The organism is Hymenobacter sp. YIM 151858-1 (genome assembly GCF_025979705.1).
Classification (GTDB): Bacteria; Bacteroidota; Bacteroidia; order Cytophagales; family Hymenobacteraceae; genus Solirubrum.
The window spans coordinates 3,361,178-3,591,863 of record NZ_CP110136.1 but is presented as its reverse complement, the minus strand read 5'-3'; the positions used below and the strand labels follow the sequence as shown (position 1 = coordinate 3,591,863).

Here is a 230,686-nt window from a genome sequence, read left to right as displayed (position 1 = left end):
CTGCGCACCATGGATGCCATTGTGCGCTACCAGAAGGATTTCTTCCTGGAAGGCGACGAAAGCAAGCTGCGCCCGATGATTCTGAAAGACATTGCCCAGGAAATCGGCATGGACATCAGTACGGTGAGCCGGGTGGCCAACTCCAAGGCCGTGCAAACGGAGTTCGGTATCTACCCGCTTAAGTACTTCTTCTCCGAAGGCATTGCCACCGACTCGGGCGAGGATGCTTCGAGCCGCGAGGTGAAGCACATCCTGAAGGAAATCATTGAGGCCGAAGACAAGCGCCGGCCGCTGTCGGACGACAAGCTGGAGAAGATGCTGAACACCCGCGGCTACAACATTGCCCGCCGCACCGTGGCCAAGTACCGCGAGCAGCTGAACATTCCGGTGGCGCGCCTGCGCAAGGAGCTGTAAATAATGATCAATTGACAATGAACAATGAGCAATTGCCGGCGCAGCCCGGCAGTCGTTCGGTGCTCGTTGTCAATTGATCATTGCTCATTGTTAATTGATCATTGAAAACCCGCCTGGCCTACGGGCTGTCCGTTATTTTTCATCCGCTGCTGGTGCCCACATACCTGGTGCTGGTACTGGCTTACGGCCTCCCACCGCTCTTGCTGCCGCTGGCAACCGACGCCCGGTGGCGGCTGGTGTTGTGGGTGTGGGTGCTCACGTTTTGGCTGCCGGGCCTAGGTACGTGGCTGCTGGTTCGGGCCGGGCGCGTTAGCTCCGTCGAGCTGTACGAGCGGCGCCAACGCCCCTTGCCGCTGTTGCTTACGGCCCTAGGTTTCGGGGCGGCTACGGTGCTGGTGGCGGGCACGGCGGCCTACCGCGCCCCGTTGCTGCTGCTGATGCTCGGCAGCATTACCCTGGCCGTGCTGCTCACGCTGCTGATTACGCTGCGCTGGAAAATATCGGCGCACGGCGTGGGGCTGGGAGGCGCGCTGGGGCTGCTATTGCTGCTGGTGCTGGGCTCCTACCCCATCGGGCCCGCTGGCCCTAGGTGGCTGCTGGCCGCGGGTGCAGTGGCAGCGGCCGTGGGCTGGGCGCGCCTGGTTTTGCAGGCGCATACGCCCGCGCAAGTAGTGGCCGGCCTGGCACTGGGCGCCGCGGTGGCCCTAGGTGCCGGCTGGCTCGGGTAACCTCTTACTTGTCACCTGTTACCTGTTACTCAATCACCTAACAACCTGCGCCATTTCCTGCTGCACCAGTTGCTGCACCTCCGGGCGGTCGTAGTCTTCCTCGCTTTGGATGCGCGCCATCAGGCGGCTCATGATGGCATCCTGCCGCTGGCCGTTGGCCCAGGCTTCGGCGTAGGGGCGGTGCGAGAAGGTTACCTGCGAGTACAGCGGCAGCCACTGATCGGGGTACTGTGCGGCAATCTTGCTTTCGATTTTTTTCTGCAGCAAAAAGCGTGGGTCGGCTACCTTGTCGCGCATCTCCACGAAGTTGTAAACGGCCAGATCGGCAATGGCGTCGGCGTTGGGCTTGCGCAGGCGCTGGAACTCCCGGAACACCGTGCCCCAGTTGCCGGGGTGCTGCGTCAGCAGTTCATCGAGCACGGTGCAATCCTCGAAGCCGGCGTTCATGCCCTGCCCATAAAACGGCACAATGGCGTGGGCAGCGTCGCCGAGCAGCACCACGTTGTCCTCGTGCATCCACGGAAAGCATTTTACCGTGACGAGCGACGACGTGGGGTTCTCGAAGAAGTCTGCCAGCAGCTCGGGCATCAGCGGCACGGCATCCGGAAATACCCGCTCGAAAAACGCCTGCACCTGCTCGGGCGTGCGCAACGCGGCAAACGACTCCTCGCCCTCAAAGGGAAAGAACAGTGTGCACGTGAAGGTGCCGTCGAGGTTGGGCAGGGCAATCATCATGTAGCGCCCGCGCGGCCAAATGTGCAGGGCGTGCTTTTCGAGCTGCCAGGTGCCGTCGGCGGCGGGCGCAATGGTCAGCTCCTTGTACCCGTACTCGAGGTACGATTGCGAGTAGTCGAACCGATCGGTGCGCTGCATGGAGCCACGCACGGCCGAAAAAGCGCCGTCGGTACCGAACAGCCGCTGGTACCCTAGGTGCTTTTCTTCGCCGGTAGCGCTGTCGCGCAAGTGCAGCTGCTGCCCGCGCAAATCAACCTCCAGGCACTGCTGCCCAAAGTTGAGCTGAATGTGGGGCTCGGCCTCGGCCAAATCGAGCAGACGGCGGTTGAGCCCACCCCGCGACACCGAATAAATTCCCTGCCCGGGCTGCCCGTAGGGCTGGTAGCTGAGCTTGCCCTGCGCGTCGTGCATCACGCGGCCGTACATCGGAATGGCCACCTCGCGCACGGCATCGGCAATGCCGATGCCCTCCAGGGCCCGCCACCCGCGGTCGGACAACGCGAGGTTGATGGAGCGGCCAGCGGCTGCACCGGCGCGGCGCGGATCGGGGCGCCGCTCGAACACCTGCACCCGGTGCCCGTGCCGCGCCAGGTACAAGCTCAGCAGCGAACCTACCAAGCCTCCGCCCATTACGGTAAGCTGCTCTTTTTCAGTTTGGTTGCGGGCTGCGTTGGGTGGGGTGGCGTTGGTGGTCATAGGTACGGGTGAGCGAGGCAAACGTGCCAAATTACAGGTTTGCCACTGTGGTTTGCGCAAGAAATTCCTGCGCTCTGCCGAGAAAAGAGTGCTATTCGCGCATTTTTTTGGCGGGGGCCAAACGCGCGCCTACCTTTGGGTGCTATTATCCAAATAGTTAGGCCACATACTGCATTTGCGTAGTCCTTGTTTAGTCCCTTACCCGTCCGTGTGTACTTTTGCGCGCCCTTATTTACCGCGCCACCGCCCGCTACTGCTGTTAAGCCACAACCCAAGCCCGGTACAAACTTCAGCAACCCCTAGCCTGATTGTTTTGCAAACACCAACAACCACCTAGGCCTCAGGCGTTTTTCCATCCTAAAACTTACGAGGCTGCGGCTTGTGGCCCTTGGACCCGGCCTGCACTATCGGCGCACTCAGGCTTCTCAGAACTCGGCTTCATCATTTCCTGACAAAAATCAGGAATTGCACTACTTCAGGTTGGTGTATCTTTCCTGATGTGTTTTTTCAAGGAATATAGAATTCTGTAAAGTTCCTGATCTTTGCACGTTTGCCGAATGCCCTTCGGCCTTCTTCGACCCGATTTTTCCCTTCTTTTTTCACACCTTTTTATGCGGCAACTATACCCCTGCCTGCTTGCTTTGGGCGGCGCGCTGTTAGCAACCCCTGCGCTTGCCCAGTCGGAAGCCGGTGTTAGCGGCGTCGTACGCAACGATGCCGGCGAACCTATACCCGGCGCTACCGTTTTCCTGAAAGGCACCCTCGTTGGCACCGGCACCAACTACCTAGGGCAGTTTTCGCTGCCGGCCGATTTCAGCCGTGGGCCCGTTATCATTTCCATCTCGTTTGTGGGCTACGAAACGCGCGAGTTGGAGCTGAGCAAGCCTACCCCCGACGTGGTGGTGACGCTGAACGAAGCCGTAACACTGAACGAAGTTGTAGTAGCAGCCTCGCGCGTAGAGGAATCGTTGCAGCAAGCCCCCGTAACCATCGAGAAGGTTGGCGCTCAGCAGATTATGCGCGTACCCCCGCCCGATGTACTGGCCAGCCTGAACAGCTACAAAGGCATCGACGTGAACTCGAGCAGCATGGTGATGAGCAGCCTCAGCACCCGCGGCTTCAACTCGCCTAAGTCGGAGCGCGTGATTCAGCTGGTCGATTACTTCGACACCCAGTCGCCTTCGCTGAACGTAAACTCGGGCAACCTCACCGGTATTCCGGAGCTTGACATTGCCAGCATTGAGGTAATTCACGGCCCGGCTTCGGCGCTGTACGGTGCCAACGCCTTCAACGGCGTGGTACTGCTGAACTCGAAAGACCCGTTTGTGACGGAAGGCCTGAGCGCCCGCGTACGCGGCGGCGAACGGTCGTACCTCGACGGGCAGCTGCGCTACGCCAAGAAGTTCGGCAACAAGCTAGCCTTCAAGCTGGTAGGCAGCTACCTCACCGGCCAGGACTGGATGGCCAGCAACTTCGACCCGACCAACAAGCGCCTGGTGCCGACCAACAACGACGCCAACTCGCCGCTGGGCTACGATGCCGTAAACCGCTACGGGGATGTGTCGAACACCTTCCGCGCTGGCCAGCCCTTCCCCACGGGCGTGAGCTCCGAGCTGGTAGGCAAAACGGTGTTTATGCCGGGTTTTAGCGAGCAAACGCTGATTGGCGACGACGACAAAGCCCAGTCGTACAAAGTGGTGCCCACGCTTTCGTACCTGCTGACGGATAAGCTGAAGGCTACCGTAAGCGCCAGCCTGGCCCGCGGCACCGCCAGCTACCAGAGCGCCAGCCGCTACCGCCTGCGCGACTTCGGCACCAACCAGTACCGCGGCGAGCTGAAAGGCGAGCGGTGGTTTCTGCGGGGCTCCTCGACCCAGGACTTCGGCAACAACAGCTACGACCTAGGCTTCCTGGGCGCGTTTCTGCAAACCTCGCCCAACGCCGAAGGCTCCAGCACCTCGTACGCGCAGCAGTACTTTGGCACGTACAACTTCGCCTACAAGCAGGCCCGCGCAGCCGGCCAGACGCCCGAGCAAGCCTTGGCCAGTGCTCAGGCAGCAGCCAACCGCACGCAGCTCGACCCGAACAGCGAGCGGTTCGGCCAGCTGCGCTCCAAGATTATCAGCGACCCCACCCCCGGTGCGGGTGCCCGCCTGAAGCCCAGCTCGCTGCTGAATGAAGGCAACGCGCAGTACGATTTCCGCTTCGGCCAGCACACCAACCTGATCGTGGGTGCCTCGTACCGCAAGTTCCGCCTAGGTTCAAACGGCCAGTTCTTCTCCGACGACAACCAGCGCATCCAGAACCACGAGTTGGGCGGCTACACCCAGCTGGCTCACCAGATGCTCGACGACCGCCTGAAGCTGGCCTTGGCCGTGCGCGTCGACGATTTCAAGAACTTCGACCCGGCGGTGTCGCCGCGGGCTTCGGTGGTGTACTCGGCCGGCGCCAACAAGCAGCACAGCTTCCGCGCCAGCTACGGCAAGGCGTTCCGCTCGCCCACGCAGCTCGACCAGTACGTGCGCCTCGACGTGGGCCAGGTGTTGCTGCTCGGCAACGTAGACAACGGATTCCAGGGCTATGCGCTGAACGCGCAGGGCGTAGGCGGCGAGATTAACCTGGCCCCCCTGAAGCTGGAGCGCCTGAGCACCTACGAGGGTGGCTACCGCGGCGTGTTTGCCAACAAGCTGAGCGTAGACATCAACTACTTCCGCAGCCAGTACAACGACTTCATCGGTGGCCGCCGCTTTATCGGCAACACCAACGGCACGCGCCCCACGCCGCAGGAGTTGCAGGCCGCGGCGCCCCAGTTCCAGAACAAGGCCCTGCCCACCCGCGTGCTGCAGGTTTGGACGAACGCCGACCAGGAGGTACGCACGCAAGGCGCCGCCCTGGGCCTGAGCTACAACGTAGCCAAGCCCCTGACCGTGACGGCCAACTACTCGCTGAACGTGCTCGACCGCTCGAACATCGCCGACCCCGAGTTCCAGACGTACTTCAACACGCCCAAGCACAAGTACAACGTGGGTGCCAACGGCGCTACCGGCCAGTTTAGCTACTCGCTGAATTACCGCTGGGCCCAAGGCCACCTCTACGAAACGCCGTTTGCCATTGGCGAGCTGAGCGACTACAGCGCCCTCGATGCTTACGTAGGCTACGCCCTGCCCAAGCTCGCAAGCACGCTGCAGGTAGGCGCTTCGAACATTCTGGACAGCAATAACGTGCAGATTTACGGTGGGCCGCAAATCGGCCGCCTGGCTTACGTAGGCCTGCTCGTCGACATTAAGTAAGACCGGCACCCACGGCCCTTACGCCTAGGTTACCAACCGCCCGGTACCCTGCCAGCCACGGCAGCGGTGCCGGGCGGTTGGCTTTGGGCCCTAGGTGCCCCGGCCGCGCCACCACCAGAAGCAAACAAGCTCGGCAAAAGCGGAGGGGTATTCGGCCAGTATTGCTGCGCGTTCGGCAAGTTCTGGCGGCACCTCAGCTGGCGCGTGCGGAAGTTTGGAACCCTTTTCCAAAACTCCACACACCCTTTGCAATGAAGTACTGCTACCCCCTGATTTTATCGGGACTTTTGCTTACACAGGCCGCACCAAGCGCCCTGGCGCAGGCCGACAACCCCGCGGGCAACAAAGGCCCGGCCGCGCAGCCGCCCCGCACGGCCCCTACCGATAACACCCTGCAAGCCATCGGCGGCGTTATCCGTACCGACGAGGGCATGCCCTTGCCGGGCGCCACGGTGTTCGTGAAAGGCACCTTTATCGGCACCAGCACCGACCAGTTCGGCAAGTTTCGGCTGGAGGCGCCCTTTGGCGAGCAGCCCGTGGTGCTCGTGGTTTCGTACGTGGGCTACCAAACCCAGGAGCTGGAGCTGCGCGTGCCCGATAACCAGCTGAGCGTGGGTCTTTCGGCCAGCCCGCAGCAGCTAAACGAAACCGTGGTATCGGCCTCGCGCGTGGAAGAACAGATCATGCGCGCCCCGGTAACGGTAGAGAAGATTACCGGCCGCCAGATCGAGCGGATTTCGACGCCCGAGGTGCTGGCCGGCCTGGGCCAGTTTAAGGGCGTCGACGTGAACTCGGCTTCGATGCTGTTCACCTCCATCAGCACGCGCGGCTTCAACACGGCCAAATCGGAGCGCGTAATTCAGCTCTACGACTACGCCGACTCGCAGCTGCCTTCGCTGAACCTCAGCCCCGGCAACCTGGTGGGTATTCCGGAGGTTGATATGGAGAGCATCGAGATTGTGCACGGCCCGGCCTCGGCCCTGTACGGCGCCAATGCCTTCAACGGCGTGGTGTTGTTCAACTCGAAAGACCCGTTTGTGTACGAAGGGCTGACGATGCGCCTGCGCGGCGGCGAGCGGAACTTCCTCGACGGACAGCTGCGCTACGCCCGCCGCATCACCGAGAAGCTGGCGTTTAAAGTATCGGGCAGCTACCTCACGGCCAACGACTGGATAGCGCGCAACTACGAAGCCAGCGCCACCTCCGACAACCCCGAAGGCTCGGCCCTGGGCTACGATGCCGTGAACCGCTACGGCGACCTGAGCTACACCTTTACGCCCCAGCAGCAGCTGCCCGGCGGCACCAGCCCCGAGCTGTACGGCCGCCGCCTGTACGCCCCCGGCTACACCGAGCAGGAGCTGATTGCCGACGACAACAAAACCCGCTCGTACCGGGTGGAGGGCACGCTGGCCTACCTGCTGCGCGACGACCTGAAGCTGACGCTGAGCGCACGCCGCGCCGCGGGCACGGCCACGTACCAAAACCTGAGCCGTTTCCGCATCAAGGACCTAGGCATCAACCAGTACCGCATGGAGCTGAAAAGCTCGAAGGGCTTCCTGCGCGCCTACTCCACCCAGGATTTCAGCGGCGACTCGTACGAGCTGAACCTGTTGGGCTCGTTCCTGACGGTGGCGCCGGCCCAGGAAGGCGCCAGCTTCAGCTACGCCGACCAGTACATTAGCACCTACAACGCCGTGTACAAGCAGGCCCGCAGCGCCAACCGCACCGTGGACCAAGCCTTGGCCATGGCGCAAGCAGCGGCTGCCGGTACCATGCTCAAATCCACCGATCCGCGCTTTGCCACGTTGCGTCAGCAGCTGATCGGCAACGACGACCCGGTGAAGCGCGGTGCCAAAATGAACCTCGACTCGTACCTGCACGACGTGAGCGGCCAGCGCCAGTTCAAGCTGGCCGAGGCTACGCAGCTGACGGTGGGCGCTGCTTACCGAGCCTACCGCCTGGGCTCGGGCGGCCGCATATTTGGCGATACGCCCGGCAACCGCGTCCGCAACCACGAGTACGGCGCCTACGCCCAGGTTACCCAAACCCTGCTCGACGACCACCTGAAACTGGCCGCTGCCGCCCGCATCGACGAGTTCAAGAACTTTAAGGCCGCCGTGTCGCCGCGCGCTTCGGCGGTGTACTCGTTCGGGGCCGAAAAGCAGCACAGCCTGCGCAGCAGCTTCGGCTCGGCGTTCCGCAGCCCCGCCCAGCTGGAGCAGTTCACGCAGGTTGATATTATCGGCCGCGTGTACCAGGGCAACATCGGCAACGGCTACCAGGGCTACAGCCTCGTGAACAGCCAGGGCCAGGCGTTCGGCACGGCGCCGCTCAGCACCTTCGAGCTGACGGTGAAGCCCCTAGGTCTGGAGCGCGTAAACACCCTGGAGGTGGGTTACAAAGGCGTAATTCTGCCGAAGCTGTACGCCGACGTAAACTTCTACTCCAGCCGCTACAACGACTTCATCGGGGCCACTTACTTCATCGGCAACACCGATGGCACGCGCCCCACGCCGCAGCAGCTGCAAACGGCCCAGCGCACCGATTTCGGCCCGGGCCAGCCCACGCGCTTTTTGTTTGTGTACAACAACAACGAGCAGGAGGTGCGCACGCGCGGCGGCGCCGTAGGCCTCACCTACTACGCCCTGCGCGCCCTGCACCTGTCGGCCAACTACTCGCTGAACGTGCTCGACCGCGACAACCTGCCCCAGGGCTTTGTTACGTTCTTCAACACGCCCAAGCACAAGTACAACGTGGGCGCCGAGGGCCAGGTGGGCCAGCACCTGCACTACAACGTAAACTACCGCTGGGTACAAAGCCACCTGCAGGAAATGCCGTTTGCCACCGGTACCATCAGCGACTACAGCACGCTGGACGCCTCGGCCGGCTACACCCTGCCCAAGCTCGGCACCACGCTGCAGCTAGGTGCCTCCAACCTGCTCAACAACGACAACGTGCAGGTATACGGCGGCCCGGGCATCGGCCGCCTGGCTTACCTGGGCTTGCTCATCGAGCTGAAGTAAGCAGCAGCAACGTGAAAAAAAGCCGGCCCCGCACTGTGCGGGGCCGGCTTTTTTGTTGCGGCATTCGGGTGCTGGCCGCTTAGCTGATAATGTTGCGGAAAGTCAGGTTGATGCGCGGGCCCACTGGCCGGGCCGTTTTGGGCAGGGCGTGCTGCCAGTTGTGCTGCGTGGGGCCCTGCATCAGCAACAGGCTGCCGTGGGGCAAATCGAGCGACACGGGCGCGGCCTCGAAGCTGGCGTTGGGCCGGCGCCGAAAGCGGAAGCGCCGCGTGGCACCTAGGCTAAGCGAGGCAATAACGGGGGCCGGGCCCAGCTCGGGTTCGTCGTCGGCGTGCCAGCCCATGCTGTCCTGGCCGTGGCGGTAGAGGTTGAGCAGCACGCTGTTGTAGGTTGCCCCGGTAGCTTGCTGCAGGCGCAGGCGCAGGGCGTGCAGCGTGGGCGTAAGCGCCGCGGGCTGCAGCTGCAGGCCCGAGTAGCGGTAGGCCGCGCCGGCGTCGCCGTGCCACGCAATCAGGCGCGGCTGCAGCACCTCGCGGCCGAACAGGCGGATGGGCTCTTGCCGCCACGCAATGCCGTCGGTCAGCTCGCGGAGCAGGGCGTCGGCGTCGGCTGGGGGCAGAAAGCGAGCATTGAAGCGCACATCGGCGCGGGGCATGGCCAGGGGCAGCAGCGGCATACCTGGGCGCGGGGTTATTGGCTGAGGCCGGGTATGGCCACGCCGGCGTAGCGCAGCAGCAGCATAAACAGCATGTTGAGGGCAAAGATGACGAGCAGCGGCATCAGCCAACCACGCGGCCGGTAGGTTTGAGCCCCGATAAAATTGGGCCACAGCACGTACACATAAAGCGCCGCCAGCACCACGTTGATGCCCAGGAAAATGTACTCGGGCCGCACGGCTATCAGCCTCGAGATCCACCCCAAACCGCTGATGCCCAGCACCACCAAAGCTACCAGCAGCGCGGCTCCGCCGTAGCGGCGCAGGCGCAGCAGGTTCATCAGCATCAGTACGCCCCCGATCAGGAACGAGAAAACCGAAAACACCACTACCGTAGTTGGCGAGTACAGCGCGGGGGCATCCGGGGCGGGCTGCTCGGGCTCTTCGGTCGCGGCGGGCTTGGTCATCCAGGCGGGCTCGGGTGCGGGGTTGCGCAGGGCCTCGGCTTCGGACTTCGCCAACGAGGCTTGCAGCTCGCTCCGCAGCGCTACCAAGTTATCGATGGCATGGCCCCGACGCTCCAGCTCGCTTAGCGCGGCCAGCACGGCCTGCTCGCGGTATTCGGCCCGCCGCGCCACGTACAACTGGAGTTCGGCGTCGGTTTTGCCGACCATCTTGGCGGCGTAATCTTCCATAATGCAAAGGCGAAAACCAGGCTTGCCAGGGGTAGGCGGCCTGCCGGTGTAATAGTACGAGAAAGCCAGCACCTAGGGTGGCCTAGGTACGCAGCTCGCAACAGAGTTAAACCGCTGGCTAGGCCGTTCGGTTGGCCCACTGAGCAAAGGCCTGCCCAATGCGCCACACCTCCTCAAACGAGTTGTAGAGCGGCACGGGTGCCAGCCGGATAACGTTGGGCTCGCGCCAGTCGCCCACAATGCCTTGCGCGGCCAGGTAGTCGAACAGGGCGCGGCCCTCGCGGTGCACCAGCACTGAGAGCTGGCAACCGCGCTCGGCGGGGTTTGCGGGCGTAATGATTTCCAGCTCGTGGGCCGGCAGGCCCGCCTCGCGCAGCACAAACTCGAGGTAGGCCGTGAGCTGCTCGCTTTTGCGGCGCAGGGCAGGCATACCGCCGGCTTCTTCCACCACGGCCAGCGCGGCCCGGTGAATGGCCATCGGGAAGATTTGCCCGTTGGAAAGCTGCCAGCCGGCCGCCCCCGCCATCGGCCGGAAGCCTTTTTTCATCTGGAAGCGGTCGGCGGGGTCGTGGCCCCACCAGCCGGCCAGGCGCGGCAGATCGGGTTGGTGGGCAAACCGCTCGTGCACGAACACGCCCGAGGTACCGCCGGGGCCCGAGTTGAGGTACTTGTAGGTGCACCAGCAGGCAAAGTCCACGTCCCAGTTGTGGAGGTGCAGCACCAGGTTGCCGGCGGCGTGGGCCAGGTCGAAACCTACCACGGCGCCTACGGCGTGGCCGGCGCGGGTAATGGCCTCCATATCGAAGGCCTGGCCGGTGTAGTAGTTCACGCCACCTAGGAGCACGAGGGCCAGTTCGTCGCCCAGTTCCGCAATGCGCGCTTCAATATCCGGGGTGCGCAGGGTATGCTCGCCGGGGCGCGGCAGCAACTCCACGATGGCGTCGTCGGGGGCGTAGCCGTGCAGCTTCACCTGGCTTTCCAGGGCGTACTGATCCGAGGGAAACGCGCCGCCTTCCATCAGCACTTTGTAGCGGCGGCCGCTGGGGCGGTAAAACGAGATGAGCAGCAAGTGCAGGTTGGTGGTGAGGTTGTTCATCACCACTACCTCCACGGGCTTGGCGCCTACCAGCCGCGCGGTGGCATCGGTTAGGGTTTCGTGGTAGTGCATCCAGGGCGAGGTGCCGTGAAAGTGGCCCTCTACGGCGCGCTCCTCCCAGCTCTGGAACTCCTGCTCCACGGCCGCCCGGGCATTTTTCGGCAGCAGCCCCAGCGAGTTGCCGCAGCAGTAAATAGCCGGTTGCCCGTTGGGCCCCTTCGGAATATGAAATTGCTCCCGAAACCCACGCAACGGGTCGGCAGCATCGAGCTGGAGGGCGAAAGAGTGCGCGTTCTGAAATGTCATTGGAAAACGGTGGATTGGCTGCATCTAGGGTTGATGGAAGGCCCGCTTTATGGCCTGATGTAGTACTGCAACCCGCCTTTGAGCAGAGGCAAAGGAAGCGCACGGAGCCAGGGGAGGCATCCGGTAAAAGTATAATGCATCTGCGGCAAATGCCTTTCGAAGCCCACGTGATGACCAGCAGACCCATTAATCACCGCTGTTTCAAAACGCTTTGCCCGCAGTTCCACACTTACCATACTAATCAGGGAGCACTGGCCGTGGGCAGCAGAGTTGTACTCCTGCTGTGTTGCTGCTCAGCGGCAGCATCCTAACCAACCGTCGTTCCCTTAGTTTACCCAAAAGAAGTTGAGAAATTGGTTGTAGAAGTACATGCCCCAGAAAAGGTTGAGGAGGTACAAACCTACCGCCAGCTCCCGGTACCACTTCGAGTTGCTGGGCGTTGTGAGCGGGTAGGCAGCTATGTACGCTGCGAAGAACAAGAAGTATGTAACGGCTTCGGAAGAACTAAAACCATCAACGTATTGGGGAACGCCCGATGCCCGAGCCAACACCATGCAAGCAATTCCCATCAGTGCCCAAGCCCAATAAGCAAGCCGCTGCTGACCAATCTGCCATATCAGTACGCCGAAAAATGGCGTTGCCAGGATGTACCGGCTCATGCCCACAATATCGCCAGCCTGGTAAAACAAAATGAAGTAGCCTGCCCCGGCACTGTAGCCCAAGCAGAACAGCACGGCCTTCGAAACCTTCTTACGGTTCTCCGGCTGGCTGCGAAGCACCGAAACCAGCCAAGCAATGCCCAACGCAGCACAAGCCACTATAGCCAGCAAAGCGATAAGCAGACCTAGGGCATCGAGCCAATGCACGTCAAATCCGGCCGAGGACCGCAAGGGCCAAGTCGGTATCTTATACACGTGCCGCCACAAGGCGTGCACTTTGTAGAATGCCAGCGGGTCGCCGTGCTGTTTGTACTGCATAAGCATCACGGATCCGAGTGCCGCGGCTATTGCGAACAAGCCTGTAGCCAAGTTCCGCAGCAGGCGCCATCCGCTCCGGAACGGCATCCAGCTCAACAGCTCGGCAAATATGTATGCCGGCACAAACAGCGTTGCGGCCGAGCGAGTCAGGCAACACCCGAGTAATCCTACCAGCGTGAGCCATAGCCGCTCACGGTGCAGCCCAGCCAGCAGCATGCCACCAAAAAGGTAAAACATACCCTCTCCGTAGGGCACAGCCGTGAACATCATCAACGGCACCGACAACAGCAGTAAGATCTGTCTGTTTGATAATTGAAACGCCCAGCTCAGGATACCCACCCCTGCGAAGGCGCATGCGCTGTTGAAAGCGCTAATGCCAATGGGCCCGACTTGCAGCAACCGCCAAGTATAGGGGAATAGCGGAAAAAACGCATTCAGCCCCGACTGCGCGGTGGGGTAGCCGCCCTCTTTAATCTGCCGAAACAAATTGGCGTCCCAGGCAAGCAATGATTGTTCGGTAGGCAACCGGTTAACCACCCCCAGCCAGTAAAGCATGGTGTAGGAAGCTATGCAAAATAACACGTGCCCCGCCACTATAATGACGGTCTGCTGCCAACTCCACCGTTGCGGGGCAGCAACCAACTCCTCCGTCGAGCTTCCGGAGGATGAGACAGGTTGCTTACTCACGGGGGCTGATGCTTTCGATTTTCAAATCGTCCATGTATGTGGGGTGCACCTGCTTGTTTTGCCAGAGAAATACCCGAAGCTCATCGGACGCTTGCATGGTATCGGTGGGCAGTATAAATGTCTTGCGAAGCGGAACCCAACTATTGAACCGGTGAATCACTTCCGGGAACTTCAACTCCTGCCACGCCAATCCCTGCCCGCTGCGCAATACCTGCACCACGATAGACGACACAGTACCCGGCTGTGCTACGTACACCCAAGCCCGAACGCGCAGCTCCTTGGGTGTGCCAATAGCTCCCCAGGTTGTTTGGTACATGGCTGCAACATCAACATCGCGCACAACCATGGCTGAGTGACTTCCTGAATGCGCCACGTCCTCCGTGAGCCACTTGGCCGTGTTGGTGGTGTCGGTGATGCCTTCGAAGTCGCTGTAAGAGATGACAGTATCGGGCGCCGGCTTGCAGCTACCCAATGCGACTAGGCAAACGAATGTAAGCCCGGAACACAATCGATATAGCACAGCACTTGTCAAGCTAAGTGTAGGCGCATAAGGTGCCTCTGGCACAAAGCTACCTTAGTTGTTGCAGAGAACGAAACTGCTCCACACCTACCCCCATCCAATCCAGGGCATTCTGGCCGAGCATGCGGGCTTTCACTTCGTCGGGGTAGGGCATGGAGCGGATAAGCTGGCCGGGCTCCAGCTCGCCGAGCGGGAAGGGGTAATCAGTGCCCAGCACGATTTTGTCGGCGCCCACGGTCTTCACCAAATAGTCGAGCATCATGGGGTCGTGCACCAGCGAATCAACCCAAAAGCGCCCTAGGTACTCGCGCGGGTTCACGGGGTTGTCGATGGCGCAGAGGTCGGGGCGCACCTGAAAACCGTGCTCGATGCGCCCTATGGTGGCCGCAAAGGTGCCGCCGCCGTGCGCCACGGCCACGCGCAGCTTGGGCAGCCGTTCCAGCACGCCGCCAAACACCAGCGAGCAAAGCGCGAGGGTGCTTTCGGCGGGCATGCCCACCAGCCACGGCAGCCAGTACTTGGGCATTTTCTGCTGGGCCATCATGTCCCAAGGGTGAATGAACACCGCGGCGCCCAGCTCTTCGGCGGCCGCAAATACCTCGAAAATCTCAGGAGCATCGAGGTTCCAGTCGTTGATGTGCGAGCCGATTTGCACCCCGATCAGACCCAGCTCCTTTACGCAGCGCTCCAGTTCCTTAATGGCCAGCTCGGGGGCTTGCATGGGTATGGTACCCAGGCCGGCAAAGCGGTCGGGATAATCGGCCACTACGCCGGCTAGGTGGTCGTTGAGCAGGCGGCTCAGGTCGAGGGCATCGTGGGGTTTGGCCCAGTAGCTGAACATGACGGGCACGGTGCTCAGCACCTGCACATCCACCCCAAAATGTTGGCACTCGCGCAGGCGCACGGCGGGGTCCCAGCAGTTGTCCTGGATTTCGCGGAAAAACTTGTCGTCCTGCATCATGCGGGCGCAGCACGGCTTATGGTGCTCCAGCCGGATGAAGCCGCCGTAACCGTACCGCTCGCGCAAATCGGGCCACTGCTTGGGCAGGATGTGGGTGTGAATGTCGATGCGCAAGCCGGAGCCAGGCGCGGGCGTAAGCGCGGGAGTTGCGGCCAACGAATGGGAATGGGTGGGAGGCATTGCCGCGGGCGGGTGGGATGACAATGTATGCGGGCGAGGAAACTACTTCGCCGCTGCCGGCGGCTGCATCACGGTGCCGCAGCTGCGGCAGGTGCGGCGCTCTTCGTTTTGCCAGAAGTTGTTCATAATGACGGGCAGTTGCTTCACGATGTCGGTTACTTCGGCAAACTCCTCGTGCAGCTTGGTGCCGCAGTTTTCGCAGTACCATTGAAAGCCATCCAGCTCGCCGGGTTGGCGGTAGCGCTCCACCACCAGGCCCACCGTATTGGCGGGGCGCTGGGGCGAGTGCGGTACCCCGGCTGGCAACAAAAAGATTTCGCCGGCCCGGATGGGCACGTCCACCGGCTGGCCGTCTTCGATAATCTTCAGCGTCATGTCGCCTTCGAGCTGAAAGAAGAACTCCTCGCTGTCGTCGACGTGGTAATCCTTGCGGGCGTTGGGGCCGCCCACCACCATCACGATAAAGTCGTCGTTGCCTTTAAACACCTGCTGGTTGCCCACGGGCGGCTTCAGCAAGTGGCGGTGTTCATCAATCCATTGCTGAAAGTTGAAGGGACGCGTTACGGGCATGGGTGGGAGGTTGGGTGGTGAAGTAATGGAAAGTGGAGAACCGGCACCTGGGCAACGGCTTGCCGCAACCGGGCCGGGCCTGGGGCTGGCCGCGCGCGACTGCGCCGAAACCACCTAGGCCGGGCGGCAATTCCTCAGCCCAACTTACGCAAAACACCCCATTTGGTGCCAATAAGCCGCCGTTTGTCTACTTTCGAGCTTATGCTTTCAGAACAACTCTCGGGGCGCCGCGCGGTGGTGTGCGGCAGCACGCAAGGCATAGGCCGCGCCGTGGCCGAAGCGCTGGCCGCGCAAGGCGCCGCCGTTACCCTTGTGGCCCGCAACGAAGCCCGCCTGCGCGAGGCCGCCGCCGCGCTACCCGCGCACTTAGGGCAGCAGCACGATTGGCTGGTGGCCGACTTCGCCCAGCCCATCGAGGTGGCTGCCCAGATAGCCAGCCACGTGGCCCGCCACCAAGCCACGCATATTCTGGTGAACAACACCGGCGGCCCCGCCGGCGGCCCCCTGCTCGATGCTCCGGTGGATGCGTTGCGTGCCGCCTTCGAGCAGCACGTTATCTGCAACCACCTGCTGGCCCAGGCGTTGGTGCCAGGCATGAGAGCCGCGGGTTACGGGCGCATCATCAACATTATCAGCACCTCCGTAAAACAGCCGCTGCCCAACCTAGGCGTGTCGAATACTATTCGGGGCGCGGTGGCCAGCTGGGCGAAAACCCTGGCCAACGAGCTGGGTGCATACGGCATCACAGTAAACAACGTGCTGCCCGGCGCCACCCTTACCCAACGGCACCACAGCCTGCTGCAGGCGCGCAGCGCCAGCACGGGCCAACCCGTAGAAGACCTCGAGGCTAACATGCTGCGCCTGATTCCGGCCGGGCGGTTTGGGCATTCGGAGGAAGTGGCGGCGGCGGTGGCGTTTCTGGCCTCGCCGGCCGCGGGTTACATCAACGGCATCAACGTGCCCGTAGATGGCGGCCGCACCAGCAGTTTATAATTTCGGTTTGCCTACCCATTCGCTCAACCCGAACTCGGGCATCCGCCTGCTATCGGTGGTAATACCGCTGTACAACGAAGCCGCTACCATTGTGCGGGTGCTGGAGGCGGTGCAGGCGGCGGCGCTACCCGCCGGCATAGCGCGCGAAATAGTCGTGGTCGACGACGGCTCGGCCGACGGCTCGGCCGATGTGGTAGCATCCTACGCCGCCGCCCAACCCGCCCTAGGTGTGCGGCTGCTGCGCCATGCCCACAACCAGGGCAAGGGCGCCGCTTTGCATACCGGCATAGCCGCCGCCACCGGCGACTACATTGTGGTGCAGGATGCCGACCTGGAGTACGACCCGGCCGACTATGCCAAGCTGCTGCAGCCCGTGCTCCGGGCCAACGCCGATGTGGTGTACGGCTCGCGCTTTGTGGGCGGCGAGCCGCACCGCATTCTGTTTTTCTGGCACAGCATCGGCAACAAGCTGCTTACGTTTCTGTCGAACGCGTTCAACGACCTGAACCTGACGGACATGGAAACGGGCGCCAAGCTATTCCGGCGCGAGCTGCTGCAAGGCCTGGTGCTGCAGGAAAAGCGCTTCGGCTTCGAGCCCGAGGTAACCGCCAAAATGGCCCGGGTACCCGGCGTGCGCATCTACGAAGTGGGCGTGAGCTACTACGGCCGCACCTACGCCGAGGGCAAGAAAATTAACTGGCGCGACGGGCTGTGGGCCTTGTGGTGCATTGCGCGGTATGGCTTGTTTAGCTGATACCACCCGGCAAGGCACCACAGATGATTCGCTTAGCCAGGCTCGTTAGCCAGCTTTCTACGCAGCCATGGGCACTGGCCGCTGAGTTGGTTCTGCGCACAAACACGTAGCTTTGGAAGGCCTAACCTACAATAAGCAAGGCATTGGGCAGCATTCTTTGCATCTCTGATCCAATGAATTTATCTCGCCGTACCGCGCACTGGGCCGGTATGCTCGCTGTAATTGTCATCGGGGCTGTCGTGCTGGCTGCGCAGTTCCCCTTTGTGTTAGCGCACCCCGATGAGTATTTCTTCCAGCCCGCCGGCGATGGGCTGCAGAGCTATTATGCTACGGCGTATTATGCCTTTTACGACAAAGGCGCGCACTTCTCGGGCATGAACTATCCCTATGGGGAAAACTTCACTTACCCAAACCTACAGCCTCTGATTGCCTGGGTGCTAGGCGTGCTACAACGCCAAGGGTTGCAGGTAGCTATTCATACCGTAGGCATCACCAACTTGCTTGCGCTGTTGGCTATACTGCTTACGCCACCGGTTATCTACCTAATACTGCGTCGGCTACAGCTTTCGGTAGTCTACTCGGTGTTGCTGGCGGTTCTCATCGGCTTTCTCTCACCCCAAATACAGCGCCTCGGCGACCATATGTCGCTTAGCTATCCGTGCTTGGTTCCGTGGCTTTGGTACTGCATCCTGCGCATCATGGAGGCGCCGCGGCGGTGGGTATGGCACGTTGTGTTTATAGTAAGCAGCCTGCTGACGGGGTTTGTAATGGCTTACTTCCTGGCATGCGGCGCGTTCTTTTTGCTGGCCCATGTGCTGGTTCTCGCCGTGCAGAAAGGCCAGAAACAATGGCGCGACCTAGCCTACATGACCTTGACGGCGTTGCTGCCGCTAATCTTATTTCGTGGATGGCTGTGGTTCACCGACCCCACCACGGACAGGCCGCCGAACCCCTACGGCTTCCTGGTGTATATGACCAAGCCGCGCGGGCTATTTACGCCTGCCCTGGAGCCGATGCGTACCCTCTGGACGTACTTCTTTCCGACCAAGGAAATTAGCTACGAGGCCATGTCTTATGTAGGCTTGGTGGGCACTGGAGTATTGGCTGCGGCCTTATTGCGCGCATTGCGCCACTTGCGCCTACGCCATAAGCAGGCGTTGGCCCTCAGGCGTAGCACACCCCACGACCTGCGCATAAGCTTGTGGGCAGGCGGGCTGCTGGTGCTGTTTGCCGCAGGTATTCCCTTTATCTTCTCGTGGTTTTCCCCGCTGATTGATTACCTCGGTCCGCTGAAGCAGTTTCGTGCCCTGGGTCGTTTTGCATGGCCTTTTTATTACGTGGTTACCACGTACGCAGCCTATTACCTGTACCAGGTACTTCGTTACCAACAGCAGCGCCGAGTTACCCTGCTAGCTGCACCGTGGGTGCCGCTTTTGCTGCTCGTGTGGGGCGGCGAAGCCTGGATCAATATTTCGACCCGCGCCAAGATTGCCGAAGGCGGTGGTGGAGCCCGCTCCTACTTCCGGCCTCCGCATCCTTTGTTGCAACAACTTCAGCAGATTAACCGCTCTGCAGCCGAGTTTCAGGCAATTCTGCCGCTGCCTTACTTCAACAACGGCAGCGACAAAATCTTCCTGCCTGGCTCGCACGAGTCGATTTACGAAGTACACAAGCTGTCGTTGGCCACAGGGCTCCCGCAACTCTCGAGCTACGTTTCGCGCCCTTCGGTTAGCCAAGTGCTCGAGCATGTGCAGCTGCTGAGCAGTCCGTTACTACCCAAGCCATTGCTTCAGCGGTTTCCGTCGCAGAAACCTATCCTGCTGCTGGTTACGCCCACCGGGTTATCCGAGGCCGAACAACGCATCATTGCGTTGGCTAAGCCGTTGGTGCAAACGCCTCAGGCAAGCCTGTACGAGCTGCCATTGGCAGCCCTAGGTGCCACCACTACTCAGCAAGAGCTGCAACGGGGCATCGCGCTGTGGCCTACGCTGCCCGAGCGCCCTAACGGCCTCCGGACTACTACTGGCACAGGCGTTCTGCTGCAAGATTTTGCCCAAAGCGCCGACCGCCGAGGCCGACTTGCCCCGGGCGCTTTATACGAGCCGGCAGAAAAGTTCTCGGTGCTGTACGACGGTCCTGTCCCGGCCCCAGCCGATACCGGTAAGTACGAAGTGAGCCTGTGGATGCACGGCATGATGGACCACAGCTTCGGCAACATGCAGGTGAAGCAGTACATGGGCAACGACATGATCGATCATCAGGTAACCGACGGCCACCGCACCACAGAAATTGACGGCGTTTGGGTACGCGTGGCGGTGCCCATCAGGGTACGTCCGGGCACAACGCGGCTCGAGGTACTCTATGATAATAAGGACCTGCTGGTGGACGATTTGCTTATCAGGCCCATTGATACGGATGTGTACTGGCGTACTGCCGCTGGCCAGCTTGTGCTGAACGGTTACAGGCTAGGGCAATTTCCTCGGAGCGTTGCAAGCAAGTAGGCCAGTTTCGGTCTGACGCCCCCCGTTCTGCCGAATACTTGGTCTTCAGCAGCTAACGCCAATTCGGCACGAATCCAGCTACCACCCGACGACCAGTCCTTTATCACTTACGAAGGCCAACCCGCATGGACATTCGATACGAGGCGCAATACCACCTTCTGGAAGAACAGCACTGGTGGTTTCAGGCAAGGCGCGATTTTGTGTTCGCGCTGGTGCAAGAGCTTGGCCTGGCACCCACCGCCCCCCTGCTTGAGATTGGCTGCTCGGGTGGGCCGTTGCTCCTGCGCCTGCGAGAAAGCGGCTTTTCCAACTTTACCGGCATCGATATTAGCCCCCGCGCCATAGAGCTTGCGCACCGCCGAGGGCTGCCCAATAGCTTTGCAATGGATGCTGCCAGGCTTGACTTTGCAGACGAGAGCTTTGACATCATCATCGCATCCGATGTACTGGAACATATTGAAGACGAAGCTCAAGCCTTACGCGAGTGGCACCGGGTACTGCGTCCGGGCGGAAGGCTGATTGTGTTTGTGCCGGCTTTTCCGATGCTGTGGAGCCAACACGATGTGGTCAACCACCACTTTCGCCGCTACACGCGCAAAACCTTGCTTACCGCTCTGCGCCACGGTGGCTTTTCAATAAGCCGAAGCTCGTATTGGAACGGAGTGCTGTTTGCCCCTGCTCTGCTTGTGCGTGGTATGCAAAGGTTGCTACAGCCCAATGCAACTGCTGCTGAGGCTGCCGATGCCAACGGTGATTTGACCGCTCTTCCCAAGCCCATAAATAACGCTTTACTCAGCCTGCTACGATTCGAGAACAAGCTGCTCAGCAAGCTCGATTTCCCGGTCGGGATAAGCGTTTTTGCCATTGCGCATAAATCTGCCAGCCCCAGGGCAGGCAATGCGTAACGAATATCTTTCGGTACGCGAACCACCTACCTACCTGCCCGCTGTGGACCTCTCCGTCATCATTCCCATCTACAACGAGGAAGCGAACATCCCGACGCTGTACCAGCGCCTGCGCGGCGTTATCGACCCGATGCGGCTGCAATGCGAGTACATCTTCATCAACGATGGCTCGCGCGACCGTTCGCTGGCGCTAATTCATGAGTTGGCGGCCCAGCACGCCGATGTGCGCTACATCAACTTCAGCCGCAATTTCGGGCACCAGATTGCCGTAACGGCGGGCCTCGATTTGTCGCAGGGCGAAGCGGTGGTCATCATCGACGCCGACCTGCAGGACCCGCCCGAGCTGATACCGGAGTTGTACCAGAAGATGCGCGAAGGCTACGAGGTGGTGTACGCCAAGCGCCGCCGCCGCCAGGGCGAAAGCGCCATGAAGCTGTTCACGGCCAAGATGTTCTACCGCATTCTGGCCAACATCACCAACGTTTCCATTCCGGTTGATACCGGCGACTTCCGCATCATATCGCGCAAGGTGGTGGAGGCGCTTAAGCTGATGCCCGAGCAGAACAAGTTTTTGCGCGGGCAGATATCCTGGATCGGCTACCGGCAAACCTACCTCGAGTACGACCGCGCCCAGCGCGCCGGCGGCGAAACCGGCTACACCTACCGCAAGATGTTCCGGCTGGCCCTCGATGGCATTACGGCCTTTTCCGATGTGCCCCTGAAAGCGGCCACGATAATGGGCTTCACGGTATCTGGCGTGGCGTTTTTGGTGCTGCTCTACACGCTCTACGCCCGCTTTATCGCGCAGGAGTACGAACCCGGCTGGCCTTCGCTGATGGTGAGTATTCTGTTCCTGGGTGGTGTGCAGCTGATTGCCGTGGGCGTGATTGGCGAGTACCTGGCCCGCCTCAACAATAACGTTCGCCGCCGCCCGCTCTACATCATTTCCGACACCAACATTCCGGTGGAGCTGAACCCGCAGGCGCTGCCGGCGTCGTCGACGCGCCCGTAAGCGGCTTGGTTGCTTTGCGCTGCCCCCGCCCCGCTTCCGGCCCGGAGCGGGGCGTGGTTGTTACCGGCCCTGGGCGCCCCCGCGCCCGCGGGCACCTAGGGCTGCCATAAACGCCGGGCAGTTTTGGTAGCTTTGGCTCACTCCACCGCCCTGCTTTATGTTTCAGCTCCGCAACTACATTGCCGGCCAGCTGGTAGCGCCGGCTGCCGGCCGCTATCTGCCCAACCTCGAGCCCGCCACGGGCCAGGTGTACAGCCAGGTACCCGACTCCGACGCGCAGGACGTGCAGCTAGCGGTGGAGGCCGCGCAAGCCGCCTGGCCGGCGTGGCGCGCTACCCCGCCCGAGCAGCGCGGCAAGCTGCTGGTGCGCATCAGCGAGCTGATTGAGCGCGACCTGGAACGCCTGGCCCGCGCTGAAAGCATCGACAACGGCAAGCCGCTGAAGCTTGCCCGCACCGTTGATATACCCAGGGCGGCCAGCAACTTCGCTTTCTTTGGCACGGCGGCCCAGCATTTTGCCTCCGAGGCGCACATGCAGGACGGCGTGGCCGTGAACTACACCGTGCGCCACCCCCTAGGTGTGGTGGGCTGCATTTCGCCCTGGAACCTCCCGCTGTACCTCTTCACCTGGAAGATTGCGCCCGCGCTAGCTGCTGGCAACTGCGTAATAGCCAAGCCTTCGGAAGTAACGCCCATAACGGCTTACTTGCTGAGCGAGCTGTGCCAGGAAGCCGGCTTGCCGGCGGGCGTGCTGAATATTGTGCACGGCACCGGCCCCGGCGCGGGGCAGGCTATTGTGGAGCACCCGCACATCAAGGCCATCAGCTTTACGGGCGGCACCAAAACCGGCGAGCATATTGCCCGCACGGCGGCGCCCCTGTTCAAAAAGCTGTCGTTGGAGCTGGGCGGCAAAAACCCCAACATCATCTTTGCCGATTGCGACTTTGAGGCGGCCGTGAACACCAGCGTGCAATCGAGCTTTGCCAACCAGGGGCAGATTTGCCTGTGCGGCTCGCGCATTTTTGTGGAGCGGCCTATTTACGAACAGTTTAAGGCCGCTTTTCTGGAGCGCGTAGCCACGCTTACCGTCGGCGACCCGCTGGAGGAGGCCAGCCGGCAAGGCGCCCTGGTAAGCGAGCCGCACCTGCAGAAAGTGCTGAGCTACATTGAGCTGGCGCACCAGGAGGGCGGCACCCTGCTGGCCGGTGGGCGGCGCGTGCACCTGGGCGGCCGCTGCGCTGGGGGCTACTTCTTGCAACCCACGGTATTCGAGGGCCTAGGTGCCGAGTGCCGCGTAAACCGCGAGGAGGTGTTTGGCCCGGTGGTTACCCTCACGCCCTTCGATACCGAAGAGGAAGTGCTGCGCTGGGCCAACGGCACCGAATACGGCCTGGCCGCCACCCTCTGGACGCGCGACGTGCAGCGGGCGCACCGCGTGGCGCACGCGCTGGAATCGGGTATTGTGTGGGTGAACACCTGGCTGCACCGCGACCTGCGCACGCCCTTTGGGGGCATGAAGAACTCGGGCGTGGGGCGCGAAGGCGGCTTGGAGGCGCTGCGCTTTTTCACCGAGCCCCAAAGCATCACCATCAAGCTATAAACTTGCAGCCACCTAGGCTTTTGCCTGCGTAGCTTGCGGCTTTTCTGTTGAGTTTTTTGGAGCGTTTCGTGCCGGTTTCTACTTCTGCTGCTTCGGGCAAGCCTGCTTGGCAACGCTGGTTGCCCCTGCTGGTGCTGCTGGCCCTGTCGTTTATTCCGCTGTTCTGGCTGCTTTCCAGCCTGCCGGTGCAGCAGTGGGACGAAGCCCGCACCGGCCTGAACGGCCTCGGCATTTGGCTGCACCACGACTGGATTGTGCTGCGCCACCTAGGCCAGCCCGATTTATGGAACGGCAAGCCGCCGCTGTGGCCGTGGCTGCTGGCCATCAGCTTCAAGTTGTTTGGCCCCAACGAGCTGGGCTTGCGGTTACCATCGGCGCTGGCGGCCCTGGCTACGGTGCTGTTGGTGTACCGCGCGGGCCACTACTGGCTGGGCAGCCGCCGCGCCGGGCTACTGGCGGGCCTGGTGCTGCTCACCAGCCAAGGCTACGTAACGCTGCACGTTACCCGCACCGGCGACTACGACACGCTGCTTACGCTTTGGGCCACGGCCGGCGCGCTTAGCTGGCTGCATTACCTGCGCACCGGCACTACGCGCTGGGCCTGGCTTACGGGGGGGGCGTTTGCGCTGGCGGTGTTTACCAAGGGCATTGCCGGCGCGCTGTTTGGCCCTGGGCTTATCATCGCCGTGGCGCTTACCCGGCAGTGGCAGCGCCTGCGCCAACCCGCACCTTGGTTGGCAGCTAGCTTGATATTGGTTACGGCTGCTGGGTGGTACACCGTGCGCGAGCTTGCCGCCCCAGGCTACCTGCAGGGCGTGTGGGCTTACGAAGTAGGCGGCCCCGCCGGCGCGCAGCTTGAGGAACACTATCACCCGTTCGAGTGGTACATCAGTCTGCTGGCCGAGCGCAAGTTCACGGCTTGGCTGCTGGCGGCGCTGCTGGGTTGGCTGATCGGGTTCTGGCAACCGCAATACAGCCCGGGGTGGTGGCTTAGTCGCTTTACGGCGGCGGTAGCTGTAAGCTTTTTGCTGAGCATTTCGCTGGTGCAAACGCGCCTGGAGTGGTACGATGCCCAGGTATACCCGCTGCTGGCCTTGCAAGCGGCGGCCGGCTTGGTTTGGACGGGACGGGCCCTGGCGGCGCACTTCGGCCGGCAACCCAGTGAGCTGATGCGCCTGGGCGGGGTGCTGGCCATTGCCGCTTTCCCGTACCTGGCGCAGTGGCAGCACATCCGTTCGCTGCACAAGCACCGCCTCGATCGGGCCCAGCTCTTGTACGGCCGCCACATACAAGCGCAGGCCGCGCAGCTACCCGCGCTGCGCCAGTACACGCTGGTAACCGATGCCACCTTCAACGACAGCCCCGAGTTTTACCGCACGGCCGCCGAAATGCAGTACGGCCACCGCGTAGAGCGGCTGGCCTCTTGGCAAACCGATAAAGGCTACCCCGGCCAAATCATCATCGCGTGCGGCAGCCAGGCCGGGCGTTATTGGCTGCAGCAATACCAAACGCAGGTGCTGCTGCAAACCGACTCGTGCCAAACCCTGCGCCTGCTGGCCCGCAAGCAGCCCTAGGTAATGGGCTAGCGCAAACGCTCCAACAGCTGCTCCAGGTCGCCGAGGGTGCTTTCCTTGAACTCGAGCGGGGGTACGGGGCCGCTGCCGGGCACTACCTCGCGCATGGCCACGTAGGGGCTGCCGTTGAAGTAGCGCAAACCCACCAGCACGGCCCGCTGCTGCGCCGGCACTTGCGCAAACGAGTACCCATCGGCCTGCCGCTCGCCCTCCAGGATTACCGGCGAATCGGGGTACACCAGGCGCACGGTGGTGTGCTCGTCCACATCGGCCGCTACCGTGAAGGACGTGGTTTGGTTGGCCGTGCGCCAGGGCCGCAGGCAGGTAAGCCAGCCCAGGCGCCCGCTCCGGAACATCGAGCCGGGCTCCGGGGCAGGCTCGGCGGGAGTTGCAGGCGCAGCCGGCATTTCGTGGGCCGCGGCCGAAGCGGCCACGGCCGTGCTTTCGGCGGAGGCTACGGCGGCATCGTTCAGCGCGAAACGAATGGGCACCACCATCTTCACCTTCACGGCCTGGCTGCCTTGCCGGCCGGGCAGCCAGTGCCCCGACGACTGTTGCAACACCCGCAAGGCTTCTTCGTCGCAACCATCGCCCAGGCCGCGCAGCACCTTGGGGGTAAGCACGCGGCCGGCTTCATCCACCACAAACGAGGCAAACACAAAGCCTTCGGTTTTGCGCTCGGCGGCGGTGGCCGGGTAGCGAACCAGGCGGCTCAGGGCCTCGGGGCCGTTGCCGTAGCTGGGCATGGTTTGGGCTTCGCTGAGCACCTCGTCCTCGTCGGCGGGTACGGGTGCGGCAGCCCAGCGCTTGGGCGTGCGGCCGGGGCTGTGGTACAGCTGCAGGCCGGGGTGGCGCTGCTCGCTGGGTACTACCAGCTCCAGGGCTCGGCCTTCGGCCAGGCGCAGCTGCTGCCCGCGGGCGGTGGTGGCGCGCACCAGCAGCATGCCGCTGGCCTGCAGCGCGTCGCCGCTCACGCTCATGCTCACGCAGTTCGAGAGCAGCAAATCGGTAAGCGAGTAGCATTCTTTCAGCTCAACCCACACCGGGCCCCTAGGTGCTTGCTGGCGCGCATCAACCAAGGCATTGGCCGGAATGCGCACTACGGTGCCTTCACGCCCGCGCACTTCGGCGGGCTGCGTAGGGTCGATGCGGAAAAACTCGCTCGGCTTTAGGGTCAGGTCGAACAGGCGCGCTTCGCTGGGCGGCGGAGCAGCCGTATCGAGCACCGTGGGGCGGCGCACGGCCGCGTAGCGAATCAGCGGGGCTTTGCGGTTGGTGGCCTGCCGCAGCTGGTGCCAGGTTACTTGCGTAGGTTGCTCCGCAACGGCTTCGGCACCTAGGGTATCGTCGTTGGCTACGGCATCGGCTTGTTGCGCCGCGGTGGCCTCGGCTTTGGCGGCCGGCTCGCGCTGGCAGCTGCTCAATACCCCAACCCCGAGGGTTACGCCTACTAGTGCCGTTTTCAGTGTAAGCTTACGCATGGCGGGGTTGTACGCAAAAGTCACCTGAAAGGAAACGGCCCGGAGCAGGTTTTCTTATGAAAACAAAAAATCCTTCTCTTGGCCGAGCGGGTTGGCAGCGGTGCACGGGGCACGAGCTACCTAGGGCTCAGCTCAAAAGAAGGACTTTTTATTGGAAAAATTACCCTTTTACAGGTTCTGCTGCAGGAAATTTGTCATCTGCCGGAACAGGTGCAGGCGCGTGCTGCCGCCGTAGATGCCGTGGTTGCGGTTGGGGTAGTACAGCTGCTGGAAGTCTTTGTTGGCCTTGATGAGCGCATCGGTAAAGGCTACCGAGTTCTGGAAGTGCACGTTGTCGTCGCCGGTACCGTGCACCAGCAGCAGCTTGCCTTTCAGCTGATTAGCGAACTGTACGGGCGAGTTTTCGTCGTAGCCTGAGGGGTTTTCCTGCGGGGTTTTCAGGAAACGCTCGGTGTAGATGGAGTCGTAGTAGCGCCAGGTGGTTACGGGTGCTACCGAGATGCCCACCTTAAACAAGTCGGCGTTTTTGGTAACGGCCAAGGCCGAAAGGTAGCCGCCGAAGCTCCAGCCAAAGATGCCGATGCGCGATTTGTCGGCCCAGGGCTGCGCGCCCAGGTACTTGGCCGCCTCGCCCTGGTCGATGGTTTCGAGCTTGCCCAGCTGGCCGTACGTAACCTTTTTGAAGGCCGCGCCGCGCCCGCCGGTGCCGCGGTTATCCACGATGGCCACCACGTAGCCTTGCTGCGCCAGCATCTGAAACCAGGTGTAGTAATCGACGCTGTTCCACTTATCGAGCACCTTCTGCGAGCCGGGGCCGCCGTACAGGAACATCAGCACCGGGTACTTTTTGCCGGCCTCCATGTTGGCGGGCTTGATGGTGGTACCGTTCAGCTGCACGCCCTCCGAGGTTTTGAACGAGAAGAACTCCTGCGGCACAAAGCCATAGTCCTTCATGCGCTGCTTCAGGGCGGCGTTGTCTTCGAGCACCTTCACGGCTTTGCCATCCTGGGCGGTGCGCAGGCTCACGGTAACCGGCTCGTTGGCGGCGGTGTGGTAGTTGAGGTAGTAGCGGAAATCGGGGCTCATGTTCACCACGTCGGTGCCGCCACCACTTTCACCTAGGCGCTGCTTGCCTTTGCCTTTCAGATCGACGCGGTAGAGGTGCCGCTCGAACGGCGAAGCTTCGGCTGAGAGGTAGTAGGCCAGGCCTTTGGCTTCATCCACGCCCAAAAACTCCGACACATCCCAGTTGCCCTGGGTTAGCTGCTTCACCAGCTTGCCCTTCATGTCGAAGAGGTAGAGGTGGCGGTAGCCGTCGCGCTCCGAGCTGATGATGAACTGCTTGCCGTTTTTGAGGTAGCGCAAATCGTCGGTTACTTCCACGTACGCTTTGTCGGTGTCCGTCCAGGCTACCGAGCTTTTGCCCGTGGTGGCATCGGCGTGCAGAATCTCGAGCTTGTTCTGCAGGCGGTTCATGCGCTGGATGCTCAGCAGGTTGGGCGTCTGCGTCCAGAGGATGCGCGGAATGTACTGATCGGTTTCCGGGCCGATGTCCATTTTGGCCGTGCGACCGGCCGCCACGTCGTACACCGATACCGTTACCACCGAGTTCGGCTCGCCGGCTTTGGGGTACTTATAGCGGTAGTCCTTAGGGTAGAGCGGGCCCCACTCCTGCATGTTGTACTCGGGCACGCGGCTTTCGTCGAAGCTGATGAACGCCACCTGCCGGGAGTCGGGCGACCATTGGAAGGCTTTCGATACCTCAAATTCCTCCTCGTACACCCAGTCGCCGCCGCCGTGGATGAGCTTGTTTACCTGGCCATCGGTGGTGATGGGGGTTTCCTGCATGGTCTGCAAGTCAACCACAAACAGGTTGTTCTGGCGCATGAAGGCCACGCGGCGGCCGTCGGGCGAGAAGGTGGCGTAGCTCTGCTTGCCCCCGGCGCTGAGCGGCACCAGCTTTTGGCCGGCGCGGTCGTACACGTAGTAATTGGCCTTGCTGGAGCGGCGGTAAATCGGCTCCACATCGGTGCTGAAGAGCATTTTCTGCTCGTCGGCGTTGAACTCGTAGCCCTCCACGGCAATAGGCTGCTGCGCACCTAGGGGCCGTAGCTGCTGGGCCGATACGAGGGTTTGCGTGGCCTGGCCGGTGGTTACGTCGTGCTGCACCACCTCGCCTTTGTCGAGCGAGGAGTAGTAGCGGCCGTCGCGCATCCAGTTAAAGCCCTGCACCTGCTTGGGCGCGAAGGTGCCTTTGGCCCAGATATCTTCGAGGGTGATGGACTGGCGCTGCTGCGCCACCGCCGGTGCCGCGGGCACCAGCACGGCCACGGGCGCACTGCTCAGCAGCAGGCCAGCCGCGAGGCCGAAGGTCTTGAATCGGTGGGTCATGTAAGAAAACTCAGTAGCGGCGTTAAAGGTACACAAACACCGCCCGCCGCCCTAGGTGCCGCCGTTGGGCTTACCAATGGCCGGCTTGCTGCCCTAGGTACGCAAATCGGCCGCTTTCCCCGACCTTTGGTTTCAGCTATGCGTTTACGCCTCGTTTACCTTTTGCTTCTGCTCGCCCCTGCCCTGCTCGGCAGCTGCGGCGGGGCCGATCCGTCGCCGGCGCCGTTCCTGGATTTCATCTCGGAAGGCACGCTGCTGACCAATACCCGCGCCACCACGCCCGGCGACACCTTTCGGACGCGCACGTTTGCCGAAGTGCGCGAAAAGCAGCGCAGCCCCAAGCTGCGGCGCTTCAGCATTGGGGTGCAATACTCGGTCCGGCTGAACAACCAGGAGGCGCGCGTGGAGGAGCCCGAGCGCCTGTACCTCGATACGCTCATCAGCGGCCGCGACTTTTTCCTGTTCAGCAACCGCCTAAAAACCAGCAATATTTCGGGCCGCGAAACCTGGACCTACCGCGTGGAGGACGCCGAGGGCCAAACCACCCGGCGCAGCTACGTGCTCACCGTGCGCCAGCCCGACTCCATCCGGACGTGGCTGAGCTACTCGGCCCGGCTCGAACCCTCGGTGCGCCGCACCAGCCTCGCCGCCGTGGCCACCTCGCGCGGCCTGGTGCTGCCCGCCCACGCCACCGACGCCCGCGGGTTTCAGGAGCTGATTGACCTGGTGTACGTGCCCAACGGAACCGCACCCACGCTGGCCTCGCCCACGGCCCCCGCGGCCGAAACCGCCCCCAACCTGAAGGTGCGGAGCTGGGCCACGCGCCGCAACACCGGCCTGCAGCTTACGGCCCTCACGCCCGCGAGCTTCAACCAGATTAACTCCGACGTGGCTATTACCGCTGCCGTGGCAGCGGCCGGCAACCGCGTCGGCTCCCTGCGCGTGCAAAAGGATCAGGTGCTGGCTTTCCGGACGGCCGATAACAAAGACGGCCTGCTGCTGGTGCGCGAAGTGGGCACCGTAAGCCCCATTGCCGTGGTGCTCGATGTGAAAGTAAACCGCTGAGCCCTAAGTGCTCAGCCTGCCCGCAACCGCAAAGGGGCAGCGCCGACATCGGCGCTGCCCCTTTGCCATTAGCGGGCCCTAGGTGCGCGGCTTAAAACTGCAGGCCCAGGGTAAGGGTGGTGTTGAGGCGGTTGCCCTGCACTTTCACCACGGGCTGCGAGTTGTCGGCCAGGGTGTAGGGCGAGTAGTACCGGTCGCTGAGGCCGTACACGCCGGCCAAGTCGAGGCTCAGGTTTTTCTGGCGCAAGCCCACGCCGCCGGTAAAGAACTGCTGCGTGCGGTCGAAGTCGCTGCTGCGGTACGGGTCGCCGTAGTTGGCGTAGCCCAGGCGCAACCGGAAGGCATCGAGGCGGGCTTCGCCGCCCACGCGCACGTTCACGGTGTTGCGGTACTGGCGGCCAATGGCATCGTTTTCAGCCGAAAAGCTGTAGCTGCTGCCAAACTCCAGGTTCGAGTCGCCGCGCAGGCGGGCCTGGCTGTAATCGAGCAGCTCCACATCGGCCGACACGAAGCCGTACTTGCCGATAACGGCGGCCGCCCCGGTATTCAGGCGCCACGGGGTGGTAAGGCGGTAGCTGTAGCGCCCCAGGTCGGCATCGGTGGCTACGGAGGCCGAGCTGATATTCTGCCCATCAACCCGCAGCGGCTCTTTAAACGTCACGTCGAGCGAGGTTTGGTAGGTATCGTCGAGCTGAAAGGCCGTGGGCGACTGCGCCGAGGCTCCGAGGCGCAGCCAATCGAGCGGGCGGTAAATCACGCCCAGGCGCACGTTGAAGCCGCTGCCCCGGGTTTCTACCTCGTCGCGCAGCACCAAGGAGCCAAACGAGCGGCTGGTGCCCACTTCATCGGCCTCGCGCAGCTCGCGCGTGGAGTTGAAGCGCGTGGTAACGATGCCGAGCCCGCCCCCGATGTAGAGCTTGTCGCGGTAGCTGCCGCCGTAGCCCACGTCGAACTGGGTTTGCGAGCCGGTGTTCAGCACGGTTTCCTCTTGCCGCACCACCGAGCGGCGCAGGGCCGAGGGCGTGTTCACGACGTAGTTGCCGTTGGGCAACCGGTCGTAGTTCACGAGGTAGGCGCCGTAGGCCAGGCCGTCGAGCGTGGCGTATTGGTTATCCGCGAATTGCTGGTCCACGTCGTCGTACACATCACCCAGGCTCTGGCCGGCACCGGCCCTAGGTTCGCGGAAGCGTTGGAACAGCGAACGGTTGTCGGCAATGTTACTGCGGTAGTTGAAGCTGGCGTTGAAATCGTTGACGCGCGTGAAGCCGAAAGCCAGCGTGCCGCCGCGCCAGGGGTTGTTGTCGCTATCGGGGCGGCGGTTTACGAACACCAAGCCCGCGTTGGCCAGGTGCACGCTGTTGCGCCCGTCGGAAAGGCTTGGCGCGCCCTGCACGTTGCTTACCTGCGCCTTGCTGCTGCCAAGGCCCAGGCCCGGCGAAAACGTAAACTCCGAACGCTGATACAAACCCAGGCCGGCCGGGTTGCTGCTGAGGTTGTTGAGGTCGGCACCTAGGGCTACGTTGGCGCCCCCAATGGCCTGCGTACGGGCCGTGCCGCCAAACTGCAGCCGCGAGTACCGGAGCGCATCGGCTTCGGATTGGGCAAAAAGAGGGCTGGCCAAGCCCAGCAAGGCCAGCCCCACGAAGTATTGTTTCATAGCTGAGAGAAGAACTCCGAAAGCGTTAGCAAGGAAGGCGCTGCTTAATCAACACGGCCACGGCCGCCGCGGCTACCGCCGCCGTTGCTGCCTCCGCTATTGCCGCCGTTAAACCCGCCGCTGCTGTTGCCGCGGTCGTACGAGCGCGTGGGCGCCTCGTAAGAACGCTGCGGAGCTTCGTAAGAGCGTTGGGGCGCGTCGTAGCTACGGGGGCGTTCGGGCGCGGGCGAGCTGTAGTCGGCGGCACGCTCGCGGCGCGGGCGCGGCTGCGAGTAATCTACCTCGCGTTGCGGCTGGCCGGCAGGGCTGCCGCCCTCGTCGATGCGGCTGCGGCGCCGGTCGTAGCCGGTGCTGGCGGGCTGATCGGCAGTAGTGCCCGACGGGATGCGGCCACCGCCCTCGGCGGGCACGGTGCCCCCTTCCACGATGCGGTACAAGCGGCCCCGGCCGGGTTGAGGGGCAGTAGTAGTGGTGCTGCCTCCCGTAACGGGGCCGGTGCTGGGTGCATCCTCCACGCGGCCGCGGGCCCGCGGCGTTGCGGGTGCTGCGGAGCCGGGCACAGTGCCGGTGTTGGCCATGCGGCCACCGGTGGGCCCATCTACGCGCGGGCGGCCAGCGCCCGTATCACCGGCGTTGATGGCCTCCACGCCCCGGTCGCGGCGCGGGCGGTAGTTTGCGTTGCGGCCATCGTTGCCAATGCCACCCCAGTTGCGGTTGCGGCCGCCCCAGCCCCAGTTGTTGCCGTAGTAATTGGAGTAGTAGCCGTCGTAGAAACCGCGGTAGTAACCGCCGTAGCCCCAGCCGGCACCGCCCCAGCCCCAGGGCCGGTACGGGTTATAAAAGCCACCCCAGCGGTTGCCCCACCCTAGGTTGATGTTCACGAAAGAGCCACCGCCCCAGCCAGGCCCCCAGAACGGGTCGTAGCCCCAGGGCCGGCCGTAAATGTCGTAGCCGTAATAGAATGGGCTGGGGTTGTACCAGTAGTAGTCGATGTAGGCGTAATCGTAGTAGCCCAAGCCAAAGCCGCGGTAGCCGGGCTGGTGAAAGCGCCGGATGCGAGCCGAGTACGAATAATCGTAATCCTCGGCGTAATACTCGTCGGAGGCGCTGCCCCGGGGCCGGGCGCTGCCGTCGCGGTACTCGGGGTTAGCTACGGCATCAGGGTCGTCGGCGGCGGCGCCTAGGTCGGCGGGGCCGGATTGCGTCGAGGCCGTTACGATTTCGGTGGTCCGGTCCTTCGATGAATAGTACACCCCGTCCGGCTCGGTGGTAGTGGTCGTTTGCGCGACCGTGCAGCCACCTAGCGTAAGCAGAGCCAAGGCGGGCACTAGGGTTGCAGGTATATGTTTCATGGCAGCGTGCGCAGAAAAGGTAAGGACCGGTAAGTAAAGAACGAGCGTGGGGTAGGCTTGTTTGCGCCGACGCGCCCGTGGCGGAGCGGAATGCTCCGTTTTAATAACGTATTTTGGGGCCGAAACGGTGCCCGGTTTCTACTCTCAAATCTTGTACCAAAACCGGGAACTATTTTCCTTCTCTAAGATACTCCGATATGAGCAAACAGTTGCCCAAGCGCAGCGAAGATTATTCCCTGTGGTACAACGAGTTGGTGAAGCGCGCCGGCCTGGCCGAAAACTCCGCCGTGCGGGGCTGCATGGTCATCAAGCCTTATGGCTACGCCATCTGGGAAAAAATGCAGCGCACCCTGGACGACATGTTCAAGCGCACCGGCCACCAGAATGCGTACTTCCCGCTCTTCGTACCCAAAAGCTTGTTTGAGGCCGAAGAGAAAAACGCCGAGGGCTTTGCCAAAGAGTGCGCCGTAGTTACCCACTACCGCCTGCAAACCGACCCCGACAACGCGGGCAAACTGCGCGTCGACCCCAATGCCAAGCTGGAAGAAGAGCTGGTGGTGCGCCCCACCTCGGAGGCCATCATCTGGAGCACGTACAAAGGCTGGATTCAGAGCTACCGCGACCTGCCGCTGCTTATCAACCAGTGGGCCAACGTGGTACGCTGGGAAATGCGCACGCGCCTGTTTCTGCGCACGGCCGAGTTCCTGTGGCAGGAAGGCCACACCGCCCACGCCACCGACGCCGAAGCCCTGGCCGAAACCCGCCAGATGCTGGACGTGTACGCCGAGTTTGCCGAGGAGCACCTGGCGCTGCCCGTGGTAAAAGGCGTGAAGACCGAAAACGAGCGGTTTGCCGGGGCCGTCGAAACCTACTGCATCGAGGGTTTGATGCAGGATGGCAAAGCTTTGCAAGCCGGTACCTCGCACTTCCTGGGGCAGAACTTCGCGAAGGCATTCGACGTGAAGTTCCAGACCAAAGACGGCGGCCTGGAGCACGTGTGGGGCACCTCGTGGGGCGTGAGCACGCGCCTGATGGGCGCCCTGGTAATGGCGCACTCCGACGACGAAGGCCTGGTGCTGCCGCCCAAGCTGGCACCCATTCAGGTGGTTATCGTACCCATCTACAAAACCGGCCAGCTCGACGAGCTGCTGGAGCGCATCCGCCCGATTCAGATGGGCCTGATTGCGCGCGGCATTTCGGTGAAGGTGGACGACCGCGACACCGAGCGCCCCGGCTTTAAGTTTGCCGAGTGGGAGCTGAAAGGCGTGCCCGTGCGCCTGGCCGTAGGTGCCCGCGACCTCGACAACGGCACCGTGGAGGTGGCCCGCCGCGACACCAAGGAGAAGATGAACCTGCCGCTGGCCGATATCGTGAACAGCATCGACCAGCTGCTGCAGGACATTCAGCAGAACATCTACCGCAAGGCCCTGCGCTTCCGCGAGGAGCACACCACCCGCGTGGAGAGCTACGAGGAGTTCAAGCAAGTGCTCGATGGCAAAGGCGGCTTTGTGCTGGCCCACTACGACGGCACCTCCGAGACGGAGGAGCGCATCAAGGAAGAAACCAAAGCCACCATCCGCTGCCTGGCCCTGGCCGAACCCGACGAAGAAGGCGTGTGCATGGTAACGGGCAAGCCCTCGACGCGACGCGCCCACTTTGCCCGCGCGTACTAAGCCCTGCGGCTTCGGCGCGGTGTGCTCGCCGAGTAGCCCATTACCGAAACGGCCCGTTGCCACCTAGGCAACGGGCCGTTTCGGTGATGGGCACCTAGGGCTTAGCGCGCCTGCCCGATGGCGTTGCGCAGCTCGTCGTCGGGGAGGTTGTCGAACCAGTCTTTGGCCAGCTCCAGGCGCACGGTTTGGGCGCCGCCGCTGGGCGTGCACACCACGGGCACGGTGCCGGCGTCGGATTCGGAGCGTTCGGTGGCTTCGGCGGCGGCTTGGCTATCCACGCCGGCGTAGGCTTGCACGCACGTCCAGGTGGTGTTGTCGGGGGTCGTGATTTCGCGTTGTTGCATCATGCGGCTGCTTACGCAACGCCCTAGGTGCGGGGTTGGCCCATGAGCCCCGGCACCTGCCGGCCGCCGCCGGGCCCAACCGGACCTAGGGCATCGGCCGCCACAAAAACCCGCGCCCGCGGCGCAAAAAGCTACGGAAGAATAGCTAACTAACCCCGCCTAGGTGCTTTGTGCGTATCTTTCTGTAGGCATCTTACCCCCGTTGTCATGGACTGGTTTCTGATTGTCGTTTTGCTGGTGTTCGGCGCCGCGTTTCTGGTGGCCGAAGTGCTGCTCATTCCCGGCACCACCATCGTGGGGCTGGCCGGGTTCATCCTGCTCACGGTGGGTATCTGGCTGAGCTACCGCGACCTGGGCTCTACCACGGGCCACGTTATTCTGGGCACCTCGCTGGTACTCACGGTGGCGCTAGTATGGTACGGGCTGCGGCCGCAATCCATCAACCGCTTTGCCCTAACCGAGCGCAACACCGCCCGCGTGGATGATGTGCGCCACGCCGGGGGCGTGGAGGCCGGGCAGGTGGGCCGGGCCTTGTCGGCACTGCGGCCGGCGGGCACGGTGCTGTTCGGCGACGAGCGGCGCGAGGCCACCACCCGCGGCGAGTTTGTGGCTGCCGGCGCGGTCGTGCGCGTGCTGGGCATCGAGCAAAACCGCATTGTGGTGGCGGTGGCGTAGCGGGTTTCTCAGGGAAATGCGCTAACTACGGCCAGCAATATTTCTGGTCATGAACGAGTTTCCCATTATCCCCATCGTGCTGGCGGGCGTCGTCCTGCTGGTGTTTCTCTACTTCTTCCCGATCAGCCTCTGGATTACGGCCATCTTCTCGGGGGTGCGGGTAGGGCTGTTTCAGCTGGTGCTGATGCGCGTGCGCAAAGTGCCGCCCTCGCTGATTGTGAATTCGCTGATTACGGCCACCAAAGCCGGCCTCAACATCACGGCCAACGACCTCGAAACGCACTACCTCGCCGGCGGCAACGTGCCCACGGTTATCAAGGCGCTGATTTCGGCCGATAAGGCCAACATCCCGCTCGATTTCAAGCAGGCCACCGCCATCGATCTGGCCGGCCGCGATGTGTTCGAGGCCGTTACCACGTCCGTAAACCCGAAGGTCATCAACACGCCCAACGTGGCCGCCGTGGCGCAGGATGGCATCCAGCTTATTGCCAAAGCCCGCGTAACGGTGCGCGCCAACATCTCGCAGCTGGTGGGCGGCGCCGGCGAAGAAACCATTCTGGCCCGCGTGGGCGAAGGCATCGTAACGAGCATCGGCTCGTCCATCTCGCACAAAGAGGTGCTCGAGAACCCCGATAAAATTTCGAAGCTGGTGCTGCAGAAGGGCCTCGATGCCGGCACGGCATTCCAGATTCTGTCCATCGACATTGCCGACGTGGACATTGGCGAGAACATCGGTGCCAAGCTGCAAACCGACCAGGCCTCGGCCGACTTGCGTGTGGCCGAAGCCCGCGCCGAAGAGCGCCGCGCCATGGCCGTGGCTATGGAGCAGGAAAACCGCGCCAAAACCCAGGAAGCCAAAGCCCGCGTGGTGGAGGCCGAAGCCGAAATTCCGAAGGCCATTGCCGAAGCTTTCCGCACCGGCAACCTAGGCATTATGGACTACTACAAAATGCGCAACATTCAGGCCGACACCGACATGCGCGACTCCATTGCCAACCCTGGCGGCAGCAGCGGCACCAAGCCCGGCGGGCCCAGCGCCACCTAGGGCACCGGCCGTTGCCTTGGCTGTCATTGCGAGCAAAGCGAAGCAATCTTTCCTCTCGCGGTACAACCGTTCAGCCAGCACAAACCGAAAACCGCACCGCCCGAATCCTGCTACCAGGGTTCGGGCGGTGCGGTTTTAGCCCTAGGTGGTTTTTGCTTAGTGCTGGCTGACAGGTCGTACCCCGCGCAGGACCGATTGCTTCGCTTTGCTCGCAATGACAGCGGGCCGAACGGTTGCTACTTCTTGGTAATCACGAACTCCACGCGGCGGTTGAGCTTGCGGGTTTCTTCCTGCTCGTTCGAGGCAATGGGCTTGGTGTCGCCGTAGCCTTGGGTACTGATGCGGTTGCCCGGAATGCCCTTCGACACGAGGTACTTCTTCACCTCGTTCACGCGGTCGACGGAGAGCTTCATGTTCAGGGCCGGGTCGCCTTGGTTGTCAGTGTGGCCGTCCACCCGGATTTCCATCTGCGGGTAATCCTTCATGATGCGCACGAGGCGCATCAGCTCGGGGTAGGAGCTTTCGCGCAGGTAGTACTTGCTCTGGGCGAAGAAGATGTTGTTGAGGCGGATGGTTTGGCCCACCTCGAACGGAATCAGGAACAGATCCTGGGTTTGCTCGGAGTACTTCTGGCGGTCGGTTACGTCGAGGTTCTGGTCTTCCGAAAGGTAGTTTTTGGCGTCGGCGCGGTAGCCGTAGTGCGCGCCCGCGGGCAGCACAATGGTGTAGGAGCCGTCGGTGGGGTTGGTTTCTACCACGCCAATTTCCTCGCCGGTAATCAGGTTTTCGTAGCGCACGGTGGCCGTTACGGGTTTGCGCGTTACGGCATCGAGCACGCGGCCGCGCACCAGCGCTACCACCTCGGGCTTGTTTTTGGGTGCAAGGCTGATGCGGAAGATGTCGCGCGAGTCGTCGGTGCCGTTGCGGTCCGAAACCAGGTAGGCATCGTCGCCGGCTGCCGAGAGCGTGAAGTAAGCATCGGCCGCGGGCGAGTTGATGCTCGGCCCTAGGTTGCGCGGCTTGCTCCAGTTCGTCCAGGAGTTATCGAGGCGCTTGGCGTAGAAGATGTCGCTCTTGCCGTAGCCTTTCAGGCCCTCCGAGGCGAAGTACAGCGTTTTGCCGTCGGAGGCTAGAAAAGGGGCAAACTCGGCGCCCTTGGTGTTGATGTTGCTGCCAAGGTTGGTGGGGCGGCTAAAGGAGCCGTCATCCTGCCGGAAGCTCACGTACAAATCCTGCTGCCCTTTGCCGTCTTTGCGGTCAACGGCCATCAGGAGCTGCTTGCCCGAGGCGGTCAGGAAGAAGTCGACGTTTTCGGGGTCGTCGTTGTAAAAGTCCTGGATGTTCAGCTTTTCCGGCACCGTCCAGCCGTTGCGGGTGCGGCGCGTAATGCTGGCCCCTTTGGGGTCGAAGGAGCCATCGGGCTTGTAAATGCTGATGAGCACCGCGGTGTTGCCATCGGCCGATACCGAGGCCACGCCGTTGCCCCACGCCGTGTTGATGGGCGCCCCGATGTTTTTGGCCGGGCTCCAGGCTTTGGTTTTGGCGTTGCTGAGCGTGGCATACCACACGTCCTGTGGGTCGCGGGCGCCGCCGTTGTTCTGGGGGCTGCCCTGCCGGGCGAAAAACAGCGTACGGCCATCGGGGGCAATTACCGGGCGTACCTCCGTAAACTTGGTGTTCACGGTGGGCCCTAGGTTCACCATGGCCGAGTCGAAGGAAATGCTCTCGGTGGGTGCCGCCCGGAAGTCCTTTTTCACCATCACGTCGGTCACATCGGCCACGCCAATGGCGTCGATCTGGTTGACGCCGTTCACCTTGGCCGTATTCAGGGTTACCACTACGCCAATGGTGCGGTAGGTACCCGGCGCAAAGGTTACCTGCAGCGTCCGGAACACCTCGGGCAGGGGGCCGGGGCTGGGGTTGTCGTATACCTCGTGCCGCTCGTTGCGGGTATCTACCAGCTCAATTTTGGTGATGGAGCCGGGGTTGAAGTTCTCTACGATGGTAACCTGCCGGGCCACCACCGATTTGGCGAATTTTACCTCGATAAACTCCTTGGGCCCCTCCTTTTTCGGAATCCAGCCGTTGTTGCTGATCTGCCCCAGGGGCAAAGCATCGGGCTCGCCCAGCACTTTTTCGGGCGAAAACGCCTCCTTGCCTTCGGCTTTCTGCGACGATACCTCCACTACTTTGGAAGCCCAAACCGCGTGTTGCGCGCTGGCCGCGCTGCTTGTTCCTATTAATGCACCAAACGTCAGGATGAATGTGCGTATGCTCATACAGTTGCTAGCAAATCAGAAGGCCCAGGTGAAGGCAACCAAGCGGTGCGTCAAAGTCGACAGTTCCCCAAAGACGTCCGTAAGTGGATTCAAGTTTCGGCCGGGCCGAAAAGCGGCTTCAAAAGTAGTGCATCCGGGCCGCAGCCGCCACCACACGATGATGCGACTTCGGCAGGCGCAAGCCCCGGCCCGCAGTACATCAACGGTGCGATGCGCAATCAATATATAACTCTGCCAAGTTTTTTCTACACCTATTTTCAGCACAAGGTTGGTACAAGCGCCGGTGGGCCTGCCCGCTGTTGCGGGGCCGGGCACCTAGGCGCCCTTGGGCGGCGGGTGTAAAAAATTGCCGCGAGGGCGCGCTGGCAAGAGTCCCTTTGGCCCCGCCGCGTGGGGCGGCCTAGGGCACCGCAGCGGCCGCATGCTGCTGGCGCCGAGCTGCAAAGCCCGCTGCAAGGCTGCGGTTCGGGGCCGAAAATGGGCTTATTGAAAGCAGAAAATGTCAGCTGTCAGCGGGGGCCAAACGCGTGGGTGCAAATGGCACTGAACCAACTATGCAAACGTTTTTTTGAGTACCTTGCCGAGTACGAAAGGTTTTCCAAAAGTATATTTCGAATTCGCTATGAGCGAAAAATTGTTGGACGAAATTCCGTCGCTTGACCTGGCCGATTACCGCTCGGGCGACCCCGAGCGCAAAGCCAAATTTGTGCAGCAGCTGGGCGAAGCCTACCAGAACATCGGCTTTGTAGCGCTGAAAAACCACGGCCTCACCGACGAGCAAACGGCCCAGCTGTATGCCGACGTGAAAGAGTTTTTTTCGCTGCCCGACGAGGTAAAGCAGAAGTACGAAAACCCCGAGTTGGCGGGCCAGCGTGGCTACACCGGCAAAGGCAAGGAGCACGCCAAGGGCCGCAACACCGGCGACCTGAAGGAGTTCTTCCACGTGGGCCAGGAGGTTGACGACGCCAACGACCCCATTGCCAAGGAGTATCCCGATAACATCTTCCCCGAAGAAGTATCGCGCTTCAAGGAAAGCACCCTGCGTACTTACAAAACGCTGGAGGCCGCCGGCAAAGACGTACTGCGCGCCATTGCGCTGTACCTGAACCTGCCCGAGAATTACTTCGACGACAAGGTGCGCAACGGCAACTCCATCCTGCGCCCCATTCACTACTACCCCATCGAAAACCCCGACAGCGTACCGGCCGATGCCGTGCGCGCTGCCGAGCACGGCGACATTAACCTGATTACCTTGCTGATGGGCGCCTCGGCCGATGGCCTGCAGGTGCTGCGCCGCGACGGTAAGTGGATTGGCATCACGGCCCTGCCCGACCAGATTGTGGTGAACGTAGGCGACATGCTGCAGCGCCTCACCAACGGCGTACTCAAGAGCACCATCCACCGCGTGGTAAACCCGCCCCGCGAGAAAATGAACTCGTCGCGCTACTCGATTCCGTTCTTCATGCACCCGCGCTCCGAAATGAGCCTCGCGGCCCTGGAGAACTGCGTATCGGCCGACAACCCCAAACAGCAACCCGACATCACGGCCGGCGAGTTTCTCGACGAGCGCCTCGTGGAGCTGGGCCTGAAAAAGGGCAAATCGACGATGTAATTGCTGCCGACAGGCATGCTGGCACGGGCTGCCACTCCGCGGAGTGGCAGCCCGTGGCTTTTCCGGCCCCCCGGCCTGGCCGGGCCGGGCAAGCACCTAGGGCGTTGGCTGCCGCCCGGGCTGCGGGGCAAAGCTTAGGTCTGCCTGCTTGCCGTTCGGGGCAGATTGTGCTTCTTTACTGTTGCCACCAATCTTTCGCCCGTGCAGCTCCCGGAACCCGCCGATGTTAAGCTGGCGCCTCCACCCAGGCGCATGCACGCCAAGCGCGTACGCGGCATTATTTTTCTGAAAGACGTAGCGGTGCTGGCCCTCACGGCATTTGGCGGCCCGCAGGCGCACACCGCCATGATGCTGCGCCTGTTGGTGGATAAGCGGCGCTACCTCACCTCGGCCGAGCTGCTCGAGCTGATGGCCCTGTGCCAGGTGCTGCCCGGCCCCACCTCTACCCAAACCATTACGGCCATTGGGTTCCGGCTGGGCGGCCCCAACCTAGCCTACCTCACGCTGCTGGTCTGGATGCTGCCGGCCGTGTGCATCATGACCATAGCCGGCCTGTCGATAAACTACCTCGACAAGGAGCTGGTAGCCCGGCTCGTGCGCTTTGTGCAGCCTGTGGCGGTAGGTTTTGTAGCGTATTCAGCCTACAAAATTGCCGAGAAGGTAATCCATACCAAAACCTCCGTAGCGCTGCTGGTGGTTTCGGCTTTGGTGGCGTATTTCTTCCAGCTGCCGTGGGTGTTGCCCTTGCTGCTGCTGGGTGGAGGGCTCATTACCACCTTCCGCTACCGCAAACTCCCGAAGGTGGCCGTAAAAGAGCCGCTCAACATCGAGTGGTCGAACTTTGTGCTGTGGCTTGGGGTGGCCCTGGTGGCCGCGCTGCTGGGCCATTACACCCGCTTGCTGCCGGTGCGCTTGTTCGAGAACTTTTACCGCAACGGCTCGCTGGTATTTGGCGGCGGCCAGGTGCTGGCGCCCCTGCTCTACGCTGAGTTTGTCGAGTTTAAGGGCTACCTCAGCAGCACCGAGTTTCTGTCGGGCTACGGGCTTACGCAGGCCTTGCCGGGGCCCAACTTTTCGTTCAGCTCCTACATCGGGGCCCTGGCCATGCGCGAGTACGGCATTGGCGGGCAGCTGATTGGCGCGTTTGTGGCGGCAGCCGGCATTTTCATGCCCGGCACGCTGCTGATATTCTTTCTTATCCGCTTCTGGGACCAGCTCAAGCAGTACCGCGTAGTAAAAGCTTCGCTCGAAGGCATCAACGCCGTGAGTGCCGGCCTGGTAGTGGCGGCCACGTTTCTGCTCTACCACCCGTTACCCGATGGCATTATCTGGCAGCTGCCAGGCCGCTACGCCCCCGATCTGCCCCTGAACCCGGTGCTGGTGGGAGCTACGTTTCTGGTGCTGCTCTGGGACCGTATTCCGTCCTACGTGCTGGTGTTGGGCTCCTTGCTAGCCGGCGCGCTGCTGCCCTAGGTGGCGTGGGCCATGATCAATTATCATTCGGGCAGCAACGTGCCTGAGCTCGGCGGGCCCTAGGTGCCGCACCAAAAAGAATGCCCGGCACCTAGGCGGCACCGGGCATTGCTTATGCTTAGTGGCGGTTAATGCCTTAGAATACCAGTTGCTCCGGCAGGTGCAGCAGGTAGTCGCCGTAGCCACTTTTGCGCAGCGGCTCGGCAATCTTGCGCAGCTGATCGGCATTGATAAAGCCTTGGCGGTAGGCCACTTCTTCAATCGAGCCTACTTTCAGGCCCTGACGCTGCTCAATTACGCGCACAAACTCGCTGGCTTGCATCAGCGACTCGAAGGTGCCCGTATCGAGCCAGGCCGTACCCCGCCCCAGGATGCCCACCTTGAGCTTGCCGCGGCGCAGGTACTCCTGGTTCACGTCGGTAATTTCGTACTCGCCGCGGGCACTGGGCTTCAGCGCCTTGGCAATGCTTACCACCTCGTTGTCGTAGAAGTACAAACCCGGCACGGCGTAGTTGCTCTTGGGCTGCTTGGGCTTCTCCTCGATGCTCAGGGCCTGCAGGTTCTCGTCGAACTCCACCACACCGTAGCGCTCGGGGTCGTGCACGTGGTAGGCGTACACCACGCCGCCTTCGGGGTTGTTGTTGCTTTGCAGCAGCTCCTCCATGCCGGCGCCGTAGAAGATGTTGTCGCCGAGCACAAGGGCCACTTTATCGTCGCCAATGAAATCTGCGCCAATCACAAAGGCTTGCGCCAGGCCGTTGGGCACTTCCTGCACGGCGTACTGGAAATTGCAGCCCAGGTTCTGGCCGTCGCCCAGCAGGCGCTGAAACTGCGCCTGGTCGTGCGGCGTCGTGATGATCAGAATATCGCGAATACCAGCCATCATCAGTACCGACAGCGGGTAGTAGATCATCGGCTTGTCGTAAACCGGCATGAGTTGCTTGCTCACGGCCAGCGTGAGGGGGTGCAAGCGGGTGCCGGAACCGCCGGCGAGGATAATGCCTTTCATCTGAGAAGGAGGGCGCGCCCAGCGCGCCCGTTTCGTTGAACAACTTTATTGGCTCCTTGGTCCTTATTGCCGGGTTGCCACCTAGGCGGGCGCGTGCAACGCGCCCCTACGAACGCTCCTGAATAAATGCCTCGTTGGCTCGGAACCAATCGAGCGTGCGCTTCAAGCCCTCGCGGATGCGCACCTGCGGATCGTAGCCCAGCAGGCGCTGCGCCTTGCTGATGTCGGCCAGCGAGTCGCGGATGTCGCCGGCGCGGTTGGGGCCGTACTCGGGGGTAATATCAACACCGGCTTCCTCTTTCAGGATGTTGAAGAGGTCGTTGAGCGAGGTGCGGTCGGCCACGGCAATGTTGTACACCTGGTTCACAGCTTCGGGGTTCTGCACCAAAGCCGCCCGGATGTTCGCCTGCACGCAGTTTTCCACAAACGTGAAGTCGCGCGTCTGGCCGCCGTCGCCGTTGATGCGCGGCGCCTTGCCCTTCAGCACGGCATCGATAAACAACGGGATAACAGCTGCGTAGGCACCGTTCGGGTCTTGGCGCGGGCCGAAGATGTTGAAGTAGCGCAGGCCGATAATCTCCATGCCGTAGGTTTTGCCGAACACGTCGGCGTACAGCTCGTTGGCGTACTTCGTTACGGCGTAGGGCGAAAGGGGCTTACCGATGCGGTCCTCAATCTTAGGCAGGTGCGGCGAGTCGCCGTACGTGCTCGAGGAAGCCGCGTACACAAAGCGCTTCACGCCGGCGTCCTTGGCTGCTACCAGCATATTCACAAAGCCGCCCACGTTCACGTCGTTCGAGGTGATAGGGTCGTTGATGGAGCGCGGTACCGAACCTAGGGCGGCCTGGTGTAACACTACGTCAACGCCTTCGCAGGCCGCACGGCAAGCCTCGGGCTCCCGAATGTCGCCATCCAGGATTTCCAAAGCCGGGTGCCCTTCAAACAAGCGCAGGTTTTTGCGGAAGCCGTTGGAGTAATTGTCGAAGGTGCGCACCTTCTTTACGCCGTGCTTCAGCAGGTACTCCACAATGTTGGAGCCAATAAAACCAGCCCCACCGGTTACGAGAAAGGTCAGGTTATCGAGCGGCTGCTCGTGAAAAGGCTGTTCGTACATTTCAATAATTCTGAATTATGAATTATGAATCCTGAATTATGGCTTGACTGGGCCGTAACGCAGAGCAATTCATAACTCAGAATTCATAATTCAGAATTGCCGTGCGCGTTAGCGCGCAGCGTATTGCTGGCGGTAGTAATCCTGGTAGGCGCCGCTGGTCACGCGCTCCAACCATTCCTGATTCTCGAAGTACCAGTCTACCGTCTGGCGCAGGCCTTGCTCAAAGGTAACCGAAGGCTTCCAGCCCAGCTCGTTCATGATTTTGCTCGAGTCGATGGCGTAGCGCAGGTCGTGGCCGGCGCGGTCGGTTACGAACCTAATTAGCTGGCGCGAGGTGCCTTGCTCCTTGCCCAGTTTCTCGTCCATCACGTCGCAGAGCAGGTGAATCAGGTCAATGTTTTTCCACTCGTTCACGCCACCGATGTTGTAGGTGTCGCCCACCTTGCCTTGGTGAAATACCGCGTCGATGGCCGTGGCGTGGTCTTTCACGAACAGCCAGTCGCGCACGTTTTCGCCGCGGCCGTACACCGGAATGGCCTCGCCCTTCTGGATGCGGTGCAGCGCCAGCGGAATCAGCTTCTCGGGGAAGTGGTTGGGGCCGTAGTTGTTCGAGCAGTTGCTGATCTTCACGGGCATGTGGTACGTGTGGTACCAGGCGCGCACAAAGTGGTCGGACGACGCCTTGGAGGCCGAGTAAGGCGAACGGGGGTCGTAAGGCGTGTCCTCGGTGAACATGCCGCCGTCCATTTCCAGCGAGCCGTACACTTCGTCGGTGCTTACGTGGTAAAACACGTGGCCGTCGTAGCCGCCGGGCTGCCACAAGTGGCGGGCGGCATTCAGCAAGTGTACCGTACCCAGCACGTTCGTTTTCACGAAAGCCAGCGGGTCGGTAATCGAGCGGTCCACGTGCGACTCAGCCGCCAGGTGAATTACCGAATCGGGCTGCTCGGTGGCAAACAGGTGATCAACGAAAGCCTGATCCGTCAGGTCGCCTTTGATAAAACGATAGTTCGGCCGATCCTCGATGTCGCGCAGGTTCTCCAGGTTGCCCGCGTAGGTTAGCGCATCCAGGTTCAGGATTTGGTACTCGGGGTACTTCGTTACGAACAACCGCACTACGTGCGAGCCAATGAAACCAGCGCCGCCGGTGATAAGAATTTTCATGATCGGGAGAAGAGGTCGTGTTGAGAGTTATTCGGGCTTGGCGCCTAGGTTTTGCTGCCAGCGCCAGGCAGTGGCCAGAGCTTCTTCCAGGCCTACTTCGGTGCGGAAACCGAGCACCTCGGCCGCCTTGGTGGCATCGGCGTAAATAGCGGGCACATCACCGGCACGGCGCGGCCCTGTGCGGTACTTCAGCGGTTGGCCGGTTACGCTCTCGAAGGCTTTTACCACCTCCAGCACCGAGTTGCCGTGCCCGGTGCCTACGTTGAACACTTCCACGGCCTCGGCTTTGTTGCCAAGCTGTCGTTGCACGGCCACTACGTGGGCCCGGGCCAGGTCGCCAACATAAATGTAGTCGCGCACGCACGAGCCGTCGACGGTCTCGTAATCCACGCCGTTAACCGTCAGTTGGTCGCGCCAGCCGGCGGCTGTTTGGGTTACAAAGGGCACCAGGTTGTTGGGCACACCTAGGGGCAGCTCACCAATTTTGCCCGACGGGTGCGCGCCAATCGGGTTGAAGTAGCGCAGCAGAATGCTCTTAACCTCGTTGCCGGGCGCCTGCGACAAGTCGCGCAGGATGTCTTCGCACATTTGCTTGGTGCGGCCATACGGCGAGCTAGCCGCCTTGGTAGGCGTTTGTTCGGTTACCGGCAGCTGATCGGGCACGCCGTACACGGTGCACGACGAGGAGAAAACGAGGTTGTTCACCTTGAATTCCTGCATCAGCTCCAGCAGCACCAGCAAAGAGCCCACGTTGTTCTGGAAGTAAGCCAACGGCTTCTCTACCGACTCGCCCACGGCTTTGTAAGCCGCAAAGTGAATGACACCGGCCAGATCCTGCTCAGCGACAAACACCTCACGGAAAGCTGCTTTGTCGGTGCAATCGGTATGGTAGCACTTCACGTCGGCACCCAGGATAGCGCGCAGGCCCTCCAGCACCGTCTCCTTGGAGTTGGAGAAGTTATCGACGATGACGGGCTCAAAACCAGCCTCCTTCAGCGCCACCACCGTGTGCGAGCCGATGTAACCGGCACCTCCTGTAACAAGGATCTTTTTCATAACTAGGTTTTAAGGACTTAGGGCTTAGGCTTTAGGTTTCGAGCACCGCATAACTGGCACCTTAAGCCTAACACCTAAGCCCTAAAAACTACAAGCTCCAGTACTGCAGCTCGTTGATCTTCTCGCGGAACAGGCCTTTGATGTCGACCAGCACGGCTTTGGGCGCCGTAATCGACTTGAAGTACTCTTCGTCGAGCTCGGTGTAAGGCTTGTGGCTTACGGCCACCACCACGGCGTCGTAATCGTTGCCGATCTGGCTTTCCGGAATCAGGCTGAAACCGTACTCGTGGGTCAGCTCTTCCGAGTCGGCGTGCGGATCAACGATATCCACGTTGACGGAGAAGTTGCGCAGCTCGTTGATGACGTCGGCCACCTTGGAGTTGCGGATGTCCTCCACGTTCTCCTTGAAGGTAGCGCCCATTACCAGCACCTTCGACTTGGCCACGTCCTTGCCTTGCTTAATCATCATCTGCACGGTTTTGCGCGCGATGTAAGCTCCCATGCCGTCGTTGGTAGTGCGGCCCGACAGGATAACCTTGGCGTCGTAGCCGAGCTCTTTGGCTTTGTAAGTGAGGTAGTACGGATCGACGCCGATGCAGTGGCCGCCCACCAGGCCGGGGCTGAACTTCAGGAAGTTCCACTTGGTGCCGGCGGCTTCGAGCACTTCGTAGGTGTTGATGCGCATGCGGTCGAAAATCATCGACAGCTCGTTCATCAACGCGATGTTCACGTCGCGCTGGGTGTTCTCGATGATTTTGGCGGCCTCGGCCACCTTAATCGACGACGCGCGGTGCACGCCGGCCTTCACCACTAACTCGTAGGTTTTGGCAATTTCTTCCAGCGACTCCGCGTCGCAGCCCGCTACCACTTTCACGATGGTGGAGAGCGTATGCTCTTTGTCGCCGGGGTTGATACGCTCGGGCGAGTAGCCTACTTTAAAATCGGCGGGGAATTTCAGGCCCGACTCGCGCTCCAGAATCGGGATGCAGTCCTCTTCGGTGCAGCCGGGGTACACGGTCGATTCGTACACCACGTAGTCGCCTTGCTTCAGCACTTTGCCCACGGTGGTGGAGGCGCCAATCAGCGGCTTCAGATCGGGCATGGCGTGCTCGTCGATGGGCGTAGGCACGGCCACCACGAAGAAGCGGGCTTCGCGCAGCACGTCCAGCGAATCGGTGAACGTGATATCACAGCCCTCAAAAGCCTCGGCCTCCAGCTCGCCGCTGGGGTCTTGGTTGTTGCGCATCATCTCTACGCGCTGGGCATTGATATCGAAGCCAATAACGCTGATTTTGCGGGCAAACTCCAGGGCGATAGGCAGGCCTACGTAGCCTAGGCCAATGACGGCCAGCTTGGCCTCTTTATTCAATAACTGCTCGTACACGGGTCGGAGGAACTTGGAAACGGGAGCTTGGATATTCGGATTATTGCTCGGCGCTCATACGCGAAACGCGCTGGCCGGTTAGTTGGTATTGCCAACCACTTTCGGGACAGGCAGCGGAACCGGCCGCATCGAACTGCAGGCGGTGGCCATGCTGGCTTACCCAACCGTGCTGGCGGGCCGGGTTGCCGTACACCAGGGCGTAGGGCAACACGTTTTTGGTAACCACGGAGCCGGCGCCTACGAAAGCGTAGGCCCCTAGGTGCACGCCGCACACAATGGTGCTGTTGGCCCCAATGCTTACGCCCTGCTCCAGCACCGTAGCCTGGTATTGGTGGCGGCGGGGCACGGCGGCGCGCGGATTGCGCACGTTGGTGAACACTGCCGATGGGCCGATGAATACATCGTCGTGGCACTCCACGCCGGCGTACAAGCTCACGTTGTTTTGCACCTTTACGTTGCGCCCCAGGCGTACGCCTTCGGCTACAAACACGTTTTGGCCCAGGGAACAGCCTTCGCCCAGTTCGGCGCCGCTGCTAACGTGGCAAAAGTGCCAAATGCGCGTACCGGCACCAATGCGGCAACCATCGTCGAGCACGGCGGTGGGGTGCGCAAAGTAGTCGGGGGCAGTTTGGGTCATTGGCCAGCCAGCAGCAGTGGTTTTCGGCGGGCAAAGGTAGGCCTTTTCACTTAGACGTCATTGGCTTGGACGCGGTGGCCTCAGCCGGGCCACGTAGCCCGCACCATCCGCGCGCGGCCCGTGAGGTCGGGCAGAGCACGGGCCTGCATGTAGCCGGCCTGCTCGAGCAGGGCCACGGTTTCGTGCGGCAGTGCCTCGTTGATTTCGAAGTAGATAGCCCCGCCGGGCTTCAGCAATTGCTGCCCCAGGTGGGTGAGGCGGCGGTAGAACACCAGGGGGTCGTTGTCGGGCACAAACAGGGCGGTATGCGGCTCGTACTGCAGCACGTTGGGGCGCATCAGGGCTTGCTCCGACTCGCGCACGTAGGGCGGGTTGCTTACCAGCACATCCAGGCTGTAGTCTTCAATACCTGGCGGAGTGGTGTGCAGAATATCGGCCTGCAGCCACTGCACCTGCGGGGCGTAGTGCTGCCCGTTCTGGCGGGCTACGGTCAGGGCTTCGGCTGATATATCGAGCCCCCATACGTGGCTTGCGGGCAGCTGCCGCGCCAAGCTTATCGGAATGCAGCCTGAGCCGGTGCCCACATCCAGAATCCGCAGGCCTTGCTTGCCCGCTTGCTCCTGCACAATCAGCTGCACTAGTTCCTCGGTTTCGGACCTAGGGATGAGCGTGGCCGGCGTGACGAGCAGCTCCATATCCAAGAACGGCGCCACGCCCAGTACGTACTGCACCGGCTCGTGCTGCAGCAACCGACCTAGGGCGGCCTGGGCACTTGCCTGCGCAGCGGCCGGTACGGCATCGGCGCTCTGCATGCGGCGCTGCAACGGCGAAAGCTGCAGCACGTGCTCCACCATAATGCCGGCGATGCTGCTGGCTTCGGGCGCGGGGTACAAGGGCAGCAGCGCCTGGGTAAGCTGGTCGGTAAGCTCTCGGATGGTCACGTTCGGGCAGGGCTGTATCTTGTCGGGGCAAAGCTACACCACCTGCTTCGTTGCCCCTCATGACCGCGCCTCCCGACTTCACCGCCCACGACGAACTGCTGATGCGCCGGGCCCTCGACTTAGCCCTGCTGGGGCAGTTTACGGCCCGCCCCAATCCCATGGTGGGCTGCGTGGTAGCCGATGCCAACGGGCGCATCGTGGGCGAAGGCTGGCACCGGCAGTACGGTGGCCCCCACGCCGAGGTAAACGCCCTTGCCGCCGTGCCGCCCCAAATCGACCTAGGCGCGTGCCGCGTGTACGTAACGTTGGAGCCCTGCTCCCATTTCGGCAAAACGCCTCCGTGTGCTGATCTGCTGATTGCCCGCGGCGTGCGCGACGTAGTGGTGTGCAACGCCGACCCCAACCCGCTGGTAGCCGGCCGGGGCTTTGCCAAGCTGCGCGAGGCCGGCATTCGGGTGCGCACGGGTTTGCTCGAGGCCGAAGGCCGCCGCCTGAACCGTCGTTTCTTCACGGTGCAGGAGCGCAACCGACCGTACCTGATCCTGAAATGGGCCGAATCGAAGGATGGGTTTGTGGCTGGCCCCGGAGGGCAACCTGTGGCCATCAGCTGCCCTACCTCGCGCATGCTGGTGCACCGGTGGCGGGCCGAGGAGCAAGCCATCATGGTAGGCACGCGCACAGCCCTGAACGACAACCCCCAGCTGAACGTGCGCGAGTGGCCTGGCCCCGACCCACTACGCTTGGTTATCGACCGCAACCTCTCCTTGCCCGCCGGCCACCACCTGCTCGATGGCTCGCAGCCTACCGTAGTGTACACCAACCGCGAACGGCACGATGCCGAAAACCTCAGCTTCGTGACGGTGCCGCCCAGTCAGGATCTGCTGCCCGCCATTCTCGACGACCTGAACGCCCGCCGCGTGCAATCGGTGCTGGTAGAGGGCGGCCCGGCCTTGCACAATCTGCTGCTGCAAGCGGGTTTGTGGGATGAAATACGCGTGCTCCGCAGCCGGCACGTGCGTATCGGCGCCGGCGGGGTGGTAGCTCCCTCGCTTAACCTCACGGGCTTGCGCGAGCATCGCACCCTAGGTGCCGACGAGCTGTTTGTGTTTTACTAGCTGTTAGCTGTTAGCTGTTAGCTGTTAGCTGTTAGGGTGAACTTGGTTTGCTGAATCGGGTTGGAGCGGCGCGGGTTACTTTTGCTTCGGCTGACGTGTTACGTGTTACCTGTCACCTGTTACTTGTCACCCCAAACGAACATGGCCGAAGACCTCCTTATCGACCGCACGCTTTCCAAAGCCGAGCAATACCAATCCATCCTGCCCCAAATCGAAGCCCTGACCACGGGCGAGCCCGACCAAATAGCCAACCTGGCCAATGCCATGGCGGCCCTGAAAGAAACGTTCGGCTTTTTCTGGGTGGGCGTGTACGTGGTGAAGAACGACGAATTGGTGCTGGGGCCGTTTCAAGGCCCCGTGGCCTGCACGCGCATCCGGCGCGGCAAAGGCGTTTGCGGCAGCTCGTGGGCGCAGGCGCGCACCTTGCTGGTGCCCGATGTCGAGCAGTTTCCGGGGCACATTGCCTGCAGCTCGCTCTCTAAGTCGGAAATCGTGGTGCCCATCATCAAAGGGGGCAGCGTAGTGGCCGTGCTCGACGTAGACAGCGACCAGCTCAACGACTTCGACGAAACCGATCAGCAATACCTCGAACAGCTGTGCCAGCGCATGGCGCAGTGGTTCTAACTGGTACCAAGCCCTAGGTGCCCGAACTCCAACAAGCATCAGGCACCTAGGGTGCTTTCTCGCGTACCCATTACCACCCCTCCCACCCGGCTGCTCTAGCCACCAACTGCCATGAACAAGACCTTTTACCGGCTCGGCGACTGGCGCCGCAACCTGCTGCTGGTAGCTGCGGCTACCAGCCTGGGCCTATCGGTGCTGCCGGCCTGCACCTCCAACAATAGCCGCCCCGAAACCGAAGCCACCGGCGACTGGAGCGGCGAAACCTTTAGCCAGGGCGTCATCACCGAAATGACGGAGGTACAGCCCGGCCAATGGAAAATAACGGCTGAGCGCCCAGCCGGGAAGGAAGAAGTAGCCGCCATTCTGCGCCACTTCGATGGCAAGGTGGATACCCTGCAGGGCCAGGCCTTGCAGCGGCAAATGCAGGATTACGCCCGCCAGTACCCCGAAAACCGCGTGGCTGGCACCGGCCTTATGGATGTACTGATGTGGAGCGGCATCGGCTACATGGCGGGCCGCTTCCTAACGCCCAACCCGGGCTTTTATGCTAACCCCGGCCTGATGCAGCAGAACTACGGCTGGCGCCAGAACATTGCCCGCGAGCGGGAAAACGAAGGCCGCGGCTTTTACGGGCGTGGCTTCTACGGGGGCCGTAGCTCGCGCACGGCCGGTATTCAGGAAAGCCCCTCGTTCCGGCGCAGCGCCTACCGCACCGGCACGTACCGCAGCTCGGCCCCGAGCTACGGCCGCAGCAGCGGCTTTGGCACGCGTAGCAGTGGTTCGCGCGGCTTTGGTGGGTAATTACTAATTCATAATTATGAATTAACCGCATGATCCGCCTCCTGCCACTAACCGGCGATGTAACCCCAGCCATTCGGCGCCTGGGTTGGGATTGGGCCGTTGAGGATGCCTGCGCCACGTACCTCGCCCCGGAGGCGCTGGAGCTCAGCGAACCGCAAGCCGAAGAGCTGCTTCAGGCTGCCGACACGCTCTACGAGATGTTGGTGCAGGCCGTGCCCGACCCCATCCCCGACGATTTTCTGCAGCTGATGGGCATACCCACCAACCTGTGGCAAGCCGTGCGGCACTCCTGGAACGACGAACGGCATTGGCACCTCTACGGCCGCTTCGACCTTGCCGCTACTCCCGACGGTATCAAGCTGGTAGAGTTCAACGCCGACACGGCTACAAGCATCCCCGAAACGGCCGTGGTCCAATGGGCCAGCCTCATGGCCGCCGGCCGCCCCGAAGATCAGCAGCAAGCCAATGGGCTGTTCGAGGGCTTGGAGCTGCAGCTACGCGAGTGGCTGGGCCTGAACGCCGACCTGGAGCCTAACCTGCTGCTGGTGTACTTGCCCGATAGCCAGGAAGACGAAACCAACTGCCAGGTAATAGCCGAAGCCGCCCGCGAGGCCGGTTTTGCCTCCGTACACGTGTGCCCGGTTGATGCCATGCAGGTATCGGTGATGGGCGAAGAACGGGGCGCCTGGGCCGAAGCAGCGCCCGGCGAGTGGCAGCGCTTTCCGTTTGTGTTTAAGCTGGTGCCCTGGGAGATTCTGGCCGAAGAAGAGCCCGAGCTTACCGCCGACCTGACGCAACTGCTGCAAAGCCGCGACCTGATTATTGCCAACCCTGCCTACACGTTGCTTTTCCAGAGCAAAGCCATGCTGGCGTGGCTGTGGCAAGTGTTTCCGCACCACCCCCTGTTGGTCGAAGCTTCGTTGCAGGACCTAGGCGGCCACTACGTACGCAAGCCGCTGTTCGGCCGCGAAGGACAAAGCCTGACGGAGGTGCAGGATGGCCGCGTGCAGCACGCCGAGCCAGGCGAGTACGACCAGCAGCCCCAAGTGCGCCAGCGCTGGCTCGAGCTGCCCGCCGATGCGCAAGGCCGCCGCTACCAAGCCGGCGTGTTCTGGGCCGGCGAGGCCTGCGCCCTAGGTTTCCGCCGCGCCAACGGTATCATCACCAACCTCTCGGAGTTCGTGCCGCACATTGTGACTTAGGGCGCAGGCCAAGCCCGGGGGCGGTATTTCCTAGGTCGTTGTCATGTCGAGCATGTTGCGCATCGAGCAACGAACCGAGACATCCCGCGTGCTGACGCCAGATTGCATCCGCTCCTCTCTCTACGATGTCGCGCATGGAGCGAGGCAGGGGCTGGGGGTGAGGTTCCCTAGCGTGAGAAGGTCCTTCGCTTTGCTCAGGATGACAAGACGAAGCCCTAGGTAAAACAAAAGGCCCGCTGCTATCGGAGCAGCGGGCCTTTTGCTATGTGTCAGTCAAAAGCTTAAAACAAGCCCGACGACTGCGTTTTCAGCTGGGCAATTACGGTTTGGCCGCCTTTTACCTTCTCGCCAATCTGCACCTTCATTTCGGTATCGACGGGCACGAAGATGTCGACGCGCGAGCCGAACTTGATAAAGCCGAACTCCTCGCCCTGGCTTACTTCGTCGCCCTCGTTTACATACCACACAATGCGGCGGGCCATGGCGCCGGCAATCTGCCGGAACAATACCAGCGGGCCGGCTTCCGACTCTACCACCACCGTGGTGCGCTCGTTTTTGGTGCTGCTTTTGGGGTGCCAGGCCACCAGGTACTTGCCCGGGTGATACTTGAAATATTTCACCGTGCCCGATACCGGGTTGCGGGTGATGTGCACGTTGATCGGCGACATGAAAATGCTGATCTGCTTGCGCACGTCGCCGAAGTACTCGGGCTCGTGTACGTCCTCAATCACCACCACCTTGCCGTCGGCCGGGGCAATTACCAGATCTTCGTGGGTGAGCAGGTTGCGGAACGGGCTGCGAAAAAACTGCAGCAGCAGCAAGAAGGCAATAACCGAAACAACCGAAAACACGCGGTTGAACCCTTCGGCCTGCTCGTTGAACTGGTAGAGCAACAAGTTCAGGGCCAGCAGGATAAGCAGCGTAAAGAAGAGAATACGGCGACCTTCTTTGTGGATTTTCATAAATCGCAGATGAGCGCTGATTGCGGATATGCAACTGATTCAGCAGGCAATCAGGCAAAACAAACGAGCGGCAAACGAAGCAAGCGGGAATGCGGTAGTAAGGCGGAGCGTGGTTACAAAGATAGCCCGGACCTCGCGGTCCGGGCTATACTTTATGCAGAACTCTGATACAGGCCGCCGCGCCTAGGTGGCCCGGGCACCGGCAGCTATCAGGAGCGGAGCTTAGAAGCTGCCGCGGAACTTGTAGGTCTGGGCTACTTTATCGATAGCCACCACGTAGGCGGCAATGCGCATCGGGATGTTGTACTTCTGGCTCGTGGCGTACACCTTCTCGAAGGCATCGTTCATGATGCGGTCGGCGCGCTCGGTTACCATTTCTTCCGACCACTTGAAGCCCTGGCGGTTTTGCACCCACTCGAAGTACGAAACCGTTACGCCGCCCGAGTTGGCCAGAATGTCGGGTACCACCATAATGCCCTTCTCGTTGATGATGGGGTCGGCCGAGGCCGAGGTGGGGCCGTTAGCGCCTTCCACAATCAGTCGAGCCTTGATGTCGTGGGCGTTGTGCTCGGTAATTACGTCTTCAACGGCGGCGGGCACCAGCACGTCCACGGGCAGGGTCAGCAGGTCGTTGGCGTTGTCCATCAGCGTAGCGCCGGTGTAGCCATCGAGGCGGCCCTTGTGGGCGTTCTTGTAGGCAATGGCCTCGTCGATGTTGATGCCGTTCTCGTTCCAGTACGCGCCCGAAACGTCGCTTACAGCCTTAATTTTCACGCCTTGCTCGCACAGCAGCTTGGCCGCCCACGAACCTACGTTGCCGAAACCCTGCACAGCGGCCGAAGCGCCTTTGGGATCCATGCCCAGCTTGCGCATAGCCGCCAGCGCCGATACCATTACCCCGCGGCCCGTAGCCTCGGTGCGGCCCAGCGAGCCACCCATTACCAGCGGCTTGCCCGTAACCACCGCCGGCGACGTCATGCCCACGGTTTTGGAGAATTCGTCCATCAGCCACGCCATTTCGCGCGGGCCGGTGCCCATGTCGGGGGCCGGAATATCTTTATCGGGACCGAATACGTCCTTCATGGCCAGCGTGTAGGCGCGGGTGAGGCGCTCGATTTCGCCGGGGCTCATGGTGGTAGGGTCGCAGATGATGCCGCCCTTGGCACCGCCGTACGGGATGTCAACCACGGCGCACTTCCAGGTCATCCACGCGGCCAAGGCTTTTACCTCGTCCAGGTGCACGTTCTTATCGTAACGAATGCCGCCTTTCGACGGACCGAGCACCGTGTTGTGAACCACGCGGTAGCCCTCGAAAACACGTACTTCGCCGGTGTCCATCGTCACGGGAATGTGCACGATGACTTGCTTGTCGGGCGCTTTCAGTACGTTATACGTCGCGTCGTCGAGGCCGAGGATATCGGCGGCCACGTTGAAACGCGACATCATAGATTCGAGCGGATTCTCGCGGTCCACCTTAGGGGCCGGCTCTTTATACACCGTAGTGGCCATGCTGTTGATCGGGTAAGTGGGGTTGAAGATGGGGGAATGCAAAAACAGCGGCCGCCCGAGGCCAGCCGAGCAGCCAGCAAGCGGGCGGAAAAATGACGCGCCAAAGGTACTAGGTTTCCCCAATACGCAGAAAAAGGCTTGTACGGCTAGCAGTGGCGCGGGTACGGCCCTAGGTGTGGCTTACAAATCGAACAGCAGGAGCAGCACTACCAGCACCGGCACGATGAACAGGAAGGCATCGAACCGATCGAGCAGGCCGCCGTGGCCGGGCAAAATGCGGCCCGAGTCCTTTACGCCCACGCTGCGCTTCAGCATCGATTCGGCCAAATCGCCAAGCACGCCAAACACGGCTACCACCGCAGCGGCTACGAGGCGGTGCGCCAGCGGCATATCGGGCAGCAGGTAGCCCAGGCCCCAACCCACCGCCAGGGTAAGCAGCGTGCCGCCAACCCAGCCCTCCCAGGTTTTGCCGGGCGAAATGCTGGGCGCCAGCTTGTGCTTGCCAAAGTTTTTACCGGCGATGTAAGCGCCGGTATCGGCCGCCCACACCAGGAAGAGCAGGCCGAAAATGCGGCGGTAGTCGTAGCCGTCTTCGGTGAAGCCAATCAGGCACAACAGGCTCATGGGCAGGCTCACGTAGAAGAGGCCGCCCATGGCCACGCCTAGGTTGGCAAAGGGCTGGTGTTCATCGGAGTCGCTCCAGCGGGCCATTTCGCGCAACAGGAACACCAACGGTACAATCAGGATAAGCGAGGCCAGCGTGAGCAGCACCGGCTCGGTGGTTTCGTAGGGGCGGGCATCCACGTCGCCGAGCACGTAGAGCAGGCCAAACACCACCAGGCTGGTGCCCGTGCCCACGATGGCAGCCGGCCGGTAGCCGGCCACGCGCATCATGCGGTAAAACTCCCACAGCATGCGGGCCTGCACAATGCCGAAAAACAGGCCGAACGTCCAGCCGCTGTACCAAATGCAGCCCAGCAGCGCCACCGCCCCGATAGCGCCGGAAATGATGCGCTGCCACATGTTGGACATGCCGGGCGGCTTGGCGGCCTCGGGCGAGTTGGCGGGCGACGGAGTAGTGGAGGTAATCAAGAGTGCAGAAGCGCTGGTGGCAGAAAAAGCGGAGGTGGCAGCGGCAGCCCTAGGTGGTTATACGGCAGGAGCTTCGGGCGGCGTTTCGATGCCATGCGAGGTGAGGGTGTGGCCGGCTACGGGCGGCACAGCGGGCGGCACGTCGGCGGCGGTGCGCACTTGCACGCCGTGGCTGGTAAGCACGTGCGCCTCGGTAGTGGCGGCCTCATGCGCCGCAAATTGCCGCTGCAGCCAGTAGAGCAGCCCCAGGGTAAGCACCAATGAGATGAGCATCAGTGGCCAGGCCATGGGTTCGTTGGCATCGGCATCGAAGCTGATGGTGCCGCGTTGCTGCAAAAAGAGCAACAGCAGCTGAAAGCCGTTTTGGGCAAAGTGCGCCGCCATAGGCACCAGAATATTGCCGCTCCAGGCAAACAGGTAACCCAGCAACACGCCCAACACCATGCGCGGCACAAACCCGAAGAACTGCATGTGAATGGCACTGAACACGATGGCCGATAGCCACACGCCCCAGTGCACGGATTTCGTCCAGCGGCTGAACTGGCGCAGCACTACGCCCCGAAAGGTTAGTTCTTCGGCAATGGCGGGTACTACCGCCACTACCAGCACGGCCACCAAAAAGCGGGTGGTGGTGCCAAATTTGGTAAGGAAGGTGGTAAGTGCCTGGGCCTGGTCTTCTTTTTCGCGGGCGGCCTTTTCTAGGTCGTAGAGCCACGAGGGCAGGTGGGCATCGGCGTTCCAGGCTACCAAGCCCGACAGCGCCGGCATGCTCACGATCATCAGCACCATAGCCGCCAGTAACCACCACACGGGTACCGGGCGGCGCGGCGCAAAGTACTCGGCGGGCTTTAGGCCGCGCAGCACGGGCAGGAAGTACGCGCCAGCCCCAAAACCGGCCAGTAGCGATAGGCCTTGCAGCCACATCAGCACGGCCCAGCCGTAGGTGTAGCGCGAAGGCGAGGCCAGCACATCGGGCAAGCGCAGCAAGTCAACTCCATAAGCTACGGTAACTACCGATACGGCGAGAAACATGCCGATGCACATGCCGGCCACCACCAGCAGCGTGAGCAGCAGCAGCGTGAGGGCAGGGTGCATCGTTTCGGTGGAGCGGGCGAAACCTTTCATGCGTATTGGGTAGTTGGTAGGCGGTAGTCAGACGAATAAACGTGCCCAAAGGCTGCATGAGCCGGCCCGTTTTGCCCGGGTGGCTGAGTCTCAGTACTCCACAACGACTACTGACTACTCTTCTGTCGTAAATTTGCGCAAAATACGCTAACCGGCGCCGTTCAACGTCAGCCCGACGCCTGCGCGGCGCCCCCACAGTATGGTCTACATCCGCGACCTCGCCTTGCCCGATTTTCCGCTGCTGCTTGCCCCGATGGAGGACGTGTCGGACCCGCCGTTTCGTGCCGTGTGCAAGCAAGGCGGCGCCGATCTGATGTACACCGAGTTCGTGTCGTCGGAAGGCCTGATTCGCGACGCGGCCAAGAGCAAGAAAAAGCTCGACGTGTTCGACTACGAGCGCCCCATTGGCATTCAGCTGTTCGGCTCCGATGTGCAAACCATGGCCGAGTGCGCCAAAATCAGCACCGTAGCCGGGCCCGACCTCATCGACATCAACTACGGCTGCCCCGTGAAGCAGGTGGCCTGCCGCGGTGCCGGCGCAGCCCTGTTGCGCGATATTCCGAAGATGGTGCAGATGACCGAGGCCGTGGTAAAAGCCACGCACCTGCCCGTGACGGTGAAGACGCGCCTGGGTTGGGACGACTCGACCCGGAACGTGGAGGAAGTAGCCGAGCGCCTGCAGGACATTGGCATTGAGGCGCTAACCATTCACGGCCGCACCCGCGTGCAGATGTACAAGGGCGAGGCTGACTGGACCCTGATTGCCAAGATCAAGGAGAACCCGCGCATTCGCATTCCCATTTTCGGCAACGGCGACATCGACTCGCCCGAGAAAGCCCTGGAGTACAAAAACCGCTACGGCGTCGACGGCATTATGATTGGCCGCGCCTCCATCGGTTACCCCTGGATCTTCCGCGAAATCAAGCATTACTTAGCTACCGGCGAAAAGCTGGCCCCGCCCACCCTGGAGGAGCGCGTGGGTGCCTGCCAGATGCACTTCGAGAAGAGCATTGAGTGGAAGGGCGCGAAAGTGGGCATCTTCGAGATGCGCCGCCACTACGCGCATTACTTCAAAGGCTTGGTAGGTGCCAAGCAGTGGCGCACGCAGCTGGTTGAGGCCAACACCCCCGACGAGGTGCGCGCCATTTTGGCCACAATTGCGCAAAGCGAAGCCGTACTGGCCGATTAAAGGCTATCCGCTTAGCTCCTTTTAGAAACCAAGCGCCTTCCTACCTAGGGATAATACCCGGCAGGAGGGCGCTTGGCGTATTATATAAAATGTAGTCGGAGGTCGGCTTAGCTCAGCGGCAAGCCCATCTGCCGGTTCATCGCGGCGGAGTCGCGGGCACCCCATCGGCGCTGAATGCGCCCTCCGCGTACCACAAAGTGCTCCATGGCCACTATTTCGTAGGGTTTGCCGGTAACCGGCCCACCGCGGAACGAGCCAACCGACTGCCCCCGCTCCAGGTAGCGCACCATCACGTTGTCGCCGTCGGCGGCAATGGCTTCTACGTGCAGTTGCAGGGCAAAAGCGGCGTGCAGCTCTTGCCACACGGGGATTACCTGATCCATGGTGCCCCAGCCGAGCACGCCGTACACCAGCGCATCGTCGGCGAAAATGCGGCGCAGGGCAGGCATGTCGGCTTGGTTGAAGGCTTCGACGTAAGCCAGGACGACTTGTTTGTTGGCTTCGGTGGTTTCGGGGGTTGCTTCGAGCGTTTCCATAGCAGATGGCAAGGGGGTGAGAATGGGGCTAGCCCAAGGGGCCAAGAGATATTGATCTGGCGGCAATACTACCCGTAACCGGCCTAGGTGTCAATCACATCATCGGGTGAAGATCAGGCCCGAACCCAGTAAAAGGCGCTGTCTGTCAGTTCTTCGTGCACCGGCACCTAGGGGTCTTCACCTCAACCATGGCATACCTCGCGGCTTGTTCCGACCTTTGCCGGCCATGTCCTCTGCTCCTGCCCCCGCCCCTGCTGCTGCCGCCGCTCCTGCCCCACCCGTTGTTGCCGGTCCGCCGCCGCACCATACGCCTCTGTCGGCATGGGTGCTGCTGGTGGTGCTGGCCTCCATTTGGGGTACATCGTTTATCCTGATGAAGAAAGGGCTGGCGGTGTTTTCGGCGCTGGAGCTGGGTGCCACCCGCGTTACGGTGGCCGCGCTGTTGCTGCTGCCATTTGCGCTGCGCTACGTGCGCAAAGTAGAGCGCAGCCGATTTAAGTGGCTGCTGCTGAGCGGTGTGGTGGGCACGCTCATTCCGGCTTTTCTGTTTGCCTACGCCGAAACCAAGCTGGCCTCGGGCCTGGCCGGCGTACTCAACGCCCTAACGGTGGTGTTCACGCTGCTCATGGGGGCTATGTTCTTCGGGCAGCGCATTACGTGGCTGCGTGCGGCCGGCATTGGCGCGGGGCTGCTGGGCACCATTGTGCTGATGGGCCTGGGCGGCAGCGGCGGCGACGCCACCCCCACCGGCGAGGGCAACGCCTGGTACGGGCTCTACATTGTGCTGGCTACCTTGGGTTACGGCGTCAGCATCAACGTTATCAAGCACCATTTCCACGGCATTCCGTCGTTGGCCGTAACCGGGCTGCTGCTCATGCTGATTGGCGGGCCGGCCGCGGCTTACCTGCTCCTCGGTACCAATTTCCTGCACAAGCTGCAACACGTGCCCGGCGCCTGGACGGCCTTCGGCTACATTGCCCTGCTGGCCACCCTCAGCACGGCCGTGGCCATGGTGCTGTTCAACAAGCTCATTCAGCAATCCACGGCGCTGTTTGCCTCCTCCAACACCTACTTGGTGCCCATTATGGCCCTGGGCTGGGGCCTGCTCGATGGCGAAATCATCAACGGGTGGCACTTGCTGGGTATGGGCATTATTCTGCTGAGCGTGTTCGTCATCAACCGCGCTAAGTAGCCGCGCTGACGCCCTGCCCCTAGCCTGCCTCCGGCACCTGCACTCTATGGCTGATACCATTCGTCCGCTTGTGTTTCCGGCCGATGAGCCGGCCTACCTCGCCCTGCGCGCCGAAGGCCTGACGCGCCAGCCCGAGTGCTTCCGGGTAACGCCCGCCGACGATGCCCGCCGCCCGCAGCGCTGGGCTGCGTACCACCCCAATGCCGAAGAAGTAATCTGGGGCGCTTTTGCCGACGACGCGCTGGTAGGCACGGTGGGCTTTGTACGCGAACCACTCGACAAAATGCGCCACAAAGGACTGATCAGGGGCATGTACGTGCGCCCCGAGGCGGGCCGCCGCGGCCTGGGTCGGGCATTGCTGCGTACGGCCCTGCACTTCGCCCGCCAGCTGCCGGGCCTCGAGCAAGTACTCCTGACGCTGGTGGCCACCAACGCCCCGGCCCGCGCCCTTTACGCCTCCGAAGGCTTCGTGAGCACGGGCATTGAGCCGCGCGCCATGAAATGGCAGGGCCAGTACTTCGACGAGGAAACCATGGTGCTGTTTCTGAACCCGGCTCCGGCACTTGAGCCCGGCAGTTAGCCGCTTGCCCTAGGTCGGGCGGGCCACCGGAGCCACGTAAGCATACGGCCACTCCCCGTAGCGTGCGGGTAGCTTCAGGCGCCGGGCGTGGGCCAGCAGGTAGGCCTGCACGCGCTGCTGCTCGGCCGCATCGAGCACCGGTAGCTCGTGAAAGCCAGGATGCCAGAAATCGGCTTGCGCGGGCAGTTGGCCGCGCAGAATGCGGCGGGCCTGCTGGGCGGTGCGCTGATGCAGCAGCTCCACGGCTTTGTAGAGCGAGAGGGCGTGGCCCGCGGGCTGGTGCACCACGGCATGCAAGTGATTGGGCATCAGCACAAAGCAGGATACGCGCAGGCCCAATTCCTCCAGCATCAGCAGCTCGCCGGCCACGGCTTCGGCTATTTTCTCTTTGCCTAGGTAAGCCGCGCCCGTAGGGCCCGCATCGAGCAGGGCATCGAAGGCCACGAAGAACTGCTTTTCGGCGCGGCGGTGGGCGGCTTGAGCTTCGTCGGGGGTAGCGGCAGCGCGGGCTGCCTCCTGCGCCGCTACGCGCTGCTGCTGCAGCTCGCGGCCGGCACGGGCCGGCACGGAGCCCGCCAGGCGCAAAGTCAGCAATAAGGTTTCGCCGGAAGCATCCATAAACCGAACGGGTTCAACGCGTTTGCTGATTCACTACAACTCCGCCTCCATGGGCAGCGCTGCCGCTACCGGCTCGGCCACCTCCGGAAAGGCCACGTAGCGGCGCGCCTCAACGTGCCTGCTGGGCGCGGCCGCTTGGGCACCTAGGGGCTCGATGCCCAGGCGCGTAAGCGTACGGAGCAAATCCTGCACGCTCTCGGCGCGCCAACGCACCCAGGCCGAGGCAAAGCAGCGCCAGAACTGCCAGCCCGCCCGCTCCAACACGCGCTGCCGGCGCAGGTCGTCGGCCCAGCGGTCGGGGCCGTGGTACTGGTCGCCGTCGCACTCCACGGCCAGGCGCTGGTCGCCGGCACCTTCCACCACCAGATCGATGCGGTATTGCCCTACGCGTACCTGGGGCTGCACGCGGTAGCCGCGCTCGGTGAGCACGTCGTACACGTCCTGCTCAAACGCCGACTCGCACAAATCGCGCAGGTTGCTTACCCGGGCTTCATCCTGACCGTAGGGCGTGGCGAAATGCGCCAGCAGGCCGCGGCGCAGGCGGTCGTTGGGGCTGAGCTCGTCGGCTTCGAGGCTGCGCACCAGATACATCCGGTCGCGGGCGCGGGAGGCGGCCACGTTGAAGCGCTTGGCAAAGTCGTCGCGCCCCACAGCCGTGGCCTGCCCCTTCGACACCACCAATGAAAGGAATATCACGTCGCGCTCCTTGCCCTGAAACGTGCGCGCATCGCCGCAGGCCAGCTCGTGGCGCAGCATGGCTTCGAGGCCGATTTCCTGTTCCAGCATATCCCAGATCAGCCGGGCCTGCTTGTCGGCCAGCAACGATACCACACCTAGGGTACGCCCGGCCATGGCAGGGTCGGCCAACAGGCGCTTGATTTCATCGACGATAAAGCGCGCTTCCGCGGGGTTAGTATCCTGGCGGCGTACGCCGTCTTCTACCAGCACATCAATTAGCGGTGGGTCGAGCCGCTCGGAGGCACTGGGCAAGCGCAATGGCCTGATTTCATGATTGTAGAACTCGCGCTTGGAGTACTCGATAATGGGGCCCACGCAGCGGAAATGCTCTTTCAGCATCACGCCGGCTTCGGCAAATACTACCTTAAACAGGTCGTAAATGGAGCGGTCGGGCGCAAGCTGCGGCGCGTACAGGCTCACTTGCGAGGTCAGAAAGCGGGCCATCAGGCCACGGATTTTCTCTTCTTCCAACCCAATACCTTCCGGCGACACCTGCTTGTCGTCGCCGACTACCAGGATTTTGCGGGCCCGCAACAGCGCGGGCAGCGCCGTCAGGTCCGACTGCGAGGCTTCGTCCACAATCACTAGGTCAAAAGCCCCCAATTCAGCCGGCAGCGACTCCGACACGCGGTAGTGCGGCATAATCCAGCAGGGAATGGCCGCGTTGGCCTGGGCTGCCGCGCGCTGGGCATCAAGCCGGTAGCGCCCGGCCTTCTTACCGGTTCCTTTTCCGATTTTGGTAATGGCATTGCGGTAAGCCTCCAACGCGCTGCGCACCTGCGGGGTGGCGTTTTGGGCCAGCTGCAGCCAGGTGCGCTGGTTAATCAGCTCCTGATACGTCAGCGCCAAGCCTTTTTCGGCTTCGCGGCGCTCGGTGGCTAGCTGCCGTAGCTCGGCGCGGCCGTCGAGGTTGGCGAGGAAGGTCGCCAGGCGGCGCAGCCGCCAGCGTTGGCGCCAGTCGTTGGGCAGCAGCTCGTCGGGGGCACCTAGGGCGGGCTCGGTTTGCAAGCGCGCAGCCCACAGCGGGGCCCCGGATGCGGCTATTTGTTCGGTGACGGCAGTTACTGTGTTGAGCAGCGGCTGCAAGTCATGTACGCGCCGCAGTTCCTGCGTCAGGGCACCCCACCGGGTTTGCAGGTCGGCATCGGCAACGGCGGGGTTGCCCAGCTCCTGCTCGAAAAAGCGGCGCAACGCTTCGCTGATGCGGCCGGAAGTGTTGTGCAGAGCGGTTTCGTACTGCTGGCGCACGGCCCAGGCCGTTTCCAGCTGCAGGCGCAGCTGGTGCTGCCGCAGCACGGCAGCGGCTTCGGGCAATGCCACCGGTACCGCTGCTGTTGGGTGCGCCAGGGCCCAGGCAGGCAGCAACTGGTGTATCTGCTGGCGCAGCGCCGCCTCGGCGGTTTGGGCGTCGCGCACCTGCTCGTAAACTTCGTAGAGTTGCCGGGCTTCGGTAGTAGCGGCCAGGGGGTCTTGCTGGGTAAGGGCGGGCAGGCCCAACTCGGGGGCCAGCGCCTGCCAACGCGCCGCCAGCTCGTGCATTCGGCGCAGCAAATCGAGGTAGCTGGCTACGTAAGCCCAGTCGGCGGCCGAAGCGGGCGGGCCGGTCAGTACTTTGATTTCGCTCAGGCGTTGCTTCTGGGCCGTTTTGCCAAATACACCGAGTAGGCCGAAAGGCCGCTCACCGCGGGCCTGGGCAGCCACGGCAGCCAGCAGCTCGGGCTCCAGCTCCAGCCCGGCGGGTACCCGCACTGGCCTAGGTAAGAATTGCTGCCTTGCTGCCAGGGCCTGTTGCAGCTCGGCACCTAGGGCTTCGAGCAGGCTGTACAGGCCGCTGGCGGTGCCGGCAGCCAAGCGGGTGGTTTGCGCGGCAGCCCACGGCAACTGCCCTAGCTTGAGTTGCTGCGCCGCTAGGTTGCTGAGCTGCTGCAAAACGGCGGTAACGCGGGTAAGCGCATCGGGCACGTGGGCCAGCGCGGGTAGCTCGCCGGTAGCTACAGCTTCTTGCAGCCCCAGCGAGCGGCTGAGCTGCTGATGCGTGAGCAGCAGCTCGCGGGGTTCGGGCAGGGCGGCTACGGCGGGCAGGCAAGCAGCGCGGTAGTCCAGATCAGCCCCTAGCGCCAGGCGGGCAGCCCGCAGGCTGGTCACGGCTGCCTCATCGAACTGCGGCCGATGAAGCGGAGCAGGCGTCAACGCATCGGGCAGCCATTCGGCCAGGGTTTCGGCCTCCACCACCTCGCGAGCGGCCTGGTGGGGTTGGAGGCGCTCCTCATCCAGCACTACGGCTTCGAGGTTTTGCCGGCCCCACTCCGCCATGCGGCGGTCGATGTAGGCCAGGCGGCTGTGGTAGCCATCGAGCTGTTCGGTTAGCTGGCCGATGTGGCGCCGGGCCGCGTCGCGGTCGAGGCGCTGTACTTGCTCGGCAATGTGCTGCACGGCGTGCTCAAACTGGCGCAAGCCTTCCCGCTCGCTGGTCAGCAGGCTGATGGCCAGGGGACGCACCGAGGCGGGCAGCTTGTCGCGCAGCACGCCCAGGGCGGGGTCGCGCATGGAGGTAACGAGCACCCGCTTGCCCAGCGCCAGGTAGTGGCAGATGACGTTGGCGATGGTGTGGGTTTTGCCGGTGCCGGGCGGCCCTTGCACTACCACGCCGGGCGCGTGCTCCAGCAGCTGCACAATGCGCACCTGCTCGTCGTTGAACGGCAGCGGAAAGTACAGCTCCTGCGGCGCGGCGGCGCCGGCGTCGCCCACCAGCGAGAGGCCCCGGAAAGCGGGCAACGGCTGGTTGGTGTGGTAGCTGGCTGGCTCGCGCACCAACGCGGCTACGGCGGGCGGCAATTCGTCGGTTAACGCCTCGATGCGGGTGCGCAAGGCCTCCAGGTCTTGCAAAAAAGCGTTGGCGCTGCGGGGGCGCGCAAACAGCACCCAGGTATCGGTTAGCTGAAGCTGCGGCGTGGCGGCGGGCACGCTGCGAGCGGCCGCGGCGGGCTCGTCGGGCAGGTAGCGGCCCTGGGCATCGAGCAGGGCGGTGGCCTGGCGCAGCACCGGCTCGTAGGTAGCAGCCTCGAAGGGCGAGAGGTAGGGCGCTTCGGCCAGCAGCGGGCGGCTACCCTGCTCCAGCCCGGCCACGCCCGGCACCTCGTGGGCGGCGTACACGTCCGTTTCCAGGCGGGTAGTCGCCTCGCGCGGGCGCACCTCCAGGGCCATGGTATGGGGGTTCAGCGTCAGCTCGGCGAGGCGCGTAAGCACGGGGTAGCGCACCTCGGCATTGGGCAGTTGCCACGCAGCCACGCCTACCCCCCACACCAGCTCCAGGGGCGCATCGGCCAGGCCGCCATCGAGCTGCTGCTTAAGGGCGTACAGCCGCGAATACCAGCCAATCGTTCGGCGCCGGCGCGTTTCCTCCAGGGCCCAGGGCTGCCACTGCTGCTGTTGGTAGTGGGCCAGGTCGGCAGTTAGTTGGGCGGCTTGGGGAAGCGTAGCCAGCGGCACCGGCGTCAGCGGATTGTAATCGGGCTCCTCGGCCGCGCCCTCGGGCAGCAGACCTAGGCGCAGCAGGGTTTGGGCCGGCAGTTGGGGGCGCAACCGGGGGCTCTGGCTGGGGTCGTTGGTCAGCTCGGTGAGGGTGGCCAGCACCGCATCGGTAATGGCAGGCGCGGGCGTTTCCTTCAGCCGCTCCACGCGCAGCCACAGCTCCTCGTCGTCGGCGGCCACGTTCAGGGCTATGCCAGGCAAGCCGTTCAGCTGAGACTCGAGGGCGCAAAAGGCTGACTGGCGGGTAACATCGGCGGCGGGCGTTGCTTTTAACCGCACGCTTTCCCGGGTGTAGTTCAGCAGGGCCAGCAACCGTTCGCGCTCCAAAGGGCTCAGGCCAGACGAAGAATTCATGCGGAAATCAATAGGAAATAACTGGCCCTAGGTGGCGCCGGCGCCCGGCCGCTAACCCTGCAAGTTACGGCAACCCAACGGCCGCGCAAGCCCACAAAAAACCCCGGCCGCCTAGGTGGCAACCGGGGCTTGGGGCACTAAGAGCCGGCGGCACCTAGGCAGCAGCCGCCGCGCGGTTGAGCTTGCTGTGCTTGATGCCGTAGTTGAAGTAAATGGCCAGGCCAATCACCAACCAGCCGCCAAACAGCACCCAGTTGCTGATGCCCAGCTGCGTCATGAGGTACAGGTTGGTGAGCAGGCCCAGCACCGGCAGCAACGACAACTGCTTGCGGAACGATACCACCGCAATCAGCAGGCTGGCCAGCAAAAACACGAGCATCGGAATTTGGTGCCGGAAGCCTTCGTAGCCCTCGGCAAAGCTGATTTTGCGCGCAAAGTCGTCGATGTTTTCGCGGTTGTACACCATCACCAGCGCGGCGCCGGCCAGCAAAATCAGCGGCACCAGGTAGCGGCCGTTGATGTAGGGCACTTTGAAGCGCGCGTTGCTTTGGCCCCGCGGGTCGATAACCAGAATGCCACCGCACACCAGCGCAAAGGCGAACAGCGTACCGATGGAGGTCAGGTCGATAACCAGGTCCATGTTCAGCAGCAGGGCCGGCACGCCCACAAACAGGCCCGTTACGATGGTGCTAAACGAAGGCGTGCGGAACTTGGGGTGCACGCGGGCAAACACCGGCGGCAGCAACCCGTCGCGCGACATCGTCATCCAGATGCGGGGCTGGCCAATCTGGAACACCAGCAGCACCGAGGCCATGGCGAAGATGGCCGAAACGGCCACAATGCCGCCAAGCCACTCCACGCCTACTTTGTTGAACACGTACGCCAGCGGGTCGCCCACGGCCAGCTCTTTGTAGTTCACCATGCCCGTGAGTACCAGCGTGATAATCACGTACAGCACCGTGCAGATAACCAGCGCGTAAATCATGGCCCGCGGCAAATCGCGCTGCGGGTTTTTGCACTCCTCGGCCGTGGTGCTGATGGCGTCGAAGCCGATGTAGGCGAAGAACACGGCCGAGACGCCTTTGAGCACGCCGCCGATGCCGTTGGGCGCGAAGGGGCTCCAGTTGGCGGGCTTGATGTAGAACACGCCCACTACGATAACCACAAATACCACCGCCAGCTTCAGGAGCACCAGCAGGTTGGAGGCGTTTTTCGACTCCTTGATACCCACGTATACCAGGCTGGTAATGAGCACGGTAATGAGAAAAGCGGGCAGATCGACCACGAAGCGCAGGCCGCCCACCAGCTCGGGCGCTGCCGACCATGCCTTGTACGCCTCCAGCTGATCGGGGGCGGCATCGGTTAGCGGCTTGCCGGCTTGCATCAGCTCGAGCACCGCGTGGTAGCCTTTGTAGGCGCTTTGCGTGCCCATCGTTAGCCACAAGGGCAGCTCGATGCCCACGCCGCTCAGCAACCCCGTAAAGTAGTCGGACCAGCTGATAGCCACCACGATGTTGCCCACGGCGTACTCCATGATGAGCGCCCAGCCGATAATCCAGGCGGCCAGCTCGCCAAACGAAGCATAAGCGTAGGTGTAGGCCGAGCCCGACACCGGAATAGTGGCCGCAAACTGCGCGTAGCACAAAGCCGAGAAGGCGCAGGCAATAGCCGTGAACACGAACAGCAGCGACACCGCCGGGCCGCCGTCGTACGAGGCATTGCCGATGGTGCTGAAGATGCCCGCCCCGATTACGGCGGCAATACCTAGGGAGGTGAGGTCGCGCACGGTAAGGTGGCGCGCCAGGCCATGCTCGCCGGGGTGCGAGCCGTGCAGGTCTTCGTCGGCCGGGGGGTTGGCCAGCAGGTCGGAAAGCGCTTTGCGGCGGAACAAACCGGCCGAGCGCGTGGGAGGTAGAGGAGCTGACAAGGCGTATTGGATGAAATAAGGGGCAAAAGATAGAAAATAATGCGGCGGGGCTGCGTGCGAAAGTTTGCCCTTGCTTATGGAATCAGTGAGCTTGCTGCATCTATTAGCGGTGTTTACTCAGCAACTGCCAATGATCCTCCCTTCTGCACAGCTTACCGTTTCCAAACCCTGCCAAGAGAACTGGAGCCAGATGGTCGCGGCTAAAGACGGCCGCTATTGCGCTGCATGTGAAAAAGTTGTTATCGACTTCACCCAGCAAACGGATGCCGAGATTATAGCCTATTTACGCCAGCACTCCGGCCTAGCATGCGGCCGTTTTAAAGCATCACAGCTCAACCGGCCACTTCGCGTCGGCAAAACGAGTGGTACATGGCGCAAATGGCTGGCAGCGGCCGCCACTATTTGGGGGTTGCGCGAAATAGCTCCTGATGCGGCTGTAGCCCAACGCATACCAGCTGTGCAACAGCCGCTGCAGCCCGCACAGGACGCTAAATCAGCAGCAAAGGCAACTGCTCCTATTTGGTTACGCGGCGTTATGCTCGATTCAGCTACACTTGCGCCTATACCCGGTGCCACAGTTTTGGTGAAAGGCACCACCCGAGGTGTTTCGACGGACGCAGAAGGGCGCTACAACATTGACGTTGAAGGCTTATCAACTCCGCTGACGTTAACCTTTGCATCCGTCGGATATTATTCGGAGGAGCGAATAGTTCGGAATACTGGCGCCGCCATACCCGATCTGGTAATGCGCACTGACCTTGCGCAACTGAACGACATCGTAGTAGTTGGCGGCTGTGGGGTTGTTCGCCCTTGGTGGCATCCGCTGCGTTGGTACAGCACCCTACGCATCAAGGCACGTAACCTCGTTAGCCGCTGAAACCTTTCGGCACCTCAGCAGCTTATGCCAAGGCCATGATGAATAAGCTGCTCCCGGCCGCCGCCTTGCTGCTGACGCTGCTCAGCCCCGCCTGTTCGCTCAAGCCCACCACCAAGCACGACGTATTTAACCAGCAGGCCCAGTTGCCGCAGGAAGAAGCCGTGCACCCGCGCAACTCCCTGGAGTGGTGGTACTTTACGGGCCACCTGCGCGATTCGCTTTCGGGCCACACCTATGGGCTGGAGTATGTGTTCTTCCACTTCAACCCCACGGGCAAAAAGGACCACCTGATGGTGAACGTGGCCCTGACCGACCCGCAGCAGAAAAACTTCCGGTACGATTACAAGTGGAGCGGCCTGGCCAAGGAGTTGCCCGCCACCCTCCCGCTGAACCTGCACCTGCAGAAAAAAGACCAGACCTGGACGCTGCGCGGCCAAGAGGGCAAGTACCAGCTGCAGGCCGACATGGTAAGCCACCCCGGCTTTGGGCTGAATCTGACTACCCAGCCCACCAAACCCGTGCTGCTACACGGCGGCACCGGCTACGAGAACTACGGCAACATTGCCTCGGCGGGCTATTACAGCTACCCGCGCCTCGATGCCCGCGGCACCATCACCCTAGGTGGCCAAGCCCGCCCGGTATCGGGGGAGCTGTGGTACGACCGGCAGTGGAACTGCGGCTCCGTAACGCGCAAAGACATCGGTTGGGACTGGTTTAGTATTCAGCTCAGCGAACCGCGCGAGGAGCTGATGCTGTACACCGTGTACAACAAAAACACCGGCCAGTACCTAGGGGGCGGTTCGCACAACTCCGCTACCAATGAGAACACCCACCTCGGCGAACAAGATTTTCAGCTGGAAACCCTGGCGTGGTGGCGCAGCCCCAAAACCGGCCTGCGCTACCCCGCCAAGTGGCGCGTACGCGTGCCCAGCCAGGGCTACGACTTGCTGATAGAGCCCGTGATGAACGACCAGGAGCTGGTGCTAAAGCTGATTGCCGGCATTAAGCTGCCCTACTGGGAAGGCATGTGCCGCGTAACGGGCACGCACCGCGGCAAGCCCGTAAGCGGCAACAGCTACGTCGAAATTACCAACCGCAAGGAGCCGCGCCGCGCCGGTGGTGCCGCCGCCGAAGCTGCCGAAGGCGCCGCGCAGTAACGCACCTAGGCGTTCAGCAACACCCGGAACGTGGTGCCTTTGCCCACCTCCGACCAGCGCACGTACAGCCGGCCTTTGTGGTAGTTCTCGATGATGCGCTTGGCCAACGCCAGCCCGAGGCCCCAGCCGCGCTTTTTGGTGGTGTAGCCCGGCAAAAACACCGTTTCGAACTTGCTTTTGGGAATGCCTTTGCCCGTATCAGTAATATCGAGGGCAATTTGCTTGTGGTTGCGGCCGCCGTGGCGCAGTACCAGCGTAATGGAGCCGCGCCCATCCATGGCATCGACGGCGTTTTTGCACACGTTCTCGATTACCCATTCCAGCAGGGGCACGTTCACGCGGGCCGTGGCGCCGGGCGGCAGCAGGCTTTCTACCTTAAACACCACCTTGCGCGACACGCGCACCTTTAGGTAATCCACGGCGCGCTCGGCCACCTGGTAAATGTCCTCGTCCTTGAGCACCGGCACGGAGCCGATGTTGGAGAAACGCTCCGTAATAATTTCGAGCCGGCGGATGTCCTTGGCCAGCTCCTCCACCACCGGCTCGCCCTCGAACCTAGGCGAATCCTTCATGTAACTCTGCCAGGCCATCAGGCTGCTGAGTGGGGTACCCAGCTGGTGCGCGGTTTCTTTGGCCAGGCCCACCCACACGCGGTTTTGCTCGGCCCGCCGCGAGTAGCTGAAGGCGAAGTACGCCACCACCGCCAGCGAGGCAATTACGGCCAGCTGCACCAGCGGGTACGTGCGGAGCTGGCTCAGAATCACCGAGTCTTTGTAATAAATGTAGTTGCGCAGGCCCGCACCCAGCTCCACCACAATGGGCGGGTGCTGGCTGCGCATTTCCTCGATTTCGCGGTGCAGCAGCTGCTCGCGGTCGGCTTCGTTGAGGCGGGCGGGCACATCGAGGTTGCGGTAGTCGAGCACGGTGCCCTCGGCATCGGCCCAGATTACCGGAATGGTTTTGTTGGCCTCGATGATTTCGGTGGAGGCGAACTGAATGTTGGTATCGTCGGACTCGGAGTTGATAACAAAGCGCAAGGCCTTGGCATACAAGTCGATCTGCTGCTGCTCGCGCTCCGACAGGCGGCGTACCAGCAAGTTGGTGTACACCACCGTAACGGCGCCGATTACCAGCGCCATCACCACGATGAGCAGTTTAATCCGAGATTTTTGGTCGTAGATGGGGAGCACAGGGCGAAAACGGAAACAACGGCGGCCGCCAGCCGGTTAGCTGCCAGCAACGCGTGCATGGTTGCGAAAGTACGCAGCACTTGGGCCTACCGATACCTGGCCGCGGCCTGGTAAAGCAGTACCTCCCAAACAACACCTAGGCCCGCCGAAGGGTGCAGCGGAGCCGGGAGGCTCCCGGTTTTTTGGCCGGCCCTCCCCTATCACATCATCAGGTGATTGACCAGCACCCGCTTTGGCAGTACGTTTAACGTGTTGTCGGAAAGGCATTTCGGCAGCCCGCCAAAGATGATTTTTATCAACTCACCGGCCGGCAATGCCGCTTTAACGTTCAAAAAACGTACTTCAACCTTCGCTCGAACCGCTTTACATTTTTCGGTGTTTTTCTCTAGCAAAATGCGCCGTAATTTTGCAATCCACTTCTACGTCGCCCGTAGCACCAGCTATGACCCACCCGTTTAAGGCCGTAGGGCTATCCTATAAAACCGCACCGCTCGCCATTCGCGAGCTGATTGCGTTGGATGAACCGGCCTGCCGTCGCTTTCTCGACACGCTTCATCAGGAGCTCGGCTTGTCCGATCTGCTCGTGCTGAGCACCTGCAACCGTACCGAAATCTACTACGCCGCCGACCGCGACCAGAGCCCCGCCATCATCGAGGCGCTGGGCAACCTGAAGGGCGTGGCCGATATGGGCGCTTACTACGAGTACTTCAACCTCTACAACACCGCCGACGAAGCCGCGCAGCACCTCTTCGAGGTAGCCATGGGCCTCGATGCGCAAGTGGTTGGCGACCTGCAGATTGCCAACCAGGTGAAAACGGCTTACCAGTGGTCGGCCGACGCCGATGCGGCCGGGCCTTTCCTGCACCGCATCATGCACTCGGTGTTCTTCACCAACAAGCGCGTGCAGCAGGAAACCTCCTTCCGCGACGGGGCCGCCTCTACCTCCTACGCGGCCGTGGAGCTGGTAGAAGAACTAACCACCGACTTTGCCAGCCCCCGTGTGCTGGTGGTGGGCCTAGGTGAGATTGGCGCCGATGTGTGCCGCCACCTCACCAACAACAAGTCGTTTGCCGATGTAACCATCTGCAACCGCACCCGCGCCAAAGCCGAGTTGCTGGCCGAGGAGTGCGAAGGCCTGAAGGTTATCGACTTTGAAAACCTGGCCGAGGCATTGCAGGAAGCCGACGTGGTTATTTCCTCCATTGCCCGCGACACGCCGTATTTCACGGCCGAGATGGTAAGCCGCCTGGAGGTGCTCAGCTACAAGTTCTTCATCGACCTGTCGGTGCCGCGCAGCATCGAGCCCGAGGTGGAGGAAGTGCCCGGCATTCTGCTCTACAACATCGACGCCATTCAGGGCCGTGCTTCGGAAGCCCTCAACCGCCGCCTGGCCGCCGTGCCGCAGGTGCGCGCCATCATTGCCGACAGCATTGCCGGCCTCGACGAATGGAGCCGCGAAATGATGGTGTCGCCGGTGATTCAGAAAATAAAAGGCGCGCTGGAGCAGTTGCGCCAGGAAGAGCTCGACCGTTACCAGAAGAAAGTATCGGCCGAAGAAGCCAAGCGCCTCGACGACGTCACGAAGTCGCTGATGCAGAAAATCCTGAAGCAGCACGTGCTGCAGCTGAAAGCCGCCTGCAAGCGCGACGACGCCGACCAGATGATCGACGTGCTCAACGACCTCTTCGACCTGGAGCGCCAGCAAGCCACTGCCTAGCCTACTACTACTTACTACCTATTACGATGTAGCGCCCCCGCCAACCGCGGGGGCGCTGTCGGTTTAGGGCATCGGTGGTTTCCCCAGGTCGCCGCGCCGCCACGTCTGAACGCACGAAGGCCCCGCCTCGTGGTTAGAGGCGGGGCCTTCGTGCTTGTGAGAAAGCTAGGCGTGGGTGGTATCCCTTACATCGTATCGCAGCACCCCTCGAGCGTGTCAATCACGTCGAGCAGTTTGGGAATGGACAGGGAGTAATAGATTTTGGTACCGACCTTGAACGACGATAAGATGCCGCGGTCTTTGAGTGTGATAAGGTGCTGAGAAGCTATGGCTTGGGGTAATCCGAGCGTGCGGTAGATTTCCGTCACGGTCATTTTATCTTCTTTGCCGAGCAGGTCAACGATGGCCAAACGCTTGGGGTGAGCCAGCACTTTGAGCATCGCGGCAGCCTTATCCACTTTCTTGGATTCTACGCGCGAAAGCAGTGGTTTCATGGAGGCTTGCAAGGTGGAAATGTTACTCTAGGTGTGCAGTACGCGTAATACGTGCTTCCTATACTCTAAAGTTCCTATACAGGGGGCCCGCAGCCGAAATTTTTGGGCGTTTCCGCGAATGCTGCCTTTCAAGGGGAGTTTAGTGCGCAGGTATTTTCGCCCCATTGCCTGGGCCGCTGTACCTTTGGGCGCCGGCCAGGGCGGTTTAAGCCCTTGGTGGCTTTGCTTCCCGATTTCTCCCACCCAACTCGTTACCCCCTGATTATGCGCGACTTACTCGTCACCTTCGAGAACAAACGCCCCGAAATCGTATTTGAGTGGAAAGACTCCGAAACCGAGGCCGAGGGCTGGGTGGTGATTAACTCGCTGCGGGGCGGCGCGGCCGGCGGCGGCACCCGCATGCGCAAGGGCCTCGATAAGCGCGAGGTAGAAAGCCTGGCCAAAACCATGGAGGTGAAGTTCACCGTGTCGGGCCCGGCCATCGGGGGCGCCAAATCGGGCATCAACTTCGATCCGCAGGACCCGCGCAAGCGCGGAGTGCTGGAGCGCTGGTACCGCGCCGTAATTCCGCTGCTGAAGAACTACTACGGCACCGGCGGCGACCTGAACGTGGACGAGATTCATGAGGTAATCCCGATTACGGAGGACTACGGCCTGTGGCACCCGCAGGAAGGCGTAGTTACGGGCCACTACCGCGCCAGCGAGCCGCAGAAGATTCAGAAGGTTGGCCAGTTGCGGCAAGGCGTAATTAAGGTGGTAGAGGACGAGCAGTTTACGCCCGACCGCGCCCGCCGCTACACCGTGGCCGACCTGATTACCGGCTACGGCGTGGCCGAGGCCGTGCGCCACTACTACCGCCTGTGGCCCGAGCAAGAGGTAGCGGGCAAGCGCGCCATTATTCAGGGCTGGGGCAACGTAGGGGCCGCCGCAGCTTACTACCTGGCGCAGCAAGGCGCCATTATCACCGGCATCATCGACCGGGCCGGTGGTTTGCTGAAGCCCGAAGGTTTCACGTTCGAGGAAATTCGGGCGCTGCTGCTCAACCGCCAGGGCAACGCGCTTTCGGCCGACAACCTGCTGCCCTTCCAGGAGGTGAACGAGAAGATCTGGTCGTCGGGCGCCGAAATATTTGTGCCGGCAGCGGCTTCGCGCCTCGTTACGCGCGAGCAAGTAGAGCAGCTGCTGGCCGGCGGGCTCGAGGTAATCAGCTGCGGCGCCAACGTGCCCTTCGCCGACCCGGAAATTTTCTTCGGCCCCACCGGCGAGTTTGCCGATGCCCACACGGCCGTAGTACCCGATTTTATTGCCAACTGCGGCATGGCACGCGTATTTGCCTACCTGATGGAGACGAACGCCGAAATCACCGACCAGGCCATTTTCGCCGACATTTCGCGCACCATCTTACGCGCCTTGGAGCGCACGCACTCGCAGGGGCACACCAACCAGGTAGCGCGCACCTCGTTCGAGCTGGCGCTGCGCCAACTCGTATAAGCGGCAGCCACGGCCGCGCTTTTATCGGCGCCGCCTCGCCTGCCAAGGGTGCGGCGGCGCCGTTGTTTTTACCCCTGTTCTGCTATGAGCACCAAGGAGTTTCTGAACCAGCAGTTTTTAGGCAACACCATCGGGCAATACTTGCTCTGCGGCGCCATTTTGCTGTTGGGTTTTGGCTTGCGCCGGCTGTTGTCGCGCATTGTTTCGAGCATCTTCTTCCGCATCATCAAGCGCCATACGGCGGGCGTATCAGAAAAAGAGCTGAACGACTTCCTGATTCAGCCCCTCTCGGTGGTGCTGTTTCTGTTCACGTTGTTTCTGGCCTTCAACGTGCTCGATTACCCGGCCTCCGTTACACACGATTTGGCCCGCAGCGTAACCTGGCCCAAACGCCTGGCCTTTGCCATTTACCAGATCGGGGTGATATCAGCTTTGGCGTGGGTGGTGCTGCGCCTTATTGATTTTGCCGAGCTGGTGTACCGCCGGCGGGCCGAGCTGCTTACCTCTACCAATACCCGCCTCGATGCGCAGTTCATCCCGTTCGCGAAGGACTTTGCGAAGGTGATGATCCTGATTTTCGCGTTTCTGGTGATGCTGGGCCAGGTGTTCAACGTGAACGTAACGGCCCTGATTGGCGGTCTGGGCATCGGCGGTTTAGCCGTGGCCTTTGCGGCCAAGGAAAGCCTCGAAAATCTGATTGCCTCCTTCACCATCTTCCTCGACCGGCCTTTTCAGGTAGGCGACCTGGTAACGGTGGGCGGCATCACGGGCACGGTAGAGAAAGTAGGATTCCGGAGCACCCGCCTGCGCACGGCCGAAAAAAGCTACGTAACGGTGCCCAACAAGTCGATGATCGACAAGCCGCTCGACAACCTCTCGTTGCGCACGGCGCGCCGGGTAAGCTTCACCCTCAACTTCGGCCACGAAACCAGCCGCGAGCAGCTGCTGGGCATTGCGGCCGATTTGCGCACCTACCTGCACGAGCACCCGCTTATTATGCCCGAGGAAGTGCAGATTAAGCTGGCTGCCCTTACCCAAACCGGCCGCGACCTATCGGTGCAGTACTTTGTGCAGGTAGCCACCTACGACGAGTACCTCACGGTAAAAGAAGCCGTGAACTACCGCATCCTGGAGATAGTGGAAGAGCACGACGGTGTATTTGCCACCAACACCACGGTAGTGCGCATGGTAACCGACCCGGGCATCACCTCCGGTACCGGCCAAGCCTCCGATGGCTCCATCATTTGATTACCACCTAGGCTGAAAACCAGAAGCGGGCGGAGGTAGCTACCTCCGCCCGCTTCTGGTGTTTATATCTACTGAAAGCCAGCTTATCGGCCGCCCAGCAAGCCGCCGAGCAGGCTGCCCATGCCGCCGCCCATCAGGCCGCCCAGGCCGCCGCCACCGGTGCTGCGCGGGCCCATGTGTGCGCCGCCGCCCAGGCCACCCAGTACCGACATAAGGCCGCCCAAGCCACCGCCGGGCACGCCGTAGCCGGCCGGGCGTGTGCCGTAGCCGCCGGTTGCGCCGCCGAGCATACCGCCCAGGCCGCCGCTGTTGAGCAGGCCGCCCAGCAAGCCGCCCATGGTGCCGGCGCCGCCCATGGAGGCAGCTGCCCCGCCGAGCAACCCACCTAGGGTACCGCCACCGCCGCCCATCAGGCCACCGCCCATGCCGCCGCGGTTGCCGCCCATCACGCGCGAAAGCACCATGGGAGCAGCCACTGCCAACAGGCCCGTAAGCGCGGCCTGGGGCGGAATGCCCACCGAGCGCAGCTTATCGCCGAGCGAATCCATAAGGCCTTGCGGGGCTTGCTGCGGGTTTTGGGCCTGCGCCTGCTGCGTTTGCGACACCACATTTTCGATGGTGCTCACTTGCTGCTGGTTGAGGCCTAGGTAAGAAGCCATTTTGTTTACCATGGCTTCTTCCTCGTTGGAGTAAGCGCCATCGGCCCGGGCAAAGCCTACCAAATCGGTTACCAACGAGTAGCGCAGGTTGCTGTTGCGCAGCACATCGAGGTTGCCTTTGATGCTTTCGTTGGTCGAGTCCTGGGCAGCGTTGAGCACGTACTGCGTGCCCTGGGCCGAGAGGCCGGCCACCTGCGCCATTTGCTGCAGAAACTCGGCCTCGTGCTGCGTAGCCTGGCGGTCGGCCGTGGCTAAGCTGGCAATTACGCTGAGGTAAGCGGTTTTTTCTTGCTCGGAATACTGGCTAAATACTTCTTCGGGTTGCATACGCTAGGGGTTTTGGGAGTGGGAAACGGCGCCGGTGCGCAGCTATTATTGTTACTGTGCACCGCACGCGGGTGTTGCCTCTAAACGCACACGTGGCTTAAATGTTAGCAGCCCGGCCCTAGGTCAGAACTCGAAGTACTCGCCCGGCTGGGGCGAAGCGGGCTTTTTCTGGTGCGGCGGCGCAGGCGTTGGCGGGCGGCTGCGCACGGCGGGCGCCGCAGCGGCGGGCGTGGCACCGCCGCCGTTGCCTGCCGGGGCCTGCGCGGGGCCGCCCGGGGCCGGGCTGCCCGCTTCGCGCCGCCTGGCTACTGCCCTTTCGCGGTCGTAGGCCACCCGAAACTTGTCTTCGTTGCCCCACACGCGCAGCAATAAATCGGGCCCTTTGGCCAGGCTGCCGTCGGCGCCAGCCAGCACGGGACGGCGCAGCCCAGGCAACAGCGGAATGGTCAGGTGGTAATCCATCTGCTGATCGAAAGTGTGGGTGCCCGTAACGCGAATAACCGAGGCCCGGCGCACGTTGGAGCGGATTTCCATATCGGGCACGTACACCGTGCGGCTCTGAATGTAAATCGTGTTGGTTAGCTCATCGAAGCGCAGGCGACGCAGCTGCTCGCGGCTGGCCAGCATGCTCAGCTGCTGGGCCGGCCCAAAATTGTTCAGCTCGCCGTGCCGCACCGTGGCCCGCACCTCGGCCTCCAGTTTGTTGGTAAGGGGCTGTAGCTGCGGCCCGAAATACATATCGGCCTCGGCTGTGCCGCTGAGCTGTCCGCGCAAATGCCGGCTGGTGATGAAGTGTTGGCCGAAATCCTCGAATGCGTAAAACAAACTATCGAGCCGTACCTGCTGGCACGAGGCCACGGTGCTCACCTTCAGCAGCCCGGGTTGGCGCGCATCGAGGGTTCCGCGCAGCTGCAGGCGCCCGGCAGCCGCCGAAAGGGCAATACCCGGCGACGTAAGCACCTGCTCGTGCATGCGCACGGCCCCGCTCAGCGCCCGGGCCCGGAAGCTCCGAAAGCGCAGCTGCTGCACGGTGGCGTTCAGGTCGAGGTCGATGTTGGGGGGCAGTTGCAGGGCGTAGCCGTTGGCAGCCGTAGCGGCCCTAGGTGCCGGGCCGTTTGCCGGCCCGGAGGACCCGGCCTGCAACAGCTCATCGAGGTTAAGCAGGCGCGCCGCTACATCGGCCTCAACGCGCAAGGGCTGCCGCGGCAACAGCAGCCAGCCCAACGCATTGCGAAACAAACCGTTCAGGCGAAAATCAGAGCTACCGGCCCGCCCGGTAAAGTTGCTAACTGCCACGTCGTTGCGGCGCAGCAAAAAGCTGCCGTTCAGCTGCGTCAGCCCTAGGTTTAGTTTGCGCAGGCGTAAGCTCACGTTGCGCAATTGCAGCTCGCCCGAGGCCTCCCCCGCTGCCCGGGCGGGGTTTTGCCTGAACGTGCGCAGGTTGCCTGCCAGCTGTGCCTCGAGGCGCAATTGGCCGCTGGCTTGGTGCAGGGCGGCCACCGGGTAAAAGCGCAGTGCATCGGCCACCTCCAGCTCGGCCCGCAGGTTCAGCCGCACGTAGGGGTCGTGGAAGTTGCGGTAGCTAAGGCTGCCGCTAAACGGTTTGCCACCTAGGCGCCCGCGAATGTTGCTCAGCTCCAGCACAGCCGTGCGCGCCAGGGCTTGCGGCCCGTTGCGGAAAGCCCCGGTCAGGAACACATGCTCGATGCGCTGCTTGGTTTGAGGGTGCACAAAAGAGGCGTCGCGGCAGCCGAAGCGCACATCTACCCGCGGGTAGTGCTTGGCCGATAATTCGCCCTTTACGGTGCCGCCAAAGTACACCGCGCCTTCGCTGCGGTACACTGCCAGGGGCTTGCTGAACCTAGGCGGCAGCAGGGCGAGCAGGCTTTGCACGTCGGTGTTTTTGCCGCCGAGCTGCAGGGCCAGCTGCGTGGGTCCGCGCCAGCCTACCGTGCCCGCCACCGTGTATACGGCCGGCCCCACCTGCACCTCCGAGGGCTGAATACGCACCTGCCGGGTGGCCCGGTTTACGGCCAGCGCCGTGTTTACCGTTAGCTCGCGCTGCCGGAAGTACGTGTCGGGGCCTACGCGCAAGCCCTCCACGCGCAAGGGCCCGGTTGCCTGCACCTGCACCGTGTCGCCGGCAATGCGCAGGGCGGCCGTCAGGTCGTGGGCGTGCAGGGTGTAGCGCTGCCGTAGCGAGGAGTCGGCGTAGCTCACGGCCACGTTGCGCACGCGCACCCGCTCAAAATCGAAGCGCAGGGGCTCGTCGCCGTTGGCAGCCGTATCGGGCCGAAGCACGAGGTAGTTCGGCTGCCCGTGCTGGTTGAGGCGCACCTGCACGGCGCCTTGCTCCACCGTAAGGGTACGGATGCGGTAGCGGCCGCCGAGCACATCCCAGGCATCAAACGAGCAATGCAACCGCCGTACGCGGGCCAGCGCCACCGTATCGAGCGGCAAAGAGCCGCCTACCCGCACATTGGTGAGCAAAATGCTTACCCGGGGGAAATCCTCGCGCCACGAAAGCTCGAGCTTTTGCACTTGTACCGGTGTGCGCAGGTGCCGGTTGGCGGCCGTTACAAACAAATTAATGATGCGGTCTTCGCCCAGCCACAGGGCCGCAGCCAGCCCCAACGCCAGCAGCAGCACACTCAGCAGCCCATACCCAAACCATTTTAGCGCCCGCACCCCAAATTTTTTAAGCTTGATTACTAATCCCTTGCGCTAAAACGCAGCTTTTTCGCAGAAATTTCTTCCCCGAAATGTCGGCAAACTGTTGCGGTTTCCGAAAACACCCCCCATATTTGCACTCGCAATCGGGACACAAGCCCGGTTAAACAAGGGGGATTAGCTCAGCTGGTTCAGAGCATCTGCCTTACAAGCAGAGGGTCGGCGGTTCGAACCCGTCATCCCCCACCACTGCAAAACAGCCACTTAGTTGCAAAACTGAGTGGCTGTTTTGCTTTTGATGCTTTTGCCAGTGCAGGCGCGGCCACATAGCCTGGCTGCTACATCTGCCTCAACCAGCTGGCGGCCGTTTCCGCATCCTCAAAGGGCAGCACAATAACGCTACCTGCTACATGCTGCAGCGAGCTGTCGGTTGACAAGCGGCTGTAGATATCCGGCGAATACACCCACGCCGCGTACTCCAGGCCGGCTGCGCTGAGGGCCGGCAGCAGCTCCTGGCCTACCCACTCGGCTGCCCCGCCCCACATGCCGGTTACGTTGGTGTTGTCGTTGAGCACCTTCCGCACTTGCTCCTGCCGCACGTAATCCAGGATTTTGGTGGCGCCCTCACGCACCGATTGCTCGGTTTGGTTGCCTAACCAGTTCACGTACAACCACTCGTTAAGCGGGTCAAGATGAATTTCGATGGAAGCCGTGCGGTACAGGAGTTGCGACATAGGTTTGGGGCAGTTCGCCTAGCATACGCAGGGTTTTGGCCACAGTTGGAGCAGATTACCGGGCCGCCCAAGGCGTAGCTATAATTAGGTTTTGGGTTGCGTGGCTGCTTGGTTTAGCTGGTTCGTTTTCAGCCGCCAGAGCGTAATAAGTGGGAAGAGAACGAATGCGGGCTCGGCGAACAAACGCCAGCGGTAGCCCACAAAGAACACCAGGCTAAGCAGCAGCACTACGCAAAAGGGCGTAAGCAGCAGGGAATCGGGCACCCGAAAGCGCAACCCGCGCCAGCCCAAGGCCGTGAGCAACAAGCTCAGCAAAAAGCCTAGGTGCACCACGGCCGTTACGGGGTTGTAGCTGGTGCGGTCGGCATCGGCCACGAAGTTTTCGGGGCTGAAGAATACCCGCAGCTTCCGGCCCAGTAGCTGCAACTCCTCGGCTGGGTGCTCGGCTACCCATTGCCGGGCCAGGCGGGCGCGGGCCTGGCTTTCCTGGTACTGATTAAGTTGCCCTAGGTTGGGAATGGATTGCTGCACCCAGCGGCCAAACGGCTCGTCGGCTTCGTCCCAGTTGAACATGAACTTGCCCTGGGTAGCGGAGTTGTGGCCTTGCAGCAGCTCGAACCCCGGCTGCGTACTAAGGATGTAAACCCCGAACAGGCGGTGGTTCTTCATCAGGACCGGAACGTGGAGCGCTACCGTCAGCGCGAGCGTTAGCACGGCCGGGCGCCATACATGGCGCAATGCTGATGTACCGGCCCAATACCCGCGCCACAGCACCAGCGCGAACATCAGCCCGTACACGGCCAGCAAATAGCCGCGCAACAAACACGATACCACCACTACCAAGGCCAGCAGCAGGGCTTTGGCAGCGGGCAGCGGGCGTCCTTCTTGCAGGCGTAGCAGCTGGTACGTAACCCACACCAAGGCCGGCAGGCAGAGGTTTTCGTACCAAAACCAGGCCCCTACGTACCACAGCACCGATGGGTAAAGCGCCAGCAGGCCTGCGCCTAGCCATGCCCAACGGGGCGGCAGCCCGTACCAACGCAGCGTACGCTGCCCGTACAGCCACGTGATTGCACCGCCGGCCGCCATCAGCAGCATCAGGCCGGCCACGAGGTAGTACCGCGGCAGGCCCATCCAGGCCCAGGCGGCGTACACCCACACCGGAAATGTGGCATGAAACGCATCGGGCCGCAATTGCTGCCGCGTATGATCGAAGCTGACGTAGCCTTTGCCTTGCAGCCAGTTGTCGGCAATGCGGGCGTTGCGCACCTCGTCCCAGTTCAGCTCAAGACCGGGGTTGTTGTACCACAGCAGCCCCAGGCGCAAAGCAATCAGCAGCAAGGCAAGAAGCCAGAAAGCGCGGGGCAAACGACGCAGCATACCAGAGGCAAATAGAATAGCCTGCAAGGTAACGCAGCCGCTCCGGAAGCTACCTTTGCCGAGCCTGTCTCATGCCGCCGTTTTCACTTTCCCGCATCGTGCGCCTTTTAGCCCTTAGCCCCCGCCGCTGGGTGGTGCCGCTGTTCTTTGCGGGCGTGCTGGCCCTGGGTGCCGCCCTGCACCGCGACTACGGCGTATCGTGGGATGAATGGACGGACCGGCTCAACGGCATGGTAAACGCCAAATACGTGGCCGAGCGCCTGGCCCCGGAGCTGGCCCGACGGCAGGAGAACTACCACCGCATTCCGGATTTGCGCACGTTTGTGGAGCACGACCACGGCGCTACGTTCGAGTTGCCGGTGGTGGTGCTTACCAAGCTGGCGGGCGCCGAAGACCAGCAGCAGATTTATCAGCTGCGCCACCTGCTCACGTTTTTGCTGTACTGGGTGGGCATGCTGGCGTTTTACGGCTTGGCGCGCCTGCGCTTCCGCGACTGGCGCCTGGCCTTGTTGGGCAGCGCTTTGTTGTGGCTTACGCCCCGCCTGTTTGCCGAATCGTTCTACAACGCCAAGGACGCCGCTTTTCTGGCCCTGTTCACGCTGGCCATGTTTGCCCTGGCAAGGCTGATGCGCCGCCCCACGCTCGGCCGGGGCTTGCTGCACGGCGTTGCCACCGGGGCAGCCATTGCCCTGCGGGTAAACGGGGTGCTGCTGGTGCCGCTTACGTTGGCCGGCGTGCTGCTGGCCGCTTGGGCTACACCTAGGGCCCGCCGCCAGCGGCTCCTGAGCATGGGCGCCTGGCTACTCACGGCGGCCGGCGCTACGGTGCTGTTCTGGCCTTACTTGTGGGAGTCGCCGGTAGCGCATTTTGTTACGGCCTTTCGCAACCTGAGCCGCTTTTCGCGCTGGGATGGGCAAGTGCTTTACTTCAGCCACTTTGTGCGGGGCACCGAGCTACCCTGGCACTACGCCCCGGTTTGGATTCTGATTACCACTCCAGTAGCCTACACGCTGACCTTTGCCCTAGGTGCTGGTGCCTGGCTGCGCCGGTACCTGCCGCACCTAGGGCGCGTGCTGCGTACCTACGCCGGGTGGCTCGATTTGCTTACCTGGGCCTGGCTACTGGGCCCGCTGGTGGCGGTAGTGCTGTTCCGCTCGGTGCTGTACGACGGGTGGCGGCATTTGTATTTCGTGTACCCGGCTTTCCTGCTGCTGGCTTTGCAAGGGGTGCGGGCCTTGCAGCTGGCCCACCGGCAATGGCAGCGGCGGCTGGTGCGCCGCGTAGCGTTGGTAGGTGCTGGCCTGCTAGCCCTAGGTGCCGCCGAGCCTCTCGCGCGCATTGTGCTCGATCATCCGCATCAGCAGGTATACTTCAGCCTGTTGCCCGGCAGGGTGGTGGAGCAGCAGTTCGAGCGCGACTACTGGGGCCTGAGTTACCGCAAGGGCCTGGAGTGGATACTGGCCCACGATACCGCCGCCCGCATACCCGTATGCGCCCGCCCGCTCGATCCGGTGTACGTCAATACCCTTATCCTGTCCGGCGCCGACCGCCAGCGGCTTGTGCTGGCGCGCGACCACCAACAGGCGCGTTACTTTCTTACCAACTATCGCAACCACCCGCAGCCCTGGCCCGCCGAATACGGCCGCGAGGTGTACGCCGTGTGGGCCGATGGCATCAAGATACTCTCGGTGCTGCAGCGCCCGGTGCCGCGGCAGTAGCCAGTTGCAACAGTTGCTGATGCAGGGCCAGCACCTGCGGCAGCACCAGCTGCTCGTCGTTGTTGTAGATTACGAAGTCGGCCCGCTGCAGCTTTTCCTCTTCGCTGAGTTGCTTGCTGATGATGGCCGCAACATCGGCCGGGGTGCGGTGGGCATCGCGGCGCAGCACGCGCTGCTGGCGAAGCTGCTGCGGCGCGTAAACGGTAATTATACGGTCGAGCTGCTGCCACGAGCCCGATTCGAACATCAGCGCGGCTTCTTTCAGGATGTATCGGTGGCCGGCTTGCTGCTGCGCGGCGGCCCACTGCGCAAAATCGTGGCCCACGCGCGGGTGTACCAAGCCGTTGAGCTGAGCAAGCTTTTCGGGGTTGCTGAAAGCCAAGCCGGCCAGGTACGTACGGTTCAGCTCGCCGTTGGGCGCGTACACCTCTGCGCCGAAGGCCGCCAGCAGGCTGCTGCGCAACACATCGTCGTGGTGCATTACCCATTTGGCGCGGGTATCGGCATCGTACACGGGCACGCCCAGCAAGGCAAACAACCGGCACACCACCGATTTGCCCGAGCCAATTCCGCCGGTTATTCCAACTTTCAGCATGCGCTAACGCCTAGGTACCGATTTGTATTTGGCGCCCGACAACACCCGCACCGTGGTTACGCCAATGCGCGCGCCCCGGATAACCACCGGCAACGGCCGCAACGACAGCTGCACCGTGGAGTCGTCTTCGCGCAGCTGGCGGTAGTCGGCAAACACCTGCACCTGGCTGGGGTTGAGCTTGGCCGAATCCTCGGGAAAAAACTGCACCTCCACGGGCACTTGTGCCGGCCACAATTTCACGCTGCTGTCGCCGGGAAAGTTTTGCAGGCGGGGCTCCACGATAATGGTGCGGGTATGCACTTGCCGGGGCTGCAGCTTCACCTGCACCTCCTGCACGTCCGTTTGCACCAACGCCGGGCCGCCCATGGGCACCCTGATGCTGCCATCGGTGCTGCCGGCCGGGGCCTGCGGCAAGTGCACCGGATAAGGGTTGGGCAGCGCATTTACTGTGTTTGCCGGGCCTTTAAAGGTGATGCTGGCGGGCATAAACCGGGCATCGAAAGGCAACGCCTCGCCGGTAGCATCGGGGCTGAGCCGCAGCGGCAAACGGCGGGTTACCAGCCGATCAAACTCAAAATAAATGGTGTCCGTCAGCACCGCGTTTAGCTGCAGCCCGTCCATAGCGCCGATAAGCCCACCGCGCAAGGCGGTGCCGGGCACGGCGCCGGTCCCGCCGGGCCGGCGCACGATTACCTCGGCTGGTTTTATGTCGAGCCCCAGGGCAATGCGCAGCAGCTTCCAGCCCCGGCCGGTTACCTGCACCGCAATGCTTTCGGTAAGCGGCCTGACTGGAATAAACTGGGTTTCGTTGTAACGCCACTGCAAGGGGTAGCTCACGCGCGTGGTGTAGGTTTTGTTGAGCGCGTTGAGCAGCCAGAGCGTTACAGCCGCCAGAAAGCAACTGGTTACGACGCGCCAAAAGCTACGCTCCGGCTCCGAAAGCGGCCGGACAAACCAGCGGGCCAACGAACGTGCGGTTTGGAGCGGCATGGCGCGTTACGAACAAGCGAATCAGAGGCTACGACCTAGGCGGTGGCCTCGGCCGACTTACCTGCGTTTAGTTGCCGGGCTACGGCGCTGCGGTCGAAGGTGAGGCGGGTACCTTTGTCGACCTCCAGTACTACTTTGTCGTCGCTGAGCTCCACCACGCGGCCGTGCAGGCCTCCAATGGTTACCACTTGCGAACCTTTGCTCAGGCCTTCGCGCAGCTTGCGCGCCTCGGCAGCCCGCTTTTGCTGCGGCCGAATCATGAAGAAGTAGAACACGGCCAGCAGCAGCAGCGGGAACAGGTACTGCAACGGGCCGCTAGCGGCGGAGGCTTGCAACAAGAGCGTGAGAAGCACGGCAGAAGAGAAAAGGTTGAAGAAAGACAAGTTTACAATAAAAAAGGCCTGCGGCAGTTGCCGCAGGCCTTTTTTCGTGGTTTAGCAATTACTGGCGAACCGGGCCGCTGGCGCCATCGGGCAGGATATTGCCTTTGATAGTGAGCTGCGTGGTGCTCGGCTGGGTGTTGGCCGTAATGGTAATCTGCTTGTTTTGCATGCCCGATTTGCCGTGGGCATCAAACTGCACTTCGATTTTGCCTTTCTGGCCCGGCGCTACCGGGTCTTTGGGCCAGCTGGGCACGGTGCAGCCGCACGATGCCTGCGCGTTGTCGATGAGCAGCGGGGTTTTGCCCGTGTTCGTGAACTCGAAGGTGTGTTTTACTACCGAGTTGGGCTGAATATCGCCGAAGTTGTGCTCGGGCTCGGCAAAGGTCATTACCGGCGCGTTCGGGTTCGGGGCTTCCGATTCGGCCGCCACGTTGGGGTTGTCTACCGTGGGGTTGGCGGCATCGGCAGCTTGGGTGGCGGCCACGTTCATGCCGGCTTCGCCGACCTCGGTTTTTTGCTGATTGCAAGCGCCTGTGAAGAGCAGGCCGGCTACCAGCAGGGTCGAAAACAAGGTGCGTTTCATGGAATCGATAAGATGGAAAAGCCGCGCTGCCTTTTACCGGCAGCGCGGCAGGCTTTCCTTCAAATATACAACGGCCAGCGGGTTAGCGCAGGTTGTTGATTACGTTTTGGGCAAACTGCTGCGTAGTAGCCGGGCCGCCTAGGTCGCCGGTGCACTGCTCCTTGTGGCGCAGCGTTTCGTTTAGGGCTGCTTCGATGCGCGTGGCGTACTCCTTCTCGCCTAGGTGCTCCAGCATCAGCAGGGCCGAGCGCAGCAGGGCGGTGGGGTTGGCAATGCCTTTGCCGGCAATGTCAGGAGCCGAGCCGTGCACGGCCTCGAAGATGGCCATGTCGTCGCCGATATTGGCGCCAGCTACCACACCTAGGCCGCCTACCAGGCCAGCGCACAAGTCGGAGAGGATGTCGCCGAACAGGTTGGTGGTTACAATCACATCGAACTGCTCGGGCTTGGTTACGAGCTGCATGCACATGTTGTCGATGATCTTGTCCTCGAACTGAATGTGCGGAAACTCGCGCGCGGCTTCCTGCGCGGCGTCGAGCATCAGCTTGCCGGCCATTTTCAGGATGTTGGCTTTGTGGGCCAGCGTTACCTTTTTGCGGCCGTGCTTGGCAGCGTAGGCAAAAGCCGCGCGGCAGATTTTGCGCGAGCCTTCTACCGAAATGCGGTTAATGGAGTCGGCGATGCCGCGGGGCTCGTCGTACATCTCCAGGCCCGAGTACAGGCCTTCGGTGTTCTCGCGGAACAACACGATGTCAACACCCGAGTAGCGCGTGGGCACGCCCTCGGTGGTTTTGGCCGGGCGCAGGTTCTGGTACAGGTCGTACTTCTGGCGCAGCGTTACGTTGATGGAGCGGAAGCCCTTGCCCACCGGTGTGGTAATGGGGCCTTTCAGGCCCACGCGGTTGCGCTCCAGCGAGTCCATCAGGGCCTGCGGAATCAGCTCGCCCGATTGGTCGTAGGTGGTCTGCCCAGCGTTTTGTTCTTCCCACTGCACGGGCACCTGCGCGGCAGCAAAAATGTCCTGCACGGCGCGGGTGATTTCAGGACCGATGCCGTCGCCAGGAATGAGGGTGATAGTATGCATGACGAATGAATGTGCGGATAGAAGAATGTGCTGATGTGCTAACGATGAATGCGCCTAGGTACTTCCTCAGCTCATTTCATCGGGTAGCGCATCAGCACATTGGTTTGGCGCGGCTTACAGCGCCGTGCGGCGCGAGTTGATTTGGTTGATGAGCTGATCTACGTCGCCCAGCAGTTGTTCGGCTTTGTCCTTGGCGTCGCGGATTACGCGCTGCCCCTCGGCCCGGGCCGACGACGGACCTTCGTCGACGCGGCTGGTAACGAGGTTCTCCGTCAGATCGGCCAGCACTTCGCGGTACTTCTCGAGCTTGTAGCTAAGCCAGCTACGCGTTTCGCGGCCCTTTTCGGGGGCGTACAGAAGGCCAATAGTAGCGCCGGCTAGGGCGCCGGTGGCAAAGCACAAAATGCCGGTAGTGGTTTTGCTAGCCATGGGGCGGGTGCGGTAGGGAGAGAAGGGATAGTGCGGAAAACAGAACGGTTTCTGAGGGGCTCAACGCAGGTGCCGTTGCCGGGGTTGCCTAGGGCTTTACTGGTTATCCAGCAAGCCGCGGCCCGACTTACGGATTGCTCCGCTGGCCATCAGGTCCTGGGCCAATTTATCCAGAATACCGTTCACAAACTGCTTGCTTTTGGGCGTGCTGTAGAGTTTGCTGATTTCGATGTACTCGTTGATGGTCACCTTCACCGGAATGGAGCGGAACAGGTGCATTTCGCACAAGGCCATCTTCAGGATAATCTTATCGAGCAGGGCCACGCGCTCCACGTCCCAGTTTTGCACGGCACCCGAAATCAGCTGTTCGTAGCGGGCGTCGTCGGTGAGGGTTTGCTTGTACAGCGTTTCGGCAAACTCCTTGTCCTCCTGCCAGTTGGCCGAAAGCGAAAGAAGCTCCATGTTCTCGTCGGTGCCTTCTTCCAGCATCTTCATCGTCTTCACCACGAGGTTCTTCACGATGGCGCGGTTTTCCTCCCAGTTCAGGTCTTGCTCTTCCAGCAGCGCCGGAATGGCCTCGCCCTTGAACACGTACGTCTTGTAGATGTGCTTGAGGATTTCCTGCTCGGCCGCGTAGTCGGCGGCGGGCGCCTCAAAGTAGCTGCGCAGCTCGGTGTCGTTGCGCATCTCGTTGCGCCAGGCCTGGCGCAGGGCTTCCATTTCATCTTCGCCGGCCCACTGCAGGGTACGCCGAATGGTTAGCTCCTGCAGCTGCTTGTTGGCGGCCAGCTTTTGCAGCACCGGGCTTTGCTCGAGGCGCGTGGTGTCTACGCGGTCGGTGGCGGCCGTAAAGCGGCGCGCTTCGCGGCTACGTTCCTCTTCCAGCACCTGCAGCAGCGCGGCAGGCAGGTTCAGCAGGTGGATGTACTGATCGTGAATGCTCTCGGTGGCATGGAGCATCTGGTTCAGGTAGAACAAGTTCTCCTTTTGCACCTGCTTCTGGTAGTACTTGACGGCGTCGCGAACGGCATCGTTTACCTCCTGGTTGTCGAGCTGTTCGGGCTCGGCCGTACCGCCGGCCTTATGCCACTCCCGAAAACCCGCTTCGGCCAGCTTCTGCTGCCCTTGCAGCAGGCGCCGGTCTTGCGGTACCATGGAGTTCAGGTCGGGCTGAAAAGCTTCGCTGATGCGGTCCAGAGCCAATAGAAAATCGGACCCGATTGCCTGATCGTAGGCATAGAGGGCCTGCATGACTTTGATGCGAAGCGTGCGGCGGTTAAGCAAAACGGAAGGAGTTAATGAGTTTGCGAGTTGGGGAGCTTACGAGTTAGGAAGTCGCGGCTCAGAAGTCCTGAACAACAACTCCTAAACTCACAAACTCCCCAACTCCTAAACTTTAGTACGTCGATTTCACCCGACCGATGGCAGCAATGCGCTGCTCGGCCTGGCGAACGGCCGCCGCCTGCGGGTGCGTACCCTCTTTGGCGGCTTTCTCCAGTACCTGGAGAGTGTAATCGTAAATCTTTTCGGTTTGGTTCAGGGCGCCCTGGCGGCTGCTGCCTACTACTTCCGAGTACACGTTGATCAGGCCACCGGCGTTGATCAGGAAGTCGGGGGCGTAGATGATGCCGCGCTCTACCAGCGCCGGGCCGTGCACGTTCTCGTCTTTGAGCTGATTGTTGGCGCAGCCTGCTACCACGGCGCACTTCAGGCGGCCGATGGTGTCGTCGTTGAGGGTGGCACCTAGGGCGCAGGGCGAGTAGATGTCCACGTCCTGGTCGTAGATTTCATCGAGGCCCACCACTGTAGCACCGAAACGGGCACCAGCCTCCTCGGCGCGCTCCTTGTAGTAGTCGGTCAGCACGATTTCGGCGCCCTCCTTGGTGAGGTGCTCGAGCAGGTAGGTGCCCACGTGGCCCACGCCCTGCACGGCTACGCGCTTGCCCACAAGGCTATCCGAGCCGAACGCCTTTTTGGCGGCCGCCTTCATGCCCATGTAGGTGCCGTAAGCCGTTACGGGCGAGGGGTCGCCCGAGCCGCCCATGCTCTCGGGCAGGCCGGCTACGTGGGTGGTTTCCATGCGGATGTACTCCATGTCCTTGGTGGTCATGTTCACATCCTCGGCCGTGATGTACTTGCCGTTCAGGTTCTTCACGAAGCGGCCGAACTTGCGCAGCAGGGCTTCGTTCTTTTGCGTTTTGGCGTCGCCGATAATCACGGCTTTGCCGCCCCCTAGGTTCAGACCCGAAATAGCGGCCTTGTAGGTCATGCCCCGCGAGAGGCGCAGCACGTCGTTCAGCGCTTCGGCGTCGGAGGCGTAGTGCCACATGCGCGTACCGCCCAAGGCCGGGCCCAGTACGGTGTTGTGGATGCCGATGATGGCGCGAAGTCCGGTTTCGTGGTCGTGACAGAACACGACTTGCTCGTGCTGGAACTCAGCAATTTGCCCGAAAATGCTGGTCTCGGGCAGGGCTTGGATCTCAACCATGGGGAAAACGTTGTGGGAATGGGTAGGATGTAGGTAGACGGCATATGGTCGCCGTGGCCGGACCAAACGTTGCGCAGAACCTAGGGAGTCGTGGCCGGTTTCTGACTACTGACTTCCCACTACGCAGTACCTTTGGCCACCGCCCCGAAACCGGCCGCAAAGGTAACCCGTTTTTCCGACTCAGCCCACCGGCAACGTTCCCGAAAACCGGTCAACTTGGCCTCCGACACTCCCGCCCGTGAAAGCCCTCCGCGCTACCGATAAATACCTGATCCGCTACAAATGGCATTTCCTAGGTGGGGTGCTGTTTGTGGCCCTCAGCACCCTGCTGGCCATCTTTCCGGCGCAGGTGGTGCGCTACGCCTTCGATCTGGTGCAGGAGGGCATCGACCTGTACCACCTCTTCGGGGGCACCCAAGCCCAGCAGGGCGTGTACAGCCTGTTTGGCCGCAACATCATCCTGTATGGCGCCCTTATTATCGGGTTGGCCTTGCTGCGCGGGGTGTTTTTGTTTTTCATGCGCCAGACGCTCATCGTGATGTCGCGGCTGATTGAGAACGATCAGAAAAACGAGATTTACCAGCACTACCAGTCGCTGCCCCTCTCCTTCTACCGCCGCCATAGCACCGGCGACCTGATGTCGCGCATTTCCGAGGACGTGGGCCGCGTGCGCATGTACATCGGGCCGGCCATCATGTACTTCATGCAGCTGGTTATCCTGTTTCTGCTGATTGTGCCGCTGATGCTGATGGTGAACGTGAAGCTCACCTTGCTCACGCTGCTGCCGCTCCCGGTGCTGAGCATCAGCATTTTCTACGTCAACAACCTGATCGAGAAGAAATCGGACGAGATTCAGAAGGCCCTGGCCAACATGACCACCTTCGTGCAGGAGGCGTTTTCGGGCATCCGGGTGCTGAAGTCGTTTGTGCGCGAGCAGGACTCGCACCAGCAGTTCGCGGCGGCCTCCAACGCCTACAAGGAAAAGTCCTTGAGCCTGAACTTCGTCAACTCGCTGTTTTTCCCGCTGATTCTGTTTCTGGTGGGCGTCAGCACCATCGTTACAGTGTGGATTGGCGGCCAGGAGGTTATCCGCGGCACCATCAGCATCGGCACCATTGCCGAGTTTCTGATTTACGTGAACCTGCTGACGTGGCCCGTTACGGCCCTAGGTTGGACCTCGTCGCTGGTGCAACGGGCCGAGGCGTCGCAGGCGCGCATCAATGAGTTCCTGCACCAGAAAACCGACATCGTGTCGCGCCAGAACATCGAGCAGCCCATTCAGGGCGACATTGTATTCGATAACGTGTCGTTTGTGTACCCCGATACGGGCATTCGGGCGCTCGATCAGGTGTCGTTCCGTATTCAGCCGGGGCATACGCTGGCGGTTATCGGCAACACAGGCTCGGGCAAAAGCACCGTGGCCAACCTGCTCTGCCGCCTCTACGACGTGACGGAGGGCCGTATTTTGGTCGATGGCGTGGATGTGCGCGACTATGCGCTTACCTCGTTGCGCAGCCAGATCGGCTACGTGCCGCAGGATGTGTTTCTGTTTTCCGACACCATTGGCCACAATATTGGTTTTGGCCTCGATGCGCTTTCGGAAGAACGCATGGTGCAAGCTGCCAAGGATGCCGATGTGTACGAGAACATCATGCGGTTTCTGGAGGGCTTCGATACCAAAGTAGGCGAACGGGGCATTACCCTTTCGGGCGGCCAGAAGCAGCGCATCAGCATTGCCCGCGCGTTGGTAAAAGAGCCGAGCATCCTGATTCTGGACGACGCGCTTTCGGCTGTTGATACCAAGACCGAGAACGTGATCCTAGGTAGCCTGCAGCGCATCATGCAGAACCGCACCAGCCTGATTATCTCTCACCGGGTATCGTCGGTAAAGCTGGCCGACCACATTCTGGTGCTCGACGACGGCCGCATTGTGCAGCACGGTACCCACGAGGAACTCATGGCCGACCAAGATGGCCTGTACCGCGCCCTCTACGAGCGGCAGCTGCAAAGCGAAGAGGCTTAGGGCGAAGGAAGAAGGAGGAAGGATGAGCAATCAGACCGTTGCTCATCCTTCCTCCTTCTTCTTTTTAATTCAACAACAGCTCGGCGGCTCGCTGGCCGCTGCGCGTGCCCATGGCCACGCCCATGCCGTTGCAGCGCAGGGCGCCGTACACGCCTGGCGCCAGATCTCCGATAAACGGCTCCAGCTCCTGGCCAAAGCCCATTACGCCGCTCCAGCGGTGCTCAACCTCAACGTTTCGGCCGGGCAGTATCACCTCGCGCAACAGCTGCTCCAGGCGCTGCTGCACGAGCGGCGTGAGGCCGGGCTCGGTGGTGGCTTCGGCCGCAAAGTCGAGGTTGCGGCCGCCGCCCAGCAACAGGCGGTTGCCCGCCACGGGCCGGAAGTAGTAATAGCCCTTATCGTAATGGAAGGTGCCGGGCAGATTGAGCCCGGGTACGGGTGCCGTTACCAGCACCTGGCCGCGGCCGGGCACTACATCGAGGTCGGGGAAGAACGTGCGGCTGAAAGCATTGGTAGCCAACAGCACTTGCCCGGCTTCCACCTGGGCAAGTGGCGTTTTGAGTTTAACGGTGGTTGCGCCCGCGTCGATTGCCGTAACCGGCACGCCGTGCAATATGGTTACGCCCTCTTGCCAGGCAAGGCGCAGCAGCGCGTGCATCATGCGGCCGGTATCCAGCGCACCTTCGGCTACGTTCTCCAGCATGCTGTGCACGCCTGCAAAGCCGAAGTCGGGCAACTTGTGGTCGGCTACGCGAAAGATTTCCGATTCGCCGATGATTGGCGCCAGCAGCGCGTTGTAGTACCCTAGGTGCTCACGGCATTGCGCGGCCAGCGCCGCTTCCTGCTCCCGAAACAGCTCGAACCCACCTAGGGCCTCGTAGCCGATGGCTTCGTCGCCCAGCAGCTCGCGCAACAGGCGCAGTCCCTCCCAGCGGTACTGCACCACCGACAGCAGCGCCGCCGTGCCGCCGCGCTTTTCCTGCTCTATGAGCTCCGACACGCTTCCGAAGCAGGCAAAGCCGGCATTTTTGGTGCTAGCGCCGTTGGGCAGCACGTCGCGCTCCAGCACCACTACGCGGGCCCTAGGCCGGAGCCGCTTGGTGAAGACAGCAGCCGTGAGCCCTACCAGCCCGGCCCCTACCACGGCCACATCAAAGCCTTGCAAAAAGCTTTGTTTTTCCCAGTATGACAGCAAAGTAGCCACGGCAAACGCTCGGAGATAAAAACAGAAAGCCTCCCAACCACAACAGTCGGGAGGCTAAAGTACTAGCCCGTAAAATAGGCGCAAAGGCTTACTGGCCCAGGGTTACGCGGCGCATGAATGTTTTGTCGGCTACCATGCAGCGCACCACGTACGAGCCACCGGGCAGGTTGCCCAGCGGCACCGAAATGGCCGAGCCATTAACCGACAACGCTTTGGTGAGCACCGGGTGGCCTGAGGCATCGTTTACTTCCAGCTGCATCGGTCCTTTGGCGTTGGTGCGCACCCGCAACGTGTTGTTTACGGGGTTGGCCTCCACGTTGAAGGTGATGCCGGGGCCGGCCACGGGCTGCTGCACCGAATCGGAAGTGATAAGCGCAGGCTTTGCCGTGGGGCTGTTTTGGGCAAGTGCAGCGCTCGATAGCGCCACAAACATAAAGGTGTAGACGTACGCTTTCATAGGTGGAAACGACTGCGTGTCAGAACTCAAAGATACTGATTTTGGCCATGATGAGCTTGGTTCAGCAACTGTTCTCAAGCTCGTCGGGGTATTAAACGCACCACATGCCAACTTTCGTGCCTATTTCTACGTAGTGCCGGCACCCGAAAAAAATCAGTTACCAGGGGTTGCAGGATTGCCAGCCATCTGCTTACATTTGCACCCACATTGTCCGAATCGGGGTGTAGCGCAGCCCGGTAGCGCGCTACGTTCGGGACGTAGAGGCCGTAGGTTCGAATCCTGCCACCCCGACTACGCAATAGGAAAGAAGCTAATACCAGGGCTTTTTTTCTGGACAATGTGAAGGCCGCCTTCCCGAAAGGCGCCACGCTCGGGGTGTAGCGTAGCCTGGTATCGCGCCAGCATGGGGTGCTGGAGGTCGCAGGTTCGAATCCTGCCACTCCGACGAAAGTCCGAAAGCCCGCTGAACAGCTTGTTCAGCGGGCTTTTTGTTTTCTGACTCCTCCGGTTTGCTGAAGGCACCTAGGAACCTGTGCGCGAACTACGTTTCGGGCAGCCAGGCATAGCCAAAGCAGTTTCACCGCTTCGGTGCGTAGCAGAATACTATCGATGAAGAAGCTCGGACGGGTCTTCGCATGACGTTGGAAGAGCCACCGTATTAGCAAAAACGCAAACACCCAAAGCATATTTGCTGCTAAGCATTAGGTAATAACTATACCTGCGTACCGTTTTGCCATCCGAAGCTCGACTACCAAGAGAGCTATTCGCACCTTATCACCACCGTTCGTTTATCTACATGAAGTACTTCTTTGGCAGCGCGCTACTGACGCTGGCAGCACTATCGGCACAGGCCCAAACCACGCAAGGCACCAAGCTGCTGGGCGGCAGCCTCGGCTTCCACAGCGCCAACACCGAAACCACCAGTCAACTTATCGGAACGCCGCTCGGGCAAACCAAATCGACTGCCCGTGGCGGCGCCGTTTCGCTCAACGGCGGGTATTTCGTGCGCGATGGTTGGGCAGTGGGCCTAGGTGTGGGGCTCGGCGGCAGCAGCAACGAGCAACCTCACTATGCCTACGACGGCTCGGGCGGCCTGGCAGTGTTTCAGGGCTCCTCAAAACAGAGCTCGGTGAGTGTGGCGCCATTTGTTCGGTACTACCACCTACTGGGCGAAAAAGCCGGCTTCTTCGGGCAGTTTTCGGTTGGCTACGGCCAGCAGCGTGCATCTGCCGAAAGCACCGCTCCCGGCTTTGTTGCCCACCCCATCAAAACAAAAACCGGCTACGCCAGCCTAACGCCGGGCTTCGTGTACTTCCCCAGCAGCAAAATAGGCCTGGAGGTAAGCCTGGGCAACCTTGGCTACAGCCGCGGCACCAGCCGCACCGAAGACCCGCTCGGCGCCAATACAAGCAAAAGCACCAGCTCGGGCTTTAATGCTATGTTCGGCATCAGCTCGCTGCATTTGGGCGCCTCCTTGTACCTAGGCCACTAGGAACACCTTGGCAACGCGCCGGGGCTGCTAAGGCGGTACGGCCCTGGCGCGTTGCTGCTTTCGGCTGTTAAGCTTACTGATAATCGGTGCTCTTATAGATTTTCGAGCCATCGGTGCCATGCCATGAACCTATTTCGCGGCTTGCTTGCACCTCATCCGTGCTTTGGCAAGGAAGTTGGTCAAGCGGCGCAACATCTACCCGATTCTATATTCAATCTGTACCCCATGAAATTCCTTGGATGGGCAGCCCTGCTGATGGGCGCAACGGCTATTAGCGCACAGGCGCAAATTCCGGCTGGTACCGTACTGGTGGGCGGCAGCGCGGGCTACTCGCGCACGTCGGTGCAAGCCTACCCGATTATCGCCAATGCCTCAGGCCCCGAAAGCAAATCCCGTAACGTCTCCTTTAGGCCCCAGGTGGGCTACTTTATCAGCGACAACCTGGCCCTAGGTATCGACGGCCACCTGAGCGCCGATAAGCACCAGACAACCGGCCAGGATACCCGCCGCTACCTCGAGTACTCGGTGGGCCCGTTTGTGCGCTACTATAAAATGTTGGGCGAAAGCCAATTTGGTTTGGTGGGCACCCTGGGTGCCGGCTACCGCGAAAATTGGGACAAGTACAAGTGGTACGACCCGCGCGCCAACTACCACGGCCGCGGCGGCTACGCCGAGTTTACGCCCGGCGTGGTGTACTTCCCGGTGCCCAAGGTGGGCATCGAGGCCTCGTTTGGCAACATTGGGTATTCGTACTTCCGCAACAAGCAGGAGCAACCCACCAATGCGCAAGTGGAGCGGCAGCAGTACACCAGCAAATCGTTTGGGGCCAACCTTGGCTTGCGGAGCTTTGCCCTAGGTGCCTCTTTGTACCTCGGGCGCTAGCCGGCACCTAGGCGCGGGCGCGGCTTACTTCAGCACCACCAGCATTTCCGACGGAGCGTCTTCGGGGAATTGTTCCACGAAGACGCTCCGCGTTTGGAGCTTGCGCTCTTTCACGGCGTCTTTCAGGGCGGGGTACAGCTTGCCCGGCGCCAGCATGAAATTGGCTTTTACGCGGGCACGCAGCACGCGCTGCCCGGCCGGCAAGGCCCGGAACGAGTAGCCCACGGGCAGCCGCTGGCTGGTGGTATCGGGCACCACCATACCGATAAAGGCCTTCACCTCCTGCCCTTCTTTCTCGGGGTCGTTGTAGTAAATGTTGCCCAGCGCGCCCTTAAGGGTGCCGGCGCGGTACAGCTCGTTGGTTTGGCTGAACAGCTTGGCGAAGTTTTGGTCGGGGATGCCCTCGTAGTAGCGGCCGGCCAGGTAAATGGGCTGCTTGGTGGTAAGCTGCTCTACCTCCGGCGTGGCAAAACCACCTAGGTAGGCATACACGCCTGCAAAAACCGACAGCAGCACGCCGCCAATAATGAAAAACCAACGAGACATTTGGTAGTGAACAATTATCAATGAGCAATGAACAATGAGTAGTTAGCAATGAGAACCACCCTAAACCGGGTTTTGCTCATTGATAATTGTTTATTGTTCATTGACTAAGTACTGCATTTGGTAAAGCTGGGCGTAGTAGCCGCCCAGGCGCAGCAACTCCTCGTGCTGGCCGCTTTCCTTTATTTCGCCGCGGTCGAGCACGATGATGCGGTCGGCCTTCTGAATGGTGCTCAGGCGGTGGGCAATTACCAGCGAGGTGCGGCCCAGCATCAGCTTTTCAATGGCTTCCTGAATCATTTCCTCGGTTTCGGAGTCGACCGACGAGGTGGCTTCGTCGAGAATGATGATGCGCGGGTCGTACACCAGTGCGCGCACGAAGGAGATGAGCTGGCGCTGGCCTACCGACAGCGTCGAGCCGCGCTCCATCACCTTGTACTGCAAGCCGCCGGGCAGGCGCTCGATAAACTTATCGGCCCCCACCAGCCGCGCCGAGGCCCAGATTTGCTCCTCCGTAATGCTCTGGTCGCCTAGGGTAATGTTGTCCTGAATGGTACCGTTGAACAGGAATACATCCTGCAGCACCACGGCAATGTGCTTGCGCAGCGCCTTCAGGTCGTACTCGCGCAGGTCGTGCCCATCCACGCATATTTCGCCGCGCTGAATGTCGTAGAAGCGCGACAGCAGGTTGATGATGCTGGTTTTGCCGGCGCCCGTAGCACCCACGAAAGCAACAGTCTGGCCGGCTTTCACCTCAAAGCTAATGTCGCGCAGCACCCATTCGGGCTCATTATAAGCAAACCACACGTGGCGGAAGTCAACCTCCCCACGCAGGGTAGCGGGCTGGCGCGTGCCTTCGTTCGGGATAAACTCCTTGCTGTCGAGCAGCTTCAAGAGGCGCTCGGTGCTTACCAAGCCCAGCTGCAGCGTGTTGAAGCGGTCGGCAATTTGCCGAATGGGCCGGAAAAACAGCGAGTTGTACATGATGAAGGCGATGAGCGCCCCCTTCGAGATGGTGCCCTCAATCTGGCCTTGCGCGGCGTACCACACCAGCAAGCCCACGCCAACGGCACCTAGGACTTCGGCCACCGGGAAGTACACCGAGTAGTACAGCACCGAGCGGATGTTGGCGCGGGTGTGCGCTTGGTTCAGCTTCTCGAACTTGCGAAACTCGCGCTCCTCGTTGCCGAAAATCTGCACGATGCCCATGCCCGTGAGGTGCTCCTGCACAAAGGCGTTGAGATTGGCCACGGCGGTGCGCACCTCCTGAAACGACTTCTTCACCTTCTCCTTGAACACGTACGTGCTCAGCAGCAACGGCGGAATCACCGACAGGCTTACCAGCGTGAGGCGCCAATCGATGTAAAACATGAAGGCCATGATGAACACCAGCTGCAGGATGTCGCCGATCATGGCCGCAAGGCCTTCGCTGAACACGTCCGAGAGGGTTTCTACGTCGGAGATGTTGCGCGTTACCAGCACCCCAATGGGTGTGCGGTCGAAGAACTGCAGGCGCAGGTTGAGGATGTGTTGGTAGAGGTCGACGCGGATATCGCGCACGATGTACTGGCCCAGCCAGCCACCGTAAAAAGTTTGCAGGTAGCTGACGCCGGTATGGGCCACCAGCAAGGCCATTAGCCAGGCAAACATGCGGTTGAGCCCCTGCCAGTCGCCGTTGGTAATCTGCACGTCCACCATCTGCTGAATCAGAAACGGGCGCATGGTACCTAGCACCGCGGTGGCAACGGTCAGGAAGATCAGCAGCGCGAAAATGCCGCGGTAAGGCCGGATGTACACCAGCAGGCGGCTGAGCACTTGCCAGTCGAAGATATTGCCGGCTTTGGCCGACGTAGCAGTAGCAGCAGGCTCCACGGGCAGCAGGTTAGGTCAGGACGATAGGTACGTAAGAGGCTAAACCGCCCAAACGCCTCGCAAGTTACGCCGGGTCGGGCGCGTGCCCCAGGCCGGCCCGCCAGTAATGCGGCCGCAGCTCCTCGTCGGTTACGAAAAATGGCTTGCTTTCAGGCTGACTTTCAGCCAGCAGGATTTCCGGTGGGTACTCCACGCGGCTCAGAAACAAGCCCTGCGCCGGCGCCGCGCCGCTGGCAGCTATGCGCTCTTGGCGGTGCAATATTTCGGCAAACTGGGCGGGCGTAAGGCGGCCGCGGCCCACATCGAGCAGGGTGCCTACTACCAGCCGTACCATGCCGCGCACAAAGCGGTTGGCCCGAATGCGGAACATCAGCCCGTGCGGCGTGGGGTGCCAGCCGGCCTCGTGCACCCAGCAAACGTAGTGCGTTTCGGCGCCTTTGGTTTTCGAGAAGCTCGTAAAGTCGCGCTGCCCCAGGAGGTAGTGTGCGGCTTCGTTCATGGTCTCTACGTTCGGCGCTTTGTCAAGCCACAGCGCCTGGTCGCGCCGAAACGGGTCGCGGCGCAGCACCACGTGGTACTCGTAGGAGCGCGCCACGGCGCCGTAGCGGGCGTGGGCATCGGGCTGCACCGGCGTAACGGCGTACACGCCGATGTCGGGCGGCAGGGCACGGTTGAGGCGGTACACCAGCTGCTCCTCGTTCAGGTGCGCGGGCAGCTCGGCATCGAAGTGTGCTACCTGGTGGCTGGCATGCACGCCGGCATCGGTGCGGCCGCTGCCCAGGCTATACACCGGCTGGCGCAGCACCTGCGACAGGCAGCGGTCGAGCTCCTGCTGCACGCTCAGGGCGTTGGGCTGGGTTTGCCAGCCGCAGTAGCGGGTGCCGTCGTAAGCGAGTTCGAGGAAGTAGCGCAAGGGGGAATTATGAATTATGAATGCTGAATTATGAATTGGTATGGTGGCTTGGCTGAGTTATTCCACCAATTCAGAATTCCTAATTCAGCATTCAGAATTAATAAACGCGTACAGCAAACCGTCCAGGGTTTGGCCGTCTTTGGTGATGCTTTTGCGCAGACGGGCCTCCAGCGTGTAGCCGGCTTTTTCGAGCACGCGCGCCGAGGCCAGGTTGTGCTCGAACACCGTGGCGTAGAGCCGGCACACGTCGAAGTTACCTAGGGCATAAGCCGTTAGCGCCTGCACGGCCGCCGTGGCAATACCGCGGCCCCAGTGGGCGCGCCCCAGCCAGTAGCCGATTTCGGCCTCGCGCCGGTGCACATCGCCCTGAAACAACACGCTGATGCTGCCGGTGGCCTCGCCGTCAACCTCAATGCACAGGTGCACATCGGCGGCGCCTTCGTGCTGCACAAACCCCAGGTACCACTCGGCATCGGCTAGCGAATACGGGTGCGGAAACCGGTCGCGCAGGTTCAGCCAAATGTCGCGGTCGTTGGCGTGGCGGGCCAGTGCCGGCGCATCGGCAGCCGCAAACGGACGCAAGCGCGCCCCGGCTACGGCGAGCGGCAGCGTGGGCCGCAACAACTCGGTAGCCGGGGCGCCAGGCATGCGGCAGCGGGTTAGAGCTTTTCGTAGATAACGGCAGCGCCCTGGCCTACGCCTACGCACATGGTAGCCAGGCCGTAGCGCACGCCCTCGCGGCGCTGCATTTCGTGCAGCAGGGTGGCCGTAATGCGGGCACCCGAGGCACCTAGGGGGTGGCCGATGGCAATGGAGCCACCGTTGACGTTGATCTTGCTTGGGTCAAGATCCAAGTCGCGGCAGCAGGCAATTACCTGGGCAGCAAAGGCTTCGTTCAGCTCAATCAAATCGAGGTCGTTTACCGTGAGGCCGGCGCGCTGCAGGGCCTTTTGGGTGGCCGGCACCGGGCCAACACCCATAATGGCCGGATCGACGCCCGCCACGGCCGTGGATACCACGCGGGCCAGCGGCTTCAGGTTCAGGCGCTTTACCATTTCTTCGCTTACTACCATGGTAGCAGCGGCGCCATCGTTGATGCCCGACGAGTTGCCGGCCGTAACGGAGCCATCGGTGGGGTTGAAGGCGGGCTTCAGGGTAGCCAGCTTTTCGATTGAGGTGAGGCGCGGGTGCTCGTCGGTGTCGAACATCACGGCCTCGGTTTTGGGCTGCGATACGAACACGGGCACGATTTCGCGGCGGAAGCGGCCCTTCTCGAACGCGCGCTGGTATTTGCGCTGCGATTCAAAAGCCCACTGGTCCTGCTCTTCGCGGCTGATGCCGTACTTCTTGGCTACGTTCTCGGCGGTTTCGCCCATCGAGTACGGGTGGTGCATCTTGGCCAGCTTCGGGTTCACGAAGCGCCAACCCAGGGTAGTATCGTGGGCGGTGAAGTCGCGGCCGAAAGCGGTTTCCGACTTGGCCATTACAAACGGCGCGCGGGTCATGCTCTCGGAGCCGCCGGCCAGGTACACGTCGCCGTCGCCCGAGCGCACGGCCCGCGTGGCGTCGATGATGCTCTGCAGGCCCGAGGCGCACAGGCGGTTTACCGTTACACCGGCTACGCTGGCGGGCAGGCCGGCCAACAACCCGGCCATGCGGGCTACGTTGCGGTTGTCTTCGCCGGCCTGGTTGGCGGCGCCCATGATCACGTCTTCCACCAACTTGGGGTCGATGGTGTTGTTGCGGCGCAGCAGTTCGCGCAGTACTACGGCGGCCAGGTCGTCGGGGCGCACAGCGCTGAGGGCGCCACCAAATTTGCCAACGGGCGTACGCACCGCGTCGACGATATATGCTTCAGGCATTGGAGAAATGCGGGTTAGCGGAGTCTTTTGGCTACTTTTGCCGGCCCACTGAAGCCGGATTTAGCACATAACCACAAAGATGATACAAAGAATCCAAAGCGTGTTTTTACTGTTGCTGGCCATCAGCATGGCTTGCGTGCTTTTCCTGCCCATCTGGTCGAAAACCGACCCGCTGAGCAAGCAAGCTCTCACCATGACGGCCACGCAAATCACCTCCACCAACCCCAGCCAAGCGCCAGTTGGCACTTACGCCATTGCCGGGCTGGCAGCTGCTTCGGTGCTTGTAGCCCTCGTTGAAATTTTTCAGTACCGCAAGCGCATGACGCAGCTCATGCTCGGCTCGCTCAACCTCATGCTGATTGCGGCCACCCTAGGTGCCAGCTTCTACTACTCATCGGTAGGAGAGCAAATGCTGAACGTGAAGATGCCCGGCGAGTTTGAGGCCGGCTTTTACCTGCCCACGCTGGCCTTGCTGCTCAACCTGCTGGCCAACCGCTTTATCCGCCGCGACGAAAAGCTGGTGCGCTCGATGGACCGGCTGCGCTAGCCCCGCGCACCCCGTACCAAGCCCAACAAAAAGGCCCGAAGCACGTGCTTCGGGCCTTTTTGTTGCCAGGCACCTAGGGCTGCTTAGCCGCGGCTGTCGGCTACGTACTGCTGCACTTCGCGCATGCTCAGGCTGGAGGTAAACGCATCGGCAATGCGGTGGAAATTTTGCCGATCCGACACGTGCGAGTAAGCGTATTTGGCCAGCTCTACTTTGTGGCTATCGAAGCTGATGCCGCCGAGCAAACGGCGCAGATCGTCGGCGCGGATGTCGCTTTCGGCCAGGGTTTGCTTGGCCAGCTGCACCCGCTCCGCATCAAACGAACGTGTGCGGAGGGCTTGCAGCAGCTGATCAACATCGTGCGCGCCAAGCAGCTGCCGGTAGCCGGCGCCGTAGCCACCACCTAGGGTGGTGCCCGCAGCATACTCCTCCACAAAACGCTGCAGCTCGCTTACGCTCGAGCGGAACGAGAACTGGTTGTAAATCTGATAGAAGTTGTGCCGATCGGTGAGGCGCGGGTAGGCGTACTTGGCCAGCTTCACCTTGCCTTCGTCGAAACCGAAGCCGCTAAGCAAACGCCCTAGGTCGTCGGTACGCAGGTTGCTTTCGGCCAGGGCCTGCCGGGCCAGCTGCACCTTTTCGTCGTCGAACGAGCGGGCCCGAATGGCGCGCAGCAGCTCGTCGGCTTCCTGCGGCGTCAGCAGGTGGCGGTAGTTGTTGCCGTAGCCGCCGTTGTTGTACCCGCCGTTGCCGTAGCCGCCGGGCACCGGCTCGTACGGGTCGCGCCCGTAGCCACCGTTATTGCTGTAGCCATCGTCGTCGCGGCCGTACCAATCGTCGCGGCTGCCGGGAGCGGGCCAGCCGCTTGGGCCGCTGTAGGGCGTGGGCTCGCACTGGTAGCCGTACTCGTAGGGCGGCTGCGGGCCGCGGCCGTAGCCACCGGCCCAGCCCGGCAGCGGCACTTCGTCGAAGCGTTGCAGCACGGGCGGGTAGCCGCGGCGCGTCACCAGCACAAAGCGGGTTTCGCGGCCCGGTAGCAGCTGCACCCGGGTGCGGTAGTTGAGCACGCCACCGTTGGCTGGCACCTGAAACTCGGCCCAGTGGTAGCCAGGCGCCAGGCGCACAAAGCGCACCTGCGTGAGGCCGTGGCGGCCGCCAATGCGGTTGCCATCGAGGCGCAACCGGAAAGGCAAGCCGCGCTCAGAGCGCACGGCCATGCCCGCCGGAATGGCCAGCGCTACCTGGGCCAGCAACAGCAGGCTCAGGCACAGGAGTAGGGTTCGTTTCATAGCTGAGAGAGGCAATAGCAGCCGATACCGGTGCGACATCGGCTACAAAGCGCTAAGCCAACTTCTGTGCCAATTCGGCGGCCTGCGGCTCACATCATCATGTGCTGCCGAGCTATTCCATGCGCGCTTCACCTAGGGCCACAAAAAAGCCCCCGGCCGGTGGGCGCGGGGGCCTCTGAAACTCAGCTAAACCAGCGGCTTAGCGGCCGTTGATTTTGGTGACTTTAAACTCGGTGCGGCGGTTGCGCTGGTGCTCGGCTTCGGTTTTGGCCGTGCGGATAACCGGGCGGGTTTCGCCGTAGCCACGGGCCGTAATGCGCGACTTATCAATGCCTTTCGAGATGATGTAGTCGACGGCCGATTGCGCCCGGCGCTGCGACAAATCCTGGTTGAAGGCATCTTTACCACGCGCGTCGGTGTGCGAGCTTAGCTCGATGGTGATGTCGGGGTTGTCCTGCAGCGTTTCCACCAGCTTATCCAGCTCCACGGCGGCATCGGGGCGAATGTTGGCCTTGTTGTAGTCGTAGAAGATGTTCTCGACCACGATAGCCTTGTTCACCACAATCTTGTTGAGCGTGAGCGTCACCGGAATGCTGATGTCATTCATCTCGTTGGGCAGCTGATCCTGCGGCGGCACTTTGCCCACGGTGGTCACGCTCTGGCGCGCCGAGAAATAGCCCGGGCGGTCGGCAAACAGCGTGTACGTGGCCGAGGTATCGAGCTTGGCCTTGAAGGTGCCATCGGCTCCAACCTGCACCTCCTGCTTTTGGCCGCGGCTGCCGCTGATGGTTACCGTTTCGTTGGCGAGCGGGGTTGTGGTGCCGGTTTTGCTATCCAGCTCCTGCACTTTGCCCTCCACGTAGAACGTCACCAGCTTCAGCGGCTTTTTGCGGAAGAAGTACAGGTCGTCGGAGCCTTTGCCGCCGGCGCGGTTCGAGGCAAACACGCCCACGTCCTTGCCCGTGAGGTAGGGCGCGAAGTCGTCGCCGGTGCTGTTGATGGGCGCACCCATGTTCGTCACCTTGCCGGTCTTCTCCACCCGAAACAAATCGAGTTTGCCCAAGCCCGGGTGCCCGTCGGAGGAGAAGTACAGCGTGCCATCGGGCGCTACGGCCGGGAAATTCTCGTTGCCGGGGGTGTTAATCTGCTCGCCCAGGTTCTCGGGCGTGGCCCAGCGGTTGTTATCCCCCAGGGTCGATTTGTACAAGTCGTTGCCGCCCTGCCCGCCGGGGCGCGATGAGGCGAAGTACAGCGTGCGGCCATCGGGCGAGAGTACCGGGGCAAAGTCGTCGGCGCGGCTGTTGTTGATGCCGCGGATGATTTCGGGCTCCGTCCAGGCTCCGCCGCGGAAGTACGAGGCGTACAAATCCACGCTCAGGTAGCCCTTTTTCGAGCCGTCGTTCGAGCGGGCGAAGATCATCATTTTGCCATCGGGCGAGAAGGTGGGCGAGGCCTCGTGCGTGCCGGGCTTGTTGAAAAGCGGCTTGCCCGTGTCCTTGGCCGCATCGGTGCCGGTAGCGGCAGCGCCCTTGGCTACCGTCTCAAACGGCACCACGGTGCCACCCGTCATCTTCTCTACGTCATCAAACTTGATGGCGTACAGATCGTTGAAGCCTTCGCCGTTGCCTAGGTACTTTTTGCCGTCGCGGCCCGAGGCAAAGATCAGCTCCTTGGTATCGGGTTTGATGGTGGCGCTGAACTCGGCCGAGGGCGTGTTGATCTGGTCGAGCGGCAGCACCTCGCTGTTGCTGCGCATGGCCACCAATTGCGACACGGCTTGCGCGTTCTGCACTTCCAGCTCGGCGCGGGGTATCAGGTTGCGGTTGGTGCCGCTTTCGGCGTACTGCTTAAAGCGTGCGGCGGCGTCATCGTACTTGCCGTTGGCTTTCATGGCCAGGGCGTAGTAAAACGGGGCGTCGGGGTTTTTCAGGCCGCCGTCGAGGGCGGCTTTGTAGTAGTCCTCGGCCTGCTCAATGCGGTTCGAGAGGCGGTAGGCTTCTGCTATTTTGTAGTTGGCCGTGGCTACGTCTTTGCCGCGCGCTACATCAGCCTTGTACAGCTGAATGGCGGTTTCGTACTCGCCGCGCGAAAAACGTTTCTCGGCCTTGCTCATGCTGCCCGATGCGGCGCAACCGCCAAGCAGGGCAACCGAACCGGCCGCAGCACAGACAACTAACAGGTTCCTCATGGGTCAGAAGGAAAGGTGGGGTGTCGTTGGGTGGGCTGCGGCCCTAGGTGCGGAGCCGCCTTCAACCCAACTTGGGCTAACAATAATACTAAGTTTACGAAGCAATCGGCCGCCGCGCAGCTTTTTCTAGGAAGCGCTGAAATACCGCGCCAGCCACGTAGCCGAAGCCGGAGCGGGCCACCCTGCCTCTAACGCACCGCGTTGGCTTATGGTGTTGTCGAAGTACAAAGAATTCGGTTGCAGCGCGCCCTCGGCTACGGCCTGTTTCAAGTCGCGGCGGTTGAAGAGCTGCACCTGCCCATCGGGGCCTAGGAAAGCCAGTTGCTCCTTGGCCAGCAACTCCACACCCAGGGCGGCCTCCAGCTCGCGCACAAAACGCACCGACGAGTCGATGGAACAGCCGCTGGCATCGGCCACGGCTTCGTCGAGGCCGATAAGCAAAAACTGGCGGTGGCGGAACTCGGCCGAGGCGCGCAGCTCGCGGCCGTGGCTCGTCCAGGCTTCCGAAAATTGCTGCAGCGCGGGCTGCACGGCGGCTAATTCGGCCTCGGTAAGGGGGCGGCTGGCCTGGTAAATCCAGATGCGTGCCGTGGCGGGGAGTTCGTGAAACGAAACGAACATAGCAGACAAGAAAGATCAGGGACCGGGCACCCAGGTGCAGGCAATAATTGCCGGCCCTAGGTGCCTGCGGCTTTCAAAACAAAAGCCCGCGCCCCGGAGCAAAGTTCCGGCGGCGCGGGCCTCAAGTTAGGCAGGTTTTGCGGCTGCGGCGGTTAGGCGTTCAAGCCTTCGGCCGAGGCTACCAGCTCGGCCAGGTCGAATACCTGCACCGAGCTTTCGCGCTCTTTGTTTTTCACGCCGTCGCTCATCATCGTCATGCAGAAGGGGCAGCCCACCGCAATGATGCCGTTGCCGTTGCCCTTGGCGGGCGTAGCGCCGGCGTTGCCGCTTTCCACGCCGTAGAGGTTGTCGAGCGCGGCCGCGTTGCCATCGAGCGTGGCCAGGGCTTCCTCGGTGCGCTCAATGTTGATGTCCTTTTTGCCGGGCTCGGGCTCTTTCCACATCTGCGCGCCGCCGGCACCGCAGCACAGGCCGTTGGCTTTGCTGCGCTTCATCTCCACGAGGTCGGCATCCAAAGCAGCCAATACTTCGCGCGGGGCTTCGTAAATGTCGTTGGCGCGGCCCAGGTAGCAGGAGTCGTGGAAGGTGATGCGGCGCCCCTTGAACGACTCGCCGCCCTGCACTTTCACGCGGCCATCGTTGATGAGTTGCTGCAGGAAGGTGCTGTGGTGAATTACCTCGTAGTTGCCACCTAGGGCCGGGTACTCGTTCTTGATGGTGTTGAAGCAGTGCGGGCAGGCCGTCACAATCGTCTTGATGCCGTAGCCATCCAACGTGGTGATGTTCTGCATGGCCTGCATCTGAAACAGGAACTCGTTGCCGGCGCGCTTGGCCGGGTCGCCGGTGCAGCTTTCTTCCATGCCCAGCACGGCGTACTTCACGCCCACGTGCTCCAGAATGCGCACAAAGGCCCGGGTAACGCGCTTGTACCGGTCGTCGAAGGCGCCGGCACAACCTACCCAGAACAACACCTCGGGCTGCTCGCCGCGGGCGGCGAGGTCGGCCATCAGAGGAACATTTACTTGACGCTTGGCTACTTGCTCAGCCATATTTTTTTGCGAAGCTGTTAGCTGTTGGCTTTCAGCTGTTAGTGTTTTTTGAATGATGCGTTTTCGGCTGCAACAACTGGCTTTGCTGCTCACTAACAGCTAATAGCCAATAGCTGACAGCTTATTTCTCGGCCACGTACAGCTCGTCGGCCCAGTTAAAGCGGTCGGAGGGCGAGAAGGCCCACGGCGCGCCGTTGTTCTCGATGTTGCTGAACATCACGTTGAGCGAGTGCGGCGCGGCCGACTCCTCGAGCACCAGGTAGCGGCGCATCTCCACGATGCTATCGAGCGGGTTGATGTTTACGGGGCAGGCCTCTACGCAGGCGTTGCAGGTGGTGCAGGCCCACAGCTCTTCGGGCGTAACCTTGCCGCGCACCAGCGAGCCGTCTTCGCTTTCGGCGCCGATTTCGCCGTTGTACTTGTTGGGGCTGAAAATCAGCGGCGACTCGTACTTCTCCTCAATCCGGTCGCGCGTGTCCATGATGATTTTGCGCGGCGAGAGCAGCTTGCCCGTGAGGTTGGCCGGGCACACTGAGGTGCAGCGGCCGCACTCGGTGCAGGAGTAGGCGTTCAGCAAATTCAGCCACGAGAGGTCGTCGGCATCTTTGGCGCCGAAGCGCTGCACCACGGGGTTGCCGTCGGCATCCACGGGGCCGGCAGGCACCTGGTAGCTCGGGTCCATCATGGCCTTTACCTCGTGCGTGATGCTATCCACGTTCGAGAACTGACCCTGCGGTACCAAACGCGTGTAGTACACGTTCGGGAAAGCCATGATGATGTGGAAGTGCTTCGACGACGGCAGGTAGTTCAGGAAGGCCAGAATACCCAGAATGTGGAGCCACCAGCCAACGCGCTCCAACACGTGCAGCGCGGCTACGTTGTCGGGGAACAGGCCTACCAGCAGCGAGCTGATGGGGAACGTGCCGGGCAGATCAACGCCCTCGAGCTGGTGCAGCTTCAGGTCGGCGGTGTTCATGGTGAACAGCGCCGCCATCAGGATTACCTCCACGTACAGAATCACGTTGGCATCGAGGCGCGGCCAGGCGCGCATCTCCACGCCCGTAAAGCGGCGTACTGGCTGGCTGCGGTTGCGGCGCCACCACAGGGCCACCACCGCCACAATCACCAGAGCACCTAGGATTTCGTTGGTGGCCATCAGCACATCGTACACCGGGCCCATGAAGCTCAGGGCGCGGTGCGTGCCGAAGATGCCGTCGATCATGATTTCGATGACCTCGACGTTGATGACCAAGAAGCCCACGTACACCACCAAGTGCAGCAGCGCCGGCGTGATGCGCTTAAACATCTTTTGCTGGCCAAACGCCACCAGCAAGGTTTTGTTGATTCGCTCACTCACGGAGCCGCCCATCACGCGGTCCTTACCCTTCAGAATGTTGGCGCGAATCTTTCGCACCTGCCACACAAACAGTCCTATCCCTAGGACCGCGACGAGCAGAAAAAGAATTTGTTGAATCACAACTCAGCGAGTTTTCGTTGGCGGCAAGATAGTAGGCATGCCTAATACTTTTGCTACGTGAGCAAAAGTAATCCGTTTCGGGGCAAAGATTTTTTTCAGCAGAAATATTGCATTGTAAGATCTGGTTGCTAGTTTTGCGCTCCATTCAGCCACCAAATGGCACATGGTGATGTAGCTCAGCTGGTAGAGCAAAGGACTGAAAATCCTTGTGTCGGCGGTTCGATTCCGTCCATCACCACAACCAACCCCGCTAACTGCTTCTTTACGAAGCATTTAGCGGGTTTTTTGTTTTCGCAAGTATCGGTTGAGTATCGATATGGCTTCTGTGTACTCCTTTTGGGCCTATTTTCCTCTAGAATTGATATCCTAGCTACGGGCTAGTTGCTAGAGTTCTCTTAAAAATCATGCAGAGGTAAGTTTTTGTCCGAGCTGTCAATAGAAACGGCAGACCACGTCACCAGGAACTACCTCACTCAGGGGAATGGCCTAATCAAAACTGACGGGTAAGACTATTTGTCCCTTCTCGCTCATGGTACTGACCCTTACCGCTCTCGAAATCCAGGAACTTTCCGCTGCCATCCTAACGGGGTTACTGCCCCGCATTGATGAAGCGTTAGCCTCGCAACAGTCCCGGCATGAGTTGAAGATGCTGACCCTAGAAGAGGTAGCGACCAACGCTGGCGTTGTGCGTAAAACTGTTGAGCGGTGGGTTGCCGATGGGAAGTTAAAAGCTCGCAATTGGGGAACTCCCAGCAAGCCGCTCTACCGAGTCTCGGTAGAGGACTATTGGAGGTTCTACGATGACTACCCCGTACTTACTCGAAAAGGCTCAAAGCCCGCACGTGGCAACAGCAAGGTTACGCGCTAGCACTTCGACGTGCTGTTCTATAACAGTTCCGAAAGCTTAACTCCAAGGGCTTCCGCCAACGAATACAGGATATCCAACCTAGCAGAAGTTGTACCCTTCTCGATACGTTGTACCGTAGGCTTAGCAACCTCGGCGATATCAGCTAGCTCTTGCTGGCTAAGCCCTTTGGCATCCCGTAAACGGCGTAGCTTAAGCCCAAACTCCTCTAGCTTGGATTGATGCCTTAACGTCTTGCCCTGGTGTTCTGCCACAGTGCAAGCAGTCGATTGTAACAAAGAGCACTGGCATCTTTTTAGATGCCAATTGAGGTTCACTGTCTATCTTTGGCCGAAACAGCACTCTCAACTACATCACGTTTCCGCCGAACATGAAACGCCACTTTTCGCGCCTCCTGGCGTTACCCCTGATTACCGCAAGTCTCCTCTTAACAAGCTGCGGTGATGACAAGAAAGAGGACCCTTCTCCTACCAAAGCAGTCCGCATAGTGATTACCAGCGTCAACGCAGGTGGAGCACTAAGCACGAACCAACCAGGTATCTATACGAGCACCCTAGGCGCGAGCAGTAATGTTGAATATGAAACGGCTACGCAAACGACTGGCGAAAATGCTGAGTACAATAGCACCAATCGGCCGAGCGTAACTTACGACTATCCCACAGTTAAAAAAGGAGAGAAGTTTAATATTCAACTGAGCTTTGACCGTATCCGGACTCCTAACAGAATACAGGGAAATACAAGCTTGACTGCTGAAATATTCGTTGAGGGTTCTTCTGTTAAGCGGATAATCCTCGATAATACCACCACTACGTACAATTCAACAGGCGGTATTAGCACCAAGGATTCCTACACCCTTCAATAGGGCAATTACCTACAGTATGAAGTCCAGGAACCCCATTGCTTTTCAGCGATGGGGTTTTTACATATTGCAAAATCGATTTTATATATCAATTTTTTTTGAAAAAATTATACATCTGTTATCCCAGCATTGTGGGGGGCAGTAGGAGGAGCAGGAGGGGGCGGATACCCCCTCCCCTATCAAATATATATAGTGACTTTCCAGAACTTTCTAATACGCTTTGCTAGGGTTGGCAAGGGTTTACTCAGGTGGAACTCTGGGGAGCAGTACCTATACCGCTGGGGAGGGACAGATAGTGAAAACCGACACGGGTAAGTCATTTGGTGGGTTTCAGGAGTTCCGAAGTCGTTCCACACTACGCTATTGCTTCCGGGCTTCGCTTTGCTGTGCCCAGAATCAATCCCTGCGGGGCGCTACGTTCACCGCACACGCTTACTGTTTCCTTTCTCCCTTCGCTTTGCTACGGAGAAAGAAAAGCCTACGGCCGTTCGCTGCCGTGGGCTTTTCCGATGGGTGCTGGGGAGTTCTACGGGTAGATATCGGAAGTATTCGTACTCTACCTATACTCCCATCGTAGGGTATTCACCTATTGTTATTGGGGTTTACCCTACGATGAACTACCCGAACATTTCGATTCGTGCCCTACTGTCAACCGATGGGGCACCCGTGTAGTCTTGAGCGTATCGGTTCAGCAGATACTTCCAATCCGTGCCTTTCGGGGCTTTGACATGCTTGCGCAGGTAGTCAAGCTGGGTCAGGTCTTCCGGGCGCCCGTGGCGAATGAAGCGGGTTACGGCGTTCTTGGCTTCGATGCGGTTGCGGTGTTCGCTCTCGTCTCGTTCTTCGCGCCAAGCGTAGGGAGCCGGGCGGGGCTGGGTAACTTCATCGGGAAGTTCAAACAGCGTGACCGTTGCGGTCTTCCGATTCCGGTTGGCGTCGAACGTGTGTTCAGTGAGCTTGCGGAAAGTCAGGGTATCCCCCAGGGCCTTTTTGAAAATGTGCCACAGAGTAGCCCCGTGTAGGTCTGAGGGGGCGGGCGGGCATTCGTCTTTCTGCCGGGCGAAGTATTTGCCGCCAAGCTTGGCCTCTATCTTTTCCACGTCGGCACCCATATCGAAACCGTTTGCGGCAAGGCAGTCCAGGATATACTGCTTTTCGTAGCCGTTTTCCGCTATTTCTTGGGTTTTGTTGTACACCGCTATTTGCTTACCATCCTTTTTGCTGCCGAACGTGTAGGACTCGCCGTAGTGTAGGCTACAGGTCTGCATACCCCGTAGCGGAGCATATAGCGGGTTCTTCACATCTTTAACAAAGGTGCTTTGGCTGTAGATGTGCCACATACGCGGGCGTAAAGGTTCGGCCGTTTGGAAGTGGAATGCTACTTCAACGTAGCTGACCAATTGAAAACCTAGGGGCAAGCACTGTTCAATGATATCCAGGTAAAAAGCCCAACCGGGTAGGGTGTAAAAGACGTTGTTTTTGAAGCTGAGCTTGATGCTCTGGGCTTGCGAAGCTCGGCGGCAATCCGTGGAGATATCGGCCACGTGACGGCCCTCTATCCACACAGAGTATTTATTCAGGTAATGAGTTTCGTAATCCAGCTTGCGCAGTTGGAGGGTGTTATTTACAACGTAAGCGTTGCCTTTGTACGGGTAATGTTCGGCTACGTATTTACTGTCAAAGCGAGCTTCTGAGGTGCTGACCATCTGCAAGGTCAAGCGGTCAAGGGTAAGGAGGTACTGCAACTAATCAATGGTAAAGCCGGGGCTAGAAGGCCTCCGGCTTTTCTGTTATTTATGCGGCCTCTGAGGTGGTTTTAAGAGGCTGTGAGGCGACATAAGATTCTAGGTAAGCTCTGACTAGGCGTGAAAGGGTTTCGTTGCTCTCACGCGCTGTTTGGTGTGCTTTCGTAAGCAGGCTTGCAGGAACTCTGACGTGCAAGCGATTATCGTTGTACTTCATGGGCGTTTTCCCTTAAATAGTTAGGGGTGTGCCCAAACGTCCACGCAGTTAGGAGTTCCAGAAAAATGAAAATGATGCCTAGCCCGAAAACTCTTTCCACAATCCAGAACTGTGTACAAAAAACACAAGCAGGGTGCCCGTTTTACAGCTATAGGCTTTACTATGCTCCTTTAGGATTGCTAACAACTTGAAATTTGCTGTCCACAGGCTTGAAATGCGCATTTATCTAGCTTAGCAAGTGCGCGTAAACAACCTTGATGGGCATGTAAAGAGTACATAAGACCGCTTTGGAGGAGCTTAAAGGGCATATAATTTCTCCCATACAGGCACATAAAAAAAGCCCCTGCTATGGCGCCTTTTTGTTGAAAACCAAGATATCTAGAGCTTAGTAGGGTCGAGTTTTACTTTAAGAAAGTGTTTCGAGTGAGCGGCCCTCAGGTACTTTTCGTAATCAGCATCTGTTTTGGCTCTGGCAACGTGCGTTAGGAACTGGCGGCGCTCCGGAGTAGCATGGAGTTCCTGGTACAGGTCAGTTATGCTTTCAGCAGCCAACCATAATGGTATACGGTTGTTCTGGGCGTCGCTTTCCGTCTGGTTAACCTTCGATATAATAGCTGACCTAACCCTTTGGTAGCTGGATACATCTTGGTCGAGTTGAGTAATCTGCTGCTGGGTTGGCCGGGCCATGTGAGTTGAATTGCGTTGAATTACCAATCTACGGCTTACGTAGTAGTTACCGACTGCTTGAGGCTCGCTTGATAGCGGGCGTTGATATCCTGGGCTAAGTCAGCTCGTGACTCGACTAGACCTACGTAGCGCTGGAAGGCTGCTAGGGACCGGTGCCCACTCAATGCCATTGTATCCCGTACGGAGTAGCCCAAGCTGAGCAGAAGACTACAAAAGCTACGGCGGCTCGTGTGGCTGGTGATATGCTCGTGTTTGGGTTGCCACTCTTCCAGAACCGATTCCCGGTGCTTACGGGTGACAAACACCATCTTAGCTTTCCCCTTCGAGTCCGTCAGGTATTGTTGAGCAAGCTCGCCTATGTAGTCGTTAAACTTCTGAGGACTAATGCTAGGCAAACGCAGCATACCATCGGCGTCCGTGTAGAGCTTGAGTACTTCACGTGCAGGCTCCAATAGTGGTATGTACCGTGTACGTTTGGTTTTTTGTTCGCGGATTTCTATTTCGTTACTGCGGATATGGTGCCAGTCTAAGCACATGAGGTCGGATACCCTCAGCCCAGTGAAAATCTGTAACACTTGGAGGTTACGCACTTTTCCGAGCCTGCTTTTAGGGTCTAGAGGTAGCGTCCTTAAGGCCTCTATTTCTGTTTGTTCGAGCACTACGGGCGCAGTGAGCAGCTGCGTATGCAGGGGCTTTACCTTGGTCAAGTTGACTCCTGGGGCCGGATGCTCGGCTAAAAACTGCCTCAGCAGTCGTGTGCGTTTTCCGCTGGTGCTATTACGGTAATCGTAGGTTTCAAGCATCCAATGCTGAAACTTCTTGATTTCGCTGTTAGTGAGCGTCAAGAGCGTCCAAGTGATATCCTCAGCCTCTTGATATGCCTTGATGTTGTGCAGCAGTGTAGTGAAGCTTTTCCGTGAAGCAGGCTGCCACCCTGTCCGCGTAGTAATGAACTCTTCCAGGATATCTACCAGAGGCTTCTCCTCCTGAGCTACGGGGGCTGCTTCCGACTTCATAGCCGCCGTAACCTCGTTAACCATCGGCCAACGCTTCAATTGACGCTCTAGGTTATCAATAACTCGGTTAACATCGGCAAGTGTCTCCCGAGCAGACTTGGTGTCGTTCTTGGGGTCTTTTGAGCCGTTCGCTTTTATCGTAACACCGTCCCAATAGATGAACTCCCCCTTGGCGTTCTTCCGGTTCACTACCTGAACTCCTGTCGCTACGCGCTTAAACCGTCCTTCGGGGTCCCGGTACTCGACTGTCAGAGAAGATAGTTCTCCTTTGGGGTTGCGCAGTACTAATTGCGCTGCGTTGACTTTAGCTTTCATGTGCTACGGCTGAATGAACTTCAGTCCTTTTACGCAGAAAGCCGCCCGTTTGAGTATCGGTTTAGTATCGTTATGAGAAGAATTATATCGTTATGCACCGACTTAGAGCGAGTAAAAACCGCCTTTATGTGTATCCTAGGGCATTTTAGAAGAACACAGAGTACAAAGGTTCAAGTCCGTCCATCACCACTCCCAAAAGCCTCCGAGAAATCGGAGGCTTTTTTTGTTACGTGCCTTTTGCCAAACCGATTGCGCCTACCACCGATCAGTGTTCAACCGCTCAATAATGGATGACCAACGGTATGCTTGTGGAACAGGCCCGGCCCCATACTGTTCGATTTGCCTGTGCCCCATTTGCAAAAGCCGCTGAGCGCGCCGGTACGCGGGCTTGCCTCCACACTCCGGGCAACACCTCCCCTGCCGGCGCTGGTTCTGATCGGGGCACTTCTGAGCAATTGCTCGGCAAATCCCGCAACCGAGCTGGCCGACGAGCTGCCACTGGCCTACTACCGCAGCCTGCTGGAGCCGCACCTAGGCCGGCGCTTCAACGAGCGGGTGGCGTTCTTCGTCGATCTGACGCGCCCTTCCAATCAAACCCGCTTCTTCGTGCTCGACCTGAAAACGAACCAGGTGCTGGCCCAGGGGCTCTGTTGCAACGGCCGCACCAATGCCGCCGGCGAGGTTGTTTACTCCAACACCCCCAACTCAAACTGCAGCTCGAAGGGGGCAGCGAAGGTGTCGTACGCCTACAACGGGCAATTTGGCAAAGCTTACAAGCTCGAAGGCCTGGAGACGAGCAACAGCAATGTGTTTGCCCGGGCGGTGGTGCTGCATGCGCACAGTTGCGTGCCGGCCGAGCCTACCTCCTACCCTATTTGCGAAAGCCAGGGCTGCCCTACGGTGAACCCGGCTTTTCTGGCAACGCTGGCCGGGTACATCGACCACAGCCCCAAACCGATACTGCTTTACGTACGGTAGGCCTGGCAGCACTTAGCGGCCGCAGGCGTTGCGCCGCCGGGCATCCTCGGCGGGCAGATACCCTAGGCGGGCGCCGCGCCGAAAAAACTCGCAGGCCGCCGATTTGCGGTTTTGTTTCTGGGCCACCCGCCCCAGCAGGAAATACACCTGCCCGTTGTCGGGTTTGAGGAGCAGCACTTGCTGGTAATCGGCCAAAGCAGCGGGGTAGTCGCCTAGCTTGAAGTAAGCCAACCCGCGGTAGGTAAGCCATTTAACCGAAGGCGAATGGCTTCCGGCGCGTTGCCGCAAGCCAATGCTCAGGTCGCGGGCGGCGGCCATAAACCGCCGCTGCTCGAACAACGATACCTCGCCCCGGGCCAGCCAGGCATTGGTAAGGGCGGTATCGAGGGCCAGCGCGCGGCTAAAGCTGCGTACCGCGGCCCGGTGCTTGCCCAATTCGGTTTCGCATTGGCCAACCCGGTACAGCAGCTCCGCCACCAGCACGCGGTTGTCGGCTTCGCGCAGCGCGGCTTTGTAGTTGGCGTTGGCGGCGGCATAGTTGCGGTATACCAGCTGCTCGATTTCGCCCCGGCGGCGCAGGGCCCCTAGGTGGTTGGGCTGCACTTCGAGCGTCTCACTCAAATACCCGTGCGCCGTGCCCCAGCGCCGCTGCGCATACGCTCTCAGGCCCTGCCGGTAGTTATCGCCGGCTGCCACGCGCTCCACCACCAATTTTACACCTAGGGCAAACAGCGCAACACCCAGCAGCAGGCCAACCACCAGGATGTAGTCTTTGCGGGTGAAGCGGGCCTTCTGGCGGCGCACGTAGTGCCGCTCGGCCGACGAAGCCGGCCGGCGCGTGCGCAGCGGCTGGGGTGGCGGCATGGGCACGCCGTACACGTGCTGGGCCTGCGGCCGAAAGGCCTGCGCCCGCCGGGCTTCGTCGGCCCGGAGCTTGGCCAGGTGCAGCTGGTGGTCGTAGCTAGCCCGGCGGGCCTGGTCGGAAAGCACCTTGTAAGCCGCCACCACGGCTTTAAAATGCTCTTCGTGCAGCTTGCTGCCCCCGTTGCGGTCGGGGTGGTAGCGTAGGGCCAGCTGCTTGTAGGCCTGCTTAATGTCGGCCAGCGTGGCCGTGGGCGCAATGCCCAGCACCTGGTAGAGAGTTTGGCTCACGATGGCAGACGAAGGGTTGTGGTAAAAATACGGGGAAGTTCAGACGCGCAGCGGCCTTTTCCGTAGATACCCTCGACCTGCAGAACGATGCCCCAGGGGTTGGAGTTCGGCCGGGCTTTCTACTTTTCCGCTTCTTTACGATCCAAACCACTCACCTAAACAAACCTCGCCGCTGCATGGCTACCGACGACGACAAAACGCCCCGCAACGATTCGCTGATGGGCAACCTAATGGGCTACATCGACACGCGCATCGATTTGGTGCGCCTGGAGGTGCAAGAAAAAGTCAAGACGGCATTTGTCGGCACGGCCCAAGGCGTGACCCTAGGACTGCTCGGGCTGCTCTTTTTGGTATTCCTGAGCATCTTCGCGGGCCTGGCCCTCAACGATGCACTGGATAGCCCGTTTTGGGGCTTTGGCATTGTGGCGGGCTTTTATTTGCTGCTGCTCATCGTTTTCTTGGTGGGCGTAGGCAAAAAACTCTACCAGGGCCTGGCCGATAAAATGCTGAGCAATACCATTTACAAATCGGACAAGCGCCAATAACCCACCAACCGTTTTAGCGCGATGAGCGAATTGCATAACCCGCTGTTCGACGACGAACGTGAATTTCTGGAGCGCCAGAAGCAGGAGTACGAGCGTGCTCTGCTCGGCGACGTAGACCATATCAAGGAACGCACCACGCAAGTGGGCAAGTACGTGGCCATTGGTGCCGCCCTGCTGGGCGGCGTGTGGCTCGTGAGCAAAGCCCTAGGTGGCCGCGACGACGATGACGACGAGGAGGACTCATCGCGCCGCCGGCGGAAGAAGCTGAAAGGCAAAAAAGCGAAAAGCGGCCGCCGCAAAGCGCAGCTGGTAGCCCACTCCGACGATTATCATTTTGGTTCGGGCATCAGCCCCAGGGCGCAACTGGCCCCGCCGGTGTACCATGCCACTGCCGCCGCCGATGGCGACCCGTTTCCGGCGTTTGATGCCTCAGAACCGTATTCGGCGGGTGTGCCGGCCGTGGCCTCGGGGTATCAGTCGCAGCAGCGCGGCAGCTACCGCCCACAGCCCGAGCCCGAACAAGGCTCCATGGTGTGGGATACGCTCCGGGCCTTGGCCGAGTCTGATACGGGCAAAATGCTCATCGGTCAGCTGTCGGGGGTGGTTATCGCCCTTGTCACGCGCAAAGTGAGCGAGTGGATGGATGTAAACAAAAATTCGGACCTTGCAGCTTCGGCCACTGAGCCCGAAACCAAGGACATCGACTTTGTCATCCACCACGACGACGCGCATGCGCCTGACCCCACTGCATGATGCCCTGCGCCACCGCTGCTCCCGCGGCCAGAAGTCTCTGGCCGTGCTGCTCGACCCCGACGACCTCGACGAGGCCGGTACGCGGCGTATTCTGGCGCTAAGCAACACGCATTCCGTTGATTACTTCTTCGTAGGGGGCAGCCTGGTGACTTCGCAGCACCAGGCTGCCCTTATTCGCTTGCTCAAAGCCCACTCGCCGGTGCCGGTAGTGCTGTTTCCGAGCAACAGCCTGCACATTGATGCGCAAGCCGATGCCATCCTGCTGCTCTCACTGATTTCGGGCCGTAACCCCGATTTCCTGATTGGCCAACACGTGGTGGCAGCACCGCTGCTGCGCGCCAGCCAGCTCGAGATTCTGCCAACAGGTTATATGCTCGTCGACTCGGGTCGGCAGACCACGGCCAGCTACATGAGCGGCACCACGCCCCTGCCCCACGACAAGCCCACCATTGCGGCCTGTACTGCTATGGCGGGCGAGCAGCTGGGCCTAGGTCTGATTTACCTCGATGGCGGCAGTGGGGCTATGCACCCCGTGTCGCCCGCCATGATTGGGGCCGTGCGCCAGGCCGTCGAGCTGCCCGTTATTGTGGGCGGCGGCATCAACACCGGCGAAAAAGCCCATGCCGCCCTAGCGGCCGGGGCCGACGTTATCGTAATCGGCAACCAGATCGAGAAAGACCCCGAGTTCCTGGGCGAGGTGTCGCGCGTGGTGCACGGCTTCAACACCGTCCTCGACGCTGCGCTTAACTAAGCACAACGCCCCAAAGCAAAAGCCCGCAGCACCAGGTGGTGCTGCGGGCTTTTGCTTTGGGGCGCCCTAGGTTAGATGTTCATGGCCGACTCGCGGCGGCGCATCTTGCCAGCCGGAATGCCGAACATCATCTTGAAGCGGCGGCAGAAGTACGCGGTGTCTTTGTAACCCACTTCCTTGCCGATGTCGCGGATGCTCTTTTTGGTAGTGCGCAGCAGGAACACGGCGCGCTCCATGCGCTGGTACTCGATGTAATCCTGCGGGTTAATGCCCGTCAGCATCTTGAAGTACTGGCCCACGTAATCCTCCGACACGTTGGCCACGCCCGACAGCACCTTGTTCGACAAGTCGCCGCCTAGGTTTTCCTTGATATAGTTGAACAGGTCGATCAGGCGTGGGTCCTTGAAGTACGTGCTGTTGGTGGCCAGTTGCTCCACAAACATCTTGTTCTTCAAGATGTAGCGTATGATTTCAACAACGATGTTCTCGGTATAAATCGAAATCAGACGCTCGCGGCCCGGTAGCTCCTGCAAGCTTTCTTCCACCACCTTAATCACCAGGTTGGCCAGCTTCGAGTTGCCGCTGATGAGGAAGGCCGGCACGTCGAGCGACGCGAAGAAGTTCACCGAGTCGAACACCTTGGCCTCGAACGATACGAACGAGTGGCTTTCCTCGGCGTCCGAAATTAGGTCGAGGTCGGTGTTGGAATGGAAGAACTTGTCCTTGTTGCTGATCAGGTCGTCGTTGGTGATGGTTTTGCCGCCTGCCTCGCCATAGCTCACGCGGGTAGCCCGGCCGCCCGGAATGAAGAGCATGTCGCCTTCCTCCACCACGGTGTCCTCATCGCCAAACGAAATACGCCCCTTGTGCAACAAGATGAGGTTGTTGCCTACATCGTAGGAGTTGCGCACGGTGAAGGGCTGCTGCAACACCAGGTTCTTAGCCTTGATGTAGCGCACACCGAGCGATTCTATGACTTTATTATAATCTTCCATATTCGGACGCGGGAGTGGTTGGCTGACTACCAGCGGACTACGGCTTCGCCGCTGTTTAGACAATGCAAAATAAGATATAAAAATTCACAAAAACGAAAACCCAGCCAGAAATTTGGCTGGGTTTTGTGCAAGGATTCTGACTTTAAGGCAATTCCGATTTTACTTCAGGATTTCCCGCGAGATTACAATTTTCTGAATCTCAGAAGTTCCCTCATAAATCTGGGTGATTTTGGCGTCGCGCATCAGGCGCTCTACGTGGAATTCTTTCACGAATCCGTAGCCCCCGTGCACCTGTACGGCCTCCACCGAAGTTTCCATGGCAACCTTCGAAGCGAAGAGCTTTGCCATAGCCCCCGACTTGGCGTAGTCGAGGTGGGCGTCCTTGTCGTGAGCGGCTTGCAGGCACAGCAAACGGGCCGCATCGATGTTGGTAGCCATATCGGCCAGCTTGAACTGGATGGCCTGGTGCTGCGAAATCGGCACACCGAATGCCTTGCGCTCTTTTGAGTACTTAACGGCCAGTTCGTACGAACCCGAAGCAATACCTAGGGCTTGCGCAGCAATGCCAATGCGGCCACCGGCCAGCACCTGCATGGCGAACTTGAAGCCGAAGCCGTCTTCGCCGATGCGGTTCTCCTTGGGCACTTTCACGTCGGTGAACATGAGCGAGTGCGTATCGGAGCCGCGGATGCCCAGCTTGTTTTCCTTCGGACCAATTACAAAACCCGGAGTATCGCGCTCCACAATCAGGGCGTTGATGCCGCGGTGGCGCAGCTCGGGGTTAGTTTGGGCAATTACCAGGTATACCGAGGCCGACGAGCCGTTGGTAATCCAGTTTTTGGTGCCGTTCAGCAGGTAATGGTCGCCCATATCTACGGCGGTGGTGCGCTGCATGGTGGCGTCGGAACCAGCCTCGGGCTCTGATAAGCAGAATGCGCCGATGATTTCGCCGGTAGCCAGCTTGGTCAGGTATTTCTGCTTTTGCTCCTCGGTGCCGTACTTCTCGAGGCCCCAGCAAACCAGCGAGTTGTTTACCGACATGATAACCGAACACGAGGCATCGACCTTGGAAATTTCTTCCATGGCCAGCACGTACGACACGGTATCCATGCCGCCGCCGCCGTACTCGGGGCTCACCATCATGCCCATAAAGCCCAGCTCGCCCATCTTTTTGATTTGCTCGGCGGGGAATTTCTGGTGTTCGTCGCGCTCGATTACGCCGGCCCACAGTTCGTTCTGGGCAAATTCGCGGGCCGCGGCTTGCACGGCGAGTTGTTCTTCGGTGAGCTGAAAGTTCATGTGGGAATGGGAAAAAGAGGCTTGGCACCTACCGGGGTCCGGCAAGGCGCCGCGAAATTACAAGCTGGTGAGTGGTTATCAACCGATAAGCAGCATTAAACGCACCGATGCGCACGCTAAGTTATAAGCTGCTTGCATAACATGGCTAACGGGCGTTAGGTTTAACTACTGTTTGCCTTGCTGAACACCTAGGCAGCAAAAACAAAGCGCCCGCAATTGCGGGCGCTTGTATTGGGTGCGGATGCCGGCTGCGGGCATTAGTTGCGACGGCTGCTGCCCATAAAGATGCTTACGTAGTACAGCAGCGTTGCCAGCGAGCTGATAGCAGCTACTACGTACGTCATGGCGGCCCACCACAAGGCGTCTTTGGCCAAGGCGTGCTCCTGCGCCGTTACGATGCCCCGCTTATCGATCCAAACCAGGGCCCGGCGCGAAGCATCGAACTCCACGGGCAGCGTAATGAAGCTAAACAGTGTGGTGAGAGCAAACAGGGCAATGCCGATGCCCAACGGAATGAGCGTGGATTGCACCATGAAAATGCCCGCAATCAGGATGAACGGCATAAAGCGCGAGACGGCGCTCAGGGCCGGCACCATGGCCGAGCGGAACTGCAGCATGCCGTAAGCGGTGGCGTGCTGCACGGCGTGGCCGCACTCGTGGGCGGCTACGGCGGCGGCAGCGGCCGAGCGGCCTTCGTACACCTCTTCGCTTAGGTTTACGGTTTTGTCGGCGGGGTTGTAGTGGTCGGTTAGGCGGCCCGAGGTCGAAATCACGCGCACGTCGTGAATGTTGTTGTCGGCCAGCATCAGCTCGGCTATCTGCTTGCCCGACAGCCCCGACTGCAACCCGATGTGGGAGTACTTGGTGAATTTGCTGCGGAGGCGCCACTGAATACCCATGCTCACGACCATGAGCAGGATCATCAGCATATAAAAAGCGTTCGGACTCATCGTCTGGAGAAAGTTAAGGCGTGTGAAAGTGTAAGAGCGTGGTGCCCGGCAACTAGCAGCCCAACTGACTTCGAGCGTGCTAAGCGCCGGTACTGCCCTCGGCCTGGCGCATGCGCTCCACTATGCGGGTTGTGCTGTAACCAGGCACCAGAGGTACGGTTTGCACCTGCCCCCCGTTGCTTAACACAAACTCGTGGCCCACGATTCCGCTGATGGCGTAGTCGTCGCCCTTTACCAGCACATCGGGCCGCACGAGGTGGATAAGCTCCAGCGGGGTAGGCTCGCCGAACAGCACCACGGCATCTACAAACAAAAGCGAGGCCAGCACCCGCGCGCGTGACATTTCGTCTTGCAGCGGGCGCCCGGGCTTCAGGCAGCTTACCGAGGCATCGGTGTTCAGGCCCACCACCAGCACGTCACCTAGGGCGCGGGCTTTTTCGAGGTAATCGACATGCCCTAGGTGCAGCAGATCGAAACAGCCGTTGGTGAATACGATGCGCTTGCCTTGCTGGCGCCAGCCGCTAAGCACGGCGGGCAACTGCTCGCAGGTCAGGATTTTATCTTTCGTCGGCATGGGTTACAGACAGTTCGGCAGACTCGGCCGTGGCTACGCGGGCGTTGCGGCCGGCCTGCATCATGCTAGCCACAAAGCTGATGCCGCCCATGAGCACCACCAGCAACGTTTGGGCACCGTGCACCACCAGCGCATAGGCAATGCCGGCCTCGGGCGAAACCCCGAACACGATAAGTATGCTTTGCACCAGCAAATGGAAGGTACCAATGCCGCCCGATACCGGAGCGGCCATGCCAAACGCCCCAAACGTAAGCACCGCCAGGCCCGCCCGCGCGCCCAAGTTGTAGGTTTCGGGAAAGGCGAAGAAGACCAAGTAATCCATCAGGAAATACACCAGCCAGGTGAAGAAGGTATGCAGTAAAAAAAGGCCCTTGTTCTCGAGCTTCCGAATGCTGAACACGCCTTCGAGCAAGCCCCGCACGAATTTGATGATGCGGTTGAAAAAGCGGTTTTCGTTGATGCGCTCGAGGTTGCGCCAGAGCGCATAAGCCACAATTAGCAGCAGCACGCCGGCAATAACAGCAGCCCACAGCAAAGGCGTGCGGTTGCGGGCCAGGGCATCATACTGGGCTTGCCCACCCAGGAGCTTATCTACCACAAACGCCCAGAACTTGTGGAAGTCGAGCAGCAACGTGGCGCCCAACAGGCCAAACAGCACCAGCACATCAATAACGCGCTCGGTGATAACCGTGCCCACGGCCACGTGCACCGGCACCCCGCTCGTGCGGCGCAGTACCGAACACCTGATGACCTCGCCCATGCGGGGCAGCACCATGTTGGCCAGGTAGCCCACCATCATGGCGTGGTATACCTGCCAGAAAGGCGCCCGGTAGTTAGCCGCATCCAGCTGCATTTTCCAGCGGTAACTGCGGCTGAAGTAGCCCAGCACCGACAGCGCCATGGTTAACCCAAGCCAGCTGTAGTCGGCTTCAAGCATGTACTGCCCAATGCGGCTCAGGTCCTGGCCCCGAATGGCGTAAATCATCAGGGCTGCCGAAAAAGCTAGCAGCAAGGCGTATTTCAGTATATCGAGTACCCGTTTCACTCTATCTGATTGGGTAAGACTAATCGGGGCAAAGCACCAAAAACAAAGCCAGCAGCAAGGCTACTGGCTTCGGGTGCTGATGCAATATGGCTAAACCAGCCGGTTGTGTTGGTCGGGAAACACAAGCGTTGGCTTGTGTTCGCGCGCCACGGCGAAGTCGATGAGGCAGTAGGAAAAGATAATGACGATGTCGCCGACGGCTACCCGACGGGCTGCCGGACCGTTCAGGCACACCATGCCCGAGCCCCGCTCGCCTTTGATGGTATAGGTTTCGAACCGCTCGCCGTTGTTGACGTTCACCACCGTCACCTTCTCGTTCTCCACCATGTTGGCGGCGTCGAGCAGGTCTTCGTCGATGGTGATGCTGCCCACGTAGTGCAGCTCGGCCTGCGTGACTTTGGCGCGGTGTATCTTGGATTTTAGAACCTCAATGTGCATGGGTAAGCGGTGCGGGTAATAGGGCGGCAAAGATACGCAAATAAGGTCCGCTCCGCTGCGGGTGCCCGTCCTAGGTCAGCGAGAGTACCACGTTGTCAATCAGCCGTACGCCGCCAAGCCACACTGCCAGGCAAATCACCGCTTCTTGCCCGGGCGCCGCGGTTGCCGGTAGTGGCTGCAGCGAACGGGCGTCGGCCACCTCCAGGTACTCCACCTCAATTTCCGGATGGGCACCTAGGAAGCCGATAGCCGCTTGCTGCGCCACCGCCGGTCGCCTGGTTTGCTGAAGTTGTTCGGCCGCCAGCTGCAGAGCTTCGTACAGGCGCGGCGCCACGGCCCGGGCCTCGGGCGTAAGCCTGCGGTTGCGCGACGACATGGCCAGCCCGTCGGCTTCGCGAATGGTTGGGCAGCTCACCAGGTCCAGATCGAAGCTTAAATCCTGCACCAACTGGCGCACAACCGCTACTTGCTGCCAATCCTTCTGCCCGAAATAGGCGCGGTGCGGCCGCCCCAGGTGAAACAACTTGCTCACCACGGTAGCCACCCCGTTGAAATGTCCGGGCCGGTGCGCCCCTTCCATTACGTTCTCGAGGGCGCCAAAATTAAACTGCAGCACCGTAGGCTGCGGGTACATATCCGCTACCGCGGGGCTAAATAAAGCTGTACAGCCCGTTCCGCGCAGCATTTCGGCGTCTGATTCGGGCACCCGGGGATATAATTTGAAATCTTCGCTGTTGTTGAACTGCGTGGGATTCACAAATATGCTCACCACCACCTCGTCGTTTTGGGCTGCAGCAGTGCGTACTAATTGCAAATGACCTTCGTGCAGGGCCCCCATGGTGGGCACAAAGCCGATGCTACGGCCCTCGCGGCGCCATTTTTCGGTAAGGGCTTGCAACGCCGCGGCGGTTTCAAGTATCTCCATGTCAGGCAGACGGCCCCGGACGCCCGGGGTAAGCATAGTGGATTTATCGGGCAAAATTGTTTAATTTTGTGCGTCCCAATGGTGTTTCCTTTTCCTAACTTCTCCATTAACCCCGTATGTCGAAGCTGAGAATTCTCTATGCTGCCACGGAAATCAATCCGTTTTTGCAAACGACCCGGGTAGCGGAGTTCCTGCGGCGCCTGCCGCAAGGCATGCAGGAGATGGGGATGGAAATCCGCATTTTCGTACCCCGCTTCGGCATCATCAACGAACGCAAAAACCGCCTGCACGAGGTGGTTCGGCTCTCGGGCATCAACATTGCCGTGGGCGAAGATGAAAAGCCGCTTATTATCAAAGTGGCCTCCATTCCGAACGCGAAGCTACAAGTATACTTCATCGACAACGAAGATTACTTCCACCGCAAATCGGTACTGCGCGACAAGAACGACCAGTTCCACGCCGATAACGACGAGCGGGCTATCTTCTTCTGCAAGGGCGTGCTGGAAACCGTTAAGAAACTTGGCTGGGCTCCGGACATTGTGCACTGCAACGACTGGATGACGGGCCTGATGCCGTTGTACCTGAAGACGACTTACAAGAAAGACCCCATCTTCAAAGATGCGAAGTCGATCTTTACCGTTTACAACAACGAGTTCGACTACAAATTCGAAGGCGACATCATCGAGAAGGCCAAGATGCTTGACATCGACGACTCGATGCTGGCGGCCCTGCAATCGGCCGATTTCACTGGTTTTGTGAAGATTGGCATGGAGTACGCCGACTCGGTGGTGCGTTCCGACGAGGATTTCAGCGAAAATCTGAACGCTCTTTTCCAGGAATACTCGCAGCGCCACAGCCTAGGCCGGGTGGCCGACGACGAGAACCTGCTTAGCTCATACTACGCCCTTTATAATGAATTGGCCAACTAGGCTATTGACCCTGCGGACGTCGACGGCTTTGCTGTTGGCGTCCGCTTTGTTTTCGCTCGGTTCGTGCGAAGATGCCAACGAGCTAGGCCTGGATGTGCCGGGCTCTGCCTCCGTCGATACGAAGTACGAGGACTTCCCCGTAACTGCATCTACCATCTGGCAGGATTCGTTACTCACCCAGCGGCGCACGCGCTTCTTGGTAGGCCGGCTCACCGACGCTAACACGCGCGGTACGCTGGAGGCTCGCGCCTATTTGGAAGTACAGCCCAGCTTCGACCCGAATAACAACCCGCTGCCCTCCAAATTTGCCGGGCAAAACCCGCAGCTCGATTCCATCGTGCTGACGGCTGGCTTCGACCGCGTGTACGGCAGCGCTACCCAGCCTGTGCGGCTGAGTTTGTACGACTTGGACAAGCCGCTGGATGAGCGAACTACCTACAACTCCACCAGCCGCCCGGCCCTAGGTCAGGCAATCGTGGAGAATGCCTTGGTGTCGCTCAACCGGACGATCCGCAACAAAGCCAACACGGCCGATAGCATCCAGTTGCCGTTGCGTATCCTGATTTCCGGTTCGCAGCCCACTGCCTTTGCAACGGCTCTGTTTAACCTGATGAAGGCCACCACCACCGAAACGCTTTCGCAGCAGGAGCTGCAGCGCGTTTGGCGGGGCCTGGCCATTCTTCCGGGCGCTGGCACCGAGCGTACGGTTATAGGATTCGACCGCTCGGGAATTTCGCAGGTTCTGGTTTACTACCGGGTTAATACCACATCGGGCACCTCGCCTACCGAACAGAAGGCGTACCGCTTCAATTATGTGAATAGCACGGGTGCCGTTGCCGATCCACGGTTCTTTACCAATCTCCGGTATGATTTGAGCAGCGCCGGAGCACCGTTTAGTTCGCTTAACGGTAACAGCGCTGCCGAAGTACCTGCCAACTTGCTTGATAATACCAGTTACGCGCAGGATGGTACTGGCCTGTCAACCAAGCTGGTCATTCCAGGCTTGGAGCAGCTTCGAGCCCTGCAACAGCGCGAAAACATCATTATCAACCGCGCCGAGCTGATTGTACCTCTGAAAGCGGGCTCAAACCTCGTGTATCCGGCACCCAGCAGCTTGTACCTCTACGAGGCCAACGCTCGTAATCAGGTGCTGAAAACGAATAACGGCTTGACCCAGTCTTTGCGCTTTGTACTAGGCGAGAACGTGAACTCCCAGGGGCAGCGGCTCGAAGCCCAGCTAACCCGCCAAAACACAGCGACGGGTGTTAGCAACAACTACACAGCCCTGCTTACAACCTACGTTCAAACGTACGTAACCAATCAGCTCGCAACGCCCTACCCGGCGGCATTTATTCTTTCGCCAACGCTGCGGCGGGAACTACGCGGAAACGAAACCAGTTTGCCGCTTTCCCTCGACCGGGCCACCATCGACGCCAGCAACATTCGCTTGCGTGTGTACTACTCCAAACCTGGAGCTTAGTAAAACTAACCTTAGGTAACCCCGGCACGAGCTTTGCTAGGGGCCGACGACTTTTTTAACTGAACTTTACTTTTCTTCTGACACACTATGTGCGGAATTGTAGCTTACATCGGGCACCGTGAAGCCTGCCCCATCATCATCAAAGGTCTGCGCCGTCTGGAATACCGCGGCTACGACTCAGCGGGCGTTGCCTTGCTCAACGGCGACTTGAAAGTATTCAAGAAAAAGGGCAAAGTTGCCGACCTTGAAGCCTTTATTGCCGACAAGAATGTGCATGCTCACGTAGGTATGGGCCACACCCGTTGGGCCACGCACGGCGAGCCGAACGATGTGAACGCGCACCCGCACTACTCTACTTCTGAGCGCATTGCCATCATTCACAATGGCATTATCGAGAATTACGCCGCTCTGAAGCAGCACTTGATTCAGCAGGGCCACGAGTTCCACTCCGACACCGACACGGAGGTATTCGTGAACCTGATTGAGGAAATTCAGAAGCAGAACAAATGCTCGCTGGAAGAAGCGGTACGCCTGGCCCTCCACGAAGTGGTAGGTGCTTACGCCATCGTGGTGCTAAGCAAGGACGAGCCGAACCAACTCATTGCAGCCCGCAAAGGCTCGCCGATGGTAATTGGCGTGGGCGACAACGAGTTCTTCCTGGCTTCGGATGCTACCCCCATCATTGAGTACACCAACGAGGTGGTGTACGTGAACGACTACGAAATCGCGGTAATCCGCGACGGCAAGCTCGACATCCGCAGCAAAGAAGACGTACCCCAAACTCCTTACATCCAGAAGCTGGAGCTGGAGCTCGACAGCATCGAAAAGGGCGGCTACGAGCACTTCATGCTGAAGGAAATCTACGAGCAGCCCAAATCGATTCTGGACTCGATGCGTGGCCGTTTGGAGCTGGAGGCCGGTCACCTGAACATGGGCGGCGTACGTGCCTTCGAGCAGAAATTCATCAATGCCCAGCGCATTATTATTGTGGCTTGCGGTACCTCGTGGCACGCCGGCCTGGTGGCCGAGTACCTGATTGAGGACCTGGCGCGCATTCCGGTAGAGGTGGAATACGCTTCGGAGTTCCGCTACCGCAACCCGGTGCTGTCGGAGCGCGACATCGTAATTGCGATTTCGCAGTCGGGCGAAACGGCCGACACGCTGGCCGCCATTGAGCTGGCCAAGAGCAAGGGCGCTACCATTTTCGGTATTTGCAACGTGGTGGGCTCGAGCATTGCCCGCGCCACCGACGCGGGTGCTTACACCCACGCGGGCCCGGAAATCGGGGTGGCTTCGACGAAAGCATTTACTGCCCAGGTAACGGTGCTGACGCTGCTGGCCATGATTGTGGGCCACCGCCGCGGTACGTTGTCGGACCAGCGCTTGCGCGAGCTGACGATGGAGCTGCACACCATTCCGCAGAAGGTAGAAAAGGCACTGGAGCTTGACACCGAGATTCGTCAGATTTCGGAAATTTTCAAGGACGCCGCCAACTTCCTGTACCTGGGCCGCGGCTATAACTTCCCGGTAGCGCTGGAAGGCGCGCTGAAGCTGAAGGAGATCAGCTACATCCACGCCGAGGGTTACCCGGCAGCCGAGATGAAGCACGGCCCCATCGCCCTGATCGACGAGAACATGCCGGTGGTGGTTATTGCCACCCGCGACAGCTCGTACGAGAAAATCGTATCGAACATTCAAGAGGTGAAAGCCCGCAAAGGCCGCATCATCGCCATCGTAAGCGAAGGCGACACGGTGATTCCGCCGATGGCGGAGTTCGTGGTGGAGGTACCGCACACCTCCGACGAGCTGATGCCGTTGGTATCGGTGATTCCGCTGCAGCTGCTCTCGTACCACATTGCGGTGCTGCGGGGCTGCAACGTCGATCAGCCGCGTAACCTGGCTAAATCGGTAACGGTAGAGTAAGCTGCCTCAGCTAAAAGAAAAAAGCGCCTCAATGGGAGGCGCTTTTTTTATGCACTTTCGGTACTGTTCAGCTTCTTGTTGCTGCATTAAACAACTCCTGCTCGTTGCCTGCCGTGAAAACTGCTTTATCGGCCAAACCCCGGCGCCTAGGTGCTGCGCTGCTTACCGTGGCCATTGGGCTGGGCTTGTTGCCTTTTCTGGCGCTGTGCTGGTATGCACATCCGTCGGCCGATGATTTTCTGATGGCCACGCAGGTAGGCAAAAACGGGCATTTCGGGCAGATAACTTATTTGTACACGCAGTGGACGGGCCGCTACACTTCGGCCGTGCTGTGGGCCTTGCTGCACCCCGTAACGTACGGTTTCATCACCGAAGGGTACGGCCTGGTTTGCCTGCTCACAATTTTGGCGGTACCGGTGGCGGGTTTTGCTATGCTGCGCCTGCTGCTGGGCAAGCATTTCAGCCGCGGCCAACTGTGGTCGGGTAGCGGCCTGCTGACCTTGTTGTTCCTGTTCCAGATGCCCAGCCCCGCGGAGGCGTTTTACTGGGTTACCAGCAATTACAACTACCTGCTGCCGGCCGTGCTGACGCTCGTTTGGCTGGGCGTGCTGGCCCAATACGCCAACAGCGCCAGCCGCCAAACCCAACGCAACTGGCTGGTAGCGGCATGCCTGCTGGCCGTGGCGATTGTAGGCGGTAACGAAACCAATGCCGTGCCCTTGCTCCTAGGTACCGGGGCCGTTGCGTTGCTGAGCAGCCTGCAGCAACGACGCATAGCCCGGGGTTACGTGGTGCTGGCCTTGGTGGTGGCCGCGGCTTGCGCGGCTACGATTCTGGCACCGGGCAATTTTGTGCGGCTCGACCAATCGACGCGGCAGTACACTTGGTGGCAAGCGCTAGACAAAGGCGGACTAACGGCTTACCGCCTCGTGGTAAATTGGCTCGGCAACGGCGTGTTGGCGGCGGTTGCGGGGCTGCTCGCGCCCGTGGCCTTCAGGCTAAGCAAGAAAGCCGACCTGCCGCTCAACCGCCTGGCCCGCCGTCCGCTGCTGATGCTGGTGCTGATGGCCGTTTCGTTGGTGCTGCTGATGTTTGTGGCTTTCTGGACGACGAGCCTGGCCATGCCGCCCCGGTCGAAGAACGTGCTGTACCTGTTCTTTCTGGTGTGGTGGTTTCTCCACGCTTACGCATGGGCCCGGTACTTCTGGCGCAAGCTCGATGTGCAGGCGGTTTCGGTACCTAGGGCCGTGCAGGTGGCGCTGGTGCTCTGGATAGCGTTGGTGTTTGCGTTCGGGCACACCCGCCGGATGCGCGGCCGCGAGCCACGCGAAAACGCCAACAACATTGTGGTGGCCTACCGCGACTGGCTAGGTGGCGCCGCCGCGCGCTACGACCGGCAGCTCACCGCCCGCTACGCCTACTTGCACACGCCCACGCCGCCCGATGTAGTAGTGGCGCGCCTGCAAGAACCGCCCGCTACCATCCTGTTTTCAGACCTGGAAACCAACCCCAACGACTGGGCCAACCAAGCCTACGCCGAGTACTTTGGCAAGCGCAGCATCCGCATACCCGAAGCCCCGGCCCCGGCTGTTCAGCAACCCTAAAGCGCGAAGCTTTCCTGGCGCTGCACCATGCGCTTGAGCAGTGGGCAGATTTTGTACCGCTCGTCGCGGGTATCTTCCCAGAGCGTATTCAGCACCTCGTACACGCGCTCGACGCCGATGGCATTGGCCCACTCGAAGGGGCCTTTGGGGTAGTTCGTGCCGAGCTTCATGCCCAGGTCGATGTCGCGGATGCTGGCCGTGCCCTCTTGCAAGGTGTAGCAGGCCTCGTTGATGATCATGCACACCACGCGCGGCGTCACCAGGCCCACGCGGTCTTCTACCACGCGGTACTCGGTACCTAGGGCGGCGCATACCTGGGCAAGCGGCTGGGCGTCGGCAGGGTCGAGCAGGCTGACTTCGAGCAGGCTGCGGTTGAGCAGCGTGGGCAGGCCGCAAAAACCGAACACCGGGTAGGCTGGCCGGGCCGCGCCGAAGCGCGAAGCCAGCGACTCGGTCGCGGCTTCGACAAACGCCACGATGCCCGCTTTCTCTTCGTAGAGCGGGCCGTAGTTGCCGAAATCGAACACCACATCGGCGGTGGGCAGGGCCTCGTCGAGCAGCGGCATGGCGGTTTCCAGCTCGTCGACGAGGCGGCCGCCGGCCTCGGGCACGAAGGTGTACTGGTGCTGCGCACCGAACTTTTCGCGGAGTTCGGCTGCGAGGTGCTGGCCGTCGAGGATGAGCAGGTGCATCGTTTTGGCTAAGTTCAGGCCACGAAAATAGGGCTTCGGCCCGCTCTTAGCATTCTTATGGCAAATACCATCATCAACTCGCCCGAAGCGCCGGCCCCCATCGGGCCCTACAGCCAGGCCGTGCAGGCCGGCAACACCATCTACGTATCGGGCCAAATTGCCCTCGACGCCTCGGGCGGGCAGCTCATCGGCGAAGGCGACGTGCAGGCCCAAACCCACCAGGTAATGCGCAACCTGCAGGCCGTGCTGGCCGCCGGCGGCTACGCCCTGCCCGACGTGGTGAAGTGCAGCATCTTCGTGAAAGACCTGGGGCACTTCGGCACGATCAACGAAATCTACGGTTCGTACTTCGGCCAGGGCCCCTACCCCGCCCGCGAAACCGTGGAGGTAGCCCGCCTGCCCAAAGACGTGCTGGTGGAAATTTCGTGCATCGCCGTAAAAGGCTAGCCGCACACTAAGCCCGGCCGCCCGGCGTTGGCCCTAGGTACGTTAAACAAAACCGTTATGAAAGAGCTCGGAATTGGCTTATTTCTGGTGGGGCTGGTGTCGTTGGTGTTGCCCTTCGTGGGCATGAAATTCATGTTTCTGGGCTGGATTGAGCAGTGGGGCGAAACCACGGCCTGGCTTATCCGGGGCGGCGTAACGCTGCTCGGGCTGGTGCTCTGGCTTTCGTTCCGCCACCGAGACGCGGTTTAGTTAATGAGTTTTGGAGTTTAGGAGTTGGTGAGTTGTGAGGGGAAGAGTTGCCTAGGTGCCCTTGGGCCAAAACGCGCAGGCGACCTAGGACCTCGGCCGTTCAGTTGTTCAGTTGCTGAGCCTGACCTTCACAACTCGCCAACTCCCAAACTCAAAACTCGCTAACTCCTAAACTCATTAACTCCAAAACTCCCTGACTTCCTTCCTACCTTTGCGCCGCTGTTAGGCCCCTGCAGTTGGTTGGGGCCCGATATTGTCGTTTCGTATGGAAAGAGAAGTTCGGGTGCGTTTTGCGCCCAGCCCGACCGGGCCGCTGCACATTGGCGGCGTGCGCACTGCGCTGTATAACTACCTGCTGGCCCGCAAGTTGGGTGGCAAGATGCTGCTGCGCATCGAAGACACCGACCAAAACCGCTTCGTACCCGGCGCCGAGCAGTACATCATGGATTCGCTGCGCTGGTGCGGCATCGAGATTGACGAAGGCCCCGAGCAAGGCGGCCCGCACGCACCGTACCGCCAGAGCGAGCGGAAGCCCATGTACATGCAGTACGCCATGCAGCTCATCGAGGCCGGCCACGCGTACTACGCTTTCGATACGCCCGAGGAGCTCGACGCTATGCGCGCGCGCCTCACGGCGGCCAAGGTGCCCAACCCGCAGTACAACAGCATTACGCGCACCCAAATGCGCAACTCCCTCACGCTGCCCGACGAGGAAGTAAAGCAGCTGCTCGAGAGCGGCGCGCCGTACGTGATTCGCCTGAAGGTGCCGCGCAAGGAAGAAGTGCGCTTTAACGACCTCATCCGCGGCTGGGTGGTGGTGCACTCGTCCAGCATCGACGACAAAGTGCTGATGAAGTCGGACGGCATGCCCACGTACCACCTGGCGAACATCGTGGACGACCACCTGATGGAAATCACCCACGTGATTCGGGGCGAAGAGTGGCTGCCCTCGGCCCCCTTGCACGTGCTGCTGTACCGCTACCTAGGCTGGGAAAGCACCATGCCGCAGTTTGCCCACTTGCCCCTGCTGCTGAAGCCCGACGGCACCGGCAAACTGAGCAAGCGCGACGGCGACCGGCTGGGTTTTCCGGTGTTCCCGCTGGAGTGGCACGGCAAAGACGCCGAAACCGGCGAGCCGACCGTGAGCAGCGGCTACCGCGAATCGGGCTACCTGCCCGAGGCGTTCATCAACTTCCTCGCCTTCCTGGGCTGGAACCCCGGCACCACGCAGGAGCTGTTTACGATGCCGGAGCTGATCGACGCCTTCACGATTGAGCGCGTGAGCAAGTCGCCGGCCCGCTTCGACCAAAACAAAGTGCGCTGGTACAACGAGCAGTACCTACGCGTCAAGCCCGACAGCGAGCTGGCCCAGTACCTCACCGAGGCCCTGCAGCAGCAAGGCCTGGAGGCCAATTTGCCCGCCGATAAAGCCGAGCAAATTGCCGGCCTGGTAAAGGAGCGCGCCACGTTCCCGGCCGATCTGGCCCGCGAGGCCCGCTTGTTCTTCGAGCGCCCCGCCGCCTACGACGAGCAGGTCATCAGCAAGAAGTGGAACGCCCAGGTGGCCGCCGCCCTAGGTGAGTTTGCCCAGGAGCTGCCCGCGGCCGCCGACACCACCCCCGACGGCATCAAGGCCCTGCTGACGCAGGTACTGGAGCGCCAGGGCATCAAAATCGGCCAGGTGTTGCAAGCCCTGCGCGTAGCCGTAACCGGCGCCGCCGCCGGCCCCGATCTGATGGCCATTATGAGCATCTTGGGTACCCAGGAAACGGCCGAGCGCATTCAGGCGGCCGTGGCGGCGCTGGCGCCGCAGGCCAGCTAGCAGCCGGGTTTAATCCTTGATTGGCTTTGGAGAGCCTGCCGGCACATCGTTGCCGGCGGGCTCTCTTTTTTGGTGGCATGGCTGGCAACCGGGCGGCGCGGCAAGTAGCCGGCCCGGAACGCATCCGATACCGGGGCCGCTACGTAGGTGAGAAGCTACGCGGCCGCCTTGTTTTGCGCCAAAAGTGCAGCGGGGCGGGCGCGGCATACACCAACCTAGGCGCGACCCATCATGGCCAAGAAACCTGTCAAGAAAAAACAGCAGGACCCCGAAAAAAAGCCCCGGGTCCACAAAGAGCTGGAGGGCTTCGAAATAAAGGTGAACCCGCTGGGCGAAATCACCTCCACCTATAGCATCGAGCAGATCAACGAGTTTCTGAACCGCCACGTGCGCGACAAGAAGCTGGTGAACCGCGAAGGCCAGTTCGGCGAAAAAGCGCTTGAAGAAGCCGCTGCCGAGGCCGAAGAGGCGGATTTTCCCATCGAGGAAGGCGAAGCGGCCGAGCCCGAAGAGTCGGACGAAGATTTCATGCGGCGCACTTCGCGCGAGGCCAAGCGCAGCAAAAAAACCGCCGACGACGCAGCCCTGCCCGCCGGCCCCACCGCCGACGAATAGCTTACGCCGCCCAACAACCGGCTGCCCGTGCCCGGTACCTGGCCCCGCGCCCAGGTGCCGGGCACGGCTTTTTTATACCGACTTTGCTATACTTGCTGCCACACCAACTAGCTGCTTACCTATGCGTTCACACGACGTTGATTACCGCATCCTTGGCCACGATATACAAGTAGTAGAAATTGAGCTCGACCCGGGCGAGTCGGTTATTGCCGAGGCGGGCACCATGGTGTACATGGACGAGCCCATTGCCTGGGACACGCGCATGGGCGACGGCTCGGAGCCCGAGCAGGGCTTCTTCGGCAAGCTGCTCTCGGCCGGCACGCGCATGATTACGGGCGAGTCGTTGTTCATGACGCACTTTACCCACGCCGGGCACCACGGCAAAGCCCGCGTAGGCTTTTCGGCCCCCTACCCCGGCACCATCATGCCCCTCGACCTAAGCACCTTGCCCAACGGCCTGATTGTGCAGAAGGACGGCTTTTTGGCCGCCGCGCGGGGCACCAAAATCGGCATTCACTTCAACCAGCGCATCGGCTCGGGCTTGTTTGGCGGCGAGGGCTTCATTCTGCAAAAGCTCACCGGCGACGGCAAGGCGTTTATCCACGCGGGCGGCACCGTAATTGAGCGGCGCCTGAACGGCGAAATGCTGCGCGTAGATACGGGCTGCGTGGTGGCGTTTGAGCCGGGCATCGAGTTCAGCATTGCCCGGGCCGGCAACCTCAAGTCGATGATTTTTGGCGGCGAAGGCCTGATGCTGGCCACGTTGCGCGGCACCGGCCGCGTATGGCTGCAAAGCATGCCCGTGAAAAAACTCATTCAGGCCCTGATGCCCAACGGCGCCAACGCGCAAAAGGAAAGCGGCACCGTGCTGGGCGGCCTGGGCCGGATGTTCGACCAATAACCGACCTAGGGTACTGCCCTAAGCCAAAAGGCGGCGCTGCTTACGTAGCGCCGCCTTTTTTTAGGCATGAGAGCAAGACCCAGGGCGCTGCCGCGGCGGCTTTGCCCAACTAGCAACTAAACCGGATTGCCGCCAATCATGGACCCGGCAATTACGCCCAGGCTGGCCAGCAGGGCCAGCACCAGCAGGCCCAGCAAACCCAGCACGGCACGTTTGCCCAAAATGCTTTTCGATTCGGTTACGACCCGGCGCCGGTAGCGCTTCTTGCGCGATACATACGGCTGCGAAGCGACTTCAGAAGCAGTAAATGTGTGCAATGCAGGTGGGGTTTGGGAGTAGAACGATTACGATAAATATATAATCGACCAAATAATAAACAAGGAAAGACGATAGGATTATTTGCTGCGGGAGCTGCCGCTTCGGGGTGCGGCATTGGGCCTGGCTACTCCTGCACCTTTTGCCATGCGGTGGCCTTTTTCGTACAGCTCCCAGTTTGTGGCGTGCCCGGTGCTATCGTAAAGCTGCCACAGCCCAAACCAATAGTACTGCACCACGGCAGTGTCGCTTTCGAGGCGGGCCTGCCCGCGCCGCGCTACTTGCCCGTTTGGGTGAAAATGACGCACCAGCATGAGTCCGCCCGGCCGGTACCGGTCGTCGTGGTCGAGCTTGCCCGCAAAAGTGTAGTAGCGCCAGTGGCCACGCGGCCGCCCGTGTTGGTAGTGCCCGCGCGAGGCCAGCCTGGTGTTGGCGCTATCGAAGTAGGCGCGCCAGGGGCCGTGCCGCTCCTGCCGGGCATCGAGCCGGTTGCGCGACCAAAACCCGATGGGCCCGCGCGGCGCCTGGCAGGCCGCTAGCGCGGCAGCCAGCAGCACTGCGCAGCCAACCCATGCTAGCCTCCTAGGTGATGATTCCATCGGGACAAGGTAGCAGCCCTGCCCGCCTGCTGCAACGGCCGGAGTACCTAGGGCAGGCGCAATTAGCTCAGCAGCTCGTCGAGCAGCTCGCGGTTGTTGCTGAGGCGCGGCACTTTGTGCTGGCCGCCCAGCTTGCCGCGGCGGGCCAGCCACTGCTCAAACGTGCCCGGTGCCGCTACCGTGAGCACGGGCGGCTTCAGGGCAATGTCGCGGTGGCGCTTGGCGTCGTAATCGGAGTTGAGCTGGCGCAGGGTTTCGTCGAGCACTTGCGCAAACTGCGCCTCGCTGGCCGGCGGCTGCGTAAACTCAATCAGCCACTGGTGCCCGCCGCGCGAGCCTTCGCCGGTGCTGAAATAAATGGGTGCGGCCGTGTACTCTTTCACCAGCGCACCGGTAGCAGCGGCCGCGGCGGCAATGGCGGCATCGGCGTTTTCTACTACCACCTCCTCGCCGAAAGCATTGAGGAAGTGCTTGGTACGGCCCGAGATGCGAATGCGGTACGGCGCCACCGAGGTAAAGCGCACCGTGTCGCCAATCTGGTAGCGCCACAAGCCGGCGTTGGTGCTGATGACGAGGGCGTAGCTCGGGCCTACCTCCACTTCCTCGAGCGTGAGGGTACGCGGGTGCTCCTTGCCTACTTCTTCAAGCGGAATAAACTCGTAGTAAATGCCGTGGTCGAGCAGCAGCAGCAGGTCCTGCGAGTCGGGCTGATCCTGAAACGCCAGGTAGCCCTCGGAGGCGTTGTAAATCTCGAGGTAGCGCATCTGCGCCTCCGGTATCAGCTGCCGGAACAGTTCGCGGTAGGGCCCAAACGCCACGGCTCCGTGCATAAACAGGCGCAGGTTGGGCCACACCTCCGGAATGGGCCGGCCGCCGGCCAGCTCCGATACGCGCCGCAGCAGCATAATCATCCAGGTGGGCACGCCGGCCAGGCAGGCCACGTTTTCGTGCAGCACGTGCCGGGCCATGCGCTCCAGCTTTTCTTCCCACTCATCAAGCAAAGCCAGCTCGAGCGGCGGCGTGCGGCGCGACTCGGCCCAGGCCGGCAGGTTCTGCATGATTACCGCCGATACGTCGCCTACGCGCGAGGCGGGGTCGTCGGGCCGGAAGGGGTTGGCCACGTGCGTGCCCCCTAGGGAAAGCGTTTTGCCGCGCAGGATGCCTGCATCGGGGTACAGCGTCTGGGCCACGGCCACCATGTCGCGGCCGGCGCGGTAGTGGCAGTCTTCGAGCGACTGCGGCGTAACAGGTATGTACTTGCTGCGGGCGTTGGTGGTGCCGCTGCTTTTGGCAAACCACTGCACGCGGCCCGGCCACAGCACGTCGTCGTCGCCGCGGAGCACGCGCTCAATCCAGGGGTACAGCTGCTCGTAGCTGCTCACGGGCACGCGTTGGGCAAACTCGCGGGCGTTAAGGCCCTCGGCGTAGCCGTACATGCGGCCCCAATCGGTGTGGCGCGCGGTTTGGAGCAGCTCCTGCAGCACCTCGCGCTGCGCGGCGTGCGGCTCGGCGCGCATGCGTTCGAGGCGCGCCAAACGCGGCTTTACCATCCAGGTGAGCAGGGTATCGATCATTTAATTATCAATGGGCAATGAACAATGAGCAATCGTTGCCGACAACGATCAACGAGTAACGAACCAGCCCGTGTACGCTAACCACGCGTGCTGGATGCCGGGCAATTGTTCATTACTAATTGCTCATTGATAATTGACATTCGCTTAAATCTTTCGCTTCAGCTCGAAGTGGCGCCCTAGGTACACGCGGCGCACCATTTCGTCGGCAGCCAGCTCTTCGGCGGTGCCGGCCTTCAGCAGCTTGCCCTCGAAGAGCAAGTACGCCCGATCTACGATGCTCAGCGTCTCGTTCACGTTGTGGTCGGTGATGAGGATGCCGATGTTTTTGTGCTTCAGCTTGGCCACAATGCCCTGAATTTCCTCCACCGCAATCGGGTCGACGCCGGCAAAGGGCTCGTCGAGCAGCACAAACTTCGGGTCGACGGCCAGGGCGCGGGCAATTTCGGTGCGCCGCCGCTCGCCGCCGCTCAGCACGCGCCCTAGGTTTTTGCGCACGTGCGTGAGGCTAAACTCGTTGAGCAGCTCCTCCACCTTGTCGTGCTGCTGCTGCTTGCTGAGCTTGGTCATTTCCAGCACCGACAGGATATTCTCCTCCACCGTCAGGTCGCGGAACACCGAGGCCTCCTGGGCCAGGTAGCCGATGCCGCGGCGGGCGCGCTGGTAAATGGGCAGGCCGGTAATGTCTTCGTCGTCGAGGAAGATGCGGCCCGAGTTGGGCTTCACCATGCCCACCGTCATGTAAAACGAAGTGGTTTTGCCAGCCCCGTTGGGCCCGAGCAGGCCCACGATTTCGCCCTGCTCCACGTGCAGGGACATATCACTGACAACGGTGCGTTGCTTGTATTTCTTGACGAGGTGTTCGGCGCGCAGAATCATGCTATCGGCAAAGGTAAGGGGGCGGCGCACAATGCTACCGCAAAGTCTATTGCCGAGCTTGGCAACGTTTTTGAGCCGGTTTTAGTCCACCTCACTATCCATTTGCATGCTTACGATTACTCGGGTTGGTGTTGTTGCCGCCATTAGCATACTGCCCAGCTGGGCCGGAGCCCAAGTAATTACCGATGTGGGCAAGGCCACTGCCGCCCGCGACTCCGTGGTGCACACCGCCAATACGCTGCGCCAGGAGCTTCAAAGCCGCACCGTTAGCCTCGTGACCAAAGCTCCGGCCATTGGTAAGCGCCGCGTAGTTACGCGCGGCTACGCCCAGCCGGAGCGCCTGGTAGCCACGGCTACTGCCTCGGTTGAAGGGCGTACGCCCAAGCAGGTATTGCTCTGGAAGCACGTACGCCGAGTGCGCCGCAACGGTGCTACGCTTGATGTGTTTTACGGCTATCAAGGCAAGCACCCCGTTCTGGAAGAAACGCGGCACAACGGCCAGCTTGCCTTTGTGCGCATAACGCGCTACAAGTGGACGCCCTACGTATCGTTGCCGACCGTGGCCAAGCAGGGCTGGCTTTCGGGCAACGGCTACGTGCGCTGGGGCACCGAGTCGTACATCTTGCCTGCTACGGCAACCAAATAACTCTTTACCAACGACGGGGCCGGCAATTAACCTTGCCGGCCCCGTCCTCTGTGGGTAAGCCCTAGGTGCTTCGGGCTAGCTTTTGCTGTTGAGCAACTGCCGGCGCAAGGCCAGCTGCGCCGGCGTGGGTGCGGTGCTCGGGGCCAGCTGGTTCCGGATTTCCACATCGAACTCGCGCGGGGCGGCTTGGGCATCTTTGGTGGTGCTGCCGCGGCGCAGGGTGAGGCGCACGGGCTTATCCGTAGTGGGCTCCACCAAGGAACGCAGCAGCTGTTCGGCCGTTTCGAGGGTTACGGGTTGCCCGTTCACGGCTACAATCACGTCGCCGTTTTGCAGGCCGAAGGCGTTGGTTTCGGGCGTTACATCGGCAGTGGCAAACTCCTTTTTGGCTTCGTCGTAGCGGAAACCCAGCTGCCCGAACGCCTTGATGCGGGCGGGGGCTTTATCGGCGTAGCGCCAGCCAATTTTGTCGAGGTACTCGGTTAGCGGCAAGGCTTCGGTGCCTACTACGTAGCGGTCGAAGAACTGCTGTACCTCGGGGTGCGTGAGGGCTACTACCTCGGGTATCAGCTGCGCATCCTCAAAGGAACGCGTGGGCCCGTACTTGTCGCGCAGGGTCAGCAGCACGTCGCGCAGGGTTTTCTGGCCTTTGGTGAGCTCCTGAATACGGATATCGAGCAGCAAGCCGATGAGCGCGCCCTTTTTGTACACGTTCTCGTACATCTTGTCGTAGGGCTGCTCCAGAATGCGGCGGCTCATTTCCGTGAACGACACGCCCGCCGGGTACTTCTCCGCGTCGCGGATTTTTTCCTGCATGGCGCTGCGGAACTGCTCCTCGGTGGTAAGCCCGGCCCGTACCTGCACCAGGTGAGCGAAGTATTCCGTCACGCCCTCGTACAGCCACAGGTGCTGCGACATTTTGGGGTTGCGGAAGTCGAACTCGCCGATTTCGCGGGAGTGGATGTTCAGCGGCGCCAGCATGTGCAGAAACTCGTGCGAGGCCACCTCGCGCACCATCTCGGTTAGCTCGCCCTCGGTGTTGCGCTCGGGCAAAAAGTACAACGACGAGTACGAGTGCTCCATGGCCCCGAAACCGCCCGTGTTGCGGTTGATTACCTGCGAGGTCTGGTAATCGGGGAAATACATCAGAAACTGGTAGTTGGGCACCGGCATCTTCCCGAAAAACTGACCTAGGGCCTCGGCCATGGGCCGGATGGTCTGGCTGATTTGCGCCGCCTTCACCTTGCCCAGCTCCGACACTACCGACACCCCAATGCGCGCCCCGCCGGCCACAAAGCTGGTGGTATCGGGCTTGCTGTACAGAATGGGGCCATCGGCCAGGGTTACGTAGCTATCGGCCCGAAACACATCCTGCGTGGCGGAGCGCTGCACCGGCAGCGCAGTGCTGGCGTAGAGTTCGGGCGCATGCTTCACGGTTACTTCGTAAGGCACCATTTTGTAACCCTCTAAGTAGCCGTAGAGGCCGTAGTGGTTCAGCACGAAGTTGCTATAGGCCGAACGGGCATCGAAGTTGGTACCGCCTGGCTGAAAGATGTAGCTGTCGTCCTGCTTGGCGTCCCAGGTGTCGTCTACCAGGTACTCAATGCGGGCGAGCTTGGTGGCTTTGTCGATGGTGAACAGGTTCTGGCCCTCGCGCGTCACCTTCAGCGCCTTGCCTTTGTCGTCGAAAGCTTTCAGGCCCTGCACAAAGCGGCCGTAGTCCTTTTTGGAGTACGAGCCCGGCACCACGCTCGGCATTACGTACGTTACGCGCTCCTCGCGTACGGGCGGCGTCTGGATGATTACGCGCAGCTGGTCGGAGCTGGCAGCGGGTTGCGTATCGACGGTAATGCGGTAGGTGCCGGCGGCGGGCGTTTGGGCGTGGGCGCCAAAAGCAAACAAGCTGCCGAGGCTGGCACTGAGCAGGAAGGATTTCATCAACCTAGGAAAGGATAGAAAAGCGAATAGCCTAGGCCGGGAGCGACCTAGGCTACTAAGGTAATGGTTAGTGGGCTGCGCCAAAGCGGCGGCGCGCAGGCCCAAAGGCCCTAGGTGGCTTACGCCCAGCCGATGTCCTTGAGGCGCAGCTGCAACGATTTTTGCCCGCGCCACTCATTCACGTCCACGGTGTAGCAGATGTTAAACGGCTGCCCTTTGGCAATGCGCCCGTAGTGGTCGGCCAGCCCAAAGCCGATGGCGTCGATCTGGTTCGAGTCTTCCTGCATCAGGGTCAGCTTGAGGTGCGACGAGCCCACCACCTTCACGGTGCCGGGCACGGCGTACACCTGCTCGGCCTCGAACACCGGGCTGGGGTTGCCGGGGCCGAAGGGCTCCATCTGGCGCAGCAGGTTGTAGAAGTTCCAGGTGACCTCGCGCAGGCGCAGCGGCAGGTCGATGTCGACGGGCGGAATCATCTGCTCCTCTTTGATGCGCGAAGCCACCACGGCCTCGAAGCGGCGGCGGAACTCGGCCACGTTTTCGAGCGGCAGCGTGAGGCCGGCCGCGTACATGTGCCCCCCGAATTGCTCCAGCAAATCGGAGCACTCCAAAATGGCCTGGTGCACATCGAAGCCCGCCACCGAACGCGCCGAGCCCGTGGCTTTGCCGTTCGATTCGGTGAGGATAACCGTGGGGCGGTAGTACTTATCGAGGCAGCGCGAAGCCACAATGCCGATTACGCCCTTGTGCCAATCCTGCTTGAAGAGCACGGTGGAGCGGGCGTTGCGCAGCTCCAGGTCGGTTTCGATCATCTGCAGCGCCTCCTCGGTAATGCGCGTATCGAAGCCGCGGCGCTCGGTGTTGGTTTGGTCGACGACGCTGGCCGTAGCCAGGGCCTGCTCGGCGGTTTCAGAGAGCAGCATAGCCACCGAACGCTTGGCATCACCGAGGCGCCCGGCCGCGTTGATGCGGGGCGCAAAGCCAAACACCAGGCTGCTTACCGTGAGCGGCCCCTCGCGCAGGCCGGCCAGCTGGCGCAGGGCGTACAGGCCGGGGCGCGTTTCTATGCTGGGGTCGTTCAGGCGCTTGAGGCCGTGGAACATCAGCGTGCGGTTTTCGCCGGTAATGGGCACAATGTCGGCCGCGATGCTCACGGCCAGCAAATCCATCAGCTCGTGCAGGGGGGCTTCATCGAAGCCTTGGCTGCGGCACAGCGCCTGCATCAGCTTAAAGCCCACGCCGCAGCCCGACAGCTCTTTGTAGGGGTACGGGCAATCCGAACGCTTGGGGTCGAGCACGGCCACGGCGGGCGGCAGCTCGTCGCCGGGCAAGTGGTGGTCGCACACGATAAAATCGACGCCTTTATCGCGGGCGTAGCTGATTTTGTCGACGGCTTTCACGCCGCAGTCGAGCGCCACAATCAGCTTAAAGCCGTTGGCAGCCGCCCAATCGATGCCTATTGTCGAAATGCCGTAGCCCTCGATGTAGCGGTCGGGAATGTAGTAGTCGATGCGGGCGGGCCCAAACAACGAGCGCAGATACGAGTACACCAGCGCCACGGAGGTGGTGCCGTCCACATCGTAGTCGCCGTACACCAGCACTTTTTCCTCCTGAAACAGGGCTTCCACGAGGCGCTGCACGGCCCGGTCCATGTCGCGCATGAGCATGGGGTCGGGCAGCTCCTCCAGGGCCGGGCGGAAATACGCCTTGGCCTCCTCGAAGGTGCAAATGCCCCGCTGGCACAGCAAGGCAATGATGGACTCGTTTACGCGCAGGGCTGCCGACAGGTGCTCGACCTTCTCGCGGTCGGGAGCAGGCTTACGAATCCAACGTTTTAGCATGGTGGGGAGGGCAATACCTTCAAAAGTAAGAAGAAAACGGCACGCTTTCAGCCCCGATTTTGCGAAACGCCACCTCGGCAGCGGTAAATTTGGCCGCCATTCTGCTCCTTTTCAGCCATGCAGCGCCTCCGCCAATTTTACCAACGCTACCGGCAGTACATCCTCACCGATGGGCTGATGTACCTCGTGTTCATCGTGGCGCTGCTGCTGATGTTTGTGTTCTTCGGGTAGCCCTAGGTGGTCGGCAGGTGCAGCCCGGCACCCAGCCCGCTGGCACCTAGGGCCGCAGCCGGTTGCTGATGCTCTGCCGTGGCGCGCGTAATTCTGCAACCACGCGTGTGGTCATGAACGAACCGATAACTTAAGAGTTCGGCGAACAAAGCCGGTTATCAGGGTCTATCGATGAGAGTTATACTGACCATTCTTTTGCCGCTGGCCTTGCTGGCCGCGTGTAAGCCTGAGCCCGTACCTAGGTCGCAGGAGTTGTTTTTTGAGGTGCCGCTTACCATCCGGCCCGGGCACCGGGAAATGCGGCTGGGCGACACGCTCTGGGTGGAAGCCAATTATTCTGATTCTTTGCTCGATATCCGTACCGGCAAGCGCCACCGCGTGCGGCCCCAGGATGCGCAACCGTTCACGTTCATGAGCTTCTACCAGCTCACCGGCGCGCCAGAGCGGCAGCGGGGTTTCGCCTCCGCTTTTCAGGTGCTCAATCGAGTGGGCCGCGTCGCGAATTTGGGGGCTACAGTGGGGTCTTTCGAGCCAGTACACCAAGACGGGCGCTACCGCATCAAACTCGGCTTGGTGGCCGTAAAGCCGGGCATTGCCAGCATCACCATCAATGCATCCGGTGACACCCGGCACGTGTTCCGTCCGGGCGAGCCGTTGCCCTTCATCGATTTGGGCAAAGACACCGACGGGGTGCCGATCCGTGCTGTGTTGGGTCACCTCTATTACACCATCAACGGCAGCCTCACCAACTTCGACTTGCTGCAGCAGTACAGCAAAACCTTTTCCACCGAGCATGGCGCGCACGAGGCGATGGTGTATTACGAGCAGAAAAGCACGTTCAACGTCATCATTAAATGAAAAAAGCCGACCCCACACGGGGCCGGCTTTTTAGTTGACCATGTCGCCGCGCAGGCGGCGCACGCGCTTGCGGGCCTCGGCGCCGTAGATACTGCCGGGGTATTTGGTGAGCAGCGTGGTGTAGAGCTCCTGCGCCCGTACGCGGTCCTGGCGGTTTTGCTCCTGTATCTCGGCCGTCAGGAACAGGGCGTCGTCGGAAAGGATGTCGTATTTGGGGTTGCTGGTGATGCGCTGCAGGGTTTCCACGGCGCCGTTGTAGTCGCCGGTGCGGCGCTGCAGCTGGGCTTTCAGGTACCAGGCTTCGTCGGTGAGGGCGTGGCCGGGGTACTTGGTCAGCAAATCGTCGAGGGCTTTGATGGCCTGCGGCACCTTGTTCTGGAACACCTGCAGCTCGGCAGCGGCGTAGGCGCGCATGGCTACGCCGGCCGTATCCATGGCTGTGTTGTCGCCGATAAGCAGGCTGAGCTGCATGGCGTCGTTGGCAATTTCGCGGCTGGTGGCCAGCTTCAGAATATCGAGGTGGCTTTGGGCCAGCTTAAAGTCGCCGGCGAAGTAGCTGAGGCGGGCGTTACGCAGCTTGGCTTCGTAGCCCAGAGGCTGATCTTTGCGCGATTTTTCTACCTGCGAGTACAGCAGCGTGGCCTCCCACGGCTCGCCGCGCAGCAGGTAAATATCACCTAAGGCAATTTTGGCTTCGTCGACGAGCTGCGCATCGGCCCGGGGCAGCTCAATTACCTCCTGCAGCAGCTGCATACCCTTATCCTTCTCATCGAGCTGAAAGGCGTACAACAGGGCCAGATTGCGCAGCACATCGGCGCTTTGGGCCGTGCGGCCCAGCTCGGAAAGGAGCTGCTGATAATCGGCCGCCAAAGCGCGCAGCTTCGCCTGGTCGACGGGGAAGGTATTGCGCACCTGCTCCTCGCGGGCCTGAATCAATTTCTGGCGGGCAGGTTGGTAGAAGCGCCCGCCGCGGTACTCCTTGGCTAGGTACTCGTAGCCCTCGATGGCGGTATCGTAGTCTTTGTTGCGCTGGGCAATGGTGGCCACATCCATCACGCGGCTGCCCTCGGTGCGCAGGCGCCGGTCGAGGGCGCGGGCCTGCACCAGGGCGCTGCCAAAGTCGCGGCGCTGCTGGTACAGCCACAGCAATAGCTCGGGCCAGGCGCTTTTCTCGGGGTTGCTTTGGGTACGGGTAATGAGTGCTTTCTCGAGCGCCGCAAATGCCTGCTCGTTCTGCCCTAGGTTCTGGAGCATGTTGCGCACAAAGGGCAGCTGCTTTTCGTCCTGCTCCACCAGATTAAGCGCCTCGTTCATGAGCGGCTCTACGCGGTTCTGGCGGCTGTACAGGTCGATGAGCTGCTGGGCGTACTCGGTGCGGTTGTGGGCCAATTGGCGGCCTTGCAGGTAGGCCTGCTCCGACCACCGTACCAACCCCCGCTGCTGAAACTCGGCTGCCAAGGGCAGCACCTGCTCGGGGCGTAGGCTAGCCACCACGCGGCCGTATTGTTTGTTGGCGGAGGCACTGTCGCCGGCCGCGGCGTACACACCACCTAGGGCCACGCCCAACGTGGGCTCGGCGGGGTTCTTCTTGATGGCGCGGCGGGCCAGTTTCTCGGCGTCCTTGTACTTCTTCAGCTCCACCAGCACCTGCAGGTAATCGGGCAGCACGTTTGGGGCCAGTTGCGCATCCTTGGGCAAACCCTCGAACAGCGCCTCGGCTTTCAGCAGCTCGCCTTTGCGGGCGTATTCGCGCGCGCCTGCAATGGGCCCGCTTCCCTCCTGCCCCAGCGCCGGGCCGGCGGCCAGCAGCAGGCCCAGCAGCCCTAGGTAGCTTTTATTCCTCAACGCAGATAACAGGCTCATGGCAGGCAAAACGGATGGCGGCTACGCAACAACAAACTCGGGTGGCTTTGGGCGCTCAACATCTACCGCGCGGGTTTCATTCAAGCCCGGCCTCCGCAATGCCAAAGACCAGCCAATACCGCCGCCGTTGCGCAAAGCAAAAGGGCCGTACCCTTGGAAAGATACGGCCCTTCGGCGGTTGTGGTAGCGGCAGTGGCTTAGAAGAACTTCACGCGTTCGTCTTTCACCTCGGCCTTCTGGCGTACGGTTTCGTAGATGGCGCCCGTGGAGCGGGCCCCGCGCATTTGCTGCAGCTGGTTGCGTACGGTTTTCAGGTCGGTGGAGGGAGCAGCCGGCTCGTTTTTGCTTACCAGCTCAACCACCAGCACGCCCTGCTCGCCCTGGATGGGGGCCGAACGCTGGCCGGGCTTCAGGCCGAACGCCGTACCCACGGCTACCGGCTCGTTGCCGAGGCCCGGAATTACGCCCTGACCCAGGGTTACGTCGTTGGCCGTGCGCACCTGGGCGTTGGCGCCGTACGCCGCGGCCATCTGCTCCAGGGTGCTGCCCTTCAGCTTGGCTATAATCTGCTTGGCTTTCTCGTCGTTGCGCACAAAGGCCGAAACCTCGGGCTTCACGGCGGCTACATCGGCGGTGCCTTCGGTGCGCGTGCCCGTGAGGACGGCAATCACGTACTGGTCGTTCACCTGAAACACGTCCGATACCTCGCCTACTTCGGTTTCTTTGTTAAAGGCCCAGCGCACTACTTCGCGGGCGTTGGGCACGTTGCCCACCACGGCATCCGACTTGCCTACGCCGCGGGCTTCCTGCTTCTGCAAGGTTTTGTCGGCCGCCACGGCCTTGCGGAACGACTCGAGGTCGGTGGCCTTGGCCTTCAGCTCCTGGGCACGCTGGTAGGCGGTTTCGTTGGTGGCGTCGGAAGGCGTAATGCCTTTTTGAACGGCCGCCACGCGGTAAGTCTGGTTGGTTTTGGGCGCCGTAACCTTAATGATGTGGTAACCAAACGAGGTTTTCACGAGGTTGGGCAGCACACCCGCCGACGAAGCACCGAACACGGCCTTCTCGAACTCGGGCACCATGCGGCCCGTGGTAAACCAGCCCAGGTCGCCACCTAGGGGCGCGGTGCCATCGGTGCCGTGCTGACGAGCCAAGGCGGCAAAATCGGCGCCGCCTTTAATCTGGTTCAGAATGCCTTGGGCCTTGGCTTTAGCAGCTGCATCGGCCTCGGGCGTGGTGCCTTCGGGCTTAATCAGGATGTGGCTGGCGCGGGCAGCCTGCTGAGCACCGGCTTTGGTGCCCGTTACTTTGTAGAGCGAGTAGGTGCCGTTTTCGGCGAAGGGGCCGTACACCTGGCCTTGCTGCAGCGGCAGCTGCTGGCGCAGCTTCTCGGGCAGGTCGGCCGGCGATACAAACTGGCCGTTGTAAGGCTGGTCGGAGTTCAGGCGCACGAACAACGAGTCGTTCGGGGCGGTGCGGAACTGCTGGGCCAGCTGGTCCACGGTTTGGCGCACGGCGGCGGAGTCTTCTTTCGAGGGCACCACGTTCACCACCACAAACTCCACGTCGCGGCCGTCCTGCACCTTGTAGCGGGCTTTGTTGCGCGCAATGTAGTCTTGCAGCTGCGAGTCGTTCACCTTCACGACCGAGTCGGAGATGCTGAAGTAAGGCACAAACAGGTAGCGCAGGTTGGCGCGGCTGTTCTGCGATACGTCGAAGCGTTGGGCCTCGGCGCTGGTTACGTAATCCGAATTTTTCAGCAGGGCGTAGTACTTGTTGCCCATGCGTTCCTGCGGCAGGTTTTGCTCGAAGCTGTACCAGGCAGCCTGCTGCTGCGGGGGCAGCTTATCGAGGGCGCGCAGGTACTCAATCACGCGGGCGCGGTCGAACTGGCCGGTTTGCGGATTGGTAAAGGCCTGCTGAATGGTGGGGTGAATGTTCTTGCCCTGCACCATGTCGGTCAGCTCCTCGTCGGTCACTTTCAGACCCAGGGCCTCGAACTGCGGCTGAAAGGCGCGCTGAAACACAATCTGGTTCCAGGCCTGGTCGCGCAGTTGCTGCTGCTCCTGCTCGGTGGGCTGGCGGCCATTCTGCGCGGCAAACGCTTCTTTCGACTGCTCCAGGGCGGCGTTAAACTCGTCGAGGCTCACCTCTTCGCCGGCCACTTCGCCCACGGAGGTATCCTGCCGGTTAAACAGATTGTTTTGTCCGCCGATCAGGTCACCGCCCACGATGAACAGCAGCATCCCGATGGCCACGGTGCCAACGGCCCAGCCTGATTTTTCCCGGATGGTGTTGATTAAAGCCATTTAGTTGAAAGTAAGCAGCAAAGAAAACGCAGTAAGACGCGCAAAATAACCCCTTTTGGGGCAAATGACAAAAGCCGACCTAGCGGCGGCCCTTGGCCTTGGGCTTAGCCGTTTTGCGCTTGGGCTCGGGCGCAGCCGGTGCAGCCTCCTGTTCGGCAATCTTCAGGCGCCGGTACACCAGCAGGCAGATGACGCTGACCATGAAAAACACATAGTTGCGCATGATGTCGTTGGTAAGCAGGGTTTCGTACACCCCGATGATGAACGCCACCACCGCTACCGAAAACAACACCGTGCGCGCCATGCCGCGGTCGAAAGAAGGAAGCTTCATGAGAGAACCACCTAGGGATTGGCCGAACCGGCAGGGCTTGCACCCTGCTCGATGGTAAACACGCCTTCGGGCTTAAGAATTTTGTAGCGCGAAAAATCTTCGTTGGCCTCCAGCCCGTGGCCGGTCAGGATTTCGGTGGGCGTTTCCACCCGCACGAACTTCTTGGTGTAGATGCGGGCCTTGGGGCGGTCGTAGTACAGCTCCTCCGAGCGCATGCCCTGCTGCTTTTGCTCGTTGCGCACGCGCACATCGCCCCGCACAAAGTACACGTTCTCGGCACGCGTATACTTGCCGTAGTCGCCCTGCAGGGTGTTCACGACGGTGGTGCCGTCTTTGGCGTAGAACACGATGTTCATGCCCTTGGGATACACCAGGTCGCCGTTCTCGAAGGTTTGCTCAAGCGGAGCCGTCAGGCGTACCTGCAACCGAGCCGAGTCGCTGAAAAGCGTCGTGACGTTGGAAGTTTCGAGCGTAGGGCCTGCGTACACCACCTTTTTAACAGGGTCAGCGGCCTTTTCCTGGCAGCTGCCCAGCCCAAGGGCGGCGCCCAGCAGCAGGGCGCCCCAAACGGCCTGGATGGTGCATTCCGTGGCTTTCACGGCAGACTTATTCAATACGACGCTTCAAGAACCAGCGGCTGTTGAGCGATACGCCCAGCTGCACGCGCATGTAGTTTTCCTTGATGTTCGACAGGCGCGTGTTGCCCTCGGTAACCACATCGGTGTTGCCGCGCTGCCCGTAGGTAAAGCTCAGGTTCATGTTGGTGGCCTCCAGCGCCGACGACGTGGGGAACGGGAAGCTGAAGCCCCAGCTTACGGCCCGGTCGTAGAGCGTTTGGCCACCGGGGCGGTAGGGCAACTGCGCGGCACTCAGGCCAAACCGGTAGGTTACGCGCTGAAAGTAGTTGGTAACCGAGCCCGGGTCGGGCGTCAGCTCGCCGCCCACGCCCATGCGCCACGTGTCGCCGAACACCTGCTGCGTGCCGTTGAAGTCGCGGTACTTCGACCACTGCTGCCGGGCCACGTCGGCGCTCAGGCTCCAGTTTTTGTTGTTATCGAGGCTTACGCCCAACTGCAACGAGCCCGGTAATACGGCCTCGCCTTTTACCTCATTCTGCAAAATGCGCGGCTCCTGCAATTTGGTGCCGTTTATGTCCTGGGTTTCCTGCTGCAGGGTGCGGCGGCCGTTCAGGTTCGTTTTAAACGAGTACACGGCCGCTACGTTGGCCGCAATCTTCTTGCTGAGGTCGCGGCGGTAGTGCAGGCCCGTACGGAAGCCAAAGTCGGTGTACCGGGTACGGTCGACGGTGCCTACGCGCTTCAGAATCTCGTCGGGCTCCAGCTGCTCGAGCGGCGGCTGCACAGTGGCGTACGCGGCCCGGTCGATGGTGCCAAAGATGTACGAGGTTGTAAGGCCCATGCTCAGCCCCTTGGCCAAGCGCACCCCGTGCCCTAGGTATACTTCCGACAACCCGCCCGAGCCTTGCAACTCGTTGCGTACCAGGGCATCGGTGCTGCCACTTACCGTTCGGGTAACCACCGATTCGTAATCCACGGCCGAAAGCGGCTTGAGGCCAGCCGCCAAAGCCCAGCTCCGCGAAATCGGAATGCCCAGGGCCAGGTAGCCCAGCGTGCCGCTACCAGTGCGCTGCGAAGCCGTGCTGCTGCGCAGCTGCTTTAGCTGCCCCGTAAAGGCGGCCTCGTAGGTAGTGCGGCTGGTGTAGTATAGCAGCGCGGGGTTTAGTTCGTTGATCTGCACGGCGTTTGGTGCCGCCAGGCCAACGCCTCCCATGCCTTGTTGCCGAACGCCACCGGCATTCGGAGTGATGTCGCCCAGGCCCAAGCGTGAGTATGGGGAGTTGCCAAGACCCTGCCCTGAAGCAGCTGAAGCAGCCCCCAGCAGGCTCAGCAGAGCCAGTGCGGTCAGTTTGTTACCCGACATTATGCACCAGTATTCGGTGAAGACCCAGCAAAACCAGCTCGGTCAGTACAAAGATGTGCCCTTTCAGGCGCGATTCAAAAAATGCAGCGTCGCCGCCGGCCAGCACCACCGCTAAGTTGGGGTGTTGCTGGCGGTAGCTGCCGAGCATGCCGTTTACCTCAGCCACGGCCCCGTTGAGGGCCCCGCTGAGCATGGCCGTACGCGTATCGGTGCCGCACAGCGCCAAGGTGGCGGCCTCGTTGGCACCTAGCAGCGGCAACTCGGGCAAGCGCCCCGTAAAGTGGTGCATGGCCTGCAGGCGCATGCGCAAACCCGGCGCAATACTACCGCCCATAAAGGTACCGTCGGCGGCTACCAAGTCGCATTTAATGCAGGTGCCTGCATCAACCACCAGCACCGGGCGGCAGGGCAGCAAGTGGGCAGCCCCCGCGGCGGCGGCCAGGCGGTCGGCACCTAGGGTAAGCGGAGTGGCGTAGGCATTGGCTATGGGCACCGGCGTTTCGCCAGGCTTCAGCACCACTACCCTGCCGCTTACCGCGCCACCTAGGGCGTCGGCCCAGGGTTCGGCCGGGGCTGCTACCGAGGCCAGCAATACGTGCTCGGGTTGTACGCGTTTGGCCACCTCGCGCAACTCGGCGGGCGTGGCTACGCTGCCGGTTTCGGCCAAAGCCGAGCCGCGGAAGCAGCCGTATTTAGCCGCCGTGTTGCCAATGTCGAGTACGAGAGTGGTCATGCTACCGAACAGCGGCGGCCTGGCTTGCTTAAGGCCAGACCGCCGCCGGTAAGAGCCCCGAACGCGCGGCCGGGGTTGCGTGCTTACATGAAATATTTCAGGCGAATTACCTCTTTTTCGGTGAGGTAGCGCCAGTTGCCGCGTGGCAGGTCCTTCTTGGTCAGGCCAGCGTACTGCACCCGATCAAGGCTTTTCACATCGTAACCCAGGTGCTCGAAAATGCGGCGCACAATGCGGTTGCGCCCGATATGGATTTCGACGCCCACGAAATAACGGTTACCCGCCACCACGGCCACGTCGTCTACTTCGGCTTTGCCATCTTCCAGCTCCAGGCCCGCCGCAATCTGCGCCAGGTGCTCGTCGGTAAGCTCCTTGTCCAGCTCTACCTGGTACACCTTTTTATTGCGGTGCGAAGGGTGGCTGAGCTTCTGCGCAACTTCGCCGTCGTTGGTGAACAGCAGCAGGCCGGTGGTGTTGCGGTCGAGGCGACCTACCGGGAAGATGCGCTCCTTCGAGGCGTTCTTCACCAGGTCCATCACGGTTTTGCGGCCTTCCGGGTCTTCGGTAGTCGTCAGGAAATCCTTCGGCTTGTTCAGCAGCACGTACACCAGCTTCTCGCGCTTCAGGTTGGTTTTGCCGTAGTGCACCGTATCGCTAGGCTTCACCTTGTAGCCCAGCTCGGTTACTACTTCCCCGTTCACGCGAATCTCGCCGGCCTCAATCAGCTGATCGGCTTCGCGGCGCGAGCAAATGCCGGCGTTGGCGATGTAGCGGTTCAGGCGTACCGTCTCGTCGCCTTCGGCCTCTTCACGACGGCGCTTGTTGCCCCGGGTTTTATCTTCCTCGTAAAACTTGAGGTTTTTGTAAGCCGGCGCTTCCTGCTGCTCGTCGTTGGTGCGGTCGTAGCGGTTTTCGCGCGGGGCGCGGGGCTTCCGGTCGAAGCTTGGGCGCTCTTCGCGGTTAAAACGCTCGGGCCGCTCGCCACGGCTGGGGCGCTCCTCGCGCTGCGGGCGCTCAAAACGGCCCGTGCCACCAAAGCGGGGCTTGTCGTCGGCCGGGCGGCCAAAGCGGCCGGCTCCGCTGCGCTCCTCGCGGTTGTCGAACCGGCGCTCGGGGCGTTCCGGGCGTTGCTCGTCGCGGTCGAAGCGCCGCGCCGGGCCGCGCTCAAAGCGGGGTTCGTCGTTGCTAGGTCCGCGGTTGCCGCGGCTGGGGCGCGGGGCGTCGCCATCGCGCTCAAAGCGGCGTGCCGGGCGTTCGTCGCGCCCAAAGCGCGATTCGCCGCCAAAGTTTCCACCGCGCGCTCCGAAACCGCCGCGCTCGTTGCTGCCACCGCGCGCACCAAAGCCACTGCGGTCGTTGCCTCCACGCTCGCTGCCGTAGCCGCCGCGCTCATTGCCGAAGCTACGCCGCGGACGGTCATTGCCCTCGGGGCGGCGGTCAAAGCTGCGGCGCGGGCCGCGCTCATCGTTGTTCGGGCGTTCGGTGCGCTCGTCGCCCCGGAAATCGGGTTTGTTCAGGCGGCCGCGCATAAAGTCGGCAGCCCCATCGGGCTCGGCCGGCTTGTTGTAGCGGGGGCGCTCAAAACGGCGCTCCTCACCGGCAGGGCGGCTAAAGCGACGGTCGGGACCGTTGCCGAAGCCGGGCTTGCCGGCCGGACGGCCAAACGGCGGACGCGAGGGGAAGTCGTTGCCGCCTTCGGGGCGGCGCGGTGCACCTCCCGAGCGGCGGTCGTCGCCGTACGAGTTAAAGGGTTTGTCTCCGCGGTTGTTGTCGGAGCCGGGGCGGCCAGGCCGGCGGTTGCCGGGGCCTCCAAATGATTGCTGCTTCTTACCCATGTGGGAGTATTCAGACGCACGGCATCGCTGCCGGACTATTAATGTGACTTATTAGATCTGACAAACGTCAGCAGGGGCGTTTTCGTGCGGCGAAGTGCCTGCGAAAACAGCGCCCGGATTTCGCGCACGGCTTTTCTCCAACTGGAGCAAAGTCGACCGCGCAAATCCGGGCGGCTAGTAACACAACGGCCAGCGGGGTTTAGTCGCGGCGCGCCATTTTGGCTTCGATGGAGTGCTGCGTGTGCGGCACGGCCCGCAGGCGCTCCTTCGGGATGAGCTTGCCGGTACCGATGCAAACACCGTACGTACCGTTCTTGATGCGGATAAGCGCGTTTTCGAGCTGCTGAATAAACTTCATCTGCCGCGAAGCCAGCTGGTTCAGGCTTTCCTTCTCGGCAGTATCAGCACCATCTTCCAACACCTTCGAGGGCGAAGCCGTGGTATCGGTACCGGAGTCGTTGCGGCGGCTCAGCGTTTCTTTGATGAACGCTACTTCTTTCCGGGCGGCAGCTAGCTTTTCCTGAATGATGGCTTCGAACTCGGCCAGCTCTTCCCGGGAGTAGCGTAGTGATTCTTCACTCATGGTGAGGCAGGAAAATGTTGTAAGCAGTTGAAAATAAATAACTTACCAAGTGCATCTTAGCTGCGGAAGCACCCTGAGCTTGTAGCGTTGGCAACATAAGCAGTTCAGGATTAGTGCCCTGCAGCGGCAATGCCAAGTAGCCCAAAGTGTTCCGGCCGATCAGTCAGCCCGGTTTTCGTAGCACAAAGCTAAGACTTTACTGCTACTCCAACCCTGTCGGGCTTGGCAAGGTTCAGAAACCCAGCATGTGAATGGCCGTTACGGCCGCCTCCACTCCCTTGTTGCCGTGTTTGCCGCCGGCGCGGTCCCAGGCCTGCTCTTCGTTTTCGGTGGTAAGTACTCCGAAAATGACGGGCTTGTTGAACTTGAGGCCCACGTCCATAAGCCCCTGGGCTACGGCATGGGCAATAAACTCGTCGTGGCGCGTTTCGCCTTTGATGATGACGCCCAGGCAAATCACGGCGTCAATCTCCTCGTGTTGCGCGAGCAATTGCGCACCTAGGCCCAGCTCGAAGCTACCGGGTACGGTGTTGCGGAAAATGTTTTCGGCTTTCGCGCCGTGCTTCAGCAGTGTTTCGTAGGCGCCTTGGCACAGGGTGTCGGTAATGGTGCGGTTCCACTCGGCTACCACCAACCCAAAACGCTTATCGCTGATGTCGATAAACTGATCGGAAGTATAGTCGCTGAGGTTTTTCAGGGATGTAGCCATAGGTAAGGCTTGTTGATTTAGTGGCTGCAAATATCTGCTTCGGCGGCTACAATACCCCGCCGCGCTAAAACAGCGGCGCCGCTCCCCTATGCAGGAAGCGGCGCCGCTGTTTTTAACCTAGGGCCTACTTACCACCGAGCATAGCCTTGGCTCGGGCTTGGTACACCTTGGCATCGGTTACTTCCGACGAGGTTGGGTAGTCGGTTACGATTTTGCTGTACGTCTGCTCGGCAGCGGCGTAATCCTTTTGCATCTCTTGCGCCAAGGCAAGCTTCATCAGGTAAGCCGGCGTAAAGTAGTCGTTGGTTTTGTAGTCGGCGGCTTTCTGGTAGTAGTCGCCGGCTTCCTTGTACTTCTTTAGCTCCATGTTGGCATCGCCGATAAGGGCGTAAGCGCGGGCCTGCAGCAGCAGGTCGTCGGAGCTGAAGTCCTCGAGGTAATCGATGGCCTTTTGAAACTCGCCGTTTTTCAGGGCGGCCGTACCAGCGTAGAAGTTAGCCAGGTTAGCGGCCTTGGTACCGCTGTATTCGTTGACTACTGCCTCCAGGCCGGCGTACTGCCCGTCGCCCTTCATGGCTTTCTTCAGCGAATCGGACTCCCAGTAGTGCACCGCCTGAAACATGGCTGCCTGGGCTTTCTCGTCTTGCGAGCTGCGCCACGTGTAATAGCCAAAGCCACCTACCACCAGCAACACCACTGCTGCCAGAATGCCGAACAGGATGTTTTTATTGCGACGGACAAAATCCTCCGATTCACCTAGGCGCGCGGCCAGGGCGTTCGGATCTTCCAGCATGGGGTGCGCAGCGGGTGCGTTGGGGTCCGGCTGACCCTGCTCGGGCTGCTGTTGCGGCTGGTTCTGGCGCGCGAGCGGCGAGTTGCGCGTAAAGGGAATCTTCGACATGAGAGAAGAAAAGTTGGCAGCCTGTGCGGGCTGCCCGGCTTTGCGTAAGCTGTAGTTACTCGCGGATGTAGGGGTAATCCGCCTGCACGTAAACGTCCTGGAACAACTCCTCGGCGGGCGGGAACGGCGAGTTTTCGGCAAACTCTACCGACTCGGCCACGGCAGCCTTGATCTTTTCGTCGATGGCGTTCAGCTCATCTTCGGTGGCGTACTGGCGCTCCAGAATCACGGCCCGCACGTTCTCGATCGAGTCGCGCTGGCGGTACCCTTCTACCTCCTCCTTGGTGCGGTACTTGGCCGGGTCCGACATGGAGTGGCCTTTGTAGCGGTACGTTTTAAACTCAAGGAAAGTAGGACCTTCACCAGCACGGGCGCGCTCTGCAGCCCGGGCCACGGCCTGGTGTACCTCTTCCACCTGCATGGCATCAACCGGCTCCGACGGCATGTCGTAGCCCTCGCCGATGGTGTACAGGTCGGTAACGTTGGAGGTGCGGCTCACCGAGGTACCCATGGCATACCCGTTGTTCTCTACCACAAAAATCACCGGCAGCTTCCAGAGCATCGCCATGTTGAAGGCTTCGTGCAGAGCACCCTGGCGCACGGCACCATCGCCCATGTAGCAAATGCAGAGGTTGCCGGTTTTGTTGTACTTCTCGGCAAATGCAACGCCGGCACCTAGGGGCACCTGGCCCCCCACAATGCCGTGGCCGCCCATGAAGTTCACGTTCTTATCGAACATGTGCATGGAGCCGCCTTTGCCTTTGGAGCAGCCGGTTTCCTTGGCAAACAGCTCTGCCATCAGGGCGTTCGGCGAGGTACCTAGGGCCAGCGGGTGGGCATGGTCGCGGTAAGCGGTAATCCACTTGTCGCCTTTCTGCAGGGCCGAAACAGCACCGGCCACGCACGCTTCCTGCCCAATGTAAAGGTGGCAGAAACCTTTGATCTTCTGCTGGCCGTATAGCTGACCTGCCTTCTCCTCAAACCGGCGCATGAGCATCATGCTCTCGTACCAAGTGAGGTAAGTTTCTTTATTGAACTCGGCGTTGCCGGCGGCAGCCTCGGGCGCCTGGCCTTGCTGCTGGGCGCCGTTGTTGGCTTTGCCTACCGAATTGGATGCCTTCGAAGCAGCCTTTACCTTCGTATCCGCCATTAGTAGCTCTTCTTGATCGGGTTTTGGAATGCGAAAGTACGTAAAAGCATTGCAACTCCGAAACCTCCGCTTTTCATGACGCTGGACTCGCTGCAACTCCTTTTTTTCAAGAATTACGACGAGGCCAGCCTTACTCTTTCGCCTCACATCAACTGCTTTATTGGGGAGAACGGCAGCGGCAAAACCAACCTGCTCGACGCCATTCACTACCTCTCCATGACCAAGAGCGCCTTCGCCGCTTCCGATGCCCAGTGCATGAAGCAAGGCGCCGACTTCTTTCTGGTGAAGGGTAGCTTTTCGCTGCCCTCCTCTCCTGCTTCCGATACCATTCAGTGCAGCTTGCGCACCGGCCAGAAAAAACTGGTTACGCACAACAAGCAACCTTACGACCGCATATCCGACCACATCGGCCAGTACCCGGTTGTCCTCATCTCGCCCTACGACACCGACCTTATACGGCAAGGCAGCGAAGACCGGCGGAAGTATTTCGACAGTATTATCTCCCAGCTCGACCATGCCTACCTCGAGCTCCTGATTCAGTACAGCTTTCTGCTGAAGCAACGCAATGCCTTGCTCAAGCAGTTCGCCGAGCGCCACACGTTCGACCGCGACTACCTGCAGGTGCTCGACGAGCAATTGGTGCCTGCGGGCGAGCAACTGGTAATCCGGAGGCAGGAGTTTCTGAAGCAGTTTACTCTCGTGTTTCAGCGCCATTACCAAGAGCTGGCCGACAGCCGGGAGCAGGTCACCCTTGAACACAAAAGCCAGCTGCCCGATCAGAATTTCGGCCAGCTCCTGCGCCAGCACGAGCGCAAAGACCTAGCCTTGCAGCGCACGACCATGGGCCCCCACAAGGACGATTACGTCTTTCTCATGGACGAGGCACCGGTTAAGAGCTTCGGTTCGCAGGGCCAGCAAAAGTCCTATGCCATTGCGCTCAAGCTCGCCCACTTCGAGATAATGGCCACCCAGAAGCAGCACAAGCCCCTGCTGCTGCTCGACGACATCTTCGACCGCCTCGACGAGCGCCGCATCACTCGCCTGCTGCAGCTGGTAGCCAATCATACCTTCGGACAGGTTTTCCTTACCGATACGCACCTGGAGCGCACCGACCGGGCCCTTTCCGGACTATCCGAACAAATCACCCGGTTCAGAGTAGATAAGGGCGCGGTTCGGCCCCTTTAACCCCTAAGTGGAGCTACCTTTGCACTGCTCGCCGGCCTGTTCAAAATCAGGCTTGCTGTGTGTTTCCGCGCATTATTTTACCTTTTTCACCTTGAAATCACGTAACGCCTCCGAGTTTTCCCGCAAGGCCGATGTCGTACCTCTCAAAGAGGGCATCCAGGCACTGCTGAAGGCGTACCGTTTGCAAGGCAAAATGAACGAGGTATACGTGGTTGCTTCGTGGGAGCGAATAATGGGGAGGGCCGTAGCCCTCAAAACTCAGGAGGTATACTTCCGCAACAACAAGCTGTTTGTGCGCCTTACCTCAGCCCCTCTGAAACACGAGCTCTTCATGGCTAAGACGCGCGTTGCCGAAATCATCAACAGTGAGGTCGGCGAAGACATCGTGCACGAGGTTGTTTTCCTCTAAGCCCCACTAACACCTCCGGCTTTCCCAGCCCAGGTTGCCTCCCCTACCCACTTGCTTGCCACAACTCCCCCGCACAGGTGGAACGTGGCTTCCATGCCCTCATCTTTCGGTTTGTCCGGAAATTACCGGGCTCAGTGGCTACTGCCTTTTACTACGCTGCACCGTTGTTGCTGGCCTAATTGCCAGCTGCCTTACCTGGCTGTTCTCTGAGTGGCCAGCGCCTTTGTGTGCATTGCTGTTGAACACCTTGCTTGCTGCCCGTTTCGCTTTGTCAGTGCCGCTCTAATAAAGCCGCGCTCCACTCTGCATCAACTGCTCGTTTGGCTTAGCATGTGAAGCCACCAGGCCCCATCCTAGAGGACCTATCTACTAAGAGTTTAGTTATAAGACAGCACCTAAGTGTGTCGTTTTGGCGGTACCGCTGCCTACTTAAACACGTCTATCAGCTCTTGCTCAAAGTGACGTAAAGCGGTTGTTTTTAAGCCTGACACAGCTGGCCGGAGCTAGCTAATATCGTTGCGACCAAGGGTTGTTGTCATCAGGCGCTAACGCCGCAGAATCGATACATCGGCCAAACTATTATAAGGCCGCTCTCTTTATCGGCACTCAATTCCCGCGGGCTCGAAGCCGCATGAATCTGGTTGCCTTTGCCCACCCCTGGGCTGGGCACTCTGTAAAGGAAGAGACAGGCTTTAGCCGTAGCGAAACACTACAATGTTCCACGTGAAACATCACCTGTTCACTTCGGGCCATAGACTTTTAACAGCAACTCATTATATGCTTCGAGCAGGGCGATATACTTCGCTTGCAGGGCCATTAATGCTTTTACAGGGTCCTGATCCACAGGCTGTAATGATACACTTCGTGTTGCAGCGGCGGCCTTTACAGGTGTAGGTGTAAAGTGTATTTGAGACTGAACAGGTGTATCAAGTTCATCCGTAAAGTCGTGTTGTATCACTTCGCCGACACGCTGAACAAAACTGTAATCCAAGGTTGTCTCTTTGAATTTACGATAAATGGTCGGACGTGTAATACCCAGCTCCTGTACAAGCTTACTAATCGAAATACCGCTGTTTTTGATTGCTTCCTGCAAGATTTCGCCTTGGTGAGCCATATACAGTGTGTCGTTACGGGGTGCGTTGTAAAGATGTAAAAATGTTTTATTGTATCAAACACAACAGTTAAAAAATGCATTACAATACACCGTTGTAACTGTAACAATAACACTACGCAACACTGTTACACAACACTTGTTACACGCACAGCGATACAGTTGTTGCAACACATGCCTGTAACACCTACAAGCACTTATCAAACCTCGCAAGCATAAATACCCTTGTAGCAGCGCCCAAGCGCTGGTTTAAGCAGGGCAGGTTGTACCGACCCACCTTGTGCAGCACAAAACCCAATGGCTTCTTGTACCTCTCCCCCACCCTTTGCCACAACAGTTCTTGTCCTAAATCTGAGAAATCAGAGCTAGGGTACTGTTGCAACGCCGTGGCGGTGTTACGCACCTAGTACACCAACGGCACGATCGGGGTAATCGGTGGTGATGCCCCGGACACCTAGCTTGGCAACCGCAGCAATTGCCACTGGGTCGTTTACCGTCCAGGCCACGATGGGCAGATCATGCAAGCGGCAATAGCGTAGCAGCTCAGGAGTAAGCAAGGTGTATTTCGGACCTAGGACATCGGGCACAAAGCCAAGCCCGGCGATGTGCTGGTCTACTGTCAAGTTGTCTTCGATAAGCAAGCAAACCGGGAGGTCGGATAGCTGCCGCGTAGCCTGCACCACCCGATGATCGAAGGACATGATGAGCACCTCGGGCGCGGGGTAGCGCAAGCTGGCGCTGAGCTCGGCGAGTACGCGTGCAACGAAAGCAGCAGGCGCTGGGTGCAACACGCCGTCGGTATGCGGCTCGCTTTTTAGTTCGATTGAATACGCAGGCACGGGTCGACGCAGTTCGGCAGCACGCTGGGCCACGGCCTCGAACACCTCGCTTAGCAAAGGCTTGGCAGCAGGCATTAACTGCTGCTCCGGAAAGGCGGGGTGGCGGAGGCTGCCGCAGTCGCAACGCTTAATGGCAGCATACGGCTGCTGGTAGAGGTTGAACCCGCGGCCTTGCTCCGGCGTCAGGCGTGTGCCGTCGGGACCTAGGCAAATGTCGGCATTCAGCCAGGGCTCGTGCGACACCACGACTTCGCCATCGGCCGAAAGCACCACGTCGAGCTCCAGCCCGTAAATGGGCCATTCCAACGCGTGCAGGAAGGCGGCCAGCGTGTTTTCGGGGCGCAAACCGCGGCAACCGCGGTGGCCGTAAATGCGTGGGCGCTGCAGCGAAGGGGTGCGAGGAGCCATGCTGCTGATACGCAAGAACCAGCCCGTGGATAAACTGCAACCCTGATACCTCGCCTTGGAGCAGCGCACCAAGCCACGGACCAGCGCAGGCACAACCAGCATTTACCCCCGCTGGTGTTCCCCGAACCCAGTACCTAGGGCACAAACAGCACCGGCTTTGCTGTTGAGTATGCCAGGGCCTTATTAGGCAGCAAAGTCATATTTTGCCAGCTCGGCAAGGCCCAATCTGCATACCACAACTCCACATATGAAACGTATTCTTGTTTTGCTGCTGCTGGTTGTACTGGCCGTTGGCGGCTATTGGTACTACCGCACGGTGGCAGCTGGGCCCAAATTTGCCCTGGCTAAAGCGGCAAAGGCCGTGCACGACCACGATGTGGCCAGCTTCGAAAAGTACGTAGATATACAAAGCGTGGCCAGCAGCCTCGTGGATCAGGTAGCCGAGCAAGACCAGCTGCTGGGGTTGCTGAACGCAAACAGCGGCGGCTTGCTGATGCGCGGCGCGCTTAACCTGGCCAAACCACAGCTGGCCAGCGTAGCCCGCAAAGAGGTGCAGCATTACGTTGCCACGGGCTCGTTCGATGCCAACGCCAACAACGAATTCGAGCGCATAGTGAAGTTTTCGCTGGCCGGGTTGGCCAGCCGTATAGTAAGTCCCGAAAGCAGCTTCAAGGGGGTGAAATACCTAAAGGAGCAGGGCGAGCTAGCCTTGGTGGGCCTCGAGTTTACGCAGCCCAAGCTCGATACCACGCTCGTGCTGGAGCTGCAAATGCGCGACCGGGGCGACTACTGGCAGGTAACCGAAATAACGAACCTAGGCGAGGTGCTGCGCCAGGCCGCTCGGCTGGAGAAGCAACGCGTATTTGGCCGGGTGCAGTAAGGCCAACCTCGCTGCGCACAGGCTGCTTATCCTCCCAACAACAGCAAGGCCCGCTACCTGATGGGAGCGGGCCTTGCTGTTGTTGGAAGCGTTCTGACGCGAGCTTACGATTTGCCGCGGCCGGCCAGCAGGTAGTACAGCAACAAACCTAGGAGCGGCAAGAACCAGATAATAGCCACCCACAGAATTTTCTTACCCAACGACCACGGCTGACGCAGAATGTCGATCAGGGCCAGAATATCAAGGATCAGGATAATGCCGCCGAAAATGGTGAGGCTGCCGCTCGACGTACGCCGGCTGCAGGCCGACATGCTTAGGGTGAGCAACGACATAAGGCACGCCGTAACAGCCGGGCGCAGGGAATACTTAGCGAGGAAGTTCATGTGGTGTTTGGCTTAGGTAAGAAAGGAGCGTTCAATTTGCTCTCTTTACGCAAGCCCGACATATTGGATATAGTGAAATTCTAATTTTATATACAAATCATTGACTTACAAATACTTATCACTTATTTGTTGCCAGAACTCGAGTCCAGCCTGTGGGTTGATGAGCATGGTGAGCACCACGCCGTAGAGCGCGCCGTAAAAATGCGCGTCGTGGTTGATGTTGTCGCCCATGCGGCGGCCCTGGTAGTAGGAGTAGGCCAGGTACAGGAAGCCGAAGATGAAGGGCTGAATACGGAACGGTATCGGGAAGATGAGGATGCCGCCGCCTTCCGGCGCCACGGGGTAAAACAGCACGGCCGCAAAGATGACTGAGGCCACGCCGCCCGAAGCACCCAGGCTGCCGTAGCGCGCATCGCGGCGGTGCCGGAAAAACGTGGGAATATCCGACACGATAATGCCGCCGATGTAGAGCAGCAGAAACACCCACATGCCGTTCAGTCCGCCAAACTCGATTTGCATGCGCTGGAGCACCAGCTGCCCAAACGAGTAGAACGAAAACATGTTAAAGATGAGGTGCATCCAGTCGGCGTGCAAAAAGCCCGACGTGAGGAAGCGGTAGTACTCGCGGTTTTTCTGCACGCGGTACGGGCTAAAAATCCACTGCTCCAGCAAGGAGTGGTTTTGCCAGGCGTAAATGGAGATGCCGCAGGTGACGAGAATCAGCAGCAGCACGAGGTCGATGGTCATGAGAATTAAGAGAGGGGTCAGAATAAAAAGAAGCCCGAACGAAAGCCGTTAGTTTTCGCGCTCCATCAGCTGCAAAGCCAAACCGCGCAACGGCTGCTTGCGTTCGGCGGGGGCTTGCACGGCCTCCAGGTGCGCCAGGGCGTCCTGGAAGTACTCGTTGATGAGGGCTTCGGTACGGGGCCGGATCTGCAGTTCGTCGTAAACAGCCCGTACGGCCGCTACCTTGGCCTCGGCGGCTTCGGGGGCGGTGTTGCCTACCCATTGCTGCAGCGTGGCTTGCTGAGCTTCGTTTGCCTGTTCCAGCGCCGTCAGCAGCAGGTAGGTTTTCTTGTCCGATACGATGTCACCGCCCACGCGCTTGCCGAAGGTGGCCGCGTCGCCGTACACGTCGAGCAAATCGTCGCGCAGCTGAAAGGCCACGCCGATATCGGTACCGAAGCGGCGCAGGTGGTCAGCATCGGCAGGGGAGGCGCCACCTAGGCGGGCGCCCAGCTCCAGGGCAAAGCCCAGCAGCACGGCCGTCTTCAGCCGAATCATATCGAGGTACTGCGCGATGCTGACGCGGGCCTCCTTCTCGAAGTTCATGTCGAGCTGCTGGCCCTCGCACACCTCGGCGGCGGTTTGGCTGAAGCGGCGCAAAGCCTCGGGCAGCAAGGCGGGTTCGATGTCGAAGAGCAGCTCGTAGGCCCGCACCAGCATCACGTCGCCGGAGAGGATGGCCACGTTCGGGTTCCACTTGGCGTGCACCGTGGGTTGGCCGCGGCGCAGCGGCGCTTGGTCCATGATGTCGTCGTGGAGCAGGGTGAAGTTATGGAACACCTCCACGGCCATGGCGGGGCGCAGGGCCAGCTGCCAATCATCGGTGAAGAGCTGGGCACCTAGGAGCGTGAGCAGCGGCCGAATGCGCTTGCCACCCATGCGCATGGAGTAGCGAATGGGCTCGTAAAGTTCGGCGGGTTGGTCGCCGTAGTGCAGCTGCGTTAGCGCAGCCGTAAGGGCGTTTGAGAAAACAGAAAGATCCACAGAGGCGGCAGTAAGTCGTCGGGTGCAAGGTACGACGCCTGGGTGGCACGGGCAGTTGCGCAAGGCGCGGCAGCGCGTAGTAGCGCGTACTTTGGCTGCGCCGACCTGCGGTTGCAGTCCGCGTCCCCGGATAGAAACTCAATCCTCAGGACCTAGGGCAAGGATTTAGAGAATAGTATCTGTGGACGCGGACTACAAAGTCCGCGCTACATGCAAAACCGCCCTGCCGGCGCTAGGCCAACAGGGCGGTCTATTCATTCGGCAATAAGCCAGCTTAGCCGTGGTAGCGGCTGCGGCCTTTGCCCTTGGGCTTGGGCTTGTCGGAGGCCGAACGGCCACCTTCGCGGCGCGGGCGGCCACCGCCACCGGTACCCCCGGCCACGCCGCGGCCACCGGGGCGTTGGCGCGGAGCCCGGTCGCCGAACTCCTCGCGGGGGCGGGCAGCACGGCCGGCGTTGCGCGGCAGCGACACCAGCTCCAGGTCGATGGTGCGGTCGAGCAGGTTGGCGGCTTTGATAATCACCTTTACCTCGTCGCCGAAGCGAATGATGCGGCCCGTGTTGCGGCCGATGATGCGCAGGTTCTCCTTGTCGAGTTCGAAAAAGTCCTCCTGAATATCGGCCAGGCGAGCCATGCCTTCGCTCTTGGTTTCGCCCATCTCCACGTACAGGCCCCATTCGGTAAGGCCCGATACCACGCCGGTGAATTCCTCGCCCACGTGCTCGGCCATGAACTCGACCTGCTTGTACTTGATGCTGGCGCGCTCGGCCTGGGCGGCCCGCTTCTCGCGCTCCGAAGAGTGCTTGCAGTCTTCTTCCAGCTCCTCGGCGTCCACGTTCTTGCCGCCGTGCAGGTAGTGCTCGAGCAGGCGGTGCGCCATCATGTCGGGGTACCGGCGGATGGGCGAGGTGAAGTGCGAGTAGTGGTCGAAGGCCAGGCCAAAGTGACCTAGGGCTTCGGTGGTGTAAATGGCCTTGGCCATGGAGCGCACCGCCAGAGCCTGAATCACCGATTGCTCGGGCTTGCCTTCTACCTCGGCAGTCAGCTTGTTCAGCTCCTTGCTCACGTTGGCGTCTTCGCCCAGATTCAGGTCGTAGCCAAACTGGCGGGCAAACAGCGCGAAGTTTTCGAGGCGCTCGGGGTCGGGCGCGTTGTGGGTACGGTACACCATCGTGAAGCGCGGCTTCGTCTTTTTGAGGCGGTACACGAACTCGGCCACTTTGCGGTTGGCGAGCAGCATAAACTCCTCAATCAGCTTGTGCGCGTCCTTGCGCTCTTTCACATACACGCCCACGGGCTTGCCGTGCTCGTCGAGCTTAAACTTCACCTCGGGCGCCTCGAAGCTGATGGCGCCCTTGCGGAAGCGCGCCGCCTGCAGCTCCTTGGCAATGCGGTTGAGCAGGTTCACCTCGTCGGCAAAATCGCCCTCGCCCGACTCAATCCGCTCCTGCGCCTCTTCGTAGGTGAAGCGGCGGTCGGAGTGAATGATGGTGCGGCCAAACCACGCGTCGTAGAGCTTGCCTTGCTCGTCGAGCTCGAACACGGCCGAGAAAGTCAGCTTGTCTTCGTGCGGGCGCAGCGAGCAGAGGCCGTTGGAGAGGCGTTCGGGCAGCATCGGAATAGTGCGGTCGACGAGGTACACCGAGGTGGCGCGCCAGTGGGCTTCCTTCTCGAGGCGGGTGCCGGGCAACACGTAGTGCGTTACGTCGGCGATGTGCACGCCCACCTCCCAGTGCCCGTTCTCGAGCTGGCGCAAGGAGAGGGCATCGTCGAAGTCCTTGGCATCAACGGGGTCGATGGTAAAAGTCGTGATGTCGCGGAAGTCGCGGCGCTTGGCAATTTCCTCGGCCGAGATGTTGGCCGGGATTTCGTTGGCCTCGCGCTCCACTTCTTCGGGGAACTCGAAGGGCAAGCCGAACTCCGCCATGATGGCGTGAATCTCGGCCTCGTGCTCCCCGGCCGCGCCGAAGCTGCGCAGCACTTCGCCCACCGGCTGGCGGCCGAACTCGTCGGGCCACTCGGTGATTTTCACGAGCACCTTGTCACCGTTCTTGGCATCGGCAAAAGCATGGCCGGGCACAAACACATCGAAGTAGATACGCTTGTTGTCGGGCTGCACAAAGCCAAAGCCCGCCTGCATCATCAGGCGGCCTACCACTTCTTCTTTGCGACGCTCAAGTACCTGCACCACGTCGCCGGAGGGGCGGCCGTCACGGGCCTTGCCCAGGCGCACGCGCACGGTATCGCCGTCGAGGGCAAAGCCAAGGCGGTCGGTGTACACGCGCAGGTCTTCGCTGAGCTCCTCGCTCACGATGTAGGCGTACTTGTTGTTGGCCAGGTCGACGGTGCCGGTAATTTCCTGCCCGCCGGCGCCGGCCTCGCGGTGGCGGTAGTTGCCGGGGCGGTGGGTGCGGTCGGTGGTGCCGGGGAAATCGAAGCCGGGCGTACGGCGGCGGTGCGTCACGGGCTCCTGGCCCAGTTCGGCCACAAAGCCAGGGTCGAACTTACCACGCTTCGGGCCCCGGTCGCGGGCGGGCTTGTCGTTGTCGGGGCGCTCGTTGAAGGAGCGGCCCGGCAGCTCTACCAAGCGGTAGTCGTCGTTCTGGAGCAGGGCGATGTGGCCGCTACGCTTGAGGTCCTTGAGGTGGTGAAACACCTCTTCGCGCTGCTCTTTGCTCACGACACCTAGGCGACGCGAAATCTGGCGGTAGCTAAACACCTTGCCCGGGTTGTCGGCAAAAATGCGGAACACCAGGGTCTTCGATACGGGTGCCGGGGCGGCTGCCTCGCGGCGGCGGGCCGGGTCGCGCGAGGGGCGCGGCGCATCGGCCGATTCGTTGTTTCTTCTCATTCGAAAAGGGTCGCCGCCGGGCTGCTTTTGGGTATCTCTGACGGGCGGCGAATTAGCTGGTAACAGTGGGTAGCCGCTGGACTGGGTACCGGGCTTGCCCACGGGTGGATGGTAACTGCCTACCGACCTAGGGGCCTGCGGGCAGTAGTTGTTCGGCAAAGTGCCGACTTAGGTTGTGCGAAAAAACAGAACTTCTGAATATTTCGACGGTAATCGAAGCTGCTAGGTGATACGCGAGAAGCAGCAAGAGGGGAGTTAAGCAGTTTTCGGGCGTTTTAAGCCACGCTGGTGTTTTGAGGCACACCCGGCCATGGTTGAACTACAAAGTGCTCGTATAGGAGTTGTAATGCGTTCAGAAGAGCATTGCAGCCGCAATAAGCCAGGCGTTGTAAGCCACCTAGCCAAAATATCAGCTACCAGACCTTGCTATAGGAGCCCAGGTTACGCCAATTGCCGGCGAGCCACGGCGGCGCGAATGTCAGCCGGCGTATCCTTCGGGATGGCTGCCAGCAGGCGCTGGGTGTACTCGTGCTGCGGGTTGGCGTAGATGTCGGCCGCCAGGCCTTGCTCCACAATCTGCCCCTGGTTCATTACCAGCAGCCGGTCGCTCATAAAACGCGCCACCGATAAATCGTGGGTGATGAACAGGTACGTGATGCCGAAGTCGCGCTTCAGGTCGTTCAGCAAGTTGAGCACCTGCGCCTGCACCGACACATCGAGCGCCGATACGGATTCATCGCAGATGATGCACTTGGGCTGCAGCGCCAAGGCCCGCGCAATGCAAATGCGCTGGCGCTGGCCACCGCTGAACTCGTGCGGGTAGCGGAGGTAGTGTTCTTCTTTCAGGCCCACCGTGCGCAGCAGCTCCAATACGCGGTCTTTTTGCTGCTGGCGGGTTCCTCCTACGTTGTGCACGCGCATTGGCTCCAAAATGGCCTCACCCACCGTGAGCATGGGATTGAGGGCGGCGTAGGGGTCCTGAAACACCATCTGGAAATCGCGGCGACGGCGGCGCAACTCGCCCGCCCGCAGCTTTGCCCAATCGGTACCATCAAACAGAATGCTGCCGCTGGTTGGTTCCACCAACCTCAGCAGCGTACGCCCCAGGGTAGTTTTTCCGCAGCCCGACTCTCCTACCAGCCCCACGGTTTCACCGCGGTAAATGTCGAAGCTCACGCCATCGACGGCGCGCACCACTTCGGTGGCGCGTCCGAAAAAGCCTTTGCGCACCGGGTAGTACACGCGCAAGTCCTGCACGCGTAGCAGCACCTCGCCCGACTGTTTCACCTGCTCGCTTGCGGCAGCACCTAGGGCTTTCACCTGAGCTACATCAGCCGCAGCTGGTTCAGCCGGAGCAGTTACGATGGGTGCAGCAGCGGCATTGGGTACGGGCACTCCGGTTTCGAGCAGCGGCGCCTGCTTAAAACCCACCAAAGCATCGGCCGCTTGTGGAACATCAGACGGATGTTCCACGGGGAACAATTTGGTAGTTTCGTCTGCACTCTGAGAGTGTTCGTCTACTAAAGCAGCTACCTCGTTAGCAGGGCTTTGCAACGGCGCGGTTTCAGTGCTAAAAAAGCCGCCGGCAGCATCTTCGCGCATAAAATCGGCCACCGTGGGCAATCTTTTTTTGCCTTGCGACAATTTTGGCCGACACGCCAGCAGCCCTTTGGTATACGGGTGCTTGGGGTTCGTGAAAATGTCGAGCACGCTCCCCTGCTCCACCACCTTGCCGCGGTACATCACCAGAATGCGGTCGGCAATTTCGGCCACCACGCCTAGGTCGTGGGTGATGAAGAGCACGGCCGTGTTGCGCTGCCGGCGCAAATCGTCGATGAGTTGCAGAATGCGGGCCTGCACCGTTACGTCGAGGGCCGTGGTGGGCTCGTCGGCAATCAGGATGGCGGGCTGGCAGGCCATGGCCATGGCTATCATTACCCGCTGCTTTTGGCCCCCGCTGATTTCGTGCGGGTAGGACTTGAAGATTTTTTCGGGCCGTGGCAACTGCGCTTCCGTGAATAGCTCGATGGTGCGCGCCGCGGCTTCCTGTTTGCTCAGCGAAGTGTGCAGCAGCAAAGCCTCCACCACTTGCTCCCCGCAGGTGTGCACGGGGTTCAGGGAGGTCATCGGCTCCTGAAAAATCATCGAAATTTCGTTGCCGCGTACCCGCTGCAGCTCTTCCTCCGAGAGACGCAGCAAATCGACCTCGCCACCTAGGGCCTGCGACTGAAAGCGTGCTTCTCCCCCACTCAGCTTGCCCGGCGGCATTGGAATCAGCCCCAGCAGCGCCAAGGATGTCACCGATTTGCCCGAGCCCGACTCGCCCACAATGGCCACCGTTTCGCCCGCGTTCAGCTGAAAGGAAATCCCTTCTACCGCACGCGTGGTGCCGTATTGCGAGGCAAAATCAATGGTCAGGTCGCGGATGTCGAGCAGCGGCTTCAAAAGGCAAACAAAGTATGAGGCGCCAGCAAATAGCCGCGCAGGTGCAAGAACGGCAACGTTCGGCGTAAAAATTCAACAGCCCGCGCTTTCGGCGCGGGCTGTTGCAAAAAAGTGGCTAAGCTCAGCTACTTAACATAATCCGGAGTACCTAGGCTATTTCGGTGGCAGCTTCGGCATCAGAACGGTGTTCGGCATGGTGGGCTGGCTGCGGATGCGGGTGGAAAAAGCGGTTCTGGTTCAGCAAAATGAACATCACCCCCAGGAAAATGGCCGCATCGGCAATGTTGAAGATGGGCCAGAGCGACACGTGCATGTTGCCAATCAGCGGCCAGGAGTCGGGCAAGAAGCCTTCGTACAGGTCGAGGTACAGCATGTCGATAACTTGGCCGTGGAACCACGGCGTGGGCGAGCCAAACGGCGCGTTGTCGTAGATCAGGCCGTAGGAAATTGAGTCGATAAGGTTACCGATGGCCCCGCCGAGTATGGCGGCCACGCACCAGATCAGGCCGCTGGGCATGCCTTGTTTGCGCAAGCGGTAGATGTAGTACGCAATGCCCGTAACGGCCACCAACCGGAAGCTCGTGAGCAACACCTTGCCGTAAGGCGGCGGCAACTCTACCCCGAAAGCCATGCCCGGATTGAGCGTGTAGTGCAGCTTAAACCAGTCGCCCAGCAGTGGAATTTCGCCCGGCATGCCCGGTTGCATGTAGGTATGCACGGCCCACTTCGAGAGTTGGTCGATAACAATTACCAGCAGCGCGAGCAGGTAGTACTTCCAGTATTTCATGAATTCGCTGATTTAGCCGCCGGGCCGAATTGGACTGCAGTTGGCACACCGCTACACCCCAATCTTAGACTAGCTTGGCACAAGATTCTGTCGGGCTTTGTGCCGATAGGTTTGCCCTTCCGGGCTTGAAAATGGGGATTTTTGACCTTTTCAGACTACTCCGGCGGCATTTTGTGCGCCGGTGTGCCGGGCGGCGAATTTAGCACGCCGCCCGGCTACTGTGGCTCAGCTTTTTACGACTTCCAGGCGCACCGGCACGCTGTACTCGTCAAATTCGAGCACGGCGCCGTCCGTCAGACCATTCGCCAGATCCAGCGACAGGGCTTGGGTTTCGGTGCGGATATAATCGCCGAATTCCTGCACGGCCTGTACCAGTTCGGGCTGGTCGGCACCTAGGGTCACCCGAATTTTGTCCTGCACTTCGAGGCCCGAATCCTTGCGCAGATTCTGCAAACGGTTCACCAGCTCGCGGGCTACGCCTTCGTGCCGCAGCTCGTCGGTCAGGGTTACGTCGAGGGCAACTGTCAGCGGGCCGTCGGTGGCTACCAGCCAGCCGGGCAGGTCTTCGGTGCGGATTTCCACGTCTTCCGGCGAAAGCGTTACCTCCTGAGCCTCAACCTCTACCATCAGCTGACCAGCCTTTTCGAGCTGGCCGATTTCCTCCGACGTCATCTGCTGAATGCGGGCCGCCACGGCCTTCAGGCGCGGGCCAAACTGCTGACCTAGGCGCTTGAAGTTGGGCTTCACCGACTTCACCAGCACGCCCGAGGTATCGTCGAGGAACTCCACGTGCTTCACGTTCACCTCGGCGCAAATCAGGTCCTCTACCTTCCCTACCTGCTCGCGAGTCGTCTCGGTGAGCACCGGCACGAGGATGCGCTGCAGCGGCTGACGCACCTTCAGTACCGATTTCTTCCGGAGCGAGTGCGTAAGCGAGCTGATGCGCTGGGCCAAGTCCATACGCTCTTCCAAAGCCTTGTCAATCAGGCTTTCTTCGGCTTCTACCAGCTCCGTGAGGTGCACCGATTCGTAGCGCAGCGGGGTAGCTTTTTCCACCGCCTCGGCGCGCATGCCGTCGGTCATGTTCTTGTAGAGCCACTCGGCGAAGAAGGGCGCGATGGGCGACATCAGCTGCGACACCACCACGAGGCACTGCTGCAGGGTTTCGAAGGCGGCCTGCTTATCCGTGGTTAGCTCGCCTTTCCAGAAACGGCGGCGCGAGAGGCGCACGTACCAGTTGGAGAGCTGATCGGTGACGAAATCCTGGATAGCGCGGGCCGCTTTCGTGGGGTCGTAGTTGTCGAAATGACCCTGTACTTCCAAGATGAGCGACTGCAGCTTCGAGAGAATCCAGCGGTCCAGCTCCGACAGCTCGGTGAGCGGCACACGGTCGAACTCGCGGGTCTGGAACTCGTCGAGGTTGGCGTAGAGGGCGTAGAACGAGTACGTGTTGAACAGCGTGCCGAAAAAGCGGCGCTGTACCTCCGTAATGCCAGCCAGGTCGAACTTCAGGTTGTCCCAGGGCTGGGCGTTGGCAATCATGTACCAGCGCGTGGCATCGGGCCCGAATTTGCCGATGGTTTCGAACGGATCGATGGCGTTGCCGAGGCGCTTTGACATCTTGTTGCCGTTCTTGTCGAGCACCAAGCCGTTGGCTATTACGTTCTTAAACGCCACCGAGTCTTCCAGCATCACCCCTAGGGCGTGCAGCGTAAAGAACCAGCCGCGCGTCTGGTCGACACCTTCGGCAATGAAATCGGCCGGGAAATTCTTCTTGAACTGACCTTCGTTTTCGAGCGGGTAGTGCCACTGCGCGTAGGGCATAGCGCCCGAGTCGAACCACACGTCGATGAGGTCCGGCTCGCGGTACATGGGCTGGCCCGACGGCGACACGAGGAAAATATCGTCGACGTATGGCCGGTGCAGGTCTACCTTTTCGCCGTTGGCGTAGGGGTTGTGGGTCATGATTTCGGCCGCTACGGCCTTGTCAATCTCCCGCTTTAGCTCCTCCACCGAGCCAATGCACAGCTCCTCCGTGCCATCCTGCGTGCGCCAGATGGGCAGCGGCGTACCCCAGTAGCGCGAGCGGCTCAGGTTCCAGTCAACCAGGTTCTCCAACCAGTTGCCGAAGCGGCCGGTGCCGGTGCTTTCGGGCTTCCAGTTGATGGTTTTGTTGAGCTCGATGAGGCGGTCCTTGACGGCCGTGGTCTTGATAAACCACGAGTCGAGCGGGTAGTACAGCACGGGCTTATCGGTGCGCCAGCAGTGCGGGTAGGTGTGCTCGTACTTCTCCACTTTGAAGGCCCGGCCGCGCTCCTTCAGGCGCACGCTGATGTCCACGTCGAGGGTGCGGTAGTCGGCGGCGGAGTCGTCGTGGCCGTCGTAGTTTTTCACCCAACGGCCGCCAAATTCGCCCATTTGCGGCACGTAGCGGCCGGTGCGGTCCACGATGGGGCCGGGCTTGCCGTCGTCGCCGACGACAAGCAGGGCCGGGATATCGTTTTGCTGGGCTACGCGGAAGTCATCGGCGCCGAAGGTGGGCGAGATGTGCACAATGCCGGTACCGTCTTCGGTGGTTACGAAGTCACCAGGAATTACGCGGAAAGCCCGCTCCTCCCCTTCGAAGGCCGGGAAACCAACTTCGCGGCCGAACAAACGCTGGTAGCCGATGCCCACCAGCTCAGCGCCGCTGAACTCGCCCACCTGGCGCCAGGGCAGCACTTTATCACCGGGTTTGTACTCGTCCAGCCAAGCCTCAGCGCCTTTTTCGGAGAAGTGGCGGCTCAGCAAATCCTTGGCCAGCACCACTACCTGCGGCTCGCGGGTGTAGGGGTTGAAGGTGCGCACCACGGCGTAGCGGATGTTTTTGCCCACGGCCAAACCCGTATTGGCAGGCAGCGTCCAGGGCGTGGTCGTCCAGGCCAGCACGAACACCGGCAGGCCGTCGGCCAGGGCAAACAGCTTCTCCGACTGCTCGTTGCGCTTCACCTCGAACTCGGCCACGATGGTCGTGTCCTTCACGTCGCGGTAGGTGCCGGGTTGGTTCAACTCGTGCGAGCTGAGGCCGGTACCGGCCGCCGGCGAGTACGGCTGAATGGTGTAGCCCTTGTAGAGCAAACCCTTGTCGTAGAGCTTCTTCAGCAGCGCCCAGCAGCTCTCGATGTACTCCGGCTCGAAGGTGATGTAGGGGTCGTTGAGGTCCACCCAGTAGCCCATCTTCTCGGTCAAGTCATCCCACTGGTGCTTAAACCGCATCACCGTTTCGCGGCAGCGCTGGTTGTAGTCCTCGATGCTGATCTTCTTCCCGATGTCCTCCTTCGTGATGCCCAGCTCCTTCTCTACCTGCAGCTCAATGGGCAGGCCGTGGGTGTCCCAGCCGCCTTTGCGGTTTACCTGAAAGCCCTTAAGCGTTTGGTAGCGGCAGAAAATGTCTTTTACCGTGCGGGCCATTACGTGGTGAATGCCGGGCGCGCCGTTGGCCGAGGGCGGGCCCTCGTAGAACACGAACGTTTCGCGGCCCTCGCGGGTGCTCACGCTTTTCTCGAAAATGCCGTTTTCCTGCCACCAACGCAGGATATCGGTGCCAACCTGGGCGTAATCGAAGGGCTGTTTGTATTCGGGGTATCTCATCGGTCAGAAGGCCTCAGCACCTAGGCGGCTCTGCGCTTAAGGGCAGCTATCGGCGCTGGTTTTTTAGCTCTGGGTTGGGCTAGGAAAGTCGGTTATCGAAAGCAAACAAAGGAGAAAGCAAAAAGGCTCAGGCACAGGCGGCTGCGCGCCTAGGTGGTGGCAGGGCCGCGTTCGGCGGGCGAGCCGTGCGGCAGGCGCGGCTGCACGGTCATCTTATCGAGGTTCAGCTCCAGGTCGTCGTCCTCCTCGTGGTACTGGTCGTCGTAGTGCTGAATCAGGGCGCGGTCGATGGTTTCGTCCTTGCCGTGCTCGAAGGTTACCAGCAGCGCGGGCAGCAAAATCAGGTTCGAGAAGTTGGTAATCAGCAACGAGGCCGACATCAGCAGCCCCAGGGCCTTGGTACCGCCAAACTCACTGAACGCGAAGATGCTAAAGCCCACAAACAGCACGATGCTGGTGTAAATCATGCTGGTGCCGGCCTCCGAGAGCGTGGTGCTGATGGCGGCCCGCACGCGGCGGCCGTTGGTGGCCATTTCCTGCCGGAACTTGGCCAGCAGGTGAATGGAGTTGTCGCCGTCGATACCTAGGGCGATGCAGAAAATCAGGGCCGTGGCGGGCTTCAGGGCAATGCCGAAGTAGCCCATGAGGCCGGCCGTGAGCAGCAGCGTAACGAAGTTGGGCAGCAGCGTGAAGAACACCGAGCGGATGGAGCGGAACAGCACCAGCACGATAAGCCCCACCAGGCCAAACGCGTGGATAAGGCTGTTGCGCAGCGTGCCGATGATGTACTCGTTGCCTTTGGTGAACAGGATGGTGGTGCCGGTTAGCTTCACCTCCATGCCCGTACCGTTGAAGATTTCCTTGATTTTGGGCTCGATCTTGTTGAGCAGCAGCGTATCGAGGTTGCGCGAACCGATGTCGGCAATCTTGAGGGAAATGCGTGCCTTCTGGCCCGTGGAGTCGGCAAAGGAGCGCAGCAGCTTGTTGTCCATGCCCGAGCCCTCCTTGCCCTGCGAGCGGGCCAGGTAGCTCAGGATAAAGTTGCGCTCGGAGTTGTCGGGGAGGCGGTAATACGCCGGGTCGCCGTTGTAGAAGGCCTGGGTGGAGGCCTTCAGGAAGGTAACAATGCTGATGGGCGAGGTAAGCACCGGCTGCGTACGCAGGTAGTTCTCGAGACGGTCGATGCGCTCGAGGTTTTTCAGCTTCAGAATGCCACGCTTCTTGCCGGTGTCAATCACGATTTCGAGCGGCATAATGCCGTTGAAATGCTGCTCGAAGAACTTGAGGTCGGCGTTGACGGACGAGTTTTTGGGCAGATCATCGACCATGTACGCCACCGACTGCAGCCGGCTGGCCCCCAGGGCACCTAGGGCGCACAGCACAATGGCGGTACCGTACACCAGCCCACGGCGCTCCAGCACCAGGTAGTCGAAGAACTCGAGCAGCTTGGTGAGCGGCTTGGCATCGAGGTGCTCGAGCTGCTTGGGCGTGGGCGGCGGCAGGTAGGTAAATACGATCGGGATGAGAATGATCGAGATGAAAAAGGCCGCGAAAATGCTGATGGTGGCCACCCAGCCAAACTGGTACAGAATGGCAATGTTGGTGAAGCAGAACACGAAAAAGCCCGTGGCCGTGGCCGTGTTGTTCATCAGCGTAACCAGGCCAATTTTGCGCACCACGCGCACCATGGCCAGCACCTGGTTGCCCGAAATGCGGTAGTCGTAGTGGTAGCGCGAGAGCAGGTACGTGCAGTTGGGTATCCCGATTACGATCAGGATACTGGGAATCAAGCCCGTAAGCAGCGTAATCTTATAGCCGAGCAGCACAATGGTGCCCACGCACCAGATAACGGCCACGCCCACAATCAGTAGCGGAAACACCACCGCCGACCACGTCCGGAAAAACACCAGCAGCGTGGCACTGGTAACCAGCGCCGCCAGCATCAGGAAAAACTTCATTTCGCCGGCCACCTTGCTTGTCATCGTGGAGCGCACGTAGGGCAGGCCGGCGTAGTGCAGCTTGATGCCGGTTTTTTGGGTGAACCGCTCGGCATGGGCCAGAATGTCCTGCATCACGGCCTGCCGCCGCGACGAGTTCAGGTACTTGGGGTCCATGGTAAGGGCCATGAGCGTGGCCCCGGTGCTGGGGCTGATAAGCTGGCCTTTGTAGAACTCCTGCCGGTTCACGATCTGCATCAGCGAGTCGAGCTCCTTCTGGGTTTGCGGAAACGTGCGGAAAATGGGTTCGGCGGCAAAGCGCTGGTTGGCGGTATCCTTGGTAAGCTGAATGAGCTTGGTTACCGATAGCACGCCGTTCACGCCTTCTACCTTACCGAGGGTATCGGTAAGCATGCGCAGCTCGTTGAAGTTGCCCAAGCGGTACACCGAGCTATCCTGCATGCCCAGCACCAGCACGTTGCCGTCTTCGCCGAAGGTTTTCTTGAACTCCTGGAAGTATACCATGTCCGGGTCGTCGGGCGATACGACCTGGGCAAAGTCGTAGGTCATTTCCACGTCCTTGGCTTTCCAGGCCATAAACACGGTGATGACCGCCAGCACCCCAACAAGCAGGCGGCGGTTCTTGATAATCAGCAGGGCAAGCTTACTCCACATCGGCTACGGCAGGAAAATTGGGGCAAAGGTACGCAATGCCGGTGGGGCTATTTTTCCGGGGCCGATTGCACCTAGCACCGAAAAAGCATCAATAGTGCAAGTATTTGTAACTCATAGCGTTGTAAAGCGCGTATATGTGCTTAGTTTTCTGCCAGCCCACGCAACCCACCCTTGCTCGGCGGCCCGTATGCACACAATGACATGGCATTTTACTCCGGATGCAGCGCCCCGCCGCGGTGCCGTATCCGATACGTTACCGCTTACCGCTTCCGCTAGCTACCGCCACTTATCCTTTGGCGGGGGTTACCACGGTGCCCTCGAGCACATGCTGGCGCAGCACGTAGGCAAGCTGTTGCTTAACCTGCGGCGTAGCGCCCCGGCCTCGCTCTCCTACGAGCAGTGGCTTACCGAGGTGCACCTAGGCCCGCAACCCAACCGTGCTGCGCAGCCCATGTTTATGGCTTCGCTACCCAGCGAGGGGCAGTATCGTTACAGCATTGGCAGCTGCCCGGCCGGCAGCACGTTCCGGCCCGGGCAGGCTCGCTTCCGCTGCGTCGCCTCGCGCGCCATGCCCTAGGTGGCAGCGGCATCAGCACCCATCTGAAACACAAAGAGGCCCCGGACACTCGTCCGGGGCCTCTTCTTTTCTGTAGCACCTAGGGCTTCTTACAGCTGCTCGAAAATGCGGCGGAAGCTTACGGCCTGGCCAATGTACTGGCGCAGCTCGGCAATGGGCATGCGCACCTGCTCGCGCGAGTCGCGGTGGCGCACGGTTACGGTGTCGTCTTCCAGCGTCTGGTGGTCGACGGCAATGCAGAACGGCGTGCCGATGAGGTCCTGGCGGGTGTAGCGCTTGCCGATGGCGTCGCGCTCTTCCATGATGATGCGGAAGTCGTGGCGCAGCTCGTCGAAAATCTGCTGGGCCTTTTCGGGCAAACCATCCTTGCGCACCAGCGGGAAGATGGCCGCCTTGATGGGCGCCACCGCGGGGTGCAGCTTCAGGTAGGTGCGCTGCTTGGTTTGCTGCTGCTCGCCTTCGCCCTCGGTCAGGGTTTCCTCGGTGTAGGCGTTGCAGAGCGTGGCCAGGAACAGGCGGTCGGCACCCACGGAGGTTTCTACCACGTAGGGCACGTAGTTGCCGTAGGGCTTGCCGGTTTCGGGGTTGATGTCGGCGTCGAAGTACTGCTGCTTTTTCTTCGAGAGCTCCTGGTGCTGGGTCAGGTCGAAGTCGGTGCGCGAGTGGATGCCCTCGATTTCCTTGAAGCCGAAGGGGAATTCAAACTCGATATCGACGGCGGCGTTGGCGTAGTGGGCCAGCTTCTCGTGGTCGTGGAAGCGCAGCTTGGCCGCGGGCAAACCCAGGGCCTCGTGCCAGCGGCGGCGGGTTTCCTTCCACTGCTGGTACCACTCCATTTCGGTGCCAGGGCGCACGAAGAACTGCATCTCCATTTGCTCGAACTCGCGCATCCGGAAGATGAACTGGCGGGCCACAATCTCGTTGCGGAAGGCTTTGCCGATTTGCGCAATGCCGAAGGGCACCTTCATGCGGGCCGACTTCTGCACGTTCAGGAAGTTCACGAAAATGCCCTGGGCGGTTTCGGGGCGCAGGTAAATCTGGGCGGCGTCGCTTTCCACGGCCGAGCCCTGCGTCGAGAACATCAGGTTAAACTGGCGCACGTCGGTCCAGTTGCCGGTACCCGATACCGGGCAGGTAATCTTCTCGTCGATGATAAGCTGCTTTACGCCGCCTAGGTCGTTGTCGGTGAGCAGGCGGCCCAGGTGCTGCAGCAGCGCTTGCGCGCGCTCCACTTCGCCGTTGTTTTCGTACTGCGCGGCTTTTTCCTCCACCAGCACGTCGGCGCGGTAGCGCTTCTTGCTGTCGAGGTTGTCGATGAGCGGATCGTTGAAACCAGCCACGTGGCCCGAGGCGTGCCACGTGAGCGGGTGCATGAAGATGGCCGCGTCAATACCCACCACGTTGGGGTTGAGCTGCGTCATGGCTTCCCACCACAGGCGCTTCAGGTTGTTCTTGAGCTCCACGCCGTTGGGGCCGTAATCGTACACGGCCGCGAGGCCGTCGTAGATTTCCGACGACGGGAACACGAAGCCGTATTCCTTGGCGTGGGCAACAATGTCTTTCAGCTGGGTATTTTCGAGGGTTGGTTTCTGCGTCGGGTTGCTCATGGGGCAAAAGTACGGCTTCCGGTAAAAGCCCGCCGACTAAACTTTTTGTAGAAGCAATGGTACAAGGCCTATTCTGCTGACCGCGGTGCGGGCGTATCGAGTAACAATTTCATAATCTTGTGCCCTTTTCGGTGGCCCGTACTTTTGGGCGGCCAAACTTTTTTGCTCACTAACCCTCACCAATATGCTTGGCTTAGAGCCCCAAGTGCTCCTGCTGCTGCTGGTGTGTCTGATTGCCGCCTGCGCGTTCGAATTCGTCAACGGCTTTCACGACACTGCTAACGCGGTAGCAACCGTCATTTACACCAATACGCTGCGGCCCTGGATAGCCGTGGTCTGGTCAGCTTTCTGGAACTTCATCGGCGTGTTTGGCGGCGGCATCACCGTGGCCATGGGCATTGTGTACCTGCTGCCCGTCGAGAGCCTCGTCGACCAGAACATTTACCACGGCATTGCCATGGTGGGCGCCCTGATTCTGGCCGCCATCATCTGGAACGTGGGCACCTGGTACTACGGCATCCCGGCTTCCAGCTCGCACGCGCTCATCGGCTCCATCCTGGGCGTGGGCATTGCCTTTTCGCTGCTGCCCGGCTCCAACGGCGCCGCTGTTAACTGGGGCAAGGCCACCGAAACCGGCATTGCGCTGCTGATTGGCCCGCTGTTTGGCTTCACGCTTACCATTCTGGTGATGTTCATCCTGAAGCGGTTCGTCAAGTCGAAAGCCATCTTTAAGGAGCCGCACAAGCGCAAGCCGCCACCCCTTTGGATTCGCCTGATCCTGATTGCCACCTGCACGCTGGTAAGCTTCTTCCACGGCTCCAACGACGGCCAGAAGGGCGTAGGGCTGATCATGCTGATCCTGATTGGCATTGTGCCCATCAAGTTTGCGCTCGATGAGTCGAAGAACCCGCTCGACATGCGCGATTCGCTCGTGCGCGTGGAGCAGGTAATGCGCAAGATCAACCCGGCCGAGCTGGCCCCCGACGAGCAAAAAGCCCTGGCCGATATCAACCAGCAAACGGCTAACCTCGACCGCATTTTCGCCGGCAAAACCGACGTGAAGCAGCTGCCCGAAACCGACCGTTTCCAGATTCGCAAGGCCATTCTGCTGACCTACACCCGGGCCAAAAAGCTGATGGATAGCGACCGGGTAAGCCTGAGCCCCGCTGACCGCGAGGCCTACGACGAAGGCATCAAGAACATGCGCAGCTTTACCGACTACGCCCCCAAATGGGTAGTGCTGATCGTGTCGCTGTCCCTAGGTATCGGTACCATGATTGGCTGGAAGCGCATCGTGGTAACCATTGGCGAGCGAATCGGCAAGGAGCACCTTACCTACGCGCAGGGTGCTTCGTCGGAGCTGATTGCCGCTACCATGATTGGCCTGAGCACGGCCTCGGGCCTGCCCTCCTCCACCACGCACGTGCTGTCGTCGGCCATTGCGGGCTCCATGGTGGCCAACCGCGGTATCAAAAACCTGAACCCCGGCATGGTGCGCAACATTGCGCTGGCTTGGGTGCTTACGCTGCCCGTAACCATGGCGCTGTCGGGCGTGCTGTTCCTGCTGTTCCGGGCGCTGCTGTAAGCGCAACCGTATTCTTCGAAAGGCACAAAAAAGCCGCCCCAGCAACGGGGCGGCTTTTTGTTTGGCAGCTACTCGGCGCCCAAGCAGGCTTGTACGCGCTTCGCTAAAAAAACGTTGGTTTCGGGGCGTTGATCTTTTGTTTTCAAATACTTATCAACTTATCAACACCCAAAAACGCGGTTTTTGTGGATAAGTAGCACCTAGGCGGGCCACTGCACCTCCAGGTCGTCGTTGATGAACACGCCGAAGTTCACGAACTGCAGCTCGTCTTCATCAAAGTATAAGTCAATCATTTCCTTCTCGTACGAGAGGCGCACTTCGCCGGTATCCACCTTTTCCATTTCGCCGGCACCGTGGCCGTGGCGGCGCATCAGCTCCTGCACGTGCTCGAGCGACTTGCTGTGGATGGGCTCGCCGTAGAGGCGCATGCCGGGGTGGTCGGTTTCGATGCAGGAGAGGCGGTAGTCGTCTTCGCGGTCGAAGTACAGCGAGTATCCTTCTTCGAGGTAGTTCCAGGCCTGGTGTTCAAACTCGTCGTCGTCTTCCGACTCTTCGATTTCTTCGGGCTCACCCATCAGGGCGCGCACTTCGTCCATGCTGGCGCCAAACTTCAGCGGGCCCATGCCTTGGCCCAACACGATTTCGTTTTCCTCGGTGCTGCGGGGTTGGAGCGTATTCATATCGCGGAGGGAGGTTTGAAGGGTTGGTAGTGGGGTAAAGGTAGGTGTTGGGTTCAGTTGTCAGTTGCGAGTTGTCGGTTGATAGTGGTGAGTTGCCGGTTGTGAATTATTGGCGGCATCCGTGGAGAGGCGGAACATACACAACCTAACAACCCGAACCTGACAACTAACAACTCATTTTCCGTAGCGCTGCTCGAACTCGGCTTTCTGGCGCAGGTATTCGGGGTGGTGCTTGGCCTCGTCCCATTTGGCTTTGAAGATGGCCGCGGCCTCGGCTTTCACAGGGTCTTCGGGGGTGCGGGGCAGCTCGGCCCGGCCGTGGGCCCCGCTTTGGCCTTTTTTATCGTCGGGCACGGGGCCGTCGTACTTTTTGCCGCCGCGGTGGTTGGCGTAGCGGCGGGCTCGGGTAAAGCCCATCTGCAGAAACTTCCGGGCCATGTCGGCCCCCACGAAATCGGCTTTGCCCAAATACGCCAGAAACAGCTCGTAAATCGCTTCCGACGACTCGCGGGCTACCGCCGGTGTACGAAAGCGCCAGAAGGGCAGGATCTCGCTCTTATAGGGCTCCACGAGCAAAACGCCCTGCTCACCCTTGCCCACGCGGTACAGCTCGGGGTGGGCGCGGAAATCGACGTGGCGAAAGTCGAGGGTGTAATCGAACGGCATAGGGCGGTGCGGCAGCAATGAGTGGCTGTATACGCAAAACCGCCGCCCAAATGATTTGCCCACGGCCCTAGGTGGCCGGGCAGCTGGTGTGGGCCGGGGGCGCGGCCGCCTAGGTGAGCCGGGGTTTTCGCACGAGCTGCGGCAGGGTTCCTTTTGCGAAGCCGAACCTGCGGCGGGCTTTCCTTCGCTGGCGCCCCGGTTTCGGGTCGGGCTTTTTCCGGCGCGAGCCGCGGCGCTCTTTTTTTTCGGGCCGACTTCTTCCGGCGGCATTTTCCGGCCGGCCCAACTTATCCACCTGCCTAATAACTTTTCACTAAATAAAATTTTAAAAATCTTTTTTGTCTTCAGTTGTTAGGGCGGTGCATAAGTGGATAAAAATGGGGCTTATGCACACGGCTTGATAACATGTGCACAAGAACGCACTTATACACTGCCTTTCCACAGGGTATGTTAAAAGTACTCGCCTTGTTGCCAGATACTTAACGGTGTTTTCGACAATCCACAGGATTGTGCACAGCCCTGTGAATTAACACCGGTGTGCATAGTGGATAGCGCCCAAACCGTGGGGAAGTTGTCCACCGCTATTCACACCGGTTTGGCAGTGGTACGGGGTGCGAAATGCCAAAAAAACTTTTCCGAAAGTTCTCCACCGGTGTCCACCGGTTATACAGTCGTTTTCCACGGCTTATCCCCCGGTGGGGCTTGGGCCGCCGCGAACAGGCCCGAGTAGTCCACAATGGCCTGTGGATTCGTGGATAACTGAATATCAGCCCCGAACAATGCTGCTGAAAATCAGTGTATAGTTACTTCTGCGAATATAGATGATCTCCGGAGCCCCTGCCCCAGCACAAAAAAGCCCCGGCACCTAGGGCACCGGGGCGGCATGCATAGCATGCGGGCTAAAAGCTGAGGCGAATGTCTTCGACCTCCCAGTTGGCGCGCACCTTCAGGGGCTGCTGGTAAAGCCACACCGGCTCGGCCGGGCGGCGCAGGGCCGGGTCGCCGCCAAGCCAGCGGCCGTCGTTGTTGGCATCCACGAGCACGCGCAGGCGGTAGTCGCCGGGGGCCAGGTTATCGAAGCGGAAGGTGCGCGGGTTTTGCAGCGCGGCCACCAGCTGAAATTTGTCGTCGAGCAGCTGCAGCTCGTAGCGCTTGGCGGTGGTTTGCACCGTGCCCGAGAGGCTCCCGGTGCTGGCTTGCTCGGTGATGCGCAAACGCACCGGCCGCAGCCCCAACGACAGGCCCGAAACCCCGGTAATGGCCGTGCTATCGGGCACCAGCGTAATGGCGCGGCGCGCCCGTGTGTTCAGGTTGATGATGAGCTGGGTGCGGTCAGGGCTGAGCTGGCCGTCGGCGGGGGCGCGCAACGGGCGGCGCGTGGTCGAGTCTTCTACCAGCGTAGCAAAGGGCTTGTTGGTGGCCAGGCGCAAGGGCTCCGCGAACTGCAGGCGCAGCTGCCCCGTGGCCGGCGTTTCGCGTTGGTTGTTGGGCAGTTGGTACTGCGGGCCCTTGCGCACCGGCGCAGCCTGCCCCTCAAAACGCACGTTTACCGTATCGGCGCCCACGTTGCCGGCGCTGTCGGTGGCCGACACGAGGTAACGCCCGGGCGGCACGGCGGCGGCGCGGTACACCACGCCCGAACGGCCTTTTTCGGCCAGGGCAACCAGTTGGTTAAGCTCGGGCGTGGGCTGCCCACCCAGGGCCGCCAACGTAAGCTGGCGCAGGCCCTCGTTGTAGCCGATGCGGAATTGCGCCGCGCCCGGTTGTTGCGACTGAATAAGCGGCCGGCGCGAATCGGGCCGTACCGTAAACAACCGCAAGGAGTCGGCCCGGGGCTGCACCTGCACGGGTTGGGGCAGGTAGGCAATGCGCTCGGGCTCTTCGTAGCGGGTGTTCTGGTTTCGGTCGATCAGGGCATAGAGCCGGTAACTGTCGGTGCGCAGGTTGCTGAGCCGAAAGGCCCCGCTTTTATCGGAGCGCCCTAGGTAGTAGGGCCGCGTGCGGCGAATGTCGGCCGTGTCGCGGGCGGGGTACAGGGCAATAACGGCGTCGGGTTCGGGTTGGCCCGTGAGCAGCTGCACCACTGTACCGCTTACCGAGCCCGAGTCGAGGGCCGCCCCGGTGCTAAAGGCCAGCACCACATTGGCCGCCTTGTTGTTCTCGGTAATGTCGGTTACGGCCTCCCCGAAGTTGAACACGTACGTGGTATTCTCGTCGAGGGGCTTCTCGAAGCGCAGCTCCACGGCATTGCGCTCCTCCCGAACTTTGTACTCGTTGCCCTCGGCCAGGCTAGGCGTAATAATCAGGTTTTTGCTGAGGTCTTTCAGCTGCACCGGCTCCGAAAACTCCAGCCGAATGCTTTGCTGCGACACGTTGGTGGCGCCGTTTTTGGGCGAACTGCTCACGAATTTGGGCGCCACGGTGTCGCGGGCGCCCCCTTCGGGCTGGCTGATGGCCGCGCAACCCGCTACCGAAAGCCCAACCGGCAGCAACAACAGCAAATGAGGGCGTACGAACATGCAGAATCGGGGAAGTATAAAGGCGCACGGGCAGGCCGCCCTGCCGCAGCGTGCTGCCCGCGCCGAAGCTAACGCACAACCCTTGGGCTAAGTACGGCCGCCCGGCAGCGCTTGTACGCACAGGCGCCGCCGGATGGGCGAAAATACAAACGGATTGCGGGGCGCTTGAGCAGCACCCAAGCCGGCCCGCTACTATGCCCTAGGTGGTGGCAGGCCGGCAACGCCCCCAGAGTACCCAGGGGCCCGGGTGGGCGCCCCCCCTAGCCCCTCCCCTGCCGTGGCTACCTAGGCTTGCCCGGCCTGGTGGTTTTTGCCCGCCACGAAAATCAGGCTGGAGTATTGCCCGCCTTTTTGCTTGGCCTGCCGGTTCGATTGGTAGCCCGATTTTACGGCCGCCAGCAGGCCGCCGTCGCGCTCGGCGCGGTATTTTTCGCTCAGCATGCTCACGTAATACGCATCGAGCGGCAGCGGCAGGGTTTGGCGCAGCTGCAGCTGGTGCTTGCCGAAGAGCAGACCGATGGTTTTGTCGGTGAAGTGGTACAAGTGGCGGGGCACATCGTAGGCGGCCCACTGCTCGCGGTAGTACTGGGCATCGGGGCTGGCGGCGTTGGGCACGGCCACAACCAGCACGCCGTCGGGTTTGAGCAGGCGCGTCAGCTCGGCCAGCGTGGCGTTGAGCTCGTGCACATGCTCGAGCACGTGCCACAGCGTAATCACATCAAACGAGGCCGATGCCAGCTGCCCTAGGTCGCCGGTGCCGATGGGTTGGCCGGTGTGCTGCTCGGCCAGCTGCCGGGCCGTAGCGTTCGGCTCGACGCCGGCAACCTGCCAGCCGGCTTTCTGGCAAGCCGCCAAAAAATAGCCGGTGCCGCAGCCGTAATCGAGTACGCGGCCGGGCCGGCTGGCAAACCGGTTGATGAGGGCCACCTTGCGGCGCAGCGTAAACGAGCGCGCCACCTGGTAAACTTGGTTGATGAGCCCTTGGCGCGTGTCGGAGTGCGAAACGTAGTCGTTGCTTTCGTAGTAGCGGCCGATGCTGGCCGCGTCGGGGCGCGGGTTGGTGAGCAGCAACGTGCAACTGGTGCATTGCACAATGGTAAACTGCTCGTGGCTGACGGAGTAATCCTCCACCGTCATTTTCGGCCGAAAGTCGTTCTGCCCGCACACCGGGCACTGTTCTACGCGTTCTAAAGACACCCTTTGGTTAATTCTGAATTATGAATGCTGAATTATGAATTTAGTCAGCTGTCCAGGCGCCCGTCAGCAAATCAGGTCGCAAAGCTGCAATTCAGAATTCATAATTCAGCATTGCTAATTACTTCCCGAGGTACACCATCAGCACCGAAATATCGGCCGGCGAGATGCCGCTGATGCGCGAGGCCTGCCCAATGGTTTCGGGCTGAATGCGCAGCAGCTTTTCACGGGCTTCGTGCGACAGCGCGGGCATTTGCTTGTAGTCGAGGCGGCCCACAATGCGCACGTCTTCCAGCTCGCCCATGCGCTTGGCCTGCTGGTTTTCCTTCTCGATGTAGGTCTCGTATTTCACGTGAATGCTCGCCTGCTCCAGCGCCTCGGCTCCGTAGGTGCCTAGGTACTGGTTTAGCTCGGGCAGGGCGCGCTGCAAATCGGCCAGCTCGATTTGCGGGCGGCGCAGCAGGTTTACGGCGCGGGTTTTCTCGCTGATCGGGGCCGAGCCCAGCTCCACCAGCAGCCCGTTGATTTCGCCCGGCTCCACGGCTTTCTTGTTGAGGTACTCCAGCACGTCGGCGGTTTGCCGGCGCTTTTGCTCCACGCGCTGCATACGCTCATCCGAAGCCAGGCCCAGCTTGTGGGCCAGCGGCGTGAGGCGCAGGTCGGCGTTGTCCTGGCGCAGCAAAATGCGGTGCTCGGCGCGCGAGGTAAACATGCGGTAAGGCTCGTCGGTACCCTTGTTCACCAGGTCGTCGATGAGCACGCCGATGTAGGCCTCGGAGCGGCGCAGCACAAACGGCTCCTGCTCGCGCACCCGCAAGTGGGCGTTGATGCCGGCCATCAGGCCCTGGCAAGCAGCTTCCTCGTAGCCGGTGGTACCGTTAATCTGGCCCGCGAAGTAAAGGTTGCGCACCGGCTTGGTTTCGAGCGTGAGGTGCAGCTGCGTGGGCGGGAAGAAGTCATACTCGATGGCGTAGCCGGGCCGGAACATCTTCGCATTTTCGAAGCCGGCAATCTGGCGCAGGGCGTTGTACTGCACATCTTCGGGCAACGACGAGCTAAAGCCGTTCACGTACACCTCCACCGTGCTCCAGCCTTCGGGCTCCACAAAAATCTGGTGGCGGTCCTTGTCGGCAAAGCGGTTGATCTTGTCCTCCACCGAGGGGCAGTAGCGCGGCCCCAGGCCCTTGATGCGGCCCTGGAACATGGGCGACTTCTCGAAGCCGGTGCGCAGAATCTCGTGCACCTTCTCGTTGGTGTAGGTGATGTAGCAGGGGCGCTGCTTGGCAAGGCGCGGCGTATCGAGGTACGAGAACTTGCTCGGCTCCTCGTCGCCGGGCTGCTCTTCCATGCGCGCGTAGTCGAGCGAGCGGCCATCCACGCGGGGCGGCGTGCCCGTTTTCATGCGGCCGGTTTCAAACCCTAGGTCGCGCAGCTGCTCCGTAATGCCGGTGCTCTTGCTTTCGGCGGCGCGGCCGCCCCCAAACTGTTTCTCGCCGATGTGGATGAGGCCGTTCAGGAAAGTGCCGTTCGTGAGCACCACCGTTTTCGAGCGGAACTCGATGCCGAGCTGCGTGCGCACGCCTACGCACACGTCGCCTTCTACCAGCAGGCCAGTTACGGCTTCCTGCCAGAAATCAACGTTTGAAATGCCTTCCAGCGTCAGGCGCCACTCCTCGGCAAAACGCATCCGGTCGCTTTGCGCGCGCGGGCTCCACATGGCGGGGCCCTTCGAGCGGTTCAGCATCCGGAACTGAATCATGGTTTTGTCGGTGATAATGCCGCTCTGGCCACCTAGGGCGTCCACCTCGCGCACGATCTGGCCTTTGGCCACCCCGCCCATGGCCGGGTTGCACGACATCTGCGCGATGGTGTTCATGTTCATCGTGATGAGCAGCACCTTCGAGCCTAGGTTGGCCGCGGCCGCCGCTGCTTCGCAACCGGCGTGGCCGGCGCCTACCACAATCACATCGTATTCCTGAGTCAGCATAGCTGGAGGGTTGTTTCGGAGGGTATGAACAGCGTTAGCCCGCGTTTTGTGCCAAAACACAAAACCGCTTCCACGCCTGGCAGAAACGGTTTTCGGATGGCAACTGACTTGTGGTCTAACCCGCTCAGAACGTGCGCAAAGATACGCACTCCGCCGCTTTTTCGGGTGATAAGCTGATTACGAGCTGACTAAGGGCTGCCATCGGCCAATCGGGCTCTGCCGACCTAGGGCACATAAGCTCCTTACTCCGCCTCGCCTTCTTCGCCAAACTTGGGCGGCCAATCCTTCAGCAATTCAGCCGATTGGGCCGCTACAATATCCCAGGAGAATGGCAGCCAGTGGCGCGCGGCTGCGTCGTACACCTCGGTAGCGGCCGGGCAGGGGTACAGCTTGTAGTCGAACTTGGGGTAGTTGTGCACCACGTAGCCGGGGTAGTAATAGGCCTTTTCCTCCTGCAAGGCATAGATAATCTTGAGCAGCATCAGGTACTTGCCCAGGCTGTGCTTGCGGTACGTGGGGTCGTAAAAGTTCATGATGCCCGCCAGGCTCTGCTCGCCGCTGTCGAAAATGCCGGCGGCAATCAGCCGCTCCCCGTCGCGTAGCTCGATCACGTGGGTGGTGAATACGTTGTGCCGGGCGCCGGCCAGCAAGAAAGCCTCTACCGTTTCGGGTGCCTCGAAGGTGACGGTGCTGCGGTAGCGGGCGTACAGCTCTTCGTACTCGGTGGTAAGCCGAAACGGGCGCACCACGGCCGTAAACCGCTTGTTCTGGCGCAGCAGGCGGCGCTGCTCCGTGCCGAACGATACGCGCCCTAGGTCGAGGCGCAGCCAGTGCACCGTGTACAGGCCTTCGTCGATGGGCAGGAACCGGCAGGTAAACAGGTCCTGGTGCATCCGGTAGTAGCCCTGGCTTAAGTAAAAATCGAGCACCTCGCCCTGAATAACGGGCAACGAAGATGGAGAGACGGACATAGCGAAAAGCGCCGCACCCAGGCCTGCCCAGGTGCCGAACAACTACAAGAGTAAGCGCAAGCGCGGATAGTTCCTAACCCTAGGTGGCTGAGCTTGCCTAACGGCGAATGACCTAGGGCACACACGAAAAACGCCCGCAGCTGGGCGGGCGTTTTCAAATAAGATCAGCAGCTGATAAGGGCTAGAAGGTGCGCAGCGACAAGCAGTCGTCTTCTTTCTTGCGCATGGCTGTCTGGCTCAGCAGGTCTTTGTCTTTGTAGCCCAGCAGGTGCAGCACGCCGTGTATCATCACGCGGTGCAGCTCGTCGCGGAAGCTCACGTTGTGCGATTGGGCGTTATCGCGTACCCGCTCCACCGAAATAAACACGTCGCCCTCGATGATGTCGGCATCGTCGGCGTTATCGAAGGTGATAACGTCGGTGTACGTGTCGTGGTCGAGGTACTCCACGTTCACGCGGTGCAGGTACTCGTCGGAGCAGAAAATGTAGGTGAGCTGCACGATTTTGTGCTCGTGCACGGCCGCTACGCGCTCAATCCACTCGGTCAGCTCGGTGGCATCGGTCAGCTCAAAGTCCACGTCCTCCACCACAAACTCGATACCCGGCGCGTCGTGCAACGGGTCGTAGGCCTCGTCGTGGGCCTCGTCGTGGGCCGGCGGGAGCTGGGCATCGTCTTGCATGCGGGTGTCGGCGGTGAGGTAAGATGACACGGTTTAGGCGGTGGCGTGGCCGTTGCCCGAAGTCGGCAGGAAGAACGTGAGTTCCACTTTGCGGCCGTCCTTGGTAAACTCCACTTCATCGGCCAAGTGGCGAATCAGGAAGATACCGCGCCCACCGGGATTTTCTAAGTTCTCGGGGGCCGTCGGGTCGAGCAGGTTGTCGTAGTCGAAGCCGGTGCCCTGGTCTTCGATTTCGAACTTCACCTGGCCTTCGTCGACCGAAAGGCACAGCAACACGTTTTTGTCCTTATCGAACTTATTGCCGTGGCGAATGGCGTTGTTCACGGCCTCCGTTACGGCCACCATGATGTTGCCGTAAATGTCGTCCTCAATGTGAAACGTTTCCTTCGAGTTGTCGATGAAACTTTCCACCACGCGGATGTTCTCGACGAGGGAAGGAATCTGGATTTTAACCTGCTTCATGGTGTGGAGAAAGGGGCAACGGGCGTAAAAATAGGCAGCGCTATTTCATTTTCTGAAAATACTCGCTCACCTCCCGCTGATAATATGGAGTGAGGGCCGGCGGTACCGTACGTAGCAACTCCGTCTGACGGTTACGTTCCCGACGATATTTCTCGAAAGCGGGCGGAAAACCGGGCGGCACCGTCCGTGCCGTCTCGGCTTCGCGCTTGTTGTCGAGGTCCCGCTCGCGGGCCGATTTCTCGGCCTCCAGCAAACGGCTCAGGATCTGACGCTGGCGCATAACGGTTTGCTCCGTCAACCGTTTGTTTACGAGGTCTTCCTCGGTTTGTTCCATCATCTTTTTCAAATCCCCTAGGCCGCCCTGCCCGTCGTTGCCTTTCTGCTGGCCGTTTTTGCCGTCTTTGACTTGCTGCTGCATTTTTTCGAGCTGCTGCAGTGCCTCGCGTAGCATCTGCTGCTGGGCCGCCATTTTGGCCAGCTCTTCCGACAATTGCCGGCCGCTTTTGCCGCTTTGCTGCAGCTGCTGAATCTGCTGGTTGAGCTGCTGCTGCAGCTTGCCCATTTGGCCGGCACCGGGGTTTTGCTGGCCGCTTTTTTTCTTTTTGCCGCGGCTGCCGCTGCCCGATTGGTTTTGCTGGGCCTGGCGCTGCTGCTCCTGCATTTGCTTCAGGGCATCGTTCAGCATCAGGGCCAGGTTGTTCATCGAGGTCATGGCCAGCTGTTGCGCGCTGGTGGCGCGGCCTAGGTTGCGCTGGCGCAGCTGCTCCATGGCCTGGTCCATCTGGCCGTTCATCTCCGCCACCTCGCGCGTTACGAAGCTCTGAATCTGGAACACGCGCTTGGCCAGGGCATCGAGTGAGTCCTGCACCACCACGGCATCGTCGCGGAGCTTGCGCTGCTGCTGGCTGAGCTGCACAAACCTAGGGTCCGACTGATCGACCTGCCGGAACTGCTTCATCAGGTTTTCCTGGTCGAAGGAAAGCTTGAGTAGGTTTTCGAGGATGTCGCGCAGGTGGTCGATGTTTTCCTGCTGCTGATCCGACTCTTCCTCTTCCATCTGCTGGCGCATCTTCTGCGCCATTTCCTTCATGTTTTGGGCGGCTTGTTGCTGGCTTTGGCTGGCTTTCTGATTCTGGTTGCGCTGCAGCTGCTCCTGGCTATCCTGCATTTGCTGCTCGGTTTCCTGTTGCTGCTGCTGCATCGGGTCGAGGTTGTTCTGGTTGTCGAGCTGCTGATCCATTTTCTGGAGTTCCTGCAGCTCTTTCTTCACCTCCTCGAACGCCTTTTGAGCCTCTTGCTGCTGTTGCTTTAGCTGCTCGTTTTCCTGCTTGCGCTGGTCGTTGGGCTTGTCGGCAGCTTTTTGGGTTTGCTCGGCTAGCTTCTGCTCCTGCTCGGCCAGCTTCTCGAGCTGCTCGGTGGTGCTTTCCATCTTCTGCTCGAGCTGCAATTGCTTGAACAGGTCCATGGCGCGCTCCAGCTCTTTCTGCAGCGTTTCTTCCTTGTTCTCGAGCTTTTCGAGCAGCTTCTGGATTTCGCCTTCGGGTGCTTTCTGCTGTTGCAGCAGCTTCTGCAGCTCCTCGTACAGCTTTTTGGTCTGCTCGTCCATCATCGAGTCCATCAGCTTTTGCAGCTCCTGGGCTTTTTCGGCGAGCTGCTGGCTGCGCGGGTCCATCTGCTCCTGCTTTTGCTGCAGCTGCTCAAACATCTGCTTCATCTCCGAGAGCTGCTGATCCATCTGCTGCTTTTGCTGCAGGAGCTGTTGCATCTCCTTGCGGTCGGAGTAACTCAGCTCGCGCTTGGTTTTCAGCTTTTGCTCGGCTTTGGCCAGCTCGCGTTGCAGCTTTTTGCTCTGCTCCTGCGCGCTGGTCATCTTGTTTTGCATCGAAGAAGACGCGGCATTCAGCTGCTCGCGCAGCTCGGCCCGCGAAGGCAGGCGGTAGGTAATTGGCCGTGTGCGGGCGCTCTTGGGGCCGCGCAGGCCGTCGTTGTCCCATACCTCCACGGCGTACTCCAGCTGGTCGCCGGCCTTCAGGCGTAGCGGGGCTAGGTCCCATTGGTGGGTGTAGGTTTGGGCCGGGCCGTTGTTGGCCAAGGCAATAGGTGCCGTGCGCCACTGGCCGGGGCGTTGGGCCGTGCCCACGCGGTAATGCAGCGCTAGGCGCGTCAGGCCGTAGTCGTCGCGCAGGGTGCCGGCCAGGGCCAGGTAGCGGCGCGTGGCAGTGTCAGCAAAGGCCTCTACCGTGATGCTAGGTGCTTGGTCGGGCACTACGGTAAGCTGGTACTCAATGGGGTCGCGCTGCGGGCTGATGGCGTTGCGCAGCTGCACGCGGTAGGGCTGGCTGCGCAGGGCCTGGCGCGTAACGGTGAAGCGGTCATCGGCGGCCGCCTGGGCCGTTACAATTTCCGAGGGCTCCAGGAATTCCAGCTTTACCTGCTCGGTAGCAGCGGTATTGAACTGCCAAGTGAGGCGGGTGCCTTCGGGTACGGTTAGGTTGCCGTCGTTGGGCAGGGTTTCGGCGGCGCGGCGCAGGTACCCGGGGTACTCGGCGCGCACGGCAAATTCGCGCAGTGTAGGGCGCTCCAGCACCCGCAGCTGGTAATCGTCGGAAGTGAAGCCTGCGGCAGCCAGCTGAAACTCGGTGCTGCGCTGCGGCTGCTGAAAGGTGAAGGCAAACCGGCCGGGGCCTACTTTGGTGAGGCGTCGTTCGCGGCCGTCGTACAGCACGCTTACTTCGTTGGGCATCACGTCGCCCTCTACGGTTACCTCCAGCTTGAAGTCCTCGTTTTTGAAGGTTTGCAGCGGCTTGTTGCCGAGCACAAACCTGAACGGCATGGGGCGCGAGTACGCCCGGTTGTAGTGGAAAATGCGCTCGGTGCCCTGCACAAACAGGCTGGGCCACACCAGTAGCAAACCGGCGGCTACCAGGGCCGGCACGGCGGCGTACTTCCACAGCGGGCGGGTTTCTTCCTTGATGCGGATGCGGCCGGCAAAGTCGATGCCTTGCAGCTGGCCGGCGCGTTGCTCGAGGCTGGCGGCAATCAGGGCGTTGTCGCGGGCCTGGCCTTGCAGCTGCAGAGCGTTCAGCAGGCGGTCTTGCACCTCCGGAAACAACTGGCCCACGCGCTGGGCGGCTTGCTCGTCGGAGAGCAGGCGGCGCAGGTTGGTAAGGGCGGCCAGCGGCTGCCAAATCCAGTGCACAAACGCCCAAACCGTTAGCCCCAAAAACCCGAACAGCAGCCCGCCCCGCACCCACGTGGGCAGGTACAGGAAGTACTCGAGCAGGTTGAAGACAACAAACAGCGTGAGCAGCAGCCCGCCGGCTACCAGCACCCCGCGCACCAGCAAACTGAGGTAAAACTTGCGTTTGAAACCCTCTAGGTGCTGACGTACGGCTTGCCAACCGGCAGGCGCGGATGAAGAGGAAACGTATTGCGTTGCCGGCATGGCAGAACCTTTCGACACAGGTGAACGGCAGAGTACAGGAAGATACGACGAAACCGCTCAGCAGGCCGAGCAATACCGCGCCGTTGAGCTACTAACCACCGCCCGTCTGAAAAAGTGGCAGGTGCCCGCTTCCTGATAGTTGGCCCCTAGGTCGGCTGCGGCACCGGACACCTAGGGCAGCGGCGCACGGGCAAACCGTTCCCGAATCTGGGCGCGTGCGACGCGCCCCTACGTCAGTTCCACGTAAGCCGGGCAGTGGTCGGAGTGCACGGCATCGGGTAACAGACCCGCCGCGGCCAGCCGGGGTTGCAGAGCGTTGTCGGCCAGCAGGTAATCGAGGCGCCAGCCCACGTTGCGCGAGCGGCTGCCCGCCCGGTAGCTCCACCACGAGTACTGGTGCGGGGTTTCGGGGTGGTGATGCCGGAACGAATCGGTGTAGCCATCGGCCAGAAACGCAGCAAACCACGCGCGCTCTTCGGGCGTGTAGCCGGGGCTGTTTTGGTTGGCCTTGGGGTTGTGCAGGTCGATGGGCGTGGGGCAGCAGTTGAAGTCGCCGGCAATAACCAGTGGCGGCACCGTGTGGCGCAGCGCCTTCACGTAGGTGGCAAACCACGCCAGCCAATCGAGCTTAAACTGCTGGCGCTCGGGGCCGCTGGTGCCCGAGGGCATGTACACGTTCAGCACCGATACGTCGTCGAAATCGAGGCGCAACACGCGGCCCTCGTGGTCGTACAGCTCGCGGCCGCAGCCCATCGTTACCGACCTAGGCACCTGCTTGCTGAACGTGGCCACGCCGCTGTAGCCCGGTTTTTGGGCGGGGCACAGGTAAGCGTGGTAACCCATAGCCTCGAAACCGGCCACATCCAACGCCTCGCGCCCGGCCTTGATTTCCTGCAGGCAAAGCACATCGGGGTTGGCTTCCTGCACCCAGTCGAGCAGGCCTTTGCTGAGGGCCGAGCGCAGGCCGTTGACGTTGTAGGAGATGATTTTCAAGGGATAAATGGGTAGATGAGTAGGTGAGTGGATGAGCGGATGAGTAGATGGTCAGTACGTACATCCACTCACTTACTCATCCGCTCACCTACTCATTGTCTTGCTGCGCGAAGTACTCCAGAATGTGCCACTTGAGCATGCGCTCCTGCTCTTTCAGGTTGGCGAAGGGGACGGGTTTGGCCAGGCGGTAGTGCGGCCAGCCGTCTTCGTCCACGCGCTCCAGCTCGTAGTAGCCCGATAGGCTGAACAGCTTGCAGGTGGCAATGTGCATCAGGTCCTGCTTCTGCTCTTTCGAGAACGGGCCTGCCCCCTGCCCTAGCTCCTGCACGCCAATAAGCAGCAGCAGGGCATTCAGGTCGGGCTTCTTGCCGAAGCGCTGGCGCAGCTCGGTCATCAGCTCCCACCAGCGCTGCTCAAACTGGGCCTCGGTTTCCTGGGGGTTCAGCATACCTAGGCGCTGTGCTCGGCGTGGGGCGCGGCCGGCGTAGCGGTTTCTTCCTTCAGGGCTTCCCAGTACTCCACGGCGCGGCGGAAGTGCGGAATCACGATGCTGCCCCCGATGAGGTTGGCAATGGCAAACACCTCGTAAATCTCCGAGTCGTTGATGCCTTCCTCGTAGCACTTGCCCAGGTGGTACTTGATGCAGTCGTCGCAGCGCAGCACCATGGAGCAGGCCAGGCCCAGCATTTCCTTCGTGCGCACATCGAGGGCGCCGGCTTGGTAGGTATTGGTATCGAGGTTGAAGAAGCGCTTAATGACTTTGTTATCCGCCGCCATGATCTTTTCGTTCATGCGCTGGCGGTAGTCGTTGAATTCGGTAACGAGGCTCATGGGCTTCGGTAAGTGTAAGGCTAAGTGAAAGCACGAAAGTAACCACAACCGCCTGCTTGCGCCCTAGGTTTCAACGGCCGGCACCCGGGCACGTATGCAAGTAGCCGTTAGCTATTGCCGTTGCCTATGCTGCGCACTGCCCTATCCGACTTCGTTTCGCTGATCTTCCCGCGCACTTGCCTGGCCTGCGAGCAAGCCCTGAGCCGGGGCGAGCAGCACATCTGCACCCCGTGCCGCACCGCGCTGCCCTACACCGATTATCACCTCCTCGCCCCTGCCGATAACCCGCTGGCGCCGCGCTTCTGGGGCCGCGTGCCCGTCGAGCACGTGCTTAGCTACTTGCGTTTTCTGCGCCGGGGCCGCGTGCAGCACTTGCTGCATCAACTAAAGTACCGTGGGCAAGCTGAAGTAGGCGTGGCGCTGGGCAAGATGTACGGGCAAGAGCTAGCCTCTGGCAGCAGCCTAGGCGTAATAGACCTGATCGTGCCCGTGCCGCTGCACCGGCGCAAGCTGGCCAAGCGCGGCTACAACCAGGCCGATGCGTTTGCCGAGGGCTTGGCCGCCACTCTGCAGGTGCCGTGGTCGGCGCAGGTGCTGCGGCGCAATAGTTACACGGCTACCCAAACCAAGAAAACCCGCGCCGAGCGTTGGGAGAACGTGGCCAACGTGTTTGAGGTGGCCGAGCCCGCCGCGGTTGCGGGCAAGCACGTGCTGGTAGTTGATGACGTGCTGACCACCGGTGCCACCCTAGAGGCTTGCGCGCAGAAGCTGCTGCAAGCCGGCGCGGCTCGCGTGAGCATTGTCACCATTGCCTGCGCCTAGGTAGGTAAAACGCAAAACGGCCCGGACTGCAAGAGTCCGGGCCGTTTGTAAGTAGGGCAACCCTAGGTGGCTTACTTGTTCGAGCCAGGGTTGATCATGGCGCAGCGGAAGCCGATGCTGGCCGTAGCCGAGTCTTCGGCCATGAAGCGACGCGTACCGGGCGAGAGCCAGTAAGCTACGTCCTTCCACGAGCCGCCTTTGTACACGCGCACGTGGTCGTCGATCAGCGACTGGTAGCCTTTCTTGTCGTACTTCTCCGATTCGTCGAGCACGCCATTACGACGGAAGGGGTTCAGGTCTTCCATGTCTTCGAACGACAGCGGGCGGTACACGTCCTGTACCCACTCGTTCACGTTGCCAGCCATGTTGTACAGGCCGTAGTCGTTGGGCGGGTAGTTGTAGATGTACTCCGTGATCATAGCGCCGTCGTTGAGCGAACCGGCAATACCAGCATAGTCACCGCGGCCACGCTTGAAGTTAGCCAGGAACTGGCCCATCTTCTTGCCGTAGGGGTTACGCATCTGGCGACCATCCCAGGGGTAAACGCGCTTGTTCTCCTGGTTTTCATTGCCGGTTTCCTGGGTGCCGATCATAGCCTGAGCAGCGTATTCCCATTCGGCTTCGGTGGGCAGGCGGTAGTTCGGGAGCGTGTTACCGTTCTCGATCGAGATTTTCACCTTGCCATCCTCGTCGGTGGTGCCTTCGGCGCCGTCGGCAGCAGCATCGCCGCCTTTGTTCTTCTTACCGAACAGGCCGCCTTTCTTTTTCTTGGGAGCTTCTTCGCTGCCCTCGTCGGAAATGCCGGCCAGGTTTTCGTTCACCTTAGCCGTACGCCAGGTGCAGTAGTCGTTGGCCTGCAGCCAGCTTACGCCCACTACCGGGAAGTAGCGGAAGCCGGGGTAACGCAGGTAGTAGTCAACGTAGGGGTCGTTAAACGACAGGTCGCGGGCCCACACGGTGGTGTCGGGCAGCGCCTTCTGGTAAACCTCCTCCGACGAGTCTTTGCGAACGTAGTGCAGGTATTCGAGCCAGTGGATGTTGGCTACTTCGGCTTCGTCCATGTAGAACGAGGCCACGGTTACGGTGCGCTCGAGGTTGTCGTGGGTCATGGCCACGTCTTCCTCGCCCGAACCCAGAACCGTACGGCCGCCTTCGATGAACACCAGGCCGGGGCCCTCGGGGATGCCTTGATAGTCAGCTACCTTCATGCCCTCCTCGGTGTTGTACTCAATGCCCGTGGTGGACGAGTACTTACCGGGCTTCTGAGCCGAAGGCGGACCGCTTTTGCAAGCCGACAGGGCGCACGCGCCAACGACAGCTAAACGCAGGTACTTGGAAAAATTCATACTTGTTTACGTGGAACTCCTTGAGCGAAAAAGGCTTGAGATAGGCAAACTGAACGCAATACTACGAGTTTTCAGAAGCTCGGACAAGGGGGAGAGGCGTAATTTTTGCGCCTGAGCCGACGCTTCGCGGCTTCAATCAAGTCAATCTTTTCTAAACACAATGTGAGCTCGTGCGCGCCGCCTACTTCGCGGCTGAAACGGCTGAGGCTCACGTCGTAACTGTAACCGAACCGAAAGCCGTTCCATGCCAAGCCAACAAGTGTTACCAAGCTCTGCTGTGCCTTGCCGGGGCCGGGCACCGCACCCCGCCACAGCACCCCCAGGGTAAGCGGCGTGGTGGTACCGTACAGGCCAACTTCGGCGCGCTGCGAACCGCCCTGGTAGGTGTAGGCGGCCGTAGGCGAAAGGCTGACCTCGCGGTACTTCTGCTTAACGTTGCGGCGCACGAAATAGTATTTGTATCCGCCGTGGGCTGCTAAGCGCATGTGTAGCTTAGCATCTGAGGCATAGCCGATAAGCGGCTGGTTGAGGTGGTGGGCCGCCACGCCCAGCCATGCCTGGCTGGTGTAAAGCAGGCCGCCCACACCTAGGGTCAGGTACCGTTTGGGGTCGTACAGCTCCACGGGCTCGGCTGTGGGGCCGGTGGCGTTGCCGTCGGCATCGAGCTGGTCGCCGAAAATCAGGTTGCCGTAGTCGATGCGCTGCGAACCGTAGGCGGCATGGGCCCCGGCGCTGGCGTACACGTCCTGGGCCAGGCGCGTACGGTAGGCGTAGGTAAAGCCCGCCTCCAGCCGCGTTAAGTTCAGCCCCCCTCCCCTGTCGGCGTTCACCAGCAAACCCAAGGCGCTGCGCTGGTCGCGGAAGCGGTAATCGGCGGCGAGCTGGCTGCTTTGCAGCGTGCCGATGAGCGTGGGGTACTGGTTGCGGTAGGCCAGCGTGGCGCTGAAATCATCGAGCAAACCCGTAAACGCCGGGTTCAGGTGCAGCCGCGTGGCGTAGGGTTGCGAGTAGTACACGTCCTGGGCTTGCGCCACGTGCGCGGCACCTAGGGCGCCTGCCACTGCCAATGCCACAACGAGCCCCTCGCCCCTGGCAGACCTAGGGCGGCAAAGCAAGCGTAGCAAGGCGTGGGTGGCGCGCATAAGTGGCGGTACTAACGGCGGAACGGCTGCGTTTGGTGCACGGGTGCGGGGCCCCGGAACTAAAATTGCAAATTCGCCCATCTTTCTATTGCCACCCAAGCTGGCCGGACATTTGCCCTAGGTGTTTCGGCTTCGCCATCAATACTATACCCATGCGTAAATTTTTTCTGGGCTTGCTGATTTTCTTGGTGGTGCTGGTAGCCGCCCTTGCGCTGGCGCCGGTGCTGTTCAAGGATAAGCTAAAAGCCGCCCTCGACAAACAACTCGCCCAAAAGCTTGCGGCGCGGGTAGAGTACCAGCCCGAAAACGTGAGCGTGAGCCTGTTGCGCACTTTCCCCGACATGGCACTGAGCGTGGAGCAGCTGCGCATCATCGGGCAGGACTCGTTTGCGCGCGACACCTTGGCTTACCTGCCGCGCCTCGACATTGGGCTCGATCTGATGAGCGTAATCGGCGGCGACCAGATCAAGATCAACCAGGTGAACGTAGAGCAGCCCGACATCAACGTGCACGTGCTGAAAAGCGGCCGCGCCAACTGGGATATCGTTATTCCGGACTCGGCCTTGGCCGAGCAGGGCAAGGATACGGCCGCCGTTAAGCTCACGATTAAGGGCTGGAAAATTGCCGACGGCCGCCTGCGCTACCTCGACGAGAGCCTGCCGTTTGCCATGCAGCTGCGCGGCATCGACCACTCGGGCTCGGGCGATTTTGCCGAGAACGTGTTCGATATGAAGTCGCAAACCACGGCCGAGGCCCTGACGATGAGCTACGACGGCACCACGTACCTGGAGCAAAAGCAGCTCACGGCCGACGTAACCATGGGCATGGACCTAGGCCGCATGCTGTTCACCTTCAAGGACAACCAGGTGCGGCTCAACGACTTCCCGTTCAGCTTTCAGGGTGCTATTGGCTTGCCCAACGAAACCGACATCACCTACGACCTCACCTTTAAGGCGCTCGAAACCGACTTTAAGAACATCCTGAGCCTGGTGCCGGGCACCTTCACGAAGGATTTTGACAAGATCGAAACCACCGGTAAGGTGGCCTTTGATGGCTACTTCAAAGGCGTGCAGAACGATGTACGCATGCCTGGTTACGGCGTGAACCTGCAGGTAACAAACGGCATGTTCCACTACCCCGAGTTGCCCGAAGCTGCCCGCAACATCAACGTCGATATGCAGCTGGATAACCCCTCGGGCTTCACCAACAACCTGAAGGTGAACGTGAAACGCTTCCACCTCGACCTAGGTAAGAACCCCGTCGACGGCAACGTGACCATTGACGGCCTGGAGCCCATGAAGGTGGATGGCCGCGTGAAAGCCAACATCGATCTGGCCGAAGCCACCAAGGTGTACCCCGTGCCCGATATGGTGCTGCGCGGGTTGCTGTTTGTGGATGCTACGGCCAAGGGTACCTACTCCAAAACCCAGATGCCGGTAACGCAGGCCGCCCTGCGCCTCAGCAATGGCTACGTGAAGGCCAAGCAATTTCCGGCCCCCATCCAGAACCTGACGCTGAACGGCACCGTGGTGAACACTACCGGCCAGGTAAACGACACCCGCATCGACATTCCGCAGTTCCGGATGCTGCTCGATGGCGAACCGCTGGAGGGCCGCCTAGCCGCCCAGAACATCGATAAGCCCGTGTTCGACGCCAACGTACGCGGCGTGGTCGACCTGACGAAGCTCACCAAAATCTTTCCGCTCGAGGGCATGACGGTTACGGGCCGCCTCAACGGCAACGTGGCCGCCAAAGGCAGTATGGCCGATATCGAGGCCGAACGCTACCAGAACATTGTGGCCTCGGGCACGGTGCAGGCCCAAAACGTAACCTACAAGAGCACCGATTTGCCGCAGGGCCTGCGCATTAGTCAAGCCACGGCCACGTTCAACAACGCCAACATTGTGCTGCAGAACATGACGGGCTTCGTCGGCTCGTCGGACATTGTGGCCTCGGGTACCATCAGCAACTACATGGGCTACCTGTTCACGCCCGGTCAGCCGCTGCGCGGCAACCTCACCGTGAACTCGCGCCGCTTCAACGTGAACGAGTGGATGGTGGATGAGGTAAGCGGCAAGCCTACCGCCCCGGCTACGGCGGCCGCCAAAGGCCAGGCGGCGCCGGCTGCGGCCCAGGGCGTGCTCGAAATTCCGAAGTTCTTCGATCTGAAGCTGAATGCCAACGTGGGCCAGGTGGTATACGACAACCTGAAGCTCGACAACGTGAAGGGCACCGTGGCCGTGAACGACGAAACGGTAAACCTGAACGGGCTAACCTTCAACACCCTGGGTGGGGCGTTTGCCACCACCGGCAGCTACAGCAGCAAAAACCTGCAGCACCCGCGCTTTTCGCTGGGCCTGAACATCAAGAACCTCGATTTTCAGAACGCCTTCCGGGCCTTCAACTCCGTGAAGGTGCTGCTGCCGCTGGCCTCGCAGGTAGAGGGCGTCTTCTCCACCAACTTCAACGTGAGCGGCGAAATGGGCCAGGATATGATGCCCGTGTACAGCACGCTCACCGGCAAAGGCTTGTTTGAGGTGGTGCGCGCCGCCGTGGGCAGCTCGCCGGCGCTGGCCAAAGTCAGCAACCTCACGCAGCTGCAGGAGCTGAAGCGCTTTGTGGTGGAAAACAAAGACGTGGCCGCTGAAATGCTCAACGGCAACTTCATCGTGAAGCCGTTTGATTTCACGGTTGGCCAGATCAAGACTACCGTGGGCGGATCCTCGAACGTGGCGGGCAACCTCGAGTACGTAATGGCGCTGGATGTGCCCACCGGCAAAATCGGCAACCAACTGAACGCCAAGCTTACGCAGCTCACGGGCGTGCAGGACATCAAAGGCACCGAGCGCGTAACCATGGGCCTGCGCATTGGCGGCACCATGGCTAACCCCGAGGTGCGCCTGACCACTGCCGGCGCCAAAGCTCAGGCCAAAGACCTGGCCAAGAACCTGGTGCAAAGCGTGGTGCAGAGCAAGGTAGACGATGCCAAGCTGAAGCTGGCCGCCAAGGCCCAGGTAGCCCAGGACAGCGCCCGCCGCGAGCTGGAGCGCAAGCAGCTGGAGCTGCAGGCCAAAGCACAGCAAGAGGTGGAGAAGAAACGCCTCGAAGCCGAAGCCAAGCTGAAAGCCAAAGCCACCCAAGGCCTCGACAACCTGCTGAACCGCCGCAAGAAGCCGGCACAGCCCACCCAGCCGGCGCCTACCGCGCCCACTGAGGCGGCGCCGCCCACCGAAGCGCCGCAACCTGCTCCCACCAAAACCGATACCACCACCGCGGGGCGCAACTAAGTTGCAATGTTCCTAGGTACCGGCCCGCCGATCAGCATCGGCGGGCCGGTTTGTTTTGGTCCGATTATGGCTGTGAACTTTTTGCGGGTAACTTGTAACCAGCATCGGTGACGACAGGGTTGTTTATAGCCGAAATAGTATATTTCAAGCTGTGTACCCTTTCTAAACTTCGCTCGTATTAGGCCCGCTTGCACTTTTCTCTGCCTCCTTTTTCTCCACCAATGAAAAAATCATTCCTCGCTCCGCTGGCCCTGATGGGCGCCCTGGCCCTAGGTGGCTGCGGCAAAGACAACGATTCGAAGTCGGCCAAATTGCAGATTCGCATGACCGACGCCCCCGGCGACTTCCGGGCCGTGAACCTCGATTTGCGCCAGATTGAGGTGCACCTCAAAGACGAAGGCAACCCCGACGGCTGGCAGAACCTGCCCTTCACGGCGCAAAGCATCAACATCCTCGACTACGTGAACGGCAAATCGGCGCTGCTCGTGGATACCGACTTCGAGCCCGGCGACATCAAGGAAATTCGCCTGGTTCTCGGCCCGAACAACACCGTAACCACCCGCACCGGCACCTTCGCCCTGAAAACCCCGAGCGGCCAAACCTCGGGCGTGAAGCTGAAGCTGCAGAACGTGAACCTGAAGGAGCGCGAAACCTACCAGCTGCTCCTCGATTTCGACGTGGCCAAATCCATTGTGGAGCGCGGCACCGGCTCCGACCGCTACCTGCTGAAGCCCGTGATTCGGGTAGTAGCCCAAAACCTGAACGGCATGCTGCGCGGCACGGCTTCGCCTTCGGCGGCCCTGCCGCAGGTACTGGCCATTCGCCAGAGCATCACGGTGCCCGATACGTTCAGCACCCAAGCCGATGCCACGGGTAGCTTCCAGCTAATGAGCTTGCCGGCCGGCACCTACACCGTGAAGCTGTTCCCGACCACCACGGCCCCCAGCGGCCAGGCCGCTTACAAAGAAGTAACGCGCACTGGCGTAACCGTAACCAATAACGCTACCACCGACCTGGGCACCATCGCGGTGCAGTAGTGGCGGCTGCTTGCCAATGCCAAAAGCCCGTCCGGTACCATTGCCGGACGGGCTTTTGTTGTTTCTGAAGCGGAGCTCAGTGGTTTACGGGTACCTCGATGAGCAAGAACTGGCTTTCGGTGGTGCACTCGATGGCGAGGCTGTCCGTCTCCCAAATACCTAGGGCCTCGCGTTTGGGCAGCGGCTCGCCGGCTACGCGCAGTTCTCCCTCAATCACGAACAAGAACAAGCACTTATTCAGCGGGTTGAGCGAGTACGTGAGGGCTTGGCCGGCGTCAAAGTAACCCAGGCTCAGCTTGGCGTTCTGGTTGATCCAGCAATGCGCCTGGCCCTCTTCGTTCGAGACGATGGTGGTCAGCCGGTTGCGGCGCTGCTCGCGCGGAAACTGCCGCCGCTGGTAGCGCGGGCTGATGTTCTGCAGCTTGGGCTCGATCCAGATTTGCAGGAAGTTCACCTCGTCGTCGCCCACGTTGTGCTCCTCGTGGCGCAGGCCCGCGCCGGCGCTCATAATCTGCACCCAATCCTGCTCCACCACTTCTTTGTACCCTAGGTTGTCGAGGTGGTTCATGCGGCCGGCCAGCATCACCGAAATGATTTCCATGTTCTGGTGCGGGTGAATGCCGAAGCCGTTGCCGGGCTTCACGAAGTCGTCGTTGAACACGCGCAACAGCCCGAAGCCGGCCCGCACGGGGTTGGCGTAGGAGCTAAAGCTGAAGGTGAAGTTGCTTTGCAGCCAACCTATGTCTTTCAGGCCGCGCTCGGCGGCGGCAAAGCGTTGGGTTTTCATCGGGGCAGAACAGATGAGGGGTGGAAAGTATCAGCAGAAATCAGGACCTGGGCAGATTGTTTTCGAACACAAACTCCTCCAAGGGTTTGCGGCTGCGGGCGGCCAGCTCGCGCGAGCGGAACGGCTCCTCCAATTGCTCGGCCGGCCCGGCATACCCTAGGGCCAGCACGGTTACGGGCTCCAGCTCGTCGGGCAGCTGATACGCCTCGCGCGTTTGGGCCACATCGAACCCGCCCATGGGGTGCCCATGGATGCCCAGCTCGCCGGCTTGCAGCAGCAAGTTGGCGGTGGCCATGCCCGTATCGTGCAGGTAGTGGCGGTTGAGCTGGCCGTTCTGGGCAAAGGCTTTGTGCGCCAGCACCAGCACCAGCACGGCCGCGTTTTTGGCCCACGGCTGGTTGCCGGGCAGCAAGCAGCTCCACAGTTTCTGAAACGCCTCGGTTTGCTCGCGGTGCGCGTACACAAAGCGCCAGGGCTGCTCGTTCATGGCGCTGGGCGCCCACGCCGCGGCCTCAAACAAGGTGCGCAGGGTTTCGTCGTCGATGGGTTGGTTGGAAAACGAACGGGCGCTCCAGCGGTGCTTAATGAAATCGGCTACCGGGTACTTGGTTTGGGCGTGTTTTACGGACATAAGCTCGGCGTGAATCGGAAGGAGAGTACAGCCACGGCCCCGCCTAGGTGGCATGGGCACGGGCTTAGTGAGGCAGCTAAGCCAGCTGCTGCAGCAGGGCCCGCAACTCCTGCTGGGTGCTTTGGGTGCGGTCTTTGGCGTACCAGCCGTGCAACTGCGTGGCAAATTCCTCGAAGGGCAGCTGCTGCTCTTTCAGGCGCTGAAACATTTCCTGCGCCGGGGCCGGGCGCGGGCCCCAGGTGGCCACTTCGGTAAGCGTATCGCCTTGCAGCACAATGAGCTTCGGGATGGAACGCCCGCCGTTGGTGAGGTAGCGGTCCATCAGGTCCAGGTTTTCGTCGCGTAGCAAGTAGGCCGATTTCAGCTTCTGGTGGCTGGCGCGCACCACGGCCTCGAACACGGGCACAATCTGGGCGGCGTCGCCGCACCAGCCTTCGGTTAGCACCAGCCACACGTAGCGGCCCTGCAGCCGGTCGAGCTCGGCCTGCAGCTCGGGCTGCACCACCACCGTTTTGTCGATGCGCGACATGCGCTGCTCGTTCAGGCGGGCATACTTCAGCAAGTCCCCCGATTGGTTGGGGCCCGTGGTGCGGCCTTGGGCCAGCAAATCGTCGATGAGTTGGCGGTACGATTCGTAGGTATAGGCGTTGGCGAGGCGCTCGGGCGCCAGCACCGGCGCCGAGGCAGTGCTATTTTCCGACATGGTTTTGGGCTGATAGGGTGAAGGAGCAATAAAAAACCCTTCCTGGGCGGAAGGGTTTTGAAACGCAGGGAGCGGCCCCCTAGGTTACGCGGCTTAGGCCTGGCCGGCCAGCTCGCGGCAATAGGTAATAAAATCGGTGTTGATGGGCTCTAACCCGTTCTGGCGCAAATCGGTAGCTACTTGCGCGCGGTGGTAGTTGGCGTGCACACACACGTGCGTCAGGATATCCGACACCTGGCTGTCGTAGGCGTTGCCCAGCGAGTTGGCGTAGCTGATCATGCGCGTCATCTCGGCATCGTCGGCATCCTGCATGTATTGGTGCAGCGAGGGCGAGGTTTGCTGGTGCAGCTTGTGCAGGCCTTGCAAATCGTGCTCCTGCCACACCTTCACGGGGCTTTGGGTGCCGGTAAGGCGGGCCAGCCAAATGGCCTGGGCGTTCAGTACGTGGCTAAACAGGCGAAGGGCGCGCTCGGGTAGCGGTTGGCCGTTGGCTACAATGCCATCGAGGTGGCTGAGCAGTTTGCCATTGGCCCACACGTTGTAGGCGCCGAGCTTTTCGATCGTGTTAATCATTGTCAGTAGGTGGTACTAGGTATTCAGTAGTAAGACGGCGCTTCACTGCTGATTACGCAGGTTCTTGATTAGCGTAGCCGTCATGCGCTGAATGGCATTCAGGCGTTGCTCCATTACGTTGTATTGTTGGGAGGTGAGGTAGTTTAAGCGTTGAGCAATGATGAGTTGCGTAGGCACTTCGGAGCAGGAGCCGCTGGCAATGCCCAGGAAATGCACGAATTCCCCGTTTGGTATCCGGCCAGCACCTTCGGCTATGTTCGACGGAATAGAAACGGCGGCGCGGGTTAGCTGACTGCTGAGGTTGAACCTCTCTTCCGGCGGAAATTGCCGTGTGGCCGCGTATACCTGCACTACCAGTTCAATAGCCTCCTGCCACACGCGCAGCTTCCGGAAGTCGTGCATGGGGGTCTGGTACTGGGTAGTTAGTACTGAGTACTCGGCACCAAATACCCTGTACTAACTACCAACTACTTCCTCGGGTCCTGCCACACCAATTGTTCGTTGGTGCGGGTCTTCTCAAAATCGGGGCAGCGGCCGTCGCCGCGGCCGGTAATGCCGCCATCGGGGCTGCACAAAACGTTGCCTTTGGCATCGTAGAGCGTGGTAAACTGGTCGCAGCAGGGTGCCGATTCGTAGTACACCGTCTGGCCGTTGTACTGGTAGCTCAGGATGCGGATGGGCGGGTTCTCGGGCTTGGCTGCCAGGTACTTGCTGATTTTGTTGTCCAGCCACGTGGGGCGGTTGCGCTTGTCGAAGGGAATCTGACCGCCGTCGGGCACGGGAATGGTGGTTGGCGTGGTAGTAGGTGCGGGCGTCGAGGCGTTGCCCGTGGCCCTGGGCTCCGAGGTATCGGTGGGCGTGGTCAGGTCGACGCGGCGGGCGCACGAGCCGCTCAGCAGCACGGCACCTAGGGCAAAAGCAGCAATACAGCGCATAGGCTTTTTCGAGGGAAGGCGGCAAATCTACAACTTGCCCCGGCGTTGCCAGACGGGCTTACGTACTTTTCCCTTACGCAATCAGCGCCGCCATGGCTACTCCCGATTCCGACCGCCGCCTGAGCAAGTTTCTGTCGTTGGTGCTGCGCCACCAGCCGCAGCTTATCGGCCTCCGGCTCGATGACGCCGGCTGGGCCGATGTAGCAGAACTGCTGGAGCGCTTGCAGCAGCACGGTCGTGGCGTCAGTCGGGCTACCCTACAAGCCGTGGTGGACCACAACGACAAGCAGCGTTTTGCCTTCAGCCCCGATGGGCAGCGCATTCGGGCCAACCAAGGCCATTCCGTTGCCATCGAGCTAGGTTATCAGCCGCAAATGCCACCCGCGCTGCTGTACCACGGCACGGCCGAGCGCAACCTGGCCAGCATTCGGGAGCACGGCCTGCTCCGGCAAAAGCGCCACCACGTGCATCTTTCGGCTGATGTGGCTACCGCCCGCAGCGTGGGCCAGCGCTACGGCCGGCCCGTGGTACTGGCCATTGCCGCCAGGCAGATGCACGACCTAGGGCACCCGTTCTATCAATCCGGAAACGGCGTGTGGCTGACGGATAGCGTACCGCCGCAGTTTATCCTAGGTGCCGCCGAGTAGCTACAGCAGCGGCAGCAGCTTGGCCCATAGCGGCGGGCCAAACACCAGCAAACCCACCACCACCGCGGCCACCGAGGCCAACAGCACGGCGCCCGCGGCAACGTCTTTGGCGCGGCCGGCCAGCACATGAAACTCGGGCGACACCAAATCGACGATGCTTTCCACGGCGGTGTTCAACAGCTCGGCCGTCCAGACGGCGCCAATGGCCAGCGCCAGCAAGGCCCAGTCGTACCTAGGCACTTGCAGCCACGCACCTAGGGCAACGGCTGCCACCGTGGCCAGGGCATGAAAGCGAAGGTGCGGTTCCGATTTCAGCGCTTCGCCAATGCCCTGCAAGGCGTAGCCAAACGAGGCTACCTCGTGGCGCCAACGGCGGCGGGGCCGGCTTGGGGGCTTAGCCACGGCCGTCGTACTCGCGAAATACCGACTGGCGCAGCTTATCCCACTCCGAGCGCAAGATGCTGAAATACACCGAGTCGCGGCGCGAGCCATCGGGCAGGGCCATGTGGCTGCGCAATATGCCCTCCTGTACGGCTCCCATGCGCCGCATGGCTTCCTGCGACTGGTGGTTGCGTAGGTCGGTTTTCAGCTCTACCCGTTCGCAGCCCAGCTCGCCAAAGGCGTACTTCAGCAGCAAGTGCTTGGCCGCCCGGTTTACGCCCGTGCGCTGAAACTCCTTACCCAGCCACGTCCACCCGATTTCGAGGCGGCCATCGGGCATGGCAAAGCTGCCGTAGCTGGTGCTGCCCGCCAGGCGCCCGGTTTCCAGGTCGATGATGGCGAAGGGGTAGCGCTTGCCTTGTTGCCGGTCCTTCAGCGTTTGCGCCAGGTAGGCGGCCAGGGCCATGTTGTCGCGCGGCGCCGATATGGTTTGGTAGCGCCAGATATCGGCGTCGAAGGCAATCTGCTTTAGCGCATCGAAGTCCGAGGCTTCGAGCGGCCGCAGCCGTACGCGGCTATTCTCGAGCGTGATGCAACGCGAACAATCCATGGGCAGGAGCAATCAGGAGGATGCGAGTTGCCGGCGGCCTGCAGCAACGCTAGGTGAGAATACAAAGAAACGAGCTTGGGCAAGAAAAAACGGACCTCACCGCAGCAAGGTCCGTTTGGGGGTAGCTATTAGCTGACAGCTGTTAGCTATCAGGCTTTTTGGCTTAGGGCTGATGCCTGTAAGCTAACAGCTAACAGCCAAAAGCTAACAGCTCCATTAAGCTACCGTGCCTTCTTGCAGGCGCTCGGCGCTTTCGGCAATGCGCAGCTGCTCCACGAAGTCGTCGATGTTGCCATCCATCACCGATACCAGGTTGTACACCGTGTAGCCGATGCGGTGGTCGGTAACGCGGCCTTGCGGGTAATTGTAGGTGCGGATTTTATCCGAACGGTCGCCGCCGCCGATCATGCTCTTGCGCTGGGCGCCTTCGGCTTCGTTCTTCTTGGCCAGCTCCATTTCGTACACGCGCGAGCGAAGTACCTGCAGGGCCTTGTCGAAGTTCTTCATCTGCGACTTCTGGTCCTGGCACTGGGCCACCAGGCCGGTGGGCAAGTGCGTGAGGCGCACGGCCGAGTACGTGGTGTTTACCGACTGACCACCGGGGCCCGAGGCGCAGAACAAGTCCTTGCGGATGTCGTTCATGTTCAGCTCGATGTCGAACTCCTCAGCCTCGGGCAGCACCACAATAGACGCTACCGAGGTATGGATGCGGCCCTGGGTTTCGGTGGCCGGCACGCGCTGCACGCGGTGCACGCCCGATTCGAACTTCAGCTTGCCGTACACGTCTTCGCCGCGCACCGCCACAATAATTTCTTTGTAGCCGCCCGCGGTGCCTTCCATCGCGTCGATGAGCTCCATCTTCCAGCCCTGCTTTTCGGCAAAGCGCATGTACATGCGCTGCAAGTCGCCGGCAAACAGCGCGGCTTCGTCGCCGCCGGCCCCGGCCCGGATTTCCATGATGACGTCCTTGGAATCGTTCGGATCCTTCGGAATCAGCAGGTCTTTGATGACGGCTTCGAGGCGTTCCTGCTCGGGCAGCAGCATATCCAGCTCCTCTTTTGCCATCTGGCGGAAGTCCTGGTCCTTCTCCGTGGCAATTACTTCGCGGGCGCCTTCGATGTTCGAGAGTACGCTCTGGTAAGCTTTGTACTCCGTTACAATCTTGTTGAGGTCTTTGTATTCTTTGTTGAGGGCCTTATAGCGCTTCATGTCGCTCATGACCTCGGGGTCCAGCAGTTGCTGGCTCACGTCGTTGAAGCGCTGGTTGATAGCCTCTAATTTGTCGAGCATCGGTCGTTGGGGTCCGAATTTGGGCGGTACTTTTGCAAAGGTACAAAACCCGTCGGGCCCGGGAGTGGTTCCGGCAGTGTTGTCGTTTTGCTATATGCGCCGAAGCCTATCCCTACTGGCCCTGTTGCCCCTGCTGGCTGCCTGCCGCCCCGACCAGGTTGAGCACCTAGAGAACACCAAGGAAATTGCCCGCGAGGTCGAGAACTTTCAGCCCAAGCGCATCAAGCCCGAGCAATTGCTGCAGGCGGCGCGCTGGGCCTCCGACTCGCTTACCCGCACCGCCGACCGTGGCTGGCGTGCCCAACTTACCGAGCGCCTCAACGCCGGTGGCGTGGCCGCCGCGCATCCCTTTTGCCAGCCCGAGCGCTTACCGGCCGTGTTGGCGCTGGCCCGCGAGCTGGAGGCGCAGCCCCACCGCGAGCTGCTGCCGCCCCGGCCCATTTCCGAGGCCGACTCGCTGCGCGCCCAGCGCCCCGGCCAGGATAAGTTTCTGGTGGAAAGCCCCTTGGTGCTGATGCCCAACGATATGTGCCTGCGCTGCCACGGGCAAGTAGGCACCGATGTAGCCACCGCCGATGCTCAGCTTTTGGCCGATACCTACCCCGGCAAGCAGCTCACGGGCTACGTGGCCGGGCAACTGATCGGCCGCTGGAGCATCCCGATGACGCGCAAGGGCGTGGCCGAGTTCTACACCCAGAAAACCCGCAAAATCCCGAAGCGCCGCCGCTTGTGGTAAGCCGTAGCGCACTGTAGCGCGTGCTTTGGCTACGCCGACCTACGGTTGTAGTCCGCGTCCACAGATAGTAACTTCAATCGTTGCGTGTTGCGCGGTCTGGCGCGATGTAGCGCGGGCTTCAGCCCGCGTTGGCGTGAACGAAATCGTTTGGGCGCTTGCCATTCAACCGTAGTTGTTCCATCAAACGCGGGCTGAAGCCCGCGCTACATCCCTAGGTCAGGAGTTACTAACGGGGAATGCGGACTACTGCGGGCCCAACCTTCCGGCCAGTTTCGCAGTTTGGGCAGGGTATGAATGCTGAAGCTCCCTCCTCTCCGGCTGCTCCGAAGCCCGTAATCATTGTTGGCGGCGGCATGGCCGGCCTTACGTGCGCCTGCTACCTGCACCGCGCCGGCCTGCCGGTGCTGCTGCTCGAAGCCTCCGATGCCGTGGGTGGCCGCGTGCGCACCGACGTCACGCCCGATGGCTTCCGGCTCGACCACGGCTTCCAGATCCTGCTCACCAAATACCCCGAGGTGCAGCGCCTGCTAGACTACGGCGCGCTGCAGCTGAAAACCTTTACCTCCGGGGCCGTTATCCGGCTGCCTTACGGGCAGGAAATTACCCTGCGCAACCCGCTGCGGCAGCCGGTGCGCGGGCTGGCTTCCATTGCGGCTCCCATTGGTACCCTGGCTGATAAACTGCGCCTGGTAAGCCTGGCGCAGCACGTAAGCCGGCGCAGCAACGAGGAGCTGCTGGCGCGCCCCTCCACCGATACGCTCACGTTTTTGCGGCGCTACGGCTGGAGCGAGCAAATCATCGAATCCTTCTTCCGGCCGTTTTTCGGGGGCGTGTACCTTGATCGGGAACTGACCACGGCCAGCAACTTCTTCGAGTTCGTGTTCAAGCAGTTTGTGGAGGGCGACGCCGCCCTGCCCGCCCGCGGCATCCAGGAAATACCCAGGCAACTGGCCGCCCGGCTCCCGGCCGAAAGCGTGGTGCTGCACGCCCGCGTAGCCGCCCTCGACGGCGGACCTAGGGTGCAGCTCACCGACGGCCGCAGCTACGAAGGCAGCGCCGTGGTGTTGGCCACCAATGGCCCCGCCCTGCGCAAGCTGGTACCTGCCCTAGGTGCCCACGAGCCCACCAAAGCGCGCCGCACCACCTGTACGTACTTTGCCGCCGAAGGCCGCTCGCCTGGCCGCGCCGACGGCCTGCTGCGCCTGAACGCTGCCCCCAACCCGTTGGCGCAAAACGTGGCATTCCTGAGCGATGTGGCGCAGGAGTACGCCCCGGTAGGGCAAACATTGGTGTCGGTGAGTACGCACGGCCACCACGGCCTCGCCGACGACGACCTGGCCCACCGCCTGCGCGAGGAGCTGATGGCGTGGTTTGGCCCGGCTGCCGGCAAGTGGCGGCGCCTAGGTACCTACCACCTCGAGCAGGCCCTGCCCGCGTACGAAGCCGGGCAGCCGGCGCGCCAGCCGCTGCAGCTGGCCGAGGGCCTGTACCGTTGCGGCGACTGGGCCTCGTACCCCTCGCTGAACGGCGCTATGGCAACCGGCCGCGAGGTGGCCGAAGTCATTATTGCGCAGCGGCAAGGCTAGGCCTTAGGTGCAACGGCGCTGATCGGCACCTAGTCAGCGGGCAAGCGGCCTAGCCGGTTTGGGGTGGGTTGCGTACTTACTGCACATCCACCTCTTGCCGTATTTTATGCTTGGTGTCGTGACGGAGTTCGAACGCGCACTGGATTTGCTGTATAACAAGCTGCTGGTTTGGTTTCGGCAGCTGGTTGTAATGCTGCCCAACCTGCTGATAGCCGCGCTGCTGCTGGCGCTTACCTTTCTGGTTGCCCGCCTTGTGCAGCGCGCCACCCAACGGCTGTTGCCCAGGTTTTCGGCCAGCGCTACGCTCAACAGCCTCACAGGCACGCTGGCCTACATGGCCACGCTGCTGGTAGGCGTGTTTTTCGTGCTGGAGGTGCTCAACCTGCAGAAAACCGTAACCTCGCTGCTGGCCGGCGTGGGTATTCTGGGTTTGGCCCTGGGTTTCGCGTTTCAGGACATAGCGGCCAATTTCATCAGCGGCATCATCATCGCCTTGCAGCGGCCTTTTAATGTGGGCGACGTGGTGGAGTCGAACACGTTTTTCGGGTATGTGGAGCGCATCAGCCTGCGCACCACCGATATCCGCCAAACCACCGGCGAGCTGGTGCGCGTGCCCAACCGCAAGGTGTTCGAGAACCCGCTCATCAACTTCACCGAAAACACCATGCGCCGCATCGACCTCGACTGCATTGTGGCCTACGGCTCCAATCTGCGGCAGGTGCAAACCGTGGTGCGCGAAGCCGTGGCTACCGTGCCGCACGTGATTGAAGGCCGACCCATCGAGGTGATGTTCAGCAGCTTCGCCGACCGCGGCATCACGTTTGAGGTGCGCTTTTGGGTGCCCTACCGCCGGCAGGTCGACTACATCGGGGCGCGCAGCGAGGCCATTCTGCGCATCAACGAAGCCTTCAACGCCCACCGCATCGAAATACCCTTGCCGCGCCAAATGGTGTACATGCAACCCGCCGACGACAACAGCCCCGCGCAACCGGGCGGCCTAGGTACCGCCACGGCTGCGCGGGGCAATGGGCTGGCCTGAGGTAAGCACCGCCCTCGGGTTAGTACACCCAGGGGTACAAATCGGGCGGCACGTGCTCGTCGGCGGAGGTGGGCAGCGGGTGCAGCGCCCTGGTTTCGTCGATGTACAGGAAGGCATCGTAGCGCTCGGGCACTACCGTGGGCACGTAGTTGCCGAACCGTTCGCGCTCGGGCCGGTACACCACGCCAATGGCGCGGTGGTTCAGGTGGTCCATCAGGGCATCGTGGTGGCGCAGCTCGTTGGAGAACAGCAGAGCATTTTGGCCGATGTCGGTGTGCAGCAAGGCTTCCCAGGAGTTGTTGCGCGCTTCGGGCACAGGCATCTTCTCGAAGGGAGCACCCCAACTTTTGCCGGCAATTACCGAGCCCTGGTACGAGCCAAATCCCACGATGAACACGTTTTCGCGGCCGAGCTCCTGGCGGGCCAACTGGCCTACGTTCACCATGCCATCGGCCACCATATCGGTGTAGCGGGCGTCACCTACGTGGGTGTTGTGTTCCCACACAATGGCTTTGCTATCGGGGCCGTGCAAATCGAGCAGGCGCTGCAGGGTTTCCATCATATGGTGGTCGCGCACGTTCCACGACGAGCCCCCGCCGCGCAGCATGGCTTTGTAGTAGCGTTCGGCATTTACGGCTACCAAGGCGTTCTGCTCGGTGGCAAAGTCCATTTCCTTTTCCAGGCCGTCGGTGCCGGTGGTGGGCGTGCGGCGTTGCAGGGCGCGCAGCATCGTCAGCACTTCGTCTTCGCAGTCTTCGCTCACAAAGGCCACGGCTTCGGCGTACTCCTGCGGGTCGGCGCTGTACGGCTCAAAGCACTTGTAAGCGCGTTGGGCGGCTTGGGCTGCGGCCTCGCCCTTGCGGCCGGCGTACTGCATAATCTGCTCCAACGATTCCCACAACGAGTACACATCGAGCCCGTAAAAGCCCGCCTTTTTGCCCGTGGGCCGCTGCGCATTGTGCTGGCGCAGCCAATCCACCAAGTGCGCAATTTCCCAGTTGCCCCACATCCAGGTGGGCCAGCGGTTAAAAGTTTGCAGCAGCTTGGCGCTGGGTTGGCCATCGGGTTGTTGCTTCACGGCCAGGTTCACCTCGAAGCAGTCGGGCCAGTCGCCCTCCACGGCGATGAAATTGAAGCCTTTCTCCTGAATCAGGCGCTTGCTCAGGGCTGCGCGCCAGGTGTAGTACTCGTGGGTGCCGTGCGAGGCCTCGCCCAGCAGCACCACGCGCGCATCGCCAATGGCCTCAATAAGTGGGTCGAGGTCGGCGGCGGAGCGCAGCGGATGATGCGGAATGCTTGTTTTCATGGCCAGCTTAGGGGGAAGGATGAAAAACGGAGCGCCGCCACCAACTGCTCCCTGGGTTGTAGGGAGGCAGCTGGTGGCGGCGCGGCAATAGGTATACGGGCTAGGGCTTACTTGTGTGCCTTGTCGAGGTTTTTTCCTAGGTCTTCAACTTTGCGCAGGAAGTCGTCAACGTCAACGTCGGCGTAGGTGCCGAAGGCGTTCGAGATGGTGCCGCGTACGCCGTCGTTGGTTTCAATAGCATACAGAATCGACATATCATCGGGGTTGCTTTCGCCCTCGAAACGGTAAAAATCGACGATGGTCACTTCATCGGGACCATACGACTTGTTGTTGTCGGAGCCGATAACGCACAAACGACCGTCTTGCACGTTGAAATCGGAGGTAAAGCCGTCTTCGGTCAGCTTGCGTTCGACGTTGACAAGGGCGCGTTCTTCTTCTTTGTCTTGCATAGCGCAGGGGGTGCTTGGTGTGGATGGATTGAGAGAAGGAACACGAAGCGGCCGGAAACACGCCGCCCCGCCCGGGCTATACGCAGCCATGGGCGGGGCGGGTTATATGCCAGAAGCGAAATGCTTGACTAGGCGGGTTGTTGCTTTTGCTGCTGAGCTTTTTCGATGGTGCGCTGCAGGGCATCGACGTTGATGGTGCCGCACGCGCCGCCGCAGCCTTTGGGGCAGGCGCCCTCCGCTTTGGCAAACAAGCTCTGCCACAGGCGGCGCCCCACGTAAAAGGCAGCACCTAGAAAAAGCGCCAGAATGATGAGTTCCTGAATCAGCATAACGCCTGCAAAACTAGCGAGATGGGTAAAAAGTTGCGCGTTAACATTCCCTCCTCGGCTGCGGAGGGAATGTTGCTGCTTTAGCAGCGACGGGAGTGGTTGCGTCGTTGCTGATGTTGTTTCCCTAGGGAGTTACTGCCTTCACGTCAGCAACGATTATCAACCACCCCAGCGGCGAGTAAACTCGTCGCGTCCCCTCCTCAGCTGAGGAGAGGAGTCTGTTATTCTTCTAGGCTACTGCCAGTGCTCGGCTATTACCTCCTGCATTTCGCGGTGTACGTGGCCGTTGGTAGCCAGAATCTCGCGGTTAAAAATTGGGTCTCCATCAATCAGAAATTGCGTTACCTGCCCGCCGGCTTCGCGCACGAGCAAAATGCCGGCGGCTACATCGTAGGAGTTGATGTTGAACTCAAAATAGCCCTCGAAGCGTCCAGCCGCCACCCACGCCAAATCGACGGCCGCCGAGCCCACGCGGCGTACGCCGTTGGTGCGGCGCATAAACTCCTTGAGGATGGGCAAGTAGGTATCGATGCGGTTGAAGTTGCTGTACGGGAAGCCCGTGGCCACCAACGAATGGTTCAGATCGGGCGCCGATGACACCCGAATGGGCGTATCGTTGCAGAAGGCGCCGCCGCCCCGCACCGCCCGGAAGCATTCGTCGAGGTTTACTTCGTATACCACGCCAACGGCCAGCTCCTGGCCGTGCAGCAGCGCGATGCTTACGGAGTAGCACGGCAAGCCGTGGATGAAATTGGTGGTGCCATCGAGCGGATCGATAATCCAGGTGAACTCCTGGCGGGTGGCTTCGCCGGCGGTGCCTTCTTCGGTGATAAAGCCGGCTTCGGGCAGCAGCTCGCGCAACCCAGCCACTACCATCCGTTCCGATTCCTCATCCACGTACGATACCAGGTTGTGCACGCCCTTGTTCTCCACGCGGCCACGGTCGAAGTTGGCCGCTTCCTGGCGGATGAACTGACCCGCACGGCGGGCTACATCGGCTACTTGCAGGCTGAGTTGGTTGAAATCGGGAGTCATGGAATATGGAACAAGTTGAACGAAACTCCCCTCCTCAGATGAGGAGGGGTGCCCGAAGGGCGGGGTGGTTGATGGTTGTGCGAACGATACCACCTAGGGCGTCATGCTGAGCGCAGCCGAAGCATCTCTCCCGCTTCGTTGAGGTTGGTGTCTGGCGAAGCGGTAGAGATGCTTCGACTGCGCTCAGCATGACGTTCATGTTAGTGGTTTTACTATCCGACGCGGGGTCAACCACCCCAGCGTCAGCCTGTAGCTGCCGCATTCCCTCCTCATCCAAGGAGGGGAGCTTGTCGTGCTTACTTCACAAAGCGCCGAACCACCACAAAGGCCAGCAGCAGCACGGCCACGGCCTGCACGGCATGGCCCAACAGCTCGCCGTGGCGGGTGTAAAAGGTAAGCTCGTCGTTGAGGTGCACGGTGTAGCGGCTCACGGCGGGCACCCACCAGCCGGTTTGCTGCACAATGTCGCCGCGCTGGTTGATGAAGCCCGAAATGCCGGTGTTGGCCGAGCGGGCAATGTCGCGGCGGGTTTCGATGGCGCGCAGGCGGCCGTAGGTAAGGTGCTGCTTGTAGCCGGGCGAGTCGCTCCACCAGCCGTCGTTGGTGATGATGCCGATGAGTGTGGCCCCGCGGCGCACGTACTCGCTCACGTAATCGGAGTACACCGATTCGTAGCAGATTACCGGCGCTACGCGCAGCGAGCTATCTGTAGCGGGGCTGAACGAGCGGAACACCGTGCGGTACTCCTGCGAGCCGTACGAGCCCACTACGCCGCCCAGGTCGATAGTACCTAGGGCTGAGTTGAGCCAGCCGGGCACCTTCTCCACGCCGGGCACTAGCTTCGATTTGTGGTACACCTGCAGTGGCCCGGTGGGGCTGCTCACGTGCAGGGCCGCATTGAACACGTCGTAGTAGCCTAGGTCGTCGCGGAAGCGGGCCGTGGGGCTAGCTACTTCCTTGGAGGCATATGAGCTGACGGAGGTGATGCCGGTAATCAAGCGTAAGCCCGGGTGCGCCGCCACGAGGCGTTGCACCCGTTGCACATCGGCCTGCTGGGCCAGCTGGTTTTCCCAGTGGGTTTCTTCCAGCGCGGTTTCGGGCCAGAGTACCAGCTTGGTTTGCGGCGTCAGGGCCGATTCGGTGAGCGACACCAGGCGCTGCAGCTGCTGATCGGCCGGAATGTAGTTGGCGCCGCCAGCAAACTTCTCCTGAAACGGATCGATGTTGGGCTGCACCACCACCACCTCGGCTGCGGGGCCTTTCTCCTGCCAGCGGGCATCAATGGCAAACGACACCAGCAGCGGCACCACCAACGCGGCAAAAGCTGCGAGCCAGGGCTTCCACCGCAAACCCAGTACCCTAGGTGCCGCAAGCTCCTGGCGCCCAAACAGCACCCAGAACACCGCCAGGTTGGCCAGCAGCACCCACAAGGAGCCGCCCAGCTGGCCGGTGTACTCGTACCACTGCACCCAGCCGGGCACCATAGCAAAGCCGTTGCCGAGCGTCAGCCAGGGCCACGAGAGGTCCCAGGTAAGGTGCAGCTGCTCGAAGGCCAGCCAGTACACCACAAACCCCAGGTAGCCCAGCGCCGGGCCCAGCCGGCGCCGCGTGTGCCAGAAGGCCAGCAGCGGCAGGCTTTGCAGCGCCGCGTTCAGGATGTTGGCCGCAATGCCGCCGCCCAGGGTGCTGTAGGCCACCCAGTAGGTGGTGAGCACATTCCAGAGCAGCAGAAACACATAGCTAAGCCACCAAAAGCGGCCGGTGCGGGCGCCTTGCGTGCGGAGCACCTGCTCGAGGCGCAGCAGCGGCACCAAGCCAACGAGCAACAGCAGCGGGGCGGGTGCCGGATGCACGGGCCAGCCCGCCCACAGCAACAAAGGCCCTAGCAGAACCAGCAGCCAGGGTTTATTCGCGAAGTCCTTGAACGACAATGACAATTTCTCCTTTAATAGCCGGACGCGCGCCAAACACCCGGGCCAGGTTGGCCAGCGTGTCGGTCACGGTCTCTTCGTACAACTTGGTTAGTTCGCGGCTTACCGAGGCGGGCCGCTCGGGGCCGAATACCTCGGCCAGCTGCTCGAGCGTTTTCACCACGCGGTGCGGCGACTCGTAGAAGATCAACGTTCGACGCTCCTCGGCAAGTTCGCGCAAGCGGGTTTGGCGCCCTTTTTTTACGGGCAAAAATCCTTCGAACGTAAACCGCTCGGCCCCGAAACCCGATTTCAGCAGCGCGGGCACAAACGCCGTGGCCCCGGGCAAGCACTCCACTTTCAGGCCCTTGGCCAGGCACTCGCGCACCAGCAAAAAGCCAGGGTCGGAGATGCCCGGCGTGCCGGCATCCGATACCAAGGCCATTCGCTCGCCTTTTTCGAGGCGCTCGAGCAGGCCCGCTACTACTTTGTGCTCGTTGTGCAGGTGGTAGCTCTGCATGGGCTTTTTCAGCCCTAGGTGCTGCAGCAGGCGGCCGCTGGTGCGGGTGTCTTCGGCCAGCACCACGTCCACCTCGCCCAGCACCCGAATGGCCCGGAGGGTGATATCCTCGAGGTTGCCAATGGGCGTGGGCACGATGGTAAGCGCGGCGGGTTCGGGCGTGTTGTCTTGCATGGGCCGGCAAAGCTAAACCACGGATTAAACGGATTTTTCGGATTGCGCGGATTTTGCGCCGATTTGCCGGCTAGCGGCCCGGTACGGAGCGTCGGCACGGCCTCCGCGAACCTCAGCGTTTCTTCTGCGGACCTCTGCAGGAACCTTCGCCTGCCCGAAATCAGCTGCCAACTACCTCGCCGCCGTACTCGGCCGCAATCTTGTCGATGGCCTCGGCCAAACGGTGGTCGCGCTTCGATACGGTGTTGCCCGCGTCGTGGGTGCGCAGCCGAAACTCCACGGTATTCCACTCGTTGGCCCACCACGGGTGGTGGTCCTGGTGTTCGGCTTCTTCGGCCACGTCGGTCATGAAGCTAAACGCCGTTTGAAAATCTTTGAAGCGGAAGGTGCAGCGCAGCGAGTTGTCTACTTCGGTCCACATAACGGTTGAGGCGGTCGGTAAAAGGGTGTGCAAGCCCGTGGGCCTTGCCAACATACACAGCTTCGGCCGAACGGCAACCCAAACCGGCCCGCCGCAGTAAACCTCCGCAAGAACCTTCTCTTCCAAAACACCGCACCTACTCCCATGGCTATAGATCCGAAAAACCGGCCGATCCGGGAAATACCGAACGATACGACCGAAGAAGAACTGAACGCGGGACACATCATTCCGGGTGCCGATCCGCCCAAAAACGAAAACGCCCGCGGCGGCTTCGGCAACCGCGACGGCAAGCAGGGCTTCGGCACTGATTCGTCGGATGGCATGACCTCGGTTTCCGTCAACGAAGACGCCGACAAGCCCGGCCACCCCGCCGACAACATGCGCTCCGACGACGAAGGCCGCCCCGTTATCCCCAACGAGGACATGCCCACGCCCGACATGCTCGACCCGCGCCGCCTGCCCGACCCGCTCAGCGAAACCGAAGGCGACACCCTGCGGGCCCGCAACGCCGACGAAGACCTGACCGACGAAGACGATTTTGACAGCGTAGACCGCCGCAACGATGCCGGCGAAGACGAATCCGGCTCCGACAACGATGCCTCGGGCAACAACGCCCGCCGCGGCGCGGCCATCGATTACAACATGAAGGCCGAAGACGCCCGCCCCGATACCAACGCCGACCTCACCGACCCCGACGCGCAGGAGTCGGGCATTGCCAAAGGGTTCTAACTCCCTGGCAGTGCCGGGCTACTGAGAACCTAGGAGTATCACGTTTAAACCTCAGAAGTCATGCCTTACAAGAGCAATAACACCAACAAGCAATCGAAAGAAAACCACGGCGACCCCGCAGGCGAAGGCCAGCCCCGCGCCGTAGGCCAATTGCCCGTTACCAACCGCGACGACGAAACCGAGGAGCGTTTGGAGCAGCTGGCCAAAGATGCGCCGCAAGCGCACCCCAACCGCAACCTCAACAAACCCGACCTGGATAAGCCCAGCTACGGCGGCGGCCACTAGCCGCCGGCCGAACGCACGGAGCCCCGGCCTTTTCGAGAAAAGGCCGGGGCTCCGTGCGTTCGGCCGGCGAGAAGGAAGAAGGAGGGATGATGAAGGAAGATGTAAAAACAAGTGAGCCGGCATACGTACTGCCCTGCGTGCACCTGCCGTGGCTGCCGGGGCGCTTGGGCACCTAGGCGCTTGGTTTATTATCCATTTTTCGTGTGCCTACCGCCACCTCATCCTTCCTCATTCTACCTTCTTCCTTACCCAAATGCGTTACGCTACCACCGATGTTCACGGCTGCCTGCGCACCTTGCGCCACTTGGTTGAGGAGCGCATCGGCCTCAGTACCTCCGACGAGCTGTACCTGCTGGGCGACTACGTAAACAAAGGCCCCGACAGCCGCGGCGTGCTCGATTACCTGATGGAGCTGCAGCGCACGGGCTACCAGGTGCAGTGCCTGCTCGGCAACCACGACGAGGAACTGCTAAAGGCTGCCCGCGAAGCGCGGCCCCTGGCGCCGTGGGCCGCGGGCCCCAAGCCCGACCAACTAACCCTAGGTAGTTTTGGCGTAACGCAGCCCCAGCACATTCAGGAGCCTTACTTGCAGTGGCTTGAGGCGCTGCCGCTTACCTTGGAGCTGCCCGATTTTGTGCTGGTGCACGCCGGCTTCGACTTTCGGCTGCCGCCCGAACGCATGCGCACCGATAGACACAGCATGCTCAACATCAAGAACTTCACCTTCGACGCCTCGCGGCTGCAGGGCAAGCGCCTGCTCCACGGCCACACCCCCACGCCCCGGCGCGAGCTGCGGCGCCGCGTAAAGCAGCGGGCCGGCGCCATCGGGCTCGATACCGGCTGCGTGTACCGCCACAACCCCGAGCTGCGGCACCTTTCGGCCCTGAACCTCGATACCTGGGAGCTGCTCAGCCAGGAGAACCTGGAAGTGCCTTACCCTATCGGGTTGCGGTAAAACTTATTGCCTTGCTGATAACGCAAGACTCTGCCAGGCCGCGTGTTACAGGCCGGCCTCGCGCAAGGCGCGCTGGGCCATGTTGCGGTGCGGCTGGGGGCCGGTTTCGGCGGCGCGCTGCAGGGCTTTTTGGGCCTGCGGCAGCTCCTGCTGCTGCCAGTGCGCCAGCCCTAGGTAAAACGTGGCCCGGCCGGCCATGGGGGAGTTGGGCATCTGGCTAACCCGCTGAAAGTAGCTTTCGGCTTGCTGGGGCTGCTCTTGGCGCAGCAGCAGCAAGCCGTTGTAAAACAAGAAGGTATCCTGACCTAGGGAGCCCGCCGGCAAGCGGCGCAGCGAGTGCAGCGCAGCCGGGTAACGCCCGCTGCGGTAGAGGTTCATGCTTTGCTCGAGCAGCGGGCGGCCTTCCGTAACGGCAGCGGGCAGGCCGGGCTCCTGCACATCAAAATCAGCCCAGGCCTTGCTTGGCGAGCTGCGCTTGGGCCAAAACACCACCAGGCAGCCGATAAGCACTGCCAGCGCCGCCGCCACTACCCCCAGGCGCACCCGTTGGCGGCGCTGCCGCCGGCTAATGCGCTGCTGCGCGGCCATGCGTTGCGCCACCCGCCGGTCCAGCGACTCGAGGCGGAGGCGCAGGGTTTCGCGGCCGGCGGCCCAGCGCAAATCGGCGGCGTACTGCTCGTAGGCCAGGCACGCCTGGCGCAATTCCCCGTCGAGCATCATCTGGGCATCGAACTCGTCTTGTTCGGCGGCCGTCATCAGGCCATCGGCCGAGCGCTCTACCTCCGTGAGGTGGGGCAGCAACTCGGCGGTGCCCACAGCGCCCTGCCGCTGCAGGGCTTCGTAGAGTTTGCGCAGCGCGTCGGATTTCTGGCGGCGGGCCACGTTGGCGTTGGGGTAGCCAAGCTTTACGGCCAGCGTTTCGAAGTTGGAGCCGTGGAAATAAAACTGCTGCAGCACCAGCTGGCTGTCGTAGGGTAGCTGGCGCATGGTGCGCAGCACCAGCACGCGGCGGTCGGCTTCGGAAGCGGGCAGGGGCAATTCGGCCGACAGCGCCGTGTTCGTTACGGTCGCTGTCAGGATTTGCCGCGCTACGCCGTAAAGGTGGGCGCGCAAATCGGTGGGCCAGCGGCTGAGGCGTCCGTCGTTGGCCTGGTCGTAGAACTCAAGCAGCACCTCGCGCAGCACCGCGTGCGCCGGCTCGGCCGTGGTGCCAAACTGGCGCCGGGCCCAGCGGCTAAAAATATCGCGCTGCTGCTCGTAAAAATCGGTGAGCGGCGTGAGGGTACCGGTACGCAACCGGGCAAGCTGTTCCGACAGAAAGTAACTCACGGGGCAAAAGGCTTCAAGCAGCAAGTAACAACAACGAACGGCAAGTAAGGCCTGTTGCTGCCGGTTCCGGGAAAACTCCGCATAACCTAGGCTACCTGCCCTAACGGCCGGGCTTGGCTTTGGTTGGCCCCCGGGCCCGAAAACCCGCCCCGGCACCTAGGCCAAGTAGTTGGGCGCAAGCCGGGGCCACGGTTGTTCGTCGGTAAGAAGCCGCGCCTTACCTTTGAAGAATGGAAACCACGACCCGCACTCTCGCTCCCGATACCGTTGTATTCGACCTGATTCGCCGCGAACAAGAGCGGCAGATGCACGGGCTGGAGCTTATCGCCTCCGAAAACTTCGTTTCGGAGCAGGTAATGCAAGCCCAGGGCTCCATCCTGACGAACAAATACGCCGAGGGCCTGCCCGGCAAGCGCTACTACGGCGGCTGCGAAATCGTCGATCAGATCGAGCAACTGGCCATCGACCGCGTAAAAGAGCTGTTTGGCGTGGAGTGGGCCAACGTGCAGCCCCACTCGGGCGCGCAGGCCAACGCCGCCGTTATGCTGGGCATTCTGAAGCCCGGCGACAAAATTCTGGGTTTCGACCTCTCGCACGGCGGCCACCTCACGCACGGCTCGCCGGTAAACTTCTCGGGCAAGCTCTACCAGCCTTCGTTCTACGGCGTGGAGCCCGAAACCGGCCTCATCGACTGGGAAAAAGTAAAGGAAACCGCCCGCCGCGAGCAGCCCAAGCTCATCATCTGCGGGGCCTCGGCCTACTCGCGCGACTGGAATTACCAAGCCCTGCGCGAAGCCGCCGACGAGGTAGGCGCCTTGCTGCTGGCTGATATTTCGCACCCCTCGGGTCTCATTGCCAAGGGTTTGCTGAACTCGCCCTTCGAGCATTGCCACATCGTAACCACCACCACGCACAAAACCCTGCGCGGCCCGCGCGGCGGCCTCATCATGCTGGGCCGCGACTTCGAGAACCCCCTAGGTCTGAAAACCCCGAAGGGCGAAATCCGCTCGATGTCGTCGGTGCTCGACGGGGCGGTGTTCCCCGGCACGCAGGGCGGCCCCTTGGAGCACGTAATCGGTGCCAAAGCCGTTGCCTTCGGCGAAGCCCTCAGCGACGCCTACGGCGAGTACGCGCAGCAGGTAATCCGCAACGCGCAGGCCCTGGCCAACGCTTTTACCGAGCGCGGCTACCAGATTATTTCGGGCGGTACCGATAACCACCTGATGCTGATTGACCTGCGCAGCAAAGGCCTGACGGGCAAGCTGGCCGAGAACACGCTCATCAAGGCCGACATCACCATCAACAAAAACATGGTGCCCTTCGACGACAAGTCGCCGTTCGTTACCTCGGGCATGCGCATCGGCTCGGCTGCCGTAACTACCCGCGGCCTGCGCGAAGCCGACATGGCCCGCATCGTCGACTTTATCGATCAGGTGCTGATGAACCACGACAACGACACCCGCATCGGCCAGGTGCGCCAGCAGGTAAACGCCATGATGCGCGACCTGCCGCTCTTTTCAGTTTAAGAGTATAGGAGTTTGGGAGTTTAAGAGTTGGGTGCGAATCCGGCTCAGCAACTGAACGCGTAGTTACCGTGTGGCCCATTTCGGTTTGGTCAAACTCCTAAACTCATTACCTCAAAAACTCACCAACTCTTTGCAGTCTCCGACCCAAAAATTTCAGCAAAACCGTGCGGCCGCCGAAGGGGGCGAGATGTCCTTCATCGACCACCTGGAGGCGCTCCGCTGGCACATTATTCGTGCGGCTATTGCGGTACTGGTGTTTGCGCTTGCGGCCTTTCTGGCCAAGGATTTTCTTTTTCACGATCTGATCCTGGGCCCGTCGCGCTCCGATTTCTGGACGTACCGCATGTTCTGCAAGCTGGGGCAAATGCTTAATGCCCCAGCCTTGTGTATGGACAAGGTGGGTTTCGTGATTCAGAACCGCCAGATGAGCGGCCAGTTGACCATGCACATCAGCACCTCGTTTATCGTCGGGTTGGTGCTGGGCTTTCCGTACCTGTTCTGGGAGCTGTGGCGCTTTATCAGCCCCGGCCTGTACCCCCACGAGCGGGCCAACTCGCGCGGGGCGGTGTTCTTCGTTTCCATCCTGTTCATCTTCGGGTTGTTGTTCGGCTACTTTATTGCCGCGCCCATGAGCATCAACTTCCTGGCCGGCTACGTGCTCGATCCGACGGTGGAAAACCAGTTCGACCTGCAGAGCTACCTCTCCACGCTCACCACCATGACGCTGTCGTGCGCCTTCGTGTTCGAGCTGCCGATGGTGGTGTTCTTCCTGGCCAAAGCCGGACTGATTACGCCCGAAATCATGCGCCTCTACCGCAAGCACGCTATTGTGGTAATTCTGGTAATAGCGGCCATAATCACCCCGCCCGATGTGTCGTCGCAGATTATCGTGACGCTGCCCATTCTGCTGCTTTACGAGCTCAGCATCAACATTGCCCGCGTGGTGCGCCGCAAAGATGTGGACCGCCTGAATGCCCAGCTGGCCGAAAACCACGGCCAGGTGTAACTACCAGAAAGAGCGGGCCGCAACCCGCTCTTTTGCTTTACTACCAACTAACTAACCTAGGTGCCGCCCAGCGGCATCAAACCCTGATACCTGCATGAACAAGCAACTAGCTATCGGCTCCGACCACGCCGGCTTTGCCTACAAAGAAATGCTGAAGCCCTGGCTGGAGCAGCAAGGCTACGAGGTGCGCGACTTCGGCGCGCACTCCACCGACTCGGCCGATTACCCCGACTTTGCGCACCCGCTGGCGGCTGCCGTAGCCGCCGGCGAGCTGCCCCAGGGCATCCTGATCTGCGGCTCGGCCAACGGGGTGTGCATCACGGCCAACAAGCACCAGGGCGTGCGCGCGGCCATTGCCTGGCTGCCCGAGCTGGCCTCGCTGGCGCGCCAGCACAACAACGCCAACGTGCTGTGCCTGCCCGCCCGTTTCGTAAGCGAAGAGCAGGCCCGCGCAATTGCCGCCGAGTTTCTGAACACCGCTTTTGAGGGCGGCCGTCACCAAAACCGCGTGGGGAAGATTGAGTGTTAAGAGTTTATGAGTTGACGAGTTTGTGAGTTAATGAGGTGACAGGTAACACGTGACACGTCATCTGTCATTCCGAGCAGCAGCGAGGAATCTGGGGTTCGGCGCCACCTAGGGCCGGGCCCGGGTTTCTCGCTTTTTCGTTTGGCAGAAGCTTCCGCCAGACTTTCGAAACCCCAAAATCACAACCCAGTACGCTCCTAACTCCTAACTCCTAACTCCTAACTCCTAACTCCTAACTCCTAACTCCTAACTCCTAACCTCTAACCTGTCACCTGCCACCCGCTAACCGATAAACCCTAGGTGTACCGGTAGGCTGGTAGCGGCCAAAAATGGTGGGCAGCTTGTAACGTAGCTCGGGCAGCAGGCCTACTTCATCGATGAGGTAGGGCGGGGGAGAGGCCAGGTTGTTGGCCAGCCTGAAAATGGCGCTGTACTGATTCAGATAGCCGAAATCACGCTGCGCCAGGCGCCAGTCGATGTAGGGGCTGCCCGCCGAGTTTTCGACGTACACTCCCCGGCTCGGGCCCAGTACCAGCACGCTCTGGCCCCGCACAGCGGCGTAGCGCTTATCGGGGCGGGCGGCGTACTGGGCTTCGCTGGGTAGGTGCAGCACTTGCTCCAGGCCCAGCACCGTGCGGTAGCGCACCACCGCCACGGCGCCCACCAGCACCAGAAACATGGTTTCGGCCACCCACAGGCGCTGCGTGCGTTGCCACAAAAACAATCCGAAGTACGCAACCGGCGGCAAGGCCACGGCCAGTATGCCCGGCGCCTTTACGCGCAGCACCGCCCCCAGCACCAGGGCCACGGCCAGCCACACCAGCATCAGCTGCTGAAACTTCACCTGAAATACCAGACCTAGGGAGGAAGTGAAAGTGCGGGCCAGCGCTGCCAGCAGCACGATGCCGGGCAAAATGGCCAGCCCCAGTTGCAGGCCGCGGGGCAGGGCGTCGGCCATGGCAGCACCCGTAAACATGGGCACAAAATGAAACTGCTGAAAGCTCGCCAGCGAGTTGGTATAGAGGAAGAAGGTAGCCGTAACGGCGTAGGGAAAAGCAAAGCCGCAGAGCAGCAGCAAAAAGCTGCGGAACGAGTTGGCCGCGAAGCTGATAACCGCAAACAGCCCCACCACCAGCAACCACGCCAGCGGCAGGTAGCACAGCGCCGCCAGCCCCAGCAGAAAGCCCGCCCTGAAAAGGCGGCTGCTGTCGTACCCCTCGCGCGAAGTGGGCAGCAGGGCGCTTAGCGAGAATACCACAAAAGTTTGGCCCATCAGCAAAGGCGAAAGCACGTCGAGGTCGGTGGTAACGCTGGCGAGCAGGGCATAGGTGAGGGCCGCCAGGTAGCCACGCTCGGGGTGCACGTTGTAGCGGTTGAACACCACACTCAGCCGAATGGCCTGCACCACCACCAGCCCTAGGGCCGCAACGCGGTAGAGCACCCAGGAGCGGGGCAAGGCCACATCGAGCAGGCCGTAAAAAACGGCGGCCAGCGGGGCCGTGTGGTCGTACAAGTCGCGGTAGAGTACGGCGCCGGCGTGCAGCCGCTCGCCCAGCAGCCAGCCGCGCAGCTCGGCCATCGAGAGGGGTACTTCGCCCAGCCACAGCAGGGGCAACCGCAGACCTAGGGCCAGCAGCACCAGCAGCACGAGGCGCGAGGGGAGCGTACTTCGGAAAAACTGAAGCAAGTTATCGGGGTCTTGGAAGCCAGGAGTCGTGGGGGCTTGGCCAACGGCTGGCCCCGCCCGTTCAAAGGTAGCGGGCGGCCCTGCAAAGTTTGGTGCTGCCGGCGGCCGCCGCCTGCGCCGTAGCCCCGTAGGCAGGAAGTCAGAAACCGGCGGGCCTAGGTGCCCGGCTTCGCGCCCTGGCCGGGCAGGCTCTTAACTCTTAGCCTCCCAACCTCCTTAACTCTTAAACTCCTTTTACCTTTGCACATTCTATGGAAAGCAAACGACAGCAGAAATTCGCCAGCCTACTCACGAAAGAGCTGGCCGAAGTGTTCCGGCGCGATTTGCCGCACTTGTTCGCCGGCACCCTGCCGCCCAGCATCACGGCTGTGCGCGTAAGCCCCGACCTAGGCGTGGCGCGCATTTACCTCAGCGTGCTGCTGGCCTCCGATCCGCAGAGCCAGGTGGCCGCCGTGCAGGAGCACACCAAGGAGGTGCGCCACGCGTTGGCCAAGCGCGTGCGCAACCAATTGCGCGTCATCCCCGACCTCCAGTTTTTCCTCGACGACTCGGCCGCGTACGCTACGCACATGGATAAGGTCCTGTCCGATCTGAACATTCCGCCCACGCCCAAGGAAGACGAAGACGACAAACCCCAGCGCCCGCGCCTCTTTGCCGATGAATAGATGCCCGGATGAGTAGATGAGCGGATGGCAGTGGCCGCCGCTCGTGTATTCATTCCCATCTGATCGTCTGCTCATTTACCCATCCGCTCATCCACTCATCCTCCCTTGCATTACGACCCGATTAAGCGGACGCTTGGCAACGTGTTCAACCGCACGCCTTGGCTCCGCCGGCTGTTTTACAACCTGCTCGATTTGCTGCTGCTGCGTACCTGGCACGTGCACCGCGAGCTGCGCCAGTGGGCCCAAAACCGCCGCGACCAGGCCATCAACATCATCGATGCCGGGGCCGGCTATGGCCAGTACACCTACTGGTTGTCGGGCATGAGCCCGAAGTGGCAGATTCTGGCCGTCGATGTCAAGGACGAGCAGGTAAACGACTCCAACAACTTCTTTCGGCAGATCGGGCGCCCCAACGTGCAGTTTGCCGTGCAAGACCTGGTGCTGTACCGGGAACCCAACACCTTCGATCTGGCCCTGGCCATTGATGTGATGGAGCACATCCTGGAAGACGTGGAGGTGATGACCAACCTGCACACGTCGCTCAAGGACGGCGGCATGCTCATCATCAGCACGCCCTCCGACCAAGGCGGCTCCGACGTGCACGGCGCCGACGACGCCAGCTTTATCGAGGAGCACGTGCGCGACGGCTACAACATCGACGAAATTCAGCAGAAGCTGCGCAAAGCCGGCTTCGACCGCATCGAGGCCAAATACAGCTACGGCATTCCGGGCCAGATTTCGTGGCGCTTGTCGATGAAGTACCCCATTCTGCTGCTGGGTGCCTCCAAGCTGTTTTTCGTGCTGCTGCCTTTTTACTATCTCGTTACCTTTCCGCTCTGCCTGCTGCTGAACTGGCTGGATACCACCTCCCGCCACGATTCGGGCACGGGCCTGATTGTGAAAGCCTGGAAATAAATTTAGTTAGTGAGTTAAAAGGTTGTGAGTTAACGAGTTATTTATGCTTCGGCCGTTATGAACAACTTTGAGTTTGCCGAGCAGTTCAAAGCCCGCACCAAAGCGTTTGCCCTGCGCGTAATCCGGCTGTACAAGGTGTTGCCTACCTCGGCCGTGGAGCAGGTGGTGGGCAAGCAGCTGCTGCGGGCAGCTACCTCCACGGCGGCCAATTACCGGGCCGCTTGCCGGGCGCGCTCGGCCAAGGAGTTTGTGGCCAAAGTAGGCGTAGCTTTGGAGGAGGCCGACGAGTCGTTGTTTTGGCTCGAACTACTTGCCGAAGCAGAATTGCTGCCCGCCGAGCGCTTGAAAGAATTGCAGCAGGAAGCCCACGAAATTGTGTCCGTTCTTGCCAAAATTCGTAAAAGCGCCCATGCTACTGCCGAGCGTAAAGGGGGTGCCACGCCCACCGAAAACGCTTTAACTCCCAAACTCGCTAACTCCTAAACTAAGGCGTGAACGTTCCCTTCCTGATAGCCTGGCGCTACTTCCGCTCGAAGAAAAAGCGCAACATCATCAGCATCATTTCCAACATCTCCATGATTGGGGTGGCCGTGGGAACGATGGCGCTGATCATTGTGCTATCGGTGTTCAACGGCCTCGAAGACCTGGTACGCTCGCTCTACGGCAAATCCGACCCCGATCTGAAAATCACCGCCGTGCAGGGCAAGAGCTTTGCCGTCGATAGCTTTTTGCTGCAGCGCCTAGGTACGGTGCCCGGCGTGGGCCTCGTGACGGAGGTTATCGAAGACAACGCCCTGCTGCGCTACCACGAGCGGCAAATGGTGGTGAAGATGAAGGGCGTGTCGGAGAACTACTACGGCCAGAGCGACATCGATTCGGCCATTGTCGACGGCGACCACCGCCTGCGCCGCAACGGCGAAGACTTTGCCCTGATTGGCGCCGGCGTGCAGCACGAGCTCAGCATCGCGCTCGAAAACCGGTTTTCGCCCCTGCAGCTGCTGTACCCGCGCAACACGCCGGGCAAGCGCACGCTCAGCATCAACCCCGAAAACGCCTTCAACCAGGAGCCCATCTTGGCCGGCGGCGTGTTTGCCATCGAGCAGCACGTCGACGACAGCTACATTTTCGTGCCCTTGGAGTTTGCCCAGCGCCTGCTCAAGTACGGCAACCGCCGCACCTCCCTGGAGGTAAACGTGGCCGGCCGCCCCATCGACGAGGTGCAAACCGAGCTCAAGCAGCTCCTGGGTGGGCAGTTTCAGGTGCTCAACTCCGATGAGCAGCACGTATCGCTGCTCAAAGCCATCAAGGTGGAGAAGATGTTCGTGTTCATCACCTTCGCCTTTATTCTGCTGATTGCCTCGCTCAACATCTTCTTCTCGCTCTCGATGCTGGTTATCGACAAGCGCAAGGATGTGGCAATCCTGATGGCCATGGGCGCTACGCCCAACACCGTGCGGCGCATTTTCCTGATGGAGGGGGCCATTGTGGCCCAGGTGGGGGCCATTACCGGGCTCGTGCTGGGGGTTAGCATCTGCTGGCTGCAGCAGCGCTTCGAGCTCGTGTCGATGGGCATGGCCACCAGCGTGGTGAATGCCTACCCCGTAAAAATGCAGCTATCCGACGTGGTGTGGGTGGGCATTGCCATTGTGCTCATCACCATCACGGTATCGATCAGGCCGGCGCTCAACGCCCCCCAAATCGACTTGCGCGAGAACCTCTAGCATAAGCTCGACTGTTTTCGGTCGCCTGCGGTCAACATTTGCGGCAGCCTGCGGGTTGTTAATCGAGCTGTACCGGCTGTTTGCCGACCGGCACGGTATTGTTGGTCTATGACGTATAACTATTTATAGAATCAATTTCAATATTGTTGAAATTATATGCTATTTAGCATTTGTTCCTACTTTCAACGCTGCTTTCGTTGTCGCCATGAAGGTTTCTACTTCACAGCCTTTCCAAATAGTGTACTCGCTCTTTGAGCACGAGTACCTGGGATATCTGTTTGAATCCTACGTGGTTCAGCGCAATGCTAAGGGGCAGCTGACCCTGCAGCACCAGAACATTTCGGCCATGAACGCGGCCGAATTCGCCGACGGCCTCGACGCTAACGACTTCGAGCTGATAGCCCTGACCGACCAAATTCAGCAGGACGCCGTCATCAAAGAATTCTGGCCGAAAAAAACGACCCCGGCCGATTTCTTCCTGAAGATTTACGACCCCGAGAAGGGCGACAAAGGTCTGCAGGAGCGCATTTGCCAGTACGTGCAGCAACGCATGGGCCAGCTGCTCGACGGGCTGCACGGCAAGCACGTGTTTATCATGGGCAAAGACGGCGAGCCTACCTGGAAGGAAATTTCGGTAGCGCCCGAGCCGGCTTCGGTGCTGTTCCACTTTCGCCGCAACCCCGAAAACACGCACTATTTCCCCACCATCCAGTACCGCGGCCAGCGGCTCGACTTTCAGCAGCGCGACGCCGTGATGGTGTGCTGCCAGCCCGCCTGGATGCTGCTCGATGGAGTGCTCCACAACTTCCGCAACGAGGTTGACGGCAAGAAGCTGCAGCCCTTCCTCAACAAGAAATTCATCGTGATACCTAGGCAGGTGGAGGACAGCTACTACCAGCGCTTTGTGGCGCCCCTGGTAGAGTCGTTCGACGTGCATGCCCGCGGGTTCGATATTCGCTCGGAGCGCTACCAGGCCAAGCCGCACCTCATCTTTTCGGATGTGCCGGGGCACGGCGGCACGATGTACGACACGGACCCCAACGCCGAGCAGATTCATTTCGACATTGCTTTCCAGTACGGCGACCATATCGTGCGCAACCACGATAAGCGCGTGAGCGTGAAGCTGGAGAAGACGTCGGACTCGTACGTGTTCCACCGCCTGATCCGGGACTTGGAAAACGAGCAGA

202 protein-coding genes and 4 tRNA genes (2 of these 206 cut by a window edge) are annotated in these 230,686 nt (G+C 60.9%); 77 read left to right on the top strand and 129 right to left on the bottom strand.

The window, feature by feature from the left end; all coding sequences use genetic code 11:
• On the top strand, positions 1-414 hold the 3' portion of the coding sequence (gene rpoN, locus OIS50_RS15905) for an RNA polymerase factor sigma-54 (protein WP_264691616.1). Its footprint begins 1,164 nt before the window's first position; only the last 414 of its 1,578 coding nucleotides appear in the window; its start codon lies off the left edge, out of view; the stop codon is at positions 412-414.
• A 101-nt stretch (positions 415-515) separates the two neighbouring features.
• Entirely contained in the window at positions 516-1,142 is a 627-nt protein-coding gene (locus OIS50_RS15900; protein WP_264691615.1) for a hypothetical protein, read from the top strand.
• Positions 1,143-1,175: 33 nt separating this feature from the next.
• Here OIS50_RS15900 and OIS50_RS15895 read toward each other — a convergent pair whose 3' ends face one another.
• Entirely contained in the window at positions 1,176-2,573 is a 1,398-nt protein-coding gene (locus OIS50_RS15895; RefSeq protein ID WP_264691614.1) for an FAD-dependent oxidoreductase, read from the bottom strand.
• 611 nt (positions 2,574-3,184) lie between these two features.
• Between OIS50_RS15895 and OIS50_RS15890 the strand changes: the two genes are divergently transcribed.
• Positions 3,185-5,863: a TonB-dependent receptor gene (locus OIS50_RS15890; RefSeq protein WP_264691613.1), complete on the top strand. Its 2,679-nt coding sequence runs from the start codon at positions 3,185-3,187 to the stop codon at positions 5,861-5,863.
• 251 nt (positions 5,864-6,114) lie between these two features.
• A complete protein-coding gene (locus OIS50_RS15885; RefSeq protein WP_264691612.1) occupies positions 6,115-8,886 on the top strand; it encodes a TonB-dependent receptor in 2,772 nt (923 codons plus the stop codon).
• A 79-nt stretch (positions 8,887-8,965) separates the two neighbouring features.
• Here OIS50_RS15885 and OIS50_RS15880 read toward each other — a convergent pair whose 3' ends face one another.
• From OIS50_RS15880 to OIS50_RS15850, 7 genes are all read right to left on the bottom strand, one after another.
• Complete coding sequence (locus tag OIS50_RS15880) at positions 8,966-9,562, bottom strand: alpha-ketoglutarate-dependent dioxygenase AlkB family protein (protein WP_264691611.1); 597 nt, start codon at positions 9,560-9,562, stop codon at positions 8,966-8,968.
• Between the two features lie 14 nt (positions 9,563-9,576).
• Positions 9,577-10,236 carry a hypothetical protein gene (locus OIS50_RS15875; RefSeq protein ID WP_264691610.1) on the bottom strand — a complete coding sequence of 220 codons (660 nt, stop codon included), beginning with the start codon at positions 10,234-10,236 and terminating at the stop codon, positions 9,577-9,579.
• A 118-nt stretch (positions 10,237-10,354) separates the two neighbouring features.
• On the bottom strand, positions 10,355-11,638 hold the full coding sequence (gene kynU, locus OIS50_RS15870) for a kynureninase (RefSeq protein WP_264691609.1): 1,284 nt from the start codon (positions 11,636-11,638) through the stop codon (positions 10,355-10,357).
• Positions 11,639-11,964: 326 nt separating this feature from the next.
• Positions 11,965-13,170 carry a hypothetical protein gene (locus tag OIS50_RS15865; RefSeq protein WP_264691608.1) on the bottom strand — a complete coding sequence of 402 codons (1,206 nt, stop codon included), beginning with the start codon at positions 13,168-13,170 and terminating at the stop codon, positions 11,965-11,967.
• A gap of 124 nt (positions 13,171-13,294) precedes the next feature.
• Entirely contained in the window at positions 13,295-13,774 is a 480-nt protein-coding gene (locus OIS50_RS15860) for a hypothetical protein (protein WP_264691607.1), read from the bottom strand.
• Between the two features lie 97 nt (positions 13,775-13,871).
• Positions 13,872-14,939: an amidohydrolase family protein gene (locus OIS50_RS15855; RefSeq protein WP_264691606.1), complete on the bottom strand. Its 1,068-nt coding sequence runs from the start codon at positions 14,937-14,939 to the stop codon at positions 13,872-13,874.
• A 66-nt stretch (positions 14,940-15,005) separates the two neighbouring features.
• A complete protein-coding gene (locus OIS50_RS15850; protein ID WP_264691605.1) occupies positions 15,006-15,533 on the bottom strand; it encodes a 3-hydroxyanthranilate 3,4-dioxygenase in 528 nt (175 codons plus the stop codon).
• A 201-nt stretch (positions 15,534-15,734) separates the two neighbouring features.
• On the opposite strand from OIS50_RS15850, the gene OIS50_RS15845 reads away from it, so the two are divergent.
• The 7 genes from OIS50_RS15845 (at position 15,735) to OIS50_RS15815 (ending at position 24,872) form a co-directional block, all read left to right on the top strand.
• On the top strand, positions 15,735-16,526 hold the full coding sequence (locus OIS50_RS15845; protein WP_264691604.1) for an SDR family oxidoreductase: 792 nt from the start codon (positions 15,735-15,737) through the stop codon (positions 16,524-16,526).
• 7 nt (positions 16,527-16,533) lie between these two features.
• A complete protein-coding gene (locus tag OIS50_RS15840) occupies positions 16,534-17,280 on the top strand; it encodes a glycosyltransferase family 2 protein (protein WP_264691603.1) in 747 nt (248 codons plus the stop codon).
• 173 nt (positions 17,281-17,453) lie between these two features.
• Positions 17,454-19,781: a DUF6311 domain-containing protein gene (locus tag OIS50_RS15835; RefSeq protein WP_264691602.1), complete on the top strand. Its 2,328-nt coding sequence runs from the start codon at positions 17,454-17,456 to the stop codon at positions 19,779-19,781.
• Between the two features lie 125 nt (positions 19,782-19,906).
• Complete coding sequence (locus tag OIS50_RS15830; RefSeq protein ID WP_264691601.1) at positions 19,907-20,686, top strand: class I SAM-dependent methyltransferase; 780 nt, start codon at positions 19,907-19,909, stop codon at positions 20,684-20,686.
• Positions 20,679-21,698 (top strand): glycosyltransferase family 2 protein, encoded by a 1,020-nt coding sequence (locus tag OIS50_RS15825; protein ID WP_264691600.1) that lies wholly within the window; start codon positions 20,679-20,681, stop codon positions 21,696-21,698. Before OIS50_RS15830 ends, OIS50_RS15825 begins: the two co-directional genes overlap by 8 nt.
• A gap of 157 nt (positions 21,699-21,855) precedes the next feature.
• Complete coding sequence (locus OIS50_RS15820; protein ID WP_264691599.1) at positions 21,856-23,298, top strand: aldehyde dehydrogenase; 1,443 nt, start codon at positions 21,856-21,858, stop codon at positions 23,296-23,298.
• Positions 23,299-23,354: 56 nt separating this feature from the next.
• The gene (locus tag OIS50_RS15815; protein WP_264691598.1) at positions 23,355-24,872 is read left to right on the top strand and encodes an ArnT family glycosyltransferase; all 1,518 of its coding nucleotides are present in this window, start codon (positions 23,355-23,357) and stop codon (positions 24,870-24,872) included.
• A gap of 8 nt (positions 24,873-24,880) precedes the next feature.
• Here OIS50_RS15815 and OIS50_RS15810 read toward each other — a convergent pair whose 3' ends face one another.
• Both OIS50_RS15810 and OIS50_RS15805 read right to left on the bottom strand, forming a co-directional pair.
• Complete coding sequence (locus OIS50_RS15810; protein ID WP_264691597.1) at positions 24,881-26,353, bottom strand: energy transducer TonB; 1,473 nt, start codon at positions 26,351-26,353, stop codon at positions 24,881-24,883.
• Positions 26,354-26,521: 168 nt separating this feature from the next.
• Positions 26,522-28,744 (bottom strand): S9 family peptidase, encoded by a 2,223-nt coding sequence (locus tag OIS50_RS15805; RefSeq protein WP_264691596.1) that lies wholly within the window; start codon positions 28,742-28,744, stop codon positions 26,522-26,524.
• Between the two features lie 162 nt (positions 28,745-28,906).
• Here OIS50_RS15805 and OIS50_RS15800 point away from each other — a divergent pair, with 162 nt between their 5' ends.
• Positions 28,907-29,809 (top strand): hypothetical protein, encoded by a 903-nt coding sequence (locus tag OIS50_RS15800; RefSeq protein ID WP_264691595.1) that lies wholly within the window; start codon positions 28,907-28,909, stop codon positions 29,807-29,809.
• Positions 29,810-29,900: 91 nt separating this feature from the next.
• Here OIS50_RS15800 and OIS50_RS15795 read toward each other — a convergent pair whose 3' ends face one another.
• Together OIS50_RS15795 and OIS50_RS15790 are read right to left on the bottom strand one after the other, a co-directional pair.
• A complete protein-coding gene (locus OIS50_RS15795) occupies positions 29,901-31,466 on the bottom strand; it encodes an OmpP1/FadL family transporter (RefSeq protein ID WP_264691594.1) in 1,566 nt (521 codons plus the stop codon).
• 44 nt (positions 31,467-31,510) lie between these two features.
• A complete protein-coding gene (locus tag OIS50_RS15790) occupies positions 31,511-32,818 on the bottom strand; it encodes a hypothetical protein (RefSeq protein WP_264691593.1) in 1,308 nt (435 codons plus the stop codon).
• 197 nt (positions 32,819-33,015) lie between these two features.
• Here OIS50_RS15790 and proS point away from each other — a divergent pair, with 197 nt between their 5' ends.
• Positions 33,016-34,491, top strand: coding sequence for a proline--tRNA ligase (proS, locus tag OIS50_RS15785; protein WP_264691592.1), 1,476 nt, complete (start codon positions 33,016-33,018; stop codon positions 34,489-34,491).
• 101 nt (positions 34,492-34,592) lie between these two features.
• Here proS and OIS50_RS15780 read toward each other — a convergent pair whose 3' ends face one another.
• Complete coding sequence (locus OIS50_RS15780; protein ID WP_264691591.1) at positions 34,593-34,838, bottom strand: hypothetical protein; 246 nt, start codon at positions 34,836-34,838, stop codon at positions 34,593-34,595.
• Positions 34,839-35,042: 204 nt separating this feature from the next.
• Here OIS50_RS15780 and OIS50_RS15775 point away from each other — a divergent pair, with 204 nt between their 5' ends.
• Both OIS50_RS15775 and floA read left to right on the top strand, forming a co-directional pair.
• Positions 35,043-35,510 carry an NfeD family protein gene (locus OIS50_RS15775; RefSeq protein ID WP_264691590.1) on the top strand — a complete coding sequence of 156 codons (468 nt, stop codon included), beginning with the start codon at positions 35,043-35,045 and terminating at the stop codon, positions 35,508-35,510.
• A 49-nt stretch (positions 35,511-35,559) separates the two neighbouring features.
• Positions 35,560-36,555, top strand: a complete 996-nt coding sequence (gene floA / locus OIS50_RS15770; protein ID WP_264691589.1) for a flotillin-like protein FloA — start codon at positions 35,560-35,562, stop codon at positions 36,553-36,555.
• Between the two features lie 236 nt (positions 36,556-36,791).
• Here the strand turns inward: floA and OIS50_RS15765 are convergent, their stop codons facing one another.
• Positions 36,792-38,834, bottom strand: a complete 2,043-nt coding sequence (locus tag OIS50_RS15765) for an OmpA family protein (RefSeq protein ID WP_264691588.1) — start codon at positions 38,832-38,834, stop codon at positions 36,792-36,794.
• A gap of 622 nt (positions 38,835-39,456) precedes the next feature.
• Here OIS50_RS15765 and OIS50_RS15760 point away from each other — a divergent pair.
• On the top strand, positions 39,457-40,446 hold the full coding sequence (locus tag OIS50_RS15760) for an isopenicillin N synthase family dioxygenase (protein ID WP_264691587.1): 990 nt from the start codon (positions 39,457-39,459) through the stop codon (positions 40,444-40,446).
• Positions 40,447-40,698: 252 nt separating this feature from the next.
• The gene (gene chrA / locus OIS50_RS15755) at positions 40,699-41,919 is read left to right on the top strand and encodes a chromate efflux transporter (RefSeq protein WP_264694397.1); all 1,221 of its coding nucleotides are present in this window, start codon (positions 40,699-40,701) and stop codon (positions 41,917-41,919) included.
• Positions 41,920-42,055: 136 nt separating this feature from the next.
• On the opposite strand, the gene rfbA is transcribed toward chrA, so the two are convergent.
• From rfbA to prmC, 7 genes are all read right to left on the bottom strand, one after another.
• The gene (gene rfbA, locus OIS50_RS15750; protein WP_264691586.1) at positions 42,056-42,928 is read right to left on the bottom strand and encodes a glucose-1-phosphate thymidylyltransferase RfbA; all 873 of its coding nucleotides are present in this window, start codon (positions 42,926-42,928) and stop codon (positions 42,056-42,058) included.
• Positions 42,929-43,034: 106 nt separating this feature from the next.
• A complete protein-coding gene (locus OIS50_RS15745; protein ID WP_264691585.1) occupies positions 43,035-44,042 on the bottom strand; it encodes an SDR family oxidoreductase in 1,008 nt (335 codons plus the stop codon).
• Positions 44,043-44,150: 108 nt separating this feature from the next.
• Positions 44,151-45,206: a dTDP-glucose 4,6-dehydratase gene (rfbB, locus tag OIS50_RS15740; RefSeq protein ID WP_264691584.1), complete on the bottom strand. Its 1,056-nt coding sequence runs from the start codon at positions 45,204-45,206 to the stop codon at positions 44,151-44,153.
• 27 nt (positions 45,207-45,233) lie between these two features.
• Positions 45,234-46,262: a UDP-glucose 4-epimerase GalE gene (gene galE / locus OIS50_RS15735; RefSeq protein WP_264691583.1), complete on the bottom strand. Its 1,029-nt coding sequence runs from the start codon at positions 46,260-46,262 to the stop codon at positions 45,234-45,236.
• Positions 46,263-46,350: 88 nt separating this feature from the next.
• The gene (locus OIS50_RS15730; protein WP_264691582.1) at positions 46,351-47,646 is read right to left on the bottom strand and encodes a nucleotide sugar dehydrogenase; all 1,296 of its coding nucleotides are present in this window, start codon (positions 47,644-47,646) and stop codon (positions 46,351-46,353) included.
• Between the two features lie 40 nt (positions 47,647-47,686).
• Positions 47,687-48,283, bottom strand: a complete 597-nt coding sequence (locus tag OIS50_RS15725; RefSeq protein ID WP_264691581.1) for an acyltransferase — start codon at positions 48,281-48,283, stop codon at positions 47,687-47,689.
• An 80-nt stretch (positions 48,284-48,363) separates the two neighbouring features.
• Complete coding sequence (gene prmC / locus OIS50_RS15720) at positions 48,364-49,224, bottom strand: peptide chain release factor N(5)-glutamine methyltransferase (RefSeq protein ID WP_264691580.1); 861 nt, start codon at positions 49,222-49,224, stop codon at positions 48,364-48,366.
• Between the two features lie 59 nt (positions 49,225-49,283).
• Between prmC and ribD the strand changes: the two genes are divergently transcribed.
• The 4 genes from ribD to OIS50_RS15700 all read left to right on the top strand — a co-directional run bounded on the left by ribD (position 49,284) and on the right by OIS50_RS15700 (position 52,966).
• Complete coding sequence (ribD, locus tag OIS50_RS15715; protein WP_264691579.1) at positions 49,284-50,339, top strand: bifunctional diaminohydroxyphosphoribosylaminopyrimidine deaminase/5-amino-6-(5-phosphoribosylamino)uracil reductase RibD; 1,056 nt, start codon at positions 49,284-49,286, stop codon at positions 50,337-50,339.
• A gap of 141 nt (positions 50,340-50,480) precedes the next feature.
• Positions 50,481-50,963 (top strand): GAF domain-containing protein, encoded by a 483-nt coding sequence (locus OIS50_RS15710; protein WP_264691578.1) that lies wholly within the window; start codon positions 50,481-50,483, stop codon positions 50,961-50,963.
• Positions 50,964-51,074: 111 nt separating this feature from the next.
• Positions 51,075-51,764 (top strand): Cj0371 family chemotaxis-regulating polar lipoprotein, encoded by a 690-nt coding sequence (locus OIS50_RS15705; protein ID WP_264691577.1) that lies wholly within the window; start codon positions 51,075-51,077, stop codon positions 51,762-51,764.
• A gap of 29 nt (positions 51,765-51,793) precedes the next feature.
• On the top strand, positions 51,794-52,966 hold the full coding sequence (locus OIS50_RS15700; RefSeq protein WP_264691576.1) for a glutathionylspermidine synthase family protein: 1,173 nt from the start codon (positions 51,794-51,796) through the stop codon (positions 52,964-52,966).
• A 281-nt stretch (positions 52,967-53,247) separates the two neighbouring features.
• On the opposite strand, the gene OIS50_RS15695 is transcribed toward OIS50_RS15700, so the two are convergent.
• From OIS50_RS15695 to OIS50_RS15680, 4 genes are all read right to left on the bottom strand, one after another.
• Complete coding sequence (locus tag OIS50_RS15695; protein WP_264691575.1) at positions 53,248-53,928, bottom strand: phosphatidylserine decarboxylase family protein; 681 nt, start codon at positions 53,926-53,928, stop codon at positions 53,248-53,250.
• A gap of 222 nt (positions 53,929-54,150) precedes the next feature.
• The gene (locus tag OIS50_RS15690; RefSeq protein ID WP_264694395.1) at positions 54,151-55,437 is read right to left on the bottom strand and encodes a Glu/Leu/Phe/Val family dehydrogenase; all 1,287 of its coding nucleotides are present in this window, start codon (positions 55,435-55,437) and stop codon (positions 54,151-54,153) included.
• Between the two features lie 180 nt (positions 55,438-55,617).
• Positions 55,618-56,529: a phosphatidate cytidylyltransferase gene (locus tag OIS50_RS15685; RefSeq protein WP_264691574.1), complete on the bottom strand. Its 912-nt coding sequence runs from the start codon at positions 56,527-56,529 to the stop codon at positions 55,618-55,620.
• Between the two features lie 57 nt (positions 56,530-56,586).
• Positions 56,587-57,654: a CPBP family intramembrane glutamic endopeptidase gene (locus OIS50_RS15680; RefSeq protein ID WP_264691573.1), complete on the bottom strand. Its 1,068-nt coding sequence runs from the start codon at positions 57,652-57,654 to the stop codon at positions 56,587-56,589.
• A gap of 199 nt (positions 57,655-57,853) precedes the next feature.
• Here OIS50_RS15680 and dusB point away from each other — a divergent pair, with 199 nt between their 5' ends.
• On the top strand, positions 57,854-58,843 hold the full coding sequence (gene dusB / locus OIS50_RS15675; RefSeq protein WP_264691572.1) for a tRNA dihydrouridine synthase DusB: 990 nt from the start codon (positions 57,854-57,856) through the stop codon (positions 58,841-58,843).
• Positions 58,844-58,950: 107 nt separating this feature from the next.
• Here the strand turns inward: dusB and OIS50_RS15670 are convergent, their stop codons facing one another.
• Complete coding sequence (locus tag OIS50_RS15670) at positions 58,951-59,379, bottom strand: ester cyclase (RefSeq protein WP_264691571.1); 429 nt, start codon at positions 59,377-59,379, stop codon at positions 58,951-58,953.
• A gap of 226 nt (positions 59,380-59,605) precedes the next feature.
• Between OIS50_RS15670 and OIS50_RS15665 the strand changes: the two genes are divergently transcribed.
• Positions 59,606-60,571, top strand: coding sequence for a DMT family transporter (locus tag OIS50_RS15665; protein WP_264691570.1), 966 nt, complete (start codon positions 59,606-59,608; stop codon positions 60,569-60,571).
• A 46-nt stretch (positions 60,572-60,617) separates the two neighbouring features.
• On the top strand, positions 60,618-61,151 hold the full coding sequence (locus tag OIS50_RS15660; protein WP_264691569.1) for a GNAT family N-acetyltransferase: 534 nt from the start codon (positions 60,618-60,620) through the stop codon (positions 61,149-61,151).
• A gap of 9 nt (positions 61,152-61,160) precedes the next feature.
• On the opposite strand, the gene OIS50_RS15655 is transcribed toward OIS50_RS15660, so the two are convergent.
• From OIS50_RS15655 to OIS50_RS15645, 3 genes are all read right to left on the bottom strand, one after another.
• Positions 61,161-61,769 (bottom strand): transposase, encoded by a 609-nt coding sequence (locus OIS50_RS15655; protein ID WP_264691568.1) that lies wholly within the window; start codon positions 61,767-61,769, stop codon positions 61,161-61,163.
• 33 nt (positions 61,770-61,802) lie between these two features.
• Complete coding sequence (locus tag OIS50_RS15650) at positions 61,803-66,392, bottom strand: AAA domain-containing protein (protein WP_264691567.1); 4,590 nt, start codon at positions 66,390-66,392, stop codon at positions 61,803-61,805.
• Positions 66,393-66,546: 154 nt separating this feature from the next.
• Positions 66,547-68,319, bottom strand: a complete 1,773-nt coding sequence (locus tag OIS50_RS15645) for an amino acid permease (protein WP_413616947.1) — start codon at positions 68,317-68,319, stop codon at positions 66,547-66,549.
• A 76-nt stretch (positions 68,320-68,395) separates the two neighbouring features.
• Between OIS50_RS15645 and OIS50_RS15640 the strand changes: the two genes are divergently transcribed.
• The gene (locus tag OIS50_RS15640; protein WP_264691566.1) at positions 68,396-69,196 is read left to right on the top strand and encodes a carboxypeptidase-like regulatory domain-containing protein; all 801 of its coding nucleotides are present in this window, start codon (positions 68,396-68,398) and stop codon (positions 69,194-69,196) included.
• Between the two features lie 38 nt (positions 69,197-69,234).
• Positions 69,235-70,353: a lipocalin family protein gene (locus OIS50_RS15635; protein WP_264691565.1), complete on the top strand. Its 1,119-nt coding sequence runs from the start codon at positions 69,235-69,237 to the stop codon at positions 70,351-70,353.
• A gap of 5 nt (positions 70,354-70,358) precedes the next feature.
• Here OIS50_RS15635 and OIS50_RS15630 read toward each other — a convergent pair whose 3' ends face one another.
• Together OIS50_RS15630 and OIS50_RS15625 are read right to left on the bottom strand one after the other, a co-directional pair.
• Entirely contained in the window at positions 70,359-71,543 is a 1,185-nt protein-coding gene (locus OIS50_RS15630) for a sensor histidine kinase (RefSeq protein WP_264691564.1), read from the bottom strand.
• 200 nt (positions 71,544-71,743) lie between these two features.
• Positions 71,744-71,935, bottom strand: a complete 192-nt coding sequence (locus OIS50_RS15625; protein ID WP_264691563.1) for a hypothetical protein — start codon at positions 71,933-71,935, stop codon at positions 71,744-71,746.
• 50 nt (positions 71,936-71,985) lie between these two features.
• Here OIS50_RS15625 and hemA point away from each other — a divergent pair, with 50 nt between their 5' ends.
• Positions 71,986-73,260 (top strand): glutamyl-tRNA reductase, encoded by a 1,275-nt coding sequence (hemA, locus tag OIS50_RS15620; protein WP_264691562.1) that lies wholly within the window; start codon positions 71,986-71,988, stop codon positions 73,258-73,260.
• A 185-nt stretch (positions 73,261-73,445) separates the two neighbouring features.
• Here the strand turns inward: hemA and OIS50_RS15615 are convergent, their stop codons facing one another.
• The gene (locus OIS50_RS15615; RefSeq protein WP_059071745.1) at positions 73,446-73,754 is read right to left on the bottom strand and encodes an ArsR/SmtB family transcription factor; all 309 of its coding nucleotides are present in this window, start codon (positions 73,752-73,754) and stop codon (positions 73,446-73,448) included.
• Positions 73,755-74,018: 264 nt separating this feature from the next.
• On the opposite strand from OIS50_RS15615, the gene OIS50_RS15610 reads away from it, so the two are divergent.
• Together OIS50_RS15610 and OIS50_RS15605 are read left to right on the top strand one after the other, a co-directional pair.
• Positions 74,019-75,245 (top strand): Glu/Leu/Phe/Val dehydrogenase dimerization domain-containing protein, encoded by a 1,227-nt coding sequence (locus tag OIS50_RS15610; RefSeq protein ID WP_264691561.1) that lies wholly within the window; start codon positions 74,019-74,021, stop codon positions 75,243-75,245.
• A gap of 84 nt (positions 75,246-75,329) precedes the next feature.
• Entirely contained in the window at positions 75,330-76,493 is a 1,164-nt protein-coding gene (locus OIS50_RS15605; RefSeq protein ID WP_264691560.1) for a mechanosensitive ion channel family protein, read from the top strand.
• A gap of 83 nt (positions 76,494-76,576) precedes the next feature.
• On the opposite strand, the gene OIS50_RS15600 is transcribed toward OIS50_RS15605, so the two are convergent.
• Complete coding sequence (locus tag OIS50_RS15600) at positions 76,577-77,479, bottom strand: TerB family tellurite resistance protein (protein ID WP_264691559.1); 903 nt, start codon at positions 77,477-77,479, stop codon at positions 76,577-76,579.
• 123 nt (positions 77,480-77,602) lie between these two features.
• Positions 77,603-80,167, bottom strand: coding sequence for an AsmA-like C-terminal region-containing protein (locus OIS50_RS15595; protein WP_264691558.1), 2,565 nt, complete (start codon positions 80,165-80,167; stop codon positions 77,603-77,605).
• 153 nt (positions 80,168-80,320) lie between these two features.
• Here OIS50_RS15595 and OIS50_RS15590 point away from each other — a divergent pair.
• Positions 80,321-80,398: transfer RNA gene (locus OIS50_RS15590), tRNA-Val, on the top strand.
• A gap of 89 nt (positions 80,399-80,487) precedes the next feature.
• Here OIS50_RS15590 and OIS50_RS15585 read toward each other — a convergent pair.
• Positions 80,488-80,883, bottom strand: coding sequence for a hypothetical protein (locus OIS50_RS15585; protein WP_264691557.1), 396 nt, complete (start codon positions 80,881-80,883; stop codon positions 80,488-80,490).
• A gap of 84 nt (positions 80,884-80,967) precedes the next feature.
• Positions 80,968-82,263: a hypothetical protein gene (locus OIS50_RS15580; protein ID WP_264691556.1), complete on the bottom strand. Its 1,296-nt coding sequence runs from the start codon at positions 82,261-82,263 to the stop codon at positions 80,968-80,970.
• A gap of 98 nt (positions 82,264-82,361) precedes the next feature.
• Between OIS50_RS15580 and OIS50_RS15575 the strand changes: the two genes are divergently transcribed.
• Entirely contained in the window at positions 82,362-83,981 is a 1,620-nt protein-coding gene (locus OIS50_RS15575; RefSeq protein WP_264691555.1) for an ArnT family glycosyltransferase, read from the top strand.
• Here OIS50_RS15575 and coaE read toward each other — a convergent pair.
• The 8 genes from coaE to OIS50_RS15535 all read right to left on the bottom strand — a co-directional run bounded on the left by coaE (position 83,938) and on the right by OIS50_RS15535 (position 90,533).
• A complete protein-coding gene (gene coaE, locus OIS50_RS15570) occupies positions 83,938-84,576 on the bottom strand; it encodes a dephospho-CoA kinase (protein WP_264691554.1) in 639 nt (212 codons plus the stop codon). The two genes, OIS50_RS15575 and coaE, sit on opposite strands and share 44 nt — an antisense overlap.
• A 3-nt stretch (positions 84,577-84,579) precedes the next feature.
• Positions 84,580-85,566 carry a YbbR-like domain-containing protein gene (locus OIS50_RS15565; protein ID WP_264691553.1) on the bottom strand — a complete coding sequence of 329 codons (987 nt, stop codon included), beginning with the start codon at positions 85,564-85,566 and terminating at the stop codon, positions 84,580-84,582.
• Between the two features lie 35 nt (positions 85,567-85,601).
• Entirely contained in the window at positions 85,602-85,919 is a 318-nt protein-coding gene (gene yajC, locus OIS50_RS15560) for a preprotein translocase subunit YajC (RefSeq protein WP_264691552.1), read from the bottom strand.
• Between the two features lie 88 nt (positions 85,920-86,007).
• Positions 86,008-86,532 carry a DUF1573 domain-containing protein gene (locus tag OIS50_RS15555; RefSeq protein ID WP_264691551.1) on the bottom strand — a complete coding sequence of 175 codons (525 nt, stop codon included), beginning with the start codon at positions 86,530-86,532 and terminating at the stop codon, positions 86,008-86,010.
• Positions 86,533-86,614: 82 nt separating this feature from the next.
• Entirely contained in the window at positions 86,615-87,616 is a 1,002-nt protein-coding gene (locus tag OIS50_RS15550; protein ID WP_264691550.1) for an isocitrate/isopropylmalate dehydrogenase family protein, read from the bottom strand.
• A 114-nt stretch (positions 87,617-87,730) separates the two neighbouring features.
• The gene (locus tag OIS50_RS15545) at positions 87,731-88,045 is read right to left on the bottom strand and encodes a YtxH domain-containing protein (RefSeq protein ID WP_059071732.1); all 315 of its coding nucleotides are present in this window, start codon (positions 88,043-88,045) and stop codon (positions 87,731-87,733) included.
• Positions 88,046-88,141: 96 nt separating this feature from the next.
• Positions 88,142-89,329, bottom strand: a complete 1,188-nt coding sequence (nusB, locus tag OIS50_RS15540; protein ID WP_264691549.1) for a transcription antitermination factor NusB — start codon at positions 89,327-89,329, stop codon at positions 88,142-88,144.
• 112 nt (positions 89,330-89,441) lie between these two features.
• Positions 89,442-90,533 (bottom strand): Glu/Leu/Phe/Val dehydrogenase dimerization domain-containing protein, encoded by a 1,092-nt coding sequence (locus tag OIS50_RS15535; protein WP_264691548.1) that lies wholly within the window; start codon positions 90,531-90,533, stop codon positions 89,442-89,444.
• A 238-nt stretch (positions 90,534-90,771) separates the two neighbouring features.
• On the opposite strand from OIS50_RS15535, the gene OIS50_RS15530 reads away from it, so the two are divergent.
• Positions 90,772-92,556, top strand: coding sequence for an ABC transporter ATP-binding protein (locus tag OIS50_RS15530; RefSeq protein WP_264691547.1), 1,785 nt, complete (start codon positions 90,772-90,774; stop codon positions 92,554-92,556).
• A 64-nt stretch (positions 92,557-92,620) separates the two neighbouring features.
• Here OIS50_RS15530 and OIS50_RS15525 read toward each other — a convergent pair whose 3' ends face one another.
• Positions 92,621-93,760 carry an NAD(P)/FAD-dependent oxidoreductase gene (locus tag OIS50_RS15525; RefSeq protein WP_264691546.1) on the bottom strand — a complete coding sequence of 380 codons (1,140 nt, stop codon included), beginning with the start codon at positions 93,758-93,760 and terminating at the stop codon, positions 92,621-92,623.
• Positions 93,761-93,848: 88 nt separating this feature from the next.
• Positions 93,849-94,217: a T9SS type A sorting domain-containing protein gene (locus OIS50_RS15520; RefSeq protein WP_264691545.1), complete on the bottom strand. Its 369-nt coding sequence runs from the start codon at positions 94,215-94,217 to the stop codon at positions 93,849-93,851.
• A gap of 217 nt (positions 94,218-94,434) precedes the next feature.
• Between OIS50_RS15520 and OIS50_RS15515 the strand changes: the two genes are divergently transcribed.
• From OIS50_RS15515 to OIS50_RS15500, 4 genes are all read left to right on the top strand, one after another.
• Positions 94,435-94,508: transfer RNA gene (locus OIS50_RS15515), tRNA-Pro, on the top strand.
• Positions 94,509-94,588: 80 nt separating this feature from the next.
• Positions 94,589-94,662 (top strand) — tRNA-Pro (locus OIS50_RS15510).
• A gap of 351 nt (positions 94,663-95,013) precedes the next feature.
• Positions 95,014-95,709, top strand: coding sequence for a hypothetical protein (locus tag OIS50_RS15505; protein WP_264691544.1), 696 nt, complete (start codon positions 95,014-95,016; stop codon positions 95,707-95,709).
• Between the two features lie 225 nt (positions 95,710-95,934).
• Positions 95,935-96,591 carry an outer membrane beta-barrel protein gene (locus tag OIS50_RS15500; RefSeq protein ID WP_264691543.1) on the top strand — a complete coding sequence of 219 codons (657 nt, stop codon included), beginning with the start codon at positions 95,935-95,937 and terminating at the stop codon, positions 96,589-96,591.
• A 24-nt stretch (positions 96,592-96,615) separates the two neighbouring features.
• Here the strand turns inward: OIS50_RS15500 and OIS50_RS15495 are convergent, their stop codons facing one another.
• The 5 genes from OIS50_RS15495 to OIS50_RS15475 form a co-directional block, all read right to left on the bottom strand.
• Positions 96,616-97,137: a hypothetical protein gene (locus OIS50_RS15495; protein ID WP_264691542.1), complete on the bottom strand. Its 522-nt coding sequence runs from the start codon at positions 97,135-97,137 to the stop codon at positions 96,616-96,618.
• Positions 97,138-97,227: 90 nt separating this feature from the next.
• A complete protein-coding gene (locus OIS50_RS15490) occupies positions 97,228-99,006 on the bottom strand; it encodes an ABC transporter ATP-binding protein (protein WP_264691541.1) in 1,779 nt (592 codons plus the stop codon).
• A gap of 64 nt (positions 99,007-99,070) precedes the next feature.
• Positions 99,071-99,919, bottom strand: coding sequence for a tRNA pseudouridine(38-40) synthase TruA (gene truA / locus OIS50_RS15485; protein ID WP_264691540.1), 849 nt, complete (start codon positions 99,917-99,919; stop codon positions 99,071-99,073).
• 84 nt (positions 99,920-100,003) lie between these two features.
• Entirely contained in the window at positions 100,004-100,567 is a 564-nt protein-coding gene (locus OIS50_RS15480; protein ID WP_264691539.1) for a GNAT family N-acetyltransferase, read from the bottom strand.
• An 11-nt stretch (positions 100,568-100,578) separates the two neighbouring features.
• On the bottom strand, positions 100,579-101,781 hold the full coding sequence (locus OIS50_RS15475; RefSeq protein WP_264691538.1) for a thiolase family protein: 1,203 nt from the start codon (positions 101,779-101,781) through the stop codon (positions 100,579-100,581).
• A 79-nt stretch (positions 101,782-101,860) separates the two neighbouring features.
• On the opposite strand from OIS50_RS15475, the gene OIS50_RS15470 reads away from it, so the two are divergent.
• On the top strand, positions 101,861-102,328 hold the full coding sequence (locus OIS50_RS15470) for a DUF4293 domain-containing protein (RefSeq protein WP_264691537.1): 468 nt from the start codon (positions 101,861-101,863) through the stop codon (positions 102,326-102,328).
• 83 nt (positions 102,329-102,411) lie between these two features.
• Here OIS50_RS15470 and OIS50_RS15465 read toward each other — a convergent pair whose 3' ends face one another.
• The 5 genes from OIS50_RS15465 to OIS50_RS15445 form a co-directional block, all read right to left on the bottom strand.
• Entirely contained in the window at positions 102,412-103,617 is a 1,206-nt protein-coding gene (locus OIS50_RS15465) for a DUF4476 domain-containing protein (RefSeq protein WP_264691536.1), read from the bottom strand.
• 199 nt (positions 103,618-103,816) lie between these two features.
• Complete coding sequence (locus tag OIS50_RS15460; RefSeq protein WP_264691535.1) at positions 103,817-105,805, bottom strand: CHU_0125 family OmpA-like outer membrane integrity protein; 1,989 nt, start codon at positions 105,803-105,805, stop codon at positions 103,817-103,819.
• Positions 105,806-105,931: 126 nt separating this feature from the next.
• Complete coding sequence (locus tag OIS50_RS15455; protein WP_264691534.1) at positions 105,932-106,426, bottom strand: hypothetical protein; 495 nt, start codon at positions 106,424-106,426, stop codon at positions 105,932-105,934.
• A gap of 152 nt (positions 106,427-106,578) precedes the next feature.
• Positions 106,579-107,433: a (Fe-S)-binding protein gene (locus OIS50_RS15450; RefSeq protein ID WP_264691533.1), complete on the bottom strand. Its 855-nt coding sequence runs from the start codon at positions 107,431-107,433 to the stop codon at positions 106,579-106,581.
• 163 nt (positions 107,434-107,596) lie between these two features.
• Positions 107,597-108,952 carry a 4Fe-4S dicluster domain-containing protein gene (locus OIS50_RS15445; RefSeq protein ID WP_264691532.1) on the bottom strand — a complete coding sequence of 452 codons (1,356 nt, stop codon included), beginning with the start codon at positions 108,950-108,952 and terminating at the stop codon, positions 107,597-107,599.
• Positions 108,953-109,117: 165 nt separating this feature from the next.
• Between OIS50_RS15445 and OIS50_RS15440 the strand changes: the two genes are divergently transcribed.
• Positions 109,118-109,190 (top strand) — tRNA-Phe (locus OIS50_RS15440).
• 647 nt (positions 109,191-109,837) lie between these two features.
• Here OIS50_RS15440 and OIS50_RS15435 read toward each other — a convergent pair.
• Positions 109,838-110,071, bottom strand: a complete 234-nt coding sequence (locus OIS50_RS15435) for a helix-turn-helix domain-containing protein (RefSeq protein ID WP_264691531.1) — start codon at positions 110,069-110,071, stop codon at positions 109,838-109,840.
• A gap of 116 nt (positions 110,072-110,187) precedes the next feature.
• Here OIS50_RS15435 and OIS50_RS15430 point away from each other — a divergent pair, with 116 nt between their 5' ends.
• Entirely contained in the window at positions 110,188-110,679 is a 492-nt protein-coding gene (locus OIS50_RS15430) for a hypothetical protein (protein ID WP_264691530.1), read from the top strand.
• Between the two features lie 614 nt (positions 110,680-111,293).
• Here the strand turns inward: OIS50_RS15430 and OIS50_RS15425 are convergent.
• The 3 genes from OIS50_RS15425 to OIS50_RS15420 form a co-directional block, all read right to left on the bottom strand.
• Entirely contained in the window at positions 111,294-112,394 is a 1,101-nt protein-coding gene (locus tag OIS50_RS15425; protein WP_264691529.1) for a hypothetical protein, read from the bottom strand.
• Between the two features lie 76 nt (positions 112,395-112,470).
• Positions 112,471-112,638 (bottom strand): DUF6364 family protein, encoded by a 168-nt coding sequence (locus tag OIS50_RS20595; RefSeq protein WP_413616941.1) that lies wholly within the window; start codon positions 112,636-112,638, stop codon positions 112,471-112,473.
• Between the two features lie 722 nt (positions 112,639-113,360).
• Positions 113,361-114,656 (bottom strand): tyrosine-type recombinase/integrase, encoded by a 1,296-nt coding sequence (locus tag OIS50_RS15420; RefSeq protein WP_264691528.1) that lies wholly within the window; start codon positions 114,654-114,656, stop codon positions 113,361-113,363.
• Positions 114,657-115,001: 345 nt separating this feature from the next.
• Between OIS50_RS15420 and OIS50_RS15415 the strand changes: the two genes are divergently transcribed.
• Entirely contained in the window at positions 115,002-115,634 is a 633-nt protein-coding gene (locus tag OIS50_RS15415; RefSeq protein WP_264691527.1) for a murein L,D-transpeptidase catalytic domain-containing protein, read from the top strand.
• Positions 115,635-115,646: 12 nt separating this feature from the next.
• Here the strand turns inward: OIS50_RS15415 and OIS50_RS15410 are convergent, their stop codons facing one another.
• The gene (locus OIS50_RS15410; protein WP_264691526.1) at positions 115,647-116,786 is read right to left on the bottom strand and encodes a DnaJ domain-containing protein; all 1,140 of its coding nucleotides are present in this window, start codon (positions 116,784-116,786) and stop codon (positions 115,647-115,649) included.
• A 176-nt stretch (positions 116,787-116,962) separates the two neighbouring features.
• Here OIS50_RS15410 and OIS50_RS15405 point away from each other — a divergent pair, with 176 nt between their 5' ends.
• From OIS50_RS15405 to OIS50_RS15395, 3 genes are read left to right on the top strand one after another with little or no spacing between them, the layout of a single operon-like run.
• Positions 116,963-117,331: a phage holin family protein gene (locus tag OIS50_RS15405; RefSeq protein ID WP_119445580.1), complete on the top strand. Its 369-nt coding sequence runs from the start codon at positions 116,963-116,965 to the stop codon at positions 117,329-117,331.
• A 21-nt stretch (positions 117,332-117,352) separates the two neighbouring features.
• On the top strand, positions 117,353-118,084 hold the full coding sequence (locus OIS50_RS15400; protein ID WP_264691525.1) for a hypothetical protein: 732 nt from the start codon (positions 117,353-117,355) through the stop codon (positions 118,082-118,084).
• Positions 118,062-118,835, top strand: coding sequence for a phosphoglycerol geranylgeranyltransferase (locus OIS50_RS15395; protein ID WP_264691524.1), 774 nt, complete (start codon positions 118,062-118,064; stop codon positions 118,833-118,835). Before OIS50_RS15400 ends, OIS50_RS15395 begins: the two co-directional genes overlap by 23 nt.
• Before the next feature lie 71 nt (positions 118,836-118,906).
• Here the strand turns inward: OIS50_RS15395 and OIS50_RS15390 are convergent, their stop codons facing one another.
• The 7 genes from OIS50_RS15390 to panC form a co-directional block, all read right to left on the bottom strand.
• Complete coding sequence (locus OIS50_RS15390; RefSeq protein ID WP_264691523.1) at positions 118,907-119,830, bottom strand: helix-turn-helix domain-containing protein; 924 nt, start codon at positions 119,828-119,830, stop codon at positions 118,907-118,909.
• Between the two features lie 159 nt (positions 119,831-119,989).
• Positions 119,990-121,129, bottom strand: a complete 1,140-nt coding sequence (locus OIS50_RS15385) for an acyl-CoA dehydrogenase (RefSeq protein WP_264691522.1) — start codon at positions 121,127-121,129, stop codon at positions 119,990-119,992.
• A 257-nt stretch (positions 121,130-121,386) separates the two neighbouring features.
• Positions 121,387-122,079, bottom strand: a complete 693-nt coding sequence (locus OIS50_RS15380) for a zinc metallopeptidase (RefSeq protein ID WP_264691521.1) — start codon at positions 122,077-122,079, stop codon at positions 121,387-121,389.
• 79 nt (positions 122,080-122,158) lie between these two features.
• Positions 122,159-122,653, bottom strand: coding sequence for a D-glycero-beta-D-manno-heptose 1-phosphate adenylyltransferase (rfaE2, locus tag OIS50_RS15375; protein WP_264691520.1), 495 nt, complete (start codon positions 122,651-122,653; stop codon positions 122,159-122,161).
• Positions 122,637-123,698 (bottom strand): lysylphosphatidylglycerol synthase transmembrane domain-containing protein, encoded by a 1,062-nt coding sequence (locus OIS50_RS15370; protein WP_264691519.1) that lies wholly within the window; start codon positions 123,696-123,698, stop codon positions 122,637-122,639. Before OIS50_RS15370 ends, rfaE2 begins: the two co-directional genes overlap by 17 nt.
• A gap of 90 nt (positions 123,699-123,788) precedes the next feature.
• On the bottom strand, positions 123,789-124,136 hold the full coding sequence (gene panD, locus OIS50_RS15365) for an aspartate 1-decarboxylase (RefSeq protein ID WP_264691518.1): 348 nt from the start codon (positions 124,134-124,136) through the stop codon (positions 123,789-123,791).
• Between the two features lie 70 nt (positions 124,137-124,206).
• Positions 124,207-125,061: a pantoate--beta-alanine ligase gene (panC, locus tag OIS50_RS15360; protein WP_264691517.1), complete on the bottom strand. Its 855-nt coding sequence runs from the start codon at positions 125,059-125,061 to the stop codon at positions 124,207-124,209.
• 116 nt (positions 125,062-125,177) lie between these two features.
• Between panC and OIS50_RS15355 the strand changes: the two genes are divergently transcribed.
• The 4 genes from OIS50_RS15355 (at position 125,178) to OIS50_RS15340 (ending at position 130,997) form a co-directional block, all read left to right on the top strand.
• Entirely contained in the window at positions 125,178-125,990 is an 813-nt protein-coding gene (locus OIS50_RS15355) for a glycogen/starch synthase (RefSeq protein WP_264691516.1), read from the top strand.
• A 46-nt stretch (positions 125,991-126,036) separates the two neighbouring features.
• Positions 126,037-127,470 (top strand): DUF4270 domain-containing protein, encoded by a 1,434-nt coding sequence (locus tag OIS50_RS15350; protein ID WP_264691515.1) that lies wholly within the window; start codon positions 126,037-126,039, stop codon positions 127,468-127,470.
• 87 nt (positions 127,471-127,557) lie between these two features.
• Positions 127,558-129,393 (top strand): glutamine--fructose-6-phosphate transaminase (isomerizing), encoded by a 1,836-nt coding sequence (gene glmS, locus OIS50_RS15345; RefSeq protein WP_264691514.1) that lies wholly within the window; start codon positions 127,558-127,560, stop codon positions 129,391-129,393.
• Between the two features lie 113 nt (positions 129,394-129,506).
• On the top strand, positions 129,507-130,997 hold the full coding sequence (locus tag OIS50_RS15340; protein WP_264691513.1) for a DUF6056 family protein: 1,491 nt from the start codon (positions 129,507-129,509) through the stop codon (positions 130,995-130,997).
• Here the strand turns inward: OIS50_RS15340 and OIS50_RS15335 are convergent.
• Entirely contained in the window at positions 130,994-131,689 is a 696-nt protein-coding gene (locus OIS50_RS15335) for a 3-hydroxyacyl-CoA dehydrogenase family protein (RefSeq protein ID WP_264691512.1), read from the bottom strand. The genes OIS50_RS15340 and OIS50_RS15335 overlap by 4 nt on opposite strands.
• Positions 131,690-131,746: 57 nt before the next feature.
• Here OIS50_RS15335 and OIS50_RS15330 point away from each other — a divergent pair, with 57 nt between their 5' ends.
• The 5 genes from OIS50_RS15330 to OIS50_RS15310 all read left to right on the top strand — a co-directional run bounded on the left by OIS50_RS15330 (position 131,747) and on the right by OIS50_RS15310 (position 135,723).
• The gene (locus OIS50_RS15330) at positions 131,747-132,136 is read left to right on the top strand and encodes a RidA family protein (RefSeq protein WP_264691511.1); all 390 of its coding nucleotides are present in this window, start codon (positions 131,747-131,749) and stop codon (positions 132,134-132,136) included.
• A gap of 57 nt (positions 132,137-132,193) precedes the next feature.
• Complete coding sequence (locus OIS50_RS15325; RefSeq protein WP_264691510.1) at positions 132,194-132,385, top strand: hypothetical protein; 192 nt, start codon at positions 132,194-132,196, stop codon at positions 132,383-132,385.
• A 265-nt stretch (positions 132,386-132,650) separates the two neighbouring features.
• Complete coding sequence (gene gltX, locus OIS50_RS15320; protein WP_264691509.1) at positions 132,651-134,207, top strand: glutamate--tRNA ligase; 1,557 nt, start codon at positions 132,651-132,653, stop codon at positions 134,205-134,207.
• A 231-nt stretch (positions 134,208-134,438) separates the two neighbouring features.
• Positions 134,439-134,822 carry a hypothetical protein gene (locus tag OIS50_RS15315; protein ID WP_264691508.1) on the top strand — a complete coding sequence of 128 codons (384 nt, stop codon included), beginning with the start codon at positions 134,439-134,441 and terminating at the stop codon, positions 134,820-134,822.
• A 121-nt stretch (positions 134,823-134,943) separates the two neighbouring features.
• Complete coding sequence (locus OIS50_RS15310) at positions 134,944-135,723, top strand: TIGR00266 family protein (protein WP_264691507.1); 780 nt, start codon at positions 134,944-134,946, stop codon at positions 135,721-135,723.
• A gap of 116 nt (positions 135,724-135,839) precedes the next feature.
• Here OIS50_RS15310 and OIS50_RS15305 read toward each other — a convergent pair whose 3' ends face one another.
• The 4 genes from OIS50_RS15305 to lptB all read right to left on the bottom strand — a co-directional run bounded on the left by OIS50_RS15305 (position 135,840) and on the right by lptB (position 139,087).
• Positions 135,840-136,040: a hypothetical protein gene (locus tag OIS50_RS15305; protein ID WP_264691506.1), complete on the bottom strand. Its 201-nt coding sequence runs from the start codon at positions 136,038-136,040 to the stop codon at positions 135,840-135,842.
• 78 nt (positions 136,041-136,118) lie between these two features.
• Positions 136,119-136,637: a toxin-antitoxin system YwqK family antitoxin gene (locus OIS50_RS15300; RefSeq protein ID WP_264691505.1), complete on the bottom strand. Its 519-nt coding sequence runs from the start codon at positions 136,635-136,637 to the stop codon at positions 136,119-136,121.
• 62 nt (positions 136,638-136,699) lie between these two features.
• Positions 136,700-138,211: a GH3 auxin-responsive promoter family protein gene (locus tag OIS50_RS15295; RefSeq protein WP_264691504.1), complete on the bottom strand. Its 1,512-nt coding sequence runs from the start codon at positions 138,209-138,211 to the stop codon at positions 136,700-136,702.
• A gap of 144 nt (positions 138,212-138,355) precedes the next feature.
• Positions 138,356-139,087 (bottom strand): LPS export ABC transporter ATP-binding protein, encoded by a 732-nt coding sequence (gene lptB, locus OIS50_RS15290; protein WP_059071691.1) that lies wholly within the window; start codon positions 139,085-139,087, stop codon positions 138,356-138,358.
• A gap of 106 nt (positions 139,088-139,193) precedes the next feature.
• Between lptB and OIS50_RS15285 the strand changes: the two genes are divergently transcribed.
• Positions 139,194-139,733, top strand: coding sequence for a hypothetical protein (locus tag OIS50_RS15285; RefSeq protein ID WP_264691503.1), 540 nt, complete (start codon positions 139,194-139,196; stop codon positions 139,731-139,733).
• A gap of 75 nt (positions 139,734-139,808) precedes the next feature.
• Here the strand turns inward: OIS50_RS15285 and OIS50_RS15280 are convergent, their stop codons facing one another.
• Positions 139,809-141,671, bottom strand: a complete 1,863-nt coding sequence (locus tag OIS50_RS15280; protein ID WP_264691502.1) for a M61 family metallopeptidase — start codon at positions 141,669-141,671, stop codon at positions 139,809-139,811.
• A gap of 119 nt (positions 141,672-141,790) precedes the next feature.
• Positions 141,791-143,512, bottom strand: a complete 1,722-nt coding sequence (gene recJ, locus OIS50_RS15275; RefSeq protein WP_264691501.1) for a single-stranded-DNA-specific exonuclease RecJ — start codon at positions 143,510-143,512, stop codon at positions 141,791-141,793.
• A gap of 402 nt (positions 143,513-143,914) precedes the next feature.
• Between recJ and OIS50_RS15270 the strand changes: the two genes are divergently transcribed.
• Entirely contained in the window at positions 143,915-144,601 is a 687-nt protein-coding gene (locus tag OIS50_RS15270; protein WP_264691500.1) for a hypothetical protein, read from the top strand.
• Positions 144,602-144,631: 30 nt separating this feature from the next.
• Here the strand turns inward: OIS50_RS15270 and OIS50_RS15265 are convergent, their stop codons facing one another.
• From OIS50_RS15265 to pdhA, 11 genes are all read right to left on the bottom strand, one after another.
• Positions 144,632-146,464 carry a tetratricopeptide repeat protein gene (locus OIS50_RS15265; RefSeq protein WP_264691499.1) on the bottom strand — a complete coding sequence of 611 codons (1,833 nt, stop codon included), beginning with the start codon at positions 146,462-146,464 and terminating at the stop codon, positions 144,632-144,634.
• A gap of 197 nt (positions 146,465-146,661) precedes the next feature.
• Positions 146,662-148,770, bottom strand: coding sequence for a peptidylprolyl isomerase (locus tag OIS50_RS15260; RefSeq protein ID WP_264691498.1), 2,109 nt, complete (start codon positions 148,768-148,770; stop codon positions 146,662-146,664).
• 79 nt (positions 148,771-148,849) lie between these two features.
• Positions 148,850-149,101 (bottom strand): hypothetical protein, encoded by a 252-nt coding sequence (locus OIS50_RS15255; protein WP_264691497.1) that lies wholly within the window; start codon positions 149,099-149,101, stop codon positions 148,850-148,852.
• A gap of 11 nt (positions 149,102-149,112) precedes the next feature.
• Entirely contained in the window at positions 149,113-149,700 is a 588-nt protein-coding gene (lptC, locus tag OIS50_RS15250; protein ID WP_264691496.1) for an LPS export ABC transporter periplasmic protein LptC, read from the bottom strand.
• Positions 149,701-149,707: 7 nt separating this feature from the next.
• The gene (locus tag OIS50_RS15245) at positions 149,708-150,859 is read right to left on the bottom strand and encodes a hypothetical protein (RefSeq protein ID WP_264691495.1); all 1,152 of its coding nucleotides are present in this window, start codon (positions 150,857-150,859) and stop codon (positions 149,708-149,710) included.
• Positions 150,860-151,031: 172 nt separating this feature from the next.
• Entirely contained in the window at positions 151,032-151,775 is a 744-nt protein-coding gene (locus OIS50_RS15240) for a type III pantothenate kinase (protein ID WP_264691494.1), read from the bottom strand.
• Between the two features lie 83 nt (positions 151,776-151,858).
• Positions 151,859-153,610: a pseudouridine synthase gene (locus tag OIS50_RS15235; protein ID WP_264691493.1), complete on the bottom strand. Its 1,752-nt coding sequence runs from the start codon at positions 153,608-153,610 to the stop codon at positions 151,859-151,861.
• A gap of 199 nt (positions 153,611-153,809) precedes the next feature.
• Entirely contained in the window at positions 153,810-154,193 is a 384-nt protein-coding gene (locus tag OIS50_RS15230) for a TraR/DksA family transcriptional regulator (protein WP_059071681.1), read from the bottom strand.
• 232 nt (positions 154,194-154,425) lie between these two features.
• Positions 154,426-154,902, bottom strand: coding sequence for a 6,7-dimethyl-8-ribityllumazine synthase (ribH, locus tag OIS50_RS15225; protein WP_264691492.1), 477 nt, complete (start codon positions 154,900-154,902; stop codon positions 154,426-154,428).
• A gap of 124 nt (positions 154,903-155,026) precedes the next feature.
• Positions 155,027-155,803 carry a tetratricopeptide repeat protein gene (locus tag OIS50_RS15220; RefSeq protein ID WP_264691491.1) on the bottom strand — a complete coding sequence of 259 codons (777 nt, stop codon included), beginning with the start codon at positions 155,801-155,803 and terminating at the stop codon, positions 155,027-155,029.
• 55 nt (positions 155,804-155,858) lie between these two features.
• Positions 155,859-156,953, bottom strand: coding sequence for a pyruvate dehydrogenase (acetyl-transferring) E1 component subunit alpha (gene pdhA, locus OIS50_RS15215; RefSeq protein ID WP_264691489.1), 1,095 nt, complete (start codon positions 156,951-156,953; stop codon positions 155,859-155,861).
• Between the two features lie 75 nt (positions 156,954-157,028).
• Between pdhA and recF the strand changes: the two genes are divergently transcribed.
• The gene (gene recF / locus OIS50_RS15210) at positions 157,029-158,138 is read left to right on the top strand and encodes a DNA replication/repair protein RecF (RefSeq protein WP_264691488.1); all 1,110 of its coding nucleotides are present in this window, start codon (positions 157,029-157,031) and stop codon (positions 158,136-158,138) included.
• A 91-nt stretch (positions 158,139-158,229) separates the two neighbouring features.
• Positions 158,230-158,547, top strand: a complete 318-nt coding sequence (locus OIS50_RS15205) for a DciA family protein (RefSeq protein ID WP_264691487.1) — start codon at positions 158,230-158,232, stop codon at positions 158,545-158,547.
• Between the two features lie 739 nt (positions 158,548-159,286).
• Here OIS50_RS15205 and OIS50_RS15200 read toward each other — a convergent pair.
• Together OIS50_RS15200 and OIS50_RS15195 are read right to left on the bottom strand one after the other, a co-directional pair.
• Positions 159,287-159,661, bottom strand: a complete 375-nt coding sequence (locus OIS50_RS15200) for a helix-turn-helix domain-containing protein (RefSeq protein ID WP_264691486.1) — start codon at positions 159,659-159,661, stop codon at positions 159,287-159,289.
• Positions 159,662-160,053: 392 nt separating this feature from the next.
• Positions 160,054-160,905 (bottom strand): glycerophosphodiester phosphodiesterase family protein, encoded by an 852-nt coding sequence (locus OIS50_RS15195; protein WP_264691485.1) that lies wholly within the window; start codon positions 160,903-160,905, stop codon positions 160,054-160,056.
• Between the two features lie 247 nt (positions 160,906-161,152).
• On the opposite strand from OIS50_RS15195, the gene OIS50_RS15190 reads away from it, so the two are divergent.
• On the top strand, positions 161,153-161,785 hold the full coding sequence (locus OIS50_RS15190; protein WP_264691484.1) for a DUF2939 domain-containing protein: 633 nt from the start codon (positions 161,153-161,155) through the stop codon (positions 161,783-161,785).
• A gap of 104 nt (positions 161,786-161,889) precedes the next feature.
• On the opposite strand, the gene OIS50_RS15185 is transcribed toward OIS50_RS15190, so the two are convergent.
• From OIS50_RS15185 to OIS50_RS15150, 8 genes are all read right to left on the bottom strand, one after another.
• Positions 161,890-162,168: a PLDc N-terminal domain-containing protein gene (locus OIS50_RS15185; RefSeq protein WP_264691483.1), complete on the bottom strand. Its 279-nt coding sequence runs from the start codon at positions 162,166-162,168 to the stop codon at positions 161,890-161,892.
• Between the two features lie 105 nt (positions 162,169-162,273).
• The gene (locus tag OIS50_RS15180; RefSeq protein ID WP_319805300.1) at positions 162,274-162,915 is read right to left on the bottom strand and encodes a rhomboid family intramembrane serine protease; all 642 of its coding nucleotides are present in this window, start codon (positions 162,913-162,915) and stop codon (positions 162,274-162,276) included.
• A 48-nt stretch (positions 162,916-162,963) separates the two neighbouring features.
• Positions 162,964-163,938 (bottom strand): polyprenyl synthetase family protein, encoded by a 975-nt coding sequence (locus tag OIS50_RS15175; protein ID WP_264691482.1) that lies wholly within the window; start codon positions 163,936-163,938, stop codon positions 162,964-162,966.
• A 274-nt stretch (positions 163,939-164,212) separates the two neighbouring features.
• Positions 164,213-166,789, bottom strand: a complete 2,577-nt coding sequence (rnr, locus tag OIS50_RS15170) for a ribonuclease R (RefSeq protein WP_264691481.1) — start codon at positions 166,787-166,789, stop codon at positions 164,213-164,215.
• A 441-nt stretch (positions 166,790-167,230) separates the two neighbouring features.
• Positions 167,231-169,234: an ABC transporter ATP-binding protein gene (locus tag OIS50_RS15165; RefSeq protein ID WP_264691480.1), complete on the bottom strand. Its 2,004-nt coding sequence runs from the start codon at positions 169,232-169,234 to the stop codon at positions 167,231-167,233.
• 148 nt (positions 169,235-169,382) lie between these two features.
• Positions 169,383-170,021, bottom strand: a complete 639-nt coding sequence (locus OIS50_RS15160) for a lipoprotein signal peptidase (protein ID WP_264691479.1) — start codon at positions 170,019-170,021, stop codon at positions 169,383-169,385.
• 225 nt (positions 170,022-170,246) lie between these two features.
• Complete coding sequence (ileS, locus tag OIS50_RS15155; RefSeq protein ID WP_264691478.1) at positions 170,247-173,651, bottom strand: isoleucine--tRNA ligase; 3,405 nt, start codon at positions 173,649-173,651, stop codon at positions 170,247-170,249.
• A gap of 149 nt (positions 173,652-173,800) precedes the next feature.
• Positions 173,801-176,263, bottom strand: a complete 2,463-nt coding sequence (locus OIS50_RS15150) for an efflux RND transporter permease subunit (protein ID WP_264691477.1) — start codon at positions 176,261-176,263, stop codon at positions 173,801-173,803.
• Positions 176,264-176,450: 187 nt separating this feature from the next.
• Here OIS50_RS15150 and OIS50_RS15145 point away from each other — a divergent pair, with 187 nt between their 5' ends.
• Complete coding sequence (locus OIS50_RS15145) at positions 176,451-176,840, top strand: hypothetical protein (protein WP_264691476.1); 390 nt, start codon at positions 176,451-176,453, stop codon at positions 176,838-176,840.
• A gap of 89 nt (positions 176,841-176,929) precedes the next feature.
• Here OIS50_RS15145 and OIS50_RS15140 read toward each other — a convergent pair whose 3' ends face one another.
• Positions 176,930-178,447, bottom strand: a complete 1,518-nt coding sequence (locus OIS50_RS15140) for a glycine--tRNA ligase (RefSeq protein WP_264691475.1) — start codon at positions 178,445-178,447, stop codon at positions 176,930-176,932.
• A gap of 184 nt (positions 178,448-178,631) precedes the next feature.
• On the opposite strand from OIS50_RS15140, the gene OIS50_RS15135 reads away from it, so the two are divergent.
• Positions 178,632-180,032, top strand: a complete 1,401-nt coding sequence (locus OIS50_RS15135) for an inorganic phosphate transporter (RefSeq protein ID WP_264691474.1) — start codon at positions 178,632-178,634, stop codon at positions 180,030-180,032.
• Between the two features lie 200 nt (positions 180,033-180,232).
• Here the strand turns inward: OIS50_RS15135 and OIS50_RS15130 are convergent, their stop codons facing one another.
• The 12 genes from OIS50_RS15130 to OIS50_RS15075 all read right to left on the bottom strand — a co-directional run bounded on the left by OIS50_RS15130 (position 180,233) and on the right by OIS50_RS15075 (position 194,459).
• The gene (locus tag OIS50_RS15130) at positions 180,233-180,712 is read right to left on the bottom strand and encodes a hypothetical protein (protein ID WP_264691473.1); all 480 of its coding nucleotides are present in this window, start codon (positions 180,710-180,712) and stop codon (positions 180,233-180,235) included.
• A 174-nt stretch (positions 180,713-180,886) separates the two neighbouring features.
• Complete coding sequence (locus OIS50_RS15125; RefSeq protein WP_264691472.1) at positions 180,887-181,378, bottom strand: DUF4385 domain-containing protein; 492 nt, start codon at positions 181,376-181,378, stop codon at positions 180,887-180,889.
• An 899-nt stretch (positions 181,379-182,277) separates the two neighbouring features.
• Positions 182,278-183,897 (bottom strand): Ig-like domain-containing protein, encoded by a 1,620-nt coding sequence (locus OIS50_RS15120; protein ID WP_264691471.1) that lies wholly within the window; start codon positions 183,895-183,897, stop codon positions 182,278-182,280.
• A gap of 285 nt (positions 183,898-184,182) precedes the next feature.
• Positions 184,183-185,094: a class I SAM-dependent methyltransferase gene (locus OIS50_RS15115; protein WP_264691470.1), complete on the bottom strand. Its 912-nt coding sequence runs from the start codon at positions 185,092-185,094 to the stop codon at positions 184,183-184,185.
• 118 nt (positions 185,095-185,212) lie between these two features.
• A complete protein-coding gene (mnmG, locus tag OIS50_RS15110) occupies positions 185,213-187,075 on the bottom strand; it encodes a tRNA uridine-5-carboxymethylaminomethyl(34) synthesis enzyme MnmG (RefSeq protein WP_319805330.1) in 1,863 nt (620 codons plus the stop codon).
• Positions 187,076-187,320: 245 nt separating this feature from the next.
• Complete coding sequence (locus OIS50_RS15105; RefSeq protein WP_264691468.1) at positions 187,321-188,049, bottom strand: GNAT family N-acetyltransferase; 729 nt, start codon at positions 188,047-188,049, stop codon at positions 187,321-187,323.
• A 181-nt stretch (positions 188,050-188,230) separates the two neighbouring features.
• On the bottom strand, positions 188,231-188,758 hold the full coding sequence (gene ybeY / locus OIS50_RS15100) for an rRNA maturation RNase YbeY (RefSeq protein WP_319805299.1): 528 nt from the start codon (positions 188,756-188,758) through the stop codon (positions 188,231-188,233).
• 3 nt (positions 188,759-188,761) lie between these two features.
• Entirely contained in the window at positions 188,762-189,190 is a 429-nt protein-coding gene (locus OIS50_RS15095) for an ATP-binding protein (RefSeq protein ID WP_264691467.1), read from the bottom strand.
• 40 nt (positions 189,191-189,230) lie between these two features.
• Positions 189,231-192,653: a DUF4175 family protein gene (locus OIS50_RS15090; RefSeq protein WP_264691466.1), complete on the bottom strand. Its 3,423-nt coding sequence runs from the start codon at positions 192,651-192,653 to the stop codon at positions 189,231-189,233.
• Positions 192,654-192,863: 210 nt separating this feature from the next.
• Positions 192,864-193,628 (bottom strand): exodeoxyribonuclease III, encoded by a 765-nt coding sequence (locus OIS50_RS15085; RefSeq protein WP_264691465.1) that lies wholly within the window; start codon positions 193,626-193,628, stop codon positions 192,864-192,866.
• A gap of 88 nt (positions 193,629-193,716) precedes the next feature.
• Positions 193,717-194,076, bottom strand: coding sequence for a hypothetical protein (locus OIS50_RS15080; RefSeq protein ID WP_264691464.1), 360 nt, complete (start codon positions 194,074-194,076; stop codon positions 193,717-193,719).
• A 2-nt stretch (positions 194,077-194,078) separates the two neighbouring features.
• A complete protein-coding gene (locus OIS50_RS15075; protein WP_059071658.1) occupies positions 194,079-194,459 on the bottom strand; it encodes a carboxymuconolactone decarboxylase family protein in 381 nt (126 codons plus the stop codon).
• Positions 194,460-194,585: 126 nt separating this feature from the next.
• Between OIS50_RS15075 and OIS50_RS15070 the strand changes: the two genes are divergently transcribed.
• A complete protein-coding gene (locus OIS50_RS15070) occupies positions 194,586-195,281 on the top strand; it encodes a ComF family protein (RefSeq protein WP_264691463.1) in 696 nt (231 codons plus the stop codon).
• Between the two features lie 71 nt (positions 195,282-195,352).
• On the opposite strand, the gene OIS50_RS15065 is transcribed toward OIS50_RS15070, so the two are convergent.
• Positions 195,353-196,627, bottom strand: a complete 1,275-nt coding sequence (locus OIS50_RS15065) for an SUMF1/EgtB/PvdO family nonheme iron enzyme (RefSeq protein WP_264691462.1) — start codon at positions 196,625-196,627, stop codon at positions 195,353-195,355.
• Between the two features lie 71 nt (positions 196,628-196,698).
• A complete protein-coding gene (locus OIS50_RS15060) occupies positions 196,699-197,700 on the bottom strand; it encodes a PorP/SprF family type IX secretion system membrane protein (RefSeq protein ID WP_264691461.1) in 1,002 nt (333 codons plus the stop codon).
• Between the two features lie 221 nt (positions 197,701-197,921).
• Between OIS50_RS15060 and OIS50_RS15055 the strand changes: the two genes are divergently transcribed.
• A complete protein-coding gene (locus OIS50_RS15055; protein ID WP_264691460.1) occupies positions 197,922-201,056 on the top strand; it encodes an AsmA family protein in 3,135 nt (1,044 codons plus the stop codon).
• Positions 201,057-201,277: 221 nt separating this feature from the next.
• Positions 201,278-202,093: a DUF4382 domain-containing protein gene (locus tag OIS50_RS15050; protein WP_264691459.1), complete on the top strand. Its 816-nt coding sequence runs from the start codon at positions 201,278-201,280 to the stop codon at positions 202,091-202,093.
• Positions 202,094-202,169: 76 nt separating this feature from the next.
• Here the strand turns inward: OIS50_RS15050 and OIS50_RS15045 are convergent, their stop codons facing one another.
• The 6 genes from OIS50_RS15045 to OIS50_RS15020 all read right to left on the bottom strand — a co-directional run bounded on the left by OIS50_RS15045 (position 202,170) and on the right by OIS50_RS15020 (position 205,722).
• Positions 202,170-202,880, bottom strand: a complete 711-nt coding sequence (locus OIS50_RS15045; protein WP_264691458.1) for a pirin family protein — start codon at positions 202,878-202,880, stop codon at positions 202,170-202,172.
• A gap of 40 nt (positions 202,881-202,920) precedes the next feature.
• Positions 202,921-203,511 (bottom strand): nitroreductase family protein, encoded by a 591-nt coding sequence (locus OIS50_RS15040; RefSeq protein WP_264691457.1) that lies wholly within the window; start codon positions 203,509-203,511, stop codon positions 202,921-202,923.
• 76 nt (positions 203,512-203,587) lie between these two features.
• Positions 203,588-204,214 (bottom strand): thioredoxin family protein, encoded by a 627-nt coding sequence (locus OIS50_RS15035; RefSeq protein ID WP_264691456.1) that lies wholly within the window; start codon positions 204,212-204,214, stop codon positions 203,588-203,590.
• A 93-nt stretch (positions 204,215-204,307) separates the two neighbouring features.
• Positions 204,308-204,787 (bottom strand): DinB family protein, encoded by a 480-nt coding sequence (locus OIS50_RS15030; protein WP_264691455.1) that lies wholly within the window; start codon positions 204,785-204,787, stop codon positions 204,308-204,310.
• A 42-nt stretch (positions 204,788-204,829) separates the two neighbouring features.
• Positions 204,830-205,189 (bottom strand): four helix bundle protein, encoded by a 360-nt coding sequence (locus tag OIS50_RS15025; RefSeq protein WP_264691454.1) that lies wholly within the window; start codon positions 205,187-205,189, stop codon positions 204,830-204,832.
• 65 nt (positions 205,190-205,254) lie between these two features.
• On the bottom strand, positions 205,255-205,722 hold the full coding sequence (locus OIS50_RS15020) for a DUF6970 domain-containing protein (protein ID WP_264691453.1): 468 nt from the start codon (positions 205,720-205,722) through the stop codon (positions 205,255-205,257).
• Positions 205,723-205,814: 92 nt separating this feature from the next.
• On the opposite strand from OIS50_RS15020, the gene OIS50_RS15015 reads away from it, so the two are divergent.
• Positions 205,815-206,369 carry an RNA 2'-phosphotransferase gene (locus tag OIS50_RS15015; RefSeq protein ID WP_264691452.1) on the top strand — a complete coding sequence of 185 codons (555 nt, stop codon included), beginning with the start codon at positions 205,815-205,817 and terminating at the stop codon, positions 206,367-206,369.
• Here the strand turns inward: OIS50_RS15015 and OIS50_RS15010 are convergent, their stop codons facing one another.
• From OIS50_RS15010 to prfA, 3 genes are all read right to left on the bottom strand, one after another.
• The gene (locus OIS50_RS15010) at positions 206,370-206,771 is read right to left on the bottom strand and encodes a diacylglycerol kinase family protein (protein ID WP_264691451.1); all 402 of its coding nucleotides are present in this window, start codon (positions 206,769-206,771) and stop codon (positions 206,370-206,372) included.
• Positions 206,764-207,360: a GNAT family N-acetyltransferase gene (locus OIS50_RS15005; protein WP_264691450.1), complete on the bottom strand. Its 597-nt coding sequence runs from the start codon at positions 207,358-207,360 to the stop codon at positions 206,764-206,766. Before OIS50_RS15005 ends, OIS50_RS15010 begins: the two co-directional genes overlap by 8 nt.
• Before the next feature lie 216 nt (positions 207,361-207,576).
• The gene (prfA, locus tag OIS50_RS15000) at positions 207,577-208,650 is read right to left on the bottom strand and encodes a peptide chain release factor 1 (protein WP_264691449.1); all 1,074 of its coding nucleotides are present in this window, start codon (positions 208,648-208,650) and stop codon (positions 207,577-207,579) included.
• A gap of 94 nt (positions 208,651-208,744) precedes the next feature.
• Between prfA and OIS50_RS14995 the strand changes: the two genes are divergently transcribed.
• The 3 genes from OIS50_RS14995 to OIS50_RS14985 all read left to right on the top strand — a co-directional run bounded on the left by OIS50_RS14995 (position 208,745) and on the right by OIS50_RS14985 (position 212,011).
• The gene (locus tag OIS50_RS14995) at positions 208,745-209,386 is read left to right on the top strand and encodes a c-type heme family protein (protein ID WP_264691448.1); all 642 of its coding nucleotides are present in this window, start codon (positions 208,745-208,747) and stop codon (positions 209,384-209,386) included.
• 290 nt (positions 209,387-209,676) lie between these two features.
• Positions 209,677-210,972, top strand: coding sequence for an NAD(P)/FAD-dependent oxidoreductase (locus OIS50_RS14990; protein ID WP_264691447.1), 1,296 nt, complete (start codon positions 209,677-209,679; stop codon positions 210,970-210,972).
• 106 nt (positions 210,973-211,078) lie between these two features.
• On the top strand, positions 211,079-212,011 hold the full coding sequence (locus OIS50_RS14985; protein ID WP_264691446.1) for a mechanosensitive ion channel family protein: 933 nt from the start codon (positions 211,079-211,081) through the stop codon (positions 212,009-212,011).
• 19 nt (positions 212,012-212,030) lie between these two features.
• On the opposite strand, the gene OIS50_RS14980 is transcribed toward OIS50_RS14985, so the two are convergent.
• From OIS50_RS14980 to OIS50_RS14950, 7 genes are all read right to left on the bottom strand, one after another.
• On the bottom strand, positions 212,031-213,317 hold the full coding sequence (locus tag OIS50_RS14980) for an erythromycin esterase family protein (RefSeq protein WP_264691445.1): 1,287 nt from the start codon (positions 213,315-213,317) through the stop codon (positions 212,031-212,033).
• A gap of 107 nt (positions 213,318-213,424) precedes the next feature.
• Positions 213,425-213,766 (bottom strand): hypothetical protein, encoded by a 342-nt coding sequence (locus tag OIS50_RS14975; protein WP_264691444.1) that lies wholly within the window; start codon positions 213,764-213,766, stop codon positions 213,425-213,427.
• 128 nt (positions 213,767-213,894) lie between these two features.
• Entirely contained in the window at positions 213,895-214,095 is a 201-nt protein-coding gene (locus OIS50_RS14970; protein WP_264691443.1) for a FeoB-associated Cys-rich membrane protein, read from the bottom strand.
• Between the two features lie 234 nt (positions 214,096-214,329).
• Positions 214,330-215,130, bottom strand: coding sequence for an inositol monophosphatase family protein (locus OIS50_RS14965; protein ID WP_264691442.1), 801 nt, complete (start codon positions 215,128-215,130; stop codon positions 214,330-214,332).
• Between the two features lie 296 nt (positions 215,131-215,426).
• A complete protein-coding gene (lnt, locus tag OIS50_RS14960; protein WP_264691441.1) occupies positions 215,427-217,067 on the bottom strand; it encodes an apolipoprotein N-acyltransferase in 1,641 nt (546 codons plus the stop codon).
• On the bottom strand, positions 217,036-217,734 hold the full coding sequence (rsmI, locus tag OIS50_RS14955) for a 16S rRNA (cytidine(1402)-2'-O)-methyltransferase (protein ID WP_264691440.1): 699 nt from the start codon (positions 217,732-217,734) through the stop codon (positions 217,036-217,038). Before rsmI ends, lnt begins: the two co-directional genes overlap by 32 nt.
• A 160-nt stretch (positions 217,735-217,894) precedes the next feature.
• Positions 217,895-218,155 (bottom strand): 4a-hydroxytetrahydrobiopterin dehydratase, encoded by a 261-nt coding sequence (locus OIS50_RS14950; RefSeq protein ID WP_264691439.1) that lies wholly within the window; start codon positions 218,153-218,155, stop codon positions 217,895-217,897.
• A gap of 144 nt (positions 218,156-218,299) precedes the next feature.
• Here OIS50_RS14950 and OIS50_RS14945 point away from each other — a divergent pair, with 144 nt between their 5' ends.
• The 3 genes from OIS50_RS14945 (at position 218,300) to OIS50_RS14935 (ending at position 220,124) form a co-directional block, all read left to right on the top strand.
• Entirely contained in the window at positions 218,300-218,884 is a 585-nt protein-coding gene (locus OIS50_RS14945; RefSeq protein WP_264691438.1) for a hypothetical protein, read from the top strand.
• Positions 218,885-218,944: 60 nt separating this feature from the next.
• Complete coding sequence (locus OIS50_RS14940; protein WP_059071635.1) at positions 218,945-219,169, top strand: hypothetical protein; 225 nt, start codon at positions 218,945-218,947, stop codon at positions 219,167-219,169.
• Positions 219,170-219,422: 253 nt separating this feature from the next.
• Positions 219,423-220,124, top strand: coding sequence for a metallophosphoesterase family protein (locus tag OIS50_RS14935; protein ID WP_264691437.1), 702 nt, complete (start codon positions 219,423-219,425; stop codon positions 220,122-220,124).
• 45 nt (positions 220,125-220,169) lie between these two features.
• On the opposite strand, the gene OIS50_RS14930 is transcribed toward OIS50_RS14935, so the two are convergent.
• Positions 220,170-221,453, bottom strand: coding sequence for a tetratricopeptide repeat protein (locus OIS50_RS14930; protein WP_264691436.1), 1,284 nt, complete (start codon positions 221,451-221,453; stop codon positions 220,170-220,172).
• A gap of 230 nt (positions 221,454-221,683) precedes the next feature.
• On the opposite strand from OIS50_RS14930, the gene glyA reads away from it, so the two are divergent.
• From glyA to rpiB, 3 genes are all read left to right on the top strand, one after another.
• Positions 221,684-222,979 carry a serine hydroxymethyltransferase gene (gene glyA, locus OIS50_RS14925; RefSeq protein WP_264691435.1) on the top strand — a complete coding sequence of 432 codons (1,296 nt, stop codon included), beginning with the start codon at positions 221,684-221,686 and terminating at the stop codon, positions 222,977-222,979.
• Positions 222,980-223,166: 187 nt separating this feature from the next.
• Complete coding sequence (tatC, locus tag OIS50_RS14920; protein WP_264694388.1) at positions 223,167-223,985, top strand: twin-arginine translocase subunit TatC; 819 nt, start codon at positions 223,167-223,169, stop codon at positions 223,983-223,985.
• A gap of 94 nt (positions 223,986-224,079) precedes the next feature.
• On the top strand, positions 224,080-224,514 hold the full coding sequence (rpiB, locus tag OIS50_RS14915) for a ribose 5-phosphate isomerase B (protein WP_264691434.1): 435 nt from the start codon (positions 224,080-224,082) through the stop codon (positions 224,512-224,514).
• 265 nt (positions 224,515-224,779) lie between these two features.
• Here rpiB and OIS50_RS14910 read toward each other — a convergent pair whose 3' ends face one another.
• Positions 224,780-226,198, bottom strand: a complete 1,419-nt coding sequence (locus OIS50_RS14910) for a hypothetical protein (protein ID WP_264691433.1) — start codon at positions 226,196-226,198, stop codon at positions 224,780-224,782.
• A 251-nt stretch (positions 226,199-226,449) separates the two neighbouring features.
• On the opposite strand from OIS50_RS14910, the gene OIS50_RS14905 reads away from it, so the two are divergent.
• The 5 genes from OIS50_RS14905 to OIS50_RS14885 all read left to right on the top strand — a co-directional run.
• Positions 226,450-226,863, top strand: coding sequence for a ribosome-binding factor A (locus tag OIS50_RS14905; protein ID WP_264691432.1), 414 nt, complete (start codon positions 226,450-226,452; stop codon positions 226,861-226,863).
• A gap of 105 nt (positions 226,864-226,968) precedes the next feature.
• On the top strand, positions 226,969-227,778 hold the full coding sequence (locus tag OIS50_RS14900; RefSeq protein ID WP_264691431.1) for a class I SAM-dependent methyltransferase: 810 nt from the start codon (positions 226,969-226,971) through the stop codon (positions 227,776-227,778).
• A gap of 57 nt (positions 227,779-227,835) precedes the next feature.
• On the top strand, positions 227,836-228,261 hold the full coding sequence (locus OIS50_RS14895; RefSeq protein ID WP_264691430.1) for a four helix bundle protein: 426 nt from the start codon (positions 227,836-227,838) through the stop codon (positions 228,259-228,261).
• Between the two features lie 8 nt (positions 228,262-228,269).
• On the top strand, positions 228,270-229,499 hold the full coding sequence (locus OIS50_RS14890; RefSeq protein WP_264691429.1) for an ABC transporter permease: 1,230 nt from the start codon (positions 228,270-228,272) through the stop codon (positions 229,497-229,499).
• A 238-nt stretch (positions 229,500-229,737) separates the two neighbouring features.
• Positions 229,738-230,686: the beginning of an SNF2-related protein gene (locus tag OIS50_RS14885; RefSeq protein ID WP_264691428.1), read on the top strand. It continues 2,963 nt past the right edge of the window; the window shows 949 of its 3,912 coding nt (coding positions 1-949); its start codon is at positions 229,738-229,740; the stop codon falls past the right edge of the window.

Excerpts from the sequence above, each read along its gene's own strand:
- OIS50_RS15895 (WP_264691614.1), bottom strand. The coding sequence starts at position 2,573 with ATGACCACCAACGCCACCCCACCCAACGCAGCCCGCAACCAAACTGAA.
- OIS50_RS15890 (WP_264691613.1), top strand. The coding sequence starts at position 3,185 with ATGCGGCAACTATACCCCTGCCTGCTTGCTTTGGGCGGCGCGCTGTTA.
- OIS50_RS15885 (WP_264691612.1), top strand. The coding sequence starts at position 6,115 with ATGAAGTACTGCTACCCCCTGATTTTATCGGGACTTTTGCTTACACAG.
- OIS50_RS15880 (WP_264691611.1), bottom strand. The coding sequence starts at position 9,562 with ATGCCGCTGCTGCCCCTGGCCATGCCCCGCGCCGATGTGCGCTTCAAT.
- OIS50_RS15875 (WP_264691610.1), bottom strand. The coding sequence starts at position 10,236 with ATGGAAGATTACGCCGCCAAGATGGTCGGCAAAACCGACGCCGAACTC.
- kynU (WP_264691609.1), bottom strand. The coding sequence starts at position 11,638 with ATGACATTTCAGAACGCGCACTCTTTCGCCCTCCAGCTCGATGCTGCC.
- OIS50_RS15865 (WP_264691608.1), bottom strand. The coding sequence starts at position 13,170 with ATGCTTTACTGGCTGGGGGTGGTTAACCGGTTGCCTACCGAACAATCA.
- OIS50_RS15850 (WP_264691605.1), bottom strand. The coding sequence starts at position 15,533 with ATGCCCGTAACGCGTCCCTTCAACTTTCAGCAATGGATTGATGAACAC.
- OIS50_RS15845 (WP_264691604.1), top strand. The coding sequence starts at position 15,735 with ATGCTTTCAGAACAACTCTCGGGGCGCCGCGCGGTGGTGTGCGGCAGC.
- OIS50_RS15835 (WP_264691602.1), top strand. The coding sequence starts at position 17,454 with ATGAATTTATCTCGCCGTACCGCGCACTGGGCCGGTATGCTCGCTGTA.
- OIS50_RS15830 (WP_264691601.1), top strand. The coding sequence starts at position 19,907 with ATGGACATTCGATACGAGGCGCAATACCACCTTCTGGAAGAACAGCAC.
- OIS50_RS15825 (WP_264691600.1), top strand. The coding sequence starts at position 20,679 with ATGCGTAACGAATATCTTTCGGTACGCGAACCACCTACCTACCTGCCC.
- OIS50_RS15820 (WP_264691599.1), top strand. The coding sequence starts at position 21,856 with ATGTTTCAGCTCCGCAACTACATTGCCGGCCAGCTGGTAGCGCCGGCT.
- OIS50_RS15810 (WP_264691597.1), bottom strand. The coding sequence starts at position 26,353 with ATGCGTAAGCTTACACTGAAAACGGCACTAGTAGGCGTAACCCTCGGG.
- OIS50_RS15805 (WP_264691596.1), bottom strand. The coding sequence starts at position 28,744 with ATGACCCACCGATTCAAGACCTTCGGCCTCGCGGCTGGCCTGCTGCTG.
- OIS50_RS15795 (WP_264691594.1), bottom strand. The coding sequence starts at position 31,466 with ATGAAACAATACTTCGTGGGGCTGGCCTTGCTGGGCTTGGCCAGCCCT.
- OIS50_RS15790 (WP_264691593.1), bottom strand. The coding sequence starts at position 32,818 with ATGAAACATATACCTGCAACCCTAGTGCCCGCCTTGGCTCTGCTTACG.
- proS (WP_264691592.1), top strand. The coding sequence starts at position 33,016 with ATGAGCAAACAGTTGCCCAAGCGCAGCGAAGATTATTCCCTGTGGTAC.
- OIS50_RS15780 (WP_264691591.1), bottom strand. The coding sequence starts at position 34,838 with ATGATGCAACAACGCGAAATCACGACCCCCGACAACACCACCTGGACG.
- OIS50_RS15775 (WP_264691590.1), top strand. The coding sequence starts at position 35,043 with ATGGACTGGTTTCTGATTGTCGTTTTGCTGGTGTTCGGCGCCGCGTTT.
- floA (WP_264691589.1), top strand. The coding sequence starts at position 35,560 with ATGAACGAGTTTCCCATTATCCCCATCGTGCTGGCGGGCGTCGTCCTG.
- OIS50_RS15765 (WP_264691588.1), bottom strand. The coding sequence starts at position 38,834 with ATGAGCATACGCACATTCATCCTGACGTTTGGTGCATTAATAGGAACA.
- OIS50_RS15760 (WP_264691587.1), top strand. The coding sequence starts at position 39,457 with ATGAGCGAAAAATTGTTGGACGAAATTCCGTCGCTTGACCTGGCCGAT.
- chrA (WP_264694397.1), top strand. The coding sequence starts at position 40,699 with ATGCACGCCAAGCGCGTACGCGGCATTATTTTTCTGAAAGACGTAGCG.
- rfbA (WP_264691586.1), bottom strand. The coding sequence starts at position 42,928 with ATGAAAGGCATTATCCTCGCCGGCGGTTCCGGCACCCGCTTGCACCCC.
- OIS50_RS15745 (WP_264691585.1), bottom strand. The coding sequence starts at position 44,042 with ATGTACGAACAGCCTTTTCACGAGCAGCCGCTCGATAACCTGACCTTT.
- rfbB (WP_264691584.1), bottom strand. The coding sequence starts at position 45,206 with ATGAAAATTCTTATCACCGGCGGCGCTGGTTTCATTGGCTCGCACGTA.
- galE (WP_264691583.1), bottom strand. The coding sequence starts at position 46,262 with ATGAAAAAGATCCTTGTTACAGGAGGTGCCGGTTACATCGGCTCGCAC.
- OIS50_RS15725 (WP_264691581.1), bottom strand. The coding sequence starts at position 48,283 with ATGACCCAAACTGCCCCCGACTACTTTGCGCACCCCACCGCCGTGCTC.
- ribD (WP_264691579.1), top strand. The coding sequence starts at position 49,284 with ATGACCGCGCCTCCCGACTTCACCGCCCACGACGAACTGCTGATGCGC.
- OIS50_RS15710 (WP_264691578.1), top strand. The coding sequence starts at position 50,481 with ATGGCCGAAGACCTCCTTATCGACCGCACGCTTTCCAAAGCCGAGCAA.
- OIS50_RS15705 (WP_264691577.1), top strand. The coding sequence starts at position 51,075 with ATGAACAAGACCTTTTACCGGCTCGGCGACTGGCGCCGCAACCTGCTG.
- OIS50_RS15700 (WP_264691576.1), top strand. The coding sequence starts at position 51,794 with ATGATCCGCCTCCTGCCACTAACCGGCGATGTAACCCCAGCCATTCGG.
- OIS50_RS15695 (WP_264691575.1), bottom strand. The coding sequence starts at position 53,928 with ATGAAAATCCACAAAGAAGGTCGCCGTATTCTCTTCTTTACGCTGCTT.
- OIS50_RS15690 (WP_264694395.1), bottom strand. The coding sequence starts at position 55,437 with ATGGCCACTACGGTGTATAAAGAGCCGGCCCCTAAGGTGGACCGCGAG.
- OIS50_RS15680 (WP_264691573.1), bottom strand. The coding sequence starts at position 57,654 with ATGAAAGGTTTCGCCCGCTCCACCGAAACGATGCACCCTGCCCTCACG.
- dusB (WP_264691572.1), top strand. The coding sequence starts at position 57,854 with ATGGTCTACATCCGCGACCTCGCCTTGCCCGATTTTCCGCTGCTGCTT.
- OIS50_RS15670 (WP_264691571.1), bottom strand. The coding sequence starts at position 59,379 with ATGGAAACGCTCGAAGCAACCCCCGAAACCACCGAAGCCAACAAACAA.
- OIS50_RS15665 (WP_264691570.1), top strand. The coding sequence starts at position 59,606 with ATGTCCTCTGCTCCTGCCCCCGCCCCTGCTGCTGCCGCCGCTCCTGCC.
- OIS50_RS15660 (WP_264691569.1), top strand. The coding sequence starts at position 60,618 with ATGGCTGATACCATTCGTCCGCTTGTGTTTCCGGCCGATGAGCCGGCC.
- OIS50_RS15655 (WP_264691568.1), bottom strand. The coding sequence starts at position 61,769 with ATGGATGCTTCCGGCGAAACCTTATTGCTGACTTTGCGCCTGGCGGGC.
- OIS50_RS15650 (WP_264691567.1), bottom strand. The coding sequence starts at position 66,392 with ATGAATTCTTCGTCTGGCCTGAGCCCTTTGGAGCGCGAACGGTTGCTG.
- OIS50_RS15640 (WP_264691566.1), top strand. The coding sequence starts at position 68,396 with ATGGAATCAGTGAGCTTGCTGCATCTATTAGCGGTGTTTACTCAGCAA.
- OIS50_RS15635 (WP_264691565.1), top strand. The coding sequence starts at position 69,235 with ATGAATAAGCTGCTCCCGGCCGCCGCCTTGCTGCTGACGCTGCTCAGC.
- hemA (WP_264691562.1), top strand. The coding sequence starts at position 71,986 with ATGACCCACCCGTTTAAGGCCGTAGGGCTATCCTATAAAACCGCACCG.
- OIS50_RS15615 (WP_059071745.1), bottom strand. The coding sequence starts at position 73,754 with ATGAAACCACTGCTTTCGCGCGTAGAATCCAAGAAAGTGGATAAGGCT.
- OIS50_RS15610 (WP_264691561.1), top strand. The coding sequence starts at position 74,019 with ATGCGCGACTTACTCGTCACCTTCGAGAACAAACGCCCCGAAATCGTA.
- OIS50_RS15605 (WP_264691560.1), top strand. The coding sequence starts at position 75,330 with ATGAGCACCAAGGAGTTTCTGAACCAGCAGTTTTTAGGCAACACCATC.
- OIS50_RS15600 (WP_264691559.1), bottom strand. The coding sequence starts at position 77,479 with ATGCAACCCGAAGAAGTATTTAGCCAGTATTCCGAGCAAGAAAAAACC.
- OIS50_RS15585 (WP_264691557.1), bottom strand. The coding sequence starts at position 80,883 with ATGTCGCAACTCCTGTACCGCACGGCTTCCATCGAAATTCATCTTGAC.
- OIS50_RS15580 (WP_264691556.1), bottom strand. The coding sequence starts at position 82,263 with ATGCTGCGTCGTTTGCCCCGCGCTTTCTGGCTTCTTGCCTTGCTGCTG.
- coaE (WP_264691554.1), bottom strand. The coding sequence starts at position 84,576 with ATGCTGAAAGTTGGAATAACCGGCGGAATTGGCTCGGGCAAATCGGTG.
- OIS50_RS15565 (WP_264691553.1), bottom strand. The coding sequence starts at position 85,566 with ATGCCGCTCCAAACCGCACGTTCGTTGGCCCGCTGGTTTGTCCGGCCG.
- OIS50_RS15555 (WP_264691551.1), bottom strand. The coding sequence starts at position 86,532 with ATGAAACGCACCTTGTTTTCGACCCTGCTGGTAGCCGGCCTGCTCTTC.
- OIS50_RS15550 (WP_264691550.1), bottom strand. The coding sequence starts at position 87,616 with ATGCATACTATCACCCTCATTCCTGGCGACGGCATCGGTCCTGAAATC.
- OIS50_RS15545 (WP_059071732.1), bottom strand. The coding sequence starts at position 88,045 with ATGGCTAGCAAAACCACTACCGGCATTTTGTGCTTTGCCACCGGCGCC.
- OIS50_RS15535 (WP_264691548.1), bottom strand. The coding sequence starts at position 90,533 with ATGGTTGAGATCCAAGCCCTGCCCGAGACCAGCATTTTCGGGCAAATT.
- OIS50_RS15520 (WP_264691545.1), bottom strand. The coding sequence starts at position 94,217 with ATGAAAGCGTACGTCTACACCTTTATGTTTGTGGCGCTATCGAGCGCT.
- OIS50_RS15505 (WP_264691544.1), top strand. The coding sequence starts at position 95,014 with ATGAAGTACTTCTTTGGCAGCGCGCTACTGACGCTGGCAGCACTATCG.
- OIS50_RS15500 (WP_264691543.1), top strand. The coding sequence starts at position 95,935 with ATGAAATTCCTTGGATGGGCAGCCCTGCTGATGGGCGCAACGGCTATT.
- OIS50_RS15495 (WP_264691542.1), bottom strand. The coding sequence starts at position 97,137 with ATGTCTCGTTGGTTTTTCATTATTGGCGGCGTGCTGCTGTCGGTTTTT.
- OIS50_RS15480 (WP_264691539.1), bottom strand. The coding sequence starts at position 100,567 with ATGCCTGGCGCCCCGGCTACCGAGTTGTTGCGGCCCACGCTGCCGCTC.
- OIS50_RS15475 (WP_264691538.1), bottom strand. The coding sequence starts at position 101,781 with ATGCCTGAAGCATATATCGTCGACGCGGTGCGTACGCCCGTTGGCAAA.
- OIS50_RS15470 (WP_264691537.1), top strand. The coding sequence starts at position 101,861 with ATGATACAAAGAATCCAAAGCGTGTTTTTACTGTTGCTGGCCATCAGC.
- OIS50_RS15465 (WP_264691536.1), bottom strand. The coding sequence starts at position 103,617 with ATGAAACGAACCCTACTCCTGTGCCTGAGCCTGCTGTTGCTGGCCCAG.
- OIS50_RS15460 (WP_264691535.1), bottom strand. The coding sequence starts at position 105,805 with ATGAGGAACCTGTTAGTTGTCTGTGCTGCGGCCGGTTCGGTTGCCCTG.
- OIS50_RS15455 (WP_264691534.1), bottom strand. The coding sequence starts at position 106,426 with ATGTTCGTTTCGTTTCACGAACTCCCCGCCACGGCACGCATCTGGATT.
- OIS50_RS15450 (WP_264691533.1), bottom strand. The coding sequence starts at position 107,433 with ATGGCCGACCTCGCCGCCCGCGGCGAGCAGCCCGAGGTGTTGTTCTGG.
- OIS50_RS15430 (WP_264691530.1), top strand. The coding sequence starts at position 110,188 with ATGAAACGCCACTTTTCGCGCCTCCTGGCGTTACCCCTGATTACCGCA.
- OIS50_RS20595 (WP_413616941.1), bottom strand. The coding sequence starts at position 112,638 with ATGAAGTACAACGATAATCGCTTGCACGTCAGAGTTCCTGCAAGCCTG.
- OIS50_RS15420 (WP_264691528.1), bottom strand. The coding sequence starts at position 114,656 with ATGAAAGCTAAAGTCAACGCAGCGCAATTAGTACTGCGCAACCCCAAA.
- OIS50_RS15405 (WP_119445580.1), top strand. The coding sequence starts at position 116,963 with ATGGCTACCGACGACGACAAAACGCCCCGCAACGATTCGCTGATGGGC.
- OIS50_RS15400 (WP_264691525.1), top strand. The coding sequence starts at position 117,353 with ATGAGCGAATTGCATAACCCGCTGTTCGACGACGAACGTGAATTTCTG.
- OIS50_RS15395 (WP_264691524.1), top strand. The coding sequence starts at position 118,062 with ATGCGCCTGACCCCACTGCATGATGCCCTGCGCCACCGCTGCTCCCGC.
- OIS50_RS15390 (WP_264691523.1), bottom strand. The coding sequence starts at position 119,830 with ATGGAAGATTATAATAAAGTCATAGAATCGCTCGGTGTGCGCTACATC.
- OIS50_RS15385 (WP_264691522.1), bottom strand. The coding sequence starts at position 121,129 with ATGAACTTTCAGCTCACCGAAGAACAACTCGCCGTGCAAGCCGCGGCC.
- OIS50_RS15380 (WP_264691521.1), bottom strand. The coding sequence starts at position 122,079 with ATGAGTCCGAACGCTTTTTATATGCTGATGATCCTGCTCATGGTCGTG.
- rfaE2 (WP_264691520.1), bottom strand. The coding sequence starts at position 122,653 with ATGCCGACGAAAGATAAAATCCTGACCTGCGAGCAGTTGCCCGCCGTG.
- panD (WP_264691518.1), bottom strand. The coding sequence starts at position 124,136 with ATGCACATTGAGGTTCTAAAATCCAAGATACACCGCGCCAAAGTCACG.
- panC (WP_264691517.1), bottom strand. The coding sequence starts at position 125,061 with ATGGAGATACTTGAAACCGCCGCGGCGTTGCAAGCCCTTACCGAAAAA.
- OIS50_RS15355 (WP_264691516.1), top strand. The coding sequence starts at position 125,178 with ATGTCGAAGCTGAGAATTCTCTATGCTGCCACGGAAATCAATCCGTTT.
- glmS (WP_264691514.1), top strand. The coding sequence starts at position 127,558 with ATGTGCGGAATTGTAGCTTACATCGGGCACCGTGAAGCCTGCCCCATC.
- OIS50_RS15335 (WP_264691512.1), bottom strand. The coding sequence starts at position 131,689 with ATGCACCTGCTCATCCTCGACGGCCAGCACCTCGCAGCCGAACTCCGC.
- OIS50_RS15330 (WP_264691511.1), top strand. The coding sequence starts at position 131,747 with ATGGCAAATACCATCATCAACTCGCCCGAAGCGCCGGCCCCCATCGGG.
- OIS50_RS15325 (WP_264691510.1), top strand. The coding sequence starts at position 132,194 with ATGAAAGAGCTCGGAATTGGCTTATTTCTGGTGGGGCTGGTGTCGTTG.
- gltX (WP_264691509.1), top strand. The coding sequence starts at position 132,651 with ATGGAAAGAGAAGTTCGGGTGCGTTTTGCGCCCAGCCCGACCGGGCCG.
- OIS50_RS15315 (WP_264691508.1), top strand. The coding sequence starts at position 134,439 with ATGGCCAAGAAACCTGTCAAGAAAAAACAGCAGGACCCCGAAAAAAAG.
- OIS50_RS15310 (WP_264691507.1), top strand. The coding sequence starts at position 134,944 with ATGCGTTCACACGACGTTGATTACCGCATCCTTGGCCACGATATACAA.
- OIS50_RS15300 (WP_264691505.1), bottom strand. The coding sequence starts at position 136,637 with ATGGAATCATCACCTAGGAGGCTAGCATGGGTTGGCTGCGCAGTGCTG.
- OIS50_RS15295 (WP_264691504.1), bottom strand. The coding sequence starts at position 138,211 with ATGATCGATACCCTGCTCACCTGGATGGTAAAGCCGCGTTTGGCGCGC.
- lptB (WP_059071691.1), bottom strand. The coding sequence starts at position 139,087 with ATGATTCTGCGCGCCGAACACCTCGTCAAGAAATACAAGCAACGCACC.
- OIS50_RS15285 (WP_264691503.1), top strand. The coding sequence starts at position 139,194 with ATGCTTACGATTACTCGGGTTGGTGTTGTTGCCGCCATTAGCATACTG.
- OIS50_RS15280 (WP_264691502.1), bottom strand. The coding sequence starts at position 141,671 with ATGAAATCCTTCCTGCTCAGTGCCAGCCTCGGCAGCTTGTTTGCTTTT.
- recJ (WP_264691501.1), bottom strand. The coding sequence starts at position 143,512 with ATGCTAAAACGTTGGATTCGTAAGCCTGCTCCCGACCGCGAGAAGGTC.
- OIS50_RS15270 (WP_264691500.1), top strand. The coding sequence starts at position 143,915 with ATGAGAGTTATACTGACCATTCTTTTGCCGCTGGCCTTGCTGGCCGCG.
- OIS50_RS15265 (WP_264691499.1), bottom strand. The coding sequence starts at position 146,464 with ATGAGCCTGTTATCTGCGTTGAGGAATAAAAGCTACCTAGGGCTGCTG.
- OIS50_RS15260 (WP_264691498.1), bottom strand. The coding sequence starts at position 148,770 with ATGGCTTTAATCAACACCATCCGGGAAAAATCAGGCTGGGCCGTTGGC.
- OIS50_RS15255 (WP_264691497.1), bottom strand. The coding sequence starts at position 149,101 with ATGAAGCTTCCTTCTTTCGACCGCGGCATGGCGCGCACGGTGTTGTTT.
- OIS50_RS15240 (WP_264691494.1), bottom strand. The coding sequence starts at position 151,775 with ATGACCACTCTCGTACTCGACATTGGCAACACGGCGGCTAAATACGGC.
- OIS50_RS15235 (WP_264691493.1), bottom strand. The coding sequence starts at position 153,610 with ATGGGTAAGAAGCAGCAATCATTTGGAGGCCCCGGCAACCGCCGGCCT.
- OIS50_RS15230 (WP_059071681.1), bottom strand. The coding sequence starts at position 154,193 with ATGAGTGAAGAATCACTACGCTACTCCCGGGAAGAGCTGGCCGAGTTC.
- ribH (WP_264691492.1), bottom strand. The coding sequence starts at position 154,902 with ATGGCTACATCCCTGAAAAACCTCAGCGACTATACTTCCGATCAGTTT.
- OIS50_RS15220 (WP_264691491.1), bottom strand. The coding sequence starts at position 155,803 with ATGTCGAAGATTCCCTTTACGCGCAACTCGCCGCTCGCGCGCCAGAAC.
- pdhA (WP_264691489.1), bottom strand. The coding sequence starts at position 156,953 with ATGGCGGATACGAAGGTAAAGGCTGCTTCGAAGGCATCCAATTCGGTA.
- recF (WP_264691488.1), top strand. The coding sequence starts at position 157,029 with ATGACGCTGGACTCGCTGCAACTCCTTTTTTTCAAGAATTACGACGAG.
- OIS50_RS15200 (WP_264691486.1), bottom strand. The coding sequence starts at position 159,661 with ATGGCTCACCAAGGCGAAATCTTGCAGGAAGCAATCAAAAACAGCGGT.
- OIS50_RS15195 (WP_264691485.1), bottom strand. The coding sequence starts at position 160,905 with ATGGCTCCTCGCACCCCTTCGCTGCAGCGCCCACGCATTTACGGCCAC.
- OIS50_RS15190 (WP_264691484.1), top strand. The coding sequence starts at position 161,153 with ATGAAACGTATTCTTGTTTTGCTGCTGCTGGTTGTACTGGCCGTTGGC.
- OIS50_RS15185 (WP_264691483.1), bottom strand. The coding sequence starts at position 162,168 with ATGAACTTCCTCGCTAAGTATTCCCTGCGCCCGGCTGTTACGGCGTGC.
- OIS50_RS15180 (WP_319805300.1), bottom strand. The coding sequence starts at position 162,915 with ATGACCATCGACCTCGTGCTGCTGCTGATTCTCGTCACCTGCGGCATC.
- rnr (WP_264691481.1), bottom strand. The coding sequence starts at position 166,789 with ATGAGAAGAAACAACGAATCGGCCGATGCGCCGCGCCCCTCGCGCGAC.
- OIS50_RS15160 (WP_264691479.1), bottom strand. The coding sequence starts at position 170,021 with ATGAAATACTGGAAGTACTACCTGCTCGCGCTGCTGGTAATTGTTATC.
- ileS (WP_264691478.1), bottom strand. The coding sequence starts at position 173,651 with ATGAGATACCCCGAATACAAACAGCCCTTCGATTACGCCCAGGTTGGC.
- OIS50_RS15150 (WP_264691477.1), bottom strand. The coding sequence starts at position 176,263 with ATGTGGAGTAAGCTTGCCCTGCTGATTATCAAGAACCGCCGCCTGCTT.
- OIS50_RS15145 (WP_264691476.1), top strand. The coding sequence starts at position 176,451 with ATGCACACAATGACATGGCATTTTACTCCGGATGCAGCGCCCCGCCGC.
- OIS50_RS15140 (WP_264691475.1), bottom strand. The coding sequence starts at position 178,447 with ATGAGCAACCCGACGCAGAAACCAACCCTCGAAAATACCCAGCTGAAA.
- OIS50_RS15135 (WP_264691474.1), top strand. The coding sequence starts at position 178,632 with ATGCTTGGCTTAGAGCCCCAAGTGCTCCTGCTGCTGCTGGTGTGTCTG.
- OIS50_RS15130 (WP_264691473.1), bottom strand. The coding sequence starts at position 180,712 with ATGAATACGCTCCAACCCCGCAGCACCGAGGAAAACGAAATCGTGTTG.
- OIS50_RS15125 (WP_264691472.1), bottom strand. The coding sequence starts at position 181,378 with ATGCCGTTCGATTACACCCTCGACTTTCGCCACGTCGATTTCCGCGCC.
- OIS50_RS15120 (WP_264691471.1), bottom strand. The coding sequence starts at position 183,897 with ATGTTCGTACGCCCTCATTTGCTGTTGTTGCTGCCGGTTGGGCTTTCG.
- OIS50_RS15105 (WP_264691468.1), bottom strand. The coding sequence starts at position 188,049 with ATGTCCGTCTCTCCATCTTCGTTGCCCGTTATTCAGGGCGAGGTGCTC.
- OIS50_RS15095 (WP_264691467.1), bottom strand. The coding sequence starts at position 189,190 with ATGAAGCAGGTTAAAATCCAGATTCCTTCCCTCGTCGAGAACATCCGC.
- OIS50_RS15080 (WP_264691464.1), bottom strand. The coding sequence starts at position 194,076 with ATGCTGAACCCCCAGGAAACCGAGGCCCAGTTTGAGCAGCGCTGGTGG.
- OIS50_RS15075 (WP_059071658.1), bottom strand. The coding sequence starts at position 194,459 with ATGAGCCTCGTTACCGAATTCAACGACTACCGCCAGCGCATGAACGAA.
- OIS50_RS15070 (WP_264691463.1), top strand. The coding sequence starts at position 194,586 with ATGCTGCGCACTGCCCTATCCGACTTCGTTTCGCTGATCTTCCCGCGC.
- OIS50_RS15065 (WP_264691462.1), bottom strand. The coding sequence starts at position 196,627 with ATGAATTTTTCCAAGTACCTGCGTTTAGCTGTCGTTGGCGCGTGCGCC.
- OIS50_RS15055 (WP_264691460.1), top strand. The coding sequence starts at position 197,922 with ATGCGTAAATTTTTTCTGGGCTTGCTGATTTTCTTGGTGGTGCTGGTA.
- OIS50_RS15050 (WP_264691459.1), top strand. The coding sequence starts at position 201,278 with ATGAAAAAATCATTCCTCGCTCCGCTGGCCCTGATGGGCGCCCTGGCC.
- OIS50_RS15045 (WP_264691458.1), bottom strand. The coding sequence starts at position 202,880 with ATGAAAACCCAACGCTTTGCCGCCGCCGAGCGCGGCCTGAAAGACATA.
- OIS50_RS15040 (WP_264691457.1), bottom strand. The coding sequence starts at position 203,511 with ATGTCCGTAAAACACGCCCAAACCAAGTACCCGGTAGCCGATTTCATT.
- OIS50_RS15035 (WP_264691456.1), bottom strand. The coding sequence starts at position 204,214 with ATGTCGGAAAATAGCACTGCCTCGGCGCCGGTGCTGGCGCCCGAGCGC.
- OIS50_RS15030 (WP_264691455.1), bottom strand. The coding sequence starts at position 204,787 with ATGATTAACACGATCGAAAAGCTCGGCGCCTACAACGTGTGGGCCAAT.
- OIS50_RS15025 (WP_264691454.1), bottom strand. The coding sequence starts at position 205,189 with ATGCACGACTTCCGGAAGCTGCGCGTGTGGCAGGAGGCTATTGAACTG.
- OIS50_RS15020 (WP_264691453.1), bottom strand. The coding sequence starts at position 205,722 with ATGCGCTGTATTGCTGCTTTTGCCCTAGGTGCCGTGCTGCTGAGCGGC.
- OIS50_RS15015 (WP_264691452.1), top strand. The coding sequence starts at position 205,815 with ATGGCTACTCCCGATTCCGACCGCCGCCTGAGCAAGTTTCTGTCGTTG.
- OIS50_RS15005 (WP_264691450.1), bottom strand. The coding sequence starts at position 207,360 with ATGGATTGTTCGCGTTGCATCACGCTCGAGAATAGCCGCGTACGGCTG.
- prfA (WP_264691449.1), bottom strand. The coding sequence starts at position 208,650 with ATGCTCGACAAATTAGAGGCTATCAACCAGCGCTTCAACGACGTGAGC.
- OIS50_RS14995 (WP_264691448.1), top strand. The coding sequence starts at position 208,745 with ATGCGCCGAAGCCTATCCCTACTGGCCCTGTTGCCCCTGCTGGCTGCC.
- OIS50_RS14990 (WP_264691447.1), top strand. The coding sequence starts at position 209,677 with ATGAATGCTGAAGCTCCCTCCTCTCCGGCTGCTCCGAAGCCCGTAATC.
- OIS50_RS14985 (WP_264691446.1), top strand. The coding sequence starts at position 211,079 with ATGCTTGGTGTCGTGACGGAGTTCGAACGCGCACTGGATTTGCTGTAT.
- OIS50_RS14980 (WP_264691445.1), bottom strand. The coding sequence starts at position 213,317 with ATGAAAACAAGCATTCCGCATCATCCGCTGCGCTCCGCCGCCGACCTC.
- OIS50_RS14975 (WP_264691444.1), bottom strand. The coding sequence starts at position 213,766 with ATGCAAGACAAAGAAGAAGAACGCGCCCTTGTCAACGTCGAACGCAAG.
- OIS50_RS14970 (WP_264691443.1), bottom strand. The coding sequence starts at position 214,095 with ATGCTGATTCAGGAACTCATCATTCTGGCGCTTTTTCTAGGTGCTGCC.
- OIS50_RS14965 (WP_264691442.1), bottom strand. The coding sequence starts at position 215,130 with ATGACTCCCGATTTCAACCAACTCAGCCTGCAAGTAGCCGATGTAGCC.
- rsmI (WP_264691440.1), bottom strand. The coding sequence starts at position 217,734 with ATGCAAGACAACACGCCCGAACCCGCCGCGCTTACCATCGTGCCCACG.
- OIS50_RS14950 (WP_264691439.1), bottom strand. The coding sequence starts at position 218,155 with ATGTGGACCGAAGTAGACAACTCGCTGCGCTGCACCTTCCGCTTCAAA.
- OIS50_RS14945 (WP_264691438.1), top strand. The coding sequence starts at position 218,300 with ATGGCTATAGATCCGAAAAACCGGCCGATCCGGGAAATACCGAACGAT.
- OIS50_RS14940 (WP_059071635.1), top strand. The coding sequence starts at position 218,945 with ATGCCTTACAAGAGCAATAACACCAACAAGCAATCGAAAGAAAACCAC.
- OIS50_RS14935 (WP_264691437.1), top strand. The coding sequence starts at position 219,423 with ATGCGTTACGCTACCACCGATGTTCACGGCTGCCTGCGCACCTTGCGC.
- glyA (WP_264691435.1), top strand. The coding sequence starts at position 221,684 with ATGGAAACCACGACCCGCACTCTCGCTCCCGATACCGTTGTATTCGAC.
- tatC (WP_264694388.1), top strand. The coding sequence starts at position 223,167 with ATGTCCTTCATCGACCACCTGGAGGCGCTCCGCTGGCACATTATTCGT.
- rpiB (WP_264691434.1), top strand. The coding sequence starts at position 224,080 with ATGAACAAGCAACTAGCTATCGGCTCCGACCACGCCGGCTTTGCCTAC.
- OIS50_RS14905 (WP_264691432.1), top strand. The coding sequence starts at position 226,450 with ATGGAAAGCAAACGACAGCAGAAATTCGCCAGCCTACTCACGAAAGAG.
- OIS50_RS14895 (WP_264691430.1), top strand. The coding sequence starts at position 227,836 with ATGAACAACTTTGAGTTTGCCGAGCAGTTCAAAGCCCGCACCAAAGCG.